At 70.5% G+C, this 229,231-nt stretch carries 205 protein-coding genes, 4 tRNA genes, 1 pseudogene and 1 riboswitch; of the genes and pseudogenes, 111 read left to right on the top strand and 99 right to left on the bottom strand.

Annotated elements, in window-relative coordinates:
* The first annotated feature begins 55 nt into the window (after positions 1–55).
* Positions 56–1,816, top strand: coding sequence for a sensor histidine kinase (locus FHS44_RS35400; RefSeq protein ID WP_184723513.1), 1,761 nt, complete (start codon positions 56–58; stop codon positions 1,814–1,816).
* Between the two features lie 21 nt (positions 1,817–1,837).
* Here the strand turns inward: FHS44_RS35400 and FHS44_RS35405 are convergent, their stop codons facing one another.
* Positions 1,838–2,659, bottom strand: coding sequence for a spermidine synthase (locus tag FHS44_RS35405; RefSeq protein ID WP_184723516.1), 822 nt, complete (start codon positions 2,657–2,659; stop codon positions 1,838–1,840).
* Positions 2,660–2,747: 88 nt separating this feature from the next.
* Between FHS44_RS35405 and FHS44_RS35410 the strand changes: the two genes are divergently transcribed.
* From FHS44_RS35410 to FHS44_RS35420, 3 genes are read left to right on the top strand one after another with little or no spacing between them, the layout of a single operon-like run.
* Positions 2,748–4,304, top strand: coding sequence for a penicillin-binding transpeptidase domain-containing protein (locus tag FHS44_RS35410; RefSeq protein ID WP_184723519.1), 1,557 nt, complete (start codon positions 2,748–2,750; stop codon positions 4,302–4,304).
* Positions 4,305–4,358: 54 nt separating this feature from the next.
* Positions 4,359–5,033 (top strand): PAQR family membrane homeostasis protein TrhA, encoded by a 675-nt coding sequence (gene trhA, locus FHS44_RS35415; RefSeq protein WP_184723536.1) that lies wholly within the window; start codon positions 4,359–4,361, stop codon positions 5,031–5,033.
* A gap of 10 nt (positions 5,034–5,043) precedes the next feature.
* Complete coding sequence (locus tag FHS44_RS35420; RefSeq protein WP_184723539.1) at positions 5,044–5,421, top strand: PPOX class F420-dependent oxidoreductase; 378 nt, start codon at positions 5,044–5,046, stop codon at positions 5,419–5,421.
* 36 nt (positions 5,422–5,457) lie between these two features.
* Here FHS44_RS35420 and FHS44_RS35425 read toward each other — a convergent pair whose 3' ends face one another.
* Positions 5,458–6,654, bottom strand: coding sequence for a M20 metallopeptidase family protein (locus FHS44_RS35425; RefSeq protein WP_184723542.1), 1,197 nt, complete (start codon positions 6,652–6,654; stop codon positions 5,458–5,460).
* Positions 6,655–6,770: 116 nt separating this feature from the next.
* On the opposite strand from FHS44_RS35425, the gene FHS44_RS35430 reads away from it, so the two are divergent.
* Together FHS44_RS35430 and lat are read left to right on the top strand one after the other, a co-directional pair.
* Complete coding sequence (locus tag FHS44_RS35430) at positions 6,771–7,337, top strand: HdeD family acid-resistance protein (RefSeq protein WP_184723545.1); 567 nt, start codon at positions 6,771–6,773, stop codon at positions 7,335–7,337.
* A 115-nt stretch (positions 7,338–7,452) separates the two neighbouring features.
* Positions 7,453–8,754: an L-lysine 6-transaminase gene (gene lat / locus FHS44_RS35435; RefSeq protein WP_184723549.1), complete on the top strand. Its 1,302-nt coding sequence runs from the start codon at positions 7,453–7,455 to the stop codon at positions 8,752–8,754.
* 1 nt (position 8,755) lies between these two features.
* On the opposite strand, the gene FHS44_RS35440 is transcribed toward lat, so the two are convergent.
* The 7 genes from FHS44_RS35440 to FHS44_RS35470 form a co-directional block, all read right to left on the bottom strand.
* Positions 8,756–8,995 carry a helix-turn-helix domain-containing protein gene (locus FHS44_RS35440; protein ID WP_184723552.1) on the bottom strand — a complete coding sequence of 80 codons (240 nt, stop codon included), beginning with the start codon at positions 8,993–8,995 and terminating at the stop codon, positions 8,756–8,758.
* A gap of 158 nt (positions 8,996–9,153) precedes the next feature.
* Positions 9,154–9,229, bottom strand: a tRNA-His gene (locus FHS44_RS35445).
* 75 nt (positions 9,230–9,304) lie between these two features.
* Positions 9,305–9,907 (bottom strand): oligoribonuclease, encoded by a 603-nt coding sequence (orn, locus tag FHS44_RS35450; RefSeq protein ID WP_184723555.1) that lies wholly within the window; start codon positions 9,905–9,907, stop codon positions 9,305–9,307.
* Positions 9,908–9,929: 22 nt separating this feature from the next.
* Complete coding sequence (locus tag FHS44_RS35455; RefSeq protein WP_184723558.1) at positions 9,930–11,153, bottom strand: DUF2510 domain-containing protein; 1,224 nt, start codon at positions 11,151–11,153, stop codon at positions 9,930–9,932.
* Between the two features lie 54 nt (positions 11,154–11,207).
* Positions 11,208–12,593, bottom strand: coding sequence for a protein kinase family protein (locus FHS44_RS35460; RefSeq protein WP_184723561.1), 1,386 nt, complete (start codon positions 12,591–12,593; stop codon positions 11,208–11,210).
* Positions 12,594–12,612: 19 nt separating this feature from the next.
* Positions 12,613–14,295: a serine/threonine-protein kinase gene (locus FHS44_RS35465; protein WP_184723564.1), complete on the bottom strand. Its 1,683-nt coding sequence runs from the start codon at positions 14,293–14,295 to the stop codon at positions 12,613–12,615.
* A 137-nt stretch (positions 14,296–14,432) separates the two neighbouring features.
* The gene (locus tag FHS44_RS35470) at positions 14,433–15,077 is read right to left on the bottom strand and encodes a pyridoxamine 5'-phosphate oxidase family protein (RefSeq protein WP_184723567.1); all 645 of its coding nucleotides are present in this window, start codon (positions 15,075–15,077) and stop codon (positions 14,433–14,435) included.
* A 68-nt stretch (positions 15,078–15,145) separates the two neighbouring features.
* Between FHS44_RS35470 and pdxR the strand changes: the two genes are divergently transcribed.
* On the top strand, positions 15,146–16,555 hold the full coding sequence (gene pdxR / locus FHS44_RS35475; protein WP_246436577.1) for a MocR-like pyridoxine biosynthesis transcription factor PdxR: 1,410 nt from the start codon (positions 15,146–15,148) through the stop codon (positions 16,553–16,555).
* On the opposite strand, the gene FHS44_RS35480 is transcribed toward pdxR, so the two are convergent.
* A complete protein-coding gene (locus FHS44_RS35480) occupies positions 16,479–17,639 on the bottom strand; it encodes a DegT/DnrJ/EryC1/StrS family aminotransferase (protein WP_184723570.1) in 1,161 nt (386 codons plus the stop codon). The two genes, pdxR and FHS44_RS35480, sit on opposite strands and share 77 nt — an antisense overlap.
* 25 nt (positions 17,640–17,664) lie before the next feature.
* Positions 17,665–18,756, bottom strand: a complete 1,092-nt coding sequence (locus FHS44_RS35485) for a GNAT family N-acetyltransferase (RefSeq protein WP_184723573.1) — start codon at positions 18,754–18,756, stop codon at positions 17,665–17,667.
* Positions 18,757–19,134: 378 nt separating this feature from the next.
* Between FHS44_RS35485 and FHS44_RS35490 the strand changes: the two genes are divergently transcribed.
* Positions 19,135–20,502, top strand: a complete 1,368-nt coding sequence (locus FHS44_RS35490) for a GH39 family glycosyl hydrolase (RefSeq protein WP_312863945.1) — start codon at positions 19,135–19,137, stop codon at positions 20,500–20,502.
* On the opposite strand, the gene FHS44_RS35495 is transcribed toward FHS44_RS35490, so the two are convergent.
* From FHS44_RS35495 to FHS44_RS35540, 10 genes are all read right to left on the bottom strand, one after another.
* Positions 20,477–21,682 (bottom strand): DUF418 domain-containing protein, encoded by a 1,206-nt coding sequence (locus FHS44_RS35495; protein ID WP_312863946.1) that lies wholly within the window; start codon positions 21,680–21,682, stop codon positions 20,477–20,479. The two genes, FHS44_RS35490 and FHS44_RS35495, sit on opposite strands and share 26 nt — an antisense overlap.
* Positions 21,683–21,796: 114 nt before the next feature.
* Positions 21,797–24,568 (bottom strand): hypothetical protein, encoded by a 2,772-nt coding sequence (locus FHS44_RS35500; protein WP_184723579.1) that lies wholly within the window; start codon positions 24,566–24,568, stop codon positions 21,797–21,799.
* A 41-nt stretch (positions 24,569–24,609) separates the two neighbouring features.
* Positions 24,610–25,950: a lipopolysaccharide biosynthesis protein gene (locus tag FHS44_RS35505; protein ID WP_184723582.1), complete on the bottom strand. Its 1,341-nt coding sequence runs from the start codon at positions 25,948–25,950 to the stop codon at positions 24,610–24,612.
* Between the two features lie 33 nt (positions 25,951–25,983).
* A complete protein-coding gene (locus tag FHS44_RS35510) occupies positions 25,984–26,778 on the bottom strand; it encodes a polysaccharide deacetylase family protein (protein WP_312863947.1) in 795 nt (264 codons plus the stop codon).
* Between the two features lie 5 nt (positions 26,779–26,783).
* Positions 26,784–27,725, bottom strand: a complete 942-nt coding sequence (locus FHS44_RS35515) for a glycosyltransferase family 2 protein (protein ID WP_184723585.1) — start codon at positions 27,723–27,725, stop codon at positions 26,784–26,786.
* A gap of 2 nt (positions 27,726–27,727) precedes the next feature.
* On the bottom strand, positions 27,728–28,555 hold the full coding sequence (locus FHS44_RS35520) for a glycosyltransferase family 2 protein (RefSeq protein WP_184723588.1): 828 nt from the start codon (positions 28,553–28,555) through the stop codon (positions 27,728–27,730).
* Positions 28,556–28,710: 155 nt separating this feature from the next.
* Positions 28,711–29,835 (bottom strand): GNAT family N-acetyltransferase, encoded by a 1,125-nt coding sequence (locus tag FHS44_RS35525; protein ID WP_184723591.1) that lies wholly within the window; start codon positions 29,833–29,835, stop codon positions 28,711–28,713.
* Positions 29,832–30,203, bottom strand: coding sequence for a hypothetical protein (locus FHS44_RS35530; RefSeq protein ID WP_184723593.1), 372 nt, complete (start codon positions 30,201–30,203; stop codon positions 29,832–29,834). The genes FHS44_RS35525 and FHS44_RS35530 overlap by 4 nt, the downstream gene beginning before the upstream one ends.
* A gap of 362 nt (positions 30,204–30,565) precedes the next feature.
* On the bottom strand, positions 30,566–32,338 hold the full coding sequence (locus FHS44_RS35535; protein ID WP_312863948.1) for a substrate-binding and VWA domain-containing protein: 1,773 nt from the start codon (positions 32,336–32,338) through the stop codon (positions 30,566–30,568).
* 173 nt (positions 32,339–32,511) lie between these two features.
* Entirely contained in the window at positions 32,512–33,171 is a 660-nt protein-coding gene (locus FHS44_RS35540; protein ID WP_312863949.1) for a cation diffusion facilitator family transporter, read from the bottom strand.
* 122 nt (positions 33,172–33,293) lie between these two features.
* Between FHS44_RS35540 and FHS44_RS35545 the strand changes: the two genes are divergently transcribed.
* Positions 33,294–34,064: a DUF4184 family protein gene (locus FHS44_RS35545; RefSeq protein WP_184723596.1), complete on the top strand. Its 771-nt coding sequence runs from the start codon at positions 33,294–33,296 to the stop codon at positions 34,062–34,064.
* Positions 34,057–34,890, top strand: a complete 834-nt coding sequence (locus tag FHS44_RS35550; RefSeq protein ID WP_184723599.1) for a TrmH family RNA methyltransferase — start codon at positions 34,057–34,059, stop codon at positions 34,888–34,890. Before FHS44_RS35545 ends, FHS44_RS35550 begins: the two co-directional genes overlap by 8 nt.
* Here the strand turns inward: FHS44_RS35550 and FHS44_RS35555 are convergent.
* Positions 34,887–35,834 (bottom strand): D-alanyl-D-alanine carboxypeptidase family protein, encoded by a 948-nt coding sequence (locus FHS44_RS35555; protein WP_246436578.1) that lies wholly within the window; start codon positions 35,832–35,834, stop codon positions 34,887–34,889. The genes FHS44_RS35550 and FHS44_RS35555 overlap by 4 nt on opposite strands.
* A gap of 61 nt (positions 35,835–35,895) precedes the next feature.
* Complete coding sequence (locus FHS44_RS35560; RefSeq protein ID WP_246436579.1) at positions 35,896–36,366, bottom strand: DedA family protein; 471 nt, start codon at positions 36,364–36,366, stop codon at positions 35,896–35,898.
* A 235-nt stretch (positions 36,367–36,601) separates the two neighbouring features.
* On the opposite strand from FHS44_RS35560, the gene FHS44_RS35565 reads away from it, so the two are divergent.
* Positions 36,602–37,129 carry a hypothetical protein gene (locus tag FHS44_RS35565; protein ID WP_184723604.1) on the top strand — a complete coding sequence of 176 codons (528 nt, stop codon included), beginning with the start codon at positions 36,602–36,604 and terminating at the stop codon, positions 37,127–37,129.
* Between the two features lie 6 nt (positions 37,130–37,135).
* Here FHS44_RS35565 and FHS44_RS35570 read toward each other — a convergent pair whose 3' ends face one another.
* The 3 genes from FHS44_RS35570 to FHS44_RS35580 are packed head-to-tail and all read right to left on the bottom strand — an operon-like array spanning position 37,136 to position 42,457.
* On the bottom strand, positions 37,136–40,516 hold the full coding sequence (locus FHS44_RS35570; protein ID WP_221461696.1) for an ATP-binding protein: 3,381 nt from the start codon (positions 40,514–40,516) through the stop codon (positions 37,136–37,138).
* Positions 40,517–40,569: 53 nt separating this feature from the next.
* A complete protein-coding gene (locus FHS44_RS35575) occupies positions 40,570–41,631 on the bottom strand; it encodes a lysylphosphatidylglycerol synthase transmembrane domain-containing protein (protein WP_184723606.1) in 1,062 nt (353 codons plus the stop codon).
* A gap of 34 nt (positions 41,632–41,665) precedes the next feature.
* Entirely contained in the window at positions 41,666–42,457 is a 792-nt protein-coding gene (locus FHS44_RS35580) for a PIG-L deacetylase family protein (RefSeq protein WP_184723609.1), read from the bottom strand.
* 278 nt (positions 42,458–42,735) lie between these two features.
* Here FHS44_RS35580 and FHS44_RS35585 point away from each other — a divergent pair, with 278 nt between their 5' ends.
* Positions 42,736–43,860, top strand: a complete 1,125-nt coding sequence (locus tag FHS44_RS35585) for a glycosyltransferase family 4 protein (RefSeq protein WP_184723612.1) — start codon at positions 42,736–42,738, stop codon at positions 43,858–43,860.
* Between the two features lie 540 nt (positions 43,861–44,400).
* Here the strand turns inward: FHS44_RS35585 and FHS44_RS35590 are convergent.
* On the bottom strand, positions 44,401–44,796 hold the full coding sequence (locus FHS44_RS35590) for a DUF8711 family protein (protein WP_184723614.1): 396 nt from the start codon (positions 44,794–44,796) through the stop codon (positions 44,401–44,403).
* 132 nt (positions 44,797–44,928) lie between these two features.
* On the opposite strand from FHS44_RS35590, the gene FHS44_RS35595 reads away from it, so the two are divergent.
* Positions 44,929–46,269, top strand: a complete 1,341-nt coding sequence (locus tag FHS44_RS35595) for an APC family permease (RefSeq protein WP_184723617.1) — start codon at positions 44,929–44,931, stop codon at positions 46,267–46,269.
* 305 nt (positions 46,270–46,574) lie between these two features.
* Here FHS44_RS35595 and FHS44_RS35600 read toward each other — a convergent pair whose 3' ends face one another.
* The gene (locus FHS44_RS35600; RefSeq protein ID WP_184723620.1) at positions 46,575–47,774 is read right to left on the bottom strand and encodes a hypothetical protein; all 1,200 of its coding nucleotides are present in this window, start codon (positions 47,772–47,774) and stop codon (positions 46,575–46,577) included.
* Between the two features lie 241 nt (positions 47,775–48,015).
* On the opposite strand from FHS44_RS35600, the gene FHS44_RS35605 reads away from it, so the two are divergent.
* From FHS44_RS35605 to FHS44_RS35615, 3 genes are all read left to right on the top strand, one after another.
* On the top strand, positions 48,016–48,381 hold the full coding sequence (locus tag FHS44_RS35605) for an STAS domain-containing protein (RefSeq protein WP_184723622.1): 366 nt from the start codon (positions 48,016–48,018) through the stop codon (positions 48,379–48,381).
* A 64-nt stretch (positions 48,382–48,445) separates the two neighbouring features.
* Positions 48,446–49,414 carry a GlxA family transcriptional regulator gene (locus tag FHS44_RS35610; RefSeq protein ID WP_184723625.1) on the top strand — a complete coding sequence of 323 codons (969 nt, stop codon included), beginning with the start codon at positions 48,446–48,448 and terminating at the stop codon, positions 49,412–49,414.
* A gap of 45 nt (positions 49,415–49,459) precedes the next feature.
* Entirely contained in the window at positions 49,460–50,845 is a 1,386-nt protein-coding gene (locus FHS44_RS35615) for a DJ-1/PfpI family protein (RefSeq protein ID WP_184723628.1), read from the top strand.
* On the opposite strand, the gene FHS44_RS35620 is transcribed toward FHS44_RS35615, so the two are convergent.
* The gene (locus FHS44_RS35620; RefSeq protein ID WP_184723631.1) at positions 50,804–51,886 is read right to left on the bottom strand and encodes an ROK family transcriptional regulator; all 1,083 of its coding nucleotides are present in this window, start codon (positions 51,884–51,886) and stop codon (positions 50,804–50,806) included. The two genes, FHS44_RS35615 and FHS44_RS35620, sit on opposite strands and share 42 nt — an antisense overlap.
* 45 nt (positions 51,887–51,931) lie before the next feature.
* Between FHS44_RS35620 and FHS44_RS35625 the strand changes: the two genes are divergently transcribed.
* On the top strand, positions 51,932–53,089 hold the full coding sequence (locus tag FHS44_RS35625; RefSeq protein ID WP_184723634.1) for an MFS transporter: 1,158 nt from the start codon (positions 51,932–51,934) through the stop codon (positions 53,087–53,089).
* Between the two features lie 58 nt (positions 53,090–53,147).
* Positions 53,148–53,846 carry a DUF427 domain-containing protein gene (locus tag FHS44_RS35630; protein ID WP_312863950.1) on the top strand — a complete coding sequence of 233 codons (699 nt, stop codon included), beginning with the start codon at positions 53,148–53,150 and terminating at the stop codon, positions 53,844–53,846.
* Positions 53,847–53,869: 23 nt separating this feature from the next.
* On the opposite strand, the gene FHS44_RS35635 is transcribed toward FHS44_RS35630, so the two are convergent.
* The 3 genes from FHS44_RS35635 to FHS44_RS35645 form a co-directional block, all read right to left on the bottom strand.
* On the bottom strand, positions 53,870–54,034 hold the full coding sequence (locus tag FHS44_RS35635; protein ID WP_184723640.1) for a hypothetical protein: 165 nt from the start codon (positions 54,032–54,034) through the stop codon (positions 53,870–53,872).
* 17 nt (positions 54,035–54,051) lie between these two features.
* Complete coding sequence (locus tag FHS44_RS35640) at positions 54,052–54,777, bottom strand: glycosyltransferase family 2 protein (protein ID WP_184723643.1); 726 nt, start codon at positions 54,775–54,777, stop codon at positions 54,052–54,054.
* A gap of 343 nt (positions 54,778–55,120) precedes the next feature.
* Complete coding sequence (locus tag FHS44_RS35645) at positions 55,121–55,405, bottom strand: hypothetical protein (RefSeq protein WP_184723646.1); 285 nt, start codon at positions 55,403–55,405, stop codon at positions 55,121–55,123.
* A gap of 228 nt (positions 55,406–55,633) precedes the next feature.
* Here FHS44_RS35645 and FHS44_RS35650 point away from each other — a divergent pair, with 228 nt between their 5' ends.
* Genes FHS44_RS35650 through FHS44_RS35660 form a run of 3 tightly spaced genes read left to right on the top strand, consistent with a single transcriptional unit; the run spans position 55,634 to position 58,443 of the window.
* Positions 55,634–57,079, top strand: coding sequence for an NsdA family TPR-like regulatory protein (locus tag FHS44_RS35650; protein WP_184723648.1), 1,446 nt, complete (start codon positions 55,634–55,636; stop codon positions 57,077–57,079).
* Positions 57,079–57,984 carry a phosphotransferase enzyme family protein gene (locus FHS44_RS35655; protein ID WP_246436580.1) on the top strand — a complete coding sequence of 302 codons (906 nt, stop codon included), beginning with the start codon at positions 57,079–57,081 and terminating at the stop codon, positions 57,982–57,984. The genes FHS44_RS35650 and FHS44_RS35655 overlap by 1 nt, the downstream gene beginning before the upstream one ends.
* A gap of 24 nt (positions 57,985–58,008) precedes the next feature.
* The gene (locus FHS44_RS35660; protein ID WP_184723651.1) at positions 58,009–58,443 is read left to right on the top strand and encodes an SRPBCC family protein; all 435 of its coding nucleotides are present in this window, start codon (positions 58,009–58,011) and stop codon (positions 58,441–58,443) included.
* A 30-nt stretch (positions 58,444–58,473) separates the two neighbouring features.
* Here the strand turns inward: FHS44_RS35660 and FHS44_RS35665 are convergent, their stop codons facing one another.
* Positions 58,474–58,695 (bottom strand): hypothetical protein, encoded by a 222-nt coding sequence (locus FHS44_RS35665; protein WP_184723654.1) that lies wholly within the window; start codon positions 58,693–58,695, stop codon positions 58,474–58,476.
* A gap of 437 nt (positions 58,696–59,132) precedes the next feature.
* Between FHS44_RS35665 and FHS44_RS35670 the strand changes: the two genes are divergently transcribed.
* Entirely contained in the window at positions 59,133–59,966 is an 834-nt protein-coding gene (locus FHS44_RS35670; RefSeq protein ID WP_184723657.1) for an SDR family oxidoreductase, read from the top strand.
* A 112-nt stretch (positions 59,967–60,078) separates the two neighbouring features.
* Entirely contained in the window at positions 60,079–61,290 is a 1,212-nt protein-coding gene (locus tag FHS44_RS35675) for an epoxide hydrolase family protein (protein ID WP_184723660.1), read from the top strand.
* A 9-nt stretch (positions 61,291–61,299) separates the two neighbouring features.
* On the opposite strand, the gene FHS44_RS35680 is transcribed toward FHS44_RS35675, so the two are convergent.
* The gene (locus FHS44_RS35680) at positions 61,300–62,277 is read right to left on the bottom strand and encodes an aldo/keto reductase (RefSeq protein WP_184723663.1); all 978 of its coding nucleotides are present in this window, start codon (positions 62,275–62,277) and stop codon (positions 61,300–61,302) included.
* A gap of 249 nt (positions 62,278–62,526) precedes the next feature.
* Between FHS44_RS35680 and FHS44_RS35685 the strand changes: the two genes are divergently transcribed.
* Both FHS44_RS35685 and FHS44_RS35690 read left to right on the top strand, forming a co-directional pair.
* The gene (locus tag FHS44_RS35685; RefSeq protein ID WP_184723666.1) at positions 62,527–63,186 is read left to right on the top strand and encodes a DUF998 domain-containing protein; all 660 of its coding nucleotides are present in this window, start codon (positions 62,527–62,529) and stop codon (positions 63,184–63,186) included.
* 103 nt (positions 63,187–63,289) lie between these two features.
* Positions 63,290–64,732 carry a WGR domain-containing protein gene (locus FHS44_RS35690; RefSeq protein WP_184723669.1) on the top strand — a complete coding sequence of 481 codons (1,443 nt, stop codon included), beginning with the start codon at positions 63,290–63,292 and terminating at the stop codon, positions 64,730–64,732.
* Positions 64,733–64,781: 49 nt separating this feature from the next.
* Here the strand turns inward: FHS44_RS35690 and FHS44_RS35695 are convergent, their stop codons facing one another.
* Together FHS44_RS35695 and FHS44_RS35700 are read right to left on the bottom strand one after the other, a co-directional pair.
* Positions 64,782–67,097 (bottom strand): Tex family protein, encoded by a 2,316-nt coding sequence (locus FHS44_RS35695; protein WP_184723672.1) that lies wholly within the window; start codon positions 67,095–67,097, stop codon positions 64,782–64,784.
* An 86-nt stretch (positions 67,098–67,183) separates the two neighbouring features.
* Positions 67,184–68,902: a sialidase family protein gene (locus tag FHS44_RS35700; protein ID WP_184723675.1), complete on the bottom strand. Its 1,719-nt coding sequence runs from the start codon at positions 68,900–68,902 to the stop codon at positions 67,184–67,186.
* Positions 68,903–69,034: 132 nt separating this feature from the next.
* On the opposite strand from FHS44_RS35700, the gene FHS44_RS35705 reads away from it, so the two are divergent.
* Entirely contained in the window at positions 69,035–70,648 is a 1,614-nt protein-coding gene (locus FHS44_RS35705) for a beta-N-acetylhexosaminidase (protein WP_184723678.1), read from the top strand.
* Between the two features lie 3 nt (positions 70,649–70,651).
* Here FHS44_RS35705 and FHS44_RS35710 read toward each other — a convergent pair whose 3' ends face one another.
* A complete protein-coding gene (locus tag FHS44_RS35710; RefSeq protein ID WP_184723681.1) occupies positions 70,652–71,125 on the bottom strand; it encodes a GNAT family N-acetyltransferase in 474 nt (157 codons plus the stop codon).
* A 114-nt stretch (positions 71,126–71,239) separates the two neighbouring features.
* On the opposite strand from FHS44_RS35710, the gene FHS44_RS35715 reads away from it, so the two are divergent.
* Both FHS44_RS35715 and FHS44_RS35720 read left to right on the top strand, forming a co-directional pair.
* Positions 71,240–71,458, top strand: a complete 219-nt coding sequence (locus tag FHS44_RS35715) for an EF-hand domain-containing protein (protein WP_184723684.1) — start codon at positions 71,240–71,242, stop codon at positions 71,456–71,458.
* Between the two features lie 182 nt (positions 71,459–71,640).
* Positions 71,641–72,042, top strand: a complete 402-nt coding sequence (locus tag FHS44_RS35720; protein ID WP_184723687.1) for an ATP-binding protein — start codon at positions 71,641–71,643, stop codon at positions 72,040–72,042.
* Between the two features lie 16 nt (positions 72,043–72,058).
* Here the strand turns inward: FHS44_RS35720 and FHS44_RS35725 are convergent, their stop codons facing one another.
* The 4 genes from FHS44_RS35725 to FHS44_RS35740 all read right to left on the bottom strand — a co-directional run bounded on the left by FHS44_RS35725 (position 72,059) and on the right by FHS44_RS35740 (position 74,090).
* Positions 72,059–72,328 (bottom strand): hypothetical protein, encoded by a 270-nt coding sequence (locus FHS44_RS35725; RefSeq protein ID WP_184723690.1) that lies wholly within the window; start codon positions 72,326–72,328, stop codon positions 72,059–72,061.
* Positions 72,329–72,427: 99 nt separating this feature from the next.
* On the bottom strand, positions 72,428–72,811 hold the full coding sequence (locus tag FHS44_RS35730; protein ID WP_184723693.1) for an STAS domain-containing protein: 384 nt from the start codon (positions 72,809–72,811) through the stop codon (positions 72,428–72,430).
* A gap of 100 nt (positions 72,812–72,911) precedes the next feature.
* Positions 72,912–73,637, bottom strand: coding sequence for a hypothetical protein (locus FHS44_RS35735; protein WP_184723696.1), 726 nt, complete (start codon positions 73,635–73,637; stop codon positions 72,912–72,914).
* A gap of 153 nt (positions 73,638–73,790) precedes the next feature.
* Positions 73,791–74,090 carry an isoamylase early set domain-containing protein gene (locus tag FHS44_RS35740; RefSeq protein WP_184723699.1) on the bottom strand — a complete coding sequence of 100 codons (300 nt, stop codon included), beginning with the start codon at positions 74,088–74,090 and terminating at the stop codon, positions 73,791–73,793.
* 283 nt (positions 74,091–74,373) lie between these two features.
* Between FHS44_RS35740 and FHS44_RS35745 the strand changes: the two genes are divergently transcribed.
* The gene (locus tag FHS44_RS35745; RefSeq protein ID WP_184723702.1) at positions 74,374–75,003 is read left to right on the top strand and encodes a nucleoside/nucleotide kinase family protein; all 630 of its coding nucleotides are present in this window, start codon (positions 74,374–74,376) and stop codon (positions 75,001–75,003) included.
* Between the two features lie 49 nt (positions 75,004–75,052).
* Here the strand turns inward: FHS44_RS35745 and FHS44_RS35750 are convergent, their stop codons facing one another.
* Positions 75,053–75,361, bottom strand: coding sequence for a hypothetical protein (locus FHS44_RS35750; RefSeq protein ID WP_184723705.1), 309 nt, complete (start codon positions 75,359–75,361; stop codon positions 75,053–75,055).
* Positions 75,362–75,445: 84 nt separating this feature from the next.
* Positions 75,446–75,685: a hypothetical protein gene (locus FHS44_RS35755; protein WP_184723708.1), complete on the bottom strand. Its 240-nt coding sequence runs from the start codon at positions 75,683–75,685 to the stop codon at positions 75,446–75,448.
* Positions 75,686–75,800: 115 nt separating this feature from the next.
* On the opposite strand from FHS44_RS35755, the gene FHS44_RS35760 reads away from it, so the two are divergent.
* Both FHS44_RS35760 and FHS44_RS35765 read left to right on the top strand, forming a co-directional pair.
* On the top strand, positions 75,801–76,703 hold the full coding sequence (locus FHS44_RS35760; protein WP_184723711.1) for a hypothetical protein: 903 nt from the start codon (positions 75,801–75,803) through the stop codon (positions 76,701–76,703).
* 159 nt (positions 76,704–76,862) lie between these two features.
* Entirely contained in the window at positions 76,863–77,774 is a 912-nt protein-coding gene (locus FHS44_RS35765) for a Sco1979 family transcriptional regulator (RefSeq protein WP_184723713.1), read from the top strand.
* A 3-nt stretch (positions 77,775–77,777) separates the two neighbouring features.
* On the opposite strand, the gene FHS44_RS35770 is transcribed toward FHS44_RS35765, so the two are convergent.
* The gene (locus FHS44_RS35770) at positions 77,778–78,587 is read right to left on the bottom strand and encodes an SAM-dependent methyltransferase (protein ID WP_184723716.1); all 810 of its coding nucleotides are present in this window, start codon (positions 78,585–78,587) and stop codon (positions 77,778–77,780) included.
* 187 nt (positions 78,588–78,774) lie between these two features.
* Here FHS44_RS35770 and FHS44_RS35775 point away from each other — a divergent pair, with 187 nt between their 5' ends.
* The 7 genes from FHS44_RS35775 to FHS44_RS35805 all read left to right on the top strand — a co-directional run bounded on the left by FHS44_RS35775 (position 78,775) and on the right by FHS44_RS35805 (position 91,209).
* A complete protein-coding gene (locus FHS44_RS35775) occupies positions 78,775–79,599 on the top strand; it encodes an SGNH/GDSL hydrolase family protein (RefSeq protein ID WP_184723719.1) in 825 nt (274 codons plus the stop codon).
* Positions 79,600–79,862: 263 nt separating this feature from the next.
* Positions 79,863–85,880 carry a non-ribosomal peptide synthetase gene (locus FHS44_RS35780; RefSeq protein WP_184723722.1) on the top strand — a complete coding sequence of 2,006 codons (6,018 nt, stop codon included), beginning with the start codon at positions 79,863–79,865 and terminating at the stop codon, positions 85,878–85,880.
* Positions 85,881–85,964: 84 nt separating this feature from the next.
* Positions 85,965–86,132, top strand: a complete 168-nt coding sequence (locus FHS44_RS35785; protein WP_184723724.1) for an MbtH family protein — start codon at positions 85,965–85,967, stop codon at positions 86,130–86,132.
* Positions 86,129–87,799, top strand: a complete 1,671-nt coding sequence (locus FHS44_RS35790) for a condensation domain-containing protein (protein WP_184723727.1) — start codon at positions 86,129–86,131, stop codon at positions 87,797–87,799. The genes FHS44_RS35785 and FHS44_RS35790 overlap by 4 nt, the downstream gene beginning before the upstream one ends.
* Positions 87,800–87,981: 182 nt before the next feature.
* On the top strand, positions 87,982–89,487 hold the full coding sequence (locus FHS44_RS35795; protein ID WP_184723730.1) for an MFS transporter: 1,506 nt from the start codon (positions 87,982–87,984) through the stop codon (positions 89,485–89,487).
* 283 nt (positions 89,488–89,770) lie between these two features.
* The gene (locus FHS44_RS35800) at positions 89,771–90,904 is read left to right on the top strand and encodes an esterase-like activity of phytase family protein (protein WP_184723733.1); all 1,134 of its coding nucleotides are present in this window, start codon (positions 89,771–89,773) and stop codon (positions 90,902–90,904) included.
* Positions 90,905–90,966: 62 nt separating this feature from the next.
* The gene (locus FHS44_RS35805; RefSeq protein WP_184723735.1) at positions 90,967–91,209 is read left to right on the top strand and encodes a hypothetical protein; all 243 of its coding nucleotides are present in this window, start codon (positions 90,967–90,969) and stop codon (positions 91,207–91,209) included.
* Between the two features lie 40 nt (positions 91,210–91,249).
* Here FHS44_RS35805 and FHS44_RS42570 read toward each other — a convergent pair whose 3' ends face one another.
* Positions 91,250–92,770 (bottom strand): GMC family oxidoreductase, encoded by a 1,521-nt coding sequence (locus FHS44_RS42570; protein ID WP_184723738.1) that lies wholly within the window; start codon positions 92,768–92,770, stop codon positions 91,250–91,252.
* Entirely contained in the window at positions 92,767–93,594 is an 828-nt protein-coding gene (locus tag FHS44_RS35815) for an SDR family NAD(P)-dependent oxidoreductase (protein WP_184723741.1), read from the bottom strand. The genes FHS44_RS42570 and FHS44_RS35815 overlap by 4 nt, the downstream gene beginning before the upstream one ends.
* Positions 93,595–93,787: 193 nt before the next feature.
* On the opposite strand from FHS44_RS35815, the gene FHS44_RS35820 reads away from it, so the two are divergent.
* From FHS44_RS35820 to FHS44_RS35830, 3 genes are all read left to right on the top strand, one after another.
* The gene (locus FHS44_RS35820; RefSeq protein ID WP_221461697.1) at positions 93,788–94,846 is read left to right on the top strand and encodes an ABC transporter permease; all 1,059 of its coding nucleotides are present in this window, start codon (positions 93,788–93,790) and stop codon (positions 94,844–94,846) included.
* Positions 94,847–94,955: 109 nt separating this feature from the next.
* On the top strand, positions 94,956–96,074 hold the full coding sequence (locus FHS44_RS35825; protein WP_184723747.1) for a sugar ABC transporter substrate-binding protein: 1,119 nt from the start codon (positions 94,956–94,958) through the stop codon (positions 96,072–96,074).
* Positions 96,075–96,185: 111 nt separating this feature from the next.
* Positions 96,186–97,688, top strand: a complete 1,503-nt coding sequence (locus FHS44_RS35830) for a sugar ABC transporter ATP-binding protein (RefSeq protein ID WP_184723749.1) — start codon at positions 96,186–96,188, stop codon at positions 97,686–97,688.
* Positions 97,689–97,704: 16 nt separating this feature from the next.
* Here FHS44_RS35830 and FHS44_RS35835 read toward each other — a convergent pair whose 3' ends face one another.
* Entirely contained in the window at positions 97,705–98,805 is a 1,101-nt protein-coding gene (locus FHS44_RS35835) for a hypothetical protein (RefSeq protein WP_184723752.1), read from the bottom strand.
* Between the two features lie 16 nt (positions 98,806–98,821).
* Complete coding sequence (locus FHS44_RS35840) at positions 98,822–99,811, bottom strand: AraC-like ligand-binding domain-containing protein (RefSeq protein ID WP_184723755.1); 990 nt, start codon at positions 99,809–99,811, stop codon at positions 98,822–98,824.
* A gap of 239 nt (positions 99,812–100,050) precedes the next feature.
* Between FHS44_RS35840 and FHS44_RS35845 the strand changes: the two genes are divergently transcribed.
* The 4 genes from FHS44_RS35845 to FHS44_RS35860 all read left to right on the top strand — a co-directional run bounded on the left by FHS44_RS35845 (position 100,051) and on the right by FHS44_RS35860 (position 105,023).
* Entirely contained in the window at positions 100,051–101,556 is a 1,506-nt protein-coding gene (locus FHS44_RS35845) for an aldehyde dehydrogenase family protein (RefSeq protein ID WP_184723758.1), read from the top strand.
* Between the two features lie 424 nt (positions 101,557–101,980).
* Positions 101,981–103,276, top strand: a complete 1,296-nt coding sequence (locus FHS44_RS35850) for an esterase-like activity of phytase family protein (RefSeq protein ID WP_184723761.1) — start codon at positions 101,981–101,983, stop codon at positions 103,274–103,276.
* 141 nt (positions 103,277–103,417) lie between these two features.
* A complete protein-coding gene (soxR, locus tag FHS44_RS35855; protein WP_184723764.1) occupies positions 103,418–103,915 on the top strand; it encodes a redox-sensitive transcriptional activator SoxR in 498 nt (165 codons plus the stop codon).
* 160 nt (positions 103,916–104,075) lie between these two features.
* Positions 104,076–105,023: a serine hydrolase domain-containing protein gene (locus FHS44_RS35860; RefSeq protein WP_184723766.1), complete on the top strand. Its 948-nt coding sequence runs from the start codon at positions 104,076–104,078 to the stop codon at positions 105,021–105,023.
* On the opposite strand, the gene FHS44_RS35865 is transcribed toward FHS44_RS35860, so the two are convergent.
* From FHS44_RS35865 to FHS44_RS35880, 5 genes and pseudogenes are all read right to left on the bottom strand, one after another.
* Complete coding sequence (locus tag FHS44_RS35865; RefSeq protein ID WP_184723769.1) at positions 105,020–105,712, bottom strand: HAD family hydrolase; 693 nt, start codon at positions 105,710–105,712, stop codon at positions 105,020–105,022. The two genes, FHS44_RS35860 and FHS44_RS35865, sit on opposite strands and share 4 nt — an antisense overlap.
* A 29-nt stretch (positions 105,713–105,741) precedes the next feature.
* Complete coding sequence (locus FHS44_RS35870; protein ID WP_184723772.1) at positions 105,742–106,380, bottom strand: GOLPH3/VPS74 family protein; 639 nt, start codon at positions 106,378–106,380, stop codon at positions 105,742–105,744.
* Positions 106,381–106,415: 35 nt separating this feature from the next.
* On the bottom strand, positions 106,416–107,039 hold the full coding sequence (locus FHS44_RS42080; RefSeq protein ID WP_376771638.1) for an amino acid permease: 624 nt from the start codon (positions 107,037–107,039) through the stop codon (positions 106,416–106,418).
* 17 nt (positions 107,040–107,056) lie between these two features.
* Positions 107,057–107,821: pseudogene (locus tag FHS44_RS42085) on the bottom strand (APC family permease); the annotation flags it as partial.
* Positions 107,822–108,007: 186 nt separating this feature from the next.
* Positions 108,008–108,550: a YceI family protein gene (locus FHS44_RS35880; protein WP_184723775.1), complete on the bottom strand. Its 543-nt coding sequence runs from the start codon at positions 108,548–108,550 to the stop codon at positions 108,008–108,010.
* A gap of 182 nt (positions 108,551–108,732) precedes the next feature.
* Between FHS44_RS35880 and pabB the strand changes: the two genes are divergently transcribed.
* The 5 genes from pabB to FHS44_RS35905 all read left to right on the top strand — a co-directional run bounded on the left by pabB (position 108,733) and on the right by FHS44_RS35905 (position 113,337).
* Positions 108,733–110,946: an aminodeoxychorismate synthase component I gene (gene pabB, locus FHS44_RS35885; protein WP_184723778.1), complete on the top strand. Its 2,214-nt coding sequence runs from the start codon at positions 108,733–108,735 to the stop codon at positions 110,944–110,946.
* 101 nt (positions 110,947–111,047) lie between these two features.
* On the top strand, positions 111,048–111,281 hold the full coding sequence (locus FHS44_RS35890; protein ID WP_184723781.1) for a carbohydrate-binding protein: 234 nt from the start codon (positions 111,048–111,050) through the stop codon (positions 111,279–111,281).
* Positions 111,282–111,363: 82 nt separating this feature from the next.
* Complete coding sequence (locus FHS44_RS35895) at positions 111,364–111,627, top strand: hypothetical protein (protein ID WP_184723784.1); 264 nt, start codon at positions 111,364–111,366, stop codon at positions 111,625–111,627.
* A 180-nt stretch (positions 111,628–111,807) separates the two neighbouring features.
* On the top strand, positions 111,808–112,323 hold the full coding sequence (locus tag FHS44_RS35900) for a hypothetical protein (RefSeq protein ID WP_184723787.1): 516 nt from the start codon (positions 111,808–111,810) through the stop codon (positions 112,321–112,323).
* Between the two features lie 249 nt (positions 112,324–112,572).
* Positions 112,573–113,337 (top strand): nucleotidyltransferase domain-containing protein, encoded by a 765-nt coding sequence (locus FHS44_RS35905; RefSeq protein ID WP_184723790.1) that lies wholly within the window; start codon positions 112,573–112,575, stop codon positions 113,335–113,337.
* A gap of 10 nt (positions 113,338–113,347) precedes the next feature.
* On the opposite strand, the gene FHS44_RS35910 is transcribed toward FHS44_RS35905, so the two are convergent.
* The 5 genes from FHS44_RS35910 to FHS44_RS35930 are packed head-to-tail and all read right to left on the bottom strand — an operon-like array spanning position 113,348 to position 119,901.
* Entirely contained in the window at positions 113,348–115,939 is a 2,592-nt protein-coding gene (locus FHS44_RS35910) for a family 78 glycoside hydrolase catalytic domain (RefSeq protein WP_184723793.1), read from the bottom strand.
* A 23-nt stretch (positions 115,940–115,962) separates the two neighbouring features.
* Complete coding sequence (locus FHS44_RS35915) at positions 115,963–116,952, bottom strand: serine hydrolase domain-containing protein (RefSeq protein WP_184723795.1); 990 nt, start codon at positions 116,950–116,952, stop codon at positions 115,963–115,965.
* Entirely contained in the window at positions 116,949–117,767 is an 819-nt protein-coding gene (locus FHS44_RS35920) for a carbohydrate ABC transporter permease (protein ID WP_184723798.1), read from the bottom strand. The genes FHS44_RS35915 and FHS44_RS35920 overlap by 4 nt, the downstream gene beginning before the upstream one ends.
* Positions 117,764–118,618, bottom strand: coding sequence for a carbohydrate ABC transporter permease (locus FHS44_RS35925; protein ID WP_184723801.1), 855 nt, complete (start codon positions 118,616–118,618; stop codon positions 117,764–117,766). The genes FHS44_RS35920 and FHS44_RS35925 overlap by 4 nt, the downstream gene beginning before the upstream one ends.
* Positions 118,612–119,901, bottom strand: a complete 1,290-nt coding sequence (locus tag FHS44_RS35930) for an ABC transporter substrate-binding protein (RefSeq protein WP_184723804.1) — start codon at positions 119,899–119,901, stop codon at positions 118,612–118,614. The genes FHS44_RS35925 and FHS44_RS35930 overlap by 7 nt, the downstream gene beginning before the upstream one ends.
* Before the next feature lie 167 nt (positions 119,902–120,068).
* Here FHS44_RS35930 and FHS44_RS35935 point away from each other — a divergent pair, with 167 nt between their 5' ends.
* The 4 genes from FHS44_RS35935 (at position 120,069) to FHS44_RS35950 (ending at position 125,343) form a co-directional block, all read left to right on the top strand.
* Positions 120,069–121,079 (top strand): LacI family DNA-binding transcriptional regulator, encoded by a 1,011-nt coding sequence (locus FHS44_RS35935; protein ID WP_184723807.1) that lies wholly within the window; start codon positions 120,069–120,071, stop codon positions 121,077–121,079.
* A gap of 69 nt (positions 121,080–121,148) precedes the next feature.
* Positions 121,149–122,744: a zinc-binding metallopeptidase family protein gene (locus tag FHS44_RS35940; RefSeq protein WP_184723810.1), complete on the top strand. Its 1,596-nt coding sequence runs from the start codon at positions 121,149–121,151 to the stop codon at positions 122,742–122,744.
* 127 nt (positions 122,745–122,871) lie between these two features.
* On the top strand, positions 122,872–123,729 hold the full coding sequence (locus FHS44_RS35945; protein ID WP_184724120.1) for a poly(ethylene terephthalate) hydrolase family protein: 858 nt from the start codon (positions 122,872–122,874) through the stop codon (positions 123,727–123,729).
* Between the two features lie 24 nt (positions 123,730–123,753).
* Entirely contained in the window at positions 123,754–125,343 is a 1,590-nt protein-coding gene (locus FHS44_RS35950; RefSeq protein WP_184723814.1) for an AMP-binding protein, read from the top strand.
* A gap of 2 nt (positions 125,344–125,345) precedes the next feature.
* Here FHS44_RS35950 and FHS44_RS35955 read toward each other — a convergent pair whose 3' ends face one another.
* The gene (locus tag FHS44_RS35955; protein WP_184723817.1) at positions 125,346–126,338 is read right to left on the bottom strand and encodes a LacI family DNA-binding transcriptional regulator; all 993 of its coding nucleotides are present in this window, start codon (positions 126,336–126,338) and stop codon (positions 125,346–125,348) included.
* 115 nt (positions 126,339–126,453) lie between these two features.
* Here FHS44_RS35955 and rhaI point away from each other — a divergent pair, with 115 nt between their 5' ends.
* The 3 genes from rhaI to FHS44_RS35970 are packed head-to-tail and all read left to right on the top strand — an operon-like array spanning position 126,454 to position 131,128.
* Positions 126,454–127,620: an L-rhamnose isomerase gene (gene rhaI, locus FHS44_RS35960; protein ID WP_184723820.1), complete on the top strand. Its 1,167-nt coding sequence runs from the start codon at positions 126,454–126,456 to the stop codon at positions 127,618–127,620.
* Between the two features lie 35 nt (positions 127,621–127,655).
* A complete protein-coding gene (locus tag FHS44_RS35965) occupies positions 127,656–129,692 on the top strand; it encodes a bifunctional aldolase/short-chain dehydrogenase (RefSeq protein ID WP_184723823.1) in 2,037 nt (678 codons plus the stop codon).
* Positions 129,689–131,128, top strand: a complete 1,440-nt coding sequence (locus FHS44_RS35970; protein ID WP_184723826.1) for a rhamnulokinase — start codon at positions 129,689–129,691, stop codon at positions 131,126–131,128. The genes FHS44_RS35965 and FHS44_RS35970 overlap by 4 nt, the downstream gene beginning before the upstream one ends.
* A 145-nt stretch (positions 131,129–131,273) precedes the next feature.
* On the opposite strand, the gene FHS44_RS35975 is transcribed toward FHS44_RS35970, so the two are convergent.
* Complete coding sequence (locus FHS44_RS35975) at positions 131,274–131,966, bottom strand: DUF6348 family protein (protein WP_184723829.1); 693 nt, start codon at positions 131,964–131,966, stop codon at positions 131,274–131,276.
* A 226-nt stretch (positions 131,967–132,192) separates the two neighbouring features.
* On the opposite strand from FHS44_RS35975, the gene FHS44_RS35980 reads away from it, so the two are divergent.
* On the top strand, positions 132,193–133,092 hold the full coding sequence (locus FHS44_RS35980; RefSeq protein WP_184723832.1) for an ADP-ribosylglycohydrolase family protein: 900 nt from the start codon (positions 132,193–132,195) through the stop codon (positions 133,090–133,092).
* Between the two features lie 229 nt (positions 133,093–133,321).
* Here the strand turns inward: FHS44_RS35980 and FHS44_RS35985 are convergent, their stop codons facing one another.
* A complete protein-coding gene (locus FHS44_RS35985) occupies positions 133,322–134,479 on the bottom strand; it encodes an alpha/beta hydrolase family protein (RefSeq protein ID WP_221461700.1) in 1,158 nt (385 codons plus the stop codon).
* 249 nt (positions 134,480–134,728) lie between these two features.
* Here FHS44_RS35985 and FHS44_RS35990 point away from each other — a divergent pair, with 249 nt between their 5' ends.
* From FHS44_RS35990 to FHS44_RS36000, 3 genes are all read left to right on the top strand, one after another.
* Positions 134,729–135,121: a hypothetical protein gene (locus tag FHS44_RS35990; RefSeq protein ID WP_184723838.1), complete on the top strand. Its 393-nt coding sequence runs from the start codon at positions 134,729–134,731 to the stop codon at positions 135,119–135,121.
* A 1-nt stretch (position 135,122) separates the two neighbouring features.
* Positions 135,123–137,552: a DUF4132 domain-containing protein gene (locus FHS44_RS35995; protein ID WP_184723841.1), complete on the top strand. Its 2,430-nt coding sequence runs from the start codon at positions 135,123–135,125 to the stop codon at positions 137,550–137,552.
* 519 nt (positions 137,553–138,071) lie between these two features.
* On the top strand, positions 138,072–138,719 hold the full coding sequence (locus FHS44_RS36000; protein ID WP_184723844.1) for a hypothetical protein: 648 nt from the start codon (positions 138,072–138,074) through the stop codon (positions 138,717–138,719).
* 160 nt (positions 138,720–138,879) lie between these two features.
* Here the strand turns inward: FHS44_RS36000 and FHS44_RS36005 are convergent, their stop codons facing one another.
* Together FHS44_RS36005 and FHS44_RS42790 are read right to left on the bottom strand one after the other, a co-directional pair.
* A complete protein-coding gene (locus FHS44_RS36005; RefSeq protein WP_312863951.1) occupies positions 138,880–139,539 on the bottom strand; it encodes a YdcF family protein in 660 nt (219 codons plus the stop codon).
* A 5-nt stretch (positions 139,540–139,544) separates the two neighbouring features.
* A complete protein-coding gene (locus FHS44_RS42790; protein ID WP_446697309.1) occupies positions 139,545–139,754 on the bottom strand; it encodes a UTRA domain-containing protein in 210 nt (69 codons plus the stop codon).
* 349 nt (positions 139,755–140,103) lie between these two features.
* On the opposite strand from FHS44_RS42790, the gene FHS44_RS41430 reads away from it, so the two are divergent.
* Positions 140,104–140,241: a hypothetical protein gene (locus FHS44_RS41430; protein WP_246436582.1), complete on the top strand. Its 138-nt coding sequence runs from the start codon at positions 140,104–140,106 to the stop codon at positions 140,239–140,241.
* A 146-nt stretch (positions 140,242–140,387) separates the two neighbouring features.
* On the opposite strand, the gene FHS44_RS36020 is transcribed toward FHS44_RS41430, so the two are convergent.
* Positions 140,388–140,461 (bottom strand) — tRNA-Arg (locus tag FHS44_RS36020).
* 211 nt (positions 140,462–140,672) lie between these two features.
* Here FHS44_RS36020 and FHS44_RS36025 point away from each other — a divergent pair.
* The 5 genes from FHS44_RS36025 to FHS44_RS36045 all read left to right on the top strand — a co-directional run bounded on the left by FHS44_RS36025 (position 140,673) and on the right by FHS44_RS36045 (position 147,676).
* Positions 140,673–141,473, top strand: coding sequence for a phosphotransferase enzyme family protein (locus FHS44_RS36025; protein WP_184723846.1), 801 nt, complete (start codon positions 140,673–140,675; stop codon positions 141,471–141,473).
* A 22-nt stretch (positions 141,474–141,495) separates the two neighbouring features.
* A complete protein-coding gene (locus FHS44_RS36030; RefSeq protein ID WP_246436583.1) occupies positions 141,496–142,404 on the top strand; it encodes a cobalamin biosynthesis protein in 909 nt (302 codons plus the stop codon).
* A gap of 47 nt (positions 142,405–142,451) precedes the next feature.
* On the top strand, positions 142,452–144,002 hold the full coding sequence (locus FHS44_RS36035) for a cobyric acid synthase (protein WP_184723852.1): 1,551 nt from the start codon (positions 142,452–142,454) through the stop codon (positions 144,000–144,002).
* Between the two features lie 18 nt (positions 144,003–144,020).
* The gene (locus FHS44_RS36040) at positions 144,021–144,230 is read left to right on the top strand and encodes an SHOCT domain-containing protein (RefSeq protein WP_184723855.1); all 210 of its coding nucleotides are present in this window, start codon (positions 144,021–144,023) and stop codon (positions 144,228–144,230) included.
* Positions 144,231–144,313: 83 nt separating this feature from the next.
* Complete coding sequence (locus FHS44_RS36045; RefSeq protein WP_184723858.1) at positions 144,314–147,676, top strand: NACHT domain-containing protein; 3,363 nt, start codon at positions 144,314–144,316, stop codon at positions 147,674–147,676.
* Here the strand turns inward: FHS44_RS36045 and FHS44_RS36050 are convergent.
* Both FHS44_RS36050 and FHS44_RS36055 read right to left on the bottom strand, forming a co-directional pair.
* On the bottom strand, positions 147,673–148,704 hold the full coding sequence (locus FHS44_RS36050; protein WP_184723861.1) for a 1-acyl-sn-glycerol-3-phosphate acyltransferase: 1,032 nt from the start codon (positions 148,702–148,704) through the stop codon (positions 147,673–147,675). The genes FHS44_RS36045 and FHS44_RS36050 overlap by 4 nt on opposite strands.
* Before the next feature lie 19 nt (positions 148,705–148,723).
* Positions 148,724–149,554 (bottom strand): patatin-like phospholipase family protein, encoded by an 831-nt coding sequence (locus tag FHS44_RS36055; RefSeq protein ID WP_184723864.1) that lies wholly within the window; start codon positions 149,552–149,554, stop codon positions 148,724–148,726.
* 106 nt (positions 149,555–149,660) lie between these two features.
* On the opposite strand from FHS44_RS36055, the gene FHS44_RS36060 reads away from it, so the two are divergent.
* Positions 149,661–150,977 carry an FAD-dependent oxidoreductase gene (locus tag FHS44_RS36060; RefSeq protein ID WP_184723866.1) on the top strand — a complete coding sequence of 439 codons (1,317 nt, stop codon included), beginning with the start codon at positions 149,661–149,663 and terminating at the stop codon, positions 150,975–150,977.
* A gap of 3 nt (positions 150,978–150,980) precedes the next feature.
* On the opposite strand, the gene FHS44_RS36065 is transcribed toward FHS44_RS36060, so the two are convergent.
* From FHS44_RS36065 to FHS44_RS36095, 7 genes are read right to left on the bottom strand one after another with little or no spacing between them, the layout of a single operon-like run.
* A complete protein-coding gene (locus FHS44_RS36065) occupies positions 150,981–151,940 on the bottom strand; it encodes a quinone oxidoreductase family protein (RefSeq protein ID WP_184723869.1) in 960 nt (319 codons plus the stop codon).
* A gap of 55 nt (positions 151,941–151,995) precedes the next feature.
* Positions 151,996–153,750, bottom strand: coding sequence for a serine/threonine-protein kinase (locus tag FHS44_RS36070; RefSeq protein WP_184724126.1), 1,755 nt, complete (start codon positions 153,748–153,750; stop codon positions 151,996–151,998).
* A 19-nt stretch (positions 153,751–153,769) separates the two neighbouring features.
* Positions 153,770–154,426: an HAD family hydrolase gene (locus FHS44_RS36075; protein WP_184723872.1), complete on the bottom strand. Its 657-nt coding sequence runs from the start codon at positions 154,424–154,426 to the stop codon at positions 153,770–153,772.
* Complete coding sequence (locus FHS44_RS36080; RefSeq protein WP_312863952.1) at positions 154,416–155,459, bottom strand: ABC transporter ATP-binding protein; 1,044 nt, start codon at positions 155,457–155,459, stop codon at positions 154,416–154,418. Before FHS44_RS36080 ends, FHS44_RS36075 begins: the two co-directional genes overlap by 11 nt.
* Positions 155,456–156,316 (bottom strand): ABC transporter permease, encoded by an 861-nt coding sequence (locus tag FHS44_RS36085; protein ID WP_184723875.1) that lies wholly within the window; start codon positions 156,314–156,316, stop codon positions 155,456–155,458. Before FHS44_RS36085 ends, FHS44_RS36080 begins: the two co-directional genes overlap by 4 nt.
* A complete protein-coding gene (locus FHS44_RS36090) occupies positions 156,304–157,155 on the bottom strand; it encodes an ABC transporter permease (RefSeq protein ID WP_184723878.1) in 852 nt (283 codons plus the stop codon). Before FHS44_RS36090 ends, FHS44_RS36085 begins: the two co-directional genes overlap by 13 nt.
* A 3-nt stretch (positions 157,156–157,158) precedes the next feature.
* The gene (locus tag FHS44_RS36095; protein WP_184723881.1) at positions 157,159–158,346 is read right to left on the bottom strand and encodes an ABC transporter substrate-binding protein; all 1,188 of its coding nucleotides are present in this window, start codon (positions 158,344–158,346) and stop codon (positions 157,159–157,161) included.
* A gap of 206 nt (positions 158,347–158,552) precedes the next feature.
* Here FHS44_RS36095 and FHS44_RS36100 point away from each other — a divergent pair, with 206 nt between their 5' ends.
* Both FHS44_RS36100 and FHS44_RS36105 read left to right on the top strand, forming a co-directional pair.
* Positions 158,553–159,320, top strand: coding sequence for a GntR family transcriptional regulator (locus FHS44_RS36100; RefSeq protein ID WP_312863953.1), 768 nt, complete (start codon positions 158,553–158,555; stop codon positions 159,318–159,320).
* A gap of 69 nt (positions 159,321–159,389) precedes the next feature.
* Positions 159,390–159,656 carry a DUF6504 family protein gene (locus FHS44_RS36105; RefSeq protein ID WP_184723887.1) on the top strand — a complete coding sequence of 89 codons (267 nt, stop codon included), beginning with the start codon at positions 159,390–159,392 and terminating at the stop codon, positions 159,654–159,656.
* Here the strand turns inward: FHS44_RS36105 and FHS44_RS36110 are convergent.
* Entirely contained in the window at positions 159,596–160,309 is a 714-nt protein-coding gene (locus tag FHS44_RS36110; protein WP_184723890.1) for a DUF4328 domain-containing protein, read from the bottom strand. The two genes, FHS44_RS36105 and FHS44_RS36110, sit on opposite strands and share 61 nt — an antisense overlap.
* A 67-nt stretch (positions 160,310–160,376) precedes the next feature.
* The gene (locus FHS44_RS36115; RefSeq protein WP_184723893.1) at positions 160,377–161,030 is read right to left on the bottom strand and encodes a response regulator; all 654 of its coding nucleotides are present in this window, start codon (positions 161,028–161,030) and stop codon (positions 160,377–160,379) included.
* 132 nt (positions 161,031–161,162) lie between these two features.
* Between FHS44_RS36115 and FHS44_RS36120 the strand changes: the two genes are divergently transcribed.
* From FHS44_RS36120 to FHS44_RS36200, 17 genes are all read left to right on the top strand, one after another.
* Positions 161,163–161,858 (top strand): ABC transporter ATP-binding protein, encoded by a 696-nt coding sequence (locus FHS44_RS36120; protein ID WP_184724132.1) that lies wholly within the window; start codon positions 161,163–161,165, stop codon positions 161,856–161,858.
* A complete protein-coding gene (locus FHS44_RS36125) occupies positions 161,855–163,813 on the top strand; it encodes an FtsX-like permease family protein (RefSeq protein WP_312863954.1) in 1,959 nt (652 codons plus the stop codon). Before FHS44_RS36120 ends, FHS44_RS36125 begins: the two co-directional genes overlap by 4 nt.
* A gap of 306 nt (positions 163,814–164,119) precedes the next feature.
* Positions 164,120–165,016 (top strand): ABC transporter substrate-binding protein, encoded by an 897-nt coding sequence (locus FHS44_RS36130; protein WP_184723897.1) that lies wholly within the window; start codon positions 164,120–164,122, stop codon positions 165,014–165,016.
* Between the two features lie 141 nt (positions 165,017–165,157).
* The gene (locus FHS44_RS36135; RefSeq protein WP_221461733.1) at positions 165,158–166,633 is read left to right on the top strand and encodes a sulfatase family protein; all 1,476 of its coding nucleotides are present in this window, start codon (positions 165,158–165,160) and stop codon (positions 166,631–166,633) included.
* A 61-nt stretch (positions 166,634–166,694) separates the two neighbouring features.
* Positions 166,695–167,450 (top strand): (Fe-S)-binding protein, encoded by a 756-nt coding sequence (locus FHS44_RS36140; protein ID WP_184723922.1) that lies wholly within the window; start codon positions 166,695–166,697, stop codon positions 167,448–167,450.
* Positions 167,451–167,461: 11 nt separating this feature from the next.
* Positions 167,462–168,853 (top strand): lactate utilization protein B, encoded by a 1,392-nt coding sequence (locus FHS44_RS36145; protein ID WP_184724137.1) that lies wholly within the window; start codon positions 167,462–167,464, stop codon positions 168,851–168,853.
* A complete protein-coding gene (locus tag FHS44_RS36150; RefSeq protein ID WP_184723925.1) occupies positions 168,850–169,461 on the top strand; it encodes a LutC/YkgG family protein in 612 nt (203 codons plus the stop codon). Before FHS44_RS36145 ends, FHS44_RS36150 begins: the two co-directional genes overlap by 4 nt.
* 43 nt (positions 169,462–169,504) lie before the next feature.
* Entirely contained in the window at positions 169,505–170,026 is a 522-nt protein-coding gene (locus FHS44_RS36155) for a GNAT family N-acetyltransferase (protein ID WP_184723927.1), read from the top strand.
* Positions 170,027–170,221: 195 nt separating this feature from the next.
* Positions 170,222–171,049: a sirohydrochlorin chelatase gene (locus FHS44_RS36160; protein ID WP_184723930.1), complete on the top strand. Its 828-nt coding sequence runs from the start codon at positions 170,222–170,224 to the stop codon at positions 171,047–171,049.
* A gap of 52 nt (positions 171,050–171,101) precedes the next feature.
* Positions 171,102–172,178: a nicotinate-nucleotide--dimethylbenzimidazole phosphoribosyltransferase gene (gene cobT / locus FHS44_RS36165; protein ID WP_184723933.1), complete on the top strand. Its 1,077-nt coding sequence runs from the start codon at positions 171,102–171,104 to the stop codon at positions 172,176–172,178.
* A gap of 157 nt (positions 172,179–172,335) precedes the next feature.
* The gene (cobA, locus tag FHS44_RS36170; RefSeq protein WP_184723936.1) at positions 172,336–173,568 is read left to right on the top strand and encodes a uroporphyrinogen-III C-methyltransferase; all 1,233 of its coding nucleotides are present in this window, start codon (positions 172,336–172,338) and stop codon (positions 173,566–173,568) included.
* Positions 173,565–176,384 (top strand): GTPase, encoded by a 2,820-nt coding sequence (locus FHS44_RS42575; RefSeq protein ID WP_312863955.1) that lies wholly within the window; start codon positions 173,565–173,567, stop codon positions 176,382–176,384. The genes cobA and FHS44_RS42575 overlap by 4 nt, the downstream gene beginning before the upstream one ends.
* Positions 176,381–178,021: a YfjP family GTPase gene (locus FHS44_RS36180; protein WP_184723939.1), complete on the top strand. Its 1,641-nt coding sequence runs from the start codon at positions 176,381–176,383 to the stop codon at positions 178,019–178,021. The genes FHS44_RS42575 and FHS44_RS36180 overlap by 4 nt, the downstream gene beginning before the upstream one ends.
* Before the next feature lie 328 nt (positions 178,022–178,349).
* A complete protein-coding gene (locus FHS44_RS36185; RefSeq protein WP_184723941.1) occupies positions 178,350–179,066 on the top strand; it encodes a single-stranded DNA-binding protein in 717 nt (238 codons plus the stop codon).
* Between the two features lie 911 nt (positions 179,067–179,977).
* Positions 179,978–181,276 carry a GGDEF domain-containing protein gene (locus tag FHS44_RS36190; RefSeq protein WP_184723944.1) on the top strand — a complete coding sequence of 433 codons (1,299 nt, stop codon included), beginning with the start codon at positions 179,978–179,980 and terminating at the stop codon, positions 181,274–181,276.
* 26 nt (positions 181,277–181,302) lie between these two features.
* A complete protein-coding gene (ettA, locus tag FHS44_RS36195; RefSeq protein WP_184723947.1) occupies positions 181,303–182,967 on the top strand; it encodes an energy-dependent translational throttle protein EttA in 1,665 nt (554 codons plus the stop codon).
* Positions 182,968–183,063: 96 nt separating this feature from the next.
* The gene (locus tag FHS44_RS36200; protein ID WP_184723950.1) at positions 183,064–183,480 is read left to right on the top strand and encodes an acyl-CoA thioesterase; all 417 of its coding nucleotides are present in this window, start codon (positions 183,064–183,066) and stop codon (positions 183,478–183,480) included.
* A gap of 42 nt (positions 183,481–183,522) precedes the next feature.
* Here the strand turns inward: FHS44_RS36200 and FHS44_RS36205 are convergent, their stop codons facing one another.
* The 4 genes from FHS44_RS36205 to FHS44_RS36220 form a co-directional block, all read right to left on the bottom strand.
* The gene (locus tag FHS44_RS36205; protein WP_221461704.1) at positions 183,523–185,058 is read right to left on the bottom strand and encodes a glycoside hydrolase family 13 protein; all 1,536 of its coding nucleotides are present in this window, start codon (positions 185,056–185,058) and stop codon (positions 183,523–183,525) included.
* 23 nt (positions 185,059–185,081) lie between these two features.
* A complete protein-coding gene (locus FHS44_RS36210; protein ID WP_184723953.1) occupies positions 185,082–185,480 on the bottom strand; it encodes a globin in 399 nt (132 codons plus the stop codon).
* 9 nt (positions 185,481–185,489) lie between these two features.
* A complete protein-coding gene (locus tag FHS44_RS36215; protein ID WP_312863956.1) occupies positions 185,490–186,380 on the bottom strand; it encodes a mechanosensitive ion channel family protein in 891 nt (296 codons plus the stop codon).
* Between the two features lie 586 nt (positions 186,381–186,966).
* Positions 186,967–187,215 carry a hypothetical protein gene (locus FHS44_RS36220; protein WP_312863957.1) on the bottom strand — a complete coding sequence of 83 codons (249 nt, stop codon included), beginning with the start codon at positions 187,213–187,215 and terminating at the stop codon, positions 186,967–186,969.
* Between the two features lie 378 nt (positions 187,216–187,593).
* Here FHS44_RS36220 and FHS44_RS36225 point away from each other — a divergent pair, with 378 nt between their 5' ends.
* Together FHS44_RS36225 and FHS44_RS36230 are read left to right on the top strand one after the other, a co-directional pair.
* The gene (locus tag FHS44_RS36225) at positions 187,594–189,156 is read left to right on the top strand and encodes an NsdA family TPR-like regulatory protein (RefSeq protein WP_184723962.1); all 1,563 of its coding nucleotides are present in this window, start codon (positions 187,594–187,596) and stop codon (positions 189,154–189,156) included.
* On the top strand, positions 189,153–189,644 hold the full coding sequence (locus FHS44_RS36230; RefSeq protein ID WP_184723965.1) for a GNAT family N-acetyltransferase: 492 nt from the start codon (positions 189,153–189,155) through the stop codon (positions 189,642–189,644). Before FHS44_RS36225 ends, FHS44_RS36230 begins: the two co-directional genes overlap by 4 nt.
* An 87-nt stretch (positions 189,645–189,731) precedes the next feature.
* Here the strand turns inward: FHS44_RS36230 and FHS44_RS36235 are convergent, their stop codons facing one another.
* On the bottom strand, positions 189,732–190,181 hold the full coding sequence (locus tag FHS44_RS36235) for an NUDIX hydrolase (protein WP_184723968.1): 450 nt from the start codon (positions 190,179–190,181) through the stop codon (positions 189,732–189,734).
* Positions 190,182–190,364: 183 nt separating this feature from the next.
* On the opposite strand from FHS44_RS36235, the gene purU reads away from it, so the two are divergent.
* Positions 190,365–191,219 (top strand): formyltetrahydrofolate deformylase, encoded by an 855-nt coding sequence (gene purU, locus FHS44_RS36240; RefSeq protein ID WP_184723972.1) that lies wholly within the window; start codon positions 190,365–190,367, stop codon positions 191,217–191,219.
* Between the two features lie 62 nt (positions 191,220–191,281).
* Here the strand turns inward: purU and FHS44_RS36245 are convergent, their stop codons facing one another.
* Positions 191,282–193,354: a prolyl oligopeptidase family serine peptidase gene (locus FHS44_RS36245; protein WP_184723975.1), complete on the bottom strand. Its 2,073-nt coding sequence runs from the start codon at positions 193,352–193,354 to the stop codon at positions 191,282–191,284.
* Between the two features lie 341 nt (positions 193,355–193,695).
* On the opposite strand from FHS44_RS36245, the gene FHS44_RS36250 reads away from it, so the two are divergent.
* From FHS44_RS36250 to FHS44_RS36260, 3 genes are read left to right on the top strand one after another with little or no spacing between them, the layout of a single operon-like run.
* Positions 193,696–194,205: an HNH endonuclease gene (locus FHS44_RS36250; protein WP_184723978.1), complete on the top strand. Its 510-nt coding sequence runs from the start codon at positions 193,696–193,698 to the stop codon at positions 194,203–194,205.
* A 59-nt stretch (positions 194,206–194,264) separates the two neighbouring features.
* Entirely contained in the window at positions 194,265–195,086 is an 822-nt protein-coding gene (locus FHS44_RS36255) for a GNAT family N-acetyltransferase (protein WP_184723981.1), read from the top strand.
* 13 nt (positions 195,087–195,099) lie between these two features.
* Positions 195,100–195,321 (top strand): FmdB family zinc ribbon protein, encoded by a 222-nt coding sequence (locus tag FHS44_RS36260; RefSeq protein WP_184723984.1) that lies wholly within the window; start codon positions 195,100–195,102, stop codon positions 195,319–195,321.
* Between the two features lie 30 nt (positions 195,322–195,351).
* Here the strand turns inward: FHS44_RS36260 and FHS44_RS36265 are convergent, their stop codons facing one another.
* The 3 genes from FHS44_RS36265 to FHS44_RS36275 form a co-directional block, all read right to left on the bottom strand.
* Positions 195,352–195,858, bottom strand: a complete 507-nt coding sequence (locus FHS44_RS36265; protein ID WP_184723987.1) for a helix-turn-helix transcriptional regulator — start codon at positions 195,856–195,858, stop codon at positions 195,352–195,354.
* A 104-nt stretch (positions 195,859–195,962) separates the two neighbouring features.
* Positions 195,963–197,801 carry a dihydroxy-acid dehydratase gene (gene ilvD / locus FHS44_RS36270; RefSeq protein WP_184723990.1) on the bottom strand — a complete coding sequence of 613 codons (1,839 nt, stop codon included), beginning with the start codon at positions 197,799–197,801 and terminating at the stop codon, positions 195,963–195,965.
* A 133-nt stretch (positions 197,802–197,934) separates the two neighbouring features.
* Positions 197,935–198,759 (bottom strand): nuclease-related domain-containing protein, encoded by an 825-nt coding sequence (locus FHS44_RS36275; RefSeq protein WP_312863958.1) that lies wholly within the window; start codon positions 198,757–198,759, stop codon positions 197,935–197,937.
* Between the two features lie 276 nt (positions 198,760–199,035).
* On the opposite strand from FHS44_RS36275, the gene FHS44_RS36280 reads away from it, so the two are divergent.
* Genes FHS44_RS36280 through FHS44_RS36290 form a run of 3 tightly spaced genes read left to right on the top strand, consistent with a single transcriptional unit; the run spans position 199,036 to position 200,383 of the window.
* Entirely contained in the window at positions 199,036–199,332 is a 297-nt protein-coding gene (locus FHS44_RS36280; protein WP_184723995.1) for a hypothetical protein, read from the top strand.
* 38 nt (positions 199,333–199,370) lie between these two features.
* Positions 199,371–199,742, top strand: coding sequence for a DUF5130 family protein (locus tag FHS44_RS36285; RefSeq protein WP_184723998.1), 372 nt, complete (start codon positions 199,371–199,373; stop codon positions 199,740–199,742).
* A 20-nt stretch (positions 199,743–199,762) separates the two neighbouring features.
* Positions 199,763–200,383: a Pycsar system effector family protein gene (locus FHS44_RS36290; protein WP_184724000.1), complete on the top strand. Its 621-nt coding sequence runs from the start codon at positions 199,763–199,765 to the stop codon at positions 200,381–200,383.
* A gap of 7 nt (positions 200,384–200,390) precedes the next feature.
* Here FHS44_RS36290 and FHS44_RS36295 read toward each other — a convergent pair whose 3' ends face one another.
* Together FHS44_RS36295 and FHS44_RS40455 are read right to left on the bottom strand one after the other, a co-directional pair.
* Entirely contained in the window at positions 200,391–201,353 is a 963-nt protein-coding gene (locus FHS44_RS36295; RefSeq protein ID WP_184724003.1) for a hypothetical protein, read from the bottom strand.
* Positions 201,354–201,365: 12 nt separating this feature from the next.
* Positions 201,366–202,886 (bottom strand): serine/threonine-protein kinase, encoded by a 1,521-nt coding sequence (locus tag FHS44_RS40455; RefSeq protein WP_221461705.1) that lies wholly within the window; start codon positions 202,884–202,886, stop codon positions 201,366–201,368.
* A gap of 165 nt (positions 202,887–203,051) precedes the next feature.
* On the opposite strand from FHS44_RS40455, the gene FHS44_RS36305 reads away from it, so the two are divergent.
* Positions 203,052–203,729 (top strand): FHA domain-containing protein, encoded by a 678-nt coding sequence (locus tag FHS44_RS36305; protein ID WP_184724006.1) that lies wholly within the window; start codon positions 203,052–203,054, stop codon positions 203,727–203,729.
* 60 nt (positions 203,730–203,789) lie between these two features.
* On the opposite strand, the gene pepN is transcribed toward FHS44_RS36305, so the two are convergent.
* Positions 203,790–206,357, bottom strand: coding sequence for an aminopeptidase N (gene pepN, locus FHS44_RS36310; protein WP_184724009.1), 2,568 nt, complete (start codon positions 206,355–206,357; stop codon positions 203,790–203,792).
* A gap of 221 nt (positions 206,358–206,578) precedes the next feature.
* Here pepN and FHS44_RS36315 point away from each other — a divergent pair, with 221 nt between their 5' ends.
* From FHS44_RS36315 to FHS44_RS36325, 3 genes are all read left to right on the top strand, one after another.
* Entirely contained in the window at positions 206,579–207,199 is a 621-nt protein-coding gene (locus tag FHS44_RS36315; protein WP_184724012.1) for a mycothiol-dependent nitroreductase Rv2466c family protein, read from the top strand.
* Positions 207,200–207,406: 207 nt separating this feature from the next.
* The gene (locus tag FHS44_RS36320; protein WP_184724015.1) at positions 207,407–208,816 is read left to right on the top strand and encodes an aldehyde dehydrogenase family protein; all 1,410 of its coding nucleotides are present in this window, start codon (positions 207,407–207,409) and stop codon (positions 208,814–208,816) included.
* 94 nt (positions 208,817–208,910) lie between these two features.
* The gene (locus tag FHS44_RS36325) at positions 208,911–209,339 is read left to right on the top strand and encodes a hypothetical protein (RefSeq protein ID WP_184724018.1); all 429 of its coding nucleotides are present in this window, start codon (positions 208,911–208,913) and stop codon (positions 209,337–209,339) included.
* Positions 209,340–209,343: 4 nt separating this feature from the next.
* Here FHS44_RS36325 and def read toward each other — a convergent pair whose 3' ends face one another.
* Complete coding sequence (gene def, locus FHS44_RS36330) at positions 209,344–209,832, bottom strand: peptide deformylase (protein WP_184724021.1); 489 nt, start codon at positions 209,830–209,832, stop codon at positions 209,344–209,346.
* A gap of 97 nt (positions 209,833–209,929) precedes the next feature.
* Between def and FHS44_RS36335 the strand changes: the two genes are divergently transcribed.
* Positions 209,930–210,397, top strand: a complete 468-nt coding sequence (locus FHS44_RS36335; RefSeq protein WP_184724024.1) for a ribose-5-phosphate isomerase — start codon at positions 209,930–209,932, stop codon at positions 210,395–210,397.
* Here FHS44_RS36335 and FHS44_RS36340 read toward each other — a convergent pair.
* Both FHS44_RS36340 and FHS44_RS36345 read right to left on the bottom strand, forming a co-directional pair.
* Positions 210,376–210,573 carry a hypothetical protein gene (locus FHS44_RS36340; RefSeq protein WP_184724027.1) on the bottom strand — a complete coding sequence of 66 codons (198 nt, stop codon included), beginning with the start codon at positions 210,571–210,573 and terminating at the stop codon, positions 210,376–210,378. The genes FHS44_RS36335 and FHS44_RS36340 overlap by 22 nt on opposite strands.
* Positions 210,574–210,610: 37 nt before the next feature.
* Positions 210,611–211,843, bottom strand: a complete 1,233-nt coding sequence (locus FHS44_RS36345; protein WP_184724030.1) for a GNAT family N-acetyltransferase — start codon at positions 211,841–211,843, stop codon at positions 210,611–210,613.
* Between the two features lie 118 nt (positions 211,844–211,961).
* Between FHS44_RS36345 and FHS44_RS36350 the strand changes: the two genes are divergently transcribed.
* Complete coding sequence (locus FHS44_RS36350; RefSeq protein ID WP_184724033.1) at positions 211,962–213,077, top strand: PP2C family protein-serine/threonine phosphatase; 1,116 nt, start codon at positions 211,962–211,964, stop codon at positions 213,075–213,077.
* A 5-nt stretch (positions 213,078–213,082) separates the two neighbouring features.
* Here the strand turns inward: FHS44_RS36350 and FHS44_RS36355 are convergent, their stop codons facing one another.
* Positions 213,083–213,688: a response regulator transcription factor gene (locus FHS44_RS36355; RefSeq protein ID WP_184724038.1), complete on the bottom strand. Its 606-nt coding sequence runs from the start codon at positions 213,686–213,688 to the stop codon at positions 213,083–213,085.
* 192 nt (positions 213,689–213,880) lie between these two features.
* Between FHS44_RS36355 and FHS44_RS36360 the strand changes: the two genes are divergently transcribed.
* The gene (locus FHS44_RS36360) at positions 213,881–215,182 is read left to right on the top strand and encodes a M50 family metallopeptidase (protein WP_312863959.1); all 1,302 of its coding nucleotides are present in this window, start codon (positions 213,881–213,883) and stop codon (positions 215,180–215,182) included.
* Between the two features lie 41 nt (positions 215,183–215,223).
* Positions 215,224–215,739 carry a MarR family winged helix-turn-helix transcriptional regulator gene (locus FHS44_RS36365; RefSeq protein WP_184724041.1) on the top strand — a complete coding sequence of 172 codons (516 nt, stop codon included), beginning with the start codon at positions 215,224–215,226 and terminating at the stop codon, positions 215,737–215,739.
* An 87-nt stretch (positions 215,740–215,826) separates the two neighbouring features.
* Here FHS44_RS36365 and FHS44_RS36370 read toward each other — a convergent pair whose 3' ends face one another.
* From FHS44_RS36370 to FHS44_RS36385, 4 genes are all read right to left on the bottom strand, one after another.
* Positions 215,827–216,837, bottom strand: a complete 1,011-nt coding sequence (locus tag FHS44_RS36370; RefSeq protein WP_312863960.1) for a coiled-coil domain-containing protein — start codon at positions 216,835–216,837, stop codon at positions 215,827–215,829.
* Between the two features lie 2 nt (positions 216,838–216,839).
* A riboswitch (cyclic di-AMP (ydaO/yuaA leader) is annotated at positions 216,840–216,974 on the bottom strand.
* Between the two features lie 71 nt (positions 216,975–217,045).
* Positions 217,046–218,125 (bottom strand): galactose-1-phosphate uridylyltransferase, encoded by a 1,080-nt coding sequence (galT, locus tag FHS44_RS36375; protein WP_184724044.1) that lies wholly within the window; start codon positions 218,123–218,125, stop codon positions 217,046–217,048.
* Positions 218,122–218,922, bottom strand: a complete 801-nt coding sequence (locus FHS44_RS36380; RefSeq protein ID WP_184724047.1) for a DeoR/GlpR family DNA-binding transcription regulator — start codon at positions 218,920–218,922, stop codon at positions 218,122–218,124. Before FHS44_RS36380 ends, galT begins: the two co-directional genes overlap by 4 nt.
* Before the next feature lie 81 nt (positions 218,923–219,003).
* The gene (locus FHS44_RS36385) at positions 219,004–219,600 is read right to left on the bottom strand and encodes an HD domain-containing protein (RefSeq protein WP_184724050.1); all 597 of its coding nucleotides are present in this window, start codon (positions 219,598–219,600) and stop codon (positions 219,004–219,006) included.
* A gap of 95 nt (positions 219,601–219,695) precedes the next feature.
* Between FHS44_RS36385 and FHS44_RS42795 the strand changes: the two genes are divergently transcribed.
* On the top strand, positions 219,696–219,773 hold the full coding sequence (locus tag FHS44_RS42795; RefSeq protein WP_376771640.1) for a 50S ribosomal protein bL37: 78 nt from the start codon (positions 219,696–219,698) through the stop codon (positions 219,771–219,773).
* On the opposite strand, the gene FHS44_RS36390 is transcribed toward FHS44_RS42795, so the two are convergent.
* Positions 219,770–220,339 (bottom strand): TIGR03086 family metal-binding protein, encoded by a 570-nt coding sequence (locus FHS44_RS36390; protein WP_184724053.1) that lies wholly within the window; start codon positions 220,337–220,339, stop codon positions 219,770–219,772. The two genes, FHS44_RS42795 and FHS44_RS36390, sit on opposite strands and share 4 nt — an antisense overlap.
* Positions 220,340–220,465: 126 nt before the next feature.
* Between FHS44_RS36390 and FHS44_RS36395 the strand changes: the two genes are divergently transcribed.
* Positions 220,466–221,683 (top strand): FAD-dependent oxidoreductase, encoded by a 1,218-nt coding sequence (locus FHS44_RS36395; RefSeq protein ID WP_184724056.1) that lies wholly within the window; start codon positions 220,466–220,468, stop codon positions 221,681–221,683.
* Between the two features lies 1 nt (position 221,684).
* On the opposite strand, the gene FHS44_RS36400 is transcribed toward FHS44_RS36395, so the two are convergent.
* Both FHS44_RS36400 and FHS44_RS36405 read right to left on the bottom strand, forming a co-directional pair.
* Positions 221,685–223,415 (bottom strand): ATP-binding SpoIIE family protein phosphatase, encoded by a 1,731-nt coding sequence (locus FHS44_RS36400; RefSeq protein WP_312863961.1) that lies wholly within the window; start codon positions 223,413–223,415, stop codon positions 221,685–221,687.
* 480 nt (positions 223,416–223,895) lie between these two features.
* Positions 223,896–223,966: transfer RNA gene (locus FHS44_RS36405), tRNA-Gly, on the bottom strand.
* 87 nt (positions 223,967–224,053) lie between these two features.
* Between FHS44_RS36405 and FHS44_RS36410 the strand changes: the two genes are divergently transcribed.
* Positions 224,054–224,127, top strand: a tRNA-Pro gene (locus FHS44_RS36410).
* Positions 224,128–224,188: 61 nt separating this feature from the next.
* On the opposite strand, the gene FHS44_RS36415 is transcribed toward FHS44_RS36410, so the two are convergent.
* Complete coding sequence (locus FHS44_RS36415; RefSeq protein ID WP_246436589.1) at positions 224,189–224,698, bottom strand: ATP-binding protein; 510 nt, start codon at positions 224,696–224,698, stop codon at positions 224,189–224,191.
* A gap of 243 nt (positions 224,699–224,941) precedes the next feature.
* Between FHS44_RS36415 and FHS44_RS36420 the strand changes: the two genes are divergently transcribed.
* The 4 genes from FHS44_RS36420 to FHS44_RS36435 all read left to right on the top strand — a co-directional run bounded on the left by FHS44_RS36420 (position 224,942) and on the right by FHS44_RS36435 (position 229,079).
* Positions 224,942–225,808, top strand: coding sequence for a Sco1979 family transcriptional regulator (locus FHS44_RS36420; protein WP_184724059.1), 867 nt, complete (start codon positions 224,942–224,944; stop codon positions 225,806–225,808).
* A 208-nt stretch (positions 225,809–226,016) separates the two neighbouring features.
* Complete coding sequence (tig, locus tag FHS44_RS36425; RefSeq protein WP_184724062.1) at positions 226,017–227,399, top strand: trigger factor; 1,383 nt, start codon at positions 226,017–226,019, stop codon at positions 227,397–227,399.
* Positions 227,400–227,778: 379 nt separating this feature from the next.
* Positions 227,779–228,423 carry a ClpP family protease gene (locus tag FHS44_RS36430; protein WP_376771637.1) on the top strand — a complete coding sequence of 215 codons (645 nt, stop codon included), beginning with the start codon at positions 227,779–227,781 and terminating at the stop codon, positions 228,421–228,423.
* Positions 228,424–228,434: 11 nt separating this feature from the next.
* Positions 228,435–229,079: an ATP-dependent Clp protease proteolytic subunit gene (locus FHS44_RS36435; RefSeq protein WP_184724065.1), complete on the top strand. Its 645-nt coding sequence runs from the start codon at positions 228,435–228,437 to the stop codon at positions 229,077–229,079.
* Positions 229,080–229,231 lie beyond the last annotated feature (152 nt).

The raw sequence follows: 229,231 nt of genomic DNA on the forward strand, positions 1-229,231 counted from the left end.
GATGTGTGGACAACCTCATGGACGGCGTCCCGCCCCGCAGGGCAGGCTGCGGTCCATGACCCGTGTGACCTCGCCCGCCGCCCTCGCCGCGGTGCTGGCCGCCGTGGCCGCGGCCGGCATCGTCGCGGGTGGGATCCTGGAGGTCGGCTTTCCCGGGACGCCGAGCCTGTGGGTGTTCATCGCCGTATGTCTGGTCGCGCCCACGGTCGGCTGGCTCATCGCGGCCAGACGGCCGGACAACGTCTACGGCTGGCTGCTGCTCGCCGCCGCCGACTGCCTGGGGCTCGGCGCGTTCGGGGCGGGCCTGCTGCTCAGCGATCCCACTCTGGGGGGACCGCTGGCCGTCGTCGCCACCGTGCTGTCCTCGCTCTTCCCCGTCTTCTACGGGCTGAGCTGGATCTTCGTCCCGCTGTTCTTCCCCGACGGCCGCCTGCCCTCGCGCCGCTGGCGGGCCGGGGCGTGGATCGCGGCCGTGGCGATCACCGTCCACTGGGCGGGCATCCTGCTGAGCGCCGACGCGGTCTACGAGCCCATCTTCTCCAGGGGCAACCCGATCGGTCTCAGGGGCACTCCCGGCCTGCTCGTCGCCCTGGCCGGTGCGGCGGGGCAGGCGGTGACCTTCCTGGTCGCGCTGACCGTACTGGGTTCCCTGGTACTGCGCTGGTGGCGCGCCGACGCCGCGGGGCGCCGCGTGCTCCGCTGGATGATCGCCGGGCTCACGGGCACCCTGGGCGGATTTCTGCTGATCACACTCTTCGGGCCCGACGACTACGGCCTGGGCCTGGGCCTGGGGCTGTTCGCCTCCGTCGCCGCGCTGCCCATCGTGATCGTCACGACCGTGTTCAGGCACCAGCTCCTCGACATCAAGGTCGGCATCAGGGGACACCGGATCTTCCTGGTCTTCGACCTCAGGCCGACTGTCGACGAACTGCTGACCGAGCTAGGCCCGGCGCTTGAGACGGAGCCGGTCGAGCAACTGGGCAGGCTGGCGGGAGCCGTACAGGCAGGGCTGGAGACCCGGTGGGCGGCCGTTGAGCTGGCCGACGGCACGCGGGTCGTCGCGGGTGAGGAGGACGGCGAGGCCGCGTTCACCGTCCCTGCGGGGCTCGGGCGCATCGTGTGCGGCCCGAAGGTGGTCGGGCGGCTGACCTCGGAGGACCGCAGGGTGCTCGGGGCGCTCGCGGTGCCGGTCGGGCTGGCGATCCAGAGCGTGGGGCTCGCCGCCCGACTGGTCAACGCCCAGGAGGCCGAACGGCGCCGGATCGAGCGCAACATCCACGACGGGGTGCAGCAGCAGCTCGTCGCGCTGATCGCGGGCCTGGAGCTGGCACGGGCGACCGGTGGGGACGCGCGGACCCTGACCCTGCTGCGCGAGGAGGCCAGGCAGACCCTGACCGACCTGCGGGAGCTGGCGGCGGGCATCCATCCGTCCGTGCTCAGCCAGGGCGGGCTGGTCGAGGCTGTCGAGGAGCGCTGCTCACGGCTGCCGGTGGCCACCACGGTGACCGCGGAGCCCGGACTGCGGGCGCGCCGCTTCCCCGACGAGATCGAGGGCGCGCTGTACTTCACGGTGAGCGAGTCCATCGCCAACGCGCTCAAGCACGCCCGCGCCTCCAGGATCGAGGTACGGCTGACGCAGGCAGAGGGGCGCCTGCAGGCCGTGGTCTCCGACGACGGCAGGGGCTTCGACCCGGTCACGGCCGACCGTGGAGGACTGGGCGCGCTCGCGGACCGGATGAACGCCCTCGGTGGCGGACTCAGGCTGACCAGCGCCCCCGGCGAGGGCACGGTGGTGCGCGCCTGGGTGCCCGCCTGAACTCCCAGGTCGGAACAGGAGTCAGCCGAAGACCTCGGGCGGCGGCACGGGCACCACGACCGCGTCGCCGTCCCGCAGGGGCCTGGCCCCCGCGACGAACCTGGTGACCTCCTCCCCGGACAGGCAGCGCGCCACGGTCATGCCCCCCGCCGCCCTGCGCGTCAGGTCGGCGTACGGCAGGGCGACGCGGGAGGCCACGACGATGAGGTTGCCGAAGCGCCGTCCCCGCAGGATGCCGGGCTCGCCGAGCAGGGCGACGTGGCCGAAGGCGCCGCCGACCGTGGCCAGCATCCTGCGGGTGAAGGCCAGCCCCTTGCCGTCGGCGACGTTGACGACCAGGGTCCCCGAGGGCCGCAGGACCCGCGCGGCCTCGCCCATGTACTCGACGGTCGCCAGGTCGAGCGGCATCGCGGCGCCGCTGAACGCGTCGAGCACCAGCAGGTCGGCCGAGGCGTCCGGCAGGGCCGCCGTCGCCGTACGGCCGTCGAGGATCCTGACCTTGAGCCGGGGCACCGACTTCAGCCTGAGCTGGTCCCTGACGAGCTGGACCAGCCCCGCGTCCGGCTCGACGACGGTCTGCCGGGACCCCGGCCTGGTCGCCGCCACGTAGCGGGGCAGCGTGCAGGCGCAGCCGCCCACGTGCACGGCGTCGAGCGGACCCTCGGCAAGCAGGTCGATCACGACCGCCATCAGCTGGACGTACTCGAAGTCGAGGTAGGTGGGGTCGTCGAGGTCCACGTAGGACTGGGGCACCCCGTCCTTCGAGACGACCCATCCCGAGGGCCTGTCGAGGTCCTCCAGCAGATCGACCTCGCCGAAGCTCACCGGATAGCGGCCAGGCATCGGCCCCTCCGGTCTCCGCCTGATCACTTTTGCCCCACTTTCCACTCCTGTTCCTGTACAACGAGAGGACACATCTGGGAGAAACCGTATGCGTACTCGACCGGTCCTCGCGCTCGTCGCCGTCGTGCTCGTCATGATCGGCGTCGGCGTCTACGCGCTGCTGCGGCCGAGCGGCGCACCGGTGGGCGTGACGGGCCCGGGCCCCGAGGAGACGGGCCGCGCCTACCTGACCTCCTGGCAGGACGGAGACGTCAGCGAGATGGGCCGCATGGTCGTCTCGCCACCGGCCGACTTCGCCCAGCGGCACCTGACCTTCGCCCAGGACCTGGACATCGAGTCGCTGACGCTCGTCCCCGACACCCTGGTGCGCAGGGACGCGCAGAGCGCGGAGCTGGCCTTCCACGGCGTCAGGAAGGTCAGGAACCTCGGCGACTGGCCGTTCGCGTCGACGCTGCGGCTGGTCCTGCGCGAGGGCCGCTGGCGGGTGCTGTGGCTGCCGGAGACGCTCCACCCGGCGCTCGCGGGCGGCGGCAGGATCGCCTTCAAGGAGATCACGTCGCCCGCGGCCGAGCCGGTCACCAGCTCGGGGGAGCCGTTCCCGCACGACAGCGGAGCGGAGAACTACCGCGGCCTGTTCGGCGGAGGGGAGGAGGAGAGCACCGGCTACGCCCTTGAGGCCACGGCGGCGGACGGAAGCAAGAAAGAGCTGGTCGCCTTCCCGCCGCCGCACGCGGGGAAGATCAGGACGAGCCTGTCCCGCCCCGTCCAGGCCGCCGCCGCGCGGGCCCTCGACGGCGTCGAGCAGCCCGCCGCCATCGTCGCGGTACGGCCCCGCACCGGGGAGGTCCTCGCGGTCGCCGACCGGCTGGGCAAGGGCAACGGCGGACAGAACGCCTTCCGTGGGCTCTATCCCCCCGGATCGACCTTCAAGGTCGTGACGGCCGCCGCCCTGCTCTCCGAGGGACTCACCCCGACGACGCGGGTCGGCTGCCCGCAGACCTACGCGCCTCCCAAGGGGAGGATCTTCCGCAACGCCTCGGGGCCTCCCGCCGAGGGGACGGTCACCCTGACGTCGGCCTTCGCGCTGTCGTGCAACACGGCCTTCGTCGAGCAGGCGGCCCGGCTGCCCTCGAACGGCCGGGGCCTGGTACGGACCGCCGAACTCTTCGGCTTCAACGCGGAGGTCCCGGGGCTCGGCGACTCCTGCGGCAGGATCAGCCCGCCCGGCGACGTGGACGAACTGGCCTCCGACGCCATCGGGCAGGGCTCCGTCGTGGCGAGCCCGCTGTGCATGGCGCTGGTCGCGGCAGCCGTACAGAACGGTTCCTGGCACGGGCCGGTCCTGACGCCGGGGCGGTCGCCGTCGGCGCAGTCGGTCTCTGAGCGGGCCTCACTGCCGGACACGACGGTCAGCGCGTTACGGGCCATGATGCGCGCGGCCGTCGCCGACGGCACCGCCGCCTCGGGAGGCCTTCCGTCCGGTACGGCGGGCAAGACGGGCACCGCGCAGGCGGAGGGCGGGCGGGAGCACGCGTGGTTCATCGGCTACCGGGGAGACCTGGCCTTCGCCGTCCTCGTCGAGAACGGCGGCGCCGGGTCCAAGGGCGCGGTCCCCATCGCGGCCAGGTTCCTCAGGGCCCTGTGACGATGTTGGACAGATCACAACCTACGGAGGCGTAACCTACGCTAGCGTAGGTTCATGACCACGACCACCGCCGGGGGCTTCCCGCTCCCCGGGCCCGCCAAGCCCCGCCTGCGGGGCTGGTTGCACGCCGGAGCCCTGCCTGTCGCGCTCATCGCCGGATTCGTCCTCGTCGCCCTGGGCCCCACCCTCCAGGCACGGCTGGCGGCGGCCGTCTACGCCGTCACCTCCGGTCTCCTGTTCGGCGTCTCGGCCACCTACCACCGGGGCACGCTCTCCCCGCGCCTGGCCGGGCTGCTGCGCCGCCTCGACCACGCCAACATCTACCTGATCATCGCGGGCACCCACACGCCCTTCGCGATGCTCGCCCTCGACGGCCTGACCAGGACCCTGGTCCTCACCGTGGTCTGGACGGGGGCCGTGGCGGGCGTGCTGTTCAAGGTGCTGTGGACCTCGGCCCCCCGCTGGCTCTCCACGGCGCTCTACATCGCCCTCGGCTGGACCGCCGTCTTCGTCTTTCCCCAGCTCCTGGCGGGCGCGGGAGTCCTCGCGGTCTCCCTCGTCCTGGCCGGTGGCCTGCTCTACACCGCGGGAGGCGTCGTGTACGGCATGCGCCGCCCCGATCCGTCGCCCCGCTGGTTCGGCTTCCATGAGGTCTTCCACGCCCTCACGGTCGCCGCCTACGTCGTGCAGTACGCCGCGGTCTCCCTGGTGGTCTACACGGCGGCGTAGTGTGCCGTGTATGACGACGATCAAGGAGCTGGCGGCCGAGCGCTACGTGTCCGTCACGACCTTCAGGAAGAACGGGACCGGGGTGCCGACCCCCGTGTGGGTGGCACCAGACGGCGAGGGACTGGTCGTCTGGACGGTCGCCTCCTCGGGCAAGGTCAGACGCCTGCGCGCCGACCCACGGGTCGTCCTGGCGGCCTGCGACGTGCGGGGAAACACGCGCGGGGAGCAGGTCGAGGGCCGGGCCTCGGTGCTGTCCCCCGACGAGACCGAGCGGGTGCGCCGGTTGATCCTGCGGAAGTACGGCCTGCCCGCCAGGCTCCTGATGGTCGTCAGCAGGTTCCGCAGGGGCGAGCACGGCACGGTCGGTGTCCGGATCGTCGGGGTCTGAACCGGCCGCGAAACCGCGACCGGTCCGGACCACCGCTCAGACGGTGGCCGTCTCCAGGCGGCGCGCCGCCAGCTCGGCGTAGAGCGCCGCCCCGTCCGGCAGCACCGCGTCGTCGAACTCCGCGTCCGGGGCGTGGTTGTAGGCGGCCTTCTCCGGGTCGCGGTCCGACGGGCACGCGCCGAGCGCGACGAACGCCGAGGGCACCTGGTCGCAGACGTAGGAGAAGTCCTCCGAGCCGGTGAAGGGGTTGGCCGCGCGCAGGAAGCGCTGCTCGCCGTAGACCTCCCTGACGGTCTCGGCGACGAAGTCGGCCTCGGCGCCGTCGTTGACCGTGACCGGATAGATCGCGCGATAGTCGGCCTCGACGTCCAGCCCGTGGGCGGCGGCGATGCCCCTGACCAGGGCGACCGTCCTCTCCTGGAGCCGTTCGTGCGCGGCCGGGGAGAACGACCTGATCGTCACCGCGAAGCGGGCCTCCTCGGGGATCACGTTGCTGACCGTGCCCGCGTGGAAGCTGCCGACGGTGACCACGACCGGGTCGAAGACGTCGAAGCTCCGCGTCACCATGGTCTGCAGCGCCAGGACCATCTCGCACGCGGCGGGGACGGGGTCCTTGGCGCGGTGTGGCGCCGAGCCGTGCCCGCCCGCGCCGCGCACGGTCACCACCAGCTCGTCGATGGCGGACATCATCGGGCCGCCCTTGGTGAGGAAGGTCCCCTGCGGGAGCATCGCGCTGGTCACGTGCAGGGCGTAGGCCGCGACCGGACGCTCACCCGCCGCGTCGAGCGTCCCCTCGTCGATCATGATCTTGGCGCCGTCGTGCCCCTCCTCGCCGGGCTGGAACATGAAGACCACGTTCCCGGCGAGCCGGTCGCGCCGCCCGGACAGCAGGTGCGCGGCCCCAGCGAGCATGGTGGTGTGCAGGTCGTGGCCGCAGGCGTGCATCCTGCCCTCGAACCGTGAGGCCAGCTCCCCGGCTCGTTCGGAGACCGGCAGGGCGTCCATGTCACCCCGCAGCAGGACCGTCGGGCCTGGACGGGCCCCGCGCAGCACCGCGGTGACGGAGCTGAGCTTCTCGCCGAGCCGTACGTCGAGGGGGAGACCGGAGATCGCCTCAAGCACCTTCTCCTGGGTGCGCGGCAGGTCGAGGCCCAGCTCGGGCTCCCGGTGCAGGGCGTGTCTGAGGCGGACCAGCTCATCCCGCATGTCGGCGGCGGATTCACGAAACGACATGGATCATTCCTTCTGACGGCTCGACGACTTGATCGCACGATAACCCGATTTAACCGATCAATGGTCTCGTGTTGTCCTCTTGCCGGATAGGAATCCCCAAGGAACGGGGAGGTCACATGGAAGAGCTGGCACGTACCTGGTGGGTGTATCTGGTCCGCGGCGTCTGCGCGATCCTGTTCGGCGTGCTCGCGCTGGTCTGGCCCGCCATCACGGTCCTCGCCCTGGTCATCGTCTTCGGCGCCTACGCCATCGTGGACGGCGTCTTCGCCCTGTTCGGCGCGGGCAGGGGAGCGGGCTTCGGCTCCCGGAGCTGGATGATCTTCTACGGCATCGTCAGCATCCTGGCGGGCATCGCGGTCTTCGTCTGGCCGGGCATCACGGCCCTGGTCCTGCTGCTCTTCATCGCGGCCTGGGCCGTCGTCACCGGCATCCTGGAGATCGTGGCGGGGATCAAACTGCGCAAGACCGGGGCCAACGAGTGGATGTTCATCATCAGCGGCGCGCTCTCGGTGCTGTTCGGCGTCCTGCTGTTCCTGCGACCCGCCCCGGGCGCGCTGGCCCTCATCTGGCTCATCGGCATCATGGCCATCGTGTACGGCATCGCCCTGGTGGTGCTGTCGTTCCGGGTCAAGGGGCTCGGCTCCCGGCGGCAGGGGCCTTCCGGCACCCCTCGCGTCGTGTGATTCTGGACAATCTCCAGAAAAATCAGCTTCTGCGCGTAATGTCTCCATATAGAAGCGTCATTTACGGGGAATAATCCCTTCGAATCGCCGTGGGGGAGAGACCTGTGGAGGGGACATGGACGTGCACGACCGCCTCGCTCGACACCTGCTCGTGGACGGATACCGGCTGGTCCTGGACCTCGACAGGAGCAGGGGGTCCCGGCTCGTGGACGCCCGGACGGACCGCAGCTACCTGGACTTCTACACCTTCTTCGCCTCGGCGCCACTGGGCCTGAACCCCTTCGACGACGACCCCGAGTTCCTGGCCCTGCTCGGCAGGATCGCCGCCAACAAGCCCGCCAACTCCGACCTGTACACCGGCCACCTCGCCGACTTCGTCGAGACGTTCACCCGCGTGCTCGGCGACCCCGAGCTGCCGCACCTGTTCTTCGTCGAGGGCGGCGCCCTGGCCGTGGAGAACGCCCTGAAGTGCGCCTTCGACTGGAAGAGCCGCCGCAACGAGGCCGCGGGCCGCCCCAGGAGCCTCGGCACCAGGGTGCTCCACCTCACCCGTGCCTTCCACGGCCGCAGCGGCTACACCCTCTCGCTCACCAACACCGACCCGGTCAAGACCGACCGCTTCCCGATGTTCGACTGGCCCAGGATCGAGGTGCCCGCGATCCACTTCGGGAACGTCGAGGCGGCCGAGGCGCGGGCGCTGGCCCAGGCGCGGGCCGCCTTCGAGCGCTACCCGCACGACATCGCCTGCTTCATCGCCGAACCCATCCAGGGCGAGGGAGGCGACAACCACATGCGCCCCGAGTTCCTGCAGGCCATGGAGCGCATGTGCCACGAGTACGACGCGCTGTTCGTCGTGGACGAGGTGCAGACCGGCGCCGGGATCACCGGAACCCCCTGGGCGCACCAGCAGCTCGGCCTGCGCCCCGACATCGTGGCCTTCGCCAAGAAGGTCCAGGTCGGCGGGATCATGGCGGGCCGCAGGGTGGACCAGGTGCCCGACAACGTCTTCCGCGTCAGCGGCAGGATCAACTCCACCTGGGGCGGCGGCCTGGTCGACATGGTCCGCTCCCGCAGGATGCTGGAGATCATCGAGCGCGACGGCCTGATCACCCGGGCGGGCGAACTGGGCCAGGACCTGCTCACCGCCCTTCAGAAGATCCAGGCCCGCTTCCCCGGTCTGGTCCGTCACGCCAGGGGACGCGGCCTCATGTGCGCCTTCGACCTGCCGGACACGACAACCCGCGACCGCCTGGTCGCCCGGCTCAGGCGCGAGGAGGGCGTGCTCGTCCTGCCCTGCGGTGACCAGTCGGTACGGCTGCGCCCCGCCCTCTCGGTGGCCGCGGAGGAACTCCTCGAAGGGACGACCGCCATCACCAGAGCCCTGGAAGCCTCACAGGGCCTGAAGCTCTCCGCGTGAACTACTTCTCGCCGGTACGGCTGCGCCACAGACCTATGGCCGTCATCCGGGAGTCGGCGCCCAGTTTGGCGTAGATCCGGTTGACGTGGTTCTTCACCGTCTTCTCGCTGAGGAACAGGTGCTGGGCGATCTGGGAGTTGGAGCGACCGGTGGCGATCAGCTCCATGACCTCGGTCTCACGCCTGCTCAAGCTCGCCGTGACTGTGGGTTCGGCGTCGAACGGTGCGTCGTCGACTCTCATACGGCCTCCGTTGCAGCAACACGTTCAGGTCGCCGAAACCCCCCGTCTAACGGCGTAGCGATAGCAGCGAGCATAACCCGCGACATCCGTCTTTGGTGGACAAGTCGGGAGTGAGGAAAAACGCAGAACGGCCGGTCCGTGAGGACCGGCCGTTCCCATGGGGTGAGCGAAGGGACTTGAACCCTCGACATCCAGGACCACAACCTGGCGCTCTGCCACCTGAGCTACGCCCACCATGTCCGCCGCAGCGGTACATGAAAAGTGTAGCGGTCTTTGGGAGTCGTTTCGCCTATGGTTTCCGCGTGCCGCTCAGGTCGCGGTGGCCGAGATCGTCTCCGCGAGCTCACGGGCCGTCGCGGAGTCGGGGCCGGGCTGGGCCACGAAGACCGCCGCGCGGTAGTAGCGCAGCTCGCGGATGCTCTCGGTGATGTCGGCGAGCGCGCGGTGGCCGCCCTGCTTCTCCGGCGCGGCGAAGTAGACGCGGGGGTACCACCGCCGGGCGAGCTCCTTGACCGAGGACACGTCGATCATCCGGTAGTGCAGGAACGCGTCGACGGTCGGCATGTCACGGGCGATGAACGAACGGTCGGTGGCGATGGAGTTGCCGCACAGCGGAGCCCGCTTCGGCTCGGGGATGTGCCCCTTGATGTAGTCGAGGACCAGGGCCTCCGCCTCGGCCAGCGTGACGCCCGTGCTCAGCGTCTCCAGCAGAGCCGAGGCGGTGTGCATCTCACGGACGACCTGTGACATCTGCTCCAGTGCCTCGGGCGGAGGCTTGATGACCACGTCAACGCCCTCGTCGAGCTGGTTCAGCTCACCGTCCGTGACCACGCAGGCCACCTCGATCAGCGCGTCTCGGCCGAGGTCGAGCCCGGTCATCTCACAGTCGATCCAGACCAGCAGGTCACTCATAGCCTTCAGGGTAGTACTCCCCTCAGGAGACCTTGAGCGACTTGATGACCCTGTCGGCGAGCGAAGTGTCCAAATTGTCGGGGATGGAGATGTACATCAGCGCCGGCTTCCTGCCCTCGCCCCGGTCCACGATCACGAACGCGGCCCGCTCCTTCTTCCACTTCCAGCCGTTGGCCTCGGACTGCTTGGAGAAGTCGAGGTCGAACATGAACAGCCAGCCGTCCTTGCCGCTCACCTTGATCGCCTCGTCCTTGACGATCTTCCGCTCGTGCTCGGGGCTGTAGTAGGCCGACTCGGTCGCGTGCAGCAGCGTCGCGGCGATCCCGCGCATGCTGGGGACCCCGTCGTAGCCGTACTTGTCGGGAAGCTCACCGGTCAGGATGTTGCCGAGCCACCTGTTGCCCTTGCCGTCGTAGTCCTCCTGCGCGACGGCCAGGGTCCCGCTGGTCCAGGTGAAGCCGAGCGGGTCGCTGCCCAGGTTCGCGGGGAGCTGCCAGGAGGAGCCGGGGTAGGCGTAGGACATCCCGCTTACCGGGTCCTCGATGCGGCCGTTCTGCGGCCGGGGGAGTTCGCTCCTGCCCGGTTGCGGGGTCTCCTGCGGCGGCTCGGTGAACTCGGGAGCGCTCGGGGAGGTGGTGGGCTCCTGCGTGGGGATGACGGGCGGCACGGTCGAGTCGTCGGCGGTCGGCCTGCCCGAGGGGTTCATCAGGAACATGGCCGCGACCACGACGACGACCACCAGGATCACGACTCCGCCGCCCCCGAGGATCCAGGGCCACGGGCTGTTCTTACGTGGCGGAGCCCCCGACGGCAGGCCGTAACCCGCGGCGGGCAGCTGCATCGTGTTGCCACCCGGACTCCCACCGCCCCACCAGGGCGTCTGTCCCTGCGGTCCCTGGCCCTGCGCCCCGTTCCACTGCGCGGCCTGTCCCGCCTCACCCGCGGGCGGCCCCGGCTGCGGCCCCGTGGGTGGCGCGAAGGGCCCGGTCTGCGACCCGGCGGGTCTGACAGGCACGGAAGGACCGGAAGGATCAGCGGACGAAGAGGGAGGCGGGACAGGGGGCGGGGCGGCGGGCTGGGGGAACGGGCCGGTCTGCCCCGTCGGCTGGGGGAGGGGTACGGCCTGGCCCTGGGGGGCGGTGTCCCTGGGGTGTGTGGCGTCGGTCCACTGGTTGCCGTCCCACCACCGCAACAACGGTGAGCCGTAGGGATCGGGGTACCAGCCGGCAGGGGTCTGCGTGGTCATGGCCGTCAGAGTAGTAAGAACCGGTTAGCAGTGCATTGCGGTGCCTTGGAACTCTCAGGGGCACTTGTAGGTGAAAGTCGCCTTGTCCTGGACCTTCTTCCCCTCCGGCAGCGGGGAGAGCAGCCGCAGTGTCGCCGTACCACGGAAGCTTCCCTCGCCCTTGATCGTCCACTCCAGGGTCACCTCGTGCGAGGTCGTCCCCGAGGAGACGGTGTCGGTCTGCTGGATCGGGGTCTTGCGGTCACTGCGCCGCCACTCGTAGCGGATCTCCCCGCCGGAGCCGTTCGTGGCGAAAATGCCCGTGACCCTGACCGTCGCGTCGCACGTCTGTTGCTTCTTCGGCGCGCTCACCTCGACGCCGCTGATCGCGAGCGGGGTCGCCGAACCGCGTAGCAGCCAGACCGCCAGGGCGCCGACGACCATCAGCGCGAGAACCACGGTCGCCAGTGCCGTACGGCGGCGCCTGCGTCTGGCGGCGGTCCCGAGCGTACGCAGCCTGTCGGAGGGCAGCTCGGTGCGCTGCTGGTCGCGGCCCGCCCGCCAGATCTGCGCCGCCGTGGTCTCCGGAGGCACGCCGGGACCGAAGCGCATGACGACGTCCTCCTGACCGGAGGTCGGCATGTCGGCCCGCAGCAGCGTGACGACCTCGCCCTCGTCGGGGACGGCCACCGGGGGGACGCCCACGGGCGCGACCCCCACGGCGGGGCTCCGCCGTACGGCCTGGGCGAGACCGTTCCTGGTCAGGGAGCCGGCGGGCAGCGTGTCCTGCCCGGCAAGCAGCACGTCACGGGCCCGGCCGAGCCCCTCGGTGACGGCGGTGGCCGCGGCCCGCTCGAACAGGGCGGCGGCGCCGGGATCGGCGGCGGCCCAGTTGGCGGCCAGGCCACGGGCGAGCGCCGCCCAGGCCGCCGCGTCACGGCCGCGGTCGGCGGAGCGCCCGTGCAGCGCGTCGGCCAGTCCCCGCTCGGCGAGCAGCGCCGACCCGTCGGCGGCGATCACCACGGTGTCCGGGCGCAGCGCCCCGTGCGCGAGGCCGGAGGCGTGCAGGGCCAGCAGGGTCCGCGCGGTCTCCAGCAGCACGACGGCCGCCTCACCCGCGCCGGGACCGGAACCGGGAAGCCCGGAGGGCGCGGTGAGCAGGTCGGTCAGGGTGGGACTGACCGGCTCCGTGGTGAGCAGCCAGATCTCCCGCCCGGCCGAGACCAGGTCGGTGACCGGGACCAGCCCGGTCAGGCCCGCCTGGATCAGCTCGCGTTCGGCGAGCACGGCCGCGACCAGCCGTTCCCGCGCGGCCGGATCGGCGGCGAAGCGCGGGTCGAGCCTGAGCGCCCCCGCCCGCCGCCCGCCCGGCGCGGTCGCGGACGACCAGGTCCCCGGTTCACCGGTACGGCTCTCGCCGGTCAGCAGGAAACCGGCGACGGTCCCCCGTTCGATGTCCATTGCCCGTTCCGCCGTTCTCCTAGCGCCGCCTCCGGTGGCGACCGGCCATCCTTCGTCCCATCGCCAGTGTGATGGGAAGGGTGCCGCCCGTCACCAGGCCGAACGCCAGCACCGTCTCCGGGATCGTCTCGGGAGGCGTCGGCGACGCGCTGAGAGTCGGCGCCGTCCCTCCTCCGTCGGTCGAGGTCTCCGTCGGCGTGGGGGTCGGAGTGGGTGTCGGGGTCCTGGTGGGCCTGGTGGTCGGCGTTGGCGGGGCGGTCGTCCTGGTCGGGGTGGGCGTCGGCGTCGGGGTCGGCGTCTTCGACGGGGCCTTGGTCGGGACGTCCGAGTCGATGGGGGAGGTCGGCTCCTCCGTGTCGGTCACCGTCGGCGTGGGCTTCGGCGTCGGGGCCTTGGTCGGCTTCTTCGTGGGGGTCGCCGACGGCTTCGGCTTCGGGGTCTTCGACGGGGCGGCCGTCCTGGTCGGGTAGACCGGCGGGGGAGAGGCGGCGGTCGTCGTCGCGGGGGTCGGCGTCGGCGTGGGGGCGGAGGTGGTCTGCGCGGGCTTCTCCGACGGCTCGGGCGTGGGGTCGTCCGGCTGGTTCTCCGGCAGCAGCGACTCGGGGGTGTCGGGGGACGCCGAGTAGATCAGGCTCTGCGGCGCGATCGCGGTGCTGCTCGCGGAGTTGACCAGCACGGCGGTCACCCCGCCGACCACCGCGACGCATCCGAGGCCGACCAGGACCTTGACGCCCATCTTGCTCAGGGAGGAGGTCCTGCGGCGCGCGCCCCCACTCCTGAGGTTCGTCTCGGCGACGGAGGATCCGGTGCCGGTCTTGGGGGCCTCGACGGGGAACAGGGCGGGCAGGAGCGCGGCGAGTCCGGCCAGGCGGCGGCGCCCCTTCTCCTGCCAGTCGGTTCCGTAGGCGTCGGCGGCGACGGCCTCAAGCTCGGTGATGAAGGCGGCGGCGGTCGGCGGCCGGTCCGCGGGGTGCTTGGCGAGACCCCGGTCGACCAGGCCCTGCAGCGCGGGCGGCACCTCCTCGACCGGCGGCGGCGTGACCTGGTGCTGCCTGGCCAGCGCGGCGACGTTCGTCGCCCGGAAGGGCCGGGTGCCCGTCAGGCACTCGAAGAACACGACGGTCGCGGCGTAGACGTCGGTCGAGGGACCGGCGGGGGAACCCGTCCACTGCTCGGGGGCCATGTAGGGAGGCGTGCCCGCGGGGGTGTCCCCGTCGCCGGAGCGGATCGCGATGCCGAAGTCGACGAGCTTGCTCGCCCCGTCCGCCTCGACCATCACGTTTTCCGGCTTGAAGTCGCGGTGCACGACGCCCGCCGTGTGCGCGGTCGACAGGCCGAGAAGGGCGCCCTTGAGCACGACCAGCGCGGCCTCCGGCCCGGTCGGCCCCTCGGAGCGCAGGATCGCGCGCAGCGCGACGCCGTTGACCAGCTCCATGACGATGGCGGCGCCCTCGCCGGTCTCCACGTAGTCGTAGAGCCGTACGGCGTGCGGGCTGTCCAGGGTGTTGAGGACCCGGGCCTCGTGCCGGAAACGGGCGACGAACCCGACGTCACTCCTGAGCTCGTCGGACAGGTACTTGATCGCCACCGGCACGCCGTCGACGTCGTGCCGCGCCATCACCACGCGTCCGCCGGCACCGGCTCCCAGCTCGCGTATCTCGGTGTATCCGGGGACTCGCCAGCCTGATGACGTGCCGTACATGCGGTCTCCTCAGTTGCTTGGGCCCCCACCCACAACAGGCGAACCGTAGCTTAGCCGTAGATTACGAAATTTTTCTCACGAATCACAGATCAGTCTCGAAACGCTGAGTAACCGACATATCGTGACAAACAACCCCGCTACCGGCCGGGATCGGGCCGCGAGGAGACGTGGGCGGGCACCTCGACCTCGGAGGTCATGGCGGGGTCGGTCTCCGGGGCGCCCCACGAAAGGCGCAGCGGCAGCACCCCGGCCCAGATCGGCGTCGCGTAGTCCTCGGGGTCGTCGCTCGGCGGGCCCTGCCGTACCTTGACTGAGGCCTCGTCGAGGGAGATGGCGACGACGGCGGTCGCGGCGAGCTCCTTCCTGGTCGGCGGGCGCGTGGCGTCCCACTGGCCGGGGGCGAGCTGCTCGGTGATCGCGCGCAGCCCCGCAAGACGCTCCTCCTCGTCACGCACCAGACGCGGACGGCCGTAGACCATCGCGGAGCGGTAGTTCATCGAGTGGTGGAAGACGGACCTGGCCAGCACCACGCCGTCCACGTGCGTCACCGTCACGCAGACCTCGCCAGGACCGCGCAGGGAGAGGGAGCCGGTCGAACCGTGCAGGTAGAGGGTGTCGCCGATCCGGCCGTAGCCTGTCGGGATCACCCGGGGAGCCCCGTCGACCACGACGCCCAGGTGGCAGACGAGCCCGGCGTCGAGCACGGCGTAGAGATCCTCGCGGGAGGTACGGCCCCGCTCCTTGGAACGGGTGAGCCTGGTGCGTGGGGTCGTGGAGAGCATGACCCCTACCCTAGGAAGAAGTGGATATCGAAACCACGTCCACTTCATGCCGCCTCTGGGAGACCACTTTGCCGCGCATCCCCGTCGACCTGCCCCTGTCGGTTGACCGCCAGGCTCCCGCCGCGCTCATGACCCAGCTCGGTGACCTGCTGCGCGCCGCGATGCGCGACGGCACCCTCAAGTCCGGGGAGCGGCTGCCCTCCTCCCGCGCCCTGGCCCGCCAGCTCTCGGTCAGCAGGACCGTGGTGACCGAGGCCTACCAGCAGCTCTACGCGGAGGGCTGGCTCGAAGGCCGTCACGGCTCCGGCACCTACGTGGCCGACCTGGCACCGCGCGAGCCCGCCGTACCGGCCGATCCGCCGTCCGCCTCCGCGCCCACGAGCGCGACCTTCGCGGGACCCGTGATCGACCTGCGGCCCGGCCAGCCGTGGGTGCGCGACTACGACCAGGCGGCCTGGCGCAGGGCGTGGCGCGCCGCCGCTGACCTGCCTCCCGGGGACAGTCCCGACCCGTACGGCCTGCCGCGACTTCGCCGGGCGCTGGCCGATCACCTGCGCAGGACCAGGGCCATCGCGGTCGGTCCCGAGAACGTCCTGGTCACCAGGGGTACGGGCAACGGCCTCGACCTCGTCGCGGCCACCCTGCTGCGCCCCGGCGACCGGGCGGGCGTCGAGGACCCCGGCTACCGCGTCGCCAGGAACGTCTTCGCCGCGCGGGGCGCCCACGTCGTGCCCTGCCCGGTGGACGAGGACGGCGTCGTCGTCGAGGCCCTCCCCGACGACCTGCGCGTGCTCTACACCACCCCGGCCCACCAGTACCCCCTCGGCGGACGGCTGCCCGTCCCGCGCAGGGAACGCCTGCTCGCGTGGGCCCGCCGTACCGGGGCGGTCGTGATCGAGGACGACTACGACGCCGAGTTCCGCTACGACGTCGCCCCGCTGCCCGCCCTGTACGGCCTGGGCCCGGAGCGGGTCGCGCTGCTCGGCACGCTGTCGAAGTCGCTGGCCCCCGACGTCGGCGTCGGCTGGCTTGTCGCCTCGCCCACCCTGCTGGCGGCGGTCGCCAGAACCCGCGACAACCTGGCCGACCGCACCAGCGGACCCGCCCAGCAGGCGATGGCCGTGCTGCTCGAACGCGGTGACCTCGACCGGCACCTGCGCCGGATGCGCCTTGAGTACGCCCGCCGCCGCGCCGAGGTCGTCGCCGCCCTCGGCACGCTGGTGACGGGCGACACCGCGGGGCTGCACGTCATGGTCGAGCTGCCCGAGCACGCGGTCGGCCCCCTGGTCACCGCGGCGGCCGAACGCGGGGTGCTGCTCGACGCGATGAGCCGCCACCACCACGGCGTCGCCGCCAGACACGGCCTGGTGATCGGGTACGGCTCGGCCTCGTTGTCCGAGGTCAGGAAGGGGGTAGCGGTGATCGCGGAGCTGATCGGGGACCTGCTGCCCGGGAGGGCGGAGGCGGCGCGGGAGTGAGCTCTCTGACCACGGGCAGCGCGCGGTGCGCCTGGAGCGGATCGACGGGCAGCGCGTGCCGCCCCCACCACCGCGCGACCCCCGGATCCGCGGGGGGCTCCACGAAACCGGGCAGATAGTCGTCGTAGGGCGGGTCGTAGAGATAGCCGGTGGCCACCCCGCGCCGTTCCAGCGCCGCGATCGCCTCGTCCCGGTCGGCGACCAGCAACGGCACCCGGAACAGCGGCTGGTCGAGATGGTCGAGCACACCTTTGGCGACCGTGGGCAGTTCGGCGAGCGCCCGCACCCCGGCGATCCGCCGCGCCCGCCGCCCGGGCAGGGCGCGCAGCCGTCTCACCTGGTAGCGCCGGGAGAGCGGCCCCCGCCTGGTCCGGTAGTCGCGCAGGTCGGCCCTGACCCAGGAGTCGAACGGCGGCAGGTCGGGCACCCGCTTCATGGCCTCGGCCAGCTCCTCGGGGCGCGGGGCGATCCGCAGGCCCTCGCGCTCCTCCTCCATGCCGAGCGCGCGCATCACCCACAGCGCGGGCCTGACCAGATCGAGCCTGACCGCGGTGTGCCTGGCCACCGAGGTCAGCACGGACACGGCCTCCGCGACCGGACGGTACGGCCGCAGCAGCAGGTCACGGGCGGCCTCAAGGGAGTGCAGGTCGGCCTCGCTCTCGACAGCGACCACCCCGCCAGAACCGGCTCCCGCGTGCTTGGACATGCTGAAGACCCCGGCGACCCCGAACGTGCCGAGCGGCCTGCCCCCGACCGTCGTCTCCATGGCGTGGGCGACGTCCTCGACCAGCGTCTTGCCGGCGAACGCGGCAACCCGGTCGGGCAGGCCGTACAGGTTGGTGGTCAGCACCGCGTCCACGGTGTCGAGATCGACGGCGTCGGCGTCGATGTTGCCGTCGAGCGGAGAGAGAGGCGCGATGACGGGACGCAGCCCGGCGGCCAGCACGAGGAAGAGGATCTCGTCGGCGGAGATCGGTGACATCAGCAGCCGCTGGCCGGGGATGCACCAGTGCCGCAGTGCGAGATAGAGGCCGAGCCGGTTGGACGGTACGGCGAGACAGTGACGCCCGGTTCGCGTGGCCATCAGGCCCTCGGGAGTCACCGGGCGCTCACGAGGCCAATGAGGACAAAGAGGTGCGTAGGCGGCCGAAGGTCTTCAGCGCACGGTCGGCGGTGCTCCGCAGGATCGGGCTGGCCAGGACCGTTCCCCTGGCCTTGCGGACCGGGACCCGCAGTGCCCAGTGGATGCTCGCCCCGGCGCTCGGCCTGGCGACGCGACCCTCCATCACCTCGTACTCCCCGTTCTTGAGCTTCTCCTTGTACTCCTTCTCGCCGCGTCCGAGGTCGATGACCTCGATGCCCGCAGCGGCGGCCTTCTCCGCCATCGCGAGATGGTGGATCAGACCAGGAGAGTATTTCGCATAGGTGGTGTCGTAGGCGGGGAACCACCCCGCGAGAGTCGTGGCGGTTCGCAGACCGAAGTGGCCCGCGACCGGCTGGCCGTCCACCCGCAGCACGTCGAAGACGCCGCCGAAGTGCTCGGTGTCGGTGGCCAGCAGCCGTTCGACCAGCTCGACGATCCACGGCCGGGCGAACCGGTCGGTCCTGCCGGTGCGACGGTACTGGTCGGTCTTCCAGCCGAGCAGCGTCCGCAGCGCCGCCCGGTCGGTCGTGGCGTAGTCGTGTTGGAGCGGTCCAGCGTCCCGTTGGAGCTTGCGCGCCTTGTAGGCCGTCGAACGATAGGTCTTGCCAGAATTTTGCCTGACCGTCTCCACGTAGGAGTCGTAACCGTCGCGTAGATCAATGATCGGTGACGGATGCCGGGTGTGTCGCCCGACCAGCAGCGGCTGCCCGGAGACCAGGTGATCGAACTCGAAAACCCCCAGGCCACAGGCCCTGATGAGCTCCCGTGGGTCGAGTTCGAGGTCCTTGACGTGGACCAGCCCCTGCGCGTCGGTGAGCCCGGCCGCCACCGGCTTGCCGATGCCCATCGGGTACCGCTCGAAGGGCAGGAAACCAACCGTCTCCTGACCGTCCTGCAGGACCGCCACCCGGACCTGCTCCTGCAACTCGCCGACGATGATCGTGAACTCGGGGGACAGGAACGGGCTGTCGAAGGCGGGATCCGCCTCCTGAAGGACCCGCCACCGCTCGATGTCGGACTTCGCCAGATCGCGAGGATGGACGATAGAGACGTGCATGGGCTCCTACTGGGGTTGCGGCTTCCCCGACGCGCCTTCGGGCATGAATGCGCACAGGATATGCGTACTCCCAGCGTGCGGCACGGTGCGTAATGTACTGGTAAAAGATTAGGGTCACGGGGGGTTCTCCCAGACTTTTCCCAGGATGTGACATTCCGTTCCCCGGGGGAGAAGGAGCCACGAACCGCCCTTGGCGATCACTGTGGGTTACCGGTCGGCTGGCGATCTGCGATAGAAGTTTCAAGTGTTCTGCAAGTCGTGCGGATAGCCTGATGGTGCGGCCGATAACGCTTGGCTGTGAGCCGCATTCTCTCGCGGTCGCGTCCGTCGTCGCTGTGGAACGCTTCATTGGACCGTGCCCAGGATCGAGGACGAGCGGTGAGACCGACTGACGGACGGCACCAGCGGCGAATTCCGAACTGGCTGATCGCGACCGGAGCGGGGGTCTTCGCCATCGCGCTCCTGATCGGCATCGTCGGCATGTCGGCGAGCCAGGGCAGGCCGAGGGGACAGGTCGTCGCGATCCCGCCCCAGCAGCCCGCGCCCGTCGTCGAGGCGCCCCCGGACACCGGCACCTGGCCGCGCTGGGGCGTCACCCACACCGAGTTCAGCGGCGACGCGGAGCGGGAGGAGGCCGGGGAGACGGCCTCGCACCTCCTGGCCCGGGTGCCCCTGGTGCAGAACCAGCACATCATGGGCTGGGGCGCCGACAACCCCGAGCCCGTGCGCGGCAAGTACGACTTCCGCAACCTCGACCGCCGGGTGCAGTTCATGGCCCGCTCCCAGGCCCTTCCCGTCATCACGCTGTGCTGCGCCCCCGACTGGATGAAGGGCGGCGAGGAGGGACGCACCGACTGGAACACCCTCGAAGCCCCGCCGAACCGCGAGAGCTTCGACGACTTCGCCGAACTCGCGGCGACGGTGGCCAGGCGTTACCCGACCGTCGAGTACTTCATGGTGTGGAACGAGTTCAAGGGGTTCTGGAACGCGGCCACCAACCGCTGGGACGCCGAGGCCTACACCGAGCTGTACAACAAGGTCTACACCGCCCTGAAGAGCGTGAACGGCAACATCAAGGTCGGCGGCCCCTACATCCCGATCGTCAGCGACAAGGAGGGCCGGGGCTCCGAGCTCCAAGGCCCCTGGGGCGTGGTCGACCAACGCGACCTGGACGCCGTCGAGTACTGGCTCAAGCACAAGAAGGGCGCCGACTTCATCGTGGTCGACGGCGCCTCCATGACCAGGGACGCCGGGGCCTACCCCGACGACTTCAGCGCCCTGGCCAAGTTCAGCGCCGTCACCACCTGGCTCAGGCAGAAGAGCGGCAACCTGCCGGTCTGGTGGGCCGAGTGGTACGTCGCGCCGGACAACGCCGACTGGACGGAGGAGCGCAGAACCGCCGTCCAGACGGTCGCCATGATGGAGTTCGCCACCGGTGGCGCGACGACCGCCCTCTACTGGAACCCCCAGCGCAAACCGGGCGAGGACTGCCCCGGCTGCCTGTGGCGTCCGGGCACCGGGGAGGAGCTGCCGATGGCGGGCGTGCTCAGCGGCTTCACCAAGTGGTTCCCGGCGGGAGTCCCGCTGGTGCCGCTCACCTCGGCCAACCCCGCGGTGCGGGTGCTGGCCCAGGAACGCCAGCTCGTGATGGTCAACACCACCAACGCCGCCGCGACCACGACGATCGACGGCAAACAGTTCGACCTGGGACCGTACGAGGTCAGGTGGAGCGCGCGCGGAGCCTGACGGCGGGCCTGCGCCAGTTGGTGAACCAGCGCAGCAGCCACTCGACGGGACCGTACCGGTGGCCGCGCAGCCACACCCGGCTGCCGGCCGCCTGCAGCGCGAAGATCGCCACGGCGATCGAGGAGACGGTGAGCGGGCTGAGCCGGTCGACCAGGGCGAACCCGTAGCCGGTGAAGATCAACGAGCAGATCAGCGACTGGCCCAGATAGTTGGTCAGCGCCATCCGCCCCGGCGGCACCAGCGCGGCGGCCAGGCGCGGCGCGTGTGGAAGCACCCGCAGCAGGGTCGCCACGTACGCCGCGGCCAGCAGCGGCGCGGTGACCAGGTCAACCGCCTGGCCGAGCATGTGGTAGGCGCTCGTGCCGCCCGACCAGGTCGAGTGCGCGTAGAAGACCGCCCCCGCGAGGCCGACGGGGAAGCCGACCCACTGGATCCGCCGCAGCGTGGCCGGGCGCCGCTCCGGGTCGGCGAGCAGTCGCCGCTTGCCGATGGCCAGCCCGACCAGGCAGGCGGCCAGCACCGCGGGCCCCTGGAAGAGCACCCGCAGCACCACGATCCTGCCGAGCTTGTGCAGGTGGTCTGAGATGATCATGGACGCCGAGCTCTGCAGGGCCGCGTCCGACCTGGCCGCCTGCGCCGCGCCCCCGGCCACGGTGCCCGAGACGTCCAGGCCGCGCAGCGCGAGGCAGGCCATCAGGACGAACCCCGCGGCGAGCGCCAGGGTCAGCGCCCCCGCGCAGAGCATCGCGGTCCTCGGCGTGATTCTCCGTACGGCCAGCAGCACCAGCCCCACCACCGCGTAGGTGGCCAGGATGTCGCCGGGGAACAGCAGCACGGCGTGGGCAATGCCGAGCAGGAACAGCCCGGTCAGACGGCGCAGGAACCGTGGCACGAAGGCGCTTCCCGAGGCCGCGGCCGAGTCGATCTGGAGGGTGAAGCTGTAGCCGAACAGGAACGAGAACAGCAGGTAGAACTTGTTCTCGAAGAACACCGTGACGACCCAGCGCACCTCCCAGTCGAGCGGCGCCGAGAAGGCGGGCTCGGCCAGGCCCGCCATACGGTATCCAGAGGCCAGGTAGGCGATGTTGACGACCACGATGCCGAACAGCGCGAACCCCCGCAGGGCGTCCACGGCGGCGAGCCTGTGGTCTTGGAGGGCCGTGGCCACGGCGGGTCTCACCAGGTGACGATGCTCTCCCATGACCATCGAACCGTCCTCCAACGTGCCGCACGCCGTGACGCGTCCCCGGCAGATAGATGTCGATATGCCGGGGGGACCCCCGGAGGCTCACGCCTATTGGAGCTGGTTGAACCCGATGACGATGAAGCGTTCGACGATCACCGCGACCGCCAGCAGGAACGCGGGAACCGCGACGAACAGAATGCGCCGTCTGGCCTTCGACACGCGACCGGGATCACGGAGCCTTTGCAACTCGTAGACGAACAAGGCGATCCAGGTGACGCCGAGCGCACCGAGTCCGATCGGGGTCATGGGAGAACCGCGGTCACCGAAGCCCGTCAGGGGCCGTGGCTGTGGGATCTCGGCGTTCTTCGGATAGGTCTTCAGCGTGTAGACGGCGGCGTCCTTGCTGTTGAAGACACGTTTCAGCTCCGGTGAGGCGTCGAGGGCGGCCCGGAAGCGCTGTGCCCAGTCGGCGGGGAAGCCGTGGTTGAGCTGTAGGTAGGCGGCCTGGCCCCGGCTGGCGACCAGGTAGGTGTTGGGCGGGGAGACACGGAACTTGTCGATCACGGACGACAGCTGTTCCGGGTTCTTGTCCACGAGCACCTGCTGGTACTCGATCTTGTCGAAGTCGCGCTCGCCCCATGGGATGGTCGGCGTGACCTCGGGTCCGATGATCGGGACCAGGAACAGCACCCTGCCGCTGGGCTTGTCGTGCCCGTAGACGTAGTGCATCGCCTGGACCTCGTCGTTGGAGACGCGTTCGAACTGCTCGTTGCCGTAGCGGGCGACCAGGAACGACAGCGACAGCGCCATCGCGCACCCGGCGGCCAGCAGCAGCGAGATCCTGCGGGTCAGCAGCGGGTCGAGCCTGATGACGCGCCTGCGGATCGGCACCGTCTCGTCGGGGGCCTCCGCCGTACCGGCCGGAAGGTTCGGGAAGAAGGCGTAGGCGGCGAGGATGCACGCGCCGGGCAGCGCGAACAGGTAGATCCGCAGGCCGATCTCGCCGCCGTAGCTCTGCAGCGCGAGCGCGAGCACCGGCACGCACAGCAGGAGCAGGGCGGCCCGGTCCCCGACGCCCCTGAACAGACGGCGCAGCAGACCGATCGCGGCCAGCAGCAGGATGACCGCGCAGATGCCCAGGCGGGCCATCAGCACCAGCGCGTGCCTGCTGTCGCTGCCCTCGATCCGGTCGCCGGTGTTGCGCTGGAGGTTCTCCAGGATCCGGCCGAGCCCGCCGAACAGCTCGTCGATGTGGCCGCTCCAGAAGGTGACCGTCTGGTAGCTGATCCACGCCAGCACGATCAGGCCGAGGAAGAACGGCAGGGCCCAGCTGAGCGAGGAGCGCCGCAGCAGGATCAGGCCGGTCAGCGTGCCCAGCATCATGAACGGCGTGATCTGGTGCGAGGCCGTCGCGGTCCCGAACAGGACGATCAGCACGATGAGCATGATCGAGCGGTCGTAGACGCCGGTCGGGCGGGCCAGCTCACCCGGGGTCAGCCCGTCCAGCCTGGCCAGCAGCCGCCGGACGCGGCCCTTGGACGGCATGGCCTTGTCACGGACCTCGACCCTGCCGAACCAGCGGAGCACGATCGCCACGAAGGCCAGATAGATCGCGTAGGTGAAGCCCTGCGGCGAGAAGTAGTCCTGGCCGATCCACTGCACGAGGATGAACAGCAGCGCCGCGAACCAGCGCGCCCTGGTCGTCGCGACCACCTGGCGCAGGATCAGCACGAAAGGCAGCAGGTAGAGCAGGTTGGACAGCAGCGGCGTCCAGCGCAGGATCAGCGTCAGGTCCGTGACCCCGGCCGCCTTCGTGACGAACGCCACCAGCGCGAAGAACCCCGGCCAGGCGAAACGGGCGTCGAGGATCGGCGAGGAGGTCCCGGTGCGGTTGATGAACTCCACGAAGCCCGCGTGGACGTAGGCCGTGTGGAAGCGCGGGGTGTCCTCGATGAGGGCGGCGGCGCCGTGCAGCGCGAAGGTGATCACCGCGAGCTGGAAGAGCAGCAGGAACTTGCGGTCGGTGTTCTGCGCGATCGTGACGAAGAACGCCGTGATCATCAGCAGGATCGCGACGAACGAGGTGACGGGCAGCGCGGAGATCAGCCCGAGACCGTCGATGTGCGTCAGGTCGACACCCCGCAGCGGACCCGGCGCGACGCGCAGGGCCAGCACGTACATGATCAGGCCCTCGATGGTCAGCAGCGGCGGAAGCCACGCCGTCGCCGAGCGCGCCAGCCGCTCCGTCCACGGGACGTGCGGCCTGGGGACGGGCGCGGGCACCCTGACATCCTGCGTGACGTCCTGTACGGCCTGCCGCCCGGCCTCCTGTTCGGTCTCCTGGCCGGTCACGGGGGACTCGGCCAGGCGCCGGGCGGGCAGCCGTACCTCGGCGGTGGTCTCCGCCTCGCTGTCGTCGCCCTCGTCCGGTTCGGGCTCCGGTTCGGGCTTGGTCAGGGGCTCGGTGTCGGTGACGCCGGGCAGGTCCACGACCGAGGAGTCCACGACCGAGGAGTCCGTGACCGAGGAGCCGAGGACGGAGGTGTCCACGATCGAGGCGTCTGGTTCCTCGTCATCACCGGATATATCCGGCATGTCTGGAGTGCCCTCGGGCTTGGGCGTGAGGACGGGGATGCGGAAGACGGCGGTCGCCGAGGGGTCGTCGTCGCCGGATATATCCGGCTCCTCCGGATCTCCCCGCTCCTCGGACTCTTCGGCCTCCTCGGGCGCCTCGGTTTCTTCGGGCGCCTCGGTTTCCGTGGCGTCCTCAAGGACCTCGGCGTCCTTCTGGTCTTCGGAGGCGGGCCCGTCCTCGGATCCGGCGGGCGTCTCCTCGGAGACGGGGGGACGTTCCCCCGCCTCTGCGGCCTCCGTCTTCACGTCATCACCTGAGCGTTGCCTCACGTCTAACATCATGGGGGCTACAGGGACCCGGCCGTGACGGCCGTCTGCGATCTTTCTCCGCCCTTGAGCATTCTGCGAAGACCGGGAAAGATCAACGCGGCGATCAGCAGCTCACTCAGCAGCAGCGCGTATCCCACCGCCTCGATCCCGGTCGTGGGGAACAGCACCAGGGTGCTGGTGAGCACGAGTACGGCCAGGCAGATCTGGACGAGCGCGAGCCTGCGGGCCTGTCCCACGGCCCGCAGCCCGCTCAGATAGATCTCGATCAGCACCCTCGGCAGCACCGCCAGGGACATCAGCTGGAGCAGCAGCGTCCCCCGGTCGGCGAACCCGGGACCGAAGACACGCAGGATCAGCGGCGCCGCGAGAATCGTCACGATCACGATCGGAATAATGATCATGAATGCCCGGCGCAGCGCCCTGCGGGAGTTCGACGCGAGCCGCTCCCGGTCGAAGGACCCCTCGACGGTCAGCGAGGTGGCCATGTTCATCGCCAGCAGCTCGATCAGCGAGCCCAGCGTGTGGGCCATGGAGAAGTAGCCGAAGGTGACCTCGTCCACCCTCGCGGCGATCAGGACCGGGATCAGGTAGACGCTCGCCAGGATCGACAGCGTGCCCGGGTAGTCCCCCGCGAGGAAGCGGCCGACCTCGCCGAAGGAGAACGGCCTGGCCGTACTCTCCGTCTTCCTGACATGCCGGGGGATGACCTTCTTGAACAGCAGGAGGTTGATCGGGATCAGGGCCATCGCGGCCGGGATGATCCACGAGACGAAGATGCCGTCGCGGGGCAGCGCGAACGCCAGGCCGACCAGCATGGCCATCTTGACCAGGCCGTAGCACAGGCTGTTCACCGGCACCCACGTGGCCCTGCGCAGCCCGGCCAGCGTCACGTCCTCCAGCGTGAACACCGACCAGACCAGCGTCGAGGCCAGGAAGAACAGCCCGGGGCCGATGCCGCCGAGCGAGGCGTAGGTCGGCCCCCACCACGGCAGCGTGACCAGGAAGCCGAGCGCGGCGACCACGCCGGTGGCCCCGGCGACCGCGTAGGCCCTGACGATGAGCGCGGGCGTGCGCGGTCCGGCCACCGGGATGAACCGCGCCAGCGCCCCGACGAACCCCAGCGCGGTCAGCGAGGCGAACAGCCGCATGGCCGTGATCAGCGCCTGACCCCTGCCGAAGTCGGCGGGGCCGTACATCTGGGCGGCGAGCCACCAGTAGCCCATGCCGAGCACGGCGGTGATCGCGGTGTTGGCCATGAGCGCGTAGCCGTTGCGGAAGAGCGGGTTGCGCAGATCGCGCGTCACCCGCTGCCGCAACCCGGCGAACCGGCCTTCCGGCTCGTCCGTCGTCGCGCTCATGTGATGCCTCCCCCCACGTCCGAGGACGTGTGCCTACGCCAGACCGCGCACCCGGCGCAGGCCGTAGCGGGTTCTCCTGACGACGGCGTAGCCCTTCGTCAGGACGCGTTGCCTCATGTAGATCAGCGGGACCTGGCTGCCCTCGACGGCCCGGCTGAACATCCCCATCGAGGTGCCCTCGGCCACGGTCAGGCGTGGCAGCGCGAGCACGTCGTGTCTGTCGGCGGCGATGGCGTTGCTCACCGCGCAGGCGGCCCAGTAACCGGCGCGCCTGACCTCGCGCCTGACCCGTCCGCTCGAATAGCCGTACGGGTAGGCCATGGTCGCGACCGGGGCCCCGATCTTGTCTTCGAGCAGGGCCTTGTTGCGGCGCAGCTCCTGGCGGAGCAGGTCGTCGGGCAACTGGTCGAGCTGGGGGTGGCTGTGGCTGTGGCCGCCGATCTCGATGCCGCACGAGGCGGCCTCGCGGGCCTGGCTCCAGGTCAGCATCGTGTCGAGCGGCCTGCCCGCCGCGTCCTTGCCCGCGTCCCTGACCCACCCGCTGGTCAGGAAGACCGTCGCGGGGAAGCCGAGGCGTTCGAGCACCGGCAGCGCCTGGCTGTGGAAGTCGGCGTAGCCGTCGTCGAAGGTCACCACGACCGGCCGCTCGGGCAGGGAGCGCCCGTTGTTCCTGTGCACCGAGGCGACCAGGTCGGCCACGGTCAGCGGGGTGAAGCCGCGCTCCTTCAGATAGGAGAGCTGCTCGGCGAAGGCCGAAGGATGCACGGCCAGTGGCTTCGTCTCGGGGTTCGGCCGTTCGGAGATGGAGTGGTACATCAGAATCGGCACGCGGATCACGGTTTCGCCACCTTCAGCCTGAGCGAGCCGACGGCGTACCCCCAGGTCGTCCAGGCGAGTCCGACCACGATCGCCCCGGCCCTCCCGAACCCTGACAAATCACCACGCAGCACGTCTCCCAGGCCGCGCAGCGCGCCGAGCGGCAGCGCCTTCAGCGCGTGCGCCCGCTCGCTGGCCAGCCCGTCCCCGGCGCCGACGCTGTGTGTGACCAGCGCCTTCGACAGGCCCTCGGCGTAACACCTGGCCCGGAAGTAGGCGAACCGGGCACGCACCGCGGGCACCTTGTGGCCGATCACCGCGGCGGGCTCGAACAGCATCACCGCGCCGGGGATCCGCTGGGAGAGCCGGATGCAGAACTCGGTCTCCTCGCAGCCGAGAGGCCTGGGCTTGCGCCCCTGCACGCTGCGGCCGATGCCGGTGTGGAACCCGCCGACCTGCCCGACGAGCTCCCTGCGGAAGGCCGCGTTACCGCCCATCACATTGCGGATCGGCGCCCGCCGGGTCGGCATGCCCTCGTAGGAGCAGCCGACGGTCCAGTCGAACTCGCGGGGGAACCAGCCCGGACGGCGTCCCGTGGCCCACAACGGCCTGGTCAGCCCGCCGACGCCGACGACGGCCGGGTCCTGGAAGCCCTCCTCCAGTGCTTCCAGCCACCCCGCCTCCGCGACCGCGTCGTCGTCGAGATAGGCAACGATGTCGCCGGAGGCGGTCGCCGCGCCGGTGTTCTTGCCCCCGGACAGCCCCTTCTCCTGCGTGTTCTCCACCACGATCACGCCGGGATACTCCTGCTTGAGCCTCAGCAGCAGGTCCGCGTTGTAGTCGACCACCAGAATGATCTCGTACGGCTCGCGCCGCTGGTTCTCGACCGACGCGACGGCGGCCCGGATGTCCTCCCAGCGTTCCTCGGTGTAGACGCAGATGACGACACTGGTCCTCATGGCTACGCGGCGCCCTGGTCCGCGGCGGGAGTGGCGGCCGCGGGCTCGGGGGCGGCGGCGACGGGGTTGCTCCGCCACTCCCTGATGATGGTCCGGAGCACCCGCAGGCCGTCCCTGACCGCGTGCAGGTTGCTCTCGCCGTGGATCCGGTTGCGCTCGTGGCTGGGCACCTCGTGCACCTTGAGCCCGGCCTTGGCGGCCCTGATGTTCATCAGGGTCTCGACCTCGAAGCCGTCGCAGTCCAGGTTGAGCACGTCCAGGTGACGCGCCCAGAAGGCGTTGTAGCCGTAGCACAGGTCGCTGTAGCTGGTGCCGTAGATCCGGTTGACCAGGCCGGTGAGCACCTTGTTGCCGAGCTTGCGGTTGAAGGTCAGGTCGTCGCTGCCCCCGCCGGAGGCGTAACGCGACCCCTTGACGAAGTCGGCCCCGGTGACCAGCGCGCCGACGAACTGGATGATCTCCCGGCCGTCGGTCGAGCCGTCGGCGTCGATCATCACGATGATGTCGCCGGTGCAGGCGGCGAACCCCGCGGCCAGGGCGTTGCCCTTGCCCTTGCCGGTCTGGGTGACGATCCGGACGTTGGGCCGCAGCCGCTTGGCGACGGCCACGGTGTCGTCGACGGAGTTTCCGTCGACGAGGACGATCTCGTCGATCCACTGGGGCAGGGTCGCGAAGACGTGCGGAAGGTTCTCCGCCTCGTTCATCGCGGGGACCACGACGCTGACCGTGGGAGAGATGGCCATGTGAGGGGTGATGGGAGTGAACCGCTCAATCGGTGGCATCGCTCGCAGGGGTGGCTTGGTGTTGTGCTTGACGATGTCGGGACTCATGAAACATGTCCTTCCGGTTCGGCGGTCGTCATGACGACTGTCGAGAGGACCCGGAGCCAGACACAGCCTGAGGGGTCGGCGGGAATGGCGAATGCGGTGAGGGATGCATGGGAGGGTCCTGGCGGGTGTGTTCTGTGTTACCGGGGAGACCGGGCCTAGCCGACTCCCCATGGTTCCTTGACGACCGTGGAGGCCGATTGGTTCTGCGCTGTGCGCATCCGGCCGAAACCTTTCAGCACGCGGTCGGCAAGCCGATACAGGTGAGGTCGATCGAGAACGATGGTGCGGGCCTTGTTGACCGGCGTGCGGCCCATCCAGTGGACCGCCGCCGCGGGGGAGGGGCGGGAGACACGGCCCTCGGCGACGTAGAGGTCGCCGCTCTTCAGCCAGGCCTTGTACTCGCGGCCGCCCTTGCCCATGTCCACCTGGCTCAGCCCCGAGTTCGCGGCGTGCTCGGCCATGTGGAGGTGGTGCATGATGCCCGGGGAGTACCGGGCGTACTCGGTGTCGTAGGCGGGAAACCAGCCGACCAGGGTGTGCGCCGTACGCAGGCCGAAGTGGCCCGCCACGGGGGTGTCCCCGGCGTAGACCATGGTCAGCACGCCCGCGAAGGTCTCCGAGCGCACCGCGTGCATCTCGTCGAGCAGCCGGACGATCCACGGCTGGGCGAAGCGGTCCACCCGCCCGGTGCGGCGGTACTGGTCCGACTTCCAGTTCAGCAGCGTGCGCAGGGTCGCCGGGTCCGTGGAGTCCCACTCGAAGCGGATCTCGCCCTGCTCACGGCCGAGTTTGCGCTCCTTGTAGCGGACGGTCTTGTAGTTCTTCGGGGAGTTCTGCCTGACCTGCTCGATATAGGAGTCGAAACCCGAGCTGAGGTCCATGACCGGCGCGGGCCGTACGTCCGACTGGTGCTCGGCGAAGGTCGGCTGACCGGCGACGAGGTGGTCGAAGTCGAAGACGGAGAGCTTGCAGGCGCGCAGCAGTTGCTTGGCGTCCAGGCTCAGTCCGGGAACCGAGACCAGACCGTGGCAGGTGGTGAGGAAGCCCCCCAGAGGCTTGCCGATGCCGAAGTTGTGGCGCTCGTAGGGGAAGAACCCGACAGTCTTGCCGCCGTCCTGGATGACGGCGACCCGGACGTAGTCGCGGAGACGGCCCATAGCCAGGGCGAACTCCACGGAGAGGAAGGGGTTGTCGAGGGATGGATCCGCCCCCTGCAACTCCCGCCATCGGGATATCTCGGACTCCCCGAGGTCACCGGGGCGAACGACGACGATGTTCACCTTGACCTTGCCCCCTGTTCGGTCTGCAAGCCTGCGCTCCCCCGGTACAGCACGCGTAACACGTATATGAACCCACCGAGCACCGCGATCGTCGCCACCCCGGCGCGAGGCGACCACTTGTCAAAGGACAGCATGGCGACGGCAAGGAGAACGTTTACGACCAGGCTTGCCGCCGCACCCACTGATAGTGCCGCAAGAGGGTCACGATCACGCAACAGTCCGACCACCGCGGCACCCGGAGTGACCAAGAGGAACAGGGGGGTCAGGACAATTCGGAGAGGAGTGTCGATCCCGGCCAGCGCGATGACGGCCCCCGCCACGCAGGCGAGAGTCAGTGCCCATCCGAGCACCCTGCGTTTGGTGGACATCTCCTGACTCCCGGTCGTAGTGGCATGATCGATCACCCATTCATGGGATCAATCACTTCGGACAGACGTCAATGCCGACGTTTGACCTCAGTCCATGGTTTACCGGATCGCAAAGCGATGCGCTGGCGTTATCCCGGGTGGAGTCAAGTGATCATACGATATCCGGTCAGGATTCTGATGTCTTCTCAGAGCCCTTCGCCACGCCGGAAAACGTGTCGTGGATCACCGCCAAACCCCTGTGGCGCAGGGCTTTTGACGTCGGAACGGGCGGAGTGGGGCACCTGTGACAAGGGTGGCCGAGGCGCGTCACGGGCACTGCGGGCAGGGGGGTGGAGGAGTGATTCAAATCACGCTCAGAACGATCAGCAGTCGGGCGCGCAGAGACGGCGCCGCATCCCTTCGAGGAAGAAGGTTCGCACCTGCCCGATGTCCTTGGCGATGTAGGCCTCGCCCCCGGTAGCCCTGGCCAGCGCCTCCATCTGGCGCCTGCCCCTGGGAGCGTCCGGCCCGAAGGCGATGATCAGGATGCTGACCGGCCTTTCCTGGTCGTACTCCCGCTTGAGCCTCCTGAGGATCTCCCGGTCGCCGATGCCGCCCTCGGGGTCGTCGTTGCCGGCGCCGTCCGTCAGGACCACCACGGTGTTGATCTTGTCGCCCTGGTACTCCTCGTTCATCCGCCGGTAGGCGGCGGCGAGGGTGTCGTTGAGCCCGGTGTCGCCGGTCGGCCTGGCCCTGGTCGTGGCCAGCTTCTGGTTGATCAGGTCCCTGCGCAGGACGCCGTCCAGGTTCTCGGTCAGCGGGCCGACCGGGACCGTCTCGCGGTAGTCGACGCCCCGGCCGCCCAGGTTCGTGGAGAACTCCCACACCCCGATCTCGCTCTTGACCGGGAACAGCTTGATGCCCTCGGTGGCGATCCTGGTGATCGCGCGCATCCGGGTCAGGCCGGTCCCCGGCACGGGCCGCGCCATGGTGCCCGAGACGTCCAGCAGGGTGAGCAGCCTGGTGCCGAGGTTCAGCCGGGACCACGAGCGCGACAGCCCGGCGACGGTCGCGGCGTCGGGCAGCGGCAGCGTCCGCGGCGCCTGGGCACGGAAGCCGGAGACGCCGAGGAGCGCGGTGCCCGCCCCGCCGTCGGGGGTGCGGAAGCCCCGGTCCTGGAGGTCCTTCCTGGCAGCCTCGGTGCCGAGGTCGCGCAGGAACGCCTGGGCGGCGGTGCGTACGGTGGCGTCCTTGGCGGTGACGACCGCCGGGTAGTCGAGGTCGATCGTCCCCTCGGCCGGATACAGCGGGACGACGGGGACCTGCGGCTTCCTGCCGGTGTCGAAGGCCCACACGCCCTGCTCGGAGGCGACGCCGACGGGGGTCCTGCTGCCCTTGACGCCGAGGCTGGCCAGCAGCGCGTCCTGGTCGCGGACCGTCGATCCGGACAGCGTCTTGAGCGCTCCGGCCAGCTCCTCCTGACCGATCCCCGAGGCCGTGGCCGTACCCGAGGCGGCGAGCAGCGCGCCGAGCCCCGCCGCGTTGAGCGAGGGGTCGAGCGCGAGCACCCGCACCCTGCGCCCCGGGCCCTCGGGGTCCGTCACGTTCGCGGCGGCGAGCATGCCCTTCCAGCTCGCCCCGCCGAGGTCGTCGCCGAGCTGCTGGGCGGCGGTGCCCGGGGCGGCCAGCACGACGGGGGAGCGGGCGACGGAGGGGCCGGGAGCGGGGAAGGCCGGGTCCTTGGCGCGCAGACCGTTCACCCAGAGGGAGGAGTCGGGGATCCACACGTCCATCGCGCCGACCTCGCCCCCGCTGCCGCCCAGCCCGGAGGCCACGGCCGAGGAGGCGGTCCCGGTCACCGTGACGGTCGCGCATCCGCCCCCGGTCTCGCGGGAGGTCCTGGTGAAGCGTCCGGCGATCTCGGACAGGGCGGGCTGGATGTCGGGTGAGGCGGTCACCCGCAGCGTGACCGTGCCGTGCGCGCACCCGCGGTCCCGGTTGACGATCACGAAGGCGGCGACGCCGAGCAGTACGGCGAGGGCGACCGAGCCCGCCAGCGGCACGAGCACCGCCCCGCGTCCACTCTTGCGCCGCCGCGGCAGGTTGTAGGAGGCGTAGCCGTCGTCGAGCTCATCCGTCCTGTGACGTCCGCTCACGATGCCCTCTTCGCGTTCGATGTCCGGAAACTAGCGGGTCACCTTATACGGAGGTTCTCCACAATGTTCACGGAACTGTACTGGGAACGCTTAAAGTGGTGAAACACCCTTTTTGCTGTGTAAATCGCCCTACGCGTTAGAAAACGATCTCTGTGCCGTATGGGGAGCGCGGTTCAGTGATGGCAGACGTGCCCGCGCCAGGCCTTGCGCCCCTCGTGTACGGCCACCGCGGCCAGCAGCGTCGCCATGACCGGGTCGGCCCACCGGAACCCGAGGCCGTTCAGCGCGATCCCGGCCAGCACGCCCGCGGCCTGCGAGGCGCACAGCAGGTTCTGGGTGCCCTCCCCCGAGGTCGCCGCCGAGCCGAGCCGCGCCCCCAGCCGCCGCTTGGCCACCCCCAGGAACGGCATGACGACCAGGCTGACCGCCGTGACCACGGCGCCGAACACGCTCGGCCTGGCCGCGTGCCCCGCCCACAGGTCGTAGAGCACGTGAAGCGCCAGGTAGGGGGCGAGCATCCAGAAGCTGATCGCCACCGCCCTGCCCGCCCTGACCTCGGCGTCCGCGGAGCAGGTCCGCGACCCGGTGAAGCGCCACACGACGATGAGGCTGGCCACGGCCTCGACGAGTGAGAACATGCCCCAGCCGATCAACGCGACCGAGTGTGCGGCGAGTCCGGCGGCGATGCCGAGAGCGCTCTCGACCCCAAGCCAGGCGAGCGTCGCCAGCGAGAGGGCGCGTGCCGTACGGGCGTCGCGCAGCCAGTGGGCGCTCGCGGGCGCGCGGGGTGTGCTGCGGTGGGCCGTGGTGGTTCCTGAATCCCCAAATATCACGGCGGGTAACTTACACGCCACGCCCCGTGGTGGCGGCGCCAATCCGTGAGCCGCCCGGTGACGAGCGTGGCGCCGTAGTCTCCTGAGGAAGAACGAACCACCCGATCTCAGGAGAAAGTTTCGTGCCCTTCACGCCCAGCCACGTCGCCGCCGTGCTGCCGTTGATCTCCTCGGCGCGGACCCGCAAGGTCCTCGACCCCTGGGCGCTCGCGCTGGGCACGATGGTGCCCGACCTGCCGATCTTCCTGCCCTTCCTGCCGAACTACGGGATCTGGCACTCGGTGCCCGGGGCCTTCACCCTCGACCTGCTCGCCGTCCTGGTGCTGTTCGCCGTCTTCCACGGGCTGCTGCGCGACCCGCTGACCGCGCTGCTGCCCGCGAGCCTGGCGGGCAGGGCGGCCTCGCTGGCCCCGAGATACGAGATCGGGCTGCTGCCCGCCGTGGCCGCCGGTGGCGTCGTTGGCTCCCTCACCCACCTGCTGTGGGACTCCTTCACCCACCACTACGGCCTCCAGATCTGGGGCTGGTCCTGGCTGGCCACGCCCCTCGTCGGCCAGGTTCCGGCCTTCCGCGTGCTCCAGTACCTGTCGAGCGTGGTCGGGCTGACCCTCGTGGTGTGGTGGTCCTGGCGCGGCCTGGCCCGGATGGCCCCGGTCGCGGTGCCGGAGCGGCTCGTGCTCTCCACTCCCGTACGGCTCGGCGTGATCCTGGCGGCGGTGGCCGCGACCCTGGGCGGGGCGGCGGTGTGGCCCGTGCTCTTCCCGCCGAGGGGCGGGACCGAGCTGATCACCAGGCTGGGCGCGGGAACGCTCGCCGGACTCGGCACGCTGCTGGTCGTCTACGCCGTGATGTGGCAGCTACGCAAGGCCGTGGCAGTATTCCAGGATGCCTGAAGCCGCCGATTCCCGTCACCTGGCCGACTACGCGAACCTGCGCGACGTCGAACTGCGCAAGAGCCTCGAAGCGGAGCACGGCCTGTTCGTCGCCGAGGGGGAGAAGGTGATCCGCAGGGCCGTGGCCGCCGGATACCCGGTGCGTTCGGTGCTGCTGACCCGGCGCTGGGCCGACTCCCTGGCCGACCTGCTCGACGGTCTCGGCGAGCGGGTCCACGTGGTCGAGGACCACGAGATGGAGGAGATCGCCGGGTTCCCCGTCCACCGGGGCGCCCTGGCCGCCATGGACCGCAAGCCCCTGCCCACGGTCGCCGAGACGCTGGACGGCGGCGCCCGGCGCGTCCTCGTCCTTGAGGACCTCGTTGACCACGGCAACGTCGGCGCGATCTTCCGGTGCGCCGCCGCGCTCGGCGTCCACGCGGTGATCCTGTCGCCCCGCTGCGCAGACCCGCTGTACCGCAGGTCGGTGAAGGTGTCGATGGGCGCCGTCTTCGCGATTCCCTACGCGCGGATGACCAACTGGTACGACGGCCTCGCCGAACTGCGCGCCGCGGGCTTCCTGACCCTGGCGCTCACCCCCGCCCAGAGCGCGACCCCGATCGACACGGCCGGTACGGCGGAGCGGACGGCCCTCCTGCTCGGTTCGGAGGGCGACGGCCTGTCCTCCCGCTGGCTGCACGAGGCCGACCGGCCGGTGTGCATCCCGATGAGCTCGGCCGCGATGAGCCTGGGCGTCGACTCCCTCAACGTGGTCGCGGCGGCGGCCATCGCCTGTCATGGCCTGATGCGCGGTGTCCCCGCCACCGAGGCCACCGAGGGGCGTTAGGCGTCGCCGCTGAGAGTTCCGCCGTCCCCGCCCGTGTTCGTGTCCGTGCCCGTGACCTGCTCGCCCGCCCAGTCCAGGAGCCGGTTGGCGGTCTGGAAACGGCGCTCGGACTTCGCGTCGCCGAGGAGCACACCGACGAACCGGTGGCCGTCCCGGTCGGCGGCGAACGTCAGGCAGTAACCCGCGGCCCGGGTGTAGCCGGTCTTCACACCCAGCGCGCCGGACGTCTTGCCGAGCAGCTTGTTGGTGTTGGTCCAGGTGTGGGCCCGGTGGACCTTGGAGGCGGCCACGGTGTAACGCCTGGTCGAGGAGATGCCCAGCAGCACCGGGTCACCCAGCGCGACCTGGGCGAGCTTGGCCTGGTCCTGGGCGGTCGAGTAGCCACCGGACGGCTTGGGCAGCCCGTCGGTGTTGGTGTAGCGGGTGCCCGTCAGCCCGAGCGAACGGGCCGTGGCGTTCATCTTGGCCACGAACTTCGCCTCGCCGGGGCCGTAGACGCGGGCCAGCGCGTGGGAGGCGTCCGCCCCCGAGGGGAGCATCACCCCGTGCAGCAGGTCCCTGACGGTCAGGCGCTCCCCGGCGCGCAGTGAGGCGCTGGTCGCGTCGTTCGTGGCGGCGTGCCGTACGTCATCGGCGTTGATCTTCACGACGTCGTCGAGACCGGCCTCGCGCAGCACGACGTAGGCCGTCATGACCTTGGTCAGGCTGGCGATCGGCACCCGCTTGGTGGCCTGCTTGGCGAGCAGCGGCCTGCCGGTGGTCGTGTCGAGCAGGTAGGCGACCTTCGCGGCCACCGCGGGAGCGGCCGAGGCCGTCTTCGTGGCGGCCTTCGGCACGACCGGCGCGGCCAGCGGTGTGGCGTGCGCCGGTACGGCGAGCCCGGCTGTCATGGTGGCCGCGGCCAGGGCGGTACAGGCGAAAAGACGGATTCCCCCGGTTTGCATGGGAAACATGGTGGCAGAAACGGCGTGACAGCGCGGCACGACGCGGGTCACGTGACACGGGTCACGCGACGGGGACCTCGTCCCTGGCCCGCCGCGCGCTCCTGCGATGCCGTACGAACAGGAGGACCGCCACGGCAACCACGACGAGACCCGCGCCCGCGAGCAGCGGCGACTCGGCCGCCAGTTTGAGCCAGCCCCACAGCAGTGAGTACAGGCCGAAGGAGGTGACGGGAACCCACGTCAGGCAACCAAGGGCGCTGGCCACGACGTACCACGGATACGAGACACGCAGCACCCCGGCGGCCCAGGGGAGCGTGTGCCGCAGCCCGGGAACCCAGAAGCACCCGTAGACGGCCAGCGCGCCCCACCTGCTGACGGCGTTCTCGACCCTGCGGATGGCGTCCTGGCTGATCCGCCTGCCCACCCGCGTCGCGTAGAGCCTCGGACCGAGTTTCCTGCCGATCCAGTAGTAGGCCTGGAAGGCGCCGAAGAGAGCGATCCCCCCGATGAGCACCCAGAGCCACAGGGGCATTCCCAGAACTGAAGCCGAAGTCGGGTCCGGGATGCCTGCCGCGAACGACCGCACTGTGAACATCACCGCCCCGCTGGTTTCCCTGCCGTATGCCGATATTAGGGCAGGCTTACCTGACCCTGTCCAGGGGGTACGACGCGAGTCCGGCCACTCGTCGTGTCACTGCAACCGGACGTCAAGCGGAGATCAACCATTCGAGGCTACATGTAAGGGCAGAAACAGGGAGGGAACAGCCATGAGTCCGCGAGGCAGTCTCACGCCGGTGGTGGCCAGTGGAACCGCGAGCGTCGTGAAACTGCTGGTCGCCACGCTCGCCTTCGTCGGCGCCTACGTCGGCATCGAGGCGCCGGGCGCCACCGTCGTCCCGGCGCGGGCCGCCGGTTCCGGCAGCGTCCAGGTGGAGACCGTGGTGCTGTCGTCCCGGTCCATGCAGGAGACCACGGCGCAGGCCCCCGCGGAGGGCACGGTCGTCGTCACCCCCGCCACCGGGGGCGGCTCGTGCGACAGGCCGTACCAGGCGCGAAGCGTCGTCGGCAACCCGCACCCCGACCGGACCGTCTCGTACGGCTGGCGCCTGCAGCGCTGGAGCACGGCCTCCCAGAGCTGGCGCACCTACCTGAGCGGCGGCTCCGGCTTCACCGGTGGGAGCCAGACCGTCGAGTGGCAGCCCAGGGTCGTCGACAACCCCGGCGTGTACCGCGTCACGCTCTCCGTCCCCGGCCGTCCCTCGGCGCACAGCGCCAGGTTCCGCGTGAGCTGCTGAGAGCCCTCAACCGCCGAGTGAGCGCTGCGCCGCCTCGACCCAGCGGGCCACCCCGACCCGCTGGGCGACCGCCAGCGCGTCCTCGTAGTGCGGACGCACCGCGTCGGAGAAGCCCAGCCTGAGCGCCAGGTCACCCAGGGTCAGCGAGACCGGCCACAGCGCGACCACGCCCGTCCCCGCCCCCGCGATCCGCTCGGCGAACGGCTTGAGCGTGTCGTAGGCCTCGGTCATCCGCTCCCGGTCGTCCAGGAGCATCCCGGCCAGGGCCCGCCAGATCATCGCCAGCTCGTAGAGGAAGTCGGGACGGACCGGCGTCTTGACCGCGATGACCGCCTTGGCGTCCCGCACGTGCCCGGCCGAGGCCAGCGCCACGGCGTAGGCGTCGAGGGTCCACTTGGCCCCCCGCTGGTGGGCCTCGGCCAGCGGCTCGACCATGTCCGCGGCCTGGCCGTTGACCAGGTGCAGGCAGAACGTGGTGATCAGCGGCAGGTCCTGGCGGCCTTCGAGCATCCCCGCCCGCGCGGTCAGCCGCGCGGCGTCGCGGTAGGCGCGCTCGGCTCCGGCGAAGTCACCGGCGATCATCAGCCGCTGCCCCGCGTACCACGCGCCCACGGCGGCGGGGGCGGGCAGGCCGTACTGCCTGGCGAGGCGTTCCGCGGCGGCCACGTGCGCGTCGGCCTCGGCGAACGCGCCGGAGGCGGCGGAGCACTCCATCAGCACCAGGTGCGCCAGCGCCTGGACGGAGACCTGGCCGGTCGTCTTGCCGACCTCCAGCAGCTCCCTGCCGATGACCTCGCGCTCCCCGACGGGCGTGATGCCGTACGACTGACGCAGCCGCCCGCTCAGCGCGGTCGCCAGCAGCGCCGGGTCGCCACTGCGCCTGGCCAGCTCCTCCGCCTCAAGCGAGGCCTGCTCACCCCTGGGAGTCGCCGACCCCTCAAGCTCAAGCGCCAGCGTGGCCAGCAGGCTCGCCCGCAGCGACTGCTCGCCCGCGGGCAGCTCGACCAGCGCCTGCTCGGCGACGTCCACGATCTCCCACGCGGTACGGGTGAAGTCACGCGCCATGCCCTTGTGCGGTACGGCCAGCGAGGCGGCGACCCTGGCGGTCAGCTCCAGGTTGCCCAGCGGCAGGGCCGTGTCCATCGCCTCGCGCCGCCGCCTGCGGGCCGCGGCCATGTCCCCGCACACCGCCAGCGCCTTGATCAGGTTCAGGGTCAGCAGCAGGCGCTCACGGGTGGTCTCCGGCGTCGAGGCGGCCCCCGACCTGTCGAAGGCCGCGATGGCCTTCTCCCACAGCGAGGCCGCCTCACGGTGGGCGAAACGCCGCTCCGCCTGCTCGGCGGCCAGTCCCGCGTAGCGCACCGCCTTGGCCGCGGTCTCCGTCGTGCCCGCCGCGTCGTAGTGGTGGGCGAGCGCGGCCACGTCCCCCGGATGCCTGCGCTCGATCGCCGCGGCGACGGCGGCGTGCAACCGGGAACGGCGCAGCCTGGAGGCGTCCGAGTAGACCGTGTCCCGGACCAGGTCGTGGTCGAAGCGGAGCATGCCGGGACCCGGCTCGGTGACCAGCCCGGCGAGCAGCGCCGCCTCGACCGCCTCGACCACCGCGTCCTCGTCACCCGCGACGTCGACCAGCACGTCCACGTCCACGTCACGACCGATCACCGCGGCCTGCAGCAGGATCTGCTGGGCGGTGGCGGGCAGCCGGGAGATCCGGCGCCGCAGCACGTCACGGACCCCGGACGGCACCCCGGAGATCACCTCGGCCGCCGTCGCCCGGTCGCTCACCGCCTCGGCGTCGAGCAGGCGCACGGTCTCACGGACGAAGAACGGGTTGCCGCCGGTCCGCTCGACGATGCTGTTGACCGCGTCCTCGTCAACCGCGCGCACGCAGGTCGCCCTGACCAGCTCGGCGACCGCCTTGGCGTCAAGCCCCGTCAGGCCGACCCGCACCGGGCCGAGCCTGGCCAGCGCGGCGAGCACGTCCGCCTGCTGGTCGCTCAGCTCACTGTCCCTGCAGGTCACCACGAGCAACACCCGGCTGGTCGCCAGCAGGCTCGGCAGCGCCCGCAGCAGCGCGAGCGTCTGGTCGTCGGCCCAGTGCAGGTCCTCAAGCGTCAGCAGGATCGGCCGCTCCTTGGCGACGGCGGCCAGATAACCGCCCACCGCCCGGTGCAGCCGGAACCCCCCGGAGACCTGGTCGTCGTCGGGCTCGGCCGCGGCGTCGTCCAGCAGCGGCGCCAGCAGCGGGGCGTACTCACCCGCCCCCGTGACGTTCACCAGGGTGCGCAGGATCTCCACCCACGCCCAGCCGGGAGGGGTCGCGCTGCTGTCCGGGCACGCGCCAGAGGAGGTGCCCCAGCCGTCGTCGGAGAGCTGCTTGGCGAGCCTGCGGACCAGCGTCGTCTTGCCCGCGCCCGCGTCGCCGCTGATCACGGCCGCGGTGAACCGGCCCGTCCTGGCCGCCGCGGTCACCAGCCTGCTCAGCTCCGCGTCCCGCCCGACGAACGGCTCCGGCTCAAGGGGCGGCAGCTCGGCCGGGGCCGCCGCGGGCCGGGGCGGCCAGGTGTCGGCGGGCACCGCCGTACGCTGCCTGGCCAGCGGGACGGCGAGCTGGAGGCCCGGATCCTGCGCCAGGATGTCCGACTCCAGCTTGCGCAGCGCGGGACCGGGGTCGATGCCCAGCTCCTCGGCGAGGATCGTGCGGGCCCTGCGCAGCGCGGACAGCGCGTCCGCCTGCCGCCCGCACCGGTACAGGCCCAGGGCGAGCAGCCGCCAGCCCTCCTCGCGGAGCGGATGCTCGGCGGTCAGCGCCTCCAGGTCGGGCACGGCCTCGGCGGGCAGCCCCAGGCGCAGGCTGCTGTCGGCGTGCCGCTCACGGGCCACCAGCCTCAGCTCGGCCAGGCGGTTCACCTCGGCCTCCGCCCACGGCTGGTCGGCGAAGTCGGAGTACGGCGTGCCGCGCCACAACCCCAGCGCCTTCTCAAGACGCGCCCGCGCCGAGGCGGGATCGTCGCCTTCGAGCTGCTCCCCGGCGGCACGGACCATGGCCTCGAACCGCAACGCGTCCACCTGGTCGGGTGCGACGCGCAACGCGTACCCCGAGGCGACGGTCACCAGCAGCCTGTTCGGCCCCCCACGCGGACGGCCGGGCTCCAGGACCCGGCGCAGCCGGGAGATGTAGACCTGCAGCCCCGACTGCGCGCCCTTGGCCGCGTCGTCGTCCCACAGGTCGTAGAGCAGGGAGTCGACGGGGACGACCTGCCCCCGCGCCACCAGCAACCGGGCGAGGACGGCACGCTGGCGTAACCCGCCCAGGTCGAGCTCGTCGTCACCGGAGTGCGCCTCGACCGGGCCGAGGACCCGGAACGCCACGATTTCACCCGCCATGTCAGCCGCCACGCTATGCGGGCCTTCGAATCGCGCACAAGGTCTTTCCCAATCTAGCGGCTGATCGGCTCTTTCTCGGGGGCCTGGACCGTGCTCTCACGCCTGCGCAGGAGCGCCCACGCGCCGAGTGCCAGGCCGCCGAAGGGGATTTCGACAGTGTAGGTCCAGAAGCCGAAAAGCAACGCAGCGGCCGTTGCGGAATCAAGGGGGGCCCCGAAGAAGACCAGCGCGCCGACGGTCCCCGCCTCCATGATGCCGGTCCCGCTCGGGGTGACGACGGCCGTGGTCAGCACCCTCGACAGGGCGAAGACCGCGATCGACTGCGCCAGACCGGGATAGGCCCCGGTCGCCTGGAGACAGCAGACCAGGATCAGCCACTGCAACCCGAGGAAGAAGATCATGCCCAGGGTGAGTCCCGGCCAGCGGTGCCGTACGACATCGGAGGTGTCCGCGCGCAGCCGGTCAAGGGAGTGGGAGGGGCCGTGGCCGGTCGGACGCCACCTGCGGGGGAGCAGCCGGGCGCCCGCGTCGAGCACGCGGCCCAGCACCGCGGCCGCGGCGTCCCAGTACAGCGCGGCGGCGACCACGACGACCAGCACCAGGATGGACAGCGCGCCGACCCAGCCCGCGCTGGTCACGGCGGGGCTGAGCCGCTGCCCGCTGAGCAGCAGCGCCAGGATGCCGATCGCGGGCAGGATGAAACGGAACAGGGTGTTCCAGATGCCGCTGGCCAGCGTCGAGACCACCACGGGCCGCAGCGGGAACCCCCACCCCCTGGTCATCCCGATCGTCATCGCGACCCCCGCGGCGCCGCCGAACGGCAGCAGGTTGCTCACCGCGCTGCCCGCCGCGTTCAGCGTGAGGGCCTGCAGGTGGGTCAGGCCGGGCAGGGAGGCCGTCAGCACGAACGTGTAGGCCAGCAGGCTCGCCAGCCAGACGACGGCCATCAACGCGACCGTCTGCCAGCTCAGCCGGGAGAACTGGGCGCCGATCTGCGACCACGAGACGTGCTTGCCGGTCAGCGCCTCGACGATCTGCGGCAGGAAACGCACGAGTGTCGCGGCCAGTGCCAGCGACACGACCGACAGTCCGATCTGAACCCACTTGTTCCTCATGAAACCCCCTCGACCAAGTGTGCCGGTCCGGGGCTCATCCTTGGGGAGGAGCTTCGAACGGATGCCTCAACCTGGTGCCCGGCGGCAGGTCCCGCCGCACGTACCACTCGGTGCCGAAGATCAGCCGGTAGAGCGGCATGGGCACCTTGACCATCACCCCGAGCGTCCTGGTGTCGGCCCCCGTCGCCTGGGAGGCGTGCGCCGCCATGCTTGCCCGCTTCTGTTTGGCGAAACGCCGTACCCTGACCCGATGGGTGATCACCGAACCGGGGGAGTAGGCCCGCTCGAAGGAACGGACGTCGAGCTGCGGGAAGAACCTGCTGATCAGCCGCAGCCCCCTCAGCAGCGGATCGCGGTTGACCGTCGCCTCAAGCACGATCGGGGTGCCCGCGATCTCGGCCGCCCGTGCGCCGACCCGGTTCACCTGGACGTGGTCGGGATGCCCGTACCCCCCGGCCGGGTCGTAGGTCGTCAGCAGGTCGGCCCCCTCCTCGGTGAGGATCTCGGCCAGCCGCCGCGCGGCCTCCTCGGTGTCGGCGTCGATGAAGGCGTTCCCCGCGCGCCCCTCCGCGACGCCGCCGTCCGGGGCGAGCCCCGAGTCGCCGTAGCCGAGGTTCACGACCCTGGCGCAGCCCAGCGCGGCGGCCGACCTGTACAGCTCGGCCATCCTGGCGGCGCCCAGGGCCTCACCGGGTTCGAGATCGGCCTGCCCCAGCTCTCCCGAGGTCGCGACGACCAGGATCACCCGGTGGCCCTGGGCGGCGAGCATCGCCATGGTCCCGGCGGTGAGGAGGGCCTCGTCGTCGGGGTGGGCGTGGAAGAACACCGCAGCGTCCTTTTGCGCCGCCTGCGGCGGCGCGGGCTTGGGCGCCTGCAGTCGGTGACTTCCCTCGTCGTTCCTCCGCTTCGCTCCGTCACTCCTCAGTCCAGACACCGACGCGCCCAAGCCGACACTCCTCACTCCCAGCACCGGTACCCCCAGACCCTTCACTTCGGAGGGTGATGGGGTCCGGGGCATCGACAGGACTGAGGGTATCGGCAGGGTCTGAGGTGGGGGTTCCTGTGGGTTCTTGGGGGTGCGGGGGGACGCTTTAGGCTGGCACGGTGAGGATCCTTCACGTCAGTGACTGTTACCTGCCGCGTCTGGGTGGGATCGAGGTGCAGGTGGCCGACCTGGTCCGGATGGAGCGGGAGGCGGGCCACGAGGTCGAGGTCGCGACCGCGACGCCGGGGGAGGCGCTGCGGGGTGTGTATCGGATCGTCACGAAACTCCCCTTCGACCTGCCTGTTCACCCGTTCGGTGTTGGTCACCTGCTGCGCCTGGTGAAGGCACGGCGGCCAGACGTGGTGCACGTTCATATGGGCGCGGTCTCGCCGTTCGCCTGGATGGGGGTCCGCGCCGCCGTACGGGCCGGGCTGCCCGTCGTGGTGACCGTGCACAGCATGTGGGACCCGGTGACCCGTGGCCTCTACCGGGGGCTGCGGCTGCTGTTCGAGTGGCACCGCTGGGGGCTGGTCGGCACCGCCGTGAGCGAGGCGGCGGCCCTGCCGATCCGCGCGGTCGCCGGACGCAGGGTGCCGGTCCACGTGGTCTCCAACGGCCTGGACGTCTCAACCTGGCGCTCCGCCGTCCCCGCTCCCGACCAGGATGATCCGGTACGGCGGGCGGACGCCCCCGTGCACGTCGTGGCGGTCGGGCGGCTCGCGCCCCGCAAGCAGCCGGTCAGGTTGCTCAAACTCCTCAGGGAGGCCCGCGCCCTGGTGCCCGCGGAGACGGAGATGCGGGCGACCGTCGTCGGCGACGGCCCCGCGCGTTCCCAGATGGAGCGCTACCTGCGGGCGAACGGGATGACGGGGTGGGTCTCACTCCCCGGCCGCTACAGCCGCGAGCGGATCCGCGAACTGCTCGCCTCCGCCGACGTCTTCGTCGCCCCCGCCCCCCGGGAGTCCTTCGGCCTGGCGGCCCTTGAGGCCAGGGTGGCCGGGGTGCCGGTGGTGGCGCGGGCCCAGAGCGGGGTCGCCGACTTCGTCCGCCCCGGCAAGGAGGGCCTGCTCGGCGAGAGCTTCGAGGGGCTCGTCGCCTCGGTGGCCAGGCTGGTGCGCGACCGTGAGCTGCGCGAGTCGATCGCGGCGCACAACCGCGAGACGGAGCCGGTGCGCTGCTCATGGCCCGCGGTGCTTGAGGGCTTCGAACAGTGCTACGCCGAGGCCCGCGCCCTGCGAGGCTGACAGCGAGCTGACAGCCGGTAAAGGACGCCCCCGATCCACCCTTCCGGTTGGCACGTGATGCGCGTTTATGGCACGCATTGCAAGGTGCCCGCCGTACCACGAAAACCGGCGAAGCCCCCACCGGACGGACGGCAGGGGCTTCGGGACACGATGGCCTGGATCTCGCAACTTCCTCAAATCCCGGTGCTGCCGCTCCGGCGCCGCTGCCCCCTCCGAAGTGAGGGGTCTGGCCTTACCGGTGCCGTGAGTGAGGGGTTTGGGGTACCGGTGCTGTGAGTGAGGAGTGTCGGCTTGGGCGCCGTCGGTGCTTGGACTGAGGAGCGAAGGAGCGCCAGCGGATGAGCGACGAGGGAAAGCACCGACCCGCAGGCGCCCAAGCCCGCGACGCCGCCAGGCGGCGCAAAAGAGACACAGCCCTGCGGCGCCGAAGGCGCCGCAAAAGCAAACACAACCGCCGCCCCGCGCTGCCCCCCGCAGGCGGAGCGGCGGCTGTGTCCTGGGTTGTGCCTCCCCGGGAGGAGGGGGAGGCACGGGGTGAGGTCAGGAGGTGCAGGCCTTGGCCAGCTTGGTGGTGGCCTCCTGGAGCTGCTTGGTCATCTCCTGCGCGGTGGTGGCGGCCCCGGCCGGGTCCTTGGGGTCGAGCTTGAAGTTGGCCCAGGTGGCGGAGAAGTCGTTGAGCGCGGAGGCGAGGTCCCCGTCGGTCTTGCCGGCGAGCTCCTTCAGGTCGGCCGACAGCTTCTGGCTGGCGTCGTTGAACTTGTTCAGGTCGGTGCCGGCGCTGGCCGTGGTGGTGGAGTAGTCCGTGAAGGCCTTGGTCCACGGCGCCTGGGCGCAGAACTCGGCGTTACCGGATCCCCCACAGGCGGCGGTGAAGGAGAGGAGTGCGGCTCCCGCGACGGTGGCGGCGATACGACGGGAGGAGAGGACGGAGAACATTTCTACCTTTCATTACTTCTTGTGACAGGCAGAACAGTAGGGGATCTCCTTGCGGCGCACTTTCATGCCGCTTACAGGTGGTGCTCATGTGACGCAGGGTGAAACCCGTCCGGGGGTGGGTAGAAGCGCGGCATGGCTGAGGCGACGATCGGTTCTGATACGGCCCAGCACTCGCTCAAGCGGGTGATCGGGCGCAGGGTCCTGTTGCTCTTCGTGGTCGGCGACATCCTCGGTGCGGGGATATACGCCCTGGTGGGAAAGGTAGCCGGATATGTCGGCGGCGCCCTGTGGCTGCCGTTCCTCGTCGCGTTCGTGCTGGCCGCGCTGACCGCGACGGCCTACGCCGAACTCGTCGGCAAGTATCCCCAGGCCGCGGGGGCCGCGCTGTACGCGAACAAGGCGTTCAACATCCCCTTCCTGACCTTCGTCGTGGCCTTCGCGGTGCTGATGAGCGGCATCACCTCGGCGAGCGCGGCGGCCCGGGCGTTCGGCGGCAAGTACCTCGGGGAGTTCGTCACCCTGCCGGTGGTGGCCGGAGCGTTCATTTTCCTGGCGCTGGTGACGCTGGTGAACCTCGCGGGCATCTCCGAGTCCATCAAGGTCAATGTGGTCCTGACCGTCATCGAGGCGCTCGGGCTCGTGGTCATCATCGTGATCGGGATCTACGCCCTGCTGGCCGGGGACGGCGAGCCCGCCAGGGCCCTGGAGTTCCATCCGGTGAACGGCGCCTTCCTCGGCGTTCTCGGGGGTACGGCTCTCGCCTTCTACGCGCTGCTCGGGTTCGAGGACTCGGTCAACCTGGCCGAGGAGTCGAAGGATCCGCAGCGTGACTTCCCCAGGGCGCTCTTCGGCGGCCTGGCCATAGCGGCGTTGATCTATCTGGCGGTCGCGTTCACCGCGACGATGCTGGTGGACACCGAGACGCTGACCACCTCGACGGGCCCGCTCCTTGAGGTCGTCAAGGTCGCGGGCTTCGCGTTCCCACCCAAGCTGTTCGCGCTGATCGCGCTGCTCGCGGTCGGCAACACGGCGCTGATCAACATGATCATGGCCTCACGCCTGGTGTACGGCATGGCCCGCGAGGGCATCGTGCCGAAGGTCTTCGCCTCGGTGCACGCGACCAGGGCGACGCCCTGGGTGGCCATCCTGTTCACCACCGCGATCGCGGTGGTTCTGGTCGCGACCGGCGACGTCGGGAATCTCGCCGACACGACGGTGCTGCTGCTGTTGCTGGTCTTCGCGCTCGTCAACGTGGCCGTGCTCGTCCTGCGCAGGGATCCCGTCGGCCACGACCACTACCGGGCACCCAGTTGGATGCCGGCGCTCGGCGCGGTTGTCTGTCTGGTGCTCGCGCTGCCCATCACGGGGCGCGGTGCCGACGTCTACGTGCGGGCGGGTCTCCTGCTCGCGGTCGGCGTGGTGCTCTGGTTCCTCAACAGGTTGTTCCTGTCAGAACGGGAGCGCTCGTCCTGAAGGGGTGCGCAGGTCGAGAGAGGCGGGCTGACGCGGCGGCCGGGGCCTTTGCGTGATTCTTACACGTTTCATGTCAGACTCCCTCTTTATTGGAGTTTGGGAGAGACTACGACATTTCAAGGACAATTTGGGGTGTCCCTGGGTGATCGAATCTGTTTCGGACCGCCCGGCGAGTGAAAACGGAGACCTCTCCGGATAATGAACGGGCCGGGAACGCCGACGTGACAGGGGATGTACGCGTCGGCTCCCGGCCCGAAGATCACGGCGAACCGCCAGGTAAAACTTGAAATCGGAAGGAACGGTGCTCAGCGTCTGAGCACGAAGTCGTCCTCGTCGTCACCGACCCCGACCGAGCCGACCGCCCACAGCGTGCCCGTGCTCGGCACCCGCGTGACCCCCGTCCTGGTGACGCGGTCACTGTCCTCGTACTGCTGGTCGGGACGGGGCATCCGCAGGAGCGGGCCGTACTCACGCGTCCACGTCGTGCCGTCGAAGTGGAGCAGGAGCGCCCGCCCCGGCTGGTCGGCGTCGATCCCGCTGATCCACAGGTCACCGGGGCCTGAGGCGGTGACGCCCTGCAGGGAGCCCCGGGCGACCGGCACCTCCGCCCTGGCCCACCGGGTCCCGTCCCAGCGCAGGACCAGCGGCCGCCCCCGCCTGATCCGCGCCCCGTCCCGTACGGCGTCGCCGGGCGCGACCTCCCCGACCGCCCACACGTCCGACGGGGAGACCTGCCAGATGCGCCGCAGTGTGCCCCCGGGGATCGCGGGGGTGGGCAGCCGCTCCCAGTGGTCCGGAGAGCCGTGCCAGACCAGCGGCGTGCCGTCCTTGGCCGCCCCGACCGCCCAGATGTGTCCCTGCCTGGCGGTGACCGCCTCGAAGGTGCCGCCGCTGCCGGTGAGCACGTTCTGGAAGGCGGTGCCGTCCCACCGGATCAGCACCCCGCCAGAGGGGCCGTTCCCGGTGAACCACGCCGTGCCACCGGTCGCGGCGACGTCCGTCAGCCGGTAGTCCTCCGCCACACCGAAGGGCCGCCGCGCCGTCCAGCGCCGTCCGTCCCAGCGCGCGGCGAACGCGTTCACCCCGTTGCCCGCGACCCAGACGTCCCCGGGACCGGCCACGCTGACGCCCGTCAGATGGTTGACGTCGCGGCCGGTCAGTCCGGCGACCTCGCGCCACCTCGTGCCGTCCCACCTGACGACCGCGGGAGTGCCCTCGCTGTCCTCGGCGCCCCTCTGATAGCCGACCGCCCACACCTCACGCGGCCCGGCCGCCGCCACGTCGAGCAGCGCCGAGCTTCCCACCAGCTCGGCGGGCCTGACGATCTTCCACGCGGAGGGGACCGGCGACGCCGTACGGCTCGGCGACGGGTGCCAGGACTGCCGGGACACCGTGGGGGACACGGTGGGGGACGCTGTGGGGGACGGGTCCGGCGGGTGCGCGCCGCACGAGGCCAGCAGGGACACTCCGGCGAGCACGAGCGTGACAGAGCGTAGATCTCCCATGCGGGCATCCTCCCCCAGAGTGCCTTCGGGCGGTGCCGATCCTGAATAGACCCGCCAGCCCTGGGCACCCTGACAGGACGAGCGGGGACGCGTTCTCCGCCGCCCAGGCCGGGGAACGGGGCATGTCACACGGGGGCGGCGGGGTCTTCGCCCGGTCAGCGTGGCCGCAGGGCTCGCTGAGGGGCCCGTTCCGTGTGAGACAGTTACACGGCTGGGAGAGGTTTGGTACAGAAGGTTGATCATGTTCGCGGGAAAAGAGCCGGAGCCGAGTTTCAGCGCCACGTCGGGACTGCACGGCACGACGCTCGTGGTGCGGGCCAGCGGGGAGCTTGACCACTACCACACGCCGCTGCTGCGCGCCGAGCTCGGCAGGGCGTGGGAGCTCCTGCAGTCGCCAACCCTCATCCTCGACCTGTCGGCCCTCACCTTCTGCGACTCCTCCGGCATCGGCGAACTCCTCCAGGCCCGTCACCAGGGCCAGATCGCGGGAGTACGGCTCATCCTCACCGGCGTCCAGGGAAACCTGGCCCGCAGGCTCAACCTCGCGGGACTGACCCAGGTCTTCGAGGTCTTCCCCTCCGTCGCCGACGCCCTCGAAGCCGCCTGATCCGTCCGGTGCGGGGCTCGTACGGCCCTGCCGGAGCTGCGTAGGGGTCGGTAGCGTCGATGTCGTGGCTGATGAGGGGGCCGGGAGCACCGGCAGGGTCGTGGTGCTGGTTCTGCCCGAGGTGAACCTGCTCGACCTGGCGGGTCCGGTGCAGGTGTTCGACGCCGCCGCGTGTCTCGGGGCGGGATACCGGATCGAGCACGTCGCCGACACCGAGCGGGTGGCGACCGCCCAGGGGGTGAGCCTCGCGGGGCTCGGTGCCCTGCCCGAGGTCGTGGCCGGTGATCTGGTGCTGGTCCCCGGCCCGAGGCTGCGTGAGCACCGCGAGCCGTACGTCTCGGAGACCGTGGTCGGCTGGCTGCGCGAGGCGGCTCACGCGGGGGCGCGCCTGGCGTCGGTCTGCACCGGCGCGGTCGCGCTCGGCGAGGCGGGCCTGTTGGACGGGCACCGCTGCACCACGCACTGGACACTGGTCGAGGCGATGCGTGCCAGATATCCGGCGGCCAGGGTGCAGGAGGCGGTGCTGTACGTCCACGACGGCCGGATCAGCACCAGCGCGGGCGTCTCGGCCGGGGTCGATCTGGCGCTGTCGCTGGTCGAACGCGACCACGGGCCCGCCCTGACCACTGCCGTCGCCCGCGAGCTGGTGGTCTACCTGCGCAGGGACGGCGCCGGGGAGCAGATCAGCCAGTTCCTGAAGCACAGGTCGCATCTGGACTCCGCGGTCCACCGGGTGCAGGACCACCTCGCGGGGAGCATCGACGCCGCGCACACCCTGGCCGAGCTGGCCGAGGTGGCGAACCTGTCCCCGAGGGGGCTCAGCCGGGCCTTCACCGCGGCGACCGGGATCACCCCGCTGGAGTACCGGCAGCGGCTGCGGCTCGAACGCGCGATGTCCCTGCTGTGCGAGACCAGCCTGCCGGTCGACGCCGTCGCCACTCGGTGCGGCTTCCGCGAGGGACGGCACTTCCGCCGCCTGTTCAAGGCGAGGTACGGCGGCCCGCCCTCGGAGTTCCGGCACCGAACCGGCTGACCTTCCACTCTTCTCGATCTTCCTCTCCACCCCAGGAGCTTTCGCATGCCTCCACGCGTCAGATTTGTCGTGCGCTTTGTCCTGTCCGTCATCCTTTGGGCTGTTCTCGTCGGCGCGGTCTGCATGGCCGGGGTCACGGTCTCCATGCGGGACAGCTATCCGGCGTCCCCGCGGGCCGTACCCGAGGAACCCTCGGTAGGGGAGGCGCCGCGGGGGCGGATCAAGGTCGCGGTCGTGGTCGGGATGAGTGGGTCCGTGACCACCGATGTGCTCGGGCCGTACGAGGTCTTCGCCCGTTCCGGCAGGTTCCTCGTCCAGACGGTCGCCGCGAGAAGGGAGCCGGTCCCGCTGTCCGGGGGACTGCACCTGCTGCCCGACCGCACGCTTGAGGAGACCGCCATCGGGGACGCGGCGCCCGACGTGGTCGTGGTCCCCGCCGTCGTCGATCCCGAGGGGGAGGCCGAGGCGCCGCTGCGCTCCTGGATCGCCCGTCAGGCCGCCGCGGGCGCCCGGATCCTGGGCGTCTGTGCCGGTTCCCGGCTGGTCGCGGCCAGCGGCCTGCTCAAGGGACGGGCGGCGACCTCGCACTGGGGTGTCATCGGACCCCTCCAGAGCGACTATCCGGACACCCGCTGGGTGCGGGGCAGGCGCTACGTCGAGGACGGCCCGGTCACCACGACCGCGGGGGTGACCTCCGGCATCGTCGGCGCGCTGCGGCTGGTCGAACGGCTCGCGGGGGAGGCGGAGGCCCGGCGGGTCGGCGCCGAGGTCGGCTATCCCGGCTGGTCGCCCGACGCCTCGACCGTGATCCCCGCCGACGAGGCGGCGCTGGCGGACCTGCCCTACGCGCTCAACGCCGCCTTCCCCTGGTTCCAGCCGGTCGTCGGCATCGGCCTGACTCCCGGGGTCGGCGAGATCGACGTCGCCGCGGCGTTCGAGGTCTACGCGGGCGGCTCGTTCGCGGCCAGGGCGGTCGCGCTCGCGGGCACCGGGACGGTCACCACCCGGCACGGCGCGACCTTCGTCGCCGATCTCGCCGACGGCACGGCTCCGGCCCTCGACCGGCTGGTCGTCCCCGGCGTCGGTACGGCGGGGCAGGTCGATCCCGCGCTCGTCCGCCTGGCGGCCGGACGCGGCCTGACCGTGGAGCTGCCGCACGCAGGACGCGGCGCCGCCGAGTCCGGGTTCGATCCGGTGCTGCGTGACCTGGCCGCCCACGCGGACGTGGCCACCGCCCGCGCGACCGCGAAGTACAACGAGTATCCCGTCGAACACCTCGCGCTGACCGGCCCAGCCTGGTCGTGGCGGCCGACCCTGCTGTTCCTGCTGACCGCCGTCGGCGCCGGACTCCTCACGTATGTCGCCGTTCCAGGTCGTCGTCGAGCGGCCTCACGTCGGCGCGTCGCCGAAGACGTCCCTTTGGGCGAGTGACAGCGCCGTGAACAGGGCGCCGTTGAGGATCGCGTTGCCCTCGACCGTGCCCGCGCGGACCTGGGTCGGCACCGGGGAGAGCGTGTCGAGGTGCTCGCCGACCCGCGCGGCCAGTTCCTCACCGCCGGAGCGGCCCGTCTCCCCGCCGAGGACCACGAGCCCGGGGTCCAGGACGGCGACCGCGGTGAAGGCCATCCTGGCGATCCTGGCGGCCAGGGTGTCCTGGTCGAGCTCGCTGACGGCCTTGGCGTCCAGCAGGTCGCAGAAGGACCCCTCGGGGAAGCCGAGCGGCGTGACCTCGCCCGCGCCGCCGGAGGCGCCCCTGCGCAGCCGCCCGCCGAGGGTGACCGCGGCGCCGACGGCGTCGTCGAGCCAGAGCAGCACGAAGTCCTCGCGGCCCTGCGCGGAACCGGCGCGGTGCTCGGCGACGGCGGCGAGGTTGACGTCGTTCTCCAGGCTGATCTGGGCGTCGATCCTGCGGCGCAGCGTCTGGAGCAGGTTCGGCTGCCAGCCGGGCACGCCGTTGTCCACGGCCAGCTCACCGCTGTGCGGGTTGACCATCCCCGGCGCGCCGAGGACGACCGCGTGCAGGCTCCTGGAACCGGCCGCCGTGGCGACGGTCTCGGCGATGACCCCGGCCAGGGGGGTGGCCGCCCTGGCGTGCTGGGGGTAGGTGGGCGAGGCCGTCCGGGGGCCGTCGGTGCCGATCTCCCGGCTCGCCGAGCCGACCGGTTCGCCCGTGATGTCGGCGACGGTCACGGTGACCGTGTCGCGCCGGATGTCGACCCCGGCCACGTGGGCGCGCCCGGCCACGATGCCGTACAGGCGGGCGTTCGGCCCCCGGCGTTCGCCGCCGCTCTTGCCGACGACCTCGATGAGCCCGTTCGTCTGCAGGCGTTCGATGAGGTCGGACACGGTCGGCCGGGACAGGCCCGTGAGCGCCCGTAACTGCGGGGCGGTCAGCGTTCCGTGTTCGAGCAGCAGGTCCAGGGCGAGGCGGTCGTTGATTGCCCTGGCCATCTGCGGAGTCGCGGTCCTCATTTATCCCCTTTTAATCAGGAAGCCTGCCTGTTAGTTTCTCACACCATGCGCAACGACAATCAACGCGCCCGCATCGCGGTCGCGGCGGTGTTCGCCGTCCACGGGGCGGTAGCGGGAAGCATGGCGACCCGCGTCCCGTGGCTGCAAGACCATCTGCGTCTCGATCCCGCCGCATTGGGAATCGCCCTGTTCTGCCCCGCCGTGGGGGCTTTCATTGCGATGCCGATGGCCGGCCGTGTCGTCCACCGGCTCGGCGGACGCGCCGCCACGAGACTGCTGCTCGCCCTGTGGTGCGCCGCCCTCGCCCTGCCCGCCCAGGCCCCAGGTTTCGCTTGGCTGTGCGCGATCTTCCTGGTGTACGGCGCGGCGGCGGGCACGTGCGACGTCATCATGAACGCCCAGGGGGTGACCGTCGAGCGGCGTCTCGGGCGATCGGTGATGTCGGGGCTGCACGGCATGTGGAGCGTCGGCGGACTGGTCGGCGCCGGGATCGGGGTCGCCGCCGCGCAGGCCGGGATCGACGCGCGCCTGCACCACGGGGCCGTCGCGCTCGTCCTGCTGGTCATCGGCCTCGTGACGAGCCGTGGCCTGCCCGACGCCAGGCCCGAGCCGGGTGAACAGGCACCACCCCGCTTCGCCGTACCCTCACGGGCCGTTCTGCTGATTGGCCTGGTCGGGTTCTGCGCGACCTTCGCCGAAGGGGCGAGCATGAACTGGTCCGCCGTCTACGTCAAGGAGGTCACCGGGGCGGGACCGGGCATGGCCGCGGCGGCCTACGCGATCTTCGCCATGGCCATGGCCGTGGTCCGGCTGGTGGGGGACCTGGTCGTCCAGCGGCTCGGGCCGGTCGCGACCGTGCGGGTGGGCGGCCTGCTCGCGGTCGCCGGTGGGGTGGTCATCGCCACGGCCCGCGCTCCGCTGCCGGGTGTCGCCGGGTTCGCGCTGTTCGGGCTGGGGATCGCCGTGGTCGTTCCGCTGACCTTCGCGGCCGGGGGCAGGGCCACCCCGGCGCCGAGCCAGGGCGTGGCGGGGGTGGCGACGATCACCTACCTGTCGGGCCTGCTGGCCCCCGCGGTGACCGGCTGGATCGCCCACCTGACCTCGCTGCCCGTCACCTTCGCCCTGCTGTCGGCGATCGTCCTGACAACCGTCCTCACCGCGGGCGCCCTACGTCCCCGGGCGAGCGTTCTGACGCCGGAATAGTCCGAAGTTGGTCAGGGTTGGCGGGGGTATGGAGTCGGTTGCGCGTGGGCGTGTTCGTGTGGAGCGGAGCGCGAAGAGGGTGCGGGTCTTCTTCGGGGGCAGGGCGGTGGCCGACACCGTCCGGGCCCTGCTGGTCTGGGAGGTTCCCTACTACCCGACCTACTACTTCCCCCGGCGGGACGTCGCCGTCGAGCTGGAGCCCAACGGCAGAGGTCAGCACTCGCCGAGCCGGGGTGAGGCGGTGCTGTACGACGTGGCGGGGGTCGAGGACGCGGCTCTCTCCTATCCGGACTCGCCGATCGAGGAGCTGCGCGACCACGTGCGCTTCGAGTGGGAGGCGGCCGACGCCTGGTTCGAGGAGGACGAGGAGGTCTACGTCCATCCCCGCGACCCCCACACCCGGGTCGACGTCCTGCCGTCCTCGCGGCACGTGCGCGTCGAGGTGGACGGCGTCGTCGTCGCCGACTCGCACCACCCGAGGATCCTGTTCGAGACGGGCCTGCCGCCGCGCTACTACCTGCCGAAGACCGACGTCCGGCTCGACCTCCTCGTCCCCACCGAGACCGTGACCCGCTGCCCGTACAAGGGGACGGCGGAGTACTGGAGCGTCAACGGCCACCCCGACCTGGCATGGTCCTACCGGACCCCACTTGAGGAGAGCGGACGCGTCGCCGGACTCGTCGCGTTCTACGACGAGAAGGTGGACGTCTACGTGGACGGTGTTCTCCAGGAACGCCCGAAGACGAAGTTCGCCTGATCAGGCAGGACTCCTCGAAGTCCTCAGCCGAGGTGAACCGCTCGGGGAAGGCTCCGGTCGCGGGGGAACTCGGCGTCGTCGTCCCAGTCGGACGCCGAGAGCAGGAACTGTCCGAAGTCGGAGACCTCGTCCCCGGGGTGAGGGCGTTCGCTGATGACAACCTCCCCTGGACGATCTGTCGAATTCACACGTTATCCGCTTCGGGTCAGACGGAGGCGGGTTCTGGCTGGGGGGTGGTGGCGCTGCGGCGGGGGCGCTCGCGCAGGATGGTCCTGAGCACGCGCAGCCCGTCCCGTACGGCGTGCAGGTTGCTGGCGCCGTGGATGCGGCTGCGCTCGTGGCTGGGCACCTCCCTGATCACGAGCCCGGCCCTGGCGGCGCGCACGTTCATCAGCGTCTCGATCTCGAAGCCGTCGCAGTCGAGGGCCAGGACGTCGAGGTGGCGGGCCCAGAAGGCGTTGTAGCCGTAGCACAGGTCGGTGTAGCGGGTGCCGTGGAGCCGGTTGGTGAGCAGCGTGAGGACGCGGTTGCCCAGGGAGCGGGTCCTGCTGATGTCGTCGGAGCCGCCGCCGGGGATGTAGCGGGAACCCTTGGCGAAGTCGGCGCCCTCGGTCAGGGCGGTCACGAAGGCGGCGATCTCCCGCCCGTCCGTCGAACCGTCGGCGTCGATCATGACGATGATGTCGCCCGTCGCGGCGGCGAACCCCTCGGTGAGGGCGTTGCCCTTGCCCCTGCCGGTCTGCGTCACGACACGCAGTTCCGGGCGGAGCCTCCTGGCGACGGCGACCGTGTCGTCCGTCGAGTTGCCGTCCACAAGGATGACCTCGTCCACCCAGCCTGGCAGCGTCGCGAAGACGTGCGGCAGGTTGGCGGCCTCGTTCATGGCCGGCACGACCACGCTGACACGGACGGAGAAGAGAACGCTGCTCATGGCCGCAAGGATGACTTGGCGCTCCTGCAGGTCACTTGAAGTTCCCTTGAAAGCGGGGTTCAAAAAAGGAGAAATTTCCCTTGAAAGGAGCTCCAAAGGGGAAGGAGCGACGCGCTCCGCGGCCGTGGTCCGCCGCTGCGACGCGGGGCGGCCGCCGGAGGGCGGCGGTCATAGGGGACGGAAGGGGTCAGAAGGGGAGAGCTTTGCCCGACGGGGTGCGCAGGTCGAGCGGAACGGGCTCACGCGGGGGCCTGGGACGCTGGATGAGGTGGATCCTTTTCACGATCCCGCTCCTTTCTGGGCTTGATCATCGGGTGTTACCCATGTGGAGCCCAAGAATCACCTATCGGCGGATCACATGGAGCACGCTGGCCACACGCTCCGCCGCCGTCGCGACGTCCTCGGCCTGTCCGATACGTCCGGCCCACGAGAGCCAGAACCACCATTCGCCGTCCTCGTCGTGGGTGGCGAGGACGTCCTCGGTCATGGTCGGGGCCATCGGGTTGACCACGTGGAGGCGGGGATCCGGCCCGTGGGACGACCTCAGGTGCACCTGGAAGGAATGGGCCTCCAGTTGGGAGGCGAGCCGGCGCAGATGGTCGACGGCCTCGCCGCGCTTTGCCGTCATGTGGATCACTCCTGGCGGACGGTGTTGGCTTTAATGTGCAGCGTGCGGTTTGACGGCATGTGAGGCAATCGGCCCCCGGACCGGATCGGTGCCGGATCAGTGGAATGTCCAGGAAAGTTGTCGCTGTTCCGTGCGTAAACCGCGAATAAAGGGAATGCAATGCAGGAGCATGCTTACGCTGTGCTTCGCTCTCGTTAATCTTGTGTAAACAGCGACGGGGAGGGCGCCGTGGCCCGAGGTGAACATTCTCCCGCGTGTGCGCGCCGCTGGCGTGAGCAGGCCGGCGCTGAACAGTGGACGCCCTGGCAGACGGCACAGGCGATCCACGGCTGCTGCGGGGTCAGCCTTCTGAAGGGCCACCGCCTGGCCAGGGGGTGGTCGGCCAGGCAGGCCGTACAGGAACTTGAGGAGATGTGCCTGCGCCAGGACCTGGGGGAGGCCCGGGCCAACATCGACCTCCTCAACGCCTGGGAGAACAAGCGGGCCCGGCCCCGCCCGCAGACCATCGACCTGCTGGCACGTCTCTACCGGGCCAACGCCGTACGGCTCGGCCTGGCGGGGGACTACTGCGACGACGAGGGCGAGGCCAGGGTCGTCGTGCTCTCCGGCGGCGAGGGGCGTCAGCCGTACCGGGCGGAGGAGCGGGGTCAGGGCGACGGCGGGAGCGACATGGAGCGGCGCGCGCTGTTCCACCACGCGCTGCTCGGTTCCCGGTTCGTGATGAACGGGCGGCTGCTGGCCGAGGTCGAGCGGACCCGCCAGGAGCTCGACCGCACCCTCGCCCGCGCCACCGTCTCCGAGGACCAGCTCGACGCGCTCGACGAGCAGGTGCTGCGCTACCGCCGTGAGTACATCACCAGTGCCCCGCTGCCGATGCTCTACCGGCTGATGCTCGAACTGTGCGACGTGCGCGCGCTCGCCGCCGCCCGCCAGCCCGCGATGGCCCAGCGCCGCCTGCTCAGCGCCACGGTGATGCTCGCGCTGCTGTCGGCGGACGCGCTGATGAAACTCGGCGACACCCGTCAGGCCCACGCGTGGTACGGCACGGCGCGCACCGCCTCCGACGACATGGGTGACCTGCGGCTCCGTGCCCTGGTCAGGGCGCAGCAGGCGATGCTGCCCTACTACTACGGCGACCTCGCCGAGACCGTACGGCTGGCCAGGGAGGCCAGGATGCTCGCGGGGAGCGCGCCGAGTTCTCCGGCGGCCCTCGGGGCGGCGGCCGAGGCGCGGGCGCTGGCCAGGCTCGGCGAGCACAAGGCCGCGAGGGCGGCGCTGGCCGAGGCCGAGCGGATCTTCGCCAGGATGCCTCCCGAGGGCCACGACCACCTGGCCTTCCGCTTCTCCGAGCGGCGCCTGCAGTTCTACCGGATCGGCACGCTGATCGAGCTGGGGGAGGAGGTCAACTGGACCCCCGGTCCCTCGGGGGCCTACACCATCGACCCGGTGCTGCTCCTGCTCGACCAGGCCGCGCACATGGCCCGGGGAGGCAAGGCGGACGACGCCTGCCACCTCGCGGAGAAGGCCCTGCTCCAGGTGCCGCCGGAGCACCGCACCTCCATCGTGCTCAGCCGCGCCAGGGCCGTACTGTCCGAGGTGCCGGAGAGCAGACGCAGAGCCGCGGCGGTGCGCCGACTGGCCGACCTGCTCGTCGATCCCCTGCCGGTGAGCTGATGGGACCGCTCGCGGAGGGGGCGTTCCGAGTCCTGCGCGAGGTTTGCGAGGATCTCGGGATCGACCACCGGGACGCCGAACTCCTGCGGGTGCGCAGCAACGCCGTCTTCAAGCTGCGCAGCAGGATCGTGGTCAGGATCGCCACCGCGCCGAACGCGCGGACCAGGCTGCCGCTGGTGCTCGCGGTCGCCCGCTGGCTCGCCCAGCAGGGATTTCCCGCGGTGCGCCCGGCCGACGAGATCTCCGACCAGCCCGTGACCCACGAGGGCAGGGTCGTGACCTTCTGGCACTACGTGCCCGCCAGCGGCCAGCCGACGACCACCGAGCTGGGGGAGATCCTGCGCAGCCTGCACCTGCTGCCGGTACCCCCGGTCGCGCTGAAGCGCTTCGCCGACCCGCTGGCCGAGCTGCGGGGGACCGTGGACGGCTCGGCGGTGCTCACCCCCTGCCAGCGGGCCTGGCTGCGCGACCGGATCGCGGAGCTGTCCGAGCGCTGGGCCGAGCTGGACATGGACGGCTCGCCGGTGCTGCTGCACGGGGACGCCTGGATCGACAACCTGCTGCGCTGCACCGACGGGCACGTGGTGCTGTGCGACTGGGACGGCGTCGCGGTCGGCCCCCGCGAGTGGGACCTGGTGCACACCTACCACGGGCAGCGCAGGTTCGGGCTGAGCGCGGCCGACGTGGACGCCTTCGCCGACGCCTACGGCAGTGACCTGCGCTCGTGGCCGGGCTACTCGACGCTCATGGAGATCCGCGACGTGTACGCCGTGGGCATCCACATCCGCAACGCCGGGGCCGATCCCTTCTCCCGCAACGAGCTGCCCCGCAGGCTCGACTCCCTCACCCGAGGTGAGCAACACACCCGGTGGTACATGTCGGAACCGGCTACTGTCTCCCCCTAAAGATCATGATTTGGGGGACATGTCATGCCGAAAGTCACGCTGCATCACACCTTCCATGTGCGTAACACCCCGGGGGCACTCCAGGCGCACCTGAGCCAGCCGCAGAGCTACGTGGGGCTCTCTCCGCTGGTGGTCGCGGTCAGGGACGTCAGCACGGTGGACGGGGAGACGCGTTACGTCTCGGTCGAGCGCCTCAGGCTCCTGGGCCTCGTGAGGTACGAGAGCCTGGTCAAGGTGACGCTCAGGAGCACACCGGAGACGGTCGAGGGGGAGGCCACGGCGCCGGGCGGGGTCAGGCTCGGCTACCGGTTCACCCTGCGGGAGCGGGACGGCGGCACCGAGGTCGAGGACAGGCTCGTGGTGCAGTCCTGGAACCGCACGCTGCTCGGCCGGGCGGCGAGGAGGGCACGCGAGGCGCAGCTCGCGCGCGCCGGGGTCCTCGCCGCACGCCTGGGCTGAGCCGCCGCAGGACGTGCGGGGACGCGGGGGTCAGCGGGTGCCGCGACGGCCCGGGCCGGAGAATTTCAGGGTGTTCGTCCAGGAGATGCCCGGTTCGACCGTGCCGGGGGCGGTGCCCGCGCGCTCTCCCGCCGCCTGTCCCGTGCCGGGCGTGAGCGCCGAGGCGGGCAGGGGCGCGAACGCCGTGAGGGCGACGCCCAGCGCGGCGGCGGCGGACAGGGCCAGGGTGGGTCTGTTCCCGGGATTCATCATGACTCCATAAAAATGGTCCGAAGGTGGAAAAGCGCCACGGCGGGGTGCCGGGCGCGAGTTCATTACTCCCCCCATGCCTTTCCTGGTAAACGACGACCAGCCCGTATCAATGTTCGAGTAAAGTGCCGCAATCGACACGAAAAATAATGATATTTCGTGGCTTTTGGTGATGTCTCGCTCTTTTTCAACCGACGTCCCCATGCTCACCGGCCACACCCCTCCTTTTTCCCGGTACGGCCCCGCCCTCGGTGTGGCGGGGCCGTACTCCCAGGAGGGAGGGCCGGAGTTGACAGCGGGATACGGGCGTCCGTCAAGCATTGGGGGCGGGCGCTCTAATGCCTTACGGAGCATGCCGCCGGGAATTTGTGGCTTTCGCCTGGTGCGCCGGGTGGGCACGCCTGACCGGCGGCGGGCGGGGGCGCCAGTACCTTTCAGGCATGACCACCATCGCTGTAACAGGAGCAACCGGCAGGCTCGGCGGGCGCGTCGCCGCCAGGCTCGCCGCCGCGGGAACCCACCAGAGGCTCGTCGTCCGCGACCCCGCCCGCGCGCCCAAGCTGGACGGGGCCGAGATCGCGCGGGCCGACTTCTCCGACGGGGAGGCCGCGCGCCGGGCCCTTGAGGGGATCGAGACCCTGCTCATGGTCTCGGCCTCCGAGGCCGCCGACCGCGTCGAGCAGCACCGGACCTTCGTGGACGCCGCGGTGGCCGCGGGCGTCGCCCACCTGGTGTACGTCTCCTTCTACGGGGCCGCCCCCGACGCCACGTTCACCCTCGCCCGGGACCACTGGGCGACCGAGGAGCACATCCGGGCCACGGGGGTGCCGTTCACGTTCCTGCGGGACAACATGTACGCCGACCTGCTGCCCCTGATGGCCGGGCAGGACGGTGTCCTGCGCGGTCCCGCCGACGACGGGCGGGTGTCGGTCGTGGCGATCGACGACATCGCCGACGTCGCCGTCACGGTCCTCGGCTCGCCCGGTGAGCACGTGGGCGCGACCTACGACCTGACCGGTCCCGAGGCGATCACCCTCGACGAGGTCGCCGCGATCATCAGCGAGGTCACCGGACGCCACGTCACCTACCACCGGGAGACGGTCGAGGAGGCCTACGGATCCAGGGAGCACTACGGCGCCCCCGACTGGGAGGTGGACGCGTGGGTCTCGACCTACACGGCCATCGCGAAGGGGGAACTGGCCGGGATCAGCGACGCCGTACCGCGTCTGACGGGTCACCCCGCGACCCCGCTGGCCGTCGCGCTCGCCCGCTGAGCGGTCCACCGGCGGGAGGGAACCCCCTCCCGCCGCATCGCCAGGCCGACCGAGCCACTGCCCGCCCTCGCCGTACGGCCGCCCGCCTCCGGCGACCGGTGAAAGGAACCCCGTGATCCCCCTCGAACCGACCCCGATCCACGTGCCCGACCAGATCCTGGACGACCTGAGAGTACGGCTCAGCCTGACCAGGCCGCCGATCGAGGAGGACGACGACTGGTCCTACGGCGTTCCGCGCGGTTATCTGGGCGAGCTGGTCGCCTACTGGCGTGAGGAGTACGACTGGCGCAGGGCAGAGGCCGCGATCAACGCCTACGAGCACTACCGGGTGAGCGTGGACGGCGTCCCGGTGCACTTCATGCGCAGGGCGGGGGTGGGTCCCAGGCCCGTCCCGCTGATCCTCACCCACGGCTGGCCGTGGACGTTCTGGCACTGGTCGAAGGTCGTGGACCCGCTCGCCGATCCCGCGTCCTTCGGCGGTGACCCGGAGGACGCCTTCGACGTCATCGTGCCCTCCCTGCCGGGATTCGGGTTCTCCGGACCGCTCACGGGCCGTCACGACCTCAACTTCTGGAAGGTCGCCGACCTGTGGCACCGCCTCATGACCGACGTCCTCGGCCACCCGAGATACGCCGCGGGCGGGTGCGACATCGGCGCCCTGGTCTGTGGGCAGCTCGGCCACAAGTACGCCGGCGAGCTGTACGGCATCCACATCGGCTCGGGACAGAAGCTCACCCTCTTCAACGGCGACCGCGCCTGGGACCTCGCCCAGGGCGCGCCCATCCCCGAGGGGGCGCCCGACGCCGTCCGGGAGCGGATCCTCGCCCTCGACCGGCGCTTCGCGGTGCACCTGGCCGCGCACATGCTCGACTGCGGCACCCTCGCCCACGCGCTGAGCGACTCACCGGCCGGGCTGCTGGCCTGGCTGCTCGAACGCTGGGCCTCCTGGAGCGACAACGGCGGCGACGTCGAGACCGTCTTCGACAGGGACGACCTGATCACGCACGCGATGATCTACTGGGTCAACAACGCAGTCGGCGCCTCGATGCGCTACTACGCCAACGCCAACCGCGACCCCTGGACGCCCTCCCACGACCGTCGGCCCGTCGTCGAGGCCCCGACCGGCATCACCTTCGTCGGCCACGAGAACCCGCCCGGCGTCACCACCGACGGACGGGTGCGCAGCTTCCTCGACGGTGACCGGGCGGGCTGGTACAACCACGTCAACCTCACCGCCCACGACCGGGGCGGCCACTTCATCCCGTGGGAGATCCCCGACGCCTGGGTGGACGACCTGCGCCGCACCTTCCGCGACCGCAGGTGACGGTACGGCTCAGCCCTCGATCAGCGCCATGCTGGGGTAGCGGTCCCCCCTGACGCTGTCCGGCGGCACGGCGGCGTCGAGCGCGGCGAGCTGGTCGGCGGTCAGGGTGACGTCGGCCGCCGCGGCGTTCTCCTCCAGATAGCGCAGCCGCTTGGTGCCGGGGATGGGGACGACGTCCTCGCCCCTGGTCAGCAGCCACGCCAGGGCGAGCTGGGCCGGGGTGCAGCCGACCTCCTCGGCGATCCCGCGGACCTCGGTGACCAGTTCCTCGTTGTGCGAGCCGTTCTCCCCGGCGAAGCGCGGAAGATTCTTACGGAAGTCGTCGTCGGGGAGCCGGTCGCCGGTGCCGAGAGTGCCGCCGAGCAGGCCCCTGCTGATCGGGGAGTAGGCGACGAGCGCGACGCCGAGTTCCCTGGCTGTGGGGAGGATCTCCGCCTCAAGGCCCCGGGTGAACAGCGAGTACTCGCTCTGCAGCGCGGTGACCGGATGCGTGGCGTGCGCCCTCCTGAGGGTGTCCGCGCTCACCTCGGACAGGCCGATCGTACCGATCTTGCCCTGCGCGACCAGCTCGGCCATCGCGCCGACGGTCTCCTCGATCGGCACCTGGGGGTCGCGGCGGTGCAGGTAGTACAGGTCGATGTGGTCGACGCCCAGCCGCCTGAGCGAGGCCTCGGCCGCCTGCCTGACGTAGCCGGGGCTGCCGTCCACCCCGCGCTCCTCGCCCTCGCCCCTGACGATGCCGAACTTGGTGGCCAGCACCACCTCGTCCCTGCGGTCCCTGATCGCCCGGCCGACCAGCTCCTCGTTGCGGCCCCTGCCGTACATGTCGGCGGTGTCGAGGAAGTCGACGCCCAGGTCGAGGGCGCGGTGGATGACCGCGATCGACTCGGAGTCGTCGGCCTGACCGTAGAATTCCGACATTCCCATGCAGCCGAGCCCGATGGCCGAGACCTCCGGGCCACCGCGACCAAGACGACGTCTGTTCATGCGACCGATCCTGTCTCTTCGAGCGCGCTCTAAGTCAAGCCGAGCCGGGACGACCCCACCCTGGAAAGGGCTACCCTGAGGGGGCTTACCCCACCTTCGGTGGTTTTCTCCCAGCTCAGCGCCCTGTGGTGGCATACGTCCCCCTGAGGCCAGCCCCACCCGGGGCCGGGACCCCTCCGGGACGGGTCAGGGATCACTGGGGATCGTCTCCGGTACTGCGCGAGGAGGCCGGTCGCCAGGGTTGAACCCATGGCACGACAGGGTTCGAAGATGCTGGTGGGCGGCTACACGGCGATCGGCGCCGGGGCCGTGACGATGACGGGACTGCACCTGGTCACCGGGCTCGATCCGGTGCACACGGTGATCAGCGAGTACGCCTTCCAGCCCGACGGCTGGCTGCTGCCCGTCTCCCTCGGCCTCTTCGCCACCGCCGCGACGACCTTCGGCGTCCTGCTCGCCCGGCGCGGTGAGGACCGAGGGGCCGCGACGCTGGTCGCCGTCTGGGGGCTGTGCATGCTGCTGATCGGCGCCTTCCCCACGGACAAGCCCGGGGTGCCGCTGTCGATGTCCGGTGGCATCCACCGGTACGCGGCGTTCGTGGCCTTCCTGGCGATGCCGCTCGCGGGTCTGATCCTGTCCAGGAGATACGCGACGAACCCCTACGCCCGCCCGGTCCGGCTGCTGAGCCTGGCCTCGCTGGGCGTGCTGGTCCTGGTCGTGGCCCCCTATGTCGTACGGATGCTCGGCATCGACCTGACCAACGACGACATCCCGGCCGGGGTGACCCAGCGGCTGGTCGTGGCCTTCGAGGTCGGGGTGCTCGTGATGCTCGGCCCGGTGCTGCGGGCCTGCCATGGGCGCGCCGCCGTACCGGACGATCGGGCGCGGGCCGTCGCGATGGTGCGATGACCCGGGTGGTTGACCTGGGATTCAGCGGAAAATATGTGTTTTGTCGCTCGCCTGCCGTACGCTCCCCGGAAAATCGCTCGACCGGATCGATGAGAGGTGTGGCATGGCGGCGCGGAGCACGTACCTGGAGCTGTCCGAGGACGGTGGAGGCTCCCACAAGTTCTACGAGGTCGTGCAGGACGGGCTGCGGGTGAGCATCAGCTACGGCCGGATCGGCGACTCGGGGCAGACGAAGGTCTCCTCCTTCGCCACCGAGGAGAAGGCCGCGGCCGCGGCGGCCAAGAAGATCGCGGAGAAGGTCAGGAAGGGCTACGCCCCGGCGGTGCGGGGGGTGCGCCAGCGCCGCTCGGTCACCAGGCGCAGCGTGGAGAGCGTCCGCTCGACCGCCTCCCAGGCCCCGGTGCTGTGGCGCTTCGCCAGCGGCGCGGCGGCCTTCGGCATCTTCGTCGACTCCGAGCGCTGCTGGGTCGGCAACCAGAACGGCGACGTCTACACCGTCACCCACGAGGGCACGGTCACCGGCCGCTTCCGGCTGCCCGACGGGGTGAAGTGCATCGTCGCCGACGACTTCTGGATCTACGCGGGCGCCGACGACGGCAAGGTCTACGACCTCAGCGGGAAGGTGCCCAGGGTCGCCTACGAGATCGCCGACGACGTGGACATCTACTGGCTGGACATCCACGACGGCGTGCTCGGCGTCTCGGACAGGGCGGGCCGGATCACCACGATCGACCACGAGGACGAGTTCCAGTGGGCGCGCAAGGGCCAGGGGGAGTACGCCTGGATGGTCCGCTGCGACGACGACGCCGTCTACCACGGCCACTCGACCGGGGTCGCCCGCTACGACGCCGCCGACGGCAAGCCGGTCTGGGAGAGCGGGGTCGCGGGCGCGGTGCTGTTCGGCTGGCAGGAGGCCGACTCGGTCTACGCGGGCACCGGCAGGGGCACCGTGCACCGGCTCGCCAAGGCGGACGGCAGGACCGAGGCGGTCTACCGCTGCGACGCCACCGTCTTCTCCTGCGCGACCGCCCCCGGCGGCAGGTACGTCTTCGCCGGGGACAACCACTCCTCGATCTACTGCTTCGACCAGAGCGGCGAGCGGCTGTGGAAGCTGGGCACGGGCTGCGGCTCGGCCTTCTCCATGCAGTATCTCGACGACCGCCTCTACATCGTGACCACCGACGGCACCCTGGCCTGCATCGACGCCACCGAGGAGGCGATCAGGGCCGCCCAGGCGGGCACCGTCCCCCAGGCGCTCGACGTCAAGGCCGCCGCGAGCCTGACCGCGGTCGAGCCGGTCGCGACGCTGGAGACCGTGGTGTTCGACACCGTCGCGGCCAGCGGGGACGGCGTGGTCGTCGAGTGCTTCAGGGAGGGGGACAGGCTCCGGGTGCGGGTCGTCAGCGAGGGCTACGACCCGCGCTGGAACGTGCAGTTCCCCAAGGAGGTGCGCGAGGCGGGCGTGCGCTACCTCGTCGAGGGCGTCCGCCAGTCGGCGCGCGGCGGCTTCTACCGCGCCTACGGCGACATCAGGCGCCTGCTCTGACCCACCCGCGGGTCCGGTGACCTCCCACCGGACCCGCCGTCTTGTACGGCTAACGCCCCGAACCGGGGTTGCCGAGACCGGCGCGGCGCAGGGCGTCGGCCATCGCGCCACCGGGAGCGTTCCGCTGGCCGCCACGCTCCTGCCGCTGCCTGCCGCTCTCCCGGTTGTTGCCCCGGTTCTCCCTGCCGCCCTGGCCCCGGGAGCCACCCTTGGCGGGCTCGTCGTCCAGACGCAGGGTGAGCGAGATGCGCTTGCGCGGGATGTCCACGTCGAGCACCTTCACCCGGACGATGTCGCCGGGCTTGACCACCTCGCGCGGGTCCCTGACGAAGTTGTGCGACAGCGCCGAGACGTGCACCAGACCGTCCTGGTGCACCCCGACGTCCACGAACGCGCCGAAGGCCGCGACGTTGGTGACGACGCCTTCGAGCAGCATGCCGGGAGTCAGGTCCGACAGCTTCTCCACGCCCTCCTTGAACGTCGCGGTCTTGAACGCCGGACGCGGGTCGCGGCCCGGCTTCTCCAGCTCGGCCAGGATGTCGGTGACGGTCGGCAGGCCGAAGGTCTCGTCCACGAAGTCCTGCGGCTTCAGCGAGCGCAGCGCGGAGCCGTTGCCGATCAGCCGGGTGAGGTCGCCGCCGGTCGCCGACAGGATGCGCCGTACGACCGGATAGGCCTCGGGGTGCACGCTCGACGCGTCGAGCGGGTCGTCGCCACCGGGGATGCGCAGGAAGCCCGCGCACTGCTCGAACGCCTTGGGGCCGAGCCTGGCGACGTCCTTGAGGGCCTTGCGGGAGCGGAACGGGCCGTTGGCGTCGCGGTGCTGGACGATGTTGTCCGCCAGCGTCGAACCGATGCCGGAGACCCGGGTCAGCAGTGGGGCCGAGGCGGTGTTGACGTCCACGCCGACCGCGTTCACGCAGTCTTCGACCACCGCGTCGAGCGAGCGGGAGAGCTTGGTCTCGGCGAGGTCGTGCTGGTACTGCCCGACGCCGATCGACTTGGGGTCGATCTTGACCAGCTCGGCCAGCGGGTCCTGCAGGCGGCGCGCGATCGAGACGGCGCCGCGCAGCGAGACGTCCAGGCCGGGAAGCTCCTGGGAGGCGAAGGCCGAGGCGGAGTAGACCGAGGCCCCGGCCTCGGAGACCACGATCTTGGTCAGCCCGGGCACCAGCCGTACCAGCTCGCCCGCGAGTTTGTCGGTCTCGCGGGAGGCGGTGCCGTTGCCGATGGCGACCAGCTCGACATTGTGCCGCTTGGCCAGCGTGGCGAGCGTGGCCAGGGACTCGTCCCAGCGCCTGCGCGGCTCGTGGGGGTAGATCGTGTCGGTGGCCAGCACCTTGCCGGTCGCGTCGACCACCGCGACCTTGACGCCGGTGCGCAGGCCGGGGTCCAGGCCCATGGTGGCGCGGCTGCCCGCGGGGGCGGCCAGCAGCAGGTCACGCAGGTTGGCGGCGAAGACGCGCACAGCCTCGTCCTCGGCCGCCTGCCACAGGCGCATCCGCAGGTCGATGCCCAGGTGCACGAGGATGCGGGTGCGCCAGGCCCAGCGGACGGTGTCGGCCAGCCACTTGTCAGCGGGCCTGCCCTGGTCGGAGATGCCGAAGCGGTGCGCGACGCGCCCCTCGTAGGTGCCGGTCGGCTCGGGCTCCGGTTCGAGGGTGAGGGTGAGCGCCTCCTCCTTCTCGCCGCGGAACATCGCCAGGGTCCGGTGGGAGGGAAGCTTGGTGAACGGCTCGGCGAAGTCGAAGTAGTCGGAGAACTTCGCGCCCTCCTCCTCCTTGCCCTCGCGGACCGCCGCGACCAGACGTCCCTTGGACCACATCCGCTCGCGCAGCTCGCCGACCAGGTCGGCGTCCTCGCTGAAGCGCTCGACCAGGATCGCCCGCGCCCCGTCGAGCGCCGCGGCGGCGTCGGCGACACCCTCGCCGACGAACGCGGCCGCGGCCGCCTGCGGATCGACGGACGGGTCGGACAGCAGCCCGTCGGCGAGCGGTTCGAGCCCGGCCTCCCTGGCGATCTGCGCCTTGGTGCGCCGCTTGGGCTTGAAGGGCAGGTAGATGTCCTCAAGGCGGGCCTTGGAGTCGGCCGCCGCGATCTGCGCCGCCAGGGCGTCGTCGAGCTTGCCCTGGGAGCGGATCGACTCCAGGATCGCGGCACGCCGTTCCTCAAGCTCACGCAGGTACCGAAGCCGCTCCTCAAGCGTGCGCAGCTGCGCGTCGTCGAGCGTCCCGGTGACCTCCTTGCGGTAGCGGGCGATGAACGGCACGGTGGCCCCGCCGTCGAGCAGCTCGACCGCCGCCTGCACCTGCCGCTCGCGCACCCCAAGCTCTTCGGCGATCCGCTGATGAATAGACGTCGTCACGATCTCTCTTCCCTTGTGATGGCAGCCACCAAGCTACCGCGTGGCAGGCGGCGCCGACCTCGGGGAAGGAGAGATGGACGAGGCGGTCAGGGCAGGGTGCGATCCCGGAGGAAAGAGGTCAGCCGCGTCCACTCGACGGTCGCCGCCGCCGCGTTCCCACCGGGCGTCCCGGTCACCCAGTGGGCGAGCTGGGGCCGTTCCCTGCTGTCCTGGACGACCCAGGTCACCCCGGTGTCGACGCCGTCGCGCAGCAGCCGGGCGACCCCGGCGCTGTCCACGTCCACCCGCCACGTCGCGAGCCCTCCCGCGCCGCCGAGCGGGTGGACCCGCTCCCAGACGGACGAGCCCTTGCGCATCGTCCAGACCCCGCCGCGCTGCACGGTCAGCATCAGCCGTCTGGCGCCATTGGCCACCTTCGCGCCGAGACAGACCCCGGCGCCGGTGCGCGGGTCGAGCGCGCTGTCGTCGTCAACCCGCCCCCTGAACTCCAGCGTGAAGTCACACCCCCTGGACACGTCGAGGGGACGCCAGGCGTGGGACGGCACCGGGCCGGTGCTCCTGAGGCGGATCACGCCCGCGTCGTTCCGCGCCCCGCCGGTGAGCGTCCAGGTGCCGGTGAGCAGGTCGTCGCCCGCGAAGGGGCGGGAGATGTCGAGTTTGGCCACCTTGATGTTGGTCTGGTTGTGTTCCCAGACCACCACGAACCGGCCGGGCTCGTACTCGTCGGCGCTGGGGTAGACGTCCCACCCCCTGGCCGCGCCCCTGGTCAGCCTGGGGCCGTCGGCGAAGAGCCGCCCCGGCTCCCACGGCCGCCCTGGCCGCCTGACCTTGTAGTGCAGCACCTCGCGGTACTGGTCGGGCTTGGTGGCCGAGGCGCCGAGGAACGGCCCGGCGAAGGTGTTGTAGATCGCGAGGTGACGGCCCGCCGAGTCGCCGTGGAAGAACGTCTTGACGTAGTAGTTGGGCAGTTCGCGGTCCAGCCTCATCGGCGACCACGTCAGCCCGCCGTCCCGGCTCGTCGCGGTCGCGCAGTAGGCGGCGTTGGCCCGGTAGTGCGCGTCCCGCTCGGCGGGGGTGGTCCCCCCGGTCAGGTCGAGGGTCCTGGTCACCATCACGATCGTGCCCGGCTCGTCCTGGGAGGGGGCGATCTGCGGCTCCTCGACCGCGACGCCGGGCGGGTTGTCGGCCAGGCCACCGGAGGTCCAGGTGACCAGGTCCGTCGAACGCAGCACCCCCGCCCTGGTCGCGGTCCCCACCCTCCGCCAGTACGGCACCAGCCACACCCCGTCGTGTCTGAGCGGCTTACCGGCGACGACCACACCCCGGGCGTTGCCGGGCACGTCCACGACGATCGGGAAGTCCGCCCAGGTCACGCCGCCGTCGAGGCTCCGCTTCGCCGTCATCGCGACGGGGAAGCCGTCGAGGTCGCCCGAGGCGTCACGGTCCTCGGCGACCGTGATCCTCCCGAGCAGCGCGTACAGCGCGTCCCCGTCCTTAAGGAAGATCACGTAGTGGTAGCGGTGGGTCGCGGTCGCCGGGGCCAGTGTGCCGACCGTCCAGGTCGTCCCGCCGTCCACGGACCTGGCGTACATGATGGAGCCCTGGTCGGTCGGCGCCGGGTCGCGGGAGTCGCCGAGCCCGGCCCGCCAGGCGACCACCAGCCGCCGGGCGTCGAGCGCGACGACGTCGGGGACCCGGTTGCCCTCGTGTGCCAGCTCCCCGTCCGGGGTCCGCGCTGCGGTGCCGTACACGATGACGGGGGTGGTGACGTCCGATCCGACGGCGTCGGTCTCAGGCCAGGGCATGGAGCACAGCGAACAGGTGCCGGATGGCCGCGGGGTTGCCCGGGGGTTAAGGGGCGGTGTCGTGTCCTTCTTGACGCCGGTCCGCGCCTTCGGTGAGGGTGGTCGACGAGATCATCCTTTGGAGGGAACGCCATGGCACCGATCCTGGCCCGCCTGTGGCGCTCCTGGCCCGCACGCATCGCCGCCGTCTCGGTCCTCGTGCTCGGCGCGGGAGCGGTGACGCTGACCACGCGTGGCGGTACGGCTCCGGCCCCGATGGGGGAGGTCCTGCCGGTGCCCGTCTCGGTACGGCCCGCGGCGGACATCTCCTACACGCTGGCGCCGGACGCGGCCGTCCACACCGAGGCGGGCTCGGCGGAGGCGGCCCAGGTCGGCGCCTACCTCGCCGGGCTGCTGCGCCCCTCGACCGGCTACGCCCTGCCGGTCGTCCAGGACGGACAGGAGAGCGGCGTCTCGCTGCTGCTCACCGGCGCCGACCCGGTCGTCGGCTCCGAGGGCTACCAGCTCGACGTGACCGAGGAGGCCGTGGTCATCCGCGCCAGGACGGGCACCGGGCTCTTCAACGGGGTGCAGACACTGCGCCAGCTCCTGCCGCCCCGGATCGAGAGCGCCACCGCCGTGCCGGGGCCGTGGACCGTGCGGGGCGGGCGGATCGTGGACTACCCCCGCTTCCCCTACCGGGGCGCCATGCTCGACGTCGCCCGCCACTTCCACCCGGTCGAGACGGTCAGGCGGTACATCGACCGGATCGTCCTCTACAAGATCAACCACCTGCACCTGCACCTCTCCGACGACCAGGGCTGGCGCATCGCCGTCGACAGCAGGCCAAGGCTGACCGAGTACGGCGGGCGCACCCAGGTCGGCGGCGGCCCCGGCGGCCACTACACCAAGGCGCAGTACCGGGAGATCGTCGAGTACGCGGCCCAGCGGCACGTCACCGTCGTCCCCGAGATCGACCTGCCCGGCCACACCAACGCGGTGCTGGCCTCCTACGCCGAGCTGAACTGCGACGGGAAGGCCAGGAAGCCCTACACCGGGACCGACGTCGGGTTCAGCACGCTGTGCACCACGAAGGAGGAGTCCTACGCCTTCGTCAAGGACGTCCTCGGGGAGATCGCCGCGCTGACCCCCGGCCCCTACCTGCACATCGGTGGCGACGAGGCCACGGCGACCCCGCCGGAGCGGTACGCGGCGTTCATGAACCGGGTCCAGCCGATGGTCGCCGCGACCGGCAAGACGGTCATGGGATGGCACCAGATCGGCGAGCCCGAGGTGCGCCACCAGGAGGGACGCGTCCTGCAGTACTGGGGACGCACCGGCGCAGACCCGCTGGTGGCCGGGGCCGTCGCCAAGGGCGCCCGGGTGGTCATGTCACCGGCCAACCGGGCCTACCTCGACATGAAGTACGACGAGGAGACCGTCCCCGGGCAGAAGTGGGCGGGCTACGTCGAGGTGCGCGACGCCTACGACTGGGACCCCGGCTCCCACCTGGAGGACGTGCCCGCCTCGGCCGTCCTCGGCGTCGAGGCGCCGCTGTGGACGGAGGCGATCTCCACGGAGAAGGAGATCGAGTACATGGCCTTCCCCCGGCTGCCCGCCATCGCCGAGCTGGGGTGGTCGCCGAGGGCGACGCACGACTGGACGGCCTTCGCGCGCCGCCTCGGCGCCCAGGGACCCCGGTGGGCGGCCATGGACCTCGGCTTTCACCACTCGCCGCAGGTCACCTGGGACGGCCAGGCCGGGTGAGCGTCAGCGGGCGGCGAGCGCCTCAAGGGCCTCGCCGGTGATCCGGTACGGGATCCACTCCTGCTGGGGCAGGGCGCCGAGCGAGACGTAGAACTCCGCGGCCGGGGTGTTCCAGTCGAGCACCTGCCACTCCAGCCTGCCGTACCCGCGCTCCACACAGAGCCGGGCCAGCTCGGTCAGCAGCAGCCTGCCGTACCCCTTCCCCCTGGCGGCCGGACGCACGAAGAGGTCCTCAAGGTGGATACCGTGCCTGCCGAGCCAGGTCGAGTAGGTGACGTACCAGATCGCGAAGCCCGCGATCTCCCCGTCCGGGTCCTGCGCGACATGGCAGAACACCGCGGGCTCGGGGCCGAAGAGGGACTCGCGCAACTGCTCGGGGGTGGTTCTGACCTCCTGCAGCGCCTTCTCGTACTCGGCGAGGCCGCGGATCAGATCGACGATCGCCGGGACGTCCTCCGGCGTTGCGGGACGAATCATGCCCGCAGTCTAGGGTCACGGTCAGGAGGGTCGGCGTGGCCGTACCGGGGATGCGTCCCGTAGGTTGTCTGGTCACACACGGGATGTCGGAAACGTCGGGAAAGGCGGGCGACCATGCGGGAAGAGCCGACCGGTGAGCGGTTGACGGAGCTGAGGCGGACGTTCGACGCCATCGACGCCGACGGGGACGGCTTCGTCACCGACGAGGAGTTCGGCGCGCACTTCCCCGACCTGCCCGCCGAGGCGCTCGGCTCGCTGAACCGCGACGCGGACGCCGACGGCGACGGGCGGCTGTCCTTCGAGGAGTTCGTCAGGATCGTCTCCGGCGACTGACGGGCGGCCCTTCGAAGATCGGCCCAGGGGGGTCGGGTAGTGTGACGATACCTGGTCCACCAACGGATCTCTCGGTGAGGACATGGCCATTCGCCCGGACAGACGGACGGACCCCGACGGGTCACCCGCTCTCGTCCCGGCCGGTGACCCGGGACGGGCGGTCCGCGCCACGGGGGACACCCGTGGCTGAGAGGACCCGTGGCGAGGTGCGCAGGACGTCCTTCCCCATCGGGGACGACCTGGCCGAGATGCGGCGCCAGACCAGGGAGTTCCTCGCGGCGGCGGCCCTGGGCGAGCTGCGGGAGACCAACTTCGTCCTGGCCATCAGCGAGGCCGCCAACAACGTGCTCGACCACGCGGGCACCGGCGGCTGGATCGTCCTGCGGTGCGACGACGACCGGGTCGTCGCGGAGATCAGCGACGAGGCGGGACTGCTCACCGACACCGGGGCGGGCCGCGTCCGGCCGCCCATCGGCTCCCGCAGGGGCTACGGGCTGTGGCTGATGCGGGAGATGTGCGACTCGGTGGAGATTCTCGCCGAGCGGGGCGCCTCGACGGTACGGCTCACCATGCTGCGCCTCTGAGACCCCTGAGGAAGGTTCAGTCGCGGGAGAGCGGGTCCCGCCGCTCGCTGATCAGCGTCGCGCACCTGCGCACCCGCGCCTCGTTGAACGGCCGCGACCCCGGGATCTGCAACAGGCTCGTGCGCAGCGCCTCGTAGACCTCCTCGGCGGGGCGCCCGTCGTGCGAGGCGCCGACCCGGCGGATCACCTGGACGGCCCGGACGTCGAAGCCCGCCTCACGCGCGGCGGCACCGGGGGCCACGTCACGCAGCGCGGCCTTGTCCATCGTGATACGGACACGCGACATCCCTTGGCTCCCTCTATGGGCTCGGCCTACCTTGCCCGATCACCCTAGGAGCCCGGGTGGGAGCCGCGACGCCGTCGTTGACGTGTCACGGGCCTTCCGTCAGCGACTCTTTGCCAGGGGGTCCGTCAGCGCGCTCTCCCCGAACGCCCGCTGCTGGGACTCGTGCACGTCCCGGTCGATGGGGAAGGCGTCGGCGAGCTTGGTCAGTTCGAGCAGGCGGCCAAGCACCCCGTGCACTCCCGCCAGACGCAGCCATCCGTTGCGCTCGTAGGCCCGCCGCAGCGTCGTCAGCAGGGTCCAGATGCCGCTTGAGTCGCAGAAACCGAGCCCCGTCGTGTCGATGATGACGCGCGACTGTCTCCGCGTCAGCACCTCGGTGAGCGTCTCCTCAAGCCGTGGGGCCGATGTTTTGTCGAGATCGCCGTTGAGCGAGACCACGGAGAACCGTGGGTGATCGTTCACGGTGACGGAAAGCCGTGTCATGATGCCCCGCTGTCTACCTCAGCCTGAGACAGCGCCCTTATGGGAGCCGTGCGAAGACGGAAACCACTCCAACCACCGTACGCCCATGGCTGAGGACAGTTCAACGGCCGGGAAGGAACGGCGGATGATCAGCGGGTGACGGCTTCCCCGCCCGTCCCGCGCGCGAGCCCGCGTAGGTGGCGAGCCGGGTCGCCTGCAGCCGTTCCGAGGGCCGCAGCGCGGGGTGACTGTTCAGCACCGGGTCGAATCCCGGCAGGTCACCGGCCTGTTCCGGCAGGGGAGTGTGGACGCTCAGCCGTACCAGGGGACGCCTGTCCGCGCCGTCCACCCCGAGGGTGAACTCGATCGGTCCGTCCGCGACCGCCTTCCTCAGCAGGGCCGGTACGGCGGGCACCCCAGAGGCCGGGCCGTACCCCACGGCCAGGAAGCGCAGCGGCTCGCCCGCGTGGTCGTAGGCCAGGATCGTCGAGTAGACCCCGGGGACGAAACGGCGCCGGGGCAGAGGCAGCAGGCCAGGCCACAGCGCCGAGCACAGCAGCAGGTCGAGGTCGCCCCCCGCGCCACCCGCCCCGGGCAGCCGTACGGCCAGGCCGAGCACGTCGGGCAGGGGAGAGGGCAGCAGGCCGGCCCTGGACAGGCGGACCAGCGCGGGATGGTCACCGGGCCCGTCGAGGGCCGGGACGCCGAACATCGGATGGTCGAGCACGCGGAGCGTGGCCTGGAAGGAGACGCCGTCGGTGAACACCGCGCGTCCGTCACGCGCGGCGGCGAGCCAACGGGCGACCGTGGTCCCGGAAGTGGTGCCGGTCCCGGCGGCGTCCGTCATGCGCCCTGTGTGGGTCGCCCGCACATCGCCTCCCCGTTCCCCCGCGTCCTCCTGTCGTCGTACCCGCCGTCGTGTCTCCAAACGGGCTTCTCCCGACAGATCCCCCTAAGCGGGACGGTGGGGGGAGGCCGTCTCGTGGGAAGCGATCGTGGTCTAGGCGCCGGCGAGCTGGCCCGCGGGGTGGATGTGGCTCCCCTGCTCGTCGTGGTGGTCGGCGTCCGCGTCGTCGAACCAGACCCCGCCGTCGGCGAGGTAGCGGAAGCGGATCGGCTGCTGCGACGGGACGGTGAGGCTCACCTGGTAGGTGTCGTTCTTACGCTCCATCGGGTGGGCGTAGGGATCCCAGTCGTTGAAGTCGCCGACCAGTGAGATTCCGCCGACGGCCCGGTCGAGCGGCACGGTGAAGGTGAGTCTGACCTTCCCGTTCTTGGTGGGCTTACCACGCTTGATCATCGAGTCTCTCCTGACATCACTGTGTCCGTAGGTAACCGGCCGTGGTCCCGCCAGGCGGCACGGGCCTCCGTCGCGGCCCTCGCCTGCGGGTCGCGATCAGGAAGCCGACATCCGGGTCACGGCTGGCGGTAACGATCCACATGGATGGTTACCGCCAGTCATCGCCCGGCAACACGGAGCGTCGATTTTTGGTCGGGATCACGTCCGACCTTGACTGGAACGTGATGCTTATGGGGATAGTCGGCGAAGTCCTTGGTACGACTGGTTCGATAAAGATGTCCCCGTGGACATCAGGCCTATCTCGCCCGCGCACCTCGTCGAGGAACTCGCCGACCGGATCGCCGCCGGACCCCGTACCTCCTGGGTGCGGGTGGCCCTCGACGGCGCGCCCGCCGCGCACCCGGAACGGCTGGCGGAGGAGCTGGTCACCCCGCTGCGGCTGCGCGGGCGCGAGGTCATGCGGGTGTCCGCCGCCGACTTCCTGCGCCCGGCGTCTCTGCGTTTCGAGTACGGCAAGACGGATCCCGACGCCTTCTACACCGACTGGCTCGACGTCGGGGCCCTCGGCAGGGAGGTGCTCGGGCCGCTGGAACCCGGCCGTTCCGGGAAGGTGCTGCCCACGCTGTGGGACACGAGGATCGACCGGGCCACCCGCGCGCCGTACGTCACCGTGCCGCCGGGCGGGGTGCTGCTGCTGGACGGCGCGCTGCTGCTCGGCAGGTGGCTCGCCTTCGACCTGACCGTGCACCTGTGGTTGTCACCGGGCGCGCTGGCCAGGCGGACGGCGGAGGGGGAGCGCTGGACGCTGCCCGCCTACGCGCGCTACGAGCGGGAGGTCGGGCCGGTCGGTGCCGCCGACGTCGTCGTCCGCGTGGACGACCCCCGGCATCCCGCGCTGGCCGGGCCGGGATGACAGACGAGAGCGGGCGGCGCCTGGCCGCCCGCCTTGTCCGGCCGGGGTGTCAGACTCCGGCGCGTGAGGGTGCCCTGCCCTCGGCGTAGCCCGCCTCGATCAGTTCCTCACGGATGTCGTGCTTGCTCCTGGGGACCTCGGTGTCCTGGGTCTCCTCGATGCGCAGCGCCACACCCAGCGCGAAGAAGGTCGGTGCCCACTGGCCGATGAAGATGCCCCAGCGGTCGGCCCGGTCGAGCCCGGCGTGCTCGACCGACTTGGACGTCAGCCAGGAGGCGAAGGACAGGCCGATGGACGCGAAACCCGCGGCGTACATCGTGCTGGACTTCACGCCCGCCTTGCGAAGTATGTTGATCATTATTCCCCCCGATGGACTGTTCGCTGGTATCGGTACCCTTTCGGGTTTTATGTAACCGAATGTCCAGATTTAGGGGGAGGATTTCTACAGGTCTTGGGCGTCGACCCGCTTGCCGTTGTCGCCGATCCGCTTCAGCAGGCTCTCCCGCCGTCCCTCAAGCTCGTCCGCGAGGGCCTCCTGCTGGTCGGCCATGGAGATCAGCGCCGAGCGGTCCATGGGGTCCGTCGGGCCGAGATCACCGACCTGCTCGCGGAGCCCGGCGACCTCGGAACGGAGCCTGGCCAGATCCTCTTCGACCTGTCGGAGTTCATCGTGGATGCTCATCCGCTCCCCATACCCCCATCCCGGGAGCCGACTCCACGCCTACTCCCCGGGGCGTAGGCGAGGGACCCTCCCGCGTGGGATTGCCGCCCGAGGGACCGGGCCGAAGCTTGGGACCATGCGCGTTCATCAGCGGTTCTGGTACGGCGTCGCGGCGCTGCTGCTCGCCAGTGCCGTCTTCCACCTGGCCGTGTACGCCGTGGACGGCGGCGGCTGGGCGGGGCCGGTCTCCTGGCGCAAGCCGATCCTGTTCGGTTTCTCCTTCGGCCTGACGCTGGCCTGCCTGGTCTGGGTCACCGGCAGGCTCAGGCCACCTCCCGTGCGGAGCGGCCCGCTGCTCGGCGCCCTCGGTACGGCGTGCGTGGCCGAGGTGGCGCTGATTGACCTCCAGCGCTGGCGCGGGGTGCCCTCCCACCTGAACTTCGGCACCCCGGTGGACACGGCGGTCTCCGCCGTCCTGGCCGTGACCGCGTTCGCCGGTCTCATCCCGCCGATCGTGGTCATCGCGGTCCGCGCCTTCCGTGGGCTGGACGCCTCACCGAGCATGAGCCTGGCGATCAGGGCGGGCCTGGCCGTACTGCTGCTCAGTCAGGTCGCGGGCGGGGCACTGATCGCCAACGGCAGGGTCATCGGGCTGCCTCCCGACCAGACCGACCTGTCGATCCTCGGCGCGGCCGGGCAGCTGAAGGTCCCGCACGCGGTCACGCTGCACGCCCTGCAGGCGCTGCCCGCGCTCGCCGGGCTGCTCACGCTGACCTCCTGGGACGAGCGCGCCAGGACGCGCCTGGTCGCGCTGGCCACCACGGGGTACGGCGGGCTCGTCGTGGTGAGCGTGCTCCAGGCCGCGCGGGGACTCGCCCCGGCCGACCTCACCCCGCTCTCCGGAGCCGTGCTGCTGGCGAGTGCGACGGCACTCGGCGCCTCGGTCATGGTGACGTTGACACGGTTGGAAGGGCACCGGATCAGGACGCTCACCGGAAAACCAGAAGGTTCTCAGAGGGTATGGAACATGGTCATTTAACGAAAAAGACGAACATTTTCGAACATGACCTTAAATCTCCATTAGGGAAAGATCCCATGACATCCGTATATCCAATGTGTGGACAAGGCTGCCAAAGTTGTACTATCCGCGTCTGGAACAGGAAGCCGTTGCACCGTCCTCGGGTGACAGGGAGCAAGCATGGGCATACAGCATGCCGAAGACGGTGCGATGGGTGGTGTGCTCGCCTATTCGGGGGGCAACAGTCCGACCATCCTGCGGATTCTCCTCGGCACGCAGCTGCGGCGCCTGCGCGTGGCCAGGGGTGTCTCCAGGGAGGACGCCGGATACGCCATCCGCGCCTCCCACGCCAAGATCAGCCGCCTTGAGCTGGGACGGGTCGGCTTCAAGGAGCGCGACGTCGCCGACCTGCTGACCCTGTACGGCGTGCTCGACCCCGCCGAGCGGGAGCCGCTGCTCGCGCTGGCCACGCAGGCCAACGCCCCCGGCTGGTGGCACAAGTACGGTGACCTGCTGCCGAGCTGGTTCCAGGTGTACGTCGGCCTTGAGGAGGCGGCCTCGGTCGTCAGGAACTACGAGGTCCAGTTCGTCCCCGGGCTCCTGCAGAGCGCCGAGTACGCCCGCGCGGTCATCATGCTCGTCCACGGCACCGCCTCCGACGAGGAGATCGACCGCAGGGTCGCCCTCAGGCTGGCCAGGCAGGAACGGCTCACGCGGCAGAACGCCCCCATCCTGTGGGCCGTGGTCGACGAGGCCGTGCTGCGCCGTCCCATCGGGGGGCCGAAGGTCATGGCCGCCCAGCTCGACCACCTGCTTGAGGTCACCGAGCTGCCCAACGTCAGGCTGCAGATCATGCCCTTCCACCGGGGCGGGCACGCGGCGGCGGGCGGGCCGTTCTCCATCCTGCGCTTCCCCGACAAGGACCTGCCCGACGTGGTCTACATGGAGCAGCTCACCAGCGCGCTCTACGTGGAGAAGCGGGAGGAGACCGACCACTACACGCAGGTGATGGACAGCCTGTGCGTGCAGGCCTACTCCATCTCCGCCAGCAGGGACTTCCTGCGGGAGCTGCGCGAGCGGCTGCCGGACTGAGCCTCAGGCCGGTTTTCTGGCGACGCCTTTCCTGGCCACGCCGCCGAGCACGATCATGTTCGTCGGCCGTCCCGGCATCCGGGGACGCCAGGTGGTCACGTCCACCAGGCCGGGTTCGACCAGGTCGAGCCCGCCGAAGAACGGCAGGATCTCCGCGTGCCGTCTGAGGGTGACCGTGACCGGCCCCCCGGCGAGCGCGGCGCGGGCCCGCCCCACGGCCTCCTGGTCGCCCTCGGCGCTCGGGTGGGTGATGGCGAGAAGGCTGCCCTTGGCCATGCGCCCAAGGAAAGGCCCGACGACCTCCCGTGGGGTCTCGCCGGGGAACAGCTGCAGCACCGACAGCAGCAGCACCCCGACCGGTTCGTCGAAGTCGATGAGCCGCAGCAGGTCGGGATGCTCCAGCACGTCCTGCGGCCGTCCGAGGTCGGCCCTGATGGAGACCAGGAGCCTGTCGGTGGCCAGGAGCACGTCGTTGTGGACCGAGACGACGGGGTCGTTGTCCACGTAGACCACCCGCGCGTCCGGATGGGTCTCGCGGGCGACCTCGTGCACGTTCGGTGAGGTCGGGATGCCCGCCCCCAGGTCGAGGAACTGCCTGACGCCCGCCTCGGCCATGAACGCGACGGCCCGGCTGAGGAAGCTCCGGTTCGCCCTGGCCAGCACGGGATAGTCGGGCATCTGGGCGACGATCCTGTCGGCGTACTCGCGGTCCGCGGCGTAGTTGTTCTTGCCGCCGAGGACGTAGTCGTACACGCGCCCCACGTGGGGGGTGCCGGTGTCGATGCCGTCTGGAGGGGACTGGTCGCGGCTCACGCGGCGAGTGTAGTCACCTCCCACCGAAACGATCTAGGACGTCCCGGCACCGTTCTTCCCGGGACGCCGGGGTCTGACCTTCCTTACCGATCCGTGAGGAAGGAGTCGTTCCGCTTGTCAAGGCGATGAGAACCGGCTCACATTCTGAGCACCAGAACCGACGAATCCGCAGTTCAGGAGGCCTGGTTTGTCCGCCCCCCGCCGTTTTCTCGCTGTTCTTCTCTCCCTCCCCGTCGCCCTCGCCCCCGCCCTCGCTCCAGGTACGGCAAGCGCCGAGACCAGGGTGTCCATCACCTCGATGGCCTCGCTCGGCGACTCCATAACCCGCGGCTTCAACGCCTGCGGCTTCTATCTCGACTGCCCGTCCAGGTCGTGGTCCACGGGGTCCGCCTCGTCCGTGGACAGCCACTACCTGCGGCTGAAGGGAGCCAACCCCTCCCTCGTCGTGCACAACGACGCCAAGACGGGGGCCAAGGTCGCCGAGCTTCCCGGTCAGGCCGAGCGTGCGGTCTCCCAGCGGGCCGAGTACGTCACGATCCTGATCGGGGCCAACGACGCCTGCACGCCCTCCGAGGAGACCATGACCTCGGTCGCCGACTACGAGGCCGCCTTCCGCACGGCGCTGCAGACCCTGACCAGCGGCCTGCCCGAGACGGCGATCCTGGTCGCCAGCATTCCCGACGTCAAGCGGCTGTGGGAGGTGGCCAAGGACAAGACGGCGGCCCGGGTGGCCTGGGCCACCCTGAACATCTGCCAGTCGCTGCTCGAACGGCCCCGCTCGACCGACCCCGAGGACGTCGCCAGGCGGGAGCGGGTGCGGGCCAGGGTCGTCGACTTCAACCTGGTCGCGGAGAAGGTCTGCGCCGAGTACCCCACCTGCCGTGACGACGGGGGAGCGGTCTTCGACCAGCGCTTCGAGTTGTCCGACGTCAACACCTGGGACTACTTCCACCCCGACGCCTCCGGCCAGCACCTGCTCGCCGAGCTGACCTACCCCTCCGACGACCGATGAGCTGACGGACGGCCCGCACAGGAGGGCGCTCCAGGGGAGAAGTCATATTCCCCGGGAGCGCCCTCACGGCTGTCAAAAGACGTTCTTACTGGAAAGTGTCTTTAAAGTTAGACCCGACTCGTCAATGCGGCACACCAGCACCGGGAGAGAAAGCCCTGCAAAAAGGGGGCTTGTAACGCTCCAGCCACGCGTGGTTCACTGTCGCCGTCTCGGCAATTGTAAGTAAACTTTCCAGTAAGTGCGTGATAGTTGGGTGGTCAACCATGGAACAGATCCAGCCGCTCTCCTACGGGCAGGAACGGCTCTGGTTCCTCCACCGCTTCGATCCTCGCGACCACTCCTACAACACCTGCCACGCCTACCGATTACTCGGTGAACTCGACGTCCCCGCTCTCGAAGCCGCCCTCGCCGCCGTCGCGCGGCGCCACGAGACCCTGCGCACCCGCTTCGACGAGGTGGACGGCAGGCCCGTCGCCGTCGTCCTGCCCCCGGGACCCGTGACGATCGACCGCTACGAGGCCGGATCCGAGGAAGAAGCCAGGAGGATCGTCGCCGAGCGGGCAAACACCCCCTTCGACCTGTCCGCCGCGCCGCCCGTGCGGGTCTCGCTCATCCGCCTCGGCCCGGGGGACCACGTCCTGGCCGTGACACTGCACCACATCGTCGCCGACGGCGCCTCGGTCGTCGTGCTGCGCGACGAACTGGCCCACAACTACGCGGGCCGCGACCCCCTGCCGCCACTGGCCCTGCAGTACGGCGAGCACGTCCGCGCGCAGCGCGCCAGGGACGACGACGCCGACGTCGCCGAGTGGGCCGCGCGCCTGGCTGGCGTTCCCGCGCTCGACCTGCCGACCGACAGGCAGCGTCCCCCGCAGCGCAGCGGCGACGGCGCGGAACTGGTCTTCCACCTGCCCGGCGAACTGGTCGCGCGGGTCTCGGAGTTCGCCCGCGCCCGCCGGGTCACGCCGTTCATGGTGCTGCTCACCGCCTACCAGGTGCTCCTGTCGCGCCACAGTGGCCAGACCGACTTCTGCGTCGGTGCTCCCGTCGCGGGCCGCGACAGCACCGAGCTGGAGCCGATGATCGGCTTCCTGTCCAGGATGCTCATGCTGCGGGCCGACCTGTCGGGTGAGCCGTCCTTCGACGAGCTGCTCAAGCGCACCCGCAGGACCGTCATCCAGGCCATGAGCGCCCCCGACGTGCCGCTCGAACGGCTGCTCGGCGCGCTCGGCGTCGAACGCGACGCCAGCAGGACCCCGCTGTTCCAGACGATCTTCGTCGTGCACACCCAGAGCACCGAGGCCGAGGAGGGCCCGCTGCCCGGCCTGCGCGAGGAGTCCTTCCCCGCGGGCTGGATCGCCGCCAGGACCGACCTGTCCCTCGACCTGTGGCCCGCGGAGGACGGCGGCCTGTCCGGCTCCCTCGTCTACAGCACCGACCTGTTCGACCGGGAGAGCGCCGAACGGCTCGCCGCCCGCCTGCCCGTGCTGCTCGCCGCCGCGCTCGACGCGCCGCAGGCCCCCGTCGCCACCCTGGACATCCTGCCCGCCGAGGAACGCCGGTGGCTGCTGGCCAGGGCCAACCCCGCGGAACGGCCGCGCGAGACGCTGGCCGACATGTTCCTCACCCAGGTGGCCGCCAGGCCCGACGCCGTCGCCGTCACCGCCGAGCACGGTCCCGGCCTCACCTACGCCGAGCTGTGCGCCCGGGCGAGCGCGCTTGCCGTACGGCTGCGCGAGGCGGGGGTCGGCAGGGGGTCGCTGGTCGCGGTCAGGGTGAGCAGGGGGCCGGGCACGCTGGTCGCGCTGCTCGGCGTCACCCTGTCGGGCGCGGCCTACCTGCCCGTCGATCCGGCCTACCCGCAGGCACGCGTTGACTACGTGACCGAGGACTCCGGCGCCGCGCTCGTCCTCACCGACGACGACCTGCGCGACCTTCCAGAGGCCGATCCCGCCGACGCCCTGCCCCGTCCTCGTCCGGAGGACACCGCCTACGTGCTCTACACCTCCGGCTCGACGGGCCGTCCGAAGGGGGTGGCGGTCCCGCACGGCGCGCTGGCCAACACGCTGCTGGCCATCGGCTCCCTGGTCGGCGCCCGCCAGGAGCACGCCTGGCTCGCGCTCACCTCGGTCGCCTTCGACATCTCCACCATCGAGCTGTACCTCCCGCTGATCACCGGGGGCCGGGTCGTCATGGCCGAGGACGCCAGGGACGGCACCGCGGTCGCCGAACTCGTCAGGAGGGCCGGGGTCACCCACGTCCAGGCGACGCCGTCCGGCTGGCGCGTCCTGCTGGCGGGCGACCTGCCGAAGGTCACGGGCGTGACCGCGGGGGAGCCGATCGCCCCGCAACTGGCCAGGGAGCTGCGGTCCAGGACGAACCGCCTGATCAACGGCTACGGCCCGACCGAGACGGCGATCTACTCCACAACCTGGGACATCCCCGCCGAGCCGTACGAGATCGTGATCGGGCGGCCGATCGCCGGGAACACCGTCCACATCCTCGACCCCGAAGGCGGTCTGGCGCCGGTCGGCGTGCCCGGCGAGCTGTTCATCGGCGGCCTCGGCGTCGCCGACGGCTATCTCGGCAGGCCCGCCCTCACCGCCGAGCGCTTCGTGCCCGACCCGTACGGCGGGCCGGGGGAGCGCCTCTACCGCACCGGCGACCTGGGGCGCTGGCTGCCCGACGGGACTATCGAGTTCCTCGGCAGGACCGACAACCAGGTCAAACTCCGCGGCCACCGGATCGAGCTCGGCGAGGTCGAGGCCGTCCTCGAAACCCACCCCGCCGTACGGCAGGCCGTGGCCACGGTGCACGAGGAGACCCTGGTCGCCGTCGTCGTGGCGCCCGGCCTGTCCGGCACCGGGGTCCTGCGCGAGCACATGGCCACGCAGCTTCCCGGCTATCTGGTGCCGCAGTCGTTCGTCGTGCTTGAGGAACTGCCGCTGACCCCCAACGGCAAGGTGGACCGCAAGGCGCTGCCCGCGATCCTGACCGGGGCCCTGCGGGAGCTGACCACGGCGGACACGACGCCGCCGCGCACCCCGAACGAACGGCTGGTCGCCCAGGTGTTCGCCGAGGTGCTCGGCCGCGAGACGGTCGGCGCCCACGACGACTTCTTCGCCCTCGGCGGCCACTCGCTGCTGGCCACCATGGTCACCGCCCGCCTGCCGGTGCGCGTCCCGGTGCGGGAGGTGTTCACCAGGCCGACGGTCGCGGCGCTGGCCGAACTGCTGGACACCGAGGACACCGGCCCCGGCGACGTCCCCGTCCCCAGACCGGCGGGGATGACGCCGCCGCTGTCGTCAGGACAGGAACGCCTGTGGTTCCTCAACCGGTTCGACCCGGCCGGTAACGCCGCCTTCAACATCCACCTCGTGCTGCGGCTGACCGGCCCCCTCGACGTGGCGGCGCTCGGCAGGGCCTTCGACGGCGTCGTCGCCCGCCACGAGACCCTGCGCACCCGCTTCCCCGAGGTGGACGGCCAGCCCGTCATGGTGATCGACCCGCCGGGACCGGTGGAGATCGAACGCCTGAGGGGGGACGCGAGGCCGCTCGTCGCCGAACGGGTCAACACCCCCTTCGACCTCACCCGGGGCCCGGCCGTAAGGGTCACGCTCATCGAGCAGGACACCGACGACCACGTCCTGTGCGTGGTCGCCCACCACATCCTCGGGGACGGCTGGTCGCTGAACATCCTGCGCGACGAACTGGCAGTGCTGTACTCGGGAGGCTCGCTGCCCCCGGTGCCGCTGCAGTTCGGCGACCTGGTGGTGTGGCAGCGCGGACGCGACTCCTCCAAGCTGTTCGACTACTGGAGCACACAGCTCGCCGACCCGACCCCGCTGGCCCTGCCGACCGACAGGCCGCACGCCGTCGGCGGCGCCAGGCACGGCGCCTTCGTGGGCTTCAGACTCGACCCGGCCGAGGCGGACGCGCTCGTCGCGATGGGCCGCCGCAGGGGCGCGACGCTGTTCATGACGCTGCTGGCCGCCTACCAGGTCCTGCTGTCGCGGCACAGCGGCCAGACCGACATCCTGGTCGGCACCTCCAACGCGGGCAGGGACACCGTCGAGCTCGAATCGGTCATCGGCTACATCACCGACGTGCCGGTGTTGCGCGGCGACCTGTCGGGCGACCCGACCTTCTCCGAGTTCCTCGCCGCGACCCGCGCGACCGTGCTCGACGCCTTCGCCAACCAGGGGCTGCCGTTCGAGGAACTGGTCGGCTCACTCCAGATCGAGCGCGACCTGACCCGCACCCCCGTCTTCCAGACGATGGCGGTCCTGCACACCGAGGACTCGGGGCGGGTGCCCAAGCCCTTCCCCGGGCTGTCCGTCGGCCAGTTCTCCGGCAACCGCGCGCAGGCCAAGTTCGACCTGATGCTGGAGGCCTGGCACGACACCGGGGACCTCTACGTCGAGCTTGAGTACGACACGACGCTGTTCGAGCGGAGCACGGCCGAGGCGTACGCCACCCGGCTCGCGGCCCTGCTGCGCGGCGTCACCGCCGACCCCGACCGGCACCTGTCCGAACTGCCCATGCTCACCGAGGCCGACGAGGCCTTCCTCACCTCCGTCTCCCGCGGCCCCGCGCTGCCCGCCCCGGTCTCCGTGCCGGACCTGATCGCGCGAGCCGTACGGGAGCATCCGGACGCGCCGGCCATCGGCTGTGCCGGGCGGGTGGTCACCTACCGTGAGCTGGACGAACTCGCCGACAAGGCCGCCGCGCGCTTCGAGGCAGGACGGATCGCCGTCGTCCCGCTGGACCGCACGCCGGAGGGCGTCGCGACGCTGCTCGGGGCCTGGCGGGCGGGCGCCGCCTACCTGCCGCTCGACCCGGCGCTGCCCGAGGAGCGGCGCGCCTTCGTCCAGGAGGAGATCGAGGGCGTGGCGGCCGACGGGGTCGCCTACGTGATCTACACCTCGGGCTCCTCGGGGACGCCCAAGGGTGTGCTCGTCGAACACGACGGCCTGGCCGCCCGGGTCGCCTGGATGGCCGGGGAGTACGGCCTGGGCCCCGGCGACAGGGTCGTCCAGTTCGCCACGCTGAGCTTCGACACCCACGCCGAGGAAATCTATCCGGCGCTGGCGGCCGGGGCCCGCCTCGAACTGCTGCCCGAGGGCGCGGTGACCCTGCCCGACCTGCTCGCCACGCCCGACGGGAGCCGGGTGACCGTGCTCGACCTGCCCACGGCGTACTGGCACCACCTGGTCGGCCAGATCGACGAGATCGCCTGGCCGCCCGCGCTGCGGCTGGTCATCCTGGGCGGGGAGGAGCTGAAGGCCGACGCGGTCGCCAGGTGGCGTGAGCGCTTCGGCGACCGGATCCGGCTCGTCAACACCTACGGCCCGACCGAGGCGACGGTCATCGCGACCGCCGACGAGATCGCGGGACCCGGCGTCGTACCGGGGGAGCGGGGCGAGCGGCCCCCCATCGGACGGCCCATCGGCGGCGTCCACGTCGCGGTCCTCGCCGAGGACGGCTCACCCGTGCCGCCCGGCGCCCCCGGCGAGCTGTGCCTTGGCGGCGCCGGTCTGGCCAGGGGCTACCTGCGGCGTCCCGGCCTGACGGCCGAGCGTTTCGTCCCCGACCCGTACGGCGGGCCGGGCGAGCGCCTCTACCGCACCGGCGACCGCGCCCGCTGGCGCCCCGACGGCCGCCTTGAGTTCCTCGGCAGGATCGACGACCAGGTCAAGGTGCGCGGCTTCCGCGTCGAGCCCGGCGAGGTCGAGGCGCGCCTGCTCGACCACCCCGCCGTACGGCAGGCCGTGGTCACCGCCGTCGAGGACACCCTCGTCGGATACGTGGTCGCCGAGGAAGGGACCGACCCGGTGGCCGAGCTGCCCGGCTTCCTCGCCACGCGGCTGCCGTCCTACCTGGTCCCCTCGGTATGGGTGACGCTCGGCGAGCTGCCGCTGACCCGCAACGGGAAGGTGGACAGGAAGGCCCTGCCCACGCCGTCCATCGACCGGCGCACCCCCTCGGTGCCGCCGAGGACCGACGCCGAGCAACTCGTCGCCGAGGTCTTCTGCGAGGTGCTCGGCGCCGCCGAGGTCGGCGCGCTCGACGACTTCTTCGACATCGGCGGCCACTCGCTGCTGGCCACCCGCGTCATCGCGCGGATCAGGGCCATCACCGACATCGACATCCCGATCAGGGCGATGTTCGAGCACAGCACGGTCGCCGGTCTGGCCGGCCTCGTCGAGGAACTGCTCCTGGCGGAGATCGCCGGGCTCTCCGACGAGGAGGTCGCCCGCCTCGCCCAGGGGGTCTCCTGACCGGCCGGGACCCCGTCCACGGAAAAGCCGCCGCCCGGACCCGCGGTGGCTTTTCCGCACAACCACAGCAAGGAGCCCCTCCCCGTGACGTATCAAGTCGTGGTCAACCACGAGGAGCAGTACTCGATCTGGCCCGCGGACCGTCCGCTCCCCGACGGCTGGCGGCCGGACGGCACCTCGGGCGACAGGCAGGAATGTCTGGAGCACATCGAACAGGTGTGGACCGACCTGCGACCGAAGAGCGCCCGATGAGCGCGGGCGGCCAGGTCGCCGAGGTCCTGCCCGGCAGTCCGGCCGGGCTCGTGGCCCGCTTCCAGGGTGAGCGTACGGCCAGCGGACCGCCGACCGTCGGTCAGGCCAACATGATCCGCTGCGTGCTCACCGACCCCCCGGAGCACATGAACTACCGCTTCGTGCTCAACGTCCCCCCTGGCAGGACGCTCGGCGACGTGGTCACGGCCGCCGAGCTGCTCGTCTCCCGGCACGAGTCGCTGCGCACGACCTTCCGCGACGACCTCCAGCACGTCGCGGGCGAGGGCGAGCTGGTCATCGAGGTGCACGAGTCACGGGGCTCGGCCGACCTCGCCGACGAGGTGGCCGCCCGGCTGCAGGCCGTACGGTTCGATCCCGCCGGAGAGCTTCCGGTGCGGATGGCGGTGACCGTCAACGACGGGGTGCCCGAGCACGTCGTGCTGATCGTCACGCACACCACGGTCGACGCCGTCGGCCTTGGCCTGATGCGGGCCGAGCTGGGCCGTCTGCTCCTCGGCGAGGTCCCGGCGCCCGTCACCGCCCCCCAGCCGCTCGACGTGGCGTGGGCGGAACGGAACCCGGCGAGCCTGAAGCGCGCGCAGGCCGCCCTGACGTACTGGCGGACCAACCTGGAGCGGATCCCCCGCTCGACCTTCACCGCCTCCGTCGACGACGGCGACAACGACTGGCTGCTGCCCAGGCTGCGGGTGCGCTCGACGCGGGCCGCCAGGGCGCTCGGACGGATCGGGACCCGCACCGGGGTCAGCCGCTCGGCCGCGGTGCTCGCCGCCTACACCCTGATCGCCGGACTGCGGGCGGGGCAGCGTACTGCCGTCGCCCTGGCGATCTCGGCCAACCGGTTCCGTCCCGAACTTCGCGAGTACGTCGGCCCGCTGGCCCAGGACGCCCTGGTCCCGATCGACCTCGACGAGCCCACGTTCGACGGCGTGCTGCGGCGGGCCAGGGCCGCGACGCTGGCCGCCTACCAGAACAGCCGCTTCGACTCCGACGCGCTCGTCCAGATCATGGAGGAGGTCCAGCGGTCGCGGGGGGTGTTCTTCGCCAGGGACATCGTCTTCAACGACATGAGCGTCCCCGGCCCTGGACGGCGGACGGGCCGTATCGAGGAGGACGGGCAGGACGTGCGCTCCCACTGGCTGCCCGACGCGACGATGCCGACCCGCACCTCGGTGTGGGTGCGCACCCTCGAAGGAGAGGTGGACTTCACCCTCTGGGCCGACCCGCGCTGCCTGCCGCGCGAGGACGCCGAGGCGCTCGGCGAGGGGATCGCGCGGCTGCTCATCGAGGCCGCGGAGCGGGACGTGCCGATCTCCGAGGTGTCCGCGCTGACCGGGGTCGTCCCCCTGGAGCGGGGGCCGGGATGGGTGACGGTCGACGCGTGCTGGGTCCACCTGGCCGAGGTGGAGCGGCTCGTCCGCGACGCGGTGGGGGAGCGTCCCTTCCGGGTGACCTTCGAGGACGGGCGGCTGGTGTGCCACCTCGCCGGGCCCGTGACGCCGCAGGAGATCCACACCGCCTGCGTGGGGAAACTGTCCGGGCGGATGGCGGCGATGACCCCCCACCACTACGTGGTCTGCGACGGCGCGCCCGCCTCCCCGGACGGCTGGGCCGCCCTGCCGGTGCTCGACGAGGGGACGGGCCGGTGAGGCGCGCCCGTGGCGGCCCCTGGACCTCCTGGTGCTGGCCGGACCGCGACATGCGCTGAGGGTCTCCGGCCGGTGCGGTGGCCGCGCGCCGCACCGGCCGGGTAATGACTCGCACGATGTGCGAGTTCCATAGTACGGTGTGCGAGAAAGGTCTCGAACGCTGTACGAGTCATGGAGTCGTCATGTCGTCCCCCCACCCAAGACGGTGGTTGATCCTCGGTGTCCTGTGCCTGAGCCTGCTCGTGCTGGTCGTCGACAACGGGATCCTCAACCTCGCCATCCCCTCCCTCATGCGGGAGCTCGGCGCGACCCCCGCGGACATCCAGTGGATCATCAACGCCTACATGCTGGCCTTCGCCGGTGTGCTGCTCACGGTCGGCGCCCTGTCCGACCGGTACGGCAGGCGACGCTTCCTGGTCATCGGCCTGGCGCTGTTCGGCGGGGCCTCGCTGGTCGCGACGTTCGCCCAGAGCCCCGCCCAGCTCATCGCCTGCCGGGCGCTGATGGGCTTCGGCGGATCGTTCCTCATGCCGAGCACCCTGTCCATCATCATGAACGTCTTCGACCAGTCCGAGCAGCGCAAGGCCATCGCTGCCTGGAGCTCGGTGCTCATGGCGGGCGGCATCGCCGGGCCCTCGCTCGGCGGTTTCCTCCTCGACCACTACTGGTGGGGCTCGGTCTTCCTGGTCAACGTCCCGATCAGCGTGCTCGCGATCGCCGCCGCGCTGCTGCTCATGCCGGAGTCGCGCGGCCAGGCCAGGCCCATCGACCTCCTCGGGGCTGTGCTGTCCACCGCGGGCATGGTCGCCCTGGTCTGGATGATCATCTCCGTGCCGGAGCGGGGCTGGAGCTCGCCCGCCGTGCTGGCCTCCGGGCTGGCCGCGCTCGTGCTGCTGACCGGCTTCATCCTCTGGGAGCGGCGCAACCCGCACGCCATGCTGCCGCTCGGGCTCTGGCGTGAGCGCAACTTCAGCGGCGCCAGCTTCTCGATCGTGCTGCTGGCCTTCTCCGCGGGCGGCCTGCTGCTGATGCTCACCCAGTACCTCCAGTTCGTCCTGGGGTACGGGGTCCTCCAGGCGAGCCTGGCCCTCATCCCCTACATGATCGCGGCCATCGTCTTCAACGGCCTCGGCGCGACGCTGGGCAAGAAGCTGTCCAACCGCACCCTGGTGACGGCCGGGATGCTGGTGTTCGCGGGGGGCTTCGTGGTGCTCACCCAGTTGACTCCGGACAGCGGCTACGGCCTGTTCATCTGCGGCCTGCTGGTGATGGGCGTCGGCGGCGGCCTGGTCGGGCCCGCGGCCTACGCCTCGCTGATGAGCGCGGTGCCGCCGGACAGGGCGGGCATCGGCTCGGCGCTCAACGACACCGTCCAGCAGACCGGTGGCGCGCTCAGCGTCGCCCTGCTCGGCAGCGTCCTGGCCGCCGCCTACTCCTCGGGCATGCCGGACAGCGCCCCGGCCCCGGCCAAGGAGTCGATCGCCGTCGCGCTCTCCCTGGGAGACGCCTCGCTCGCGAGCGCCGCGAAGGCGGCCTTCGTCAACGCCATGTCGTCGGGCATGATCGTCGGCGCCGTGGGCTCCGTGGCCGCCGCGCTCGTGGCCTGGGCCGTGCTGCGCCCGATCGCGATGCCCGCCGAGGGTGCCGTTCCTCCCGAGGAGGCTCGGGAACAGGTGGAGAAAGTCTGACATATCTTTTGGAGAGGGCCGACAAATACCCATTTGTCGGCCCTTTCTGCTGTGCTTGGGGATTTTTCTGGTTCGAGGCTCCGAGGGCTCGTGTAGGGCGCTGACCAGGTGAGTCTCTCGTTTTAAGATGCTTGGCCGGATTCTCCGTGGCATTATCCGGACAGCCTCGCACCCGGATTCCGATTCCCGTGGACAGTCATCGCGTTTCGCGGTCTCATGTCTCCGCCAGTTCTGTGTGAGACATTTTCGGGATTCGGAGAAACGCATGAAGAATCGGCGAACAATGACGCGGGCCCTCCTCGCGCTCGCGATGGCTGCCGGTCTCGGGACCGTCCAGGCGCGGGCCGCGGCGGCGGCGCCGGTCGAGGACATCCGCGTCACCCACTTCCTCGGCGAGCAGCACCTGCCGCACAGGGCGCAGTTCCAGGGGACGACGGTCGGCGGCCTGTCCGGCATCGACCGCGACCCGCTCACCGGCACGTGGTACTTCGTCTCCGACGACCGCGACCGCTACAACCCCGCCCGCTACTACACGGGCAGGCTCGACATCAACCCGCTCACCCGGCGCTTCGAGGGAGTGAGCGTCACCGGGGTCACCACCCTGCTGCGCCCCGACGGGACGCCCTACCCCGGCTACGGCAAGCCCGACGCCGCCGACCCGGAGACCATCCGCTTCGACCCGTGGAGCCGCAGGCTCCTGTGGGGCAACGAGGGGGACAGGCCCGAGGAGAGCGCCCCGGACATCCCGGTCGTCGAGATGTCGCTGCGCTGGGTCGACCGGGGTGGTCACGATCGTGGCGGGCTGCCGATCCCCGCCAACCTGAAGCTGACGAACACCACCTCCGGCCCCCGCCGCAACGCCGGGTTCGAGGGCCTGACCTTCACCCCCCACGGCATCGCGGCCATCGTCGAGGGACCCCGCTACGAGGACGGCGACCCCGTGACCACCGAGCGCGGCGCCCTCTCCCGCATCACCGTGTGGGACAGGAACGGTAGGACGCGCGCCCAGTACGCCTACCCCGTCGAGCGGCTGCCCGCCGCCCCGGTCCCGCCGACCGGCAAGTACGACGGCGGCGTCTCGGAACTCCTGGCCGTGGACGACGACCGCCTGCTGTCCCTCGAACGGTTCTGGATCGAGGGCGTCGGCTACCGGGTGAAGCTGTACGAGATCAACCTGCGCGGCGCGACGAACGTCCTGGGCAGGAACAGCCTCACCGGGGCCACGCCGTACCGGACCGTCACCAAGCGGCTGGTGCACGACTTCAACGCCGGTGGGGCGGCGGTGCAGAACCTGGAGAGCCTGGCCTGGGGGCCGCGCCTGGCCTCGGGCGAACGCGTCCTGGTCGTCGGCTCCGACGACAACTTCGACGACCAGGAGATCACCCAGTTTCTGGCCTTCGCGGTGAGGGGCTGCTGAGCGATCGTCGGAGTTAGCCTGGTTGCGGGTGATACATCCCATACCGAGGCGGGGAGGTCGCGGTGGCGCGGGAGGACGAGAACACCTGGGTTCCCGAGGCGGTCCGCAGGTCGGGTGACCACACGGACCAGAGCCACGAGCACGTCGTCAAGGAGGTCAGGGACATCACCAGGGGCGGCAGGAAGGTGGTGTTCGAGATCAACCCCGGAGGGGGAGTCGACACCGGCCTGCGGCGGCTGATCCCGGTGACCTACGACATCGACCTCGACCACGCCGAGGTCAGGGAGACCGGCGAGGACAAATGAGGCGTCCCGGCGACGGGGGCGACCGTCGCCGGGACACACCTCAGGAGGTCATGAACTCCGCGGCCCGCTCCGCGATCATGATGGCCGGGGCGTTCGTGTTGCCCGTCGTCACCGACGGCATGATCGAGGCGTCCGCGACGCGCAGCCCGGTGACACCGTGGACCCGCAGCCTCGGATCGACAACCGCCGCCTCGTCCGTCCCCATCTTGCAGGTGCCCGACTGGTGGTGGTAGGTGACCACGCTCTCCCTGACGTAGGCGTGCAGCCCCTCGTCGGTCTCGGCCAGCGTCCCCGGGTAGAGCTCGTAGGCTCCCCAGTCCTCCCGCAGCGCGGGAGCCGCCACGATCTCCTGGCACAGCCGTACGGCAGCCGCGAGCGCCTCGACGTCGGCGTGCTCGGAGAGCACCCGGGGGTCGATGAGCAGCGGGTCGGTCGGCGCGGGACCGGAGAGCCGGATGTCACCGTGACTGGCAGGACGGACCAGACCGGCCATGAGCGAGACGCCGTCCGGCGGCCCCTCCATCCAGCGCTCGTACAGCGGCGCGTCGAAGTGCAGCGGCTGCAGGTCGGGCACCGCCAGCTCGGGCCTGCTGCGCCAGAACAGGTGGCTCTGGGTGCGCGGCAGCCCGTGCGAGGCGGGAATCTGCCGGTCCGTCCCGGCGATCACCGGAACCAGCCAGTGGTCCTGCAGGTTGCGTCCCACCCCGGGCAGGTCGGCCTGTACGGCGATGCCGTGCGCGGCCAGTTCCCCGGCGTCGCCGACGCCCGAGCGCAGCAGGATCTCCGGTGAGCCGATGGCCCCGGCGCTCAGCACGATCTCGTGCCCGGCCAGGCCGCGTTCGAGCACGCCGTCGCGCTCCCACTCGACGCCGACGCAGCGCTCGCCCTCGAACAGCAGCCGGTGGACGTGCGCCCCCGGGACCAGGGTGAACCCGTCACGCCCGGACAGCGGACCCAGATAGGCGTCCGCGGTCGTCAGCCTGCGGTGGTCCTGGATCGTGAACTGCATGAAGGAGACGCCGTCCTGCGACGCCCCGTTGTAGTCCGGGTTGAACGGCAGCCCAGCCTGCTGGGCGGCCTCGACGATCGCCAGGTGGGCCGGTGAGGGCTCGTAACCCGTCAGGATGTGCAGCGGGCCACGCGCCTCGCCCTGCGCCGAGTCGACGGCCTCGATCCTGGCGAAGACAGGGCGCACGTCCTGCCACGCCCACCCCGGATTGCCCCTGGCGGCCCAGTCGTCGTAGTCGGCCGGGTTGCCCCGCACCCAGATCATGGCGTTCAGGTTGTGTGACCCGCCGACGGCCCTGCCGCGCGGCAGGTGCAGCCGGCGCCCGTGGGCGTGCTCCTGCGGAACCGTACGGTATCCCCAGTCGAGGGGGGAGTCCCACAGCTCGTGCATCCGGGTCGGGTCGTCGACGGCGGGGAAGCGTCCCTGCGGCCCCGCCTCGACGAGCAGCACGCTCGCGCCCGCGTCGGCGAGCCTGCGCGCGACCACGGAGCCCGCGGAACCGGCGCCGACCACGATCACGTCGGCCTTGTACTGGGCCGGTGCGCCGGTCACGAGATCACCAGCCCGCCGTTGGGGCTGAGCGTCTGGCCGGTGAAGTAGCTGCCGCCGTCCCCGGCGAGGAAGGCCACCGTGTCGGCGATCTCCCTGGGCAGCCCGAACCGGCCGAGGGCGATGCGCTCCTCAAGATCGGCGCGCATCCGCCCGCCGATCACCGAGCCGAGCGGGGTCTCGATGTAGCCGGGCGCCACACAGTTGACGCGGATGCCGTACGGCGCGACATCGCGGGCGACTGCCCGGGTCAGCGCCTGGATGCCGCCCTTGGCGGCCGAGTAGTGCGGCAGGTGCTCGCAGCCGGTGAGGCCGCAGATCGAGGAGACGTTGACGACGACCCCCGAGCGCTGCCCCGTCATGATCCGCAGCGCGGCCCTGGTGCAGTAGAACGTGCCGTCGAGGTGCACGGCGATCATGTCCCGCCAGGCCTCGTCGGAGATGCTCACGGTCGCGTCGACCGTGGTGGCGGCGGCGCCGTCGGTCCGCAGCTCGTCGAGGCGCGTGTCGAGCCTGGCGAAGGCGTCCTCTGCCTCCTGCCCGCCGCGTACCCCGGCGTTGTTGACCAGGATGTCCAGGCGACCGTGGGTGGCGGCCACCTCGGAGACCGCCGCGTCGACCGCGGCCGAGTCGGACACGTCGGCGACCAGCGCGTGGGACTTGCGGAGCGTCCCGGCGGTCAGCTCCGCCGCCTCCCTCACCCGGTCGAGCACGACGACGGTCGCACCGTCGGCGTCGAGACGCCTGCAGATCGCCTCACCGATGCCCGAGCCACCTCCGGTGACCAGGGCGACCTTGTCTTCCAAGGGGTTCACGAGTGTGCTCACCTCTATGTCCTTCTTGAGTCACGCCAGGCGCGATGACAGTCACGCTAACCACGGGTAAGCTCCGCGCACCCCGCCGGCGAAGGACAGGGTGAGCGAAAGACAAGGAATGGTCACTCAGGGTCAAGTACGTTCACCGTCCTGTCCGTCAGCCTTAGCGGAAGTCCGGTACCACGACAAGAGACGGAGGGACGCCGTGAGTGTCGACGATGTCGGAACTAAAGGGACGCCCGAGCTGGACGCCCCGAACGTTCCGGGGGAGCGCCCCGGCGGGGGACTGGGTGCCCTGGCGCGCCGCGTCCCCACGATGGAGTCCATGAGCGTGCTGGTCGCGACGATCGCGCTGGTCGTCGTCATCGGCATCCTGCACCCGGACTTCCTGTCGGCCGCCCAGCTGCTCGACACCCTGCAGGCGTCGGTCTACGTCGGTCTCCTCGCCGGAGGCATGGCCTTCCTGATCTCCATGCGGGAGATCGACCTGTCGGTCGGCTCGATGTTCGGCCTGTCACTCATCAGCATGGGCCTGCTGATCAACCAGGGGCTCTCGCCCTGGCTCGCGGGGCTGCTCGGCGTCGTGCTCGGCGGCATCCTGGGCCTGGTGAACGCGCTGGTCGTGCAGTACATCGGCATCCCGACCATCGTGGCGACGCTGGCGACCCTGTCGGTCTACCGGGGGCTGTCCCTGGCCCTGAGCGAGGGGCAGCAGGTGACCGGCATGCCGGTCGAGAACTCCTTCTTCACGATCCTGGGCGGCAAGATCCTCGGCGTCTACACGAGCGTGTGGGTGCTGGTCGTCATCGCAATCCTGCTCACGGTCGTGCTGCGCTTCACCTCCTTCGGCTACCGGGTGCGCGCGATCGGCTCCAACCCCGACGCCGCCACCTTCTCCGGCATCTCGACAAACCGGGTCAGGATGCAGGTCCTGGTGATGGTCGGCCTGCTCGCGGGGGTGGCCGCCGCCCTCGGCCTCGCCTTCTTCACCTCCGGTGACCCCAACATCGGCACCGGGTTCGAGCTGCAGGCGATCGCGGCGGCCGTGATCGGCGGCACCCCGCTGCGCGGCGGCACGGCGACGGTCGTCGGAGCGATCTTCGGCGCGATCCTGCTGGCCGTGGTCGGCAGCGGCCTGCAGTACTTCAACATCCCGGTGAACTGGAGCTCCTTCGCCACCGGCGCCGTGATCCTGCTGGCGGTCTCGCTGGACAGCCTGCTGCGCAGACGCCGCAGGCGTAAGGACGAGGCGCTCGGCCTCTAGCCGTACCTGTTCCATCCACCTCTCACAAAACCCGGCGATCCGAACACATCTGGCTCTCCGGAGAAACCTGATTTATCCCACAAAAATAGAAATTAAGAGGAGCCACCCCATGACCGCTGGACCGAGGCGTCGCCGCCGTACGTTCACCGCCCTGTCGATACTCACCGCCTCGGCCATCGCGCTCACGGCCTGTTCCTCTGGCCCGTCCGGTTCGTCCGGCACGCAGGAGACGGCGGGCGCGAGCGGGGGAGGGGACGCGAAGAAGCCGCTGAAGATGGGCTTCATCTACGCGACGTCCACCCAGAACCCGTTCCAGGAGATGGCGTTCGGCGCCAAGGCCGCCGCCGACGAGGACGGCAGCGTCACCCTCAACCAGGCCGCCCCCGTCGGGGTCAACGGTCCCGCCCAGGTCCAGCTCTTCCAGTCCGCGATCAGGAACTCCCCCGACGGCATCGGGCTGGAGACCCTCACCCCCGACCTGTTCGTCCGCCCGCTCAACCAGGCGACCGACCAGAACATCCCGATGGCCGCAGTGGACACCGCGCCCCCGCCCGGGACCAAGGTCGACCTCTTCGTCGGCAACAGCAACACCGAGCTGGGCGTCGCGCTCGGCGAGGAGTTCATCAAGCACGTCCCCGAGGACGCCACCGGCGACGTCGTGATCGGCAACGACATCCCCGGCCTCGAACTGCTCAACCAGCGCATCGAGGGACTCGTCTCGGTCATCAAGGAGAAGCGTCCCAAGCTGACGATCAAGGGTCCGTTCGACGCCAAGTCCGAGCCGACCGACAACTTCAACGCCTGGCAGGGCATCGTCAAGGCCAACCCGAAGGCCATCGCCTTCCTCGGCGTCGGCGGCCAGGACGGCGTCTCGCTGCCGCTGATCAAGCAGCAGACCGGCCGTGAGTTCCTCGCCGGTTCCGCGGACATCCCGCCGGAGGCGCTGCAGGCCGTCAAGAAGGGCCAGCTGTTCGCGCTCTCCTCGCCCGAGCACTGGCTCAAGGGCTACGTCGCGATGCGCCTGCTCATCGAGAGCAAGCGGACCGGCAAGCCGGCGCCGACCGGCTGGTGGAACCCCGGCACGCTGATCGTGAACAAGGACAACGTGGACGAGATCATCAAGCGGCAGACCGACGAGGCCAGCCGTACCGCCTACTTCAAGTCCGTCGTGGACAAGCAGTTCGCCGACCCGAACACCTACCTCAAGCCCATCGGACAGGCCAACTGACTCCGCGGGGCGGTCGGCCACTGCTCTCCCAGGCCCGGCCGCCCCGCCGTACCCCCCGTAACAGCGCCAGTAACAGTGCCCGCAGCAGCCGCAGTAGGAGGAGCGCACACCATGGCGATCCTGGAGGCCAGGAACATCGGCAAGACGTACGGAGGCGTCGTCGCCCTCAAGGAGGCGGGCATCCACGTCGAGGCGGGAACCGTCCACGCCCTCCTCGGCGAGAACGGCGCCGGCAAGTCGACGTTGATCAAGATCATGTCCGGCGCGGTCACCCCTGACCGGGGCAGCCTCACCCTCAACGGCAGGCAGGTGCGCTTCCGCAACACCGGCGACGCCGCCCAGCACGGCGTGGCCGTCGTCTCCCAGGAGCTCAACCTCTTCCCCGACCTGGACATCCTGGCCAACCTCTATCCGGTGACCGGCCCGCGCAGGGGACCCTTCCTCGACCGTACGGGCATGGCCCAGGCCGCGGCCCCGGTGCTCGACCAGCTCGGCCTGAACGTCCCGGTCAGGACCAGGCTCGGCGACCTCTCCCTGGCGCAGCGTCAGCTCGTCGAGATCGCCAGGGCCCTGCTGACCAAGCCGCGCGTGCTGATCCTGGACGAGCCGACCTCCGCGCTCGAACAGGCCAGCGCCGACCGGCTGCTGAACGTCGTCCGCGTCCTGTGCGAGCACCAGGTCGGCGTCGTCTTCGTCTCGCACATCCTTGAGGAGGTCATGGCGCTCAGCGACGTCATCACGGTCCTGCGCAACGGCGAGGTCGTCATGGAGGCCCAGGACAGGAAGTCGCTGTCCATGCCGGAGGTGGTCGCGGCCATGCTGGGGGACAAGACCGTCCAGGCCCAGGAGAAGCCGACACTCGTGGCCCCCCAGGAGACGGCGGGCGGCGAGCTGAGGATCGTGGACGCCGGATCGCGGGGCGCCCTGTCCGGGGTGTCACTGACCGTACGGCCCGGCGAGATCCTCGGGCTGGCCGGTCTCGCCGGATCGGGCCACCAGGCGACGCTCGAACTGGTCGCGGGCCTGCGCAGGGCCGACACCGGCGAGGTTCGCCTGCCCTCCGGACGCCGGGCCCCCAACGGCCTGCGCCGCAGCATCGCGGCGGGCGTCGCCGTCGTCTCCGGCGACCGGCGCAGGTTCGGCCTCATGCTGGACAAGCCGATCTGGGAGAACATCGCCCAGGTCCGCGCCGTCGCCCTCGGCCGCGACGGAGCCTTCCTGCGCCGTACGGCCCTGCGCGCCCGGGCCCGTGACCACGGCGAGCGGATGAGCCTGCGGTGTTCGAGCGTGGACCAGCGCACCGGCCTGCTCTCCGGCGGCAACCAGCAGAAGGTCGTGCTCGCCAAGTGGCTCGACGCCGAACCCTCCGTGCTGCTGCTCGACGACCCGACCAGGGGCGTGGACGTGGGCGCCAAGGCCGAGATGCACACCCTGATCCGCTCGGCCACCCAGGCGGGGACGGTCACCATGCTCTGCTCAACCGACGTCGAGGAACTGGCCTCCCTGTGCGACCGCGTGGCGGTCTTCTACCGAGGCAAAATAGCCGCCATCCTCGAAGGCGAAACCCTGACCCAGCACACCATCCTGGAACTGATGAACACCGGCGAATCCTGACCTCGGACGGAACGGGTCAATCCAACGGAACGACATCGAGCGGATCGGCGTCGAGCGTTCCACGGCCGGTCACACGGCCGGTCTTCGGATCGACGAACAGGACGGCTGAGCCACTCGTACGCCCTGTCTGGGGAACCGGCCGTGGAAGGGACAGGACAGCCAACGCATTCCCCGAGCGGTTAAGAGTGAGCTGTTCTCCGCATATCTCGTTTTCCGGGCGGGAGGAGAGCTCTGTCGTCTCGCCGGTGGACAGGGTGACACGGGTCAGTCCACCGGCGTAGCCGCACGACCCCAGGGCGTACAGGTGGTGGCCGTCGGCGGTGATCGCCATCAGATGGTTGTTACCGGATCGGGGGTTCAATCGTCGGCGGATCCGGCCGTCCGGATTCCGCTCGTCAACCCTCGTGGCCGAGCCCGTCGCCGTGTACAGCAGATCACCGACGACCTTCATGCCGCCGTGCACATCAGGTAGGCAACCCACTCCGGGAGCCGCACGACATGTTTGCCGGCCTGCGGGAGAGAGGCGGACGACGTCGGCGCCCGTGCTGTCCGCTCCGTGATAGCCGACGAACAGGCGCTTCTCATCCCCGGTGAGGACGGCGTCGAAGACACGTAGATCGTTGTCCCGGTCCGTGCGCACCACCTCACGGTGTGCGACGCCCTTCGGGCCGAGGAGGGCCATGACCACGTCACCGCCGGCGTTGCCCAGAAGGCGGATCTGGCCCGTTCGGGGGCCGGGGGTGAGAACCCGGTACGTCGTCTCATGGTCCAGTTCGTAGCTCTTCACCTGGCGCAGTGAGATCGGGTCGACGACGGCCACCCGATCGGGGCGCGAACGCACGTCCCGGCCCAGGAGAACGTGGAGAAGGCCGTCGGGGCCGAGGGCCATGCGTCGTTGGACGGCCCAGACGTCGAGCGCGTCCGCCCCCAGCCGCCGCCGTGCCGACACCCGGCCGTCCTGCGTCAGAACGACGAGTTCGTTCGTCGCCAGCAACACGATGGCGGCGACCGGGGACTGGAGGTGTCGGGAGGCTTCAGGAGCTTTGACGCAGGAGGAGAGCGCCGAGGCGAGTGCGACGACCAGGACCAGCCTGGTGCGCCGCTTCTGGGTTCTCAACCGCTGGGTGCGGGCGTCACGCCGTTTCCCAGGCTGATACGGCCACCCCGCCCTGGGCGTCCCGGGTCAGGCGGTATTCGCGGGGGGAGACGCCGTAGGTCGCCTTGAACAGCCGGCTGAAGTGGGCGGCGTCGACGAAGCCCCAGTGGGCGGCGACGGTGCTGACCGAGAGCGTCCACTGGTCCGGATCGACCAGGTCGCGGCGGCAGTGCTCTAGCCTGCGTTCCCTGATGAAGCGGGAGACCGTGGTCCCCTCCATCCTGAAGAGTTTGTGCAGGTAGCCGGTGGAGATGTGCACCGCGGCGGCGACCGTGTCCGGGGTGAGGTTGCCGTCGTCGAGGTGGGCCTCGATGAAGGCCCTGATGCGCAGCAGGAGCGTCTGGGGGGAGCTGGGCGGCGGCGTCCCCTGCTTGCCGAGCCGTTCCGAGAAGAGGGTGGCGAGCAGGTCGAGGATGTTGTCGGCCAGCTGCAGCGACTGGTTCTCCCCGATCTCGTCCATCTTGGTGACGAGGTTCATCAGCAGCGGGGAGACCAGGGCCCCGACCCCCTGGCGGCCTGAGACGCGGTTGGCCGTCACCTCGTGCATCTCGTGTGGCCGCAGCCTCAGGAAGCGCTGGGGGAACATGAGCACCAGCATCCGGCAGGTGTTGTCGAAGGCCACGGTGTAGGGCCTGCTGGTGTCGTAGACGGCCAGGTCGCCGGGGGTGAGCGGGGCCTCACGGCCGTCCTGCATGACCAGGCAGTAGCCCTGCAGCGGCATGCTCAGCTTGTAGTAGTCGGTTTCCGACCTGGCGATCAGACGGCGGGTCCGCTCGGCCTTGTGGGCGTCGGCGGCGACGTCGCTGACCAGCATCACGCCCAGGCTTCTACTGCGCATCTGCCCTCGGAACGTCTCGCCGTTGGCGAGGGTCATGTCGAGGGGCACGAACGCCTCGGAGATCGCCGAGCACCAGAAGTCGGCGCGTTCGCGGGCGGGCAGGTCGGCTGTGCGCAGTAGAGACGACATGCTTCCTCCTGCATGGGTGGTGCGTCTAACTGCAGGAATGTTGCATCGCGTGCCGTTGTTTGGCAATGCTCCCGCAGCATCCCTGTCACATGACAGTAACCGCAAACCGCTGGAGCGTGACAGGCAAGAGCTGTGCCGTCACAGACAAGGCCGGTCGGTGCGCCACGCCGTACAACTGATCTGACCGTCGGTGTCGGCGGTCGAGTGGCGACAGCGAGCACGGGGAGGCCGTGGAGAACATGGCAGTGTCGACGTTTCTGCGACCGCAGGAGAGCGGTCCCGACTCTCCCGTCCTGGAAAAGCCCGGCAGGCTGCTCATCGGCGGTGAGTGGGGCCCCGGCACCTCAGGACGGACCTTCACGACCTACGACCCGGCGACGGCCGCGCCGCTCGGCGAGCTGGCCGAGGCCGACGCCTCCGACGTGGACGCTGCCGTCGACGCGGCCAGGAAGGCGCTGCGCGACCCCGAGTGGGCGCAGATGTCGCCCGCCGCGCGTGCGCGGGTGCTCTGGCGGATCGCCGACCTGATCGAGGCGAACGGCGACGAGCTGGCCTACCTGGAGACGCGGGACCAGGGGCAGCCGCTCGGGGTGGCCAGGGGCGTCTCGGTCCCGGGAGCGGCCGAGCACTTCCGCTACTACGCGGGCTGGACCACCAAGATCGAGGGCGCGACCTCTCCGATCTCGCTGCCGAACACGCTGCACTACACCCGCAGGGAGCCGGTCGGGGTCTGCGCGCTGATCACGCCGTGGAACTTCCCGCTGATGATCCTGACCTGGAAGCTCGCCCCCGCGCTGGCCTGCGCCAACACGGTGATCATCAAGCCCGCCGAGCAGACCTCGCTGACCGCGCTGCGCCTGGCGGAGCTGTGCCTTGAGGCCGGGGTGCCCGAGGGCGTCGTCAACCTCCTCACCGGTGGTCCCGAGGTCGGCCGCGCCCTGGTGGCGCACGCCGGGGTGGACAAGGTGTCCTTCACCGGCTCGACCGAGGTCGGCCGGGAGATCATGCGCTCCTCCGCGGGCAACCTCAAGCGGGTCACCCTTGAGCTGGGCGGCAAGACCCCCACGATCGTGGCGCACGACGCCGACCTCGACAGGGCCGTCGCGGGCTGCGTCCAGGGCGCCCTGTTCAACAGCGGCCAGGTGTGCGCCGCCTACTCCAGGTTCTACGTGGACCGCAGCCGGGTTGACGAGTTCACCGAGAAGGCCGCCGCGGCCGCCGCCGCCCTGCGCCTCGGCCCCGGCCTGGCCGACACGACCGACCTGGGCCCGCTCGTCACCGAGGAGCACCTGCGCAGCGTCGACGGTTACGTGCGTACCGGCGTCGAGCAGGGCGCCGAGCTGGTGACCGGTGGACGGCGTGCCGACGGTGACCTGGAGAAGGGCTTCTTCTACCGCCCGACCGTCTTCGCCGGGGTGACCGACGACATGACGATCGCCAGGGAGGAGATCTTCGGCCCGGTCATCCCCGTGCTGGCCTACGACGACCTGGACGACATCGCCGACCGGGCCAACGACAGCGAGTTCGGGCTCGCGGCCTCGATCTGGACCAAGGACCTGTCGACCGCGCACACCCTGGCCGCCGCCGTACGGGCGGGCTCGGTGTTCGTCAACATGCTCCACGTCCCCGACGCCGCCGCGCCCTGGGGCGGTTTCAAGGCCAGCGGTGTCGGCCGGGAGATGGGACCGTACGCGCTGGAGGCCTACACCGAGGTCAAGGGAGTCTTCGTCAACCTGGACCGGTAGGAACCCCGTTGGTTTCTGGCCGGTGTCAGGCCCGGTGACCAAGGGGTAGGGGCCGGGTACGGCCGGTGCGTCCGCGCGGTGGGCTCCGCGCGGACGCACCGGTCCCCTCCCGGCGAAGGTTTCCACCCCCGCGTGGTACGGCTGCACGCCCAGGTGGGAAGCCTTGCGCCCGGGACACAAGGGTTTGTGCCCATGTGGAAAGACCCCACATCCGTGTGGGAAGACCTTGAGCCCGTGTGGGAAGACCTGCGTCCGGGTGGTACGGCTTCGCACCCGTGGAGGAAGATCGCAGGTGGGGGAAGGCGTGGTGTGTCCGGGGTCACCGTACGCCTTCGCTTCGTGTTCACCGGGGCTTAGGGCTCAGGTCGTTCGGCGTCGATAGCTTCCGGATCTCGTCATGGACCAGGTCGTAAAGGAAAGCGTCATGTCACGTCCCCTCATCGCCGCCCTCGCCACCGCGGCGGCGCTCACCGTCGCCTTCACCGGCGCGGTCGCCGCCCCCGCCGTCGCCGCTCCCAAGGACAGGGCACCGCGGGTCACCTCCGACGTGACGTTGCCCGCCCCCGCCCTCGCGGAGTTCGAGCGCGGGCTCGTCGAGGACGACCGGGGCGTGAAGCTGGGCGGCGTCGGCAGCGGTCTCTACCCCGCGGGCCGTCCCGGCGAGTACTGGATGGTCACCGACCGCGGCCCGAACGGCGAGCCGAAGATCGACGGCGAGAAGCGCCGCACCTTCCCGGTTCCCGAGTTCGCACCCGCCATCGTGCGCGTCGCCGTACGGCACGGCAAGGCGAGGATCGTGAAGGCGATCACGCTGAAGAAGTCCGACGGCACGCCCATCACCGGCCTGTCGAACCAGGAAGGTCACGACGAGGTTCCCTACACCTGGGACGGCCTGACCGAGCTGCCCTACGACCCGAACGGGCTGGACACCGAGGACATCGTCACCGACGGGCGCGGCGGCTTCTGGCTGGTCGAGGAGTACTCGCCCTCCCTGGTGCACGTGGCGGCCAACGGGCGGATCCTCGCCAGGTACGTGCCCAAGGGGCTCAAGCTGACCGGGGCAGGCTACCCGGTCCACGAGACGCTGCCCGCGGTCTTCGCCACCCGTCAGCAGAACCGTGGCTTCGAGGCGCTGGGCATCTCGCCCGCCGAGCGCGCCCTCTACATCGCGGTGCAGAGCCCGCTGGCCAACCCCGACAAGAAGGCGGGCAAGGCGTCGAGCGTCGCCCGCATCCTGCGCGTGGACCTGCGCACCGGGCGGCCGACCGCCGAGTGGGCCTACACGATGGAGAACGTCGCGACCTTCGACCCCAAGGCCGAGCAGGGCGACATGAAGATCTCCGCGCTGAACGTGCTGAGCCCAGGGCGGCTGCTGCTCCAGGAGCGCACCGACGCGCTCGCCCGGCTGTACACCGTCGACGTGCGCCGGGCGACGAACCTCCTGCGCGGCCCGCACGACGACCCGGCGACCACGCCCTCCCTTGAGACCTCCCTTCCCAAGGGCGTCACCGTCGCGACCAAGTCCCTGGCCGTCGACCTGGCCGCCATCCCCGGCCTGCCCGGCAAGATCGAGGGCGTCACCGTCCTCGACCCCAGGACCATCGCGATCGCCAACGACAACGACTTCGGCCTCGGCTCCTTCGGCGAGGACGGCCGTCTGGTCGACTCCGGTGTCGCCAGCCGCATCCTGACGATCAGCCTTCCCCGTCCGCTGCGGTAACCCCTGTTCCCTCCTCCCATCGACCCCCGTGGGCCGCCGAACCCCCTCCCGGCGCCCACGGGGGTCGTCGTCTTTCTCCCTCGGAGGAGTACTATTCGCGCGAGAACCTCAATATTTATTGACGTCTGGAGGGAGGAGGGGATGGGTGACCTTCCGACTGAACTCACCGTCGGGGAACTCTCCTCACGCAGCGGTGTCGCGATATCCGCTCTGCATTTCTACGAGCGGCAGGGGCTCATCACGAGCCGGCGCACGCAGGGCAACCAGCGGCGCTACCGGCGCGACACGCTGCGACGGGTGGCGCTGATCCGCGTCGCGCAGCGCGTGGGGATCCCGCTGGCCGAGATCGCCGTCGCCCTGGAGGACCTGCCGAGCGCGCGTCCTCCCACGCGGCAGGACTGGGAGCACATGTCAACGCGGTGGCGTGACCAGCTCGACGCCCGCATCCGCGAGCTACAGAAGCTGCGTGACAACTTCACCGACTGCGTCGGATGCGGATGCCTGTCGATCGACCGCTGCCCGATGGCCAACCCGGACGACAGGCTCGGCAAACTCGGCTCGGGTCCCCGGCGCCTCCTTGAGGGGGTGGGCGAGGCGAAGCGGACGGCGGCGGAGGAGGTGGTGCGGTGCTCCTGCTGACGGATTCGTGGAAAGCGCTCAGCCGATATCCCGTTCATAATTCAGGGAGGTTTTGAGGGTAATTTCCCGGCCGACCGGAATCGTGCGGAAACGCTTTCCCCGTTCCAGGGGGCGCGGGGCGCTGGACTCTGACGCGGTGTCAGGCCGTACAAGGAGAGGCATGCCAACAGACATGGAAGCCGCGCTGGCCGGGATCGTGCGCGCGGGCAGGGCACCGGGCCTGCACGGGGTGGTCGTCACCCGTGGAGAGGACCTGGTCTTCGAACACTACGGTGAGGGGCCGGACGTCGCCTGGAGCGGCCCCCTCGGCACGGTCACGTTCGGGCCTGACACCCTCCACGACCTCCGGTCGGTCACCAAGAGCGTCGTCGCCCTGTTGTACGGCCTGGCCCTGGCGCGCGGCCACGTCCCCGACCCCAAAGCGCCGTTGTACGCATATTTCCCGGAATATCGTGATCTAGCGGGCCGTACCGGATTGACGGTTGGGCACGCGCTGACGATGACGCTGGGGCTCGAATGGGACGAGAGCGTCCCCTACACCAGCACGGCCAACAGCGAGATCGCGATGGAGACGGCGCCCGACCGCTACCGGTACGTCCTGGAGCGGCCGATCGTCGAGGATCCGGGCACGACCTGGCGGTACTGCGGCGGCGCCTCTGCCCTCGTCGGCGGCCTCATCGCCAGGGGCACCGGCGTGCCGCTTGAGGAGTTCGCGCGCACGGCGCTGTTCGAGCCGCTCGGCATCACGGCCTTCGAGTGGGCCAGGGGCGACGACGGCGTCGCGGCGGCGGCCTCCGGACTCAGGCTGACCCCGAGGGACCTGGCCAGGATCGGCCGTCACGTCCTGGAATCAGGCTCCCCGTGGGTCTCCCGCATGCTCACGCCGTACGTGACGATCGGGGAGGGGCTCGACTACGGCTACCAGTGGTACCTGGGCCCCGACTGGGTCGGTGGGTTCGGCAACGGCGGGCAACGGCTGTACCTACGGCCGGACCTCGGACTTGTCGTCGTCGTGACCGCGGGCCGGTACAACCTGCCCGACGACCACGCGACCTCGGCCACCGTCCTCGACGAGGTGGTGCTGCCCGCTTTCGCCCCTGGACGTTAGGCCGGATCGAGGAGGCCGGGCACCGCCGACAGGTGGGACAGGCGGGGGCCCGCCCAGTCGTGCTCCCTCGGCTGGGCGTCCGCGCCCTCCCAGTCGTCGGCGTAGAGCATGAACGCCGTCATCCCGCAGGCCGTGGCCCCGGTGAGCTCGCGCCCACCGCCGTCACCCACGTACAGGCACTCCTCGGGCGTCACCCCGAGCCGCCGCGCGATCAGCAGGAACAGCTCGGGGTCGGGCTTGCGCCTGCCGACCTCGCACGACAGGACCGCCGCGTCCACCAGAGGGGCGAGCGGCAGCTCGGGCCACGCCGTCGCCAGCTCCGCCGTACAGTCACTCAGGACACCGACGGCCAGGCCGCGCTCCCGGACCGCGCCCAGCGTGCCGAGGGCGTCGTCGCGCAGGGCGAGCAGCTCCCGCTGGGCCCCGGTACGGGCGGCGCACGCCGCGGTGAGGGCGGCCTCACCGGGATCGACGCCGCAGCGGCGGGCGAGGGTCAGCAGGGTGCTCCTGAGATCTCCGAGGGAGCCGGTGGCCCGCTCGGCGAAGGAGGAGTCGAGGGCGGCCCGCCAGACCGGGACGGGAATGCCCAGCGGGGCGGCGCTGCGGGCCGCGTGCTCGTCCCAGACGTGCTTCGGGGTCGACGGGGTGAGCGTCCCGTAGAAGTCGAAGATCACTGCGCTGAACGGCACCGGGTTCTCCTCCAAAGCGGCGTCAGGGGTCAGCGGTAGACGGCGATGGCGGCCTCGCGGGTAAGGGTCTCGACGATGCCGACCACCTCTTTGATCATGGGGGAGTGCTCGGCGGCGATGGCGCGCAGGCGGACGACGAGCTGACCGGACGGCTGGCCGAGATAGAGCGCCGCATCCACCTCCAGCACGCCGACCAGGCCGCACAGCGCGGCGCAGCGCGCGTCCGGCGGCTCCCTGCCCTCGGCGGCGGCGCGCACCCCCGAGCAGGCCCGCACCACCCACGCCATGTCGGTGATCTCGTGGCGGGTCTGCGAGAGCAGGCCCATGCGGCGCCTGGTCACCTGGGCGAGGGCGCCCGCGGTGACCAGGCTCGCCTGGGTGTGCCGGTAGACGTCCCCGGCCGCCTGCTTGATCCAGGTCCTGACGTCCCCACCGGAGCGGTCCTGCCGGATCATGGGCAGGAAGCCGTCGACGACCGCGTCCCCGAGGGGAGTGTCGTCGGCGAGGGAGCCCCTGCCCCCGGAGACGGTGACGCGTTCGCCGATGACCAGTTCGAGCAGCGCGGCCCCGGCCAGTCCGAGGGCCATCGACGAGGGATGGGCCAGGGGTCTGCCCGACTGCTCGTGGGCGATGAGGTACAGCTCCTGGGGGAGCGGCAACCCGTTCATCCGGTGGTCGTCCTTTGCGTCCAGAACGGGCGTGCCTACACCGACCGCTCGGGAACCGGCAGGTCGGGCAGGGAGGGGCCGCGGCCCATGGCGTACAGGGCGGCCAGGACCACGGCGCCGAGGGCGAGCCAGACCAGGCCGACCGTCTGCGCCATGACGTTGGCGTTGATCACGACGAAGATCAGGATCGCCATCCCGACGAGTGGCGCGACGAGGTGCGACAGGTAGTCCGTCGAGCGCATCCGGACCACGTAGTGCGTGATGACCGAAACGTGCAGCACGACGAAGGCGACAAGCGCGCCCATGTTGATCAGACTGCCGAGCAGGCTGACGCCGTCCTCCCTGGTGGACATCCATACCCCGAGCCCGACGGAGAGCCCGGCGACGAGCAGGATGGCGTTGGTCGGCACCGAGTTCCTGACCGAGACCCTGGCGAGGAAGGACGGGAGCTGCCGGTCACGCGCCATCGCGTAGAGCAGGCGGGAGACGGCGACCTGGGCGACCAGGGTGTTGGCCAGTCCCCAGGAGATCGCGGTCGCCGTCGAGGCGATGCGCGAGAGCGTCTCGCCGCCCGCGACGGCCGCCGCGTCGTAGAAGGCGGTGTCCGAGGCTGCTGCAGCAGGGCGTCGGGGTTGGGCACCAGCAGGGCGGCGACCCAGACCTGTGCGACGAACAGCACGCCCGCCAGGATCAGGGCCAGCCGCATGGCCCTGCCGACCTGGGCGGAGCCGCCGGTCGACTCCTCGACCAGCATGCTGATCCCGTCGAAGCCGAGGAAGGACAGCACGGCGATGGAGACCGCGCCGAACACGACGGGCCAGGAGAAGGTCTCGGGGTTGAACAGCGGGGCGAAGCTGAACTCCCTGCCCCGGCCCTCCAGGAGAGCCCAGACGCCGATCACCAGGAACAGTGCCAGTACGGCCAGCTCGGCGGCGATCATCACCTTGGTGAGCGTCATCGTCATCCGGATGCCGCGAAGGTTGATCACGGTGTTGACGGCCACGAAGGCGAGCAGCCACAGCCACACCGGGATCTGCGGCACGGTCGAGTGCATGGCGATCGAGGCGACGAGGTACAGCAGGCACGGGGCGAGCACGTAGTCGAGCAGGATCGCCCACCCGGTCATGAAGCCGACCGGCGCGGAGACGCCCCGGCCCGCGTAGTTGTAGACCGAGCCGGACAGCGGGAACGCCCTGACCATCTGCGCGTAGGAGGCGGCGGTGAACAGCAGCGCGACCATGCCCACCAGGTAGGTCAGGACCGGCATGCCGCCCGAGGTGAAGTAGACCGATCCGAAGATCGCGAACGGCGCGATGGGCACCATGAAGATCAGGCCGTAGAACACCAGGTCGGCCAGGCCGATCCCACGACGCAGCTCCTGCCGGTATCCGAACCGTTCGATGCTCTCCTGCGGCTGCACGACAGCCTCCTGTGGCGTCATCTGTCAATGTGCGGGCGCGCCCGCCCGCCCGGGGGGTGGATGACGGACGGTGGCGGAGCGTGTCCGGTGATCCTTCCGTAGCGCACGGAATGCCGCAAGCGCGTACCATATATCGGCATATTTTCCACTTAAGGGGCGCTTATCTGGCGGCTCCGGACGGCCGATGGCACGCCGGGACAAATGCTCTCAGGCGCCCGGCGAGAGGGCCAGGTCGAACCAGACGCCGACCTCGTCACTCAGGCGCAGCGCGCCGAACAGGGCGGAGTACGGCTTGACGCCCCACCGGCTCTGCGTGATCGTGACGGACCCCCGCACGCGCCCGTCCGCGAGCAGGGCGTCGATCGTGACGGGCCGGGTGACACCGGCGAGGGTGAGGTCGCCCTCGACGCGGAACGCCTCCGCGGTGCCCTCGACCAGGGAGGACCGGAAGGCGATCACCGGGTGCCTCGCGGTGTCCAGGACCTTCTCCCCGATGTTGCGCACGATGTCCCGCCGGTCGGCGTCGCTCAGGGGCTTGACCCCGCCGGTCCCCTCGCGCACCGCGAACGAGGTCGCGTCGACCTCGACGGACACCGAGGAACGGGCCGGATCCTCCGGATCGACGACCGCCTCGCCGTGCCAGCGGGTCACCTCGATCGTCAGGTCGTGCCCCGCCCTGGCGCCCAGCCCGGTGCGGGTCGTGCGCACCAGCAGCGGACCGTTGTCCGGGCCCAGCGGGTAGGTGTCCACCTCCCCAGGCTAACCCGGCCCCGGTCGTCGCCGTTCGGGGGAACCGTAGACTTGGCGGCGGCGCCGCGCGGGGACGAAAGGGGCAAAAACCGCAATGCCGGTGTCGCGCCGAATCGTCCCGTCCCCGGCAGGCGGCAGTTCTCCGCCGCGCCGACCGACCCTGGAGGCCCCCTGGAGGCGTCGTGCGGGTGCTGCTCATCGACAACTACGACTCGTACACCTTCAACCTGGCGCAGCTCATGGCGCGGGTCTACGGGCGGATGCCGGTCGTGGTGCGCAACGACTCCACCGAACTGCGGGAGGCCGACCCCGCCGACTACGACGCGATCGTGGTCTCACCCGGTCCCGGCAGGCCACAGGAGCCACGGGACCTTGGCCTGACCGCGGACCTGCTGCGCGCGACCCGCCTGCCCGTGCTCGGCGTCTGCCTCGGCCACCAGGCCCTCGGCTGGCTGACCGGCGCCGAGGTCGTGCCCGCCCCCGAACCGCGCCACGGCCACGTGGACCGGATCAGGCACCTGGGAACGGACCTGTTCGCCGGGATCCCGCAGGACTTCGCCGCGGTGCGCTACCACTCGCTGTGCGTCGAGCCCGCGGGGGCGCCCGACCTCGTCACCACGGCCTGGGCGCGGGATGGGGTGACGATGGCGCTGCGGCACCGTACCCGCCCCTGGTGGGGCGTGCAGTTCCACCCCGAGTCCATCGGTACTCAGTACGGCTCCCGCCTGGTGGAGAACTTCGCCACCCTCACCAGGGAACGGATCTCCCTCACCGTGTCTCCAGGAGGGCGCGGGGCCGTACTCCCGCAAGAACATGAGGCGGTGCCCTCGCGGGAGCGCGACTCCGTGACTTCGCGGGAGCGTGACCTCGCGTTCTCGCCGGAGCCTGGGGGTGATACCCAGGGGGCGTACGGCCCGGCGGCCTCGTCCGTGTCTCCCCAGGAACACGAGTCGGGCCGGTGGCGGCTCAGGGTGCGTACCCTCCCCTTCGAGGCCGACGCCGAGCTGACCTTCCGCCGCTGGTTCGCCGCGAGCCCCTCGGCCTTCTGGCTGGACAGCAGCCGGGTCGAGCCCGGTCTGTCCAGGTTCTCCTTCGTCGGCGACGGGGGCGGCCGTCACGGTGAGACGCTGCGCTACCGGGTCGGGGACGGGAAGGTCACCTCGACGCGTCCCGACGGCACGACGACCCACCTGCCCGGCTCCGTCTACGACGTCCTCGCCCTGCGGCTGGCCGAACGCGCCCTCGACGGAGACCACGGGCTGCCCTTCGACCTCGACGGCGGATACGTCGGCTACCTGGGCTACGAGATGAAGGCCGAGTCCTCCGGCGCCGCCGTCCATCGCTCCGACCTGCCGGACGCCGTGTGGATCTCGGCCACCCGCTTCGTCGCGATCGACCACCTGGAGGGGCGCACCCATGTGGTCGCGCTGGCCGGACCCGGCGCCGGGGACGCGCGGGAGGCCGACCGGTGGGCCGACCTGGTCGCTGCGGACCTGCCCGTCCGGGAAGCGCCGACGGGGCCCGTGCCGTACAGGCCGGAGGAGGAACCCGACGTCGAGCCGTGGCTGGCCCGCTCCCGGGACGGCTACCTGGCCGACGTCGCCGAGTGCCACCGCCTGCTGCGGGCGGGGGAGAGCTACGAGATCTGCCTGACCACCACGGCGCGCCTGCCGTACACCGGGGATCCGCTGGACTTCTACGCGCGTCAGCGGCTGCTCAACGCCGCGCCGTACGCCGCCTTCCTGAAGTGGGACGGGCACCGCGTCGCGTGCTCCTCGCCGGAGCGCTTCCTGCGGATCACTCGCGACCGGACAATCGAGTCGAAACCCATCAAGGGTACGGCCCCGCGTGATCCCGACCCCGTCCTCGACAGTCTCGTCCGCGACAACCTGGCCAGGGACCCCAAGTCCCGCGCGGAGAACCTGATGATCGTGGACCTGCTCCGCAACGACCTGGGACAGATCTGCGAGGTCGGCACGGTCGAGGTGCCGAGCTTCATGGCGGTCGAGTCGTACACGACCGTTCACCAGCTGGTCTCCACCGTGCGGGGCAGGCTGCGCGAGGACGTGGACGCGCTGACCGCCACCCGGCACTGCTTCCCCGGCGGTTCGATGACGGGAGCGCCGAAGATCAGGACCATGGAGATCATCGACAGGCTCGAAGGCGCGCCCAGGGGGATCTACTCGGGGACACTCGGCTACTTCGCGCTCGGCGGCGCCGCCGACCTCAACATCGTGATCCGTACCGCGGTGATCGGCGACGGCCACCTCACCGTGGGCGCGGGCGGGGCCGTCGTGCTGGACTCCGACCCGGTCGCCGAGTACGAGGAGATGCTGCTGAAGGCCAGGGCGCCCCTGCGCCCCCTCCCGGCGACCGACCGGGCCCACGCCGGATGAGGCCGTAGCCCCGGGCATAGCGGTAGGACATGGAAAAACGTTGGCTACCCGTTCCCAGCAGGGCGCGGACACTGTGGGAGAAACCCCCAGAAGGAGCCACCGTGAAGCGCGCCACCGCCGTCCCCCTCATCCCCATTTCGTACGGCACGCCGCCCGCGAGCGCCGGGGTCGTCTCCCGGGCGGTCGAGACCCCTATCTGGGAGCCGGGGCACTCCTGCCGACTGGGCGACCTGATCGTCTACGACGGCCACATCTACCGCTGCCTGGCGAGCCACGTGTTCGTCACGGGCTGGGAACCGCCCAACACCCCCGCCCTGTGGCAGCTCGTGAAGTAGTGGTCCGCGCTTCTGGAGCCTTGGCCCGGGCTATCCGTGAGCGGTGGCATGCTGGAGGACCGGCGACCACGAGGAGCACGCGATGACCCTTCCCCCCAGCACCCGGCGCACCCCCCTCGACACGGAGGAGAGGACCCGGGCGGAGTCGGGCTTCGTCCCCCTCGTCGCCCACCACCTCACCACCGACGGACGCTTCCGCGTCTCCGCCGACACCCCGGAGATGGTCGAACTGTTCCAGTCGGTCGCCCGCAGGGTGGGGGAAGTGCTCCAGCGCCCCGTGACCAGCTACGCCAACGGCAGATACATCGTCATCACCTTCGCCCAGGAGTCCCTCCCGCAGCCCTGACGCCTTCAGTCATCCTTCGCCTGATTGGCCGAACGCGAGCGACAGCACCGGGAGAGGGGCAAACTCCCTGACCCCTGACGTTTCCCGCCGCGCGTAGAGTGTGCCTGGCTCCACTCGACCCTCTCGCGCCTGGCATCCGAATGACCTTCGCTGAGCTCACAGGAGGACCGTGATCTTCACATGAAGTACGTCGATCTCGATGCGACGATCACCCTTCCTGGCGGTGTCATCGACGGTGTCATCGATCCGTCCACGTATCTGAAACGGCTCCCCGATTTCGCGGAGGAACTGCCGCCGGGCGCCCGCGCGTTCGCGACCGATCCCCTGCACTACGACTTCTACGGTCCGCGATGCATGAAGGACCTCGCCCTGGAACGGATCTCCTTCACGGGAAACACCGTGGAACTCGCATTCCGGCACAACTGCTGGAAACACCAGGAGGATCTGACCATCCACTACGAGGGCGTGTCGGACATCAAACTCGACAGCGCCGCTCTTCCCAATGTGGTGATTCTCGACGAGATTCTTCCTCATCCTCACGGCTGCACCCACGAAATCGCTCTTCGGCCAGGAACAATCATCCTGACCTGCCAGGACCTCACCGTCACCTGGACGGAGACCCACTGTCCGGAAGACCCGGCCTCCGGCGTTTCCCGTGGCCCCGAGCACGGAATTCCGCCGCTTTCCTCTCCGTAGTGTCAGCGCGGCAAATCATGTTCCGCTCGCGCGTTCGGTTTCTCTTTTACCGGGGTGAGCCGGTTCGAGTCCGGTAGTCCGCGGCGGCTTCGTGCGTTCGGCGCCACGCAGTGGCGATGAGCCCCGGAAGGGACGGTAGGGTCGGCTGTGTGAAGTGATGACGACGCACCGAGACGTATGACGCCCTTCGGCGTCCGTTCGGTGTGCCCGTGATGAAACCGGTATCCACTTCACACGATCGGACTCTCGATGACCGACGACATGTTTCTCGACTCTGTCGCTGACCGGCTCGCGGGGTTGCCCGCCGTACAGGCCGTGACGCTTGGTGGTTCGCGCGCTCAGGGGACTCACGCGGCGGACAGTGACTGGGACCTGGCGATTTACTACCGGGGCGGTTTTGATCCGGCCGATCTGCGTGCTGTCGGGTGGCCCGGGGAGGTCTCCGAGATCGGCGGGTGGGGCGGCGGGGTCTTCAACGGGGGAGCGTGGTTCACGATCGACGGTCGGCGCGTCGACGTCCACTACCGCGATCTCGACGTCGTCGAGCACGAGATCGCCGAGGCCCGGCAAGGGCGTTTCCGCTGGGAGCCGCTGATGTTCCACCTCGCGGGCATCCCCAGCTATCTGGTGGTCGCCGAACTCGCCACCAACCGGGTGCTCCGTGGAAGCCTGCCCCGCCCCGAGTATCCGCGGGCGCTGCGCGAGGCGGCCCCACCGGTGTGGCGTGGCCGCGCGACCATGACACTCCGCTACGCCGAGGCCTCCTACGCCCCACGCGGCCAGGTCACCGAGGTCGCGGGAGCACTGGCCACCGCCGCCATGAACACCGCGCACGCGGTGCTGGCGGCACGTGGCGAGTGGGTCACCAACGAGAAACGCCTCCTGCGGCAGGCGGGTCTGCGCGACCTCGACGTGATCACAGCCGGACTGCGGCCGGAGCCCGACACCCTCCTACGGTCGATCAGGGCGGCGGAAACCCTGTTCGAGACTCAGGATTCAGGCTCCGGCCGGTGAGAACGCGGAGTCAGCCCAGGTCGTCCCACTGTTGGAGGAGGTGGGTTGTGGCCGCGGCGGGGGCGGTGAAGGACCAGCGGCCCGGGGGGAGGTTCAGGGCGCAGGAACCGTCGGGCAGCCTGGTGGTCGGCAGTTGCTCGCTGAGGCCCATGAGGAAGGTGCCGTTGACGGTCATCCCGTCCCACGCGCCGTGGACGGGCAGCACCGCGCGGGCGGTCACGCCCTCGGGGACGGCGAAGGTGAACTGGACCCCGTCGGGACCGGCCCGCCAGCCCGACTCGACGGTTCCTGACGCGCTGTCGTAGCGGGCGTGCGCCTGGCGCAGCAGCGGGACGGGGCCGGGTCGCAGCAGCAGCTCGCCGAAGCCGCCACCCGTCCCGCGCGGGTCGTCGCCCAGGCCCGCCACGTGCCGGAACAGCCAGTCGCCCACGCAGCCGTAGGCGTAGTGGTTGAAGGAGTTCATGGTCGGCGTCTGCAGGCCGTACCGGTGGTGCCAGGCGTCCCAGCGCTCCCACATGGTCGTCGCCCCGGCACGGAGCTGGTAGCGCCAGGACGGGTAGCCCTCCTGGTTGAAGATTCGGCTCGCCAGGTCGTGGTGGCCGGTCTCCGACAGCACGGGCAGCAGCAGGGGGGTGCCGACGAAGCCCGTCATGAGCCGGTGCCCGTCGGCGCGGACCAGCTCGGCCAGCGCCTGCGCCGACGCGGCCCGGTCCTCGGGCGGGACCAGGTCCCAGGCGAGGGCGACGGCGTAGCCGGTCTGCGTCTCGGTGTGCAGCCTCGGCCCGTTGAGGAAGGCCCGCTGGAAGGCGCCGGAGACGCGGGTGAACGCCTCGCCGTACTCCGGCGCGTGCGGTTCGCCGAGCACGTCGGCCACGTGCGCGACCAGGCGGAGGCTGCGGGCCAGGGCGGCGGTGGAGATGAGGTTCCTTGGCGTCTCGACCGTGCCGGGGGCCAGCCAGTCGCCCAGGGCCCTGCCCGGTCTGATGCCGCCCTCGGCCTGGGCCAGGCAGTAGTCGATCCACCGGCGCATCGGGTCGTACGCGCGGCGCAGCGTGTGGTCGTCGCCGTAGCGCCGCCACAGCAGCCACGGCACCTCGACCAGCGCGTCGGACCACACGGGGGCGTCGTATCCGTACTCCGGCAGGACCGGCGCGACGTGCGGGACCGCGCCGTCGGTCCGCTGCCCGTCGATCAGCGTCGTCACCCAGCCGGACAGGAACGCCTGCGTGTGCCGCAGGAAGCTGAGCGTCGAGCCGAACACCGAGATGTCGGCGGTCCAGCCGGTCCGCTCGTCGCGCTGCGGGCAGTCGGTCGGCACGCTCACGAGGTTGCCGTCCGCCGACGCGCCGATGTTGGCGACGAGTTGCCGTACGGCGGGATCGCTCACGGTCAGCGAGCCGGTGACCGTGAGCGCGGAGGACAGCAGCACCGCCTCCAGGTCGTCCGGCGTCAGCGCGCCCGGCCAGCCGGTGACCTCCGCGTAGCGGAACCCGTGCAGGGTGAACGCGGGCTCCACGACGTGCGAGCCGGGATCGAGGACGAACTCGTCACGTTGGTCCGCGGTGCGCAGGTTGTCGGTGTAGAGCCGCCCGGACGCGGTCAGCTCCTCCCCGTGCCGAACCACGATCCGTACGGGACCCGGCGCGTCGACGCGCAGCCGTACCCGACCGACGACGTTGCGGCCGAAGTCGGCCACCTGGACGCCCGGCGCGGGTTCGGTCACGGAGACGGCGGGGACCGTGCCGATCACCCGGACCGGGGGAGCGGGGTCGGCCTCCACCAGGATCTCCGGGGCGGCCGCCGCCTCGGCGGGTCCGGTCTCCTGAGAAGGGGCCTGGACGGTCTCGCCCATCACCAGGTCGGCGCGTGGGCGGCCGAGATCTCGCCGGGTCCAGGCCGCGTCCGTGGCGAACACGTGGCGGACCCCGTCGTCGTCCCGCACGAGCACCTGGGCGCTGACGGCGGGCCGGTCGCCGTAGCGGCGCGGCCCTCCACCGGCGACGTGACCCGCGTACCAGCCGGGAGCGAGCCACAGCTCAAGCTCGTTCTCGCCGGGGACGAGCAGCTCCGTCAGCTCAAGCAGTCGATACCGTGTCCGGTGGCCGTAGTCGGTCCAGCCGGGAGCCAGCTCCTCCGCGCTCAGCCGTACCCCGTTGAGCAGCGCCCGGTAGACGCCGAGCGCGGTGGCGGCCAGCCAGGCGCGCCCGGGAGCGGGATGCCACGTGAACGACCCGCGCAGGCTCACCGCCGCCCGGGGGTCGCCCGCCAGCCAGGGGGCGTCCCACTCACCGCGCGCCCGCAGGCCCGTCGTGAACGCGCCGGTCGCGTGCCCCTCCACCCTCCAGGTGTACGGCGTGAGCGGCGCCAGCCACTCGCCCGGCACGTCCACGGTGTGAGATCCGGCGGGTACGGCTGACCGCCATATCTCGCGTCCGTCGGAGGACACCACCACGGTGGCCTCCCCGGGCAGCCGGGCGTTCCACGACAGCCGGGGTGACGGCTCGTCCACCCCTACCGGGTCCGCGAGACCGCACGTCAGGCCCGCCAGTGAACCGGGCGGGGCCGTACGGACGAACGGCGCCTGCGCGCCTGAGACCTGCACTCCGAGCACCCCCGAATCCCGGTTCACGCATCGAGCCCGGTGGTGAAGGCGTTGTGCAGACCGTCCACGTCGACGCCGGACAGGCTCGGCGCCATCACGTTGATCAGCAGCACGAAGCACGCGTCCTGCTCCGGATACATCCACCACTGGCACCCCGAGGCGCCGCCGTGCCCGTACAGCCGCCGTTCGAGCAGCCCGGGAGCCGAGTGGCGCAGGTTCCAGGTGAGGCCCCAGTCCTGCCCGGCGTTGACCGGGTCGGGCTGCAGCTTGACCAGGCCCGTCGTCTGCGGGGTCGTCATGGCGGCCAGGGTCGTCGGGTGAATCAGCCCTCGGTCGCCGCGCAGCAGCGCCCCGCCCAGTGCCAGGAGGTCCTCGGCGCGGGAGAACAGCGCCCCGGCCGGGTGGCGGAGCCGTACGAACCTGTCGAAGTCGAAGCCGGGCCCGAGCAGGTCGAGGCCGTGGACCTCGGCAGCGTCGCACGCCGGGTCGAACGTGATGCGCCCGCCGCCGGGCACCAGCGTGTTCAGGTCGGAGTCGACCAGGTCGGCCAGGTCGCGGCCCGTGACGTCGCGGACCATCTCCGCGATCCCGGCGAAGGCCAGGTTGGAGTAGTGGCTGAGCGCGCCCGCCTCGAACAGCGACGGCGCCGTGACGAGGTGCTCCACCAGGTCGTCGGGGGTGAGCGTCTGCTCGGCGATGCCGCCGGTGTGGGTGAGCAGGTGCCAGAGCGTGACGTCGGGCCGCGCGAAGTTCGGCAGCACGTCCCGCAGCGGGCGGCGCAACGACAGCAGCCCGCGCTCGACCTGGCGCAGGGCGAGCAGCCCCGTCAGCGGCTTGGTCACCGAGAACAGCGCGAAGTGGTCGTCGGTCCTGGTCGCCCGGCCGTCGTGCTCGCCGAACGCCTCCAGCACCTGGATCCCGTCGGAGGTGGCGGCGCCGAACACCGCGCAGGGCAGCCGTCCCTCCTTGATCTCGCGCCTGACCCAGTCGAGCGCGATGTCATGACTTGTCATCCTTTCAGGGAACCTTCCGTGAGGCCGGCCAGGACGCGTTTCTGGGCGACGACGTACACCGCCACCAGGGGCAGCGTGGTGAGCAGGACGTGGGCGAAGACGAGGTTCCAGTTCAGGCTCTGCAGGGTGCCCGAGGCGAACTGGAACAGGCTCAGCGGCAGCGTCGCGTTGGCGCTGCCCTGGAGCAGGAAGAGGGCGAAGAAGAAGTCGTTCCAGACGTTGATGATCAGGATCACGCCGCCGACGAACAGCACCGGCCGCAGCAGCGGCAGCAGGATGCGGAAGAAGACCTGCGGGCGGGAGGCGCCGTCGATGGCGGCGGCGTTCTCCAGGTCCGGGGGGAACGCCCGGACGAACCCGGTCGCCAGGAAGATCACGATGCCCAGGCGGCAGCCGGTCATCGTCAGCACGTAGCCGAGCGAGCCGCCGTCCAGCGACAGGGCGCGCAGCAGGTAGACGGTCGGGATGATCGACGGCGGCAGCAGGATCGACAGCCCCATCACGAAGTAGGCGGCCTGCAGCCACCGCGACCGGCTGCGTCCGAACGCCCACGCCGCCGCCGCGCCGAGGAGCACCACGGCCACCACGATCGGCACGGTCACCTTGAGGCTGTTGAGCAGTCCCGTGAGGTAGCCGCCCCGGTCGAGCACGATGCCGTAGTTCTCGGCGACGGCCCACGTCCTGGGCAGGCCGAGGCCGAGTTCCGCGGCCTCGCCCGCGGGTTTGAACGAGTTGACGACCACGAGCCAGACGGGTACGAGCACCCACGGGATCGCGAAGAGCGTCAGCGCCGTGTACTTGAGGATCGCTCTCATCCCGTTACCTCCCTGCGCCGCAGCCACCACACGAGGGGCACGGCGGTGGCGATCACCAGCAGCGTCACGGTGAATCCCAGCGCGCTGGCGGAGCCGAAGAAGCCCTGTCCCCACTGCTGGCGCATCACCACGTTCAGGGCCCGGGTGTGGTCGCCGGGCCCGCCGCCGGTGGTGGCGGCGATCACGTCGTAGGCGCTGAGCGCGCCCACCAGCGTGACCGCCACGTTGAAGGTCAGCGCCGGGGCGAGCATCGGGAACACCACCCGCCGGAACCGGGTCCACGGCCCGGCCCCGTCCACGGTCGCCGACTCAAGCAGCGACTTCGGGATGGAGTTGAGGCCCGCGATGTAGACCAGGGTGATCAGCCCGCTCCACTTCCACGCGTCGATGAACGCGACAGTCACCAGCGCGGTCGACGGTTCGCCCAGCCACGCCCACTCGATGCCGAGGAAGGAGTTGACCGCCCCGTCGGGGGCCAGCAGCCCGCGCCAGATGTATCCGGCGGCCAGCGGCGAGATGAGCGTCGGCAGGAAGAACGCCGAGCGGAAGATCGTGTTGAGCCGGTTGGTCCGCTGGAGGGCCAGGGCCAGCGAGAGGCTTACCGTGTTCTGGATCGCCATGCACAGGATCGCGTACAGCACGGTCACGGTGACCGCGTTGGCCAGCAGGTCCTGGTCGATCAGGGTGCGGACGTTCTCCAGCCCGTTCCAGGTGATCTCGGCTCGGAAGCTCGTCCAGGAGGAGAAGGCGAACCGGACATTGAGCAGGAACGGGGCGACGAAGAAGACCGTGACCAGCACGATCGCGGGCAGCGCCCACGGCAGCCAGGCCGCCCTGTTCCGCATCACCATCCGGGCAGCCCTGCCGCCTTGGCCGCCTGCTCGACCTGTCCCTGCAACTGGGTCGCCGCCTTCTGCGGGTCCTTCTGCCCGGCGATCAGCTCGGACATGAGCTGGGCGAGCCCGCCCATGCCGGGGATGTCGGAGTTGAAGGCGATGACGGCGCCGGTGTCGTAGGCCTTCTTGACGTCCTGCAGCACGGAGGAGACGCCCTGCGGGTTGGGCACGTCCTTGAACACGGGGAAGGTCTTGGACGCGGTGATGTACTCGTTGTAGGCCGGGCCGGTCATGAAGCGCACGAAGTCGAGAGCCGCCTTCTCCCGTGCCGCGTCACCGGTTTTCGGCAGATAGAACGTGCCAATGGGGCCGGGCGCGTAGGTCACGAGCGGCTTGTCGCTCGACAGGCCGACGAAGCCGACGGAGTCGTCCACGGTCTTCTGGTCGCCGCCCGCCGCAGCGAGGAGGGCCGGGAGCATGTCGGAGTGCTGGGCGACCATGGCGGCCTTGCCGGTCACGAGGGCCTTCATGGAGTCCTCGAACTTGGCGGTGACGATGTCCTTGTTGAAACAGCCGTCGGCCTTCAGCTTGGCGTAGGCGGTCAGACCCGCGACGAAGGGCGAGCCCGGGTCGGCCAGCGTGCTGGTGTGGCCCGAGATGGCCTTGCCGTACGCGTTGGACTGGTTGGCGCCCGCGAGGTAGAGGATGGGCAGGATCTGCACCGGCCAGATCGACCCGCCCGACTCGAAGACCGGGGTGACCCCGGCGGCCTTGAGCTTGGGGCAGGCGGCGGAGAGTTCGGCGAAGTTCGTGGGCGGGGTGAGCCCTGCCGAGGTGAAGACCTTCTTGTTGTAGTAGAGGCCGAAGACCTGGGGGAAGCCGGTGATGGCGGCGTAGACCTTGCCGTTGACGGCCCCGGCGTTCTGGTAGAGGTCACCTGACCTGGCGATGTATCCCTCGCCCGTCAGGTCGCGCAGGTTCTGGGCCGGGTTGAGGGCGAGCAGGCCGCTGACCGTCGCGTGGTACTCCAGGATGTCCGGACGCTCGCCGGTGGCCCACTTGGTCTGGGTGGTGTCCTCGAAGCCGTCGGACGGGATCGACACGAGTTCGATCCTGTGGCCGGACTGCTTCTCGAACTTCTTGTACATCTCCAGCAGCGGCGCCGGGTCCGCGCTGTTGTGCCAGAGGGTCAGTTTGACCTGGTCGGTCCCCTCCGGGGCGGACGAGCCGCAGCCGGAGAGGGACAGGGCGAGGGCGGCGCCGATCGCCGCGCCGAGCATACGGGAGGGTGCGCTCACGCCCGTGCTCCTGTTCGTGTCGGGGAGTGCTGTGTAGAACGTTCTCCATTGGTAGGGCACAGAAGAATCGTCCGTCAAGAGGTAGACCTGAGGATCAATGACAAGCTAACCTCCGTCCTCAGAAAAGCGTGTAGTTCGTTCTACGAAAACTCTGTGAAGGATGACGTGTGACGAGCCGACGGGTGACGATCGCCGATGTGGCCAGGCGGGCCGGGGTCTCCACGGCCGCCGTGTCCAAGGTGGTGCGCGGGGCCTACGGCGTGAGCGCGGAGATGCAGACCAAGGTAACGCAGGCCATCGACGAGCTGGGCTACCGCCCGCACGCCGCGGCCCGCGCCCTGCGGGGACGCACCTACACCCTCGGCGTCATGCTCTCCGACACCCGCAACCCGTTCTTCCCCGACATCATCGAGGGCGTCACAGGGCGGTTGGGCGACACCGAGTACCAGGTGCTGCTCGGCCCCGGCGGGATCGAGCCCAAGACGCAGGCCAGGATGACCGACGCCATGATCGACCGGAGCATGGACGGGCTCATCCTGATCTCGCCGGTCATGACGGACGCCGAACTCACCGCCATCGCGACGGCCATCCCGGTCGTCGTGGTGGGCAGACACGGCGGCGCCGCGGCCTACGACGCGGTCGTCGACGACGACGTGATGGGGGCGGGGCTCGTGGTCGACCACCTGGTCGGGCTCGGGCACACCCGGATCGCGCACATCACCCACCTGGAGCGGGCCCGCGCCCAGGGACTGCCGCACACGGTGCGCGCCGAAGGCTACCGCCAGGCGATGCGCGCCCACGGACTCGCCGACGACGTGCTGGCCACCTCCTTCACCGAGGAGGGCGGCTACGAGGGCGCGCGGGAACTGCTCGCGCGCGACGACCGGCCGACCGCGATCTTCGCGGGGGCCGACATCGCGGCGCTCGGCGTGCTGCGCGCCGCCGACGAGGCGGGCCTCTCGGTGCCGGAGGACCTCTCCGTCGCCGGATACGACAACATCGGCATCGCCTCGCTGAAGCGCATCTCGCTCACCAGCGTCGACCAGGACGGGCACGTGATCGGGGCGACCGCCGCCCAGCTGCTCGTCGAACGCATCGAGGGACGCTCACGATCGGTGACGTCGTCGGTGTCGCCCACGCTGATCGTCCGCGGAACCACGGGACCGCCCCGCCGCTGAGCACCGGCCGCACCTCGGGGGACGGGCGCGGGCCATGTATTGAAACGATTCATTGGAAGGACCCCCCACGTGAGACGACTCGTCGCCCTCCTCCTGTTGACAACACCGCTGGTCGTACCCGCGCAACCCGCCCTCGCCCAGACGACAGACCAGACGACCGCCCATGCCTGCCCGGTCAGGGTCGACTCCGCCGCGTTCGCCTCGGAGGCCCGCCTGAGGACCCTGGCCGAGCAGCAGGAGGCCTTCGGTCCCAGGCCGACCGGCTCCGCCGCGCACGCCGACTACGTCGACTGGCTTGAGGACGAGATGGCGGCCATCCCCGGCATCCAGCTCTCCTCCCTGCCCTACGACATCGACCGCTGGGACAACCTCGGCACCGGCCTGACCGTCGGCGGCACGGCCGTGCAGGTCGCGGCCCCCGTGCCGTTCTCCTCCTCGACCGGCGCCGGTGGCGTCTCGGCGCCGCTCGTCCACCTGGCCGCCGGGACGAACATCACCGCCGCCAACGCCGCGGGGAAGATCGTCGTCAGGGACCTGCCGTGGACCAACGTGCCCAACCTGCTGTTCTATCCGCCGACCCTCGGCTACTCCATGTATGACCCGGGCCTGACGATCAACCTGCTCGGCTCGGAGTCGATGGAGGCCCCGGCCGCCGCCGACGCCGACCTCAGGGCGGCCGCCGCCGCGGGCGCGGTGGGCGTGATCGAGGTCAGCCAGCTCCCGCACAACCAGATCCAGGGCATGTACGCGCCCTACGAGGGCCTGCCGTACGGTGTGCCGGGTGCCTATGTCGGCGCGGACCAGGGCAAGCAGATCAAGGACGCGCTGGCGGCGGGGCAGCCGGTCCAGGCGTCGCTGACCGTGAACGCCGCCTGGACGCCGACGACGACCCGTACCCTGCTCGCGACGCTTCCCGGCGGGAACGCCCAGAAGATCGTCGTGGAGAGCCACACCGACGGCATGAGCCCGGTGTGGGACAACGGCCCGCTCACCATGATCGAGATGGCCCGCTACCTGTCGTCGCTGCCGGTTGAGTGCCGTCCGCGCACCGTGCAGTTCGCGTTCGTGACCGGCCACCTCTACCAGCACCTGACCGGCCCCAACGTCCGCGAGGGCGGCGCCGGACAGCTCGCCGCCCTGCTCGACGCCGAGTACGACCAGGGCAAGGTCTCCTCCGTCGTCGTGCTCGAACACCTCGGCGCCAAGCGCTACGACGCGGTCGCCAGGCCGAACGGCCTGCCGGGCAAGCAACTTGTTGCCAACCCCACCCTCACCGAACTGCTGCTGACCCCCGTCAGCGAGAGCACGCCGCTGCGCGAACTGGTCAAGGGCCACATCCAGCACTGGGACGTACGGCGCACCGCGATCCTCAAGGGCCTGTCGGCGGCCGACCTCGGCACGGTGCCGCACCACTGCAGCTTCGGCGGCGAGGGCACGCCGTACAACCAGCATCTGCTGCCCGTCATCTCGCCCATCGCCGCGCCCAAGACACTGTTCTCGCCGCAGTTCGGTGTCAAGGCGATCGACCTGCAGGTGATGCGCAAGGCGTCGCTCGCCTTCACCGACGTCGTGCTCGACCTCGGCCCGATGGCCCAGTCGGCCGTCGCGGGCGACGTGACCGCCATGCGCCAGCAGCGCGCCTCCGGCACCCCCGGCTGCGCGTGATCCGGCGTACCGCCGTACGAGACGAAGACGGTCTGTCATCCCGAGCGCGTCCTTCGGCATGTCGTACGGCTCGCGCCGCACAAACCCCTAGGAGACCTGCGCGTCTCCGAATATCTTCGAGGTGACCATGGAGAACTTCACCCGTCGGCAGGCGTTGCGGGCAGGGGCGTTCGGCCTCGTGTCGGCCGGATTCCTGTCGTGGACCGCGGAGGCCAACGCCGCCTCCACCATCGAGACGATCTACAAGGCGGCGGGTCCGTGGCCGGTCACCACCGGCACCTCGGGCGGCCACCGCCTCTACCACCCCGCGAACCTGGGTGCCGGAGGCGTCACCCACCCGGTCGTCACCTGGGGCAACGGCTCGTGGGCCACCCCCGACAACTATCCGGGACTGCTCAACCACCTCGCCTCGTGGGGCTTCGCGGTGGTCGCCTCGACCGACACGACCACGGGCACCGGCGCCGAGATCCTCGCCGCCGCCCAGCACCTCGTCGGCCTCAACACCGACTCCGCCAGCGTCTTCCACGGCAAGCTGGACACCGCCCAGGTCGCCGCCGTCGGCCACTCCCAGGGCGCGGGCGGGTCCGTCAACGCGGCCAACCACTCCGCGGGGCTGATCAAGACGGTCGTGCCGATCGCCGTGCCCGCGCAGTGGATGGCCAGCCCGGGGGACGAGTTCTCCGTCGCCAGCCTGACCTGCCCGGTGCTCTTCCTCAGCGGCGCGAACGACTGGCTGATCTCCTCGGCCGGGACCGTGCAGGGCTACTACGACCAGGCGACCGCGGGAGCGGGCAGGGCGCTGCTCAAGGGCGCCGGGCACAACGACATCCAGAACGGCGGCGGGGGTTTCCTCGGCTACGTGACCGCCTGGCTGAGGTACCGCCTCATGGCCGACACCCAGGCCAGGGGAGTGTTCGTCGGCGCCGCCGCCGAACTCCCCACCAACACCGCGTGGCAGAACCAGGCTCTCAAGAACCTCACCTAGCATCCACCGACCGGAGGTTGTGACATGCAGTCCTATTCGAGCGCGGTGGCGCCGACCCCGCTGCTGGGCGAGACCATCGGTGACAACTTCGAGCGGGCCGTACGGCGCTTCGGCGACCGTGAGGCGCTCGTCGACGTGCCCTCCGGTCGCCGCTGGACCTACGCCGAACTCGACGCCGAGGTGAACCGGCTGGCCCTGGCGCTGCTCGCCTCCGGCATCGCCAAGGGTGACCGGATCGGCATCTGGGCCCCCAACCGCGCCGAATGGGTGATCGTCCAGTACGCCACCGCGAAGATCGGCGCCATCCTCGTCAACGTCAACCCCGCCTACCGCAGCCACGAGCTCGACTACGTCGTCAGGCAGTCGGGCCTGCGGCTGCTCGTCAGCGCGCTCACCCACAAGGGCAGCGACTACCGCGCGATGGTCGAGGAGATCGGGTTCGCCGACGTCGTCTACCTCGACGACCCCGGCTGGGACCGGCTGCTCGCGCTGACCGTCCCCGAGGAGCGGCTGCGCGAGCGCATGGCGTCGCTGGGCGCCGACGACGCGATCAACATCCAGTACACCTCCGGCACGACCGGCTTCCCCAAGGGCGCCACGCTCTCGCACCACAACATCCTCAACAACGGGTTCTTCGTCGGGGAGCTCCTCCACTACGACGAGCACGACAGGGTCTGCCTGCCGGTGCCCTTCTACCACTGCTTCGGCATGGTGATGGGCAACCTCGGGGCCACCTCCCACGGCGCCTGCGTGGTCATCCCCGCCCCCGGCTTCGACGCGGAGGCGACGCTGCGCGCCGTACAGCAGGAAAGATGCACCTCCCTGTACGGCGTGCCGACCATGTTCATCGCCGAGCTGGCCCTGGCGGGGCGCTACGACCTGTCCAGCCTGCGCACCGGCGTCATGGCGGGCTCGCCCTGCCCCGTCGAGGTGATGAAGCGCGTCGTCACCGAGATGAACATGGCCGAGGTCGCCATCTGCTACGGCATGACCGAGACCTCACCCGTCTCCACCATGACCAGGGCCGACGACAGCCTGGAGCGCCGCACCGAGACGGTCGGACGGGTGATGCCGCACGTCGAGGTCAAGATCACACACCCGGAGAGCGGGCTGGCCGTGCCGCGTGGCGAGCCGGGCGAGCTGTGCACGCGCGGCTACTCGGTGATGCTCGGCTACTGGAACGAGCCGGAGCGCACGGCCGAGGTCATCGACGCCGCCCGCTGGATGCACACCGGCGACCTGGCCACCATGGACGCCGACGGCTACGTCAACGTGGTCGGCCGGATCAAGGACATGGTCATCAGGGGCGGCGAGAACGTCTACCCGCGCGAGATCGAGGAGTTCCTGCACCGCCATCCCGACATCGCCGACGTGCAGGTGGTCGGCGTGCCCGACGAGAAGTACGGCGAGGAGCTCATGGCCTGGATCGTCATCCGCGAGGGCGGCACACCCCTGACCGCCGAGGACGTCAGGGAGTTCTGCGCGGGCAAACTCGCCCACTACAAGATCCCGCGTTACGTCCACGTCGTGGACGGGTTCCCGATGACGGTCACCGGCAAGATCCGCAAGGTCGAGATGCGGGAGGAGGGAGTGCGCCTGCTCGGGCTCGGTTAGCGTCAGGCCTGGGTCGAGGCCCGTTCCACGAGTTCTGGCCGGAAGACGACCTGTCTGGGTTCTGACGCCTCCCGGACCAGGAGATCGACCGCGGTACGGCCGATCAGGGCGGCCGGCTGCCTGATCGAGGAGAACGGCACGATCGCCGTGGCGGCGAAGTCGATGTCGTCGTATCCGACCAGCGCCATATCCTCCGGCACCCGGAGTTCTCCGCCCAGGATGAGCGCCTGCAGCAGCCCCATGGCGAGCAGGTCGTTGGCGGCGAACACCGCGTCGGGACGCTCCACCGGGGTTCTCGCCTGCAGAGCCTCACCGGCGGTGCGTCCCTCCGGCACCGTCAGGCCCCCGGTCGGGAACACCTCGATCGCGGCGCCCGGAACCTCGGCGACGGCGCGGCGGGCGCCCTCAAGGCGGTCGGAGACCTGCCGGATGCCAAGCGGCCCACCCACGAAGGCGATCCGGCGGCGCCCCCGGTCGAGCAGGTGCCGGACGGCGAGGAACCCCCCGGCGACGTCGTCGACCGCCACCGAGGAGAAGCCGCCGGGAGGGGCCTGCCTGTCGACGAGCACGACCGGGGTGCCGCCGCGGCGCAGCCGTTCGAGCCGCGCGAGGTCCTCGCCGAGCGGTGTGATCAGCAGGCCGTGGACCCGCTGCTCCTCGAAGAGGTCGAGATACGCGGCCTCCCTGGTGCCGTTCGCGCCGCTGTCGCCGAGCAGCACGATCAGGCCCTCCTCGGCGGCACGGTCCTCGGCGCCCCGCGCGACGTCGGTGAAGAAGGGGTTGCGCACGTCGAGGACGACCAGTCCGATCGAACGGCTCCTCCCGGCCCGGAGCTGCCGGGCCGCGTCGTTGCGGACGAAGCCCAGCCGCTCGATGGCGGAGAGCACGCGTTCGACGGTCGCCGGGGCGACCCTGTCCGGATGGTTCAGGACGTTGGACACCGTACCGACCGAGACCGACGCCGCGGCTGCGACGTCGCGGACGCTCACCGTCATCGGCTCTCTCCCTGGTTCACCCGGTACTCCGAGAAGATAGCGCTTGCCCGCACAGGCCGTTGAAACTACGATTTGAAACGTTTCAATCCTCTTCGACCGGCAGAAGGAAGCGACCGTGACCACGCTCTCCCCCGACATCCTGGCCGAGCTGGAACGGCAGGCCATCGAGCTGCCGAGCTGGGCGTTCGGCAACTCGGGCACCCGCTTCAAGGTCTTCTCGACGCCGGGCACGCCACGCGACCCGTACGAGAAGATCGCCGACGCCGCGCAGGTGCACGCGCACACGGCCCTCGCGCCGACCGTGGCCCTGCACATCCCCTGGGACAGGGTCGCCTCCTACGACGACCTGCGCGCGCACGCCGAAGGTCTCGGCGTCGCCCTCGGCACGATCAACTCGAACACCTTCCAGGACGACGACTACAGGCTCGGCGCCCTCACCCACGAGGACCCGAGGATCCGGCGCAAGGCGATCGACCACCACCTCGAATGCGTCGACATCATGCACGCCACCGGCAGCCGCGACCTGAAGATCTGGCTCGCCGAGGGCTCGAACTACCCCGGCCAGGCCGACCTGCGCGGCCGTCAGGACCGCCTGCACGAGTCGCTGAGGACGATCTACGACCGGCTCGGGGAAGGGCAGCGCCTCGTGCTTGAGTACAAGCTCTTCGAACCGGCCTTCTACCACACCGACGTGCCCGACTGGGGGACGAGCTACGCCCAGGTCGCCGCGCTCGGCGACAGGGCCATGGTCTGCCTCGACACCGGCCACCACGCGCCAGGCACCAACATCGAGTTCATCGTCATGCAACTGCTGCGCCTCGGCAGGCTCGGTTCCTTCGACTTCAACTCGCGCTTCTACGCCGACGACGACCTCATCGTCGGCGCGGCCGACCCGTTCCAGCTCTTCCGCGTCCTCTTCGAGGTCGTCCGCGGCGGCGGCCTCAACCACCCCGACGTCGCGTTCATGCTCGACCAGTGCCACAACGTCGAGGACAAGATCCCCGGCCAGATCCGCTCGGTGCTCAACGTGCAGGAGATGACCACCCGCGCCCTTCTCGTGGACCGTACGGCTCTCGCCGCCGCCCAGCGCGACGGCGACGTGCTTGAGGCGAACCGTGTCTTCATGGACGCGTTCTACACCGACGTGCGTCCGGCCCTCGCGGAGTGGCGTGAGTCACGGGGCCTGCCCGCCGACCCGATGAGGACCTTCGCCGCGTCGGGCTACCTCGCCCGGATCGCCGAGGAGCGCGTCGGCGGCACCCAGGCCGACTGGGACGCGTAGCCCACCACCATCCGCCACCCCGAAGGATCACATCCATGACGAACCAGGCAGCCGCCGACCTCATCGCGCGCTCCAACCGCCTCGGCGCCGACCCGAAGAACACGAACTACGCCGGAGGCAACACCTCGGCGAAGGGCACCGAGACCGACCCGGTCACCGGCGAGCCCGTCGAACTGCTCTGGGTGAAGGGCTCGGGCGGCGACCTCGGCACGCTCACCGAGGCCGGACTCGCGGTGCTGCGCCTCGACCGCCTCCGCGGCCTCGCGAAGGTCTATCCGGGTGTCGAGCGCGAGGACGAGATGGTCACCGCCCTCGACCACTGCCTGTACGGCGGAGCCGGGGCGGCGCCGTCGATCGACACGGCCATGCACGGCCTCGTCGACGCCGCGCACGTCGACCACCTGCACCCGGACTCGGGCATCGCCATCGCGACCGCCGCCGACGGAGAGAAGCTCACGGAGAGGATCTTCGGGGACCGGGTCGTGTGGGTGCCGTGGCGCCGCCCCGGCTTCCAGCTCGGCCTCGACATCGCGGAGATCAAGGCGAGGAACCCGCGGGCGGTCGGCTGCGTCCTCGGCGGCCACGGCATCACCGCGTGGGGAGACACCTCCGAGGAGAGCGAGCGGAACTCGCTCTGGATCATCGACACCGCAGCCGCGTACATCGCCGAGCACGGCAGGCCGGAACCGTTCGGCGCGGTCGTGCCGGGCTACGAGCCGCTGCCCGAGGCCGAGCGGCGCGCGAGGGCCGCCGCGCTCGCCCCGACGATCCGCGCTCTCGCGTCGCACGACAGACCGCAGGCGGGCCACTTCACCGACGGTGAGGTGGTGCTCGACTTCCTCTCCCGCGAGAAACTCCGGTCGCTCGCGGCGCTCGGCACGAGCTGCCCCGACCACTTCCTGCGCACGAAGGTCAGGCCGCTCGTCCTCGACCTGCCGCCGTCGGCGAGCGTCGAGGAGAGCATCACGCGCCTCAGGGAGCTGCACGAGCGCTACCGCGCCGACTACCAGGCGTACTACGACGCCCACGCGACCGAGGACTCTCCCGCGATCCGCGGCGCCGACCCGGCGATCGTGCTCGTGCCCGGCGTCGGCATGTTCTCCTTCGGCAGGGACAAGCAGACCGCGCGCGTGGCCGGAGAGTTCTACGTGAACGCGATCAACGTGATGCGCGGCGCCGAGGCACTGTCGACCTACGCCCCCATCTCCGACGCGGAGAAGTTCCGCATCGAGTACTGGGCGCTTGAGGAGGCCAAGCTGCGGCGCATGCCGAAGCCCAAATCACACGCGACCCGCGTGGCGCTCGTCACCGGCGCGGCCTCCGGCATCGGCAGGGCCGTCGCCACCCGGCTCGCGGCCGAGGGCGCCTGCGTCGTCGTCGCCGACCTCGACCTTGAGAAGGCTCGGGCCGTGGCGGCCGAGCTGGGCGGCACGGACGTCGCGATCGGCGTGCGGATGAACGTGACAGACGCCGCCCAGGTGCGGGCCGCGATCGACGAGACGGTGCTCGCCTTCGGCGGCCTCGACCTCGTGGTGAACAACGCCGGACTCTCGCTCTCGAAGCCGCTCCTGGAGACCACAGAGGCCGACTGGGACCTGCAGCACGACGTCATGGCCAAGGGCTCCTTCCTCGTGTCGAAGGCCGCCGCGCGGGTGCTCGTCGAGCAGGGCCTCGGCGGCGACATCGTCTACATCTCCTCGAAGAACTCGGTGTTCGCCGGTCCGAACAACATCGCCTACTCGGCGGCGAAGGCCGACCAGGCCCACCAGGTACGCCTGCTCGCGGTCGAACTCGGCGAACACGGCGTCAGGGTCAACGGCGTCAACCCCGACGGCGTCGTACGCGGCTCGGGCATCTTCGCCTCGGGCTGGGGAGCCAACCGGGCGAAGACCTACGGCATCCCCGAGGAGGACCTCGGCACCTTCTACGCCCAGCGCACGATCCTGAAGCGCGAGGTGCTGCCCGAGCACGTCGCCAACGCGGTGTTCGTCCTCACCGGCCCCGAACTCAGCCACACCACCGGCCTGCACATCCCGGTCGACGCGGGGGTCGCCACCGCGTTCCTGCGATGACCGCCGGGGCAGCCGTCGCGGTCGACCTCGGGGCCACGAGCGGCCGGGTCGTCGTCGGGCACGTCGACCAGGCGGCGGGTACGCTCGGGCTCGACCACGTCGCACGCTTCCCGAACAGGCCCGTGCGCCTGGCGTCGGGCCTGCACTGGGACCTCACCGGCCTCTACCGCGACCTCACGTACGGCCTCGCGGACGCCTTCCGCCGCGAACCCGGCGTCACGTCGGTCGGCGTGGACTCCTGGGCCGTCGACTACGCCCTCCTGCGCGGCGACCGCCTCCTCGGCGAGCCGTTCCACTACCGCGACGGACGCAACGAGGCCGCGGTCGAGGCGGTGCACGCGCGGGTGCCGTTCGAGGAGCTCTACCGCCGCAACGGCCTGCAGTTCCTGCCGTTCACCACCGTGTACCAGCTCGCGGCCGAACGGACGGGCGGATGCCTCGGGCTCGCCGACGCGCTCCTGCTCATCCCCGACCTCGTCGGCTTCCAGCTCACGGGCGCGAAGGTCGCCGAACGCACCAACGCCTCGACGACCGGTCTGCTGGACATCGAGACGGGGGAGTGGGACCGCGAGCTCGCCGTACGGCTCGGCCTCGACGCGTCCGTGCTGCCTCGCCTCGTCGCGCCGGGCACCCCGCTCGGCGGCCTGCGGCCCGAGGTCGCCGCCGAACTCGGCGCTCCCGCCGGGGTGCGGGTCGTGGCCGTCGGCTCACACGACACGGCCTCCGCGGTCGTCGCCGTGCCGATGCGCCCCGAGGCCGCGGCCTACATCTCCTGCGGCACCTGGGGTCTCGTCGGCGTGGAGCTCGAACGGCCGGTGACCACGGACGCCGCCCGCGAGGCGAACTTCACGAACGAGGGCGGCGTCGACGGCCGGACGCGCTTCCTGCGCAACGTCATGGGACTCTGGCTGCTGTCGGAGTCGGTCCGCCGGTGGGAACGCGACGGCCCGCCGATCGACCTGCCCGAACTGCTCGCCCAGGCGGCCGCGGTCACGACCCCGGTGCCCGTGTTCGACGCGAACGATCCACGCTTCCTCGCCCCGGGCGACCTGCCGGGCCGCATCGTGCGGTGGTGCCTGGAGAACGGGGTCGCCCCGCCACGGAGCCACGCCGAGTTCACCCGCTCGATCATCGAGAGCCTGGCCGAGGCGTTCGCGAACACCGTACGCACGGCGTCGGCCCTCTCGGGCGTCGACGTCGAGACGGTCCACCTCGTGGGCGGCGGCGCCCTCAACACCCTGCTCTGCCAACGTACGGCCGACCGCACGGGCCTCCCGGTCCTCGCGGGCCCCGTTGAGGCCACGGCCATCGGCAACGTCCTCGTACAGGCCCGCTCCACAGGCTCCGCCAAGGGCGACCTTGAGTCCCTCCGCTCCCTCGTCTCCCGGGCCTTCAGCCCGACGCGCTACGACCCGGGTCGGCCTCGTGAACGGTGATCCTGGCGTGCTTACAGCGGTTCCGGGTGCCGGGCCGTACGGCATGGCGGAGGTGGTCAGGCGCGAGAACGGCGCCGGGTGAGCTGGGCAGTCTGGATGTGTCCCACCTGCTCCGTCGGCCTTTCCTGAGTGCGGGTCCGGTGTCTCACTCGGTCTCGTTGTGCACGAGCAGCATGAACGTCCGGGCGTAGGACAGCCCTTCGGCGGGCCGGGGCCAGTCCAGTTCGGTCAGCATTTCCGAGGCCGCCTCGTGGCGGACACCGTTGACCCGGATTTCGGTGGTCTCGGTGTCCTTGCCGCCACCGAGGAACGCCTTGATGCCGATCAGGTGGTCACGCTCGAACGTGCTCCCCAGCACCGGGGCCAGCCGGGGCAGGAGCGGGTTGTCCATCGCCCAGTGCTGGACGGCCAGGAAGTCGTCACCCGTGCCCCAGCCGGTGATGCCGCCGTGGATGGCGTGCCAGCCGGGGAACCCGTCGGGCGCGTCGGGGGCGAAGTGCCCGGCGAAGGAGCCGTCCTGGCTGAGGAGTTCGAAGACGGCACTGCCGGTGGTGCCCAGCCAGAGCTGGATCGCGCGGTCCACGGCCTCCTCGGTCGTGCCGCCGTATCCCGCGACACAGTCGCTGATCGTGGTGTCGTCCGGCCGGTCGACGTTGAGGACGAAGTCAAGATCAAGATGGCCGGGACTGCCGGTGTGGTCATCGCGGAGAACGACGCCGACCGTTCCGGTTCCCCTGACCATGCCGTCCGTGACGTGCCAGGGCTTGTCCGTGGCCTCGGACAACCGCCGGGCGACCATGCCCAACACGACCTCGTCCGCCAGCCGGTCATCATTCACGACTTTCCCCCATATTTCATCATGATCATTACAGCCCAGACCGTACCGCACGGCGGTTGCGGTTGATCACCGCCGTACGGCGTGAGGCCACCGAGGTTTCCCCGGCCGCAGGCCGTCAAGCGAGCTGCGTCATCACCCCGGTCTTCGAAGCCCTGGGAGCGACGAGGGCGGTTCATAGGCTCCTACGGTCAGGCACATCCGACCGTCGCCCTTCACAATGAAAGGGATGCCAACCACTCCGTTCACGCGCGCCACGGCCTCTCTGCACGGCCTGGCCCTCGGCGACGCCTTCGGTTCCCAGTTCTTCGTTCCCGCCAATCGTCACGCCCTCTCCGGCCGTCTGCTTCCGCCCGACCCGTGGCAGTGGACCGACGACACCGAGATGGCGTGCTCCATCTACCGCGTCCTGGCCGATCACGGTGCTGTCGACCAGGACAGGCTCGCCGCGAGTTTCGCCGACCGTCACGACTTCGATCGCGGGTACGGCCCGGCCACCAACCGGATGCTTCGCCTGGTCCGTGAGGGAGGCGACTGGCGGGCACTCTCGTCCGAGCTGTTCGATGGCAGGGGTTCGTGGGGTAACGGCGCCGCGATGCGCGTGGCACCGCTCGGCGCCTGGCTCGCCGACGATCTCGCGGAGGTCGTCCGGCAGGCGACCCTGTCGGCGCAGGTCACCCACACCCACTCGGAGGCGGTGGCCGGAGCCGTCGCCGTCGCCGTGGCCGCCGCGACAGCGGTCAGGGAACCCGGCCTCTCCCCGGGGCGGTTCCTCGACAGGGTCAGGGAACACGTGCCAGAGAGCATGGTCCGGGAAGGCATCACCGAGGCCCGTCACCTCCTCACCATCGGCGATCCCGTACTCGCCGCCCAGGCGCTGGGAAACGGGCGTCAGGTCAGCGCCCACGACACGGTTCCCTTCACCCTCTGGGTGACGGCCCGCGAACGCCACGACTTCGAAGCCGCCATGTGGACCACCGCCACCGCCGGAGGCGACATCGACACCACCTGCGCCATCGTCGGCGGCATCATCGCGTCTTCGGCCACCGTCGACTTCCTCCCTCCGGAGTGGAGGAGCAGATGCGAACCACTACCCGACTGGGCAGGTGTCCCACCACTCGCTTCCTGAGCCGGACGTCTGGTCGATCCGAGCCCGTGATCGTCGACTGAGTCGCGTGGCGCTACGGCCCGGCTCCCCTCAGGGCACCGGCAGCGATGCCGTTTCCTTGCTGCGGCGTTGCCCGTCCAGGCCGCCGCGACAGCGTGGAACGCCGAGGGCGCCCGAACCATCAGTCCTGTTCGCTTCTTTGGCGCACGGTGCCTTCGAACCGAAGAGCGAAGCCGTACCGGAACAGGGGTCAGCAGGTGGTGACCGGAGCCCTCCCCGAGCGGATGAGCCTGACGAACGTCAGCGCGTCGTCGAACGAGGCCGCGATCGCCCCACGGTGGTCGACTCCCTCGTAGACCCGGTAGGTGACCTTCGGCGCCTTCGCGCACATGTCGGCGACGATCCGGTCCGTACTGGCCTTGGGGGTGAGCGCGTCGGCGGTGCCCTGCGCGACGAGGACGGGGACCTTCGCCTCAAGGCCGACCGGCTCCTGCGACTTCAGGTAGGCGGTGAGGGGAGCCAGGTCCGCCTCCCGCGCGAAGACCTTGTCCACCGGGACCCGCGTGGCCGTCTCGCGGATCTGCGCCAGGCAGCCCGTCCGTGCCGTGGTGAGCAACGGCGCGGCCTCCGGCGTGAGCAACCGGTCGGGTTTGACGGACCTGTCGGCGGCCGCCGCGCCGATGAGCAGCGTCGGCAGGAAGGAGATCGCCTGCTCGGCGCCGGGGGCACCCGACAGGATGTACGGGGCCACCTGGCTCATGCCCCACCCGCCGGGGGCGATCGAGACCACACCGCGCAGCCGTACGTCCCCGGCAGCGTTCTGCGCCACGGCCGTGAAGAGGGAGGCGTGGCCGCCCTGGCTGTGCCCGGCCGCGAACCAGTCACGTCCGACGCGCCGGTCCACCCCGCGGGCGGCCCGCACCATGTCGATCACCGTGTCGGCGGCTCCGGCGCCGTTCATGTATGGGTGCTCACCGGGCGTGCCGAGGCCCTCGTAGTCGGTCTGCACGACGGCGAAGCCGTTGGTCACCCAGCCGTCGAGCGTGGTGTTCACGATGGAGATGTAGTCGTCGGCGGGCCCACCGGGGGTGTTTCTCGACGGGGCGCACACGTCCGCGGTGCCGGTCGTCCCGTGCGCCCAGCTGATCACCGGCCAGCCACCGGCCGGTGGCCGGCCCTTCGGCAGCGCCACGGTGCCCGTGACCTTGACGGCCCTGCCCGCCACGCCCTTGGAGACGTACGTGACCAGCAGATTGCGGGACGCGCCGGGCAGGGCCTGCGAGCCGGTCAGCGACCGTACGGACAGAACCGTGCCGCGGACTCCGGGGTGCCCGGCGGCGGACCGCTCGGCCGCGGCGGAAACGGGCACGCCCGCCGCGAGCGTGACCGCGGCGGAGACTAACGCCACCAGGGTGGTCCGTCGCCCGAGACCAGGTCCGATGTGGAGGGATCGCATTGGTGCTCCTCGATGAAACCGATTGTTTGTCGTCATGTCTTTCATAGCCGGAAAGACAAACGCCGTCGTGGATTCAGAAACTCCGGCCGTCAGTCGGTCACGGACGAGGGGCTCCTCTCGTCTATTGAGGAGATCCGTTCCTGTCGGACCTGCCTGATATCGGTTACCCCACAATGTTTCGCTGACGTGTGGAGTTGTGGAATGGCGACTGTCACTTTTCGAGATGAGACGGCGGCCGGGAAACCGCTGGCCGAGTTCGCGTTGCCCGGCCTGCCGGAGAGCATTTCGGCGCGGGAGTTGGTACGACTGCGTGTCCGGGAGGAGGTCGCCCGCCACAACGCCGACCCCGCGGCCCGTCCCACCGGCCTGGTCCGCCCGTCGGCCGCCGAGGTGGAGCTGAACGGCTACCGGATGGGCGCGAAGCGGCGGATCGACTGGGAGCGGCAGGCGGACATCGCCGAACGGTCCTTCCAGCACAACGGGCTCGTGCTGCTGGTCGGAGACCGCCAGATCGAGGACCTGTCCGAGATGATCGACCTGACCGCCGACCCGGTGGTGTCGTTCATCAAGCTCGTCCCCCTGGTCGGAGGCTGACGTGGGTGTCCTCACCGACCTCCCCGGTGCCTACGACTACGTTCTCCATGAGGTGGACCTGCCGACCCGCACGGTCTTCGCCCGCTTCGACAGGGCTTTCGCCGAAGGGCGGGAACTCCCCGGCGTGGAGGGCGACCTTCGGATGTTCGGCCGCTGGGCACAGCTGCGACTCAGCCTGGGCTTGGACGGGGGCCACGACTACGACGAGCGCGTCCTGCGTCTGACGCGTTTCGTGGCGGAGGCCGACCTTCCCTGGACGGCCGGAGACGCCGAGTTCCTCTGGTCGGTCGCCCACAGGTTGATGACGTGGAGGCACACCAACTACGCGGAGCTGTACCGGATCCCGCTCGCCGTGACACGGCGTCTGGACTATGCCGACCGCCGTCGCATCCTGGAATGGACGCCGAACTGGTTCCGCCAATATCACCGGCCGGTCTGGGACGCGCTGCACGAGCAGCTGGAGGAGGTGCTGACCGAACCCCCCGAGAACGGCCCGGCCGGAATGGTGCGCAACGTGCTCTGGGACTGCGACGACGTGGCCCTGCTGCTTGCCGAGCGGTACGGCTCGCGCCTGGCCGCCCCCGACGTCCTGCCCCTGCTCCGCCACTGGAACACCGCCCGCTCCTCCAGGCCCAGTGCCAGGTGGCTCAAGACCGCCGCGACGCTCCTGACACCCGAGGCCGTCGCTCTCGTCCGCGAGATCCTCACCCTGGTCGCGGCGCACCGGGAGAAGCGCGTCACCCACCGGTCCGACAACGACCACGAGTGGACGACGACCGACTTCCTCCACGAGCGCACCGCCGTACCCGTGCGCGGCATGGTGTGGACCTGCGCGCTGCTCGACGAGCGGTGGGTGGTGCCGCTCCTCGGTGACGTCGCGCTGACCTGCGGAACCGGGATCGGCGGGTCGGGCGCCAACTCCCGCAGCGAGAAGCTCGCCAACGCCGCGGTGAACATCCTGGCCCGCCGTGGCGGTCTGGAGACGGTCGCGCCGTTGGCCCGGCTCCAGGTCAAGGTCCGCAAGAAGACCGTACTGAGCAACGTGGCGCGCACCCTGGACGCGGTGGCGGAGGCCGCCGGGCTGAGCCGTGAGCAACTGCTGGACCGCACCGTGCCGGACTTCGGCCTCGCCCCGGACGGGGTGCGCGAGGAGCGGATCGGTGACTATCGCGTACGGCTCTGCGCCGACGGCCCCGCCCTCCGGTTCGTCAACCCCGCCGGGAAGACCGTCAAGACGGCGCCGCAGGCCATCCGCAGGGACCCCGCACTGGCCGAGCTCAAGACCACCCTGAAGGAGCTCAGGCAGGCGCTTCCCGCCGAGCGGTTCCGGCTGGAACGGGCGCTGGCCGAGGAGCGGATATGGCGCTGGCGCCAGGTGACCGAGTTCTTCCTCGACCATCCGCTCACCGGGCTGTACGCCCGCACCCTGATCTGGCAGATCCTCCAGGGACCGGCAGGCATCCCCGTCCGGACCGCCGGTGGCTGGGAGCTCGTCGACCCGCGCGGACGCCGCGTCCAGCCCAACCCCGACACGCCGATCATGCTCTGGCACCCGATCCGCGAGAACGCCGAGGACGTCCGTACCTGGCGCGACCACCTGCTGGATCATGGGATCCGCCAGCCGTACAAGCAGGCATTCCGAGAGGTCTACCTGCTGACCCCGGCGGAGGAACGCACCGAGCGCTTCTCCAACCGGTTCGCCGGGCACGTGCTGCGCTACGGCCAGGCCAAGGCCCTGCTCAACCAGCGCGGCTGGACCGACCTGTCGATCGGCCACTGGGACTACGAGTGCGGAGGCGACCGGGGGGAGGCGGTCAAGGAACTGTCCGGCTGGCAGGCCCGCTGGGGCATGAACGTGGTCGGCGATCCGGAGGCCGACGGCTGGGGGACCGCCTCCTTCTGCGGGAGCGAGCAGATCTCCTTCCACCGGGTCGGCTACGGCTACCGCGAGGGGGTGCCGCTGACCGAGGTGCCGCCGCTGGTGCTGTCGGAGGTGCTGCGCGACGCCGACCTGGCCGTGGGGGTCGCCTCGGTCGGCCTCGACGAGCGGGCGACGGGCGGGCACGAGGACTACTGGCACTCCTACGGCTTCGGTGAACTGACCGAGACCGCCCGCACCAGGCGCGACGCGTTCGCCCGGCTCCTGCCCCGCCTGAGGATCGCCGACCGGGTCGAACTGACCGACCGGTTCCTACGCGTCCGCGGCGACCTCCGCACCTACAAGATCCACCTCGGATCGGGCAACATCCTCATGGAGCCCAACGACGCCTACCTGTGCATAGTCCCCAGCCCCACCCGCGAAACCACCTCGGTCTTCCTGCCCTTCGAGGAGAACGGCGGCACACTCTCCCTCATCCTGTCCAAGGCCTTCCTACTCGCCGCCGACACGACCATCACCGACCCCTCGATCACCCGCCAACTCGCCGCCTGAACGCCCTGCGGCGGCCTCCTGCTCACCCGGGAGGTCGCCGCCGGCCGTGGAACAGAGCTCTTCCGACCCACCGGCTACCCGCCCGTGCCTTGAGCGTTCTTATGAGAAGACATCGGGGGGAACCAACCGCAGGCGACCGAACACGACAAACCTCCACCTGACCTCGTTCATGCAGTTCAGGCGAGGCTTCCCGTCAATCATGCAAAGCGCGCCCTACAGTACTCGAACCTGAGATCGTCGGATTAGATGCTGTAGGAAGATCATGCTTGTGAAATGGGGGTACGCCTTCGCGCTCGTCTCTCAGCCTAATTGTTGGGAGGTATTGTGAAATGGTCAAGACTGAGGGGATTTCTTGCGTCTACGATGAGCTACTCGCAGGTTGGAGGCCGGGCTGTCGATAGGACGTCTGACAGCCTGCTGTATAGCCCCTCTTCTGCGGCTCGACCTTGTGATGAGCAATCTTTTTGATAATGAGCCGTCGAGAGACATGGGGCCGTTAGAGTCGTCAAGCGTCTCTCGATGAAGCTCATTTATCGCTTGGAGGTCAAGATTAACGGCTGGGCTATAGCGCTAATCGTTTATGTCGTGGCGGCAATCGCTTCGCTCTATCCGGCCATTCGACTCTTGTTCAAGATGACCAGCTTGAATCCTGGTGGGCCCTCCTTTGATGATGCAAGCTACTTAAGTGACGCGGCCAAGCGTCAGCTTAATCAGAATTTTCAGCGAATTCAAGGAACGCTGGTTTTCTGGAAGACGCAAGCTGAGAGATATCGAAGGTTTCACATATACTCGCTTGCTTGGATAGGTATTTCGACTATTAGTTTGCCGATACTTGCTCAGGCAATCACGGCCGATCCCTGGTCAAAAAACCTTATGACCGTTGTCGCGGCACATGCAGCGCTTACGCTTGGCCTCAGCCGGTCGTTTCGAGTGGAAGCGCACTATAGGGCTTTTCGTAACGGAGAATCTGATTTCTATGACCTATACCGCCGAATGCTAGATCGGCCGGAGGTTTTTGGTGTGACCGAGGGGGATCAGGTAAAGAAGTATCTAGAGCAGGTCGAAATGGTGCGTAGGGTGGTCAGGGCTGCTGAGACGGATAACTTCCCCTCCGTGGAAGAGGTGGCGCAGATCGGACCGTCGGTCGGAGGGGTACGCACCCCGTAGTTCCAGCCTTGAAAAAAATGATACTGGAGATAATTTCATTCATTTCGATGGCGCATCGGGGTGTGTCGAAAATTGACTATATCGCCTTTTTTGGAATCTCTAGCTGATTCGCCAGGATGCTCTTTGAAATGTCGGAATACTGGATTAGCTGAAAATCGTGCTAAATCAGGCGACTCGTGTACCCGGCGTCCACCAAGCGCTCGAAGGCCATCCGGACCTCACCCGGGTAGGGCTGTTCGACGGCGAAGCCCTTCTTGGCGTACTCCGTGATCCGTTGGGTGTCGCCGACCAGCATGTTGATCACGCGGTCCACATCCCCGATGCTCTCGACGTAGTCGTCAAGCGAGAGCGGGAGCGATGCGCAGGTGACCTCGATCTCCGGCCAGAGCTTCTTGCACGTGGCGTACGCGCGCCGCTGCTGGTAGGGGCATGAGATGATCACCGCCGACGTGACGGTGATCCCGTGCTGGGCCAGGAGATCGCGGGTGTAGGTGAAGTTCTCCCCGGTGTTCGTCGCCCGCGGCTCCACCAGCACCGCACCCTCGGGAATCCCTCGCTCGACGGCGTGCTCTTTGTAGTGGACGGCTTCTCCGCGAGGGAACCTGCTGATCGTGGTGGGGGCGTTGGCTTCTGTGAACACGATCAGCGGGAACAGCCCTTGCAGGTAGAGATCGGCGGCATGGGTGGCAACCCCAAGGTCATGACTCCCCAGGCCGATGCTGACGTCCGCGGGCCGTACGGCATGGTGCATGTCGTGGTAGTCCCACAAGGTCTCGACATCAGCACGGAGAGCGTCAGGGACAAGGGCACTGGTAGCCACGACCTCTATCTGTCCTCAGTCGGGAATCTTGAACGTGTAGGACCGCGCGACGCGGCGTGCACGCCTTGGGCGACCTCGACCAAGCGGCCTTCACGGGTGAACGTGCGCCGCTGAAGGATCATGACCGGCTCGCCAGCCGGTAGCGCGAGCATCTCGGACTCATCCGGCGTCGGCATGCGCGAGTGGATCGTCTCGGCCATGCTGTCCGGTTCCAGCCCTCGGAGCGTAGGCCGCCCCGTTCGCCGGGCGGGAGTGGACCGACGACGGCGCGCTCCGCGAGGAACGCCCTCTCAAGCACCACGCGAACAGGGAAACCCGTCTCGTGCCGATCCCTCCGGAGCTGGTTCGCATCCTCCGGGCGGACTTGGCCGAGCCGTACGGCGAAGGTCCCAACGGTCGGCTGTTCTCCGGAGTCCGCGGGGAGGAACTGCCCAGTATCACCTACCGGCGCGTCTGGGCCAAGGCCCGGCGAGATTCCCTCACTCGGAGGAGGCCGCCTCACCGCTGGTCAGGCGGGTCTATGACCTGCGCCACGCCTGTGTCTCCACCTGGCTGAATGCTAGCGTGGCGCCCACTCAGGTGGCCGAGTGGGCCGGACACAGTGTGGAAGTCCTGCTCAGGATCTACGCCAAGTGCATCGTCGGCCAGGACGAGGTGGCCAAGCGCCGGATCTCCGACGCGCTCAGGGACGGCGGACAGTGATCCGGAGCAGGCTCGGAAACTTGGGCACGTATTCGGCACAGCCAACCGCAGTCGCCCGCCCCTAACCGCACACCACCGCACACAGCACGAGAGCCTCCGCCCAGCGTTGTCGCTGGTCAGAGGCTCTTTGGGCTGGTCATGCGAAGCGCGCCCTGCAGGATTCGAACCTGCGACCGTCGGATTAGAAGTCCGGTGCTCTATCCAGCTGAGCTAAGGGCGCTCCCGCTTAATTGTGCATGATCCGGGGAGTGCACATGCATCGGTTTCCCCTCTGTGTCGCGAGGATCACTCCGTGGGCCGGCGGGTGGCGGAGCGTGCCCCGGGGACATCTGCCCGGTGGGGTGGTCGCAGGGGCGGTGATCTGCGGCGCGTCGGGTGTTTCACCGGAAATCGTTCTCCTCGGTGGGGAAGGCGGTCTAGGCTCGTATGCCATGTTCGTCGTCACGTTCCAGAAGGAGATTCCCCTGCTGGGCGGTGACGTGACCGACGGCGTCGTGCGGGTCGGCGACACCGTTCGCAGACCGGTTCGCACCTCGACGCGGTCGGTGCACGCGTTGCTGCGGCACCTGGAGAGCGCCGGATTCGACGGGGCGCCGAGGGCCATGGGGTTCGACGAGTCGGGCAGGGAGATCCTGACCTACGTCGAGGGGGAGTCCGCCCCCAGGCCGTTGCCCGGCTACGCGCTCACCGACGATTCGCTGGCCGCGCTGGCGGAGCTGCTGCGGCGCTTCCATGACGCCTCCGCCGGGTTTGTCCCGCCCCGGGGCGCCTGCTGGGAGACGGGGTCCAACGATGACGCGCCCGCCGAGCTGATCGGCCACTGTGACGTCAACCTCGACAACGTGATCTTCAGGGACGGGCTGCCCGCCGCGCTGATCGACTTCGACATGGCCAGGCCGACGACCCGGCTGTTCGACGTGGTGACGACGTTGCGGCACTGGGCGCCGATCGCCGATCCGGTCGATCTGGAGCCGCTCCAGGCCGATCTCGCGGTCGGGCCGAGGCTGCGGCTCTTCTGCGACGCGTACGGCCTGGCGGCCCGTGATCGTCGCCGCCTGCTCGACCTGTCCAGGCTCCGCTTCAACCGCTCCTACGTCTCCATGCGCGCCAAGGCCGAGTCCCTGGGCGGTGGCTGGGCCCGGATGTGGGAGGGCGGCGCCGGGGCCCGTATCCGCCGGGCGTGTACCTGGCTCGAAACGAACCAGGACCGGCTCCATGCCCATCTCATCTAAAAACAGGGCAGAAGCCCTGGGTATGCTCGCCGGGGTCCTCGCGGACGCCGTGCTGGGTGATCCGAGGCGCGGGCATCCGGTCGCGCTGTTCGGCCGGGCCGCCGCCGCGCTGGAGAGCCGCCTGTACGGCGACGCCCGGCCCGCAGGAGTCGTCCACGTCGCGCTGTGCGTCGGCCCGGTGGCGTTGCTCGGAGTGGCCGTGGCCAGGACGCGCAACCAGGTGCTGCGGGGCACGCTGAGCGCGGTGGCCACCTGGGCGGTGCTCGGCGGCACGACGCTGGGGCGCGAGGGCGTGGCGATGGCGGAGTTCCTTGAGGCGGACGATCTCGTGGGCGCACGCGGCAGGCTCTCCCACCTGTGCGGGCGCGACCCCTCCCGGTTGGAGGCGGCGGAGCTGGCCAGGGCGACTGTCGAGTCGGTAGCGGAGAACACCTCTGACGCCGTGGTCGCGCCGCTGTTCTGGGGAGCGGTTGCCGGGGTCCCCGGGCTGCTGGCCTACCGGGCGATCAACACGCTGGACGCCATGGTCGGCCACCACAGCGCCCGTTACGAGCGGTTCGGCTGGGCGGCGGCCCGGCTCGACGACGTCGCCAACCTCGTCCCGGCGCGGATCACCGGCCTGCTCACGGCCGTCTGCGCGCCCGTGGTCGGCGGTTCCGCCGGACAGTCGGTGCGGATGCTGCGCAGGGACGGCCACCGTCATCCCAGCCCGAACTCCGGCCGCTGTGAGGCGGCCTTCGCCGGGGCGCTCGACGTCACACTCGGCGGCGTCAACGTCTACGGCGACCGCGTCGAGCACCGCCCGGAGATGGGCGACGGGCCCAAGCCCTCGGTGCCGGACATCCGCCGCGCCGTACGGCTGGCCAGAGCGGTCGGGTTCACCGCGGCGGGCCTGGCCGTACTGGCGACGCTTCTCCGCCGACGGCGGTAGTTGGCCCACGCCCAAGGAGACGCGGGCCGTACGGCATGCTGTGAGGCATGACGAGCCTTCCCCCGCATGATGTCCCAGCCCCGGTCAAAGGGGCGTTGTTGGTCGCCGGGACCACCTCGGACGCGGGTAAGAGTGTCGTCACCGCGGGGATCTGTCGTTGGCTGGCCAGGCAGGGAGTGCGGGTGGCACCGTACAAGGCGCAGAACATGTCGCTGAACTCCTTCGTCACCGCCGACGGCGCCGAGATCGGCAGGGCGCAGGCGATGCAGGCCGCCGCGTGCGGACTTGAGCCCTCCGCGGACATGAACCCGATCCTCCTCAAACCGGGCAGTGACCGGCGCAGCCAGGTCGTGGTCATGGGCAGGCCGCTGGCCGAGGTGGACGCCATGGAGTACTGGGACGTCAAGGAACGGCTGCGGCAGGTCGCCGTGGACGCGCTCGGGCGGCTGCGCGAACGCTACGACGTGGTGATATGCGAGGGGGCGGGCAGCCCCGCCGAGATCAACCTGCGCAGGGGCGACATCGCGAACATGGGCCTGGCCAGGGCGGCGGACCTGCCGGTGATCGTGGTCGGGGACATCGACAGGGGCGGCGTCTTCGCCTCGCTGTACGGCACGGTCGCCCTCCTCGAACCGGCAGACCAGGCGCTGGTTGCCGGATTCGTGATCAACAAGTTCAGGGGCGCGCCGGAGATCCTCGCCCCCGGACTCGACATGATCAGGGGGCTGACGGGCCGCGAGGTGTACGGCGTGCTGCCCTGGCTGGACGGGCTGTGGCTGGACGTCGAGGACTCCCTGGCGCTGAACGGCAGACCCACGGCCACCCGCGCGCCGTACGGCGGGCAGACCCTGAGGGTCGCGGTGGTGAGGCTGCCGAGGGTGTCCAACTTCACCGACTTCGATGCTTTGGCCGCGGAGCCGGGGGTGACGGTCAGGTTCGTGACCTCGCCCGCCGAGCTCGACGACACCGATCTCGTGGTGCTGCCCGGGTCCAGGGCCACCGTCTCGGACCTGGCGTGGCTGCGCGCAAGCGGGCTGGCCGACGCGCTGCCGGGACGGGCGGTGCTGGGCATCTGCGGCGGTTACCAGATGCTGGCCAGGACCATTCACGACGAGGTCGAGTCGGGGGCGGGGACGGTCGAGGGGCTGGGGCTGCTGCCGACGACTGTCGAGTTCGCGGCGGAAAAGACGCTGGGACGGCCTTCCGGGGTCGCCTACGGCTGCCGGGTCGAGGCCTACGAGATCCACCACGGGGTGGTGACCGCGCACGGTGGCGAGTCCTTCCTCGACGGCTGCCGTTCCGGCTCGGTCTGGGGCACGACCTGGCACGGGGCGCTGGAGAACGACGACTTCCGCAGGGCGTTCCTCGCCGACGTCGCGGCCGTGTGCGGGCGTGACTTCGTCCCGGCGCCGGACGTCTCCTTCGCCGCGCTGCGGCAGGAGAGGCTGGACGCCCTCGGCGACATGGTCGAGCGTCATCTGGACACCGGGGCCCTGCTCCGGCTGCTCGACGGCGGCGCTCCCCGGGGGATGCCGGTACTGCCACCCGGAGGGTCCTTGCGTGAGGCACCGGACTTCTCGCAGAATTTCGCACAATAGAGGCATGGGAGGTGAGTAATGCTCCGGATCGTGCTACCCCTGCTCGTCATCGCGGTGATCGTCCTGGTGCTCGTCCGCCCGGCGCCCCTCCTGCGCATGCTGCGAGGAAAACAGCGGCCCGCGCTCGAAGACGACCCCCGTGAGATCCTCAAACGCCGTTACGCGGCGGGGGAGATCGACGAGGACGAGTACTTCCGTCGCATGTCGGGACTTTCCCAGGACTGGTAGCCCCGTAGTTATCCCAATTTTTCGGTAACCGGCGTCTTTTTGGTTGATCATTGGAGGGGGATCGCCGCGCGCCGAGGAGCAGCATGTCCGGACTGGAAGCCGTCGTCGCCGCGGCGGGCAAGGCCGTCGCGGAACGCGCCCTGCGGGAGGGCCTGGCCGCGAGGACCGACAGGGCCGAGCGCGCCGCCGACCTGACCGAGCTGATCCGCACCGGCTTCCCCGACCGGTTCGTACGGCGCAGCCTGGAACGCCAACTCGGCGCGATCGCGGACGGCGTCGAGCGGCGGATCGCGGTCCTCGCCGAGCAGGAGTACGGCGGCCTCAGCGAGAACGACAGGGCGGCCGTGCTGCACGAGGTCGTCGCCGCCCTCAGGTCGGCCGACCTGTCCGACGGAGCCCTCATGGCCGCCGACATGGACCCCGTCAAGCTCGCCAGGGACCTCAGGAACACCCTCGGCGACCCCAACCGCCAACTCGGCGAGGCCGGGGCCAGGCTGTACGACGTGCTGCTCGACGAGTGCCTCGACTGCCTGCTGAGGATCGTCAGCCAGCTCCCGCAGTATCTCCCCAGGGCCACCACCGAGACCCTGGGCCGCATGACCGCCGTCGAGGAGCGGATCGCCGCCCTCGGCCAGCAGGTCACCTCCGGCCTGGCCAGGCTGCCCGTCCGCTCCCTCGACGCCCCGACCGGCACCCAGGACGACGCCGAGTTCGAACGCCGCTACCTCGAACACCTCAGCACCACCCTCGACGAGGTCGAGCTGTTCGGCGTCCGGGTGGAGAACTACCGCCCCCGCGCCACCCTGAGCGTCGCCTACATCAGCCTCAGCGTCTCGCCGGAGGACCGTTCACGCGAGCGCGTCCCCGAGCGGATGCGCTTCGCCGACCTGACCGAGGCGGGCGGCAGGCACGAGGCGGCGACGCTGCGGGTGGAGAGCGCCCTCGGCCGCTCCCGGCGTGTTCTACTGCGCGGCGACGCGGGCTCGGGCAAGAGCACGCTGCTGCGCTGGCTTTCGGTGACCGCCGCCCGGGGCGGCTTCGCCGGAGACCTGGCCCCCTGGCAGGGCCGCGTCCCGTTCTTCGTCAAGCTCCGCAGCCACCCCTCGGGCAAGCTGCCAGGTCCCGAGGACCTCCTCGCTGACGTCGCGGCGCCGCTCGCCGGGCGGATGCCGGAAGGCTGGGCGCACCGGATCCTCGACGCGGGACGCGCCCTGCTGCTCGTGGACGGGGTGGACGAGCTTGCCGTACGGCATCGGCCCGCGGTCAGGCAGTGGCTCGGCGGGCTGCTGGCCGCCTACCCCGGCACCGTGAGCGTGGTGACCTCCCGGCCCGCCGCCGCAGACGCGCGCTGGCTGGCCGAGGAGGGCTTCTCCCCGGTCTTGCTGGAACCCATGACCCCCACCGACCTGCGCGAGCTGGTACGGCAGTGGCACATCGCGATGCGGGGCTCCCGGAGCCTGCCGTGCGAGCCCGAGCGGCTCGACGAGTACGAGGGCGCCCTGCTGGCCAGGTTCGAGAGCAGCCCTCACCTGCGGGCGCTGGCCACGACGCCGTTGCTCGCGGCGATGCTGTGCGCGCTCAACCTGGACCGGGGCAAGCAACTGCCGCGCAACCGGATGGGCCTGTACGAGGCCGCCCTTGAACTGCTGCTCGAACGCCGGGACGCGGAACGCGGCATCGCCGCCGAGGTCACCCTCGAACCCGAACAGAAGGTCAGGATCCTCCAGGACCTGGCCTGGCAACTGGCGGTGTGGGGCCGCTCCGAGCTCTCCTCGGCCACGGCGCTCAGGAGGGTCGAGGAGCGGATCGGGACGATGCCCAGGGTCGAGGCGTCGGCGCGGGCCGTACTCGACCATCTGCTGCAGCGCAGCGGGGTGATCAGGGAGCCGGTTCCCGGGCGGATCGACTTCGTGCACCGGACGGTCCAGGAGTATCTCGCGGCCAAGCAGGCGGCCGACGACGCCGACGTCGAACCATTGGTCGAGCGGGCCCACCTGGACCAGTGGCGCGAGACGGTGGTGATGGCCGCGGGACACGCCAACGCCCCGGTACGGCGGGACCTGCTCGGCGGTCTCCTCGACCGGATCGACGGACAGGACAAGCATGCGCGCAGGCTGCGGCTGCTGGTCGCGGGCTGCCTGGAGACGATCCAGGAGCTTCCTCGCGACCTGGAAGAGCGTGTCGAGGCGTGCCTGGCCGAGGTGATCCCGCCCAGGAACGCGGCCGAGGCGCGGGTGCTCGCGCTCGCGGGGGAGGAGATCCTGCGCCGCCTTCCCGACGACCTGGGCGGTCTGTCCCAGACGCGGGCGGCGGCGACGGTGCGGACCTGCTGGTTGATCAACGGTCAGCGCGCGCTGCGCAGGCTCGCCGGGTACGGCGGTGACCCCCGGGAGAAGGTCCAACGGGAACTCATCGCCGGGTGGGACTACTTCGACCCCGACCGCTACGCCACCGAGGTCCTCGCGGACGCGCCACTCCTCAAAGGGAGGGTGGTGGCGCGCAACTCACGCCTGCTGGGCAAGCTCCACCACCTGAAGCTGCTTCGCGATCTCCGCCTGACCTGCTCTGTCTCTGGCGGGCTGGACTTCCTGCGTGGCTTGCCGGAGCTGCGCGGACTGACCGTGTACTACCTGGACTCCGTGGACGAGGCTGCCCTCGACGCCGTGGGAGGCCTGACGCGCCTGGAGTGGTTGACGATCACAGCGGAGTCGTCGCTTCCCGCCGATCTGGAGCCCCTCACCCGTCTGTCCCAACTACGGCACTTAAATCTGAGTGGCCACAGCTTCACCGGGGACCTCGCCTTCCTCGACGCCATGCCCCGGCTCGAAATACTGAGTCTCGCCGGTCTGGAGTCGATCGACGACTTCCGTCCGGTCGCCCGGCAGACCGAGCTGGTGCGACTACACCTCCGCAACGCTCCTCACCTGAGGGACCCGGCGTTCCTCGCGAGCTTTCCGCACCTGCACGGGCTCGTCCTCACCGGAACCCACCTCGAAGGTGGGCTGCGCGCCCTGGTCGGTCACTGCCCGAGGCTTCGGACTTTGTCCCTGCGGGACACCGTCGTGGGCGACCTGGACGCGCTCGACGCCCTCGACCTCCGGTTGCTGAACCTGAGGGGATGCCCGGTGGAGGACCTTTCGCCGCTGGCCCGTCAGCGTGATCTTGAGAGCCTGATTCTCGACAGTGTGGAGATCTCCGACCTCGGCCCGCTGGCCGGCCTGTCGAAACTCGACAACATTTCTCTGGAGGGCTGCTCCGGGGTGACGGACCTGTCGCCGCTCACGTCCCTGGCCCGGCTGCGGTTCGTCGACGTGCGGGGGACGGCGCCCGACCTCGATCTGGCCCCACTGGCCGGGAAGCCGGGACTTGAGGTGCACGCGGACCCCACCCAGGAACTCCGCAACGCCCACCTCCTGCACCGCAGCGCGAAGATCACGCGGTTCTAGCCCTCAGAAACCGGGGCGGCGCGGTGTTCGGTGATCCAGGTGTCGATCCTGTCCCACTGGTCGAACAGCCAGGTGATGCGTTCCTCCCGGCCCTCGGGGACGTCTTCCGCCCGCACCCGCCACCACCCCGCCCTGATCTCCGCCCGTACCGGCAGCCTGTGCCAGATGTCGCCGAGGGTGACCAGGTCGTCCAGGCCGGTGTGGGCGACGAAGACCACGTCGGCGGTGGGGCAGGCCTCGATGGCGGCCAGGGCGCCGTTGGGGCGGGGCGGCAGCAGGTGTTCGAGGCGCCGGGCGCGGGCGGCCTCCTCGCGCAGCCCCCGGTCCTCCAGGCGGAGGATGGCCCGTCTGCGGCGTTTCGGGGTGAAGTTGCCCCCCTCGGGGAAGATCACCAGGGCGTCGTCGGGGTCCATGTCCGAGGCCAGGCGGCGGATCTCGGTGATGACGCCGCCCGTCTCGGCGTCGGGCGGGACGAAGGCGTTCGGCAGCCGGTTGACCATCACGTCCAGGGACGGGTCGAGCTGCAGCGCCGCCTTCATCACGATCCTGGGGCGCCTGCCGTACCTCGTGAGCAGGTGGTGGACGAGCAGGACCGAATCGCCGGGGCCCGCGTGCCGGGACAGGACGATCACCGGCCGGGTCAGGCGGCGGGACAGCTCCTCCGAGGTCGCCCGCGGCTCGTCGATCTCGACGCTGAGGCCGAAGATCCGTACGGCGGCGCCGTACACATTGGACAGCAGCCACTTGACCAGGGCGTAGTGGCGCTCCTCGCGTTCGTCGTGACTCAGCCGCCCGCCGAGGTCGATGATCCACAGCCACAGGCAGGCGATCAGCGCCATGGACTCCAGCGTCAACCACGACACCGCGAACCACACGAGCCGGGTGCCCCGCCGTTGCGGGGGCGGCAGCCGCAGTGAGGCCGCGGTGACCACGATCAGCCAGACCGGCAGGGTGAGCACCGCGGCCACGGTGAGCGCGATGACCAGGGGTGCCAGGACCAGACGGCGGATGATGCGCGGAGGAAGCACGGCCACCTCCTTCCAGTGGCTAGTGGGCCAGCTCGGCGAGATAGCGGGAGGAGGCGTCATAGGCCCGCCGGATATATCCGGATATTTGAGATGAGTCCCGATACCGCAGCTGGGACAGGTCCACCCCCGGCCTGTTCTCCGAGCCCGAGGGCATGACGTGCACCTCGACCCCCTCCGGCAGGGCGGCCATCTCCTCGGCGAAGCGGTGCCTGCGGGCGATCTCGAAGGCGATCAGGCCGACCTCCCAGGGGCGACGTGGAACGGTCAGCGGGCGTTCGATCCGGCCCACGTGCAGGACGTAGACGCGGCGGGCACCCAGGGCGACCGCCCGGCCGACCGGGATGCTGTGCACCAGGCCGCCGTCGAGGAAGTGGTCGTCGCCGACGCGGATCGGCGGCAGCAGGCCGGGCACCGCGCACGAGGCCAGGACCGCCTCGACCAGCGGCCCCTCGGTGAACCAGTGGGCGCGGGCGTGCTCGACGGAGGCGGCGACGCACTGGAACGGCACCGCCAGCTCCTCGATGCGGGAGACGGGCAGCGTCCTGGCCAGCAGCTCCCGCAGCGGTTCGGGGGAGTGCAGGTGGGTGCCGCTCTTGGCCAGCGTGGACAGCCGGGTGACCCACGACCCGGCGAAGGCCGTACGGACCACCTCCGAGCGCCACAGCGAGGTGAGGTGCCTGACCGCGTCGCCGGGGTGCGCGGCGAGCACCACGCCGTTCAGCGCCCCGACGGAGGTGCCGACGACCACGTCCGGCTTGACGCCCGCCTCGTCGAGCGCGCGCAGCATGCCCACCTCGTGGGCGCCGAGCACGCCCCCGCCACCGAGCACGAAGGCGGTGTCCACGTCCATGACTTCACGATAGACGGCCAGAGCCCGGCCGTTTCCCGTCGTCAAGTCTCGATCTTCGGTGATCTTTCCGGCAGATTCGGATGAGTCGGTACGGCAACGGGAGGCGATGATGATCCGTAGGGCGGGGAAACACGCGGTCGTGCTGGGGGCGGGGGTGGGCGGACTGCTCACCGCGCGGGCGCTGACCGACTTCTACGACGGGGTGACGCTCGTCGAGCGGGACGACCTGTCCGGGGAGGGCCGGGAGCCGCGCAGGGGTGTGCCGCAGGGCTTCCACGCCCACGCCCTGCTGCCGAGGGGCCTGCGGATCATCGAGGAGCTGTTCCCCGGCGTCACGGAGGAGATGGTCGCCGACGGGGCGGTGCCGTACGAGATGATCGTGCAGCTTCGGATGATCATGGGAGGGCACGAGTTCGCGCGGACGCCGACGGGGGAGCGGGGTATCTCGGCGACCCGGCCCTTCCTCGAACGGCACCTGCTGCGCAGGGCGCGGGAGCTGCCGACGGTGACCGTGCGGGACCGCAACCAGGTCACCGGGCTTATGACGGACGTGGCGCGGGTCGCCGGGGCGCGGATCGCCGCCGCAGGACGGGCAGGGGATGAGGAGGAACTGCCCGCCGACCTCGTCGTGGACGCCATGGGCAGGGGAGGGCGGACGCTCGCCTGGCTGGAGACGATGGGGTTCGACCGTCCCGCCGAGGAGGTCGTCAAGGTCGAGGTGTCCTACGCGACGTGGTACCTGCGCATTCCCGAGGGGGCGCTGGAGGAGCGGATGGTCCTCGTCGGCACCTACCCCGGCCAGCCGAAGGGGGCGGCGCTGTGTCAGGTCGAGGGGGACCGGTGGCTGGTGACGCTCGGCGGCAACGCGGGCGCGCGCCCGCCCGCCGACGCCGAGGAGTTCTTCGCCTGGGTCGAGGAGGTGGTGCCCGCCGACGTGGCCGAGGCGGTGCGCGCCGCCGAGCCGCTCGGCGAGATCGGGGTGGCGAGGATCCCGGCGAGCGTACGGCGTCGCTACGAGCGGCTGACGCGCTTCCCCGAGGGGCTGCTGGTCGCCGGGGACGCCCTGTGCAACTTCAACCCGATCTACGGGCAGGGGATGGCGGTCGCCGCCCTTGAGGCGCTCGCGATGCGTGAGTGCCTCAGGGACGGCACCGAGGGCCTGGCCCGCCGCTACTTCACCGCGGCGGCCAGGGCCCTCGACCCCGCCTGGCAGCTCTCGACGGGCGCCGACCAGGCCATGCGCGAGGCGGGGGCGGCCAGGAGCCGGCAGGCCAGGCTCATGGGCGCCTACATCCGCAGACTGCAACGGGCCGCCGCCCACGACGCCGAAGCCGCCGTCGCCTTCACCCGCGTCACCGGCCTCCTCGACCCCCCATCCGCCCTCATGCGCCCCTCCGTCCTGTGGCGCGCGCTGCGCGGCTGAGCGTCAGGGAATCAGGAGAAGCTTTCCTGTGGTACGGCGGGCCTCCAGGTCCTGGTGGGCCTGGGCGGCCTCGGACAGGGGGTAGCGGGCGGAGATGTGGACCCTGAGGTCGCCCGAGGCCACCCAGCCGAAGATGTCGGAGGCGCGCCAGGCCAGTTCGTCGCGGGTGGCGATGTAGGGGCCCATGCTGGGGCGGGTCAGGAACAGGGAGCCGCCCCTGGCCAGGACCTGCGGATCGACGGGCGGGACCGGGCCGCTGGCCTGGCCGTACAGGGCCATCATGCCGCGCGGGCGCAGTGAGGCGAGGCTCGCGTCGAAGGTGGCGGCGCCGACGCCGTCGTAGACGACGTGCACGCCGGAGCCGGTCAGGTCGCGCACCGCGTCGGCGAAGCCGTCGTAGCGCAGCACGTCGTCCGCGCCCGCCTGGCGGGCCAGGATCTCCTTCTCCTCGGTGGAGACCGTGCCGATCACCCGGGCGCCGCGCAGCTTCGCGATCTGGACGAGCAGCAGGCCGACGCCCCCGGCCGCCGCGTGCACCAGCACGTCGTCGCCGGGCTTCACCTCGTAGGTCGAGTGGGCCAGGTAGTGGGCGGTCAGCCCCTGCAGGGTCACCGCCGCGGCCTGCTCGGCGTCGATCCCGTCGGGTACGGCCAGCAGCTGTGAGGCGGGCACCACGGCCTTCTCCGCGTAGCTGCCCATCACCCCGGCCCAGGCCACGGTGTCGCCGACGGACAGGCCAGTCACGTCCTCGCCGACGGCGGCGACGGTTCCGGCGCCCTCGTTGCCGAGGACGAAGGGCAGCGAGAGCGGGTAGCGGCCGAGACGGTGGTAGACGTCGATGAAGTTCACCCCGCTGGCGGCGACGTCGACCAGCACCTCACCGGGGTTCGGCTCCGGGTCCGGATGGTCGGTGTAGGTGAGGACCTCGGGACCGCCGGTCGCGGAGACGACTATGGCGCGCATGGTGCTGGCTCCTTCGCTCGTTGGATGGTTCCGATCGTCCCCAACCCCGCGAAGGTCACTCGCTGTTCCCGCCCGAGGGCTTCGGAGAGGTCACGCCGCGCATGGTGAAGTTGTCGAAGGACGCCCTGAGCGTCGCGCTGCTCTTCTCGCCGACCCTGGCGAGCACGCCGACCTGGCCGCTGGGCAGCGGGTTGGCGTCCAGGACGCTCCCGACCTGCCTGCCGTCGACCCACATGGTCAGCCGGACGCCGTCGGGGCCGCCCGCGCACTCGGCCTGGATGCGCACCGGGCCCTTCTCGGGGAGATCGACGGGGACCGCCTTGATCAACTCGCCGCCGCCGCTCCTGACGGCCTTGCGGATGCGGGCCGTGCCGAGGGTGTCGACCAGGAACTCGTAGCGGGTCGCCTCGTAGCTCTCCTCACCACGGCAGAACAGGCCGTACTCGCCCTGTCCCTCGCTGCCCGCGCGGGGCCCGGCGTCGACGCCGAGCAGGAAGCGGTCGGGGATGACCGGGGTAGGGCTGGCCATGGGGTCGGGGGTCGTGGGCGGGGCGGTCAGGAAGCCGATCGGCGCCTTCTGCCGTCCCACGGGGTAGCCGCCGTCCACGTCGACGGCGTAGAAGCCGTCGGGCGAGTAGCCGTACCTGTCGTCGACGCCGTCGTAGACGCCGCCGCTCCAGCCGTTGCCGCTCTGGGTGAAGTCCTCCTGGTAGAGCAGGGGGAGGCTCTCCGGGGGCCCGCCCGAGGACAGGGTGAGGAACAGGGCTGCTCCTCCTGCCACCACGGCCAGGGCGGTGACCGCGCCGATCACGACGGTCCTGGTGGTACGGCGCGGCCTGGGGGCGGGGGTGCCCGGAGGGACGGTCGTCCCGAGCGGCTGGTTCGCGCCCCACACTGCCGTCCCGCCCGCCGCGGTGAGTCCCGGCGCCGCCGGGTCGCGCTGCCAGGCGGCCTGGACGGAGTCGGCGGCCTGCTCGTGTGGGGCGGCGCGGCCAACAAGGCTGTCGAGGATCTGCTGGGAGGTCGGCCTGTGCCGGGGGTCCTTGGCGATGGCGTGGATCACCAGTTCGCGCAGCGGTCCTTCGAGGCCGTCGAGGGTGGGCTCGGTGTTGAGCACCTGGTAGAGCACCGACGGCAGGCTCTCCCCGCCGAAGGGCGCCCTGCCGCTGGCGGCGAAGGCGAGCAGGCAGCCCCAAGAGAAGACGTCGCAGGCCGCGGAGAGCGGTTCGCCGCGCAGTGCCTCGGGAGCCATGTAGCGGGGGGTGCCGAGGATCTCGCCGGTCCCGGTGATGCCGCCGAGGGTGTCGAGCGCGCGGGCGATGCCGAAGTCGATCACCCGGGGGCCGACGGGGGAGAGCAGCACGTTGGAGGGCTTGAGGTCGCGGTGCACCACCCCGGCGGCGTGGATGGCGGCCAGCGCGGTCGCCACGCCGACGGCGAGCGAGTCGAGGCTGGAGCCGCGCAGCGGCCCCCCGTTCTGCACGGCCTCCTCAAGGTTGGGGCCGGGGACGTACTCGGTGACGACGTAGAGCTGGTCGCCGTCGAGCGCGGTCTCGATCACGGCGGCCGTGCAGAATCTGCGCACCCGCTGGGCGGCGTCGGCCTCGCGGCGGAAACGCATCCTGAACTGGTCGTGGCGGCTGTACTCGGGGTTGATGACTTTGATGGCGACACGCTGACCGTCGGGTGCCTCACCGAGGTAGACGGTGCCCATCCCCCCTCTGCCGAGCTGGCCCAGCACCCTGTATTGCCCTATTTGGAAGGAATCACCCGCATTCACATCGTTCACGGCCACACCTAACCACCACATCCGCCATTGCACGAACGGCTCAGCCTACCGAGATCTCTCCCGACACCAGCCTCCGGAGCATCGTGACGTCGATCTTTTCCAGGCTGTTCACGGAGAGCACGCCGTACGGCACGGCACGTTCCCGGGAAACGTACACCGCCCTGCATCCCGCGGTCAGGGCCGAGGTCAGGCCGACGGGGCTGTCCTCGACGGCCACGCACAGGGCGGGATCGACGCCGAGCAGGGTGGCGGCCAGCAGGTAGGGATCGGGCGCGGGTTTGCCCCTGACGACGTCCTCGGCGGCGACGACCAGGCGGAAGCGCTCCGCCCCGACCACGCCGAGCACCGGCTCGACGACGCGCCGGGAGGAGGCGGTGACCAGGGCGGTCGGCACCCCGGCCGAGGCCAGGCCGTCCAGCAGTGCGAGCGCGCCGGGCAGCGGCGTCACCCCGTGGGCGACCAGGCGGGCGAACCCCTCGGTGAGCCGTTCGCTGATCCACCCGAGGGAGACGCCGGGCCGCCGCAGGTGGGCCGCGGTGTGCTCGGCGGGACGGCCGTGCACGTGGTCGGGATCTACCTCGCCGGGCCGCAGGCCGAGTTCGGCCGCGACCTCGGCGCACGCCTGCCGCCACAGCCCCTCGGTGTCCACGACGGTGCCGTCCATGTCGAACAGGACGGCCCTCAGCTCAGGATTCACCGGCGCGCCCGGCCACGAGGACGGGGCGCCGCACGAGGCCGACGCCGACCCGGGTGCCGGGCGCGAGCCGTACGGTGTCGTGGCCTGGCACGTCGCTGAGCACCTCAAGATCGCCGAGCCGTACCCGAAGCCGGGCCGAGGAGCCGCGGAAGGACGAGGTGACGACGAGTCCCTCCCCGTCGGGGTCGGGGGTCAGGAGCACCGCCTCGGGGCGGGCCAGCACGTCGACCTCGGGCGTGGCGGGCAGCGGCCCCTCGACGGGCAGTGTCATGCCGAGGACAGTGACCTCCCCCGAGGACAGACGGCCGGGCAGGTGGTTCATGGTGCCGACGAACTCGGCCACGAACGGCGTCGCGGGCCGGTCGTAGACCTCGGCGGGCGGGGCGCACTGTTCGAGCCGTCCCTCACGCATCACCGCGACCCGGTCGGCGACCGAGAGCGCCTCCTCCTGGTCGTGGGTCACGAAGACGGTGGTGATGCCCAGGTCGAGCTGCAGGCGCCGGATCTCCTCGCGCAGCGTGAGCCGTACCTTGGCGTCGAGCGCGGACAGCGGCTCGTCCAGCAGGAGCACCCGGGGTTCGGGTGCCAGCGCCCTGGCCAGCGCGACGCGCTGCTGCTGGCCGCCCGACAGCTCGTGCGGGTAGCGCTCGCCGTGGGTGGGGAGCCCGACCAGTTCGAGCAGCTCGGCCGCCCTGGCGTGCCGTCTCGCCGCGGGCACCTTGCGGACCCGCAGGCCGAAGGCCACGTTGTCGCGGACGTTCAGGTTGGGGAACAGGCTGTAGGACTGGAAGACCATGCCCGTGTCCCTGCGGTTGGCGGGCCTGCGGGTGACGTCCTCGCCGTCGACGACCACGGCCCCCTCGTCGGGGTGTTCGAAGCCCGCCACGCAGCGCAGCGCCGTGGTCTTGCCGCAGCCGGAGGGGCCGAGCAGGGCCATCAGCTCGCCGGGCCGTACGGTCAGGTCGAGGCCGTCCAGGGCGACCGTGCGGCCGAACATCCTGCGCAGCCCGCGGAACTCGACACCGGCGGTCACGACGACCTCCTCCTTCCTGCGCCCGCGCCGGACAGGGCGAGCGAGAGCAACCAGATGATCAACAGGCTCAGCAGCGAGACGGCGACGGACAGCTGTCCCTCGGAGCCCGCGACCGTCACGATCCAGACGGGGAAGGTCCGGTAGCCGAGCAGCGCCGCGACCGTGTACTCCCCGAGCACCAGCGCCAGGGTGAGGAACGCGGCCCCGGTGATGGCCGAACGCAGGTTGGGGACGAGCACCCGCAGCAGCACGTACGGCCACGAGGCGCCGAGGCCGCGGGCCGCCTCCACGAGGGTGCGCACGTCGATCGCCCGCAGCCCCGCGTCCAGCGAGCGGTAGACGAACGGCAGCGCCAGCACCACGTAGGCCAGCACCAGCACCAGGGGGAACCGCTCGTCCTGGATCGCCATCAGCGTCCCCCAGAACGGCGTCGTCGCCAGCAGGTCGGGCCCGGACCGCAGCACCGTGCCGATCCCGGAGACGAACGTGATCGGCGGCACCACCAGCGGGAGCGTGCAGACCACCTCAAGGACGGGCCGCAACCTGGGCGCGCCGAGCCGTACGGCAAGCATCGCGGGCAGGGTGAGCCCGAGCGCCACCACGATCGTCGCGGCGGCCAGGCCGAGCGAGAGCAGCATGCTGGTCCCGAAGCCCTCCGCGGCCAGGATGCGCGGGTAGGGGGCCAGGGAGAAGCCCTGCCGCTCGTTGTGGACCGTGAACCAGAACGAGGTGGCCAGCGGGAGCAGGAAGTAGACCGCCGCGAGCCCCAGCGCCAGGCCGCGCCACACGCGCACCCGCCGCCTCCCGGCGGGGGCCAACTCCCTCGGGGCGTCGAGGACGGGGGTCACCGCAACCATCGGCTGCTCCTCCTCTGCAGCGGCAGGTGCACCGCCATGACCAGGCCCGCCACGACGACCATGTCGAGGCTGAGCGCGAGCGCGACGTTCTCGTGCCCGATGAGCACGTCGCCGGTGAGGGCGTCGGCGATCTGCAGGGTCACCAGGGGGACCGTGCTGCCGGTGATCGCCGCCGCGGTGGCGTAGGCGGCGAACGCCCCGCCGAACAGCAGCACGAAGCCGCCGAGCAGCGAGGGGGCGAGCACCGGGATGCCGACGTGCCGCCAGTACTGCCAGGCACCGGCCCCGCTGCTTTCGGCGGCCTCCCGCCACTGCGGCCGCAGGCCCTCAAGGGCGGGCGCGAGGACCAGCACCATCAGCGGCACCGAGAAGTACATGTAGACCAGGACCAACCCCCAGAAGCCGTACAGGCTCCAGCCCGACTCACCCAGCCCGAAGGCCGTGGTGACCACCCCCGAGTTGCCCAGGGTCGCCACCCACAGGAACGCCAGCGGCACCCCGCCGAAGTTGGCCAGCACCCCGGAGGCCGACAGCACCGCCCCGCGCAGCACCGCCGAGGAGGAGGTGACCACCGCCCGGGCGAGGAGGGCGCCGAGAAGCATGCCGAGCGCCGCGACGACCGCCGACAGGCGAACGCTGCCGAGCAGGGTCGTCAGGTAGTTGCCCCGCAGGCTCTCGGCCAGGTTTGCGGTGCCGAGGAAGGTCCGGCCGGTTCCCGGCTCCGTGACGGTGAAGGCGCCCAGCAGCAGCGCCACCGCCGGGATGCCGAACGCCAGCGCCACGAAGGCCAGCAGGGGCACCGCGGCGGGCCAGGCACGGGGGGTGGTTTCCGCTGCCATGGGTCAGCCGCCGACGGCGGCGCCCCAGCCGGTGGCCAGGACTTCCTTCGCCTTGGCGACCTGGGCGTCGGTCGGGAAGGTCGGCTCGCCCTCGACCGGAGGCAGGTTGGCCTCGGCCGCCTTGTCCACCGAGCCGTCGGCCTGCATCGCGGGCAGCAGCACCGGACGGGCGAAGCCGCCGAGGTAGAGGTTCTGGCCCTCGGCGCTGTAGAGGAACTCCTGCCACAGGCGGGCGGCGGCCGGGTGCGGGGCGTCCTTGTTGATGGCCTGGGCGTAGAGCTGGAAGTACTTGCCGTCGGAGGGGATGACGGTCTTCCAGTCGAGGCCCTTGTCCACGAGCTTGGGGGCGTAGGCGGCGTTGTTGTAGTCCCAGTCGATGCTGATCTGGGTCTCGCCCTTCTCGATGGTCGCCGGGGTGGTCTCGACGGGGTTGAAGTTGCCCGCGGCCTTGAGCTTCCTGAAGAAGTCCAGGCCGGGCTGGATGTCGTCGAAGGAGCCGCCGCCTGCCAGCGCCGCCGCGTAGACACCCGCGAACGCCGAACCCGACTTGGTGGGGTTGCCGTTCATCGCGACCTTGCCCTTGTACTCGGGCTTGAGCAGGTCGGCGAAGGACTCGGGGCACTTGGTGATCTTCTTGGCGTCACAGCCGATGGAGACGTAGCCGCCGTAGTCGTTGAACCACAGGCCGGTCGGCTCCTTCTGGTTGTCGGGGATCTTGTCCCACGTCTGCACCTTGTAGGGCGCGAACAGGCCTTCGGCGGCGCCGCTGATGGCGAAGGACTGGCCGACGTCGAGCACGTCGGGGGCGCGGTCCTGGCCCTTGCGGGTCTTCACCGCGTTGATCTCGTCGGCGCTCGCGGCGTCGGGGGTCTCGCTCTCGATCTCGATGCCGTACTTCGCGGTGAACGCCTCGATGATCTTGCCGTAGTTGGCCCAGTCGGGGGGCAGCGCGATGACGTGCAGCTTGCCCTCCTTCTTGGCGGCCTCGACGAGCTTGTCGAACCCGCCGAAGTCGGCCGCCGAGGTGGCGGTGGCCGCCGCGCCCGCCGCCGGGGCGTCTCCCGCGGCGCCGGGGGCCGCGCCTGAGGCGGTGCCCGACGGGGACGCGGTCGTCGGGGCCGCGCCGCACGCCGTGGCGCCCGCGATGAGGAGCGCGGCCAGGCCCGCGAGGCGGACGCGTGATGTGATCACGTTCTCTCCCAGAACAGAAATTCACGAACTTGTCCGAACAAGCTAGCTTTGGCGGGTCGGCTCCCGGTTGCCCCTCGATGAACGCTCGGAGTACGTCAGGGGAACGCATGAGCTGCCGCTTCACGAGTCATTCACGCTTGTCCAGACTGGTGAACGTGAGGCGCCCGGTGCGCGCAAGTGCTTACACGAGAAACGGACGGAGCCCGGTGGACACGACGAGTGGGGCGCGTTATGTGGGGATCGCGGCCGAGCTGAGAGAGGCGATCATGCGCGGCGAGTACGCCGTCGGCTCCCCGCTCCCCTCGGAGACGACGCTCGCCGCCCGCTTCGAGGTCTCGCGCGGCACCGTCCGCCAGGCCGTCGCCCTGCTCGCCGCGGAGGGCCTGGTCGGCTCCCGGCAGGGGGCCAGGCGCATCGTGGTCGGCCGCGAGCGCAGCCAGAGCTTCGCCGAGCTGAACAGCTTCGCGCAGTGGGCGCAGGCGATGGGCTACCGGGTCAGCGGCCAGGTGCTCGAACAGCGCCGCCGGGGCGCCGACGCGGCCGAGGCCGTACGGCTGGCACTCCAGCCGGGTGACCCGGTGCTCTCCGTGCTGCGGCTGCGCTCCCTCGAAGGTGAGCCGGTGATGCTGGAGCGCACCGTCTACGCGGGCTGGATCGCCCCGGCCGTCGAGCGGATCCCGCCCGACTGCGAGTCGATCACCCAGGCGCTCTACGAGGACGTCGGCCTGGTCTTCGCCTACGGCGAGCATCTCATCGACGCGGTCGCCGCCGGTGTCGAGGACTCCCGCCTCCTGGTCGTACGGCGCGGCAGCCCGCTGCTGCGCCAGCGCCGGGTCACCACGACCCACGAGGGCCGTCCCGTCGAGTGGTCCGACGACCGCTACCGCGCGGGCAGCGTGACGTTCAGCATCCGTAACTCGGTTGACGCCAACCCACTCGTGAGACAGATGGGGGACTTGCGCCTCATGACATAAGAACGTATGTTCGACGGGCCAGGCCCGTCTTCCCCCGGGCGCGAGAAGCGAACCGCGGGGAGAGGTGCCGTGAGCAGACTCTACGGTGATCCGATCGAGGTCTGGACCCGTGACGGCCAGCCGGTCCAGTTCGTCTGGCGCGACCGGCTCTACGCCGTCCGTCAGGTGCTCGACCGGTGGGTGGTCGCCCGTGAGTGGTGGAAGGTCTCCGAGGGCGACCCGGGGGAGCGCCGTTTCTGGCGGGTCGAGGCCGACCCCGGCGACGGGCGGGGCACCTACGAGTTGCGCTTCGACACCGCAGGCGAGGGCTGGCTGCTGATGCGGGCCTGGGACTGACCCCGGGCAGCGTCGAGCGCCCTGGTGAGGTCGTGTGGGGCGGCCGTCTGGACGGTGGTGATCTGCCGCACCGTCGCCGCGCACAGCAGCGCGGCGAGCGTGACGACCGCCAGGTCGGCGAGGCCGAGACCGGTCAGGTCGGAGTCGCCGTGCGGGGCGCCGAACGGCAGCCGCGCCACGGCGACGGCGAGCGTGGCCAGCCAGCTCAGCCACCAGGCGGCCAGCAGCGCGAGCCAGCGCGCGCGCCGGTCGGCGGGCGGGCGGGAGTCGCGCCACAGGCGGTGGACGAGCAGCGGCGGGACGACCAGGTTGACGCCGGGCACGAGCCAGGCCGCGAGCATGGGCAGCGCGGGCGTCCAGGAGCGCGTGACGCGCTGCCTCGCCTGGACCAGCCAGGTCAGATAGGCCGCGGCGCCCGCGAAGGCGGCGACCGCGACCAGCATGACCAGGATGGCGAAGACGGTAACCGCGCCGACGACGGCCTGCGCGCCGGGGGCGTGGGGGTCACCGCCGAGCGCCGAGATCTCCCCGGCGAGCCGCCTGCCCCGGACGTGCTCGAAGACCACCAGGGCGGCGACCGTGAGCACCTGGGCCGCGAGGGCCGCGTGGACGGCGGTGGCCGATCTCCTGGGCACCGGCGGGACGAAGCGCATATGTGTCTCCCCCGGGCACGCGCTGAAGGGACCTGACCTTCTTTTATCCCGTCAGCCACCCGGCTAATCAGCCCACGACGCCGGACTCCCAGGCCCAGGCCGCGACCTCCACCCGGTTGCGCGCGCCGAGCTTGGCCTGGATGCTCCCCAGGTGCGTCTTGACCGTGGAGAGCGAGACGAACAGCTCCGCGGCGATCTCCTGGTTGGTCCTTCCCCTGGCGACCAGGCGCACGACGTCGAACTCGCGCTCGGTGAGCGGCTCGCTCGGCGGCCTGCCTCCGCCGCCGTAGCGGGGACGCGCCAGGTGTTCGAGCAGCCGTACGGTCACCGAGGGCGAGACGAGCGCGTCCCCCGCGGCGGCGGCCCTGATCGCCTCGATGAGCAGGGTCGGCCCGCTGTCCTTGAGCAGGAACCCGGTCGCCCCGGCGCGCAGCGCGCCGTAGACGTACTCGTCCAGGTCGAAGGTGGTGACGATGACCACCCGCATCGGTTCCCTGACCCCGGGGCCCGCCAGGATCCTGGTGGCTTCGAGGCCGTCCAGCTTCGGCATGCGGATGTCGAGCAGGCACACGTCCGGCCTGAGCCTGCGCGCGTGCTCGACCGCCTCGGCGCCGTTGGCGGCGGTCGCCACGACCTCCATGTCCGGCTGGGCGTCCAGGATCATCTGGAAACCGGTCCGCACGAGCTGCTGGTCGTCGGCGATGAGTACCCGAATCGTCACCCGACCGATTCTGCCAGTCCCACCGTGATGACGGCCTTTCCGTGATGTCGGCCTTTTGGCTGATATAAGCGCACGGCTGTCGGGCCGGTCGGCCGATCCGCCGCGGTCCCCTCCCGGGAGAGGGTCATGGCCATGAGTGTTGTTCTTGAGGGAGTCGGCCTGGTCAAGCGCTTCGGGCCGACCGTGGCGCTGGGCGGGGTCGGCCTGGCCCTGGGCAGGGGAGAGGCGCTGGCCATCATGGGGCCGAGCGGGTCAGGGAAGTCAACCCTCCTCCATTGCCTCGCCGGGATCATGAAGCCGGACGCGGGCGAGGTCAGGCTGCTCGGCGAGCGCATCGACACGCTGGGCGAGCGCCGCCGCAGCGAGCTTCGCCGTACCCGCTTCGGATTCGTCTTCCAGTTCGGCCAGCTCCTGCCCGAGCTGCCCGCAGAGGAGAACGTCGCGCTGCCCCTGATGCTCGGCGGCCTGTCCAGAGGCGATGCCGTACGGCGGGCACGCGAGTGGTTCGGCCCGCTGGGGCTCGGCGGCATGGAGGGGCGCAGGCCGGGTGAGCTGTCGGGAGGCCAGGCCCAGCGGGTCGCCATCGCCCGCGCCCTGGTCACCGGGCCCGCGGTGATCTTCGCCGACGAGCCGACCGGCGCCCTCGACCAGGGCACCGGCCACGACACGATGAACCTGCTGGTCGAGGCGACCAAGCACAACGGCGCCTCCCTGGTCGTCGTCACCCACGATCTCCAGGTGGCCCGCTGGTGCGACCGCGTGGTCGAGGTCCGCGACGGCCAGGTCATCCCCGGGGCCGCGCCCGAGATGATCGGGGCCACGGGGTGAGCGGGATCTTCGGCCTCGCCTGGCGGCTGCTGCGCGGCGGCGGGCGCAGGGGCATGCTCGGCTCGGCGCTGACCGTGGTCGCGGTGGCCGTGTCCACCTCGCTGCTGCTGTTCGCCGTGGCCGCCAACCTCGCCTTCCAGGGCAGGGCCGACCGGGAGGCGTGGCGCAACCCGGTCGCGGCGGCCAGGGACGCCGTCGCGATCCAGGCCGTGCACCTCGACCACGTGGACGACCGGCCGGTCACCGTCGTGGACGTGGCGGCCCTCGAACCCGGGGCGCCCGCGCCGCCGGGACTCGCCCGCTTCCCCGCGCCGGGCGAGGTGTGGCTCTCCCCGGCGCTGGCCGACCTGGCGAAGCGCCTTCCCGCGAACCGGCTGGCCGACCGTCTCTCGGGCAAGGGAGGCGGACTGATCGGGGACGCGGCCCTGGTCCACCCGGACGAGCTGGTCGCCGTCCGGGGACAGGCCCCCGGCTCCCCGGTCATGACCGCCGGGCTCGCCGTCGACGGCCACGACGACATCGCCCCCACGAGGATCTCCGGCTTCACCGGGACCAGGACGGACAACGCGATCGGCTACCAGATCCTGGCGCTGATCGCGAGCGTGCTGATGGTCGTGCCGCTGCTGGTCTTCGGCGGGGCGGCGGCGAGACTCACGGTGGCCCGCAGGGACCAGCGCCTGGCCGCGCTGCGGCTGGTCGGGGCCACCCCGGGACAGGTCGTCGCGATGACCGTCGCCGAGGCGGTGATCACCGCGTTCGCCGGGGCGGTGCTCGGCGCCGCGCTGTACCTCCTGATGACCCCGTTGCTCACCAGGATCGAGATCGGCGGCGGCCCCTGGTTCGTCGCCGACACCTGGCCGGGGGTGCTTCCCGTGCTCGCGGTGCTGGTCGTGGTGCCGCTGCTCGTCGGCCTGTCCGCCGTTGTCGGCCTGCGCCGGGTCGTGGTCAGCCCGCTGGGCGTCGCCAAGCGGGAGACGCCGCCCGCGATGCGCTTCGTCCGGGTCGTGGCGCTGCTCGCCGTGCTGGCCGTGGTGCCGACCCTCGGGATGGGGGCGGGCGTCGGCGTGGTCACGGTCGTCCTGAGCCTGGCGTTCCTGGCGGTCAACCTGGTTGGCCCGTGGGTGGTCGGCCTGCTCGGCAGGATCGTCGCGGCCTCGGCCAGGCGCCCAGCCGGGCTGCTCGCCGGGCGCCGCATGATCGACGACCCCAGGGCCGCGTGGCGGACCGTGAGCGGGGTCGCGCTGACCGGGTTCGTGGCCGGGTTCATCGGCCTGCTCACCCCGGGCACGGGGCTGCTCGGCCAGGCCGACGCCACGAACCTGCGCCTGGCCGTACCGCCCGCAAAGGCCGCGGCGCTCTCGGAGCAGGCGCGCGAGCGGCTCGCCACCGCGGGCGTGCGGGCGACGGTCACCGTCAAGGCCGGGGGCGGCCGGGGGAAGGTGCTGGTCGCGGCCCTGGGCACCTCCGACGTCGCCGTCACCGACCGGGCGCGCACCGCCCTCGACGGCCTGGTGCCAGGGCGCAGCGCGACCACCGCGGCCGACGACGACCGCTCGGGCTTCCGCATCCTCGACGACGTCCGCACCGGCACGGTCACCGTGCTCGCGGTCTCGTTCCTGGTGGCCATCGCCAGCGCGGGCATCACCGCGGCCTCCTCGATCCTGGACCGCAGGCAGACCTACGCGCTGCTGCACCTGGCGGGCACCCCGATGAAGGTGCTCAACGCGGCCCGCCGTACCGAGACGCTGCTGCCGCTGGCGGTCATGGGAGGCGGGGCGATCGCGATCGGCATGTTCTGCGCGCTGCCGTTCGCGCTGTCCACGATGAACGTCTCCGGCCTGGTCACCCTGCTCGTCTGCGTGGGGCTCGGCTTCGCCGGGGTCGCGGGGGCGGGGGCGGCCAGCGCGCCGCTGCTGCGCTCTGTCACGGCCAACCCGGCGCCCCGGCCCGATTAGCTATTCCTATTCAACCGGTAGGGAAAGTTGTAAATATGCCGAAGGGTCGTTACGGTAGACCCACGGAGACCCCGGCAGGTGAAGGTGTCGCGGCGGGCGCTGGCCTTCCCGCCGGGAGCTCTCCGTAGACGGGGGCGGCGTCTCTCGGCCACGGGCGCCGTCCGCCAGGGCGGAGCCGGCGTCTCAGGAGGCCCCCTCGTCCGCCGGCTCCGCCTCGGGGCCTGCCGGGAAAAGACCGGCTTGCTGGGAAAAGGCCGGTCTGCCGGGAAGGACCGGCCCGCTGGGAAAAGATCAAGGAGCGATTCGATGGCGATCCGTGTCGGGGTGCACGTCGACAATCCCTCGCTGTTCTTCCTGTCCCACCTCGATCACCTGCTCGACGGCATCGAGATACACCGCTACTCCGACGCGGGCCGTACCGGGGAGCTGCTGGCCGAGGGGGTCATCGACCTCGGCGGGACCGGCTCGACGCTCCCGCTCGCCGCCCAGGCGGCGCGCCTGCCGATCGCCTACGTCGCCACCTCGGCACCGAGGCACGGCCACGGCGCCCTGCTGGTGGCGAGGAACGGCCCTGTCATGACCGTGACCGACCTGCTGAACCAGCCGGTCTCGCTGCGCGTCGGCTCCTGGCAGACGCACTTCCTGGCCAAGGTCCTGGCCGACGCCGGGCTGTCCTACCAGGACATCGAGCCCAGGCCGTCGGCCTCGGAGGCCAGGCTCTGGCTGCGCGACGGGGTGGTGGCCGGGTGGGTCGCCGAGGGCGCCGACCTGGTCGAGGCCGAACGCGCGGGGCACTTCCTCAGGCTCTCCGGCACCGCCGGGGTCGTCGCGGACCGCTCGGTCCTCTTCACCCGCAGGAGCCTGGCCGAGTCGGCGCCGGGCGAGCTGGCCAGGGTGGTGCTCGCGCTGCGCGAGGCGGACAGGTGGGCGGCGGAGCACCCCGTCGAGGCCGCGAAACTGGTCGTCGAGGCAGTCGGCGGCTCCATCGACTCGTGGACGACCGCGCTCAGACGGCTCCCGTGGCAGCTCGAACCGGTGACGGAGACGTTCACCGCCGAGCAGCAGGACGCCGCCGACGTGCTCTACGACGCGGGGTTCCTGACCGGCCACGTCGACGTGCGCGCGGCGGTCGTGCCCTCCCTCAACCAGGTCGTGTCCGCGCTGCTCCAGGAACCCCAACGGGTCCAGGGCGTCGCGGCCTGACCAACAGGCTCCGGTACGGCCCGCTTGGCGCGGGCGGCGCCTGGAAGGGTGCGGGCCGTACCGGAACACCTCCCCCCAGAACACGTTCTGTACCGGTGCCCTTTCGGTGAGGTGTCGGGATTCGGCCTTCTGGGAAGCGTGATGTTTGTGCTTAACGCTGTCCGCAAGCTCATGTGCCTGGTTCTGCTGTCCGGCCTCGGAGCCTCGGGACTCGCTCCCGCCGCGGCACGGACTGTCGACCGGCCCAACATCGTGTTCATCCTCGTCGACGACCAGGAGGCGGGGGACCTGCAGAAGTTCCCCAACATCTGGAACGAGCTCGTCAGGGGCGGCACCTCCTTCGAGCACTTCTTCGTCTCCAACTCCTGGTGCTGTCCCTCCCGCTCGTCGATCCTGCGCTCCCAGTACGTGCACAGCCACGGGGTGCTGACCAACACGGCCCCCGAGGGCGGCTTCACCAAGTTCCACACGTCCGATCTGGAACGTTCCACGATCGGCACCTGGATGAAGGCGGCCGGCTACCGCACCGGCCTGATGGGCAAATACCTCAACCACTATCCCGGCGGGGCCGCGGAGCCCACCTTCGTGCCACCCGGCTGGGACGAGTGGGACGTGCCGGTGCGCAAGCTCTACAACGAGTACGGCTACACGCTCAACGAGAACGGCACGCTGCGGCCGTACGGCTCGGCGGACGCCGACTACCTGCCCGACGTGCTCTCCCAGAAGGCCAACGCCTTCGTCTCGCGGGCGGGGAGCGAGCCGTTCTTCCTCTATCTGGCCCCCATCGCACCGCACAACCCCTCCAACTGCGCCGCCAGGCACCGCGACGCCTTCGCCGGGGCGACCGCCCCCAGGACCCCGTCCTTCGACCAGGAGGACGTCAGCGCCGAGCCCCACTGGCTCAGCTCGCGCGAGAGGTTCAGCGAGAGGACGATCGAGGGCATCGACGAGCGCTACCGCCGTAGGCTCAGGGCCATGCTCGGCGTCGACGACCTCGTCGGCTCGCTGGTCGAGACCCTGCGTCTGGCCGGGAAGCTTGACAACACCTACCTCTTCTTCGCCTCGGACAACGGTTTCCACCTGGGGCAGCACCGGCTCGCCCAGGGCAAGACGACCCCCTTCGACGAGTCGATCAGGGTGCCGCTCGTGGTCAGGGGGCCCGGCGTCAGGGCGGGCGGCTCCGTCGGCGAGATGGCCGCCAACGTCGATCTCGCCCCGACCTTCGCCCAGCTCGGGGGCGCGACCCCGGCCGCCTTCGCCGAGGGGCGCTCGCTGCTGCCGCTGCTGCGCGGCCAGAGACCGGCGCCGTGGCGGCAGAACGTGCTGCTGGAGTTCTACCGGCCGACGAACCTCAGCTCGGCCCGTCAGACCCCGGTCCCCGCCTACCAGGGCATGCGGACGGCCCGCTACACCTTCGTGCGCTACTCGACCGGCGAGTACCAGCTCTACGACAACGGCAGGGACCCCTACCAGCTCTACAACCTCGCCGCCCGGGTGCCCCCCTCGGTGATCACGGACTTCAACCGGCAGCTCGACACCCTGGCGTCCTGCTCGGGGGCGGCCTGCCGTACCGCCGACTCCGTGGAACCGCCATCACTCACTCCCGGACATTCGTGACTTTGAGGGGGCGAACGGGCATCATGTCGATGATCGTCTCTTCCAGTGGAAGGAGCGCGCCGTGCGCGTCGCCCTCTTCGTCACCTGCGTGAACGACGCGTTGTTCCCCGGCACCGGCCGGGCGACGGTGACGTTACTGCGCCGCCTCGGCTGCGACGTCACCTTCCCCACGGCGCAGACCTGCTGCGGCCAGATGCACCTCAACACCGGCTACCCCGAGGAGGGAGGACGGCTGGCCCGGCACTTCACCGACGTCTTCGCCGACTGCGACGCGGTCGTCGTGCCCTCGGGGTCGTGCGCGGCGATGATCCGTGAGCAGTACGTACGGCTGGCCAGAGTCCCGGCGTCCACGGCGTCCACAGCGTCCACGGCCTTCGCGGAACGGGTCGCCGAGACGGTGCCGAGGGTCCACGAGCTGTCGGAGTTCCTGGTGGACGTCCTCGGGGTGACCGACGTCGGCGCCTACTTCCCGCACCGGGTGACCTACCACCCGACCTGTCACTCCCTGCGGGGCCTGCGGCTCGGCGACCGTCCGGTACGGCTGCTCGAACAGGTCAGGGGACTTGACCTGGTCCCGCTGCCCGCGGCCGACGAGTGCTGCGGCTTCGGCGGCACCTTCGCGGTGAAGAACCCCGCCGTCTCCGCCGCCATGTGCGCCGACAAGGCGCGCAACGTCACCGCCACCGGCGCCGAGGTGCTCTGCGCCGCGGACAACTCCTGCCTCATGCACATCGGCGGCGCCCTGGGCCGCCAGCGCACCGGCGTCAGGACCATGCACCTGGCCGAGATCCTGGCCTCCACGGAGGCCGTCCGGTGACCTTCCTCGGAATGCCCGCCTTCCCGGCGAACGCGGCGGCAGCCGTACGGGACTCACAGCTCAGGTTCAACCTGCGCAAGGCCACGCACACGATCCGCGAGAAGCGGGCCTCTGTCGTGGCCGAGCTGCCCGACTGGGCGCGGCTCAGGGAGGCGGGCAAGCAGATCAAGGACCACACGCTGCGCAACCTTGAGCGCTACCTCCTCCAGATGGAGGAGGCCGTCACCGCCGCGGGCGGCCACGTCCACTGGGCGGCGGACGCGCGGGAGGCGAACCGGATCGTCACCGGCCTGGTCAGGGAGACCGGGGAGAGCGACGTGGTGAAGGTCAAGTCCATGGCCACCCAGGAGATCGGCCTCAACGAGGCCCTCGCCGAGGCCGGGATCACCGCCTACGAGACCGACCTGGCCGAACTGATCGTGCAGCTCGGCGACGACTGGCCCTCGCACATCCTGGTCCCCGCGATCCACCGCAGCCGCGCCGAGATCCGCGAGATCTTCCTGGAGAAGATGGCCGACTGGGGGCGCCCGGCCCCCGAGGAACTGACCGACGACCCCCGCGCCCTGGCCGAGGCCGCCCGCCGCCACCTGCGCGAGCGCTTCCTGTCCACGAAGGTCGCGATCTCGGGCGCCAACTTCATGATCGCCGAGACCGGGACGCTCGTCGTGCTCGAATCCGAGGGCAACGGCCGGATGTGCCTGACCCTGCCGAAGACGCTGATCAGCGTGGTCGGCATCGAGAAGCTGCTGCCGACCTGGCGTGACCTGGAGGTCTTCCTCCAACTGCTGCCCAGGAGCTCGACCGGTGAGCGGATGAACCCCTACACCTCCACCTGGACGGGCGCCACCGAGGGCCAGGAGTTCCACCTGGTCCTGCTCGACAACGGCCGCACCCGGGTCCTGGCCGACGAGGTGGGCAGACAGGCGCTGCGCTGCATCCGCTGCTCGGCCTGTCTGAACGTCTGCCCGGTCTACGAGCGCGCGGGAGGGCACGCCTACGGCTCCGTCTATCCGGGGCCCATCGGGGCGATCCTCACCCCGCAGCTACGGGGCATGTCCTCACCCCTGGACGCCTCCCTGCCCTACGCCTCGACGCTCTGCGGCGCCTGCTACGACGTCTGCCCGGTCGCCATCGACATCCCCGAGGTCCTGGTCCACCTGCGCGGCAGGGCCCCGCACCCGCGCGCCGAGCGCCTCGGCATGCGCGCGGCGGGCTGGGTCTTCGACCGTCCTGAACGGCTGGCGCGCGCCGAACGCCTGGCGGGGCGGCTGCGCCGCTTCGTCCCCCGGCGCGCGCCGGGGCCGGGCCCGCTTTCGGCGTGGACCGAGACCCGCGACCTGCCGGAGATCCCCGCCGAGTCCTTCCGTGACTGGTGGACGCGCACGGACGGAGGCACCCGGTGAGCGACAGGGAGCTGATCCTGGCCAGGATCCGCGCGGCCGTCACCTCCGCGCCCCCCAACGAGATCGTCCGCGACTACCGGACCTCCGCGGGGCCGCTCGACCGGGCGGAGCTGATCGAGCTGTTCGCGGAGCGGGTCGCCGACTACCGGGCCGTCGTGCACGTGACCGGCGAGGACGAGGTGGCCGCGACGATCGCCGCCGCGCTTGCCGCCCAGGGCCTGACGAGGCCGCTCGTCCCCGGCGGCCTGCCCGTGGAGTGGGTGCCGGAGGGGGCCGTCGCCGACGACCCGCCGCTGTCGGACGCGGAGCTGGACGCCGTGGGAGGCGTGGTCACCGGCTGCGCCGTCGCGATCGCCGAGACCGGGACGATCGTGCTGGACGCCGGGCCCGGCCAGGGCAGGAGGGCGCTGACCCTGCTGCCCGACTACCACCTGTGCGTGGTGCGGGCCGGGCAGATCGTCGCCGGGGTGCCGCAGGGCGTGGCTGTACTCGACCCCTCCCGCCCGCTGACCTGGATCAGCGGACCCTCCGCGACCAGCGACATCGAGCTGAACCGCGTCGAGGGCGTGCACGGCCCGCGCACCCTGGAGGTGGTGGTCGTCCGCTGAGTGTCGCCTGCCTGGAGGGTGATTGACCGCCTTCGCCGCTGGTATGTCCGTCACGACGCGCCGGCTCCTGCTGCGTCCCTTCGACCCCTCGGACGCGCGCAGGATCCGCGTCGTGGTCGAGACGCGCGCCCCCTTCCTGCCGCCGGGCGCGCCCGACCGTCCCTCCGGCGTGGCCGCGTGGCTGACCAGGGGCGCGCACGAGCTGCGCCGCTCCGGCCAGGGCGCCCACCTGGCGATGGAGGCCGACGGGCTCGTCGTGGGGGCCGTCAGCCTGTTCGGGACCCGCTGGGAGACAGGCACGACCGAGATCGGGTACGGCGTGCACCCCCTGCACCGGGGACGCGGCTACGCCCCCGAGGCCGTACTGGGCCTGGTCCGCTGGACGTTCGAGAACACCTCCCTGCGCCGGATCGAGCTGCGCGCCAACGCGGACAACCACGCCTCCCTGCGGGTCGCGCGGAAGGCCGGATTCGTCAGGGAGGGCGTGCTCCGCGCCGCCGCGATGACGCCGGACGGCCCCCGCGACGTCGTGGTGTTCGGCCTGCTCAGGAATGACCTTTCCTGAGCGGGGGACGCTCTCCCAGCGGCCGGGGACCGCTTCGGGCGAGACGGGGGAGACCGCTCGGTGGAGATGAGAAGGATGGGGTCATATCCGATGCGTTTTATGGTTTCGTTACCTGTTCATGTCGAGTCGTTTTCGGATATCCTCGCCAGTCGCTGCTGCGTATTCCCAGGTCAAGGTCATTGGAGTCCTGTTTCTATGAAGCCGCCGCTGCTGCTCATCGGGCAGGGCTCGTACGAGGACAACGAGTCCGTCGAGTTCGGCAGATTCGTCCACCGTCTCCGCTGCAGGCTTGACCGCGGCGCCGCCGAGGTCTCCGGCGGATACATCGCCAGGGCCAGGCCGCGCCTGCGTGACTCGGTCGCCTCGCTGGTCGCCCGCGGGCACCACAGGATGGTCGCGCTGCCGCTGAGCCTCACCGGCGACCTGCGCGCCGACGCCGACACCCTCGCGGCGATGACCAGGGAGCAGGAGCGCCACCCCACGCTCACCTGCGACTACGGACGCCCCCTCGGCTCTGACCCGCGCATCCTCGCGCTGCTCGCCGAGCGCCTCGCGGACGCCGCCGCCGAGGTCGCCAGCCTCCGGCTCGTCCCCGCCGCGGCCGGTCCGCTCGACGACGAGCCGGAGCGCATCGAGATCGGCGAGACCGCCGTCGTCCTGGTCGGTGACGGCTCGACCAGCCCCGCGTCGAACGCGGACGTGCACCGCGTCTCCCGCCTCTTCTGGGAGACCCACGCCCACGAGTACATGACCGTGGAGACGGCCTTCACCTCCCTCACCCCGCCCGGCGTGCCCGGTGGCATCGAGCGATGCCGCCGTCTCGGCGCCCGCAGGGTGATCGTCGTGCCCTACCTGCTGTTCGCCGGGGGCGTCCTGGACCGCATCTGGGCCCAGGCCATGGCCTACGCCGCGGGCCATCCCGACCTGGACGTCCGCTGCGCCGACGTCATCGGCGACTGCGAGGGCCTGGCCGACGTGGTCGTCGAGCGCTACGAGGAGGCGCTCAGCGGCATCACCTGGTGACCGCCTTCCCCCGGGCTGCGGCCTCTTGACTCCTGGCGGGACACTGGGGGACATGACCATCCTTGAGCAGACCCTGGCCGCGATCCGGCCCGCGGACCCCGGCGCCCTCGCGGAGGCGAGGGCGCACCACGACAGGCTGACCAAGCCCAGGGGCGCGCTGGGCGCGCTTGAGGAGGTGGCCGTACGGCTCGCGGGCGCCGCGGCCGTGAACCCGCCCCCGATGCCCGCCCCCGCGGCCCTGGCGATCTTCGCGGCAGACCACGGCGTCCACGCCCAGGGCGTGAGCCCTTGGCCGCAGGAGGTCACCGTCCAGATGGTCGGCAACTTCCTCGCCGGAGGCGCCGTGGCCAACGCCTTCGCGGCCCAGGTCGGCGCCTCGGTGACGGTCGTGGACGTCGGGATCGCCGCCGACCTCGTCCCCGCCCCCGGGCTGATGGTCGGCAAGGTCGCCCACGGCACCGCGGACATGACCCTCGGCCCGGCGATGACCGCGGAGCAGGCGGTCGCGGTGCTGGAGACCGGCATCGCGGTGGCCCGCGACCTCGTCGCCCAGGGGGCCCGCTGCCTGGTCACCGGGGACATGGGCATCGCCAACACGACCGCGTCAGCCGCCCTGATCTGCGCCTTCACCGGCCAGGACCCGGCGGAGGTGACCGGCAGGGGCACCGGCGTCGACGACGAGACGCTGGCCCGCAAGATCGAGGTCGTACGGCGGGCCCTGCGGGTGAACGGCCTGGACGGTCCGGGCGCCTCGGCGCTCTCGGCGCTGGAGACGCTGGCCGCGGTCGGCGGCTTCGAACACGCCGCCATCGCGGGGTTCGTTCTCGGCGGGGCGTCCCTGCGGGTGCCGGTCATCCTCGACGGTGTGATCGCCGGGTCGGCCGCGCTGGCCGCCGCCGGGCTCGCCCCGGATGTGGTTGATCATTGCGTGGCCGGTCACCGCTCCGCCGAGCCGGGCCACGCCGTGGCGCTCGCCCACCTCGGCCTGCGTCCCCTGGTCGAGCTGGAGCTCAGGCTCGGTGAGGGGACCGGGGGACTGCTGGCCCACCCGCTGGTCTGCGCGGCCGTCAGGGTGATGCACGAGGTGGCGACCTTCGACTCCGCCGGGGTCACCGAGAAGGAAGCCTGACCGTGGGGCGTTCGGGAGCCCTGGGACGGACCGGATGTTCTGTTACCTGGAGAGCGCCGAACGTTACCCGGGGAGCAGCGAACAACGAGGCATTAACCGGTAGGTTTACCTCCTAACACTGCCTGCCCAATTCATTGCGAACGGGAGATTTGTCACCATGTCGCCCTACCTGCTCGGTCTTCACCTTTCCGGGCGGCGGGTGCTCGTCGTCGGCGGGGGACGAGTCGCCCAGCGACGTGTCCCGGCGCTGCTCGAAGCAGGTGCCCGGGTCACCATCGTCTCGACGAGCGTCACGCACGCTCTCGACGACCTCATCGCCTCAGGCCGGGTGACCTGGGAGGCCAGGCCGTACCAGGTGGGCGACGTGGACGGGGCCTGGCTCGTCCAGGCCTGCACCGACGACCGCGCGGTCAACACCGCGATCGCCGCGGAGGCCGAGGCCAAGCGTGTCTGGTGCGTCCGCGCCGACGACAAGGACGCCTCGGCCGCCTGGACCCCGGCGAGCGGGCGGGTCGGCGAGATCAACGTGGCGATCACCGCGGGGGGAGACCCCCGCAGGGCGGCGGGCATCAGGGACGCCGTCGTCGAGGCGCTTCGCGACGGCACGGTCGACGCCCGGCGCAACCGGACAAAGCCGGTCGGGGTCGCGCTGGTCGGCGGCGGTCCCGGGGACCCCGGTCTGATCACGGTCCGTGGACGGCAACTGCTCGCCCAGGCGGACGTGGTCGTCGCCGACAGGCTCGCGCCCCAGGCCCTGCTCGACGAGCTGTCCCCGGACGTCGAGCTGATCGACGCCGCCAAGATCCCCTACGGCCGCTTCCTGGCCCAGGAGAAGATCAACGAGCTGCTGGTCGAGCACGCCAGGCAGGGCAAGTTCGTGGTCAGGCTCAAGGGAGGCGACCCGTTCGTCTTCGGCCGGGGCGGTGAGGAGATGCTCGCCTGCGCCCGCGCCGGCATCCCCGTCATCGTCGTCCCCGGCATCACCAGCCCGGTCGCCGTCCCCGCAGCGGCCAACGTGCCGGTGACCCACCGCGGCGTCAGCCAGGAGTTCCACGTGATCTCCGTACACGTCCCGCCGGGCGACGCCCGCTCGACCGTGGACTGGCCGAATCTGGCGAGATCCTCAGGGACCCTGATACTCATGATGGCGGTCGAACGCATCGGGGCGATCGCCGAAACACTCGTGCAAGAAGGACGTTCGCCGGAAACTCCCGTAATGGTGGTACAGGACGGTACTCTTCCCACCCAGCGAGCCGTTCAGGCAACTCTGGCCACGGTGGCCGAGCGCGTGACCGACGCTGGGATCCGGCCACCTGCGATCGTGATCGTCGGCGATGTCGTGAAGGTCGGCCAGGAGGTCGAGATGGTTCGAGCGGAGCGGATACCGTGAAGTCGGCTGCCAACAGGCCCACGCCTCCGGGTGAGCGGGACCGCGGCGCCGCCGAGGCTCCTTCCGACGGGCTCCCCGGGGAGGAAGAGTCCCCCGGCGAGCGGACGGTGACGTTCCCCGCCATCCGGTCCGACGGGCCCCCGCCCGCGGACGACGCCTTCGAGGACTTCCGTCGTACGGCGCAGGCCGCCATCTCGTCGGTGAACAAGGTGGTCGAGGCGGCCCAGGGGTCCAAGGACCCCGCCCAGGACGTTCCCGCCAGGGGCACCACGGCGAAGAAGAAGCCTGCTCCCGTCAGGCCCCCGGACCCGGCGCCGGAAGTCCCCGCTCCTTCAGGGACGGACGGCGGGAAGGGGTCGATCTTCCGCTCGGGAGGCCGTAACCGAGGCAACTTCCAGGCCAGGAGAGGCACACCCACGCCCGCGCGGGAACCCCAGAAGGACGCTCCAGGTCAGGGTACGGCGCGGCCCGCCGACAACTCCCAGGGCGGACCTTCCCCGAAGGTGACTCCCCGGGCTCCTCAGAGCGGCGCTTCCCAGCTTTCCCAGAGCGGGCCTTCCTCGAAGGAAACTCCCCAGACTCCTCAGAACTCTTCTCCGGGCGGCGTTTTCCAGAGCTCTTCCCCGGGCGCTGCCGCCCAAGGCGGCGTTCCCCAGGGCGGCGCTTCTTCGGGGGGTGCTTCCCAGGGCGGCGCGACGATGCCGGTCGACGACGCCTTCGAGGCCTTCCGGCGTGCCGCGGAGGCCGCCATCTCGACGGTGAACGAGGTCGTCGCCCGAACCCGGAGCGAGGCCACGGCCCCTCCGGCGGAAGCCCCGGCTGACCCGGCGCCCCAGCCCGTCGCCGACGACACCCCCGAAGAGCCGGAACCCGCCGCTGACGACGTTCCCGAAAACATCTCAGAGGACACGGCCCAGGAGGCCGCCGAGGGCGAAAGCCGTACCGAGGAAGAAAGCACCCCGGAAGCCGGAGAGACCGGCGAGGAGGACGAGGCGGCCGCGCTGGTCGCCGCCGAGCGCGCGAAGCTCCTCGTCATCGAGGAGACCGAGGAGACCGAGGACGAGACCGGCGACGACGAGCCGGACGAGCCGGACGAGTTGGACAGGGAGGGCGACCGGGTACGGGACCTGCCGTTGCCGGAGGCCGTCTCCGAGGCCCTGACCAACGCCCTCGCCGCCCTGCGCAACACCGTCACCGACCTGCACTTCGGCCTTGAGCTCCCTGGCGCGGAGGAGGCGAGGCGGGCCCAGAGCGAGATCCTGGCCCAGCTCGACGACTACGTGATCCCGAGGGTTCACATGAGCACCGCCCCGGCGCTCGTCGTCATCGCGGGCTCGACAGGGGCAGGCAAGTCCACGCTGCTCAACACCCTGGCCAACGCCAAGGTCAGCGCGACGGGCGTGCGGCGCCCGACCACCGGCACCCCCGTCCTCGCCTGCCACCCGGACGACCACGAGTGGTTCGCGGGAAGCGACCTGCTCGGCAGCCTGCGGCGGCTCAACGCCCCCACCACCTCGGCGGAACCGGGCGGTCTCGTCCTCGTCTCCACCGAGCGCCTCCCCACCGGCGTGGCCCTGCTCGACACCCCCGACATCGACTCGGTCGTCGAGGAGCACCACGAGATCGCCCACCGCATGCTCGACGCGGCCGATCTGTGGATCTTCGTGACCACCGCCGCCCGCTACGCCGACGCCCCCGCGTGGCGGCTGCTGCGCCTGGCCAAGGAGCGCGGGGCCAGGCTGGCCATCGTGCTGTCCCGGGTGCCGACCAAGTCCCGCGAGGTGGTCACCAAGCACTTCGTCAGGATGCTCACCGAGTACGGCCTCGGCGACGTCGAGCGGTTCGTCGTGGACGAGAGCAAGGTCACCGACGGCATGCTGCCCGACCACGAGGTCACCGACCTGCGGCTGTGGCTGACCGAGCTGTCCGTCGACGACCAGCGCAGGGCCCAGGCCATCAGGACGACCCTGTCGGGGGCCCTCGACAGCTTCCGCGTCCGCATCCCCGCGCTGGCAAGGCAGCTTGAGGCCCAGGTCGCCTTCAGGAACGAGCTGCGCGGCGACGTGGAGGCCGCCTACGCGGGCGCGCTGGCCGAGATCGAGGAGACCACCGGCAACGGCACGCTGCTGCGCGGTGAGGTGCTCGCCCGCTGGCAGGACTTCGCCGGGTCGGGGGACCTCATGCGGACCCTGCACCTGCGCAGGCCCGGCAGGTTCGCGGGCAAGGCGAGCCAGCAGGCTCCGGAACGGCTCAGCGCGCTGAAGTCCGCGCTCAGGGCCGGTCTCGAGTCCGTCATCGTCTCGGCGGCGCAGCAGGCCGCCGAGGAGACGGTCACGCGCTGGCTGAGCCGTTCCGGCGCGGGGGAGACTCTGGCCGCGACCGCAGGCCTGGGCAACGTCTCCGACGACTTCTCCCGCAGGGCGGGCAAGGCCGTGAGCGGCTGGCAGGACCACATCATCGAACTGATCCGCACCGAGGGAGTGACCAAGCGGGCGGTCGCCAAGCTCGTCTCCTTCGACGTCGAGTCGCTGGCGGTGATCTTCGTGATCGGCCTGCTCGGGTACGGCTCAGCCGCGGCGGAGGGCGCCGCGAATACCGGCGGGCTGCCGCAGCGGCTGGTGCACGCCCTTCTCGGCGCCGAGTCGCTGCGGACCATCGGCGCCAAGGCCCGTAGCGACCTGCGCGCCAGGATCGCCACCCTGTTCGACGACGAGACCTCTCGTCACTTCCAGGCCCTCGACGGCGCGGGCGTTCCCGACGAGTCCATCGCCACCCGCCTCTACCAGGCAACGTACAACCTTGAGGTCGCCCGATGAGTGTTGGCACCACCCAGACGCGTCAGGGGCTCGGCGGCCGGCTCGCCGCGCTGTCCCGGATCGTGGAGCTGGGGCCGGGCAGGGTCGATCCCAAACTCCTCACCGAGTCGGGACAGCTGCTCCTGCGCGCCGGTGACAGGCTCAAGCTGTCCTCGGAGCACACGGTGGTTGCGCTCGCCGGAGGAACGGGAAGCGGCAAGTCCACGCTGTTCAACTCCGTCTCCGGCCTGGAGCTTTCCCCGACCGGTGTCCGCCGCCCGACCACGGCGCGCGCCCACGCCTGCGTCTGGGGTCTGGACGGCGCGGGCCCGCTGCTGGACTGGCTGCAGATCCAGTGGCGCCACCGCTTCGCCAGGGCCAGCGCCCTGGACAAGGGGGAGAGCGGGCTGCACGGGCTGATCCTGCTCGACCTCCCTGACCACGACTCCATCCGCGCGCTCACCGACTCCGAGGCCGACCGGCTGATCCAGATCGCCGACCTCGTCGTCTGGGTGCTCGACCCGCAGAAGTACGCCGACGCCTCGACCCACAGGCGCTACGTGACCGAGCTGGCGGGCCATGACGCGGTGACGATCTTCGTGCTCAACCAGATCGACCGGCTCTCTCCGGAGGAGCTGGCCGAGTGCGTCGCCGACCTGAACGACCTGCTGCGCCGCGAGGGGGTCGAGGCTCCCATCATCGTCCCCACCTCCGCGACCAGGGGGGAGGGAGTCGACGAGCTCAGGGCCGTACTCGCCGAGACCGTGGTCAGGCGCAGAGCCGCGGTCCAGCGCCTTGAGGCCGACCTCGACCGGATCACGATCCGCCTGCTGAAGGCCATGCCCGACGAGGGGGTCCCCGTACCCGCCTCGACCGTGGACGACGCCCGCAGGATCGGCCTCACCGACGCCCTCTGTGACGCGGTCGGCGTGCCCGCCCTCGGCGAGGCGATGGAGAACGTGTACGGCGTGCGCTCCGTGGAGTGGGTCGGCTGGCCGTACACCCGCTGGGCCGCCAAGCTCAGGCCCGACCCGCTGAACAGCCTGCGCCTCGGTGACCTCAAGGACGAGATCAGAGGGGTCAAGGGAGGCTCGGTCAGCGCGCAGGCCGCCGAGGTCGACAACGCGGTGCGCGCCCTGTCCGACGGGCTGACCGCGGGGATGCACGAGGCCTGGCAGAACGGCATTAGGGAGGCCGCGCGCTCGAACTCGGCCGAGCTGCCGCAGCTGCTCTCCGGCGAGCTGACCGAGATCGCGCCCCGTCTCGACCGCGTTCCCGCCTGGTGGCGGTTGCTGCTGGTCTGGCAGTACTTTCTGGTCCTGCTCTTCCTCGCCGGGATCGCCTGGCTGGGTACGGCCCTGGCCTACGGCGTGTTCGAGATGGGCACGCTTCCGCCCGGCCTTGAGGTCTTCGGCGAGACGGCGTCCCTGCCCTGGGTGGGGCTGATGGTCCTGTCCGTCCTCGGCCTGGGCCTGCTCACCGCCGTGGCCAGCCGCAACTTCGTCATGCTCGGGGCGGGCAACGAGCGCGACAGGCTGGAGCGGGAGATGCGCCGCAGGGTGGGGGCGGTCGCCTCGACCACGGTGATCGAACCGGTCGAACGCGAACTGGCCAGATACAACGAGTTCTACTCCGCCCTCCGAGGCGTGCGCGGCTGACCCTTCCGGGAGCTCGTCCAGACGACACGTCCGGACGGGCTGCTGGGGCCTTCCCGGCGGTTCGTCTGGGCGACTCGCTGGGTGGCTTGTCCAGAGGGTTTACCCAGGCGAGGTGTTCGGGTGAGTCGTTCAGCCTGGACGGATGCCCGAGCGGGTTGCTCAGCGGTTGAGAACCGTTTTCCGCTGGTCTGTCCGGCAGGTTTTCCACAGCCTGCCTGGGCCACTCGGGTTATCCACAGAACGCCGTTCGGTTCGTCGGACCGTGCCCCGCACGCGCCACTGTGTCTTTCACACGCCGGGCACCACGCCCGTTCTCTTGGGAGGCACGATGAACGACATCCACATCACGTTGACCGGTAACGTCGCCGCTCCGCCCCGCCAGCACACCTTCCCGGACGGCTCACGGGTCACCTCGCTCAGGGTCGCCTCGACGAGCCGCTACTTCGACCGGGACAGCCAGCAGTGGTGCAACGGCGAGACGACCTATTTCGGCATCCGATGCTTTCGCGGGCTGGCCGACAACGTCGCCCAGTCGATCCGGGCGGGTCAGCCGGTCGTCGTCCAGGGGCGCCTGCGGATCCGCGAGTTCACCCATGAGGGCGAGCGTCGCTTCCTGCCCGAGGTCGAGGCCAGCTCACTCGGGCACGACCTGCGCTGGGGCCTGGGCAGCTTCAGCAAGCCCCAGCGGGGTGGGGCCGCCCCGACGCTGGGCAGGCAGGAGCGATACGAGCTCGACAAGGAGACCCACGACTGGGCCATGGGCGGCGGCACCGCCCCCGTCCCCACCGCCGAGGAGGGCCCCGGCTCTCTGACCCTGGTGCGGGGCGGCGCCGACGAGGACGAAACACCCGAGCTCTCCGAGGGCTCCGCTGCTCCGGGCGCCTCCAGAGACTCCGGGGGCGGTACGGCGAGCCGCACCGGTGGCGCGAGACGCGGGCGGGCAGCCCGCGACACCGGCCGGGCGGCGGGCACGGCACGAGAGCCGGACGAGACCGAGGCCGAGGACGAGACCCCCTGGCCCGTGCAGGCCCACCCGGCCGCCTAGGACCTGCCCGTGGGTCCGGCGAGGATCGGCAGGGTGGAGAAGCTCACAGCAGGCGTAAGGCGCTTCCGATCGCCGCGATCCTGACCACCATGCCTCCGGACACAGCAGGAAAGGACAACCCCGCGACGACGATCCGCACAGCCGGTGCCTTTCAACGCCTTCCACGGCCCACAAGGCCACAAGGGCCGTGTGGTCGGCATCCTCACTCACCGGAAGCGAGAGGATGCCGACCCTCCAGGGGACGGAGCACAGGGACGGCCGATGGAGATGATCCCCACCGACGCCCAGCACGCCGTACGGCCCGGCCCGGCAGATCTCCTCCACACCCGCGGACCGCCCGCCGAAGCGTCACGGCCCCGGCACACCACCTGCGGGCACACCGCACGCGGGCGTGCGGACGGACCACGCGCCACGGAGGCGGTCCGTCCGACGGGATGGCGGCCGCCATCGCCGGGTGACGCTCGCGTCGGGTGGGGGTGTGATCGGCAGCGCGCCGGTCAGCGGTGTGCGATCGGCGGTGCGTCCGGTTGGCGGTCTGTGTCGGCGGTGCTCGGGTCAGCGGAGCGCCGCGAAAGGAGGGGTCCAACCGGCTGGGGGACCGGGACATCCCGGGTTCCCACGTCGAACACGGAACTTGCGCGGTGTTTTCGCGGGACGGGGTGGAACGTCGCGAGATGCCGTCTGAAGCGGCCGCAGGAGGTGAGAGATCTAGCGGGCAGGGCCTACGTCCAGGTCACACCTCGCAGCATGGGCTGCTCCTTTCCTCCATGAACCGTTCTTCGATCGAGCGCGGTTCCCAACGGTGAGCCACCTGATGAGTGGAGCCGCTCCGCCAAGGTAGCGGTTCCCATCGCGCGGCGCACACTCCGCAACTATCGTGTTACACATCGTTAGTCGGAGAAGGGGACGACATGGCGGCTCCCAGTCACACCTCGGTCAAATCACGCGACACCGTGACGACTCTGGCCGATCGGTGGCCCATCCTTGGGCAGCGCCGTCCACTGGTTGTCTATCTTTGCGGCATCGTGGTCCTGGATCTCACGGCAATCGGGTTTTTCGCCGCATCGACTGACTTCCACTGGCACGATCTACTCACCTTCGTCGCGCTGATGTTCTGCGGCGCCGTCTGCATCGAGGCGACCCGCAGGCTCGGCATGCCGGCGGGGGTCTCCCGCGACCTGCTTTCCGCCTGGTGGCTTCCCGCGGCCCTGCTGCTGCCACCCGTCTACGCCCTACTGGCGCCCATCCCGCTGCAGATGCTGCTGCAGAAGCGGGTGCGTGAGACGGTCGTCTACCGGCGGGTCTTCAGTTCGGCCGCCATCAGCCTGGCCGGGGGCGCCGCCTCGGTGCTGTTCCACGGCCTGGTCGGTGAGCTGGACATCCCCACCCAGGGGACGGGCGGGCCGATCCTCGTCGCCGTCGGCTGCGCGGTCCTGTTCACGGTCCTGAACACCGCGCTGATCGCGATCGCAGCCCACACTGCCGTCCCCGACACCCGCTGGCGGGAGGTGCTGTGGAACCGCGAGAGCCTGACGCTCGACGTGGTCGAGCTCTGCCTCGGCGTCCTGGTCGCCATCGCGTGCGGGGTGAACCTCGCCCTGCTGGTGCTGGCGCTGCCGCCGGTGGTGCTGCTCCAGCGCAGCCTGCTGCACGCCCAGCTCCAGGCCGCGGCCCGCACCGACCCCAAGACCGGCCTGCTCAACGCCGCCGCCTGGCAGCGGGAGGCCGACACCGAGATCGTCAGGGCCCGCCGTACCGGTGAGACGCTCGCCCTGCTGATCGTCGACATCGACCACTTCAAGCGGGTCAACGACACCTACGGGCACCTCGTCGGCGACCAGGTGCTGATCGGGGTCGCGGCGACCATCCGCAGCCAGCTGCGCGACTACGACGTGGTCGGGCGCTTCGGGGGTGAGGAGTTCGTCGTCCTGCTGCCCAGGGCCGACGTGACCGAGGCCCGCCGGGTCGCCGAACGGCTGCGCTCCCGCATCGGGCGCATGGCCGTGCCCGCGGACGAGAACATGGTCACCGTCACCATCTCGGCGGGTGTCGCGATCATGAGCATGCACGGCGACGACCTGATCGAGTTGCTCGCCGCGGCCGACCTGGCTCTCTACCGGGCCAAGGAGCTCGGCCGGGACCGGATCTGCCTGCCCGCGACGCCCGTCCCCCCGGCCAGGCGGCCGGGACCGGAGGCCGCCCCTAGCTGAGTCCGTCAGGCTCTAAGCTAGAGGACATGCCGGAGTACATCTACACACTGCAGCGCGTGCGCAAGGCGCATGGTGACAAGGTCGTCCTCGACGACGTGACGCTGTCGTTCCTGCCGGGCGCGAAGATCGGTGTCCTCGGGCCGAACGGCACCGGGAAGTCGACGCTGCTGAGGATGATGGCAGGCCTGGAGCAGCCGTCCAACGGCGACGCCCGGCTCATGCCCGGCTTCACCGTCGGCATGCTCCAGCAGGAGCCCCCCCTCAACGAGACCAAGACCGTGCTCGGCAACGTCGAGGAAGGCGTCGCCGAGACCAAGGCCATGCTCGACCGGTTCAACGAGATCGCCGAGCTGATGGCCACCGACTACAGCGACGAGCTGCTCAACGAGATGGGCAAGCTCCAGGACGCCCTGGACCACCGCAACGGGTGGGACCTCGACAGTCAGCTCGAACAGGCGATGGACGCCCTGCGCTGCCCGCCGCCCGACGCCGACGTCACCCTGCTCTCCGGTGGTGAGCGACGCCGGGTCGCCCTGTGCAAGCTGCTGCTGGAGCAGCCCGACCTGCTGCTGCTGGACGAGCCGACCAACCACCTCGACGCCGAGAGTGTCCAGTGGCTCGAGTCGCACCTGGAGAAGTATCCCGGGACCGTGCTGGCCGTCACCCACGACCGCTACTTCCTGGACAACGTGGCCAACTGGATCCTTGAGCTCGACCGGGGCCGTTGCCACCCCTACGAGGGCAACTACTCCACCTACCTGGAGGCCAAGGCCGCCCGCCTCAAGCTTGAGGGCCAGAAGGACGCCAAGCGCAAGAAGCGTCTTGAGGAGGAGCTGGAGTGGGTCCGCTCCAACGCCAGGGCCCGCCAGACCAAGAGCCGTGCGCGTCTGCAGCGCTACGAGGAGATGGCCGCCGAGGCCGACAAGTACCGCAAGCTGGACTTCGAGGAGATCCAGATCCCGCCGGGGCCGCGTCTGGGCACCACGGTCATCCGGGCCGAGAACCTCACCAAGGGTTTCGAGGACCGGGTGCTCATGGACAACCTGTCCTTCGACCTGCCGCGTAACGGCATCGTGGGCATCATCGGTCCCAACGGTGTCGGCAAGACCACGCTGTTCCGGATGATCACCGGTGGCGAGACGCCCGACGCCGGAAAGATCATCGTCGGCGACACCGTCAAGATCTCCTACGCCGACCAGAGCCGGGGCGGTATCGACCCGGCCAAGAACGTCTGGGAGGTCGTCTCCGACGGGCTCGACTACATCAAGGTCGGCCAGGTCGAGATGCCCTCGCGCGCCTACATCGCCGCGTTCGGGTTCAAGGGGCCGGACCAGCAGAAGAAGGCGGGTGTGCTCTCCGGTGGCGAGCGCAACCGGCTCAACCTGGCGCTGACCCTCAAGCAGGGCGGCAACGTGCTGCTGCTGGACGAGCCGACCAACGACCTCGACACCGAGACGCTCTCCAGCCTGGAGAACGCCCTGCTGGAGTTCCCCGGCTGCGCGGTCATCACCTCGCACGACCGGTGGTTCCTCGACCGCATCGCCACCCACATCCTCGCGTGGGAGGAGGGCTCGAACTGGTTCTGGTTCGAGGGCAACTTCGCCGACTACGAGAAGAACAAGATCGAGCGGCTCGGGATCGACGCGGCCCGCCCGCACCGGGTCACCTACCGCAAGCTCACCCGGGACTGATGTCCTCTTCCGGGCTTCCGGCGCGCCCCGCCGTGCGCCGGAAGCCGGGGGATCGCTACCTTCTTGCTTGTGCTTGAACAGAGCTTGGCAGAGACCGTGAGCGATTCCCGCAGGCACGTGTTCCTCAGAGCGGTCAGGTTCGCCGACATCGACTCCCAGGGACACGTCAACAACGTCAGGTTCCTCGACTACCTTGAGGACGCGCGGCTGGAGATGTTCCACCTCGACCTGCACCGTGAGGGAGGAGAGGTCTTCAGCGGCCTGGTCGTCGCCAGACACGAGATCGACTACCGCCGTCCCCTGACCTTCCGCGCAGATCCGGTCAGGGTCGAGTCGTGGGTGACCGAGATCAATCCGGTGAAGTTCGTCCTCGCCTACGAGATCCTCGACGACGAGACGGTCTTCGTCCGGGCCAGGTCGGTGCTCGTCGCCTACGACGTGGAGAAAGCCAGGCCACGCAGGCTCGAACAGCACGAGCTCGACTACCTGGAGCGCTTCCACACAACCGGCTGACGCGCCCGCCGTACGACGGGCGCAGAGCCGTCAGGAAGGCCGTCAGGGTGTGTGGAGCCAGGCGGCGGTGTCCGGGGGCAGCAGGTGGCCGTCGACCGGAGCACTGCCGATCACGACGTGGTCGTGCGGCGGCAACGGCACCGCGTCGACCCCGCAGTTGATGACACACGTCAGAGGCCCCCGGCGGAAGAACAGCGCGTCCTCCTCACTCTCCAGCCAGGTGAGGCCGTCGGGCAGCGTGCCCCGCAGCGTACGGCGGGCACGCAGGGCCTGCCGGTAGAAGCTCAGCGTCGATCCCGGATCGTCCGCCTGACGCTCGGCGCTCAGCGCCGTCCACTCGACCGGCTGGGGCAGCCAGGGCACGGTGCCCTCGGGGGCGAAGCCGTACGGCGGCTCCTGTCCTGACCAGGGGAGGGGCACCCGGCAGCCGTCCCGCCCCGGCAGTGTCCCGTTCGAACGGGCGAAGATGGGGTCCTGACGGGCCTCAGGGGGCAGGTCCTGGACCTCGGGAAGGCCGAGTTCCTCCCCCTGGTAGAGGTAGGCGGAGCCCGGCAGGGCGAGCATGGCCAGCAGCGCCGCCCGTGCCCTGGCCAGCCCCATCGTGGAGTTGATCAGGCCCTCGCCGTACCTCGTGACGTGCCTGACCACGTCGTGGTTGGACAGCACCCAGGTGGGGGCGGTCATGTCGGCGAGGGTGTCGTCGATGACCTTGCGGAAGGCGGTCGGGGACCAGGGCGCCTCAAGCCAGGCGAAGTTGAAGCTCTGGTGCAGCTCGTCGGGGCGGATGTAGCGGGCGAGGTCCTCGGCGGAGTCGGTCCACACCTCGCCGATGGCCATCCGCTCGTCGGGGTAGGAGTCGAGCACCTCACGCCAGCGCCGGTAGACGTCGTGGACCTCGGGCCTGCCCCAGATGGGCGACTCGCCCTTGAACGCCTGGTCCGCCGCGGGGGCGTCGGGGAGCCCCTCCGCCTTGTACAGGCCCATCGCCACGTCGATCCTGAACCCGTCCACCCCCCTGTCGAGCCAGAATCGCAGCACGTCGAGGAACTCCGCGTGCACCCGGGGGTCGCGCCAGTTGAAGTCGGGCTGCTCGGGGGCGAACAGGTGGAGGTACCACTGCCCGTCGGGGGCCTTGGTCCAGGCGGGGCCGCCGAAGGTGGACTGCCAGTTGTTGGGCGGCAGGTCCCCGCCGTCGCGGAAGATGTACCGGTCACGGCCCTCGCCGCGCAGCGCCTCCTTGAACCAGGGGTGCTCGCTGGAGCTGTGGTTGGGCACGATGTCCACGATCAGCCGCAGGCCGTGCGCGTGGGCGTCGGCCACGAGGGCGTCGAAGTCGGCCAGCGTGCCGAAGAGTGGATCGACGTCGCGATAGTCGGCCACGTCGTAACCACCGTCGGCCATGGGGGAGCGGTAGAAGGGGGTCAGCCAGATCGCGTCAACACCAAGATCGGCGAGGTACGGCAGCCGCCTCCTGATGCCGGGCAGGTCGCCGACGCCGTCTCCCGAGGCGTCGGCGAAGCTGCGAACGTAGATCTCGTAGACGACGGCATCACGCCACCAGGGGATTTCCATGAGCATGGGCTGCCCCTGCCCGGCGGGGTTTATGCGTCAGGGGCGTTGACCATGCTGTGCGCGGCGTAGACGAGGTAGTCCCACAGGCGCTTCTCCAGCTCCTCCGGCAGTTCCAGGGAGACGACCGCGTCGTGCATGTGCTTCAGCCACGCGTCACGCTCGGCGGAGCGGATGACGAACGGGTTGTGCCGCATGCGCAGGCGTGGGTGCCCACGCTGCTGGCTGTAGGTGGACGGACCGCCCCAGTACTGCATCAGGAAGAGCTGCAGCCGCTCCTCGGCCCCGGCCAGGTCCTCCTGGGGGTAGAGCGGCCAGAGCAGGGGATCTTCGACGACACCCTCGTAGAAGCGGTGGACGAGGCGCTGGAAGGTCTCCTCGCCACCGACGGCTTCGTAGAAGGACTGGGGTTCCTCGGGGTTGGCGGACACGTCCACAGCCTAAGCGACGTTCGCGATGGGGATGGAAGCCTGGTCGAGGGCCGACTTGATGCGGATGCGCAGCTCCCGCGCGACCTCGCTCTGCCGGGAGGGGATGGTCTTGGCGTTGACCCGGAAGACGACGGCCGTGCCGGAGATCTGCTCGATCCCCCAGACCTGCGGCTCCTCGACGATGACGGAGTCGCGGAAGTCGGGGTCGCCCCAGATCTCCTCGACCACCTTCCCGAGCAGGTCGCGGACCACGGGGATGTCGGCGGTGTAGGCGACCGGCACGTCGACCGTGGCGCGGGACCAGCCCTGGGACTCGTTGCCGACCCGGGTGATGGTGCCGTTGCGGACGTACCAGACCCGGCCGTCGGCGTCACGCAGCCTGGTGATGCGCAGGGTGACGGCCTCGACGGTCCCGGCGGCGGCACCGGCGTCGATCACGTCGCCCACGCCGTACTGGTCCTCAAGGAGCATGAACATGCCGGCGATGAAGTCCTTGACCAGTTCCTGGGCTCCGAAGCCGATCGCGACGCCCAGGATGCCGACGCTGGTCAGCACGGGGGCGATGGGGACGGAGAGCCGTTCGAGGATGGTCAGGGCCGCGGTGCCCAGGATGATGACCGAGGCGGTCGAGTTGAGCACGGAGCCCATGGTCTCGGCCCGCTGCCTGCGCCGTTCGGCCATGATGGCGTCCAGGCCGTCGAGGGGGACGGGGCCCTTGCCCCGCAGCCGTCCGGCCAGGGTCGGCCTGTCCGAGGAGGCCCGCTGCACGATGCCGGTGATCAGGCGAAGCGCCACCTTGCGCAGGATCAGTGCGATGGCGATGATCAACGCGATGGCGACCATCGTCGCGAGCACGCTCGCGACGATGGGGGCCCACGCCGGAGGCAGGACGGTCTGCACGAGTCCGCAGATTATCCCGCCGTCCCTTCCGCATCCACCGTTCACTAAGGCCGCTCCCATGTCCGTGAGGTCATCGAGACCGGGCAGCCCCGTATCCGATGGTGTGGGGGATGGTGTCACGGTGGGGGTGGGCGTGGGGACGAGCAGGAACACGGAGTGGATCCCTCCCGGATCGGTTCGACTGACAAAGGGGGGTAAAGTCTCGCGACCTACCTATATTGCCGAGCGAACCGGCCGTCGTCACATCACGCCGGGGAGGACGGGAGCACCGGACCCAGGCCTCGCGAGGTCAGTCCGGATAATCCGATGACGAACGGCCCGGCGCGGGGCACGCACCCGGAAGCGTGTCCCGTTCCGTTCCAGGAGGGATCCCTCCGATCCCCGTCCGGGATCTCCGGACGGCGGCTTGTCGTCGTGGTCTCCGCGTCCGGGGGACGCGCTCACGACGGGTTGGCTCCGTTCTCGGAGCCGGCGGGGGACCCCAGCGTCCGAGGACGCTCCGCACCGGGTACCCCACCGGCTCCGCCGCGCCGCGACGGGTGCGGCCGACCGGATGGCTGCGATCCCATCCGGTTCGCCGTCTAGCTCAGTCGTCCACCGCGGCGAGTACTCGGGCGACCTTGGTCGCCGCGCCGGCGGGGTCCTGGGCCGTGTGCATCCGCTCCCCCCAGGACCACCAGTAGTACCAGTCGCGGTGGCTGTGGGCGGTCTGCGCGCGGCAGGTGACGTTCTCCGCCAGGCTGGTCGCGTGCGGGTTGATCACGCGGACGAAGGCGCGGCCCGTCTGGGACCGGACCACCCTGGCGTGCAACCCGCGAGCGTCAAGTTCTGACACCAACCGCTCCAGGTGCCCGAAGCCGTCTTCCCCCACCTCGTTCCTCCTCTTGGATTCAGCTGACTCGTCATCGAATCGTGTTTGCTCGGTTACGCGAATCGACGCTGGTTGGCCAAAGATGACTCACCGGGTCCGATGGGTCAATGCCGGGTTAACCAAGATCAGGGTGCGCATTCTGCCAAGGAGGTTGAAAGAAACAGTCCATCAGAGGACGATCCTTAGCCGGTGGCCTCATTCGCGCGTTCCGGATGGGGCAACGGTGGTCCATTATTCTCTCTAGGCGCAGTGCGATACCCGAATCACACTGGGTCATCGGGGAGAGGACCGGTCGGGACAAGCGTGCCAACCAGCCCAGCTGGCCGCGAGAGAGGGGCCGGTATGTCCGGCAGGCAGCACAGGGAGACGGAGTTAGCGCGGCGGATTCGCGCCAGGGGGCTCGCCACGGGGCGCAATCCCGCTCAGATCGCCGAAGAGATCCACGACAAGTGTGGTCCGCAGTTCGGGACCACTCGCATCAAATCTCATCGTCTCGCACACGGTGTCGCTCTCGCCGACGTGATCGAACAGATACGGGCACTGTTCGAACGCGACGGCAAGGCAGCTCCGGGGATCGGGGAGACGCTTCTGTCCGCCTATGAGAGCGGTCTGAAGCGTCCCGGGCCCGAATACCTCCACTACCTGTGTTCCGCCTACCGGGTCGAACCGCCCTCCCTCGGCTACGAGGGGCCCTGCATCTGTGGCCACGGCCACAGGATGCCGGGTGCCGTCCGGAGTGATCTCCAGGATGGAAGACCCGACACTTCCCCTGGTCCGCGTGAGTCGCTGATCCAACAGATCAGCGACGGCCCCTCCGCGGACGGGAGCGAGGAGGACGAGAACGTGTTGCGGAGAACGCTCTTGAGGATTCTGGCGGGTGGCACCGTCGTCGGCCTCGACGGGCAGGTGCTCGGAGCGGTGGAGAACATCCGGCGGAGGATGGACGAGACCCTGGTCTCGGGCACCGTCTCACCCGCGATGCTCGACCAGTGGGAGGAGTCCACCGTCGGCTTCGGCCGCCAGTACATGAACACCCCGCCCTTACGCCTGCTGTGCGACGTTCTGCTTGAGTTCAGCGCCGTGCGCAAGGCCATGGAGCACCGCCAGCCGGTCGATCTGCAGGAACGGCTGTGCCGCATGGCGGCCCAGCTCGCGGGTCTCAGTGGCATGATCATGATCAATCTCGGTGACCAGAGGATGGCCCGGTCCTTCTTCAGGACGGGCAGGATCGCCGCGGACGACACCGGGGACCGCGCGCTGCGGGCCTGGGTCATCGCGCGGGAGGCTCTGGTCCCGCTCTACTACGGCGATCCGCGCGAGGCGCTCAACCTCGCCAGGAAGAGCCGCGACCTGGCGGGGCAGACGCCGTGCGCGGCCCAGGCCATGGCTCCCGTCGTCGAGGCCCGCGCGCTGGCGATGATGTCGAACACCGGCAAGAAGGACGTCGTCGACCAGGCGAAGCGGGCGCTGGCCCGAGCCAGGGCGGCCTTCTCCCAGATGGGGGCGGCCGAGCAGGAGGACGCGGCCTTCGGATACACCGAGCGGCAGCTCTACTTCCACCAGGGTGACGCCCTGGTCAAGCTGGGCCAGCCCATGGAGGCCGACCTCATCCTTGAGCAGGCCCTCACCAAGTACGGCCCGAGCGACTGGCTCGATCCGACGTTCATCAAGTTCGACCGGGCCAAGTGCAAGCTCCTCGAAGGCGATGTCGGCGAGGCGCTCACGATCGCCAAGGCCGCGCTCGCCAGCCTGGGGGAGGGGTGCAAGCCCGACATCCTCATGCAGCGGGCCCACGAGGTCGCCAGGGACGTCGAGGTCAAGGATCCCAACAACCCCGAACTGAAGCTCTATCTGGAGATGCTGCGGGCCGCGGCGGTGGCCGATCCGGTCGAGGGGGAGGTGTGAAGGTCCGGCGTTATCGCCGGTCCGACCTCGACTCCGTCCGGTCGCTGCACCAGGTCTGCCTCGCCCAGGTCGGGCTCTTTCCCGGCGACGGGGTCTACTACGACGACGACCTGCCACGGATCGAGGAGATCTACCTCGCCGACGGAGGGGAGTTCCTGGTCGGGGAGACCCCCGACGGGCGGGTCATGGCGATGGGCGGGCTCCGTCGCGTCGACGACGCCTCGGCGGAGATGTGCCGTCTGCGGGTCCACCCCGAGTTCCAGCGGCGTGGGTTCGGCGACCGGATGGTCACGGAGTTGGAGAACCGCGCGGTCGGGCTGGGATACACCCGGCTTCGCGGGGACACCACGCTGAACCAGCCGGCCGCGATCCATCTCTATCGCAAACATGGCTGGCGTGAGATCCGTCGTGAGGGACGGGGCGAGCACACCGTGGTCTACATGGAGAAGGACCCCTTGATTTCCCCCACGCCCGCCTCAGATAAATAACACGATTTATCGCCGCTTAGATTAATATTTGGCGAAATGTCGGGATAATTATTTGCTTGTGAGGATTTCGACGAGCCATCCGTGAAATCACCCCAGCCGGGACACGACCTCCGGCAGGGTGGGAGGTTCGAGGGCGTCGGGGAGGACGGCCATCTCCTCCAGGGAGAACCAGCCGTGGCCCAGGTAGGTCTCGCGCTCCTCGACGGTGAACGCCCCGGGGACGACCTCGGGAGTGTGGTCGAACCTGGCCAGGTAGAACCGCTCGGTCTTGACGTAGTGGACGCCGAGCCAGTCGAACTCCCTGGGCACCGCCAGCCACCGGTCGAGCACCGCGGACCCCGGCAGGCCGGTCTCCTCGGTCAGCTCCCGCCGGGCGGCCTCCAGCGGCGTCTCCCCGGGGTCGATCCCGCCGCCCGGCGGCTCCCACAGGGTCCTGCCCATGACCGGGTCGCGCCAGTGCAGCAGCAGCACCCGTCCATCGTCCGCCACGCAGACCACCCGGGCCGCGGGACGGTCGCTCACCTCAGGGTCGCTCATGGACCCCGGACGCTACCACCGCGCGTCCGCCAACCGCGGTGCGGGTGGAGGCGGGTGACGCGCTGTACTCTGCCCAGGTCGGTGTTGTGGCACCGTACGATCCGACCCCTTCGAGAGTGAAGTCATGAGCGAGCGAGTCACAGGGCCCGGCGCGGGCCACCAGCGGCCGAACGGGGAGGGCGCATGAGCTCCGAGGCCCAGTTCGTCCTGACGCTGTCGTGTCCGGACCGTCCCGGAGTGGTGGCCGCCGTCTCCGGCCTCCTGGCCGGGCGAGAGTGCAACATCATCGAGAGCCAGCAGTTCGGGGACCCCGTCTCCCAGCGGTTCTTCATGCGCGTGCAGTTCTCCTCTTCGCTGTCCGACGCGGCCCTGCGCGAGGCCTTCGCCGCGCTCGCCCCCGACTTCGGCATGGACTTCAAGCTGAGGGACACCGCGGTCAGGCAGCGGGTGCTGGTGCTGGTCAGCAAGTTCGGCCACTGCCTCAACGACCTGCTCTACCGGACGCGCTCCGGGCTGCTCGACATCGAGATGGTCGGCGTGGTCTCCAACCACCCGGATCTGCGCCCGCTGACCCAGTCGTACGGTGTCGACTATCACCACCTGCCGGTCACCCCGGACACCAAGGCCAGGCAGGAGGCGGAGATCCTCGCCCTGGTCGAGCACTACCAGGCCGACCTGGTGGTGCTCGCGCGCTACATGCAGGTGCTGTCCGAGGACCTGTGCGTCAAGCTGGCCGGGAACGTGATCAACATCCACCACTCGTTCCTGCCGTCGTTCAAGGGGGCCAAGCCGTACCACCAGGCACACTCGCGCGGGGTGAAGCTGATCGGCGCGACCGCCCACTATGTGACCGCGGACCTCGACGAGGGCCCGATCATCGAGCAGGAGGTCGCCCGGGTCAACCACACCCACTCGGCGGAGGACCTGGCCGCCATCGGCCGCGACGTCGAGTGCCAGGTCCTGGCCCGGGCCGTACGGTGGCACACCGAGCAGCGCGTCCTGCTCGACGGGCACAAGACCATCGTCTTCCCCCGCTGAGGCGCCGAGCTGAGACGCCGCGCGGGGCCGTCCTCGACGACCGGCCCCGCAACGGTGGGTCGTCAGACCGCCAGGCCCGTGTGGTGGGCGAGGAAGGTGAGCTGGTCGGCCGCGAGTTCGACGGACTTGCTGACCGCCCGCGCCCCGTGACCAGCCTCGGCCTCGTTGCGCAGCAGGATCGGCCGGTCGGCGGCCTGGGCGTGCTGCAGGGCCGCGCACATCTTCCAGGCGTGCAGCGGGTGGACCCGGGTGTCTGACTGGAAGACCGTGAACAGCGTCGCCGGATAGGAGACGCCCTCGCGGACGCGGTGGTAGGGCGAGTAGGCGTGCAGCCAGGCGAACTCCTCAGGCTTGTCTGCGGAGCCGTACTCGACGTTCCACGTCGCGCCCAGGCCGAACTGCTCGTAACGGATCATGTCCAGCAGCGGGGCCGAGCAGACGACCGCGGCGTACAGCTCGGGACGCTGGGTGAGGGCGGCGCCGACCAGGAGGCCGCCGTTCGAGCCGCCGGAGATGGCCAGCTGCTCCGAGGTGGTGACCCCGGTGGCGATCAGGTGCTCGGCCGCCGCGTGCAGGTCGTCGAAGACGTTCTGCTTGTTGGCGAGCATGCCCGCCCTGTGCCACTCCTCGCCCTGCTCGCCGCCGCCGCGCAGCTGGGCGATGGCGTAGGCGCCGCCCGCCTCGACCCAGGTCAGGATCGACGCCGAGTAACCGGGGGTCATCGAGATGCCGAAGCCGCCGTAGCCGTACAGGATCGTGGGACGCGGGCCCTCGACGCCCGGTTTGGTGATCACCAGCATGTGGACCTCGGCGCCGTCCGCGGAGCGGTAGACCACCTGCTCGGTGGTGACGTCGGGCACCTCGACGGCGCCGGGGGAGGCGGCCCACAGCGTGGTCTCGCCGGTGCGGGCGTCGTAGCGCTGGATGCTCGGCGGGGTGGTGTTGTCGGTGTAGCCGAACCAGGCCTCGTGACCGCCCTCGGGCCGCTCGACGATGCCGCCGATCGTGCCGAGCCCCGGCGTCGGCACCTGGCCGACGCGCTCACCCGTCACCAGGTCGTGCACGGAGATCTCGCTGATCGCGTGACGGGTCCAACCGGCGAGCATGACCGGCCGGTCCAGGTCGTCGAGGATCGCGAAGTCCGAGAGCACGGCCTCCTCGTCCTGCGGGATCAGGTCACGCCAGTGCTCGGGCTGGGGCAGCGACGGGTCGGTGACGCAGACGCGCGCCCGGGGGGCGTCCAGGTCGGTGAAGGCGTAGAGCCTGCCGTCACGGCCGAAGTGCAGCGCGGTCTGGGCGTCGAGACCCTCCTGGACGACGACCAGGTCGGGTGAGTCGGGGGAGGAAGCGGTGAGGTCGGCGATCCACAGGTCGTTGCGCGGGGCCGTACCCCTGGAGGCGGAGATCTGCAGCCAGCGGCCGTCGCGGGAGACCGCGACCCCGTAGTAGTTGGTCTTCTCCAGGTCCTTGCCGAAGATCAGCGCGTCCTCCTCGGTCGAGGTGCCGACCCGGTGCAGGTAGACGCGGCGGTGGAACTGCTCCTCACCCTCGGGCACCTCGGTCGAGGGCAGCCTGCGCACGTAGTAGAACGCCTTGCCCCCGGGCAGCCACGCGATCGGGGAGTAGCGGCACCGGTCGATCGGCCCCTCGATCCGCTCGCCCGAGGCGACGTCGAGCAGGTAGAGGCTGGACTCCTCGTCGCCCCCGACGGAGACCTGGTAGGCCAGCAGCCTGCCCTCTTTGTCGGGCTGCCAGGAGTCGAGCGTGGTCAGCCCGCTGGGGTCGAGCGCCATCGGGTCGAGCAGCGCGCGCTCGGTCCCGTCGGGATCGACGGTGTAGAGGACCGCGTGCTCCTGGTCGGGGGTGCGCCGCATGAAGAACCGCCGCTCGCCACGCCAGACGGGAGCGCCGATCGAGCCTGACCTGAGCAGCTCGGCGACCCGTGCCTTCAACCTGTCGCGGCCGGTGAGCGCCCCCAGCTCCGCGGACAGGAGCTTCTCCTGCGCGGCCAGCCACTCCTCCGTCGCCGGGCCGCCCGGGTCTTCCAGCCAGCGGTAGGGGTCGGCGACGGGGACGCCGTGGAGCTCTTCGACGAGGTCGTCACGGCCTGCTGCTGGGTATGGCTGTCGGGTCATGGCAGGAACCCTATGACCTCGGGAAGGTTGGTCGGCGCCATTGCGCGGGGGGCGTATTCGATCTTGGAAAAGACCGTGACGTCGATCTTCGGAGGGAGGAGTAAAAACTGGTAATGCGGGCATAAAACGCACCAGGCGTCTCTCCCGTCATTTATGGGTGGCGGAAATGGCGATGCAGAAGCCAAACTTGGTGGAGGACGGTGCCGGGGTGACCATCCGCTGGGCCGTCCGGCGGAGGTCCCTGTGACGGAAGCATCCGGGCCCCAGGAGGGGCCGCCAACCGGGGTACGCGCCTGCGTGCCCCCTCAGACGAAGCGTCGCACGGCGGGGAAGGCACGCTGATGCGCCAGGTCCTGCTGCTGAACGCAACCTACGAGCCCCTGACCACCCTCTCCCTGCACCGCGCGGTCGTGCTGGTGCTCAGGGAGAAGGCGGACGTCGTGCACCGCGACGGGCGGGGCGCGGTCGTCCGCTCGGCGACCCGCACGCTCGACGTTCCGTCGGTGATCAGGCTGCGCCGCTACGTGCGCATCCCCTACAGGTCGCGGATCCCGCTGACCAGAACCGCGTTGATGCGCCGGGACGACTACCGGTGCGCCTACTGCGGCCAGCGGGCCGAGACCATCGACCACGTGATCCCGCGGTCGAGGGGCGGCACCCACACCTGGGAGAACTGCGTCGCCTCCTGCACACCGTGCAACCACCGCAAGGCGGACCGCATGCTGGAGGAGCTGGGCTGGACGCTGAGCGTCGCCCCCGTGGTCCCACGGGGCGTCCACTGGCGTCTGATCGGCGCGCACAACATCGGAGACCCCCAGTGGGCGCCCTACCTGGAGGAGAGCGCCGCCTGACCGTCCACGCGTGACATCCGTCCGCCCCGGTGGCGTCCGTGTCTGTGCACAATCGGTGCATGAGATGGACTTTCACCTCCGATCCCGAGGTGTACGCCGGGGCGGCGGAGTCGTGGCTGTTGCGTGATCCGGTGCGCAACACGGTCCCGCTCACGATGCTGCGCGCGGTCCGCGAGGGGATGTGGCGCGAGGACGCGCTCATGGGATGGGCGACCGACCACGAAGAGGTGGTGGCCGCGGCCCTGCAGGCGCCTCCCCAGCTCCTGCTGCTCGCCGAGATGCCCACCGGCGCCGTCCGCGACCTGGCCACCGCGCTCATCGAGGCCGAACGTCCCGTCCCCGGCGTCAGAGGCTCCCTCCCCCTCGCCGAGACGTTCGCCGCCGCCTGGTGGCGCCCCGAGACGGGCCGCCGCGCCGAGCGTCTCCACCGCCTCGACACCCTCACCCCGCCGCCCGTCCACCCCGACGGATCTCCCCGTACGGCGGGCACCCGGGACCTCGAAGCACTTGTCGAGTGGGGACAGGCCTACCAGCGGGAGCTCGGCGGTCACCCGTCCTCGGGCCTCGCGGCGGTGCTCGCCGGGAGGGTCGGCAGGCGGGAGATCGTCCTGTGGGAGGCGGCGGGACGGCCGGTCGCCTACGCGGGCGCCTCGGTGCCGATCGGGGGCGTCTCACGCGTCGGTCCCGTCTACACCCTCCCCGGCGAGCGCGGCAGGGGGTACGGCACCGCGGTGGCCCACGCCGTCACGGCCGAGGCACTGGAGCGCGGGGCGAGGGAGGTGCTGCTCTTCACGGACCTGTCCAACCCCGTGTCCAACTCGATCTATCGGACGATCGGCTATCGGCCCGTCGCCGACTACGCCTCCATCCTCTTCGGCTGAGTAATCTGGTGCCATGCCGCGCTATGACTTCCGCTGCCGCGCCTGCGGATCCACCTTCGAGATCTCCCGCCCGATGGCCCGTTCCGGCGAGCCCGCGCTCTGCCCGGAGGGCCACGACGACACCGTCAAACTGCTCTCCACGGTCGCCGTGACGGGCGGCTCCGGTGCCACGGCGCCCCGCCCGGCCAGTGGTGGCGGTGGCGGGTGCTGTGGGGGCGGCTGCTGCGGCGGATAGCCGCGTCGCCGCCCACCACACCGGCTGGGGTCAGGCCGCCTCGTGGCCCTGCTGGACGGCGCGCCTGCCCTGGAAGGGCAGGAAGTCGCCGGCCCTGTGCGGGCGGGCGGGGATGAAGGTCGGCTCGGTCGCCACGATCCGGTCGAACCTGAAGGCCCGGATCGCGCCGCGAAGGCGGCACATCCCCACGAGATACCAGTAGTCGCGGTGCACCATGCACGTCACGGGATCGACGTCGCGCACCGTCACCCGCCCGGAGACGTCGCGGTAGTGCAGCCGGACCACCAGGTGGGAGGTGATGGCGTTGGCGATGGTCCTCGCCCGGTCGGCGACCGCGGCGGGCATCGGCTCGGTCAGGGTCGCCAGGGTGGTGGAGACGACCTCGTCGCCGATCTCCATGTGCTCGAACGCGTGACGCAGGCCGCTGCGGGCGGCGGTTGCCTGCGGGTCGGAGCCCAGATGGGCCAGGGACAGTGCCAGGGCGGCGATCTCGGCGGTCGTCAACGGGCTGCGTGCGGGCTTCATGACGTTGGCCATGCTTACATGGTATTCTCCGCCACTGACATTTTTCGAACGCCCTGTCGGATACAGAGATCTTCCCGTGGGGTACGGCGCGCCGTACCCCAGCGGCGAAAATGGTGTTATCTGGACAGCTGGGACAGGTCCCTCGAAGCGCCGGTCGAGGCCGAGGTGGTCAGCGCGGCGTAGGCCTGCAGGGCGGCGCTGACCGGGCGGTGCCGGTCACGGGGACGATAGCCGCCCAGCTCGGTCAGGAGCCGCTCACGCCTGGCCGCGAGCTCCTCCTCGGCGACCTTCAGCTCGATCGACCGGCCCGGGATGTCGATCTCCACGATGTCGCCGTCCTCGACCAGGGCGATGGTGCCGCCCTCCGCGGCCTCGGGGGAGGCGTGCCCGATGGACAGCCCGCTCGTGCCACCGGAGAAGCGGCCGTCGGTGACCAGCGCGCAGACCTTGCCCAGGCCCTTGCCCTTGAGGAAGGAGGTCGGGTAGAGCATCTCCTGCATGCCGGGACCGCCCTTGGGGCCCTCGTAGCGGATGACCACGACGTCACCGGCCTTGACCCGGTTGTTCAGGATGCCCTCGACCGCGTCGTCCTGGGACTCGAAGACCACCGCGGGCCCGGAGAAGCGCCAGATCGACTCGTCGACCCCGGCCGTCTTGACGATGCAGCCCTCGACGGCGATGTTGCCGTACAGGACGGCGAGGCCGCCGTCACGGGTGTAGGCGTGCTCGGCGTCGCGCACGCAGCCCTCGGAGCGGTCCACGTCGAGGGAGTCCCAGCGGGCCTCCTGCGAGTAGGGCTTGACGGTGCGGACGTTGCCGGGGGCCGCGTGCCACAGCTCGGTCGCCTCGGGCAGCACGCCCGCGGAGCAGGGGTCCCAGGCGTCGATGTAGTCGCCGAGGGTGCCGCCGCTGACGGTGTGCGCGTCGCGGTGGATCAGGCCCGCCCGGTCGAGCTCACCGAGGATGGCCGGGATGCCGCCCGCGCGGTGGACGTCCTCGACGTGGTACTTCGCGGTCGCCGGGGCGACCTTGCACAGGCACGGCACCCGCAGCGAGATCTCGTTGATCTCCTTGAGGCCGAAGTCGACGCGGGCCTCGCGGGCCGCGGCCAGGATGTGCAGGATCGTGTTGGTCGAGCCGCCCATCGCCACGTCGAGCGCCATGGCGTTCTCGAACGCCTCCTTGGTGGCGATGCTGCGCGGCAGGACCGTCTCGTCGTCCTGCTCGTAGTAGCGGCGGGTGATCTCGACCAGCTGCCGGCCGGCATCCTGGAAGAGCTTCTTGCGTGCCTTGTGCGTGGCGAGGATCGTGCCGTTGCCGGGCAGCGCGAGCCCGATGGCCTCGGCGAGGCAGTTCATCGAGTTGGCGGTGAACATCCCGCTGCACGAACCGCAGGTCGGGCAGGCGCTCTCCTCCATCTCCAGCAGCTCGGCGTCGGAGACGGAGTCGTCCGCGGAGGCGATCATCGGGTCGATCAGGTCGAGCTTGCGGCCCGGCGTCTTGCCCGCCTCCATCGGCCCGCCCGAGACGAAGACCGTGGGGATGTTGAGCCTGAAGGCCGCCAGGAGCATGCCCGGGGTGATCTTGTCGCAGTTGGAGACGCAGATCAGCGCGTCGGCGCAGTGCGCGTTCACCATGTACTCGACGGCGTCGGCGATCAGCTCGCGGCTGGGCAGCGAGTAGAGCATGCCGCCGTGGCCCATCGCGATGCCGTCGTCCACGGCGATCGTGTTGAACTCGCGCGGGATCGCGCCCGCCTCCCTGATCGCACCGGCGACCACGTCGCCGACCTCGCGCAGGTGGACGTGGCCGGGGACGAACTGGGTGAAGCTGTTGGCCACCGCGATGATGGGCTTGCCGAAGTCGCCGCCCGCTACACCCGTCGCCCGGAGCAGGGCCCGGGCACCGGCCATGTTCCTGCCGTGCGTGACCGTACGAGACCTGAGGGCGGGCATAAGGCTTCTCCCATCATCGAAACCGTGTCCTCAAATGGTACGGCCATCGCCCGGTGCGTGAGACGGGCGTCCACGGCGCGAGACACGGACCCCGGTGGCCTCGACGAAGAGGAAACCGGGTACGGGAGGGCCCTCAGGACTCGGGATAACGGGTGGGCAGAACCCGCTCTGCGGCCTCGTAGATCTCGTCGATCTCGGCGTCGGTGAGCGACCTCTCGCGCTTGGTGATCCACTTGCGGACGCGGCTGCCGTCGAAGACGTCGACGTCGCGCACCGTGAGAACCTTCCACGGGATCGCCGGGCCGTAGATCGCCAGGGACGGGATGATCGTCACCTCGCGGCCGAGCGCCTCACCGATCAGCTCGGAGGCCCTGGACGCCTCCCAGCGCGCCTCGTCGAGACGGGGCTTCTGGTTGAAGGGGCCGTGGAACAGCTTGCGGTGCGACTGGACGCGGACCGGAAGGCGCTTGTCCCACTTCTCCGAGTCGACGGCGTAGACCCCCGTGGGGCCGACCACCAGGTGGTCGATCTGGGCCTCGCTCTCGGGGATCGCGCGGGCGTGCAGGCTCCGGTAGCCGCCCCGCTCCATCCGCTTGAGCTGTGCCTCGGTCTGGCGCTCTGCGACCGCGGCGCGACGCCAGGCGGGCACGGTCGAGTGGGTGCGGGCCCGCAGCACCGTGTCGACGATCGCGCCGATGATGGCGCAGGTGATGCCCAGCCGTACGTCGGAGAAGAGGATGCCTCCGACGATGCCCGAGGCGACCGCGACCAGCACGCGCCGCCTGAGGTGGCTGTAGCGGGGATCGTCGAGCAGGGCGCGCAGCGAGGTGCGCTCGACCGGCGCGTACTCGGCCGCCGGTGTGGCGGGTCGAGACGGTGGCCTGTCGTCGGCCGTGCGGTCGCCGACCCAAATTGGTGACGTAGTGTTACCGTCTTCTGGTGCCTGACCGGAATCCACGTAACTCACCGTAGCTGACGTCCATGTGGGTGCCTAGTATTAGGTTTCTCATACTTTTGTGACCTTCGCCGTCCGCATGACGTTTATCCGAACCGGGTATGTCTGTTATTTCTCTAGAGAACCCGAACGTCAACGAGAGGCGTCGCTCGCGGCGTGATCTTACCCTTCCCGGCGCGCCCGGGACCGGGGAACGCGGGAAGCGCCATGGGGCGGCCGTGAGCGGCGGGGCGGGGGGCGGGTCTCGACGGGCCGACGGCGTGGATCTACCGTTGACCTGTGGACGCGATCCAGGTCTTGGAGCTCCTGTTCGGTGCCTCCGGCGGCCTGTTCCTGATCATCAGTGCCCTCGTCCTGCTTCCCGGCAGGATGCGCGCGAGCGCCGCCAGAGGCACCTCGGCGGCCGCGGTGTGGTTCGGCGGCCCGTTCCGCAGCGAGCGGGAGGTGCCCGCCCCGAGCCAGGTCCTGGTCGACCCCGCTCCTTCCCACGCCCTCACGCCCCAGGTCGACTGGGTGGACCTGGCACGGGTCTCCGAGCCCGGCAGGCGAGTCGGCGGAGCCTCGGCGGCATGGTGAAGGGCGTGGTGAGGACGTGATGAGGGCACAGTGAGAGCATGCTGACGGCCTGTGGCCTCACCTCGACGCAGGCCCACGACATCCGGCAGGCGCTGCGCGCGGCGGAACGCCGCAGCGGCCTGCGCTTCGCCGTCTACCTCGGCCCCGCGCTCGGCCCGCGCCGCCACTTCTCGGAACGGCTGCACGCCGCGCTGGGGGAGGAGGCGGACACGGCGGTGCTCGTGTTCGTCGATCCCGGCGCCAGGGCGCTGGAGGTGGTCACCGGCCCCGCCGCCAGGCTGAGGCTGGGCGACGGCGAGTGCCGGGTGGCCGCCGTGTCGATGGCGGCGGCCTTCGGCGGCGGCAACCTCGTCGGCGGACTTGTCACGGGAATGTGGATGCTCGCCGATCTGGCTTCCCGGCGCAGGTGAGGTTCTCAGATAATGCGGGCGTGCTGAAGATCGTGCGAGGCGTTCCACGGGAGGGCGAGGTGGCCCAGGAGAGGGACGAGGTGCTCTTCTATCTCGACGAGGTCCTGGCGGAGGTGCGCGCGGACAACCGCAGGCAGAACAGGAAGGCGCTCGCGCTGCTGGCCGCCGCCGTCCTCGCCGCCGTCGCCGCGGGCCTGCTGAAACCGGACCTCCTGCCCGGCCAGGTCGGATGGCTGTGGTGGACGGGGGCGTTCTTCTACGCGATGGGCGCCGTGATGCTCGTCGGCGCGCTGCACCCGCTCGTCTCGGGGCTCGCGGGCAGGACCATCGAGCGCCGCCGCTCCTACGCGGGCCGCCTGCACACCTGGAACCCGCCCGTCCAGCGGGAGGACCCCGACCAGGCGCGGGGCGGCAGGTCACGCGGGGCCTTCTCCGAGGAGGCGCTCGCCGACCTGTGGGCGAGACTGGGCGTCCAGGACACCGCGACCGGCGCCGACGAGCTGGTGCTGCTGATCAGGCGGCTCGGCGCCGTCGCCCAGGCCAAGGACCGCTACATCCGCAGGGGGATGCTCCTGTTCCTCGTGGCCGCCGCCTGCTGCCTGTTCTCCGTCGCCGTCGGCCAGGCCATCCTGGGCGGCTGAGAGCCCCTCAGGCGCGCAGGAGCCGCACCAGGTGGGTGGTGATGTCCTCCAGGAGCGTCGAGGGCGCCGTCGGGGCCGTGGCGATCGCGGAGAACAGACTGGGCAGACCCGCGAGCGGGAACCCGTCGTCCACCGTCGCGGCGTTGCCGATCTCGTTCTTCGCCAGGATCGTACGGCTGCGCTCCCAGGCGTCGAGCACCTCTTCGGGGGAGGGGACGCCGAACCCGTGGCCGACGGGGGCGGCGTGGCGCAGCCGTACGAGAGGGGTGTCGGCGAAGGTCAGGGCGACCCGGGCCCGCACGGACAGGTGCTCGCGCGGGGCGGGCTCGATCCAGTCCATCGCGGAGCAGGGGGTGCGGCAGGTCGCGACGCAGGTGGCGAGGGCGCCCGCGACCTGGCTGTGCTGGCGGTCGAAGTAGGCCCGCCAGCCCTCTCCGGGCTCCCCGGCGACCCGCAGGGTCCGGTTGGCCGCCGACTGCTCGGCCTTGGTGTGGTCGCACTCGCGTTCGCCGATGACGCCGAAGCGGCTGCCCGGCGCGGCCAGCCCGGCGGGCCAGCGCGCCGGGTCGCCCGCGTTGCCGAGCACCGGCTCGAAGGCGAGCAGCGGGAGATACTCGCTGGCGATGTGCAGCGCGGCGACCATCGGGCTCAGCTCACGCCGGTGCCACCGGATCGCGATCACCTCAAGCAGCAGCGCGTAGGCGGGCCGCAGCGACTCAAGCGCCCCGCGCGGCTGCTCCCTCGGTGTCTGCGGCATGGTGCACGCCCGTGCCCGCCGCCTCAGATCAGGGGGTACGGCCCGCGCCTCGGCGGCGAAGTCCTCGGCGTCGAGCGACAGGAGCCGCTGGCCGAACTCGCACACCGCCTCGATCTCGTCGGCTCTCTCCACGACGTCCGGCGCGAGCGCCCCGACGTCGGAGAAGGCGTATCTCCTGGCCAGGGAGACGAGCAGATCACGGGCCGATTCCACTGGATCACCCTTTCACGGTCGGTGAACGACGACGGTGCCGTGCTGCGCGAAATATGGTTTTTCGGCGTCCTCCCAAGAAGTGCCTATTTTTATCATCGTTTGGAAGCCGCTCGGGCCATCGGGCAGCGACCGGGTCCCCGGGAGGGGCAGGTAGGCCCTCAGGTAGAGACCGACCCTGGCGGCGTGCTCACGCCACCTCGGAGGCACCCCTCCCGCCCGTCGTACGGTGTCGGCGGAGCTGCGGTAGAGACCGGCCAGGTTCAGCGCGGGATCGCCGGGCACGTCCCGCATCTGGGGGGCGAACCGGCACAGGAACCTGCCCATCGCGGGGATGGCGACCTCCGGGTCCATCGCCCCGGCCAGGGGCGAGCGCGTGTAGTTCGGCGGCAGGTAACCGGCCAGGACGTGGGGCGACCAGCGGGCGATGCCGTACTCGCCGGTCGTGATGTCGGTCAGGTCGCGGTCGAAGCCGCTCTCCGCCTTGAGCATGGCGGCGATGAGCGCGGGGCTGAGACCGGGGACACCGGCACACCAGGTGCCCGCCTCGACGATGGCCGCGCGGTACTGGCCGGGGACGTCCGCTCCCGGCCGCAGCCATCGGCCGTAGTCCTGGCCGTCCCGGACGAGGGCGAGCGCCACGCCCCCGGCCACCGCGGCCACGCCCAGGGCGAGCGCGACCGGTGCCCGCCACCCCGCCCTGGCGAGGCCACGCCGTACACGCCACCGGGTGGGAGTGCCGCCGACGGTCCGGCCCACCTGCCCGGCCGCCTCCCCGCGGGCGGCCCCGGCCAGCGCCGCGGCGAAGGAACGGACGTCCGGCCACCGCTCCTCACGGTCGTCGGCGAGGCCCCGGGCGACGACCTCGCCGACGGCGCCGGAGAGCGCCTCCCCGGTCCTGCCGGGCGGCCCGCCGGTGAGCAGGTGGTGGGCCACCGCGGCCAGGCCGTACACGTCGGCGCGCTCGTCGGGGGAGGAACCGGGCCGTAGCTGTTCGGGCGCCATGTAGCCGGGGGTGCCGCCGCCGACCGTGAGCCCGGAGGTCTGGGCCAGCTCCCCCGCGATGCCGAGGTCGGCGACGAGCAGCCGCTCCCCGCCGCCGGGCAGGGAGCGCAGGAGGATGTTTGCCGGTTTGAGGTCGCGGTGGACGATGCCGTTCTCGTGCAGCGCGGCCACTCCCGCGGCGACCTGGAGCACCTGCTCGACCGCCTGCGCCCACGGCACGGGACCGGCGGCCAGGCGGTCACGCAGGGTGCCGAGATCGGCGTAGCCCATCACGAAGAACGGCCGCCCGTCCGGTAGCGCGCCGATGTCGTGCACCTGCACCACGTGGGGGGAGTCGGCCCTGCGGATCATCCGGGCCTCCTGGGTGAAACGCCTGCGTATCCGCCGGTGGTCGGCCCAGTGGGCAGCCAGCACCTTCACCGCGACGGGGGCGCTCAGATCGTCGTCGTGCGCGAGCCACACCGTGGCGAACGCGCCCTGGCCGAGGAACCGCTCCACGCGGTAACGGCCGATGGTTGGGGGGACTTCCATGTACCCATCGTTACCATGGGATGACTTTCAGTCAGCACATCTTGTGGTGTGGCTCGCGCTCCCGCTTTCCTCGTCTTTCCTCTGCGGTGGGTCATCCGGTGCGCAAGGATCGTCACCGTGAGTATCCGTAAGCTTTCAGGGATCCTTGTCCAGAGGGGGGAGCAGGTGCTGGAGCTCGCTCCCGGCGAGCATGTCACCTTCGGCAGAGGACCGGTCGATCTCGTGCTGCCCGACCTCTCCGTCTCCCGGCTCGCCGGGCGGATCGACGCGGTCGCCGACTACTGGACGATCTCCAACCTGAGCCGCCGCTCGACCTACGTGGTGGACACCCCGGAGGGGGAGGGCGAGTTCGTCAGGGTGCCCCCGGGCCGGGTGCGCGCCCCGATCCCCTTCGAACTGGGCAGGGTACGGCTGACCAGGGACGCGGAAGACACCGGAGAGACGGCGTCGTTCCTGGTGTTCGCCCCCGAGCACGTCCTGCTCCACCCCGACGCCCCCGGACGAGAGTGGGAGACGGCGCCGACCGTCCCGCTGGACGTCACCGCGACCTACTTCCTGATCCTGGTCGCCCTCTGCGAACCCCGGCTGCGCGACCCGCTCTGCGGCGTCGTCCCGACCGTCCCGGAGATCATCATCCGGCTGGCACACCTCGGGCTCGGCCGTTCGGCGGTCAACTTCCACATCGACTATCTCGCCAGGGTGAAGCTCCAGGTCAGGGCGCCGGAACGGCCGGTCAGACCCGACTGGCGGCGGGCCGCGCTGGTCTCCCTGGCGCTGCGGCACGACCTGGTGACGACCGGGCACCTGGCGCTGCTCGAGACGCGCAGCCACATCCTGCCGTGACGCCCGACGCCCCTCACCGAAGGACGATGAGGGGCGTCGGGCCGGACCGACCGGCGAAGGTCAGGCCGCGGAGGCGTCCTTCGCCTGGGCGCGCAGGGCACGGCTGATGCCGTCGGCCCCTTCGAGCAGCAGCCGCCGCAGCGCCTGCGGGGGCTGGCTCTCCGAGATCAGGTCCTGGGTCCTGGCCACGGTCTCCGGCGAGATCGCCAGGACGGGGTAGCAGCCGTTGGCGAAGTTCTGGGCGCTGTCGGAGGTCCAGGACTTCCAGATGTCGCCTACCTCGTCGAAGTAGCGCTCCGCGTACGGCGCGAGCAGGTCCGGGTGGCGCGGGTCCATGAAGCCCATGAGCGTCGAACGCAGCAGGGCGCCGCTCAGCCTGCCCTCGGTGATGGCCGCCCACGCCGCCGCCTTGCCCTCGGGCGTCGGGATGGCGGCCCTGGCCAGGGCGGCGGAGCGCTCACCGGTCGCGGTGGCGTCACGCAGCAGTTCCTGGGCGACGTCCTCCTCGCCGAGGACACCGGCGGAGACCAGCGCCTGCACCAGCGTCCAGCGCAGGTCGGCGTCCACGGTCAGGCCCTCCAGCGTGGCCGAGCCGTCGAGCAGACCCTTCAGGAAGGCCAGGTCCTCCTCGGCGGAGGCGACCGCCGACAGGGCGTTGACGTAGGCGAGCTGGTGGTCGGAGCCGGGCTCGGCCGAGGCGACGAGCGAGCGCAGCCGCGCGGCCAGCGACGCCAGGCCCTCCTGGCGCCAGGCCGGGTCGGCGTACTGCTGGACGGCGAGGCGCGCCTGACGCAGCACCGTCTGGGCGACCGTGATGTCCTTGATCGACTCGATGCCCGAGTTCACCAGCGCCACGTAGTCACGGGTGGACATCTCGGCGTCGCGGGTCATGTCCCAGGCGGCCGACCAGCACAGGGCACGCGGCAGCGACTCGGTGAACCTGGCGATGCCGCCGTCCACCAGGGTCTGCAGCGAGCGCCCGTCGAGCCTGACCTTCGCGTAGGTCAGGTCGTCGTCGTTGATCAGGATCAGGTCGGGCTGGACCTCGCCGACCAGCTCGGTGACCGCGGTCCGCGCGCCGACCACGTCGAGCTCGACCCGCCGGGTGCGGACCAGGGCGCCGTCCCGCAGGGAGTACAGGCCGACGGCGACGCGGTGCGAACGCAGCGTCGGGTAGTCGGCCGGGGCCTCCTGCAGCACGTCGAACTCCAGGAAACGCCCCTCGGGGTCGGTGGTGAACGACGGGCGCAGCGTGTTGACCCAGGAGGTCTCCAGCCACTCCTTCGACCAGGAGGACAGGTCGCGGCCCGAGGTGCGCTCCAGCGCGCCGAGCAGGTCGGCCAGCGTGGTGTTGCCCCACGCGTGCTCGTTGAAGTAGTCACGGACACCGGCGAGGAAGTTGTCCAGGCCCACGTAGGCGACGAGCTGCTTGAGCACCGAGGCGCCCTTGGCGTAGGTGATGCCGTCGAAGTTGACCTCGACCGCGTGCATGTCGACGATGTCGGCGGCGATCGGGTGCGTCGAGGGCAGCTGGTCCTGGCGGTAGGCCCAGGCCTTCTCCACGTTGGCGAACGTCGTCCAGGAACCCTGACCCCAGCGGGTCGCCTCCGCCTGGCACAGCACCGAGGCGTAGGTGGCGAACGACTCGTTCAGCCACAGGTCGTCCCACCAGCGCATGGTGACCAGGTCGCCGAACCACATGTGCGCCATCTCGTGCAGGATCGTCTCCGCGCGGCGCTCGATGATCGCGTCGGTGACGCGCGAGCGGAAGACGTAGTCCTCAAGGAAGGTCACGCAGCCCGCGTTCTCCATCGCGCCCGCGTTGAACTCGGGGACGAACAGCTGGTCGTACTTGCCGAACGGGTAGCGGATGCCGAAGACGCGGTGGAAGAAGTCGAAGCCCTGCCTGGTGACCTCGAAGATGTTGTCCGCGTCCAGGTGCTCGGCGAGCGAGGCCCGGCAGTACAGGCCGAGCGGGATGCCGTCGTGCTCTGAGGTCACCTTGTGGTACGGCCCGGCGCACAGCGCGGTGATGTAGGTGGAGATCACCGGGGTCGGCGGGAAGTGCCAGCGCCTGGCGGCCTGGAGCGTGCCGTGACGGCCACTGTGCTCGGGAAGCTCCTCGACCGCGTCGGGCGCCGCGTTGGAGATCACCTCCCAGGAGGCGGGCGCGAGCACGGTCAGCTCGAAGGCGGCCTTGAGGTCCGGCTGGTCGAAGCAGGCGTACATCCGGTGGGCGTCGGCCGTCTCGAACTGGCTGTGCAGGTAGACGCTGTCGTCGACCGGGTCGACGAAGCGGTGCAGGCCCTCACCGGTGCGCATGTAGGAGCAGTCGGCGTCGACGCGCAGCTCGTTGTCCTCGGCCAGGTTCGGCAGCGGCAGCCGTCCGGTCTCCAGGTCGTAGGCGTCCACGTCGAGTTCGACGCCGTTCAGCACGGCTCTTCTGACCTTGGCCCCCGCCAGGTCGATGAAGGTCTCCGCGCCCGGACGGGTGCCGGTGAAGCGGACCGTGGTGATACTTTCGAAGCGTTCGTCTCCCTCGGTCAGATCGAGCTCCACGACATACGACTGCACGCTGATCAGCCGTGCGCGCTCGCGCGCCTCGTCACGGGTCAGATTGCCTGCCACTACCGCTCCCTCGTCAACAAATTCCCCCGCTTCGTTGCGAAGGGGTGCCTGAATCCTGCCACGTGAGGCCCTGGATCGTCGCCCCCGGAGGGCTGGGAGTCGACTGTCGATCATGTTCGGGGATAAAGACGCCGGTCAAGGTGATAACCCGTCATAGGAATAGGAAACTCCGTGTCGCGGGTTGTCGGTGTGCGAAGCCCTCACGATCAGAAAGCTGAGAGATGACTGAGCGCACTCCGGTCGACCTCTGGTTCGACCCCTTCTGCCCCTTCGCCTGGATGACCTCCCGCTGGCTGCTTGAGGTGGAGAAGGTCCGGCCCATCGAACCGCGCTGGCACATCATGAGTCTCAACATCCTCAACGAGGACAAGGACGTCCCCGAGACCTACCGCGAGATGATCGCCAAGGCCATCGGCCCGGTCCGCGTGGTCGCCGCCGTGCAGGACAAGTACGACTCGGAGACCGTCGGCAGGCTCTACACCGAGCTGGGCACGCGCTTCCACAACCAGGGGAGGCTCAAGGAGCTCGACACGCTCCGCGAGACCGTCGAGGAGGCCCTTGAGGCCGCCGGGCTCGACAGGGCCTTCGCGGACGCGATCGACTCCGAGGAGTTCGACGAGGTCCTGCGCGCCTCCCACGACGACGGCATCAACCGGGTCGGCCAGGAGGTCGGCACCCCCGTCATCGCCATCGGCGACGTCGCCTTCTTCGGCCCCGTCGTCTCCCCCGCGCCCAAGGGCGAGGAGGCGGCCAAGCTCTGGGACGGCGTCAGGCTCGTGGCGGGCATCGACGGCTTCTTCGAGCTCAAGCGCTCCCGCACCCGTCCCCCGATCTTCGACTGATCCGTACGGCTCCGCGTCCCGCCGGCGCCGGGTCCGGCGGGACGCGCCGTCCCGGATGTCACGAGTTTTCAAGGATCCTGGATATTCCCTGCCTGGGGGAGCGCCTGGCCGTACGCTCGTCGCGAAGGCGGACGGGCGTGTCACAGTGGCGCGGTGGCGCTCCGTGGAGCCCTCGTCCCGCCACCACCCCGCGCGAGGATGAGAGACATGCGTCACCTTTACCTGAACGGAGCGTGGCAGCCGTCGGCGTCCGGCGAGTGGATCGGCGTCGTCAACCCCGCGACCGAGGAGACCGTCGACCGTGTGCCCGCGGGGTCTCCCGCCGACGTCGAGGTCGCGGTCGCCGCGGCCCGCAGGGCCCTGCCCGAGTGGTCGCGTACGGCTCCCGCGGAACGGGCCCGCCTGCTGGCCGCCGCGGCCGACCTGATCCGCGACCGCGCCGACCAGATCGCCAGGATCGTCGCCACCGACGTGGGCACGCCGTACGGCCTGGCGGCGCGGGTGCAGACGCTTCTGCCCGCGGAGGTGCTGTCCTCCTACGCCGGGCTGGCCGAGACCTACGACTTCGAGGGCGGCAGGGTCGGCAACTCCCGCGTCCTGAGGGAGCCCGCCGGGGTCGTCGGGGCCATCACGCCGTGGAACTACCCGCTCCACCAGGCCGTGGCCAAGGTCGCCCCGGCGCTGGCCGCCGGGTGCACGGTGGTGCTCAAGCCCAGCGAGGTCGCGCCGCTCGCGGCCTACGCGTTCGCCGAGATCCTCGACGAGGTCGGGCTGCCCCGCGGGGTCTTCAACATGCTCAGCGGCCGGGGCTCGGTCGTCGGTGAGGCGCTGGCCACCCACCCCGAGGTGGACATGGTCTCCTTCACCGGCTCGACCAGGGCGGGCAGGAGGGTGGCGGCGCTGGCCGCGGAGACCGTCAAGCGCGTCACCCTCGAACTCGGCGGCAAGTCGGCCAGCGTCGTGCTGCCGGACGCCGACCTGGGGGCCGCGGTCAAGGCGACCGTGGCCAACGCCTACCTCAACTCCGGCCAGACGTGCTCGGCCCTGACCCGCATGATCGTCCACCGCGACCAGTACGACGACGCCGTCTGGCTGGCGGTCGACCTCGCCAGGACGTACACCGTCGGCGACCCCTTCGACGAGGGCACCCGGCTCGGCCCGCTGGTCTCGGCCGCGCAGCGCGAGCGGGTCGTCCGCTACATCAACCGGGGCGAGGAGGAGGGCGCCAGACTCGTCACCGGCGGCGTCGACAACCCCCGCGAGCGGGGCTTCTACGTCGAGCCGACGGTCTTCGCCGGGGTCGAGCCGGGGATGGTCATCGAGCAGGAGGAGATCTTCGGCCCGGTCCTGGTGATCGTCCCCTACAGCCGCGGTGAGAACGAGGCCGTCGACATCGCCAACGGCACGCCGTACGGCCTGGCGGGCGCGGTGTGGGCGGGGGACGAGGAGCACGCGCTGTCGGTCGCGCGCAGGCTGCGGGCGGGCCAGGTGACGGTCAACGGGGGCAGGTTCAACCCGCTGGCGCCCTTCGGGGGATACAAGCAGTCGGGCGTCGGCCGGGAGCTCGGCGTCTCAGGGCTTGAGGAGTTCCTGGAGACCAAGGCGGTTCACCTGTAGGCCGGTGTCCGGTATCGGACGGTCAACGCAGAACATCCTGGGTAAAACCCTCCGGAAGGACTCGTAAGGCATCGCCTCTGCCGGAGGGCGTCGCATGAGACTGGGCACCACGCGTCTGACCGCTTTCGACCTGGTGATCGCCGCAGGGGGACTGCTGCTGGTGGTGCTGGCCGTACAGAACCTCGGGCCCGCTCTGGCGGCGCTGCGCGGGGTGGGCACCTGGGGCACCTTCACCGCCAGACGGGTCGAGTGCGTCCAGCATCCGGGACACGAGCAGTGCACCTGGACGGGGGAGTTCAAGGGCGGTCAGGTCGTCCGGCCGGAGATCGGCTTCTACGGCGGTGACCGGGAGACCTTCACCCCCGGCCAGACCGTCAGGGCCTTCGACACCGGCCGCCAGGGTCACGTGTACGGCGAGGGCGGCTCCAACGAGTGGATCGTGGTCGTCCTGCTGCTGGCCGCGGGCCTCGGCCTGATGTCCCGACCCCTCTTCCGGCTGCGCCGCCGCCCGGCCTCCCCGTGAGGTGTCAGCGGGCCTGGAGGAGAACCCTGCGGGCGGCGTCCTTGGCGAGACGGTCCACGTAGAGCATGCCGTCGAGGTGGTCGGTCTCGTGCTGGAAGCAGCGCGCGAGCATGCCCCTCGCCTTGATCTGGATCGGACGGCCGAGCCGGTCGAGGCCGCGCACCGTGACACCCGCCGCGCGAGGAGTGCTCGCGTAGACCGGGGTGCCGCTGTCCTTGCCGGGGATCGACAGGCAGCCCTCCTCCTCCATGACCGCGGCGTCGTCGTCGACGGTCAGCACGGGGTTGATCACGTGCCCCTTGCGCTTGCTGCAGTCGTAGACGAAGATCCGCTTCGAGACACCGATCTGCGGACCGGCGAGGCCGACGCCCTGCGCGGCGTACATCGCGTCGAACATCTCGTCGATCAGGCGGCGCAGATCACGGTCGAACTCGGTGACCGGGTCGGCGGACGTACGCAGGACGGGGTCGCCGACCACTCGGATGTCACGCATCAGGACTCTCTCTTGTAAGGGCTACGGCAGTAGGTTGACCGTTACCTTATCCGGGGTGGGGGTCGAGGCCGCCAGTCGTACCTGCGAAACTGGGCCTGTGCGCGTCTACATCGGTGCCGACCATGCCGGCTATGACCTCAAGAACCACCTCGTCTCCTGGCTCAAGGAGCACGGCCACGACGTGACGGACTGCGGGCCGTTCGTCTACGACGCGGAGGACGACTATCCCGCGTTCGTGCTGCGCGCGGCGCTCGGCGTCGCGGACGACCCGGGCAGCCTGGGGATCGTCATCGGCGGCTCGGGCAACGGCGAGCAGATCGCGGCGAACAAGGTGCGCGGGATCCGCGCGGCCCTGGCCTGGAGCGAGGACACCGCCAAGCTGGCCCGTGAGCACAACAACGCCAACGTGGTCAGCCTCGGCGCCAGGATGCACACGCAGGAGGAGGCGGTCCGCTTCGTCGAGTTGTTCCTCACCACCCCCTACTCGGGGCAGGAGCGGCACAACCGCAGGATCGCCCAGTTGACGTCCTACGAGACGATCGGTCAGCTTCCGCCGCTGCCCTGACGCTCCTGGGCGGGCCTCGGTCCCGGGGCCCTGCGGCGCGCGGAGGACTGTCCGCGCTGTGTCTCGTCCCGCAGGGGCCGCCTGTCGGCGGCCTCCTGCTGCTCACTCGTCGGCCGGGAGACGTCCCTGGCTCGCATGGCGACGGTCGCGTTGATCTGCAAGCTCTGCAGTGCCATGCCTCACCCTAACCCGCGCCGTCACGCCGGGGGAGGGTCAGAAGACCAGACCGGCCCAGGGGGCCGGGTCCCATGACATCGCGGTCGAAAGCCGCCTGACCGCCCCCTCGCGCGTCTCGCGCACCAGCCCCGCGGCCTGCGTGGCCGCGAGCGGGCGTCCCCCCATGTAGGCCGCGCTCAGTATGGAGATCGGCACGACCAGGTCGGCCTCGGCGTCGTCGGCGGGCACGCACCGGGCCTGCTGGGTGTCGGCCGTCAGCCGCCAGCGGCGCGCGTTCCACGGGCAGACCGGGTCCTCGACCTCGATCACCACGTCCACGGGCGCCGAGTAGCGCCGCAGGGGAAGCGCCCGTTCGACGTCCACGACGCGGATCCACAGCTCGTCCAGCCACGCGGCGTTGAGGTGGCGGGGCTCGGCCAGCAGGTGGATCAGCGGGTCGTCCGAGGGCCGCATGCCCGCCGTGACCCGGGTGACCAGGTCGCGGTCGAGCACGTGCCGCCAGAGCAGGGCGTAGGCGGCCGGGTCGAGCCCGACCAGCTCCTTGAGCCGCAGCTCGCCGTCCGGCACGTCGTGGACGGTGAAGGACGGCTTGATCCTGAAGAGCGCGTAGCCACGGGGACCCCCGTCGTCCTCGACGACCACGGCGCGCAGCACGCCCGCGTCACCCCGGTCGCTCTCCTGGTCGGACAGTACCGAGTCCCAGCGGGTCTGCGTACGGGCGTAGAGGCCGGGGCGGCTGTCGAGCCCGGCCTCGAAGACCTTCTCGAAGGTGCTCCTGGCCGCCACGGGATCGACGAGGCGCAGCCGCAGCGAGGGATCGACCGGGGCGTTCCCGACGAACGCCGAACGGTGGGTGGGGATGTCGAAGGTGAGGGTGTCCGCGGCTCTGCCGAACCCGAAACGTCCGTAGATCGCGGCCTCGGAGGCGTACAGGGCGGCGATCGACTCACCCTGTTCGCGCAGTACGGCGAGCTGGCGGGTCATGAGGCCGGACAGGATGCCCCTGCGGCGGTGTGAGGGAAGCACGGCGACCGCGGTGACGCCCGCGACCGGGGCCGCGCCGCCGGGGACCGTCATGGTGAAGCCGCACAGACAGACGGCGCCGACCAGTTCCTCGCCGTCGAAGGCGCCGAGCGACCGGTCGAGCTCGACCAGGTTCTTGAACAGCTCCCAGCGGTGCGGGGGGAAGGCGTTGCCGAAGGCCTCTTCGTCCACCCGCATCCACGCAGGGTAATCGTTTTCGGTCAGAGAACGCAGGCTAAGGCTCATTCGTCCTACGGTAGGTCGGACAAACCCTCCCGGCCATTCAATATCCGCCCTTAATGATCAAGGCATTGGTCAAGTGGGCTGCCCAAACGGGAGGTGGGCCGATACAGTCGAGCGCATCATGAGTTCCCGTCCGGTGCCGCTGATACCTCCGGCGCTCCGTGCGTTCCTGGTGAGGGTGCCCCTTCTGGTCCCCCTCGTACGGCTTCTGCGTCGTGGGCCGCTGGCCCGTGACCGCAACCTGCTCGTCACGCTGATCGTGCTCACGCTCGTGGTCGGCGGCCTGGGCGCCAGGATCTCCGCGGAGTGGTTCTCACCCGCGCTCATGATCCCGATCACCCTCCTCGGCGGCCTGCAGCTCAGGCTCCGCAGTCTGGTCAAACTGCTGTGCGCGGTCGCGGTCTGCCTGATCTACGTGGGGGTCACCCGCGGCATCGAGCACATCGGCCCCGGCATGCTGGCCACCTTCGGCTTCACCGGGGTGCTGGCCGCGCTGATGGCACGTACCAGAGGCAAGCTCGGCGTGCAGGGGCTGCGCGGCGACGCGATGCTGCTGGAGCTGCGCGACCGGCTCAAGCGCCAGAGCGAGCTGCCCCGGCTGCCCAAGGGCTGGGACTCACGGGTCGTGCTCACCCAGGCGGGTGGCTCCTCCTTCGGCGGCGACTTCCTGGTCTCCATGCGCGAGGGCGACACGGTCGAACTCGCCCTCGTCGACGTCTCCGGCAAGGGCGTGGACGCCGGGACCAGGGCGCTGATGCTCTCCGGGACGTTCGGCGGCCTGCTCGGCTCGGTCTCCGACTTCCTGGGCTCGTGCAACACCTACCTGCACCGCCAGCGCGAGGCGGAGGGCTTCGTGACGGCCGTGCACGTCCGGCTCAACCTCGCGACCGGCGAGTACGTCATCACCTCGGCCGGGCACCCGCCGGTGGTCAAGTTCGACTCGGGGGCGGGCGCCTGGCGGGTCTCCCCGGCCAAGGGCGTGGTCCTCGGGATCGTTCCCGACCTGCACTGCGAGCCCGACCGGGGGATGCTCCGTAAGGGCGACGCCCTCATGCTCTACACCGACGGGCTGATCGAGCAGCCGGGACGCGACATCGACGCGGGCCTCGACCGCCTGCTCGGGGAGGCGGAACGGCTGCTGCCCTCGGGCTTCCGCAGCGGCGCACGCAGCCTGGTCGCCTCCATGTCGGCCGGACACAACGACGACTGCGCCCTGATCCTCATCTGGCGCCCCTGAGGGGCCTACAGCCACCCGGAGTCGCTGGCGATCCGCACGGCGTCGAGCCTGCTGCGGGCCCGGGTCTTGCACATGATCCGCGACAGGTGGTTGCGGACCGTTCCAACCGAGAGGAAGAGCTGGTCGGCGATCTCGTTGGACCGCGCCCCGAGGGCGGCCAGCCTGAGCACGTCCATCTCCCTGCGGGTCAGCGGGTTCTCCGCGATCTCCAGGGCGGCCACGGCCAGTTCGGGATCGACGACCCGCTGCCCTGCCGCGACCCTGCGGATGCCCGAGGCGAGCTGCTCGGGGCTGACCCCCAGGCTCATGAGCCCGAGCGCGTGCGCCGCGAAGGCCCGCCGTACCTGACCCGGCTTGGGGCGGTGTGAGACCAGCAGGACGCCGCAGCCGGGAGCCTGGGCGTGCAGTTCGAGCGCGACGGCGAAACCGTCGGCACCGGGCAGGTCGAGGTCGACGACTGCCGTCTCAGGACCGTGTTCGAGGACGGCGGGCAGGACGGCGTCTCCCGCGCTGACCTCCGCGACGACCTTCAGACCGGCCTCGCTCTCAAGCGAGGCCACCAACCCCCGGCGGACCACCGGCCGGTGCTCGGCAACGAGGATCCCGATCACGTTCGCCCCCCGACAGCTCTCTCGCTGGGTCACCGAGCGGTCGCTCACTGTCAACGAAGTCTCTCTGTTCGGCAAGGCCCGCGCAAGGGGCGGGGCGCGGGGAGGTTCGTCGGCGACGCCTGGGCCCGCGATAATTCGGCTAATCTCTTAGGGGGCGTTGTCCGCGGCTCCGCGACCGGGGGGTAGGAACCTGTGAGCTGGCTCTTCGGGATCGCTGTCTTCTTCTTCGGACTGATGGCGTCGATCGCGCTGCACGAGGTGGGCCATCTGGTCCCCGCCAAATTGTTCGGCGTCAAGGTCACCCAGTACATGGTCGGCTTCGGTCCGACGATGTGGTCACGGCGCAGGGGCGAGACCGAGTACGGCGTCAAGTGGATTCCGCTGGGCGGCTACATCCGGATGATCGGCATGCTCCCGCCGAGGCCGGCCGACGACCCGAACAAGCTGCGCGCCGTCTCGACCGGCCCGTGGCGTGCCCTGATCGAGAACGCCCGTGACGTGGCGCTTGAGGAGGTCAGGCCGGGCGACGAGAACCGGGTCTTCTACCGCAAGCCGTGGTGGCAGAAGGTCATCGTCATGGCGGGCGGCCCCGCGATGAACTTCGTGCTGGCCTTCGTGCTGTTCGCGGTTGTGCTGATGGGCTTCGGCGTCGGCGTGCTGACGACGCGGGTCGACTCGGTCCCCAAGTGCGTCAAGACCACCGCCGAGTACACCAAGAACCCCGAGTGCACCTCCGCCGACAAGCCGAGCCCCGCCGCCGCGGCCGGGCTGCGCCCCGGTGACGTCATCGTCTCCGTGGCGGGCAAGCCGACCCCGACCTGGGAGGAGGCGACCCGGGCCATCCGGGGGCACGGCGCGGGACCGGTCGCGATCGGCGTCACCAGGAACGGCCAGGCGGTCACCCTGAACGCCACCCTCATCGCCCAGGACCGTGAGTCGCTCGACGTGCCCGGGAAGATCGACAAGGGGGTCGGCTACCTCGGCGTCAGCCCCACCACGATCATCGAGCGGCAGGGCATCGGCTCGGTGACCACCCAGATGTGGAACCTCACCGCGGCGACCGCGGGCTCGCTGATGCGCTTCCCCGAGAAGATGGTCGGCGTGTGGAACGCCGCCTTCTCCGGCGAGGAGCGCGACAAGAACGGCCCGATCGGCATCATCGGGGCGGGCCGCATCGGCGGTGAGATCGCCGCCTCCTCCGCCCCGCTGGAGAACAAGGTCGCGACCTTCATCAACCTGCTGGCGGGCTTCAACCTGGCGATCGGCCTGTTCAACCTCATCCCGCTGCTCCCGCTCGACGGGGGGCACATTGCGGGCGGCCTGTGGGAGGGCCTCAAGCGGGCCTTCGCGCGGGTGACCCGCCGCCCGACCCCGGGGCACGTGGACATCGCCAAGGCGCTTCCGCTGACCTACGCGATCGCCTTCGTGATGGTCATCATGGCCGGTCTGCTGATGTACGCCGACCTGGTCAACCCCGTCCGTCTGGCAGGCTGAGCGTTCCGGGAACCGGTCGTGCGCACGGGTAAGGTTGCGTCGTGAGGGATGTAACGCCGGGAGCGGTGATCGACGTGGCACTGTTCCGACTGCGCAGGATCTGGGCGCGGCCGTTGCGTCCACGCAGGGCCGACCAGCAGCGGGCGGTGCAGATGTCGAACGTGATGGTCGTGCACGCCGTACACAAGCTGGAGTTGGATCTTCCCGAGGTGACCGTCGGGGCCGTGGCCGAGCAGCTCGACGTCGATCCCTCGACCGCGAGCAGGCTGGTCAACGACGCGGTCGGCGCCGGGTTCGTCGAGCGTGAGGAGTCCGAGTTCGACGCCAGGCGGGCCAGGCTGCGGCTGAGCCCGAGGGGGCGGCGCGTGCGGGAGGTGGTCGTCGCCTCCCGGCGTGCCTACGTGGACAGCCTGATCGCCGACTGGGACGAGGCGGACCGGGAGGTCTTCGCCAGGCTGCTCACCCGTTTCGCCGAGGCGAGCGTGGCCCACCCGCCCGACCTGTCGCACCTCGACCGGCGCATCGCGGAGGCGATAGCCGAGACGACCGTGGGGTGACCCCGCAGGGAAGCCGGGGTCACGCGGGTGCGCGGGTGTGGTGTGGGGGCGGCGCACCCGCGTGACCGGCTGGGAGGCGGGCGTCTTTCAGTACATCGAGATGTGCACGTGGTCGTAGTGGTTGGCGGTGACGCCACCTCGGTCGGACATGGCGCGCCAGCCGGAACCGGTGTTGATGCGCTGACGCCAGATCACGTACTTGACGCCGAGCCTGCTCTTGTTCTCCAGGGCCCAGGCGGCGATCTCGTCGCCGAGCTTGACGTTCTCCGCGGTGGGCACGGACCCGCCGGTGCTCATCATGAAGTCGCAGGCGCGGCCGAGGGGGTGCTCGCCCCCGTCGTTCTCCGCCCGGTAGCAGCCGACCTCATGGGGCAGCTCGAAGGCCCGCTCGACGGCCTCGCGCATGATCCGCGTGCGGTCGGTGATGTTGTCGGTCCCGGTGGGCAGCTGGGGCGCCCAGCTTCCGTCGGCGAGACGTCCCGAGCCCGTGGGGACGAGTTGCTGGAGTTTGTCCTCGATCACGCGGATGACCTTCTCCGCGTCCTCGCGCTGAACCTGCACGTCCTTGGCCTCCTGTCCGATCCTCCTGGAGAGCTGGGCCGCCCTGTCGGCGGCCTGTTTCATGAGGTCCCGGCTGCGGGCGAAGTTCTGTAGCTGGGCGCTCTGCTGGGCGGTGAGCTGTTCCATGACGGCCGCGCCGCCCACGCTGGGGGCCGAAAGGATCGAGGGCAGGTCGAGGGGGCCGTTCTGGTAACGGACCTGGACGATGGAGGCGACCTGCCTGCCCGCCTCGGCGTAGGCCTCCTCGGCCTCGCGCAGGTCGGCCTTGGCGTCCTTCTCCGCCTCCTGCGCCTTCTTCAGGGACTCCCGTTTCGCGGCGTAGGTCTCGATGAGCCGGTCGATCTTCTTGTTGAGCTGGGCCAGTTCGGCGCGGAGCTGGGACTCGTTGGGCTTCGGCGCGGCGCCCGCAGTCCCCGCGGTGCCGAGGACCAGGCCGAAGGTGAGGGCCGAGGCCAGGCAGGCGGCGGCCGTACGGTGTCGGAATGTGCGTGACGCGGGGGACGTCGTGGGGGACGTCTTGGGGGACAGAGCCGTCACAGCTCTCCTCTCCTGACGCCGACCGGGTTAGCTGACGGGTTCGGGCTGGAGGAAGCCCTTCCACCGAAGTGGTTCACCCCAGATGCGTGGGTCCCCGGCTCTCAGGTGAGGCACCTGAGATTAGGCATATCGGGCTGTTTGTCCGATGCGTGAGGATAGTAGTGGTAAACGGGTGGCCGCGCGACCCCAAGACGAGACCAATCGGTGATCAATCCGTGACAACGGCCCGCAGACGCCGCGCGGTCTCCTCGGGGAGCACGTCGTTCACGAAGGCCCCCATGGCCGATTCCGACCCGGCGAGATACTTCAGCTTGTCCGGCGCCCTGCGGATGCTGAACAGCTCAAGGTGCGTGTACGCCAGGTCCCTGCCCTCCCGCACCGGTGCCTGGTGCCAGGCCGAGACGTACGGCATGGGCACCCCGAACAGGCCGTCAAGGCGGCGCAGCACCTCGGTGTAGAGCGGTCCGAAGGCCGTACGCTCCGCGGGTTCGAGTTCGTCGAGACCGGCGACCCTGCGGTGCGGATAGAGGTGGACCTCGACCGGCCAGCGGGCCGCGGCGGGCACGAACGCCGTCCAGTGCTCGTTGGCCGCGACCACGCGCTCGGCGGCCTCCCGCTCGGCCGCGAGCACGTCGGCGAAGAGGTCGCCGCCGGTGCGCTCCCTGTGGCGCCGCGCCGCGCCGAGAAGGGTCCGGGTGCGCGGGGTCACGTAGGGATAGGCGTAGATCTGGCCGTGCGGGTGGGGCAGCGTGATGCCGATCTCCGGCCCGCGGTTCTCGAAGCAGAACACCTGCTCGACCCCGGGTAGCGCGGAAAGCTCCACGGTGCGGTCGATCCACGCCTCCATCACCAGCTCGACTCGCTCCGGCGAGAGCATGGAGAAGGACAAGTCGTGCTCGGAGGTGAAGCAGACGACCTCGCACCTGCCAACGCCGGGCCGTACCTCACTCAGGCCGCCCACCTGCGGATAGGTGCCCAGGTTCGCGGAGAAGGACGGGAAGCGGTTCTCGAAGACCGCCACGTCGTAGGTGGGGGAGGGGATCTCGGTCGGGCGGCCTGGCGCGGAGGGGCACAGCGGGCACTCGTCGGCGGGCGGCAGGAACGTACGGCCCTGCCGGTGCCCGGCGATCGCGACCCACTCCTCGGTGAGCGGGTCGTAACGCAGCTCGGAGGCGGTCGGCCGGGGCGGCAGGTCACGTCTGTCGGTCGCGCTCCGGTCCGCGTCGTCCCGCAGGTCGTAGTAGAAGAGCTCGCGGCCGTCGGCCAGGTGGGTCGCGGTGCGTCTCATCGGTCTCGCGTCCCGTCGTGCCGGGCCGGTTCGGCGACGACCAGCTCGCCGACCCTGGTGGCGAGTTCCTCGCGGGCCTCCTGGCCCAACCCGGCGTCGGTGATCAGGACGTGGGCCTCGGACAGCGCGGCGATCGTGCTGATCCCGACAGTTCCCCACTTGGTGTGGTCGGCGGGCACGACCAGGCGGTGCGCCGAGGCGACGAGTGCCCTGTCGGTCTCCGCCTCAAGCAGGTTGGGGGTGGTGAACCCGGCGCGGACGCTCATCCCGTGCACGCCGAGGAACAGGGTGTCCACGTGCAGTCCCCTGACGGCGGCGACGGCCACCGGGCCGACCAGCGCGTCGGAGGGGGTGCGCACCCCGCCGGTCAGCACCACGGTGCGGTCGGCGCGCGGTGCCCGGTGGAAGACCTCGGCGATCCGGATCGAGTTGGTGATCACCGTCAGCTCGGGCACGTCGGTCACGAAGTGGGCGAGCGTCCACGTCGTGGTCCCCGCGGACAGCGCTATCGCCGTGCCCGGCCTGACGAGGTCGGCGGCGTGCCTGGCGATGGCCTCCTTCTCCGGCTGCTGGCGCGCGGACTTGGCGGTGAACCCGGGCTCCTCGGTCGAACCCGGCCCCGTGGCCGTCGCCCCGCCGTGGACCTTCTCGACGAGGCCGCGCTCCGCCAGGGCCTCAAGGTCCCTGCGGATCGTCATGTCGGAGACGCCGAACTCGCGGACCAGGTCGGCGACCCTGACCCCGCCGCTGCCGCGCACCCGTTCGAGAATCACCTGCTGCCGCTGCTGGGCGAGCATCAATCCCCCCTCAATCCACCAGACTCCAGCAAATTACCACAAGGTCACGAAGGAGAATGTTGGATTGTGGGGGTTAATCGCTCACAGTCGCTCAAGCTCGGCGTGGATGTTCGCCCGTGCCTGCGCTTCGAGGTCCGCGACGTGGAAGATCACGGGGAGGTCGAGTAGCGAGCGCAGCACGGCCGCCCTGCCCCGCCTGAAGTCCTCGTCCGGCACGAAGGAGTACTCCTCGCGCACCGCGGCGGCGTAGGCGGCGTACTCCTCCGGCGAGGAGGCCAGGATCGCCAGGTCGGCGTCGCACAGCACGGCCCCGTCCGCGTCCCCGGGCTCGGGGGCGTGGGTGACCGTGAGCCTGACAAGGCGCGCGACCGTCGCGACGGCCTCGGGGGAGACCCCCAGCTCGGGCAGCGCCCGCTCGGCGATCCTGGCGCTGCGCTCCTCGTTGTCACCCCGCCGGGGGTCGTAGACGGCGTCGTGGAACCAGGCCGCGAGCCGTACCAGATCGGGGTTGGCGGCACTGTCCGCGAGCGCGTCGACGTGGTCGAGCACGGTCTCCAGGTGGGTGGTCGTGTGATACCTGCGGTGCGGCTCGCCGTACCGGGACAGCAGGTCGGCGCCGAGCCGGTCGGCCTCGGTCCCGGCCAGGGAGCGCCAGCGCGCCATCAGCTTCTCGCTCATGCGAGGAGCCTAGGACCCCCCTCTTGTACGGCGGGCGACTCAGGAGGAACGTGGTAAGTGGGGCCATTCGACGGGCCCCACGGAAGGAGGGCGACATGGGGAAACGAGCGCGCAAGAACCGTGCCCGCAAGAGGAGCAAGGCCAACCACGGAAAACGCCCGACGTCGCGTTAGCCGCGGCGTCCCCACGAGGCGAGCAGACGCGTCTGGGCGTCGGTGTCCGAGGGGGTCGGCTGCTGCTCCCCGATGACCCCCGCCTGCCGGTAGCCGGCCTCCGCGCCCGCGAACCACGCCGCGCACGCCTCGACCAGCTCAGGATCGAGCCGCTCGTCGGCGCCGATCGCCCTGGCCAGGTCCCAGGTGTGGATGAGGGCGTCGGCGAACAGCTCGGTGACGTACTCCCCGCCGGGCACGTCCCCGAAGGAGAGCCTGACCAGGCGGGTCAGCGCCCCCTCCTCGTAGGCGGCCTGCACCGCGGCCGTCGCCGAGGTGTCGAACGCCTTCAGCGGGTCGTCGCCGAGCAGGTCGCCCTCGAAGGTGTCCCCGACCTCGGCGGCGGTCCGGCCACCGAGCAACTCCGGAGCCCACAGGTTCTCGCTGACCACGTGGTTGACGAGCGCTCGCACGTCCCAGTCCACGCAGGGCGTCGGGTTGTGCCACTGCTCCGGGGGGATCCTGTGCACGAGAGCGCCGAAGTCGTCCAGCGCGCGCCGGTAGGCCTCGCGTACGTCGATGATCATGATGCCCTCCCCAGCTCCTCAATTCGACCGTAACTCCTGAATGGCCAGGAGTCATCGCGCTCGTCGGGCATGACCATGGGTGTGACGAACTCGCTCGACGAGCCTCGCGATGGCCGATAGTGAGGTATGACGAACTCGCGAGTGGCGATCATCGGTGGCGGTCTCGGCGGACTGTGCCTGGCGCAGGGACTGCACCGTGCGGGGGTGGACGTGACGGTCCACGAGCGCGACCGCACGCCCGGCGACAGGCTCCAGGGATACCGCATCCACATCGACCCCACGGGAGCTCGCGCGCTCAACGAGTGCCTGCCGAAGGACCTGTGGGAGAGGTTCCTGGCCACGGCGACGAGGAGCGGCCGGGACTTCGGCTTCCTCACCGAGAAGATGGGGCGCCTGATGGTGCTGGAGACCCCGCCGCGGCAGGATCCGCTGGACGACCACCACTCCATCAGCCGGGTCACGCTGCGCGAACTGCTGCTGTCCGGGCTGTCCGACGTCGTGCGGTTCGACAGGACCTACGAGCGCTACACCCGGGAGCCCGACGGGACCGTGACCCTGCACTTCGCCGACGGGACGACCGAGAACGCCGACGTCGTGGTCGCGGCCGACGGCGGTAACTCCCGGGTCAGGAGGCAGTACCTCCCGCACGCCCGGCGGATCGACACCGGCATCCTCACGGTCGCGGGGAGGTTCCCCCTCACCGCCGAGACACGCGCCCAGGTCGTCCCCCGGCTGTGGCGGGGACCCAACATGATCATCCCGCCGCGAGGATGCGGCATGTTCACGGCGCCGCAGGAGTTCACCCGGGAGGAGGCGGGGCGCGACGGGGCCGGCGACTACGTCATGTGGGTCTTCGGCGCCTCGACGGGACGCTTCCCCACCGGCCTTTCCGACATGACAGGCCAGGAGCTCAGGGACACCGTCGCGGAGATGGTCACCGGCTGGCACCCCGACCTGCGGAGACTGGTCACCGCCTCGGCCCCGGAGAGCGTCTCCCTGCTGCCGGTCCGCACCGCGGTCCCCGTAGAGCCCTGGCCCGCGACGAACATCACCCTGCTCGGCGACGCGGTGCACAGCATGACCCCGATGCGGGGGATCGGAGCCAACGCCGCCCTGCGCGACGCCTGCCTGCTCACCCGCGCGCTGCGCGACGGCGCGGACCCCGTCACGGCCATCGCGGACTACGAGACGCAGATGCGCGAGTACGGCTTCGCCGCCGTGCGCAGGTCACTCAGGGCCGCCCGGCAGTTCGTCGACGACAACCGCCTGGCCAGGGCGGCCTTCAGGGGAGCCCTCAGACTGGCCGGGCACCTGCCCTCCCTCAGGAGGAAAGCCCTGTCTTGACCTACGGCAGCCGCTGCTCGACCCAGACGACCTTCCCCTTGGAGGTCGTCCTGGACCCCCACCGGTGGGCGAGCCAGTTGACGAGGTGGAGGCCGCGCCCTGTGTCGTCCTCGCTGCCCGCGTCCCGCATCGACGGCAGCACCGTCGAGCGGTCACTCACCTCGCACACCAGCGTCGGGCCGCGCAGCAGCCGCAGCCCGACGCTGCCGGAGCCGTGCTCGACGGCGTTGGCGACCAGCTCGCTGACCATGAGCTCGACGTTGTCCACGATCGCGTCGAGCCGCCACTCGGCGAGCGTGGTGCGCACGAAGGCACGGGCCTGCCCGGCGGAGCGGGGGTCGGGCGGCAGCAGGAGATCGACGACGTCGTCCTCATCGAGCTCACGCACCCTGGCGAGCAGGAGCGCGATGTCGTCGCGCTCGTGCCCGGGACGCTGCGCGCCGATCGTGAGGTCGCACAGCTCCTCAAGGTCGTGGCGCCCACCGGTGAGCAGGTCGCGCAGCATGCCGATGCCCTCGTCGATGTCGCGTTCCCGGCTCTCGACCAGGCCGTCGGTGTAGAAGGCGAGGATCGAGTCGTGCGGCAGCACCAGCTCACGCCGCTCGAAGGGCTCGTTGCCGATGCCGAGGGGCAGACCGGCGGGCAGCTCAAGCAACTCGGTCTCGCCGCCCGGCCGTACGAGAACGGGGGGAACGTGCCCGGCGCAGGAGATCGCGCAGGCGCGGGTGACCGGGTCGTAGGTGGCGTAGAGGCAGGTCGCGATCTGGGTGGTGTCCAGGTCCTGGCTCATCCGGTTGAGCCGGAAGAGCACCTCGGACGGGCACAGGTCGAGGCTGGCGAGGGTCCGGGCTGCGGTGCGCAGCTGGCCCATCGTCGCGGCGGCCCTGATGCCGTGCCCCATCACGTCGCCGACGACGAGGGCGACCCGGCAGCCGGGCAGCGGGATCACGTCGTACCAGTCGCCGCCGACCCCGACCAGGTCGCTGGCGGGCAGGTAGCGGGAGGCGATCGTCAGGCCGAGCGGCTGGTAGAGGTCGGCGGGCAGCAGGCTGCTCTGCAGGGTCAGCGCGGTACGGCGTTCGCGGTTGTAGAGGCGGGCGTTGTCGAGGCAGACCGCGGTCCTGGCCGCCAGCTCCTCGGCGAGGTTCACGTCCTGCTCGTCGAAGGGCTCGCTGTCGGGTCTGCGGGTGAAGATGACGAAGCCGAGCACCCGGCCCCGCGCCTTCAACGGCACCGCGAGGAAGGAACTGTCCTCCAGCACCCGGGCGACCGACTCGCGCTTGGAGGAGCGCCCGATCTCCTCCGAGGTCCTGCGCCCGAGACGGGGATAGAGGATCGGGTTGCCGGTCGCCATGCACCTGGCGTACGGCGTCCACGCCGCGTAGCTGGTGACCTCGTCCACGGGGAAGGCGTCGGCGTAGTCGTCGGGGGTGGTGCTGGAGACGCCGACGGCGATCCGCCGTACCAGCGCGGAGCCGTCGATGCTGCGCTGGGCGAACTCTCCCTCGGTCAGCAGCCTGTCCTGGACCAGGATGCCCGCCGCGTCCGCGAAGCGCGGCACGGCGACGTTCATCAGCTCCCTGCCGGTCTCGAACATGTCCAGCGTGCTGCCGATGCGCTTGCTGGCCGCGTTGAGCAGGGACAGCTGCTCGTGCATGGTCGCCGGACTGCTCATCCTGGGGGTCGAAGAGGCCGGGTCCTTGGCGACGAAACGGCGGTTCACCCGTTCCACCGCAGCTCCATGCTCCGCTTCCCGGCGTGTGCCGGGATTCCGGCGGCCCCACGGGCGCCGCGGCGAGAGGGCACCGGACCCGATCCGCCGGGGTGACCGCTCGCGCGGCCGATCATGACGCCCTCGAACCCCGCCACGTTCCCTCCGGTGACTTGACTGCCGCTCATGGAGAATCGTAAAGAACGATCTATATCCCGTATCCGCATTTGGCGCAGATTTCCTGATATTTCTCCGCAGCGTAAACCCGATGGCCGCCAGGTCCCCAATCCGGCGCGGCCGGTTCCGGACGCCACGCGGCGCCGTGCCGTACGGGGACCGTCCCCGTAGTGCGGACCGTTCCCCGCGGGACGGGTGGTCATCCTTCGCGGCACGGGTGGATGCGGATCAGGAAATCGTGAGAACGGTCACGGATTGGCCACGCGACCCGGGGAAGCGGAAAGGCCAGACCACCACGGGGGTGACCTGGCCTTTCCTGATCTGAGCGGACGACGGGAATCGAACCCGCGTAGCCAGTTTGGAAGACTGGGGCTCTACCATTGAGCTACGTCCGCGCGAGCCGGTGTCAGTCTGGTCTAGACTTCATCCGGTCGTCAGGGCGTAATCGTACCGGAGATCCGGAGCGAGCGCGCACCGACGTACGGGGTGTGGCGCAGTTTGGTAGCGCACCTGCTTTGGGAGCAGGGGGCCGCAGGTTCAAATCCTGTCACCCCGACGCTGACTGGGGCCGATCCGATCTGGATCGGCCTTTTTGTCTGCTTCGTCCGGCCGTCTGGTCAGTGAGTGCCGCTGAAGAGGGCCCAGACGGCCTTGCCGCCACGGTTGAGGTGGTCCCAGCCCCAGCACTTGCTGTAGGTCTCCACGATGTAGAGACCGCGGCCGTTCTCCGAGATGAAGTCCGGCTCCTTGGGGGTGGGGACCTCGTCGCTGGGATCGGCGACGGCCAGCAGCACGTGGGGCGACAGGTGCAGCAGCACGAGGGTGATCGGGTTGGACTCCGTCGTGCTCGCGGGGCGCAGCGCGTAGCGCACCGCGTTCGTCACGAGTTCGGAGACCACCAGTGCCGCGTCGTCGCTCAGCTCCGACAGGCCCCACTCTCTCAGTGTGGACCTCGTCACCTCACGGGCGGTCTTCACCGAGTCCGCCTGGTGGGGCAGCGGGCACGCCGTGGCGTCGGAGTGCCTGGCCGCGAGCAGGTCGTCGAAGCTCACCTCGCGAGTCGCCTGCAGGTAGCCGGCGGCCGATTTCGGCTCCTCCAGCATCCTGCCGGTATCTCCCGCTCTCATCGTGAGTCTCCGCGCTGGTTGTGAGTTTTCAGAGCTTGTGCACCATAAGCCCAATATGCACTAGGCCATCATGGGTCACCGGCACGTCCGCTGCAAGACCCAAATGCACGTGCAGTTGCCGCGTGCAGCCGCATGGGCGAACAGTAGAAGAGGTTGTCGGACCGGACACGGAGTTGGGACCTTGTCATGGCGCCTGGAAGTGGTGACACTGTGTGCGCTGGCCCAACTGAAGAGGGAGGCGAAGTGACGCAGGTTCAACCGGGCTCGGGTCCCACGGCTCTGCGGATTCTCCTGGGCTCCCAGTTGCGCCGGCTGCGCGAGGCCAGGGGCCTTTCGCGCGAGGAGGCCGGACATCTCATCAGGGGCTCGGAATCCAAGATCAGCAGAATGGAGCTCGGCAGGGTCGGCCTGCGCGAGCGCGACGTGGCGGACCTGCTCACCTTCTACGGGGTGGAGGACGAGGAGGCCAGGGCGGCCATCATGGAGCTGCTGCTCAAGGCCAACGAACCCGGCTGGTGGCACCGCTTCAACGACCTGCTGCCCTCGTGGTTCCAGACCTACGTCGGCCTTGAGGAGGCGGCCTCCCGCATCCGCACCTACGAGGTGCAGTTCGTGCCCGGCCTGCTCCAGACGAAGGAGTACGCCAGGGCCGTCATCACCGCGGGCAGCGCGGGCATCTCCCCCGAGGAGATCGCGCGCCGCGTCGACCTGCGGATGCAGCGCCAGCAGGTGCTTGAACGCCCCGACGGCCCATTCTTCTGGGCGGTCATCGACGAGGCCGCGCTGCGCCGCCCCATCGGTGGCGCCGAGGTGACCCGCGCCCAGCTTGAGCACCTGCTCGACCTCATGCGCCAGCCCAACATCACGATTCAGGTCATGCCGTTCAGCTTCGGCGGCCACAGCGCCGAGGGCGGCGCCTTCAGCGTGCTGCGTTTCCAGGACAGCGAGCTTCCCGACGTCGTCTACGTGGAACAGCTCGCCAGCGCCCTCTACCTGGACAAGCGCGAGGAGGTCGACCGCTACAGCGAGGTCATGGAACGGCTCTGCGCGGTCAGCACCACCCCGGGGGAGACGACCGACATCCTGCGGAGAATCATCAAGGAGAACTGAACAAGCGCCGGTCGCCCCAAGGCGCGGGTCTGCCCTAGACTGGCCAGCGGCGTTGGACACCCGCCACAGTTGATCATGCCCTAATATCGCATGTCTGAACGGCTGTGTCCGGTGCCGCTCATGTGGGCGCGGCGCGCGAGCTTGCCGCGGTAGCCGTACGACTTGACGCGCCCGCGATCACTCGAAGCTTGATCAAGGAGACCACCCCGTGAAGACCGCTGTCGAGGAGCTCAGCCCGACCCGGGTCAGGCTCACTGTCGAGGTGCCGTTCGAGGAGCTCGGCGAGAGCATGCAGGCGGCGTACAAGAAGGTCGCGCAGCAGGTGCGCGTCCCGGGCTTCCGCCCCGGCAAGGTCCCCGCCCGGATCATCGAGCAGCGCTTCGGCCGCGCGGTGGTCCTGGAGGAGACCCTCAACGACGCGGTGCCGAAGCTGTACGGCCAGGCCGTCGACGAGAGCGACATCTTCCCGGTCAGCCAGCCGAACATCGAGGTCACCAAGATCGATGACGGCGAGCAGGTCGAGTTCACCGCCGAGGTCGACGTCCGCCCCAACTTCGACGTCCCCGACTACGCGGGCATCGAGGTCACCGTCCCGGTCGCCGAGGTGAAGGACGAGGACGTCGACGCCCAGCTGGACGGCCTGCGTCAGCGTTTCGCGACGCTGACCGGCGTCGAGCGCGCCGCGGCCAACGGCGACTACGTCGTGATGGACCTCGCCGCCGCGATCGACGGTGTGAACATCGAGGAGCAGCAGGCGAACGACGTCTCCTACGAGGTCGGCGCCGGTTCCGTGCTCCAGGGGCTGGACGACGCGCTGGTCGGCATGGCCGCCGGTGACGTCAAGGAGTTCACCACCAACCTGGTCGGCGGGCAGAACGCCGGCGAGGAGGCCGTGGTGACCATCACCATCAAGAGCGTCAAGGAGAAGGTCCTCCCCGAGCTTGACGACGAGTTCGCCCAACTGGCCAGCGAGTTCGACACCCTCGACGAGCTCAAGGAGAGCGTCCGCGAGCAGGCGCGCCGCACCAAGCTGATCGAGCAGGTCGTCCAGGCCCGTGAGAACGCCCTCGACGCCCTCCTCGCCAAGCTCGACATCCCGATCCCGGAGAGCGCGCTCAAGGCCGAGGTCGACAGCCGCAAGCACAACCTTGAGCACCAGATCGCCGAGAGTGGCCTGAGCAAGGAGGCTTACTTCCGCCTCTACCAGACCACCGAGGAAGAGCGTTACGCCGAGTTCGACGAGGGCGCCGCCAAGGCGATCAAGACCGGCTTCGTGCTTGACAAGATCGTCAAGAACGAGGAGCTCGGCGTCAGCGAGCAGGAGCTGACCGACTTCGTGGTGCGCCGCGCCATGCAGATGAACGTCGCCCCCAACGCCCTCGCCAAGCACCTGGCCGACAACGACCAGCTCACGCTGGCCATGGTCGAGATCGTCCGCGACAAGGCCAAGAGCGTTGTCGGCGACGCGGCCAAGGTGGTCGACGAGGCCGGCGAGGAAGTCGACCTCAAGGCCATCTACAGCGAGATCAACGGCCAGGAAGTGGTCGAGGAGCCCGCCGAGGACGCCGAGAGCGACAAGGCCGCCGAGTAGCCGCCAAGGCGACCCGACGACACCTGACGCCTCCCCGGTGCCCCGCACCGCGGAGGCGTCATGCTTTCCCGCGCCCTGAGAGCCCCCACGAGGCCCTGTCCCGGCGTGTCGCCACGGTCCCCCGCCCGCGCTGGCCGACCGGTCCTGTACGGCCCGGCCCCGGCGGCTCCCTTCCCGGCTCCCGGCGACGTGGGCGCCGCCGTACACGGTGGATCCGGCGGCGGGGCCGTACGGGTGAGGAGTGAGCGGAGGGGTGCGGGAGATCGTGGAGAGCATGCGCCGTCAGCGAACAGCACGTGGAGGGGGCATGTCCGGTAGGCGGCGCGCGTTAAGGTCACAAGCAAAGCCAATCGATTACGACGCATCGGAAGGTGACGCTGTGACCAGCCCGCCGACCTTCTACCAGCCGACCGGCTCCGGGCCCGAGTCGATGAGCCAGCCGAACGGCTCGTTCAGGCTCGAAGACCAGCTCTATCAGCGGCTGCTGCGTGAGCGCATCATCGTGCTGGGCACCCAGGTCAACGACGAGATCGCCAACCGAATCTGCGCCGAGCTGCTGCTGCTCGCCGCGGACGATCCCGACAGGGACATCTGGCTCTACATCAACTCGCCTGGCGGATCGGTGACCGCCGGTATGGCGATTTACGACATGATGGAATACGTGCCCAACGATGTGTGCACGGTCGCGATGGGGCTGGCCGCCTCCATGGGGCAGTTCCTGCTCTGCGCCGGTGAGCGGGGCAAGCGTTACGCGCTCCCGCACGCCCGCATCATGATGCACCAGCCGTCCGGAGGCATCGGTGGCACCGCCGCCGACATCGCCATCCAGGCGGAGCAGATGCTCTACGTCAAGAAGACCCTTGCCGAGCGCATCGCCTTCCACACCGGCCAGCCGCTCGACCAGATCGAGGCCGACTCCGACCGTGACCGCTGGTTCACGGCCGAGGAGGCCAAGGACTACGGGTTCATCGACAATGTCGTGCGCAGCGCCCGGCAGGTGCCCTCAACGGGCGCCGTCTCCTGAAGGGGCAAAAGGTGAGTGAGTTGATCCGGCCGGGAGACATCAACGGCCGTTACGTTATCCCTACCTTCGTCGAGCGCACGTCGTACGGCGTCAAGGAGATGAGCCCGTACAACAAGCTCTTCGAGGACCGCATCATCTTCCTCGGCGTGCAGGTTGACGACACCTCGGCCAACGACGTCATGGCGCAGTTGCTGACGCTGGAGTCGATCGACCCCGACCGCGACATCAGCATCTACATCAACTCGCCGGGCGGCTCGTTCACCGCCATGATGGCGATCTACGACACGATGCAGTTCGTCCGGCCGGAGATCCAGACGGTCTGTCTCGGTCAGGCCGCCTCGGCGGCGGCGATCCTGCTGGCCGGTGGCACGCCGGGCAAGCGGTTCGCCCTGCCCAACGCGCGCATGCTGATCCACCAGCCCTCCACCGAGGGCGGCGGCCAGGGAAGCGACATCGAGATCCAGGCGCGTGAGATCCTGCGGATGCGCACGCAGATGGAGACGATCCTGTCCAGGCACTCGGGCAGGAGTGCCGAAGAGGTCCGCAAGGACATCGAGCGGGACAAGATCCTTGACGCCGAGGAAGCCAAGGCGTACGGGCTGATCGACGACATCATCCCGTCTCGCAAGAAGCTCGCCAAGGCCATAGCCTCCTAATGAGGTCTATCGCACCGGAACGGTGCCCAATTGGGCACCGTTCCGGTGCGACTCGCCGCTAGGGGGCTCACTGAGGGCTCAGAAGACGGTAACGTCGAAACCTGAGCGGGATGACTTTTCGCACCGGGTATCGGTCCGGTCGGAAGAAACGG

Origin of the sequence: Streptosporangium saharense, from assembly GCF_014203715.1 — a bacterium.
Classification (GTDB): domain Bacteria; phylum Actinomycetota; class Actinomycetes; order Streptosporangiales; family Streptosporangiaceae; genus Streptosporangium; species Streptosporangium saharense.

Coding starts and splice junctions, on each gene's coding strand:
- ettA (WP_184723947.1), top strand. CDS start 181,303: ATGCCGGAGTACATCTACACACTGCAGCGCGTGCGCAAGGCGCATGGT.
- FHS44_RS35615 (WP_184723628.1), top strand. CDS start 49,460: ATGCCTCCACGCGTCAGATTTGTCGTGCGCTTTGTCCTGTCCGTCATC.
- FHS44_RS35735 (WP_184723696.1), bottom strand. CDS start 73,637: ATGACGGACGCCGCCGGGACCGGCACCACTTCCGGGACCACGGTCGCC.
- FHS44_RS36155 (WP_184723927.1), top strand. CDS start 169,505: ATGTCCGTCACGACGCGCCGGCTCCTGCTGCGTCCCTTCGACCCCTCG.
- FHS44_RS36260 (WP_184723984.1), top strand. CDS start 195,100: ATGCCGCGCTATGACTTCCGCTGCCGCGCCTGCGGATCCACCTTCGAG.
- FHS44_RS36225 (WP_184723962.1), top strand. CDS start 187,594: ATGTCCGGCAGGCAGCACAGGGAGACGGAGTTAGCGCGGCGGATTCGC.
- FHS44_RS36055 (WP_184723864.1), bottom strand. CDS start 149,554: ATGGACGTGGACACCGCCTTCGTGCTCGGTGGCGGGGGCGTGCTCGGC.
- FHS44_RS35715 (WP_184723684.1), top strand. CDS start 71,240: ATGCGGGAAGAGCCGACCGGTGAGCGGTTGACGGAGCTGAGGCGGACG.
- orn (WP_184723555.1), bottom strand. CDS start 9,907: ATGAGTGACCTGCTGGTCTGGATCGACTGTGAGATGACCGGGCTCGAC.
- FHS44_RS35600 (WP_184723620.1), bottom strand. CDS start 47,774: ATGGGAGATCTACGCTCTGTCACGCTCGTGCTCGCCGGAGTGTCCCTG.
- FHS44_RS35410 (WP_184723519.1), top strand. CDS start 2,748: ATGCGTACTCGACCGGTCCTCGCGCTCGTCGCCGTCGTGCTCGTCATG.
- FHS44_RS40455 (WP_221461705.1), bottom strand. CDS start 202,886: ATGGAAGTCCCCCCAACCATCGGCCGTTACCGCGTGGAGCGGTTCCTC.
- FHS44_RS35710 (WP_184723681.1), bottom strand. CDS start 71,125: ATGATTCGTCCCGCAACGCCGGAGGACGTCCCGGCGATCGTCGATCTG.
- FHS44_RS36315 (WP_184724012.1), top strand. CDS start 206,579: ATGACTGAGCGCACTCCGGTCGACCTCTGGTTCGACCCCTTCTGCCCC.
- FHS44_RS36395 (WP_184724056.1), top strand. CDS start 220,466: ATGACGAACTCGCGAGTGGCGATCATCGGTGGCGGTCTCGGCGGACTG.
- FHS44_RS35420 (WP_184723539.1), top strand. CDS start 5,044: ATGACGACGATCAAGGAGCTGGCGGCCGAGCGCTACGTGTCCGTCACG.
- FHS44_RS35965 (WP_184723823.1), top strand. CDS start 127,656: ATGACGAACCAGGCAGCCGCCGACCTCATCGCGCGCTCCAACCGCCTC.
- FHS44_RS36325 (WP_184724018.1), top strand. CDS start 208,911: ATGAGACTGGGCACCACGCGTCTGACCGCTTTCGACCTGGTGATCGCC.
- FHS44_RS36045 (WP_184723858.1), top strand. CDS start 144,314: ATGTCCGGACTGGAAGCCGTCGTCGCCGCGGCGGGCAAGGCCGTCGCG.
- FHS44_RS36190 (WP_184723944.1), top strand. CDS start 179,978: ATGGCGGCTCCCAGTCACACCTCGGTCAAATCACGCGACACCGTGACG.
- FHS44_RS35950 (WP_184723814.1), top strand. CDS start 123,754: ATGCAGTCCTATTCGAGCGCGGTGGCGCCGACCCCGCTGCTGGGCGAG.
- FHS44_RS35505 (WP_184723582.1), bottom strand. CDS start 25,950: ATGAGCGCGACGACGGACGAGCCGGAAGGCCGGTTCGCCGGGTTGCGG.
- FHS44_RS36025 (WP_184723846.1), top strand. CDS start 140,673: ATGTTCGTCGTCACGTTCCAGAAGGAGATTCCCCTGCTGGGCGGTGAC.
- FHS44_RS35575 (WP_184723606.1), bottom strand. CDS start 41,631: ATGAGGAACAAGTGGGTTCAGATCGGACTGTCGGTCGTGTCGCTGGCA.
- FHS44_RS36180 (WP_184723939.1), top strand. CDS start 176,381: ATGAGTGTTGGCACCACCCAGACGCGTCAGGGGCTCGGCGGCCGGCTC.
- FHS44_RS35850 (WP_184723761.1), top strand. CDS start 101,981: ATGTCACGTCCCCTCATCGCCGCCCTCGCCACCGCGGCGGCGCTCACC.
- FHS44_RS36245 (WP_184723975.1), bottom strand. CDS start 193,354: ATGACCCGACAGCCATACCCAGCAGCAGGCCGTGACGACCTCGTCGAA.
- FHS44_RS35845 (WP_184723758.1), top strand. CDS start 100,051: ATGGCAGTGTCGACGTTTCTGCGACCGCAGGAGAGCGGTCCCGACTCT.
- FHS44_RS36060 (WP_184723866.1), top strand. CDS start 149,661: ATGATGATCCGTAGGGCGGGGAAACACGCGGTCGTGCTGGGGGCGGGG.
- FHS44_RS35955 (WP_184723817.1), bottom strand. CDS start 126,338: ATGACGGTGAGCGTCCGCGACGTCGCAGCCGCGGCGTCGGTCTCGGTC.
- FHS44_RS36035 (WP_184723852.1), top strand. CDS start 142,452: ATGACGAGCCTTCCCCCGCATGATGTCCCAGCCCCGGTCAAAGGGGCG.
- FHS44_RS35980 (WP_184723832.1), top strand. CDS start 132,193: ATGCCAACCACTCCGTTCACGCGCGCCACGGCCTCTCTGCACGGCCTG.
- FHS44_RS36110 (WP_184723890.1), bottom strand. CDS start 160,309: ATGCGCTTCGTCCCGCCGGTGCCCAGGAGATCGGCCACCGCCGTCCAC.
- FHS44_RS36345 (WP_184724030.1), bottom strand. CDS start 211,843: ATGAGCCTTAGCCTGCGTTCTCTGACCGAAAACGATTACCCTGCGTGG.
- FHS44_RS35800 (WP_184723733.1), top strand. CDS start 89,771: ATGACGCGGGCCCTCCTCGCGCTCGCGATGGCTGCCGGTCTCGGGACC.
- soxR (WP_184723764.1), top strand. CDS start 103,418: ATGGGTGACCTTCCGACTGAACTCACCGTCGGGGAACTCTCCTCACGC.
- FHS44_RS35465 (WP_184723564.1), bottom strand. CDS start 14,295: ATGTACGGCACGTCATCAGGCTGGCGAGTCCCCGGATACACCGAGATA.
- FHS44_RS35520 (WP_184723588.1), bottom strand. CDS start 28,555: ATGAGTCCCGACATCGTCAAGCACAACACCAAGCCACCCCTGCGAGCG.
- FHS44_RS35705 (WP_184723678.1), top strand. CDS start 69,035: ATGGCACCGATCCTGGCCCGCCTGTGGCGCTCCTGGCCCGCACGCATC.
- FHS44_RS35870 (WP_184723772.1), bottom strand. CDS start 106,380: ATGAACGGGTTGCCGCTCCCCCAGGAGCTGTACCTCATCGCCCACGAG.
- cobA (WP_184723936.1), top strand. CDS start 172,336: ATGTCGCCCTACCTGCTCGGTCTTCACCTTTCCGGGCGGCGGGTGCTC.
- FHS44_RS35620 (WP_184723631.1), bottom strand. CDS start 51,886: ATGAGGACCGCGACTCCGCAGATGGCCAGGGCAATCAACGACCGCCTC.
- FHS44_RS36065 (WP_184723869.1), bottom strand. CDS start 151,940: ATGCGCGCCATAGTCGTCTCCGCGACCGGCGGTCCCGAGGTCCTCACC.
- FHS44_RS35680 (WP_184723663.1), bottom strand. CDS start 62,277: ATGAACAGACGTCGTCTTGGTCGCGGTGGCCCGGAGGTCTCGGCCATC.
- FHS44_RS35825 (WP_184723747.1), top strand. CDS start 94,956: ATGACCGCTGGACCGAGGCGTCGCCGCCGTACGTTCACCGCCCTGTCG.
- FHS44_RS35400 (WP_184723513.1), top strand. CDS start 56: ATGACCCGTGTGACCTCGCCCGCCGCCCTCGCCGCGGTGCTGGCCGCC.
- FHS44_RS36285 (WP_184723998.1), top strand. CDS start 199,371: ATGCTGACGGCCTGTGGCCTCACCTCGACGCAGGCCCACGACATCCGG.
- FHS44_RS35670 (WP_184723657.1), top strand. CDS start 59,133: ATGACCACCATCGCTGTAACAGGAGCAACCGGCAGGCTCGGCGGGCGC.
- FHS44_RS36160 (WP_184723930.1), top strand. CDS start 170,222: ATGAAGCCGCCGCTGCTGCTCATCGGGCAGGGCTCGTACGAGGACAAC.
- FHS44_RS35700 (WP_184723675.1), bottom strand. CDS start 68,902: ATGCCCTGGCCTGAGACCGACGCCGTCGGATCGGACGTCACCACCCCC.
- FHS44_RS35900 (WP_184723787.1), top strand. CDS start 111,808: ATGAAGTACGTCGATCTCGATGCGACGATCACCCTTCCTGGCGGTGTC.
- FHS44_RS35560 (WP_246436579.1), bottom strand. CDS start 36,366: ATGCCCCTGTGGCTCTGGGTGCTCATCGGGGGGATCGCTCTCTTCGGC.
- FHS44_RS35470 (WP_184723567.1), bottom strand. CDS start 15,077: ATGCTCTCCACGACCCCACGCACCAGGCTCACCCGTTCCAAGGAGCGG.
- FHS44_RS36390 (WP_184724053.1), bottom strand. CDS start 220,339: ATGATCATCGACGTACGCGAGGCCTACCGGCGCGCGCTGGACGACTTC.
- FHS44_RS35555 (WP_246436578.1), bottom strand. CDS start 35,834: ATGCAAACCGGGGGAATCCGTCTTTTCGCCTGTACCGCCCTGGCCGCG.
- FHS44_RS35660 (WP_184723651.1), top strand. CDS start 58,009: ATGCCGAAAGTCACGCTGCATCACACCTTCCATGTGCGTAACACCCCG.
- FHS44_RS35755 (WP_184723708.1), bottom strand. CDS start 75,685: ATGAGCATCCACGATGAACTCCGACAGGTCGAAGAGGATCTGGCCAGG.
- cobT (WP_184723933.1), top strand. CDS start 171,102: ATGACCATCCTTGAGCAGACCCTGGCCGCGATCCGGCCCGCGGACCCC.
- FHS44_RS35945 (WP_184724120.1), top strand. CDS start 122,872: ATGGAGAACTTCACCCGTCGGCAGGCGTTGCGGGCAGGGGCGTTCGGC.
- FHS44_RS35480 (WP_184723570.1), bottom strand. CDS start 17,639: ATGGCCACGCGAACCGGGCGTCACTGTCTCGCCGTACCGTCCAACCGG.
- purU (WP_184723972.1), top strand. CDS start 190,365: ATGAGCTCCGAGGCCCAGTTCGTCCTGACGCTGTCGTGTCCGGACCGT.
- FHS44_RS35740 (WP_184723699.1), bottom strand. CDS start 74,090: ATGATCAAGCGTGGTAAGCCCACCAAGAACGGGAAGGTCAGACTCACC.
- FHS44_RS36040 (WP_184723855.1), top strand. CDS start 144,021: ATGCTCCGGATCGTGCTACCCCTGCTCGTCATCGCGGTGATCGTCCTG.
- FHS44_RS35645 (WP_184723646.1), bottom strand. CDS start 55,405: ATGACGGCAAAGCGCGGCGAGGCCGTCGACCATCTGCGCCGGCTCGCC.
- FHS44_RS35565 (WP_184723604.1), top strand. CDS start 36,602: ATGAGTCCGCGAGGCAGTCTCACGCCGGTGGTGGCCAGTGGAACCGCG.
- FHS44_RS35665 (WP_184723654.1), bottom strand. CDS start 58,695: ATGATGAATCCCGGGAACAGACCCACCCTGGCCCTGTCCGCCGCCGCC.
- FHS44_RS35920 (WP_184723798.1), bottom strand. CDS start 117,767: ATGAGAGCGATCCTCAAGTACACGGCGCTGACGCTCTTCGCGATCCCG.
- FHS44_RS35425 (WP_184723542.1), bottom strand. CDS start 6,654: ATGTCGTTTCGTGAATCCGCCGCCGACATGCGGGATGAGCTGGTCCGC.
- FHS44_RS35550 (WP_184723599.1), top strand. CDS start 34,057: ATGCCTGAAGCCGCCGATTCCCGTCACCTGGCCGACTACGCGAACCTG.
- FHS44_RS35685 (WP_184723666.1), top strand. CDS start 62,527: ATGGCACGACAGGGTTCGAAGATGCTGGTGGGCGGCTACACGGCGATC.
- FHS44_RS35790 (WP_184723727.1), top strand. CDS start 86,129: ATGAGCGCGGGCGGCCAGGTCGCCGAGGTCCTGCCCGGCAGTCCGGCC.
- FHS44_RS35780 (WP_184723722.1), top strand. CDS start 79,863: ATGGAACAGATCCAGCCGCTCTCCTACGGGCAGGAACGGCTCTGGTTC.
- FHS44_RS35640 (WP_184723643.1), bottom strand. CDS start 54,777: ATGAGCAGCGTTCTCTTCTCCGTCCGTGTCAGCGTGGTCGTGCCGGCC.
- FHS44_RS35990 (WP_184723838.1), top strand. CDS start 134,729: ATGGCGACTGTCACTTTTCGAGATGAGACGGCGGCCGGGAAACCGCTG.
- FHS44_RS35925 (WP_184723801.1), bottom strand. CDS start 118,618: ATGGTGATGCGGAACAGGGCGGCCTGGCTGCCGTGGGCGCTGCCCGCG.
- FHS44_RS35595 (WP_184723617.1), top strand. CDS start 44,929: ATGGCTGAGGCGACGATCGGTTCTGATACGGCCCAGCACTCGCTCAAG.
- FHS44_RS36130 (WP_184723897.1), top strand. CDS start 164,120: ATGGCGATCCGTGTCGGGGTGCACGTCGACAATCCCTCGCTGTTCTTC.
- FHS44_RS36265 (WP_184723987.1), bottom strand. CDS start 195,858: ATGGCCAACGTCATGAAGCCCGCACGCAGCCCGTTGACGACCGCCGAG.
- FHS44_RS36205 (WP_221461704.1), bottom strand. CDS start 185,058: ATGCTCATGGAAATCCCCTGGTGGCGTGATGCCGTCGTCTACGAGATC.
- FHS44_RS36250 (WP_184723978.1), top strand. CDS start 193,696: ATGCGCCAGGTCCTGCTGCTGAACGCAACCTACGAGCCCCTGACCACC.
- FHS44_RS35840 (WP_184723755.1), bottom strand. CDS start 99,811: ATGTCGTCTCTACTGCGCACAGCCGACCTGCCCGCCCGCGAACGCGCC.
- FHS44_RS36090 (WP_184723878.1), bottom strand. CDS start 157,155: ATGGCAGCGGAAACCACCCCCCGTGCCTGGCCCGCCGCGGTGCCCCTG.
- FHS44_RS35405 (WP_184723516.1), bottom strand. CDS start 2,659: ATGCCTGGCCGCTATCCGGTGAGCTTCGGCGAGGTCGATCTGCTGGAG.
- FHS44_RS36120 (WP_184724132.1), top strand. CDS start 161,163: ATGAGTGTTGTTCTTGAGGGAGTCGGCCTGGTCAAGCGCTTCGGGCCG.
- FHS44_RS36145 (WP_184724137.1), top strand. CDS start 167,462: ATGCCCGCCTTCCCGGCGAACGCGGCGGCAGCCGTACGGGACTCACAG.
- trhA (WP_184723536.1), top strand. CDS start 4,359: ATGACCACGACCACCGCCGGGGGCTTCCCGCTCCCCGGGCCCGCCAAG.
- FHS44_RS36085 (WP_184723875.1), bottom strand. CDS start 156,316: ATGGTTGCGGTGACCCCCGTCCTCGACGCCCCGAGGGAGTTGGCCCCC.
- def (WP_184724021.1), bottom strand. CDS start 209,832: ATGCGTGACATCCGAGTGGTCGGCGACCCCGTCCTGCGTACGTCCGCC.
- FHS44_RS35830 (WP_184723749.1), top strand. CDS start 96,186: ATGGCGATCCTGGAGGCCAGGAACATCGGCAAGACGTACGGAGGCGTC.
- FHS44_RS35485 (WP_184723573.1), bottom strand. CDS start 18,756: ATGCACGTCTCTATCGTCCATCCTCGCGATCTGGCGAAGTCCGACATC.
- FHS44_RS35760 (WP_184723711.1), top strand. CDS start 75,801: ATGCGCGTTCATCAGCGGTTCTGGTACGGCGTCGCGGCGCTGCTGCTC.
- FHS44_RS36320 (WP_184724015.1), top strand. CDS start 207,407: ATGCGTCACCTTTACCTGAACGGAGCGTGGCAGCCGTCGGCGTCCGGC.
- FHS44_RS35905 (WP_184723790.1), top strand. CDS start 112,573: ATGACCGACGACATGTTTCTCGACTCTGTCGCTGACCGGCTCGCGGGG.
- FHS44_RS35530 (WP_184723593.1), bottom strand. CDS start 30,203: ATGTCCACCAAACGCAGGGTGCTCGGATGGGCACTGACTCTCGCCTGC.
- FHS44_RS35605 (WP_184723622.1), top strand. CDS start 48,016: ATGTTCGCGGGAAAAGAGCCGGAGCCGAGTTTCAGCGCCACGTCGGGA.
- FHS44_RS35655 (WP_246436580.1), top strand. CDS start 57,079: ATGGGACCGCTCGCGGAGGGGGCGTTCCGAGTCCTGCGCGAGGTTTGC.
- FHS44_RS42795 (WP_376771640.1), top strand. CDS start 219,696: ATGGGGAAACGAGCGCGCAAGAACCGTGCCCGCAAGAGGAGCAAGGCC.
- FHS44_RS35795 (WP_184723730.1), top strand. CDS start 87,982: ATGTCGTCCCCCCACCCAAGACGGTGGTTGATCCTCGGTGTCCTGTGC.
- FHS44_RS35915 (WP_184723795.1), bottom strand. CDS start 116,952: ATGACAAGTCATGACATCGCGCTCGACTGGGTCAGGCGCGAGATCAAG.
- FHS44_RS36000 (WP_184723844.1), top strand. CDS start 138,072: ATGAAGCTCATTTATCGCTTGGAGGTCAAGATTAACGGCTGGGCTATA.
- ilvD (WP_184723990.1), bottom strand. CDS start 197,801: ATGCCCGCCCTCAGGTCTCGTACGGTCACGCACGGCAGGAACATGGCC.
- FHS44_RS35765 (WP_184723713.1), top strand. CDS start 76,863: ATGGGCATACAGCATGCCGAAGACGGTGCGATGGGTGGTGTGCTCGCC.
- FHS44_RS35570 (WP_221461696.1), bottom strand. CDS start 40,516: ATGGCGGGTGAAATCGTGGCGTTCCGGGTCCTCGGCCCGGTCGAGGCG.
- FHS44_RS36340 (WP_184724027.1), bottom strand. CDS start 210,573: ATGGCACTGCAGAGCTTGCAGATCAACGCGACCGTCGCCATGCGAGCC.
- FHS44_RS36380 (WP_184724047.1), bottom strand. CDS start 218,922: ATGCTCGCCCAGCAGCGGCAGCAGGTGATTCTCGAACGGGTGCGCGGC.
- FHS44_RS35725 (WP_184723690.1), bottom strand. CDS start 72,328: ATGTCGCGTGTCCGTATCACGATGGACAAGGCCGCGCTGCGTGACGTG.
- FHS44_RS36135 (WP_221461733.1), top strand. CDS start 165,158: ATGTTTGTGCTTAACGCTGTCCGCAAGCTCATGTGCCTGGTTCTGCTG.
- FHS44_RS35440 (WP_184723552.1), bottom strand. CDS start 8,995: ATGAGAGTCGACGACGCACCGTTCGACGCCGAACCCACAGTCACGGCG.
- FHS44_RS35690 (WP_184723669.1), top strand. CDS start 63,290: ATGGCGGCGCGGAGCACGTACCTGGAGCTGTCCGAGGACGGTGGAGGC.
- FHS44_RS35730 (WP_184723693.1), bottom strand. CDS start 72,811: ATGACACGGCTTTCCGTCACCGTGAACGATCACCCACGGTTCTCCGTG.
- FHS44_RS35860 (WP_184723766.1), top strand. CDS start 104,076: ATGCCAACAGACATGGAAGCCGCGCTGGCCGGGATCGTGCGCGCGGGC.
- FHS44_RS35970 (WP_184723826.1), top strand. CDS start 129,689: ATGACCGCCGGGGCAGCCGTCGCGGTCGACCTCGGGGCCACGAGCGGC.
- FHS44_RS36255 (WP_184723981.1), top strand. CDS start 194,265: ATGAGATGGACTTTCACCTCCGATCCCGAGGTGTACGCCGGGGCGGCG.
- FHS44_RS36235 (WP_184723968.1), bottom strand. CDS start 190,181: ATGAGCGACCCTGAGGTGAGCGACCGTCCCGCGGCCCGGGTGGTCTGC.
- lat (WP_184723549.1), top strand. CDS start 7,453: ATGGACGTGCACGACCGCCTCGCTCGACACCTGCTCGTGGACGGATAC.
- FHS44_RS36415 (WP_246436589.1), bottom strand. CDS start 224,698: ATGAGAGCGGGAGATACCGGCAGGATGCTGGAGGAGCCGAAATCGGCC.
- FHS44_RS36185 (WP_184723941.1), top strand. CDS start 178,350: ATGAACGACATCCACATCACGTTGACCGGTAACGTCGCCGCTCCGCCC.
- FHS44_RS36350 (WP_184724033.1), top strand. CDS start 211,962: ATGAGTTCCCGTCCGGTGCCGCTGATACCTCCGGCGCTCCGTGCGTTC.
- FHS44_RS36030 (WP_246436583.1), top strand. CDS start 141,496: ATGCTCGCCGGGGTCCTCGCGGACGCCGTGCTGGGTGATCCGAGGCGC.
- FHS44_RS36385 (WP_184724050.1), bottom strand. CDS start 219,600: ATGAGCGAGAAGCTGATGGCGCGCTGGCGCTCCCTGGCCGGGACCGAG.
- FHS44_RS35750 (WP_184723705.1), bottom strand. CDS start 75,361: ATGATCAACATACTTCGCAAGGCGGGCGTGAAGTCCAGCACGATGTAC.
- FHS44_RS35625 (WP_184723634.1), top strand. CDS start 51,932: ATGCGCAACGACAATCAACGCGCCCGCATCGCGGTCGCGGCGGTGTTC.
- FHS44_RS35455 (WP_184723558.1), bottom strand. CDS start 11,153: ATGACCACGCAGACCCCTGCCGGCTGGTACCCCGATCCCTACGGCTCA.
- FHS44_RS35460 (WP_184723561.1), bottom strand. CDS start 12,593: ATGGACATCGAACGGGGGACCGTCGCCGGTTTCCTGCTGACCGGCGAG.
- FHS44_RS35895 (WP_184723784.1), top strand. CDS start 111,364: ATGACCCTTCCCCCCAGCACCCGGCGCACCCCCCTCGACACGGAGGAG.
- FHS44_RS35430 (WP_184723545.1), top strand. CDS start 6,771: ATGGAAGAGCTGGCACGTACCTGGTGGGTGTATCTGGTCCGCGGCGTC.
- galT (WP_184724044.1), bottom strand. CDS start 218,125: ATGAGACGCACCGCGACCCACCTGGCCGACGGCCGCGAGCTCTTCTAC.
- FHS44_RS35590 (WP_184723614.1), bottom strand. CDS start 44,796: ATGTTCTCCGTCCTCTCCTCCCGTCGTATCGCCGCCACCGTCGCGGGA.
- FHS44_RS36070 (WP_184724126.1), bottom strand. CDS start 153,750: ATGTGGTGGTTAGGTGTGGCCGTGAACGATGTGAATGCGGGTGATTCC.
- FHS44_RS35515 (WP_184723585.1), bottom strand. CDS start 27,725: ATGAGGACCAGTGTCGTCATCTGCGTCTACACCGAGGAACGCTGGGAG.